The organism is Streptomyces sp. NPDC008150 (genome assembly GCF_042956945.1).
Lineage (GTDB): Bacteria > Actinomycetota > Actinomycetes > Streptomycetales > Streptomycetaceae > Streptomyces.
Map to the genome: position 1 here is coordinate 1 of NZ_JBIBHJ010000015.1, position 230686 is coordinate 230686.

At 73.2% G+C, this 230686-nt stretch carries 185 protein-coding genes and 4 pseudogenes (1 of these 189 cut by a window edge); 83 read left to right on the forward strand and 106 right to left on the reverse strand.

Going from position 1 to position 230686, the window contains the following annotated elements; all coding sequences use genetic code 11:
• The 4 genes and pseudogenes from ACFZA0_RS30205 to ACFZA0_RS30220 form a co-directional block, all read left to right on the forward strand.
• A pseudogene (locus ACFZA0_RS30205) lies at positions 1–858 on the forward strand (phosphoketolase); the annotation flags it as partial.
• A 138-nt stretch (positions 859–996) separates the two neighbouring features.
• Positions 997–1368, forward strand: a complete 372-nt coding sequence (locus ACFZA0_RS30210; RefSeq protein ID WP_391022813.1) for a DUF2795 domain-containing protein — start codon at positions 997–999, stop codon at positions 1366–1368.
• A 23-nt stretch (positions 1369–1391) separates the two neighbouring features.
• Positions 1392–1781: pseudogene (locus tag ACFZA0_RS30215) on the forward strand (CBS domain-containing protein); the annotation flags it as partial.
• A gap of 184 nt (positions 1782–1965) precedes the next feature.
• A complete protein-coding gene (locus ACFZA0_RS30220) occupies positions 1966–2508 on the forward strand; it encodes a DJ-1/PfpI family protein (RefSeq protein WP_391022815.1) in 543 nt (180 codons plus the stop codon).
• Between the two features lie 94 nt (positions 2509–2602).
• Here the strand turns inward: ACFZA0_RS30220 and ACFZA0_RS30225 are convergent, their stop codons facing one another.
• The 3 genes from ACFZA0_RS30225 to ACFZA0_RS30235 form a co-directional block, all read right to left on the reverse strand.
• The gene (locus tag ACFZA0_RS30225; protein WP_391022817.1) at positions 2603–2884 is read right to left on the reverse strand and encodes a DUF6158 family protein; all 282 of its coding nucleotides are present in this window, start codon (positions 2882–2884) and stop codon (positions 2603–2605) included.
• Between the two features lie 103 nt (positions 2885–2987).
• A complete protein-coding gene (locus ACFZA0_RS30230; RefSeq protein WP_391022819.1) occupies positions 2988–4607 on the reverse strand; it encodes an ATP-binding cassette domain-containing protein in 1620 nt (539 codons plus the stop codon).
• A gap of 116 nt (positions 4608–4723) precedes the next feature.
• On the reverse strand, positions 4724–5389 hold the full coding sequence (locus ACFZA0_RS30235) for a histidine phosphatase family protein (protein ID WP_391022821.1): 666 nt from the start codon (positions 5387–5389) through the stop codon (positions 4724–4726).
• Between the two features lie 147 nt (positions 5390–5536).
• Here ACFZA0_RS30235 and ACFZA0_RS30240 point away from each other — a divergent pair, with 147 nt between their 5' ends.
• Positions 5537–7051, forward strand: a complete 1515-nt coding sequence (locus tag ACFZA0_RS30240; protein WP_391022823.1) for a phosphatase PAP2 family protein — start codon at positions 5537–5539, stop codon at positions 7049–7051.
• A 235-nt stretch (positions 7052–7286) separates the two neighbouring features.
• On the forward strand, positions 7287–8126 hold the full coding sequence (locus tag ACFZA0_RS30245) for a methyltransferase domain-containing protein (protein WP_391022824.1): 840 nt from the start codon (positions 7287–7289) through the stop codon (positions 8124–8126).
• 79 nt (positions 8127–8205) lie between these two features.
• Here ACFZA0_RS30245 and ACFZA0_RS30250 read toward each other — a convergent pair whose 3' ends face one another.
• Complete coding sequence (locus tag ACFZA0_RS30250) at positions 8206–10050, reverse strand: transketolase (protein WP_391022826.1); 1845 nt, start codon at positions 10048–10050, stop codon at positions 8206–8208.
• 126 nt (positions 10051–10176) lie between these two features.
• Entirely contained in the window at positions 10177–10692 is a 516-nt protein-coding gene (locus ACFZA0_RS30255; protein ID WP_391022827.1) for a phage holin family protein, read from the reverse strand.
• A 157-nt stretch (positions 10693–10849) separates the two neighbouring features.
• On the opposite strand from ACFZA0_RS30255, the gene ACFZA0_RS30260 reads away from it, so the two are divergent.
• The gene (locus tag ACFZA0_RS30260; RefSeq protein WP_391022829.1) at positions 10850–11206 is read left to right on the forward strand and encodes a VOC family protein; all 357 of its coding nucleotides are present in this window, start codon (positions 10850–10852) and stop codon (positions 11204–11206) included.
• A gap of 25 nt (positions 11207–11231) precedes the next feature.
• Here ACFZA0_RS30260 and ACFZA0_RS30265 read toward each other — a convergent pair whose 3' ends face one another.
• The 9 genes from ACFZA0_RS30265 to ACFZA0_RS30305 all read right to left on the reverse strand — a co-directional run bounded on the left by ACFZA0_RS30265 (position 11232) and on the right by ACFZA0_RS30305 (position 21780).
• On the reverse strand, positions 11232–11825 hold the full coding sequence (locus tag ACFZA0_RS30265) for a GNAT family N-acetyltransferase (protein ID WP_391022830.1): 594 nt from the start codon (positions 11823–11825) through the stop codon (positions 11232–11234).
• A 48-nt stretch (positions 11826–11873) separates the two neighbouring features.
• Positions 11874–12137: a DUF1049 domain-containing protein gene (locus ACFZA0_RS30270; RefSeq protein ID WP_391022832.1), complete on the reverse strand. Its 264-nt coding sequence runs from the start codon at positions 12135–12137 to the stop codon at positions 11874–11876.
• Positions 12138–12280: 143 nt separating this feature from the next.
• A complete protein-coding gene (locus tag ACFZA0_RS30275) occupies positions 12281–13207 on the reverse strand; it encodes an LD-carboxypeptidase (RefSeq protein ID WP_391023195.1) in 927 nt (308 codons plus the stop codon).
• Between the two features lie 73 nt (positions 13208–13280).
• The gene (locus ACFZA0_RS30280; RefSeq protein ID WP_391022834.1) at positions 13281–15254 is read right to left on the reverse strand and encodes a prolyl oligopeptidase family serine peptidase; all 1974 of its coding nucleotides are present in this window, start codon (positions 15252–15254) and stop codon (positions 13281–13283) included.
• Between the two features lie 2 nt (positions 15255–15256).
• A complete protein-coding gene (locus ACFZA0_RS30285) occupies positions 15257–16561 on the reverse strand; it encodes a M20/M25/M40 family metallo-hydrolase (RefSeq protein ID WP_391022835.1) in 1305 nt (434 codons plus the stop codon).
• Positions 16554–17387: a M55 family metallopeptidase gene (locus ACFZA0_RS30290; protein WP_391022837.1), complete on the reverse strand. Its 834-nt coding sequence runs from the start codon at positions 17385–17387 to the stop codon at positions 16554–16556. The genes ACFZA0_RS30285 and ACFZA0_RS30290 overlap by 8 nt, the downstream gene beginning before the upstream one ends.
• Before the next feature lie 267 nt (positions 17388–17654).
• The gene (locus tag ACFZA0_RS30295; RefSeq protein ID WP_391022838.1) at positions 17655–18374 is read right to left on the reverse strand and encodes a methyltransferase domain-containing protein; all 720 of its coding nucleotides are present in this window, start codon (positions 18372–18374) and stop codon (positions 17655–17657) included.
• Positions 18375–18634: 260 nt separating this feature from the next.
• Entirely contained in the window at positions 18635–21088 is a 2454-nt protein-coding gene (locus ACFZA0_RS30300; protein ID WP_391022840.1) for a DHA2 family efflux MFS transporter permease subunit, read from the reverse strand.
• Between the two features lie 248 nt (positions 21089–21336).
• Complete coding sequence (locus tag ACFZA0_RS30305) at positions 21337–21780, reverse strand: SRPBCC family protein (RefSeq protein ID WP_391022842.1); 444 nt, start codon at positions 21778–21780, stop codon at positions 21337–21339.
• A gap of 192 nt (positions 21781–21972) precedes the next feature.
• Here ACFZA0_RS30305 and ACFZA0_RS30310 point away from each other — a divergent pair, with 192 nt between their 5' ends.
• From ACFZA0_RS30310 to ACFZA0_RS30320, 3 genes are all read left to right on the forward strand, one after another.
• Entirely contained in the window at positions 21973–23100 is a 1128-nt protein-coding gene (locus tag ACFZA0_RS30310) for an Rv2578c family radical SAM protein (RefSeq protein ID WP_391022843.1), read from the forward strand.
• Positions 23101–23268: 168 nt separating this feature from the next.
• Entirely contained in the window at positions 23269–24858 is a 1590-nt protein-coding gene (locus tag ACFZA0_RS30315) for an alpha/beta fold hydrolase (protein ID WP_391022845.1), read from the forward strand.
• Between the two features lie 105 nt (positions 24859–24963).
• Entirely contained in the window at positions 24964–25362 is a 399-nt protein-coding gene (locus tag ACFZA0_RS30320) for a Rid family hydrolase (protein WP_391022847.1), read from the forward strand.
• A 63-nt stretch (positions 25363–25425) separates the two neighbouring features.
• On the opposite strand, the gene ACFZA0_RS30325 is transcribed toward ACFZA0_RS30320, so the two are convergent.
• On the reverse strand, positions 25426–26010 hold the full coding sequence (locus ACFZA0_RS30325; protein ID WP_391022849.1) for an adenylosuccinate lyase: 585 nt from the start codon (positions 26008–26010) through the stop codon (positions 25426–25428).
• A 495-nt stretch (positions 26011–26505) separates the two neighbouring features.
• Between ACFZA0_RS30325 and ACFZA0_RS30330 the strand changes: the two genes are divergently transcribed.
• The 9 genes from ACFZA0_RS30330 (at position 26506) to pssA (ending at position 37709) form a co-directional block, all read left to right on the forward strand.
• Positions 26506–28335, forward strand: a complete 1830-nt coding sequence (locus ACFZA0_RS30330; protein ID WP_391022852.1) for a 3-hydroxybutyryl-CoA dehydrogenase — start codon at positions 26506–26508, stop codon at positions 28333–28335.
• Between the two features lie 253 nt (positions 28336–28588).
• Positions 28589–29401 carry a TetR family transcriptional regulator gene (locus ACFZA0_RS30335; protein ID WP_391022853.1) on the forward strand — a complete coding sequence of 271 codons (813 nt, stop codon included), beginning with the start codon at positions 28589–28591 and terminating at the stop codon, positions 29399–29401.
• 510 nt (positions 29402–29911) lie between these two features.
• Positions 29912–31255: a crotonyl-CoA carboxylase/reductase gene (ccrA, locus tag ACFZA0_RS30340; protein WP_391022856.1), complete on the forward strand. Its 1344-nt coding sequence runs from the start codon at positions 29912–29914 to the stop codon at positions 31253–31255.
• 10 nt (positions 31256–31265) lie between these two features.
• Positions 31266–33314 carry a methylmalonyl-CoA mutase family protein gene (locus tag ACFZA0_RS30345; protein WP_391022858.1) on the forward strand — a complete coding sequence of 683 codons (2049 nt, stop codon included), beginning with the start codon at positions 31266–31268 and terminating at the stop codon, positions 33312–33314.
• Complete coding sequence (locus ACFZA0_RS30350) at positions 33311–34303, forward strand: aldolase/citrate lyase family protein (RefSeq protein WP_391022860.1); 993 nt, start codon at positions 33311–33313, stop codon at positions 34301–34303. Before ACFZA0_RS30345 ends, ACFZA0_RS30350 begins: the two co-directional genes overlap by 4 nt.
• Before the next feature lie 2 nt (positions 34304–34305).
• Entirely contained in the window at positions 34306–34833 is a 528-nt protein-coding gene (locus ACFZA0_RS30355) for a MaoC/PaaZ C-terminal domain-containing protein (protein ID WP_391023197.1), read from the forward strand.
• Positions 34834–34835: 2 nt separating this feature from the next.
• On the forward strand, positions 34836–36041 hold the full coding sequence (locus ACFZA0_RS30360) for an acyl-CoA dehydrogenase family protein (protein WP_391022862.1): 1206 nt from the start codon (positions 34836–34838) through the stop codon (positions 36039–36041).
• 170 nt (positions 36042–36211) lie between these two features.
• Positions 36212–36868 carry a phosphatidylserine decarboxylase gene (locus ACFZA0_RS30365; RefSeq protein WP_391022863.1) on the forward strand — a complete coding sequence of 219 codons (657 nt, stop codon included), beginning with the start codon at positions 36212–36214 and terminating at the stop codon, positions 36866–36868.
• 22 nt (positions 36869–36890) lie between these two features.
• Entirely contained in the window at positions 36891–37709 is an 819-nt protein-coding gene (gene pssA / locus ACFZA0_RS30370) for a CDP-diacylglycerol--serine O-phosphatidyltransferase (protein ID WP_391023199.1), read from the forward strand.
• Positions 37710–37788: 79 nt separating this feature from the next.
• Here the strand turns inward: pssA and ACFZA0_RS30375 are convergent, their stop codons facing one another.
• The gene (locus ACFZA0_RS30375; RefSeq protein WP_391022865.1) at positions 37789–38961 is read right to left on the reverse strand and encodes a glycerate kinase; all 1173 of its coding nucleotides are present in this window, start codon (positions 38959–38961) and stop codon (positions 37789–37791) included.
• A 336-nt stretch (positions 38962–39297) separates the two neighbouring features.
• Here ACFZA0_RS30375 and ACFZA0_RS30380 point away from each other — a divergent pair, with 336 nt between their 5' ends.
• Positions 39298–39726: a hypothetical protein gene (locus tag ACFZA0_RS30380; RefSeq protein ID WP_391022866.1), complete on the forward strand. Its 429-nt coding sequence runs from the start codon at positions 39298–39300 to the stop codon at positions 39724–39726.
• A 51-nt stretch (positions 39727–39777) separates the two neighbouring features.
• On the forward strand, positions 39778–40269 hold the full coding sequence (locus ACFZA0_RS30385) for an NUDIX domain-containing protein (RefSeq protein WP_391022868.1): 492 nt from the start codon (positions 39778–39780) through the stop codon (positions 40267–40269).
• A 104-nt stretch (positions 40270–40373) separates the two neighbouring features.
• On the opposite strand, the gene ACFZA0_RS30390 is transcribed toward ACFZA0_RS30385, so the two are convergent.
• The 8 genes from ACFZA0_RS30390 to ACFZA0_RS30425 all read right to left on the reverse strand — a co-directional run bounded on the left by ACFZA0_RS30390 (position 40374) and on the right by ACFZA0_RS30425 (position 54496).
• Positions 40374–40856, reverse strand: coding sequence for a methylated-DNA--[protein]-cysteine S-methyltransferase (locus tag ACFZA0_RS30390; protein WP_391022869.1), 483 nt, complete (start codon positions 40854–40856; stop codon positions 40374–40376).
• Positions 40853–42376, reverse strand: coding sequence for an AlkA N-terminal domain-containing protein (locus ACFZA0_RS30395; protein ID WP_391022871.1), 1524 nt, complete (start codon positions 42374–42376; stop codon positions 40853–40855). The genes ACFZA0_RS30390 and ACFZA0_RS30395 overlap by 4 nt, the downstream gene beginning before the upstream one ends.
• Before the next feature lie 196 nt (positions 42377–42572).
• Complete coding sequence (locus ACFZA0_RS30400) at positions 42573–46673, reverse strand: molybdopterin-dependent oxidoreductase (protein ID WP_391023201.1); 4101 nt, start codon at positions 46671–46673, stop codon at positions 42573–42575.
• A 374-nt stretch (positions 46674–47047) separates the two neighbouring features.
• Positions 47048–47557, reverse strand: a complete 510-nt coding sequence (locus tag ACFZA0_RS30405; protein WP_391022872.1) for an O-acetyl-ADP-ribose deacetylase — start codon at positions 47555–47557, stop codon at positions 47048–47050.
• A 163-nt stretch (positions 47558–47720) separates the two neighbouring features.
• The gene (locus tag ACFZA0_RS30410) at positions 47721–49130 is read right to left on the reverse strand and encodes an FAD-dependent oxidoreductase (protein WP_391022874.1); all 1410 of its coding nucleotides are present in this window, start codon (positions 49128–49130) and stop codon (positions 47721–47723) included.
• 196 nt (positions 49131–49326) lie between these two features.
• A complete protein-coding gene (locus tag ACFZA0_RS30415; protein WP_391022876.1) occupies positions 49327–50178 on the reverse strand; it encodes an inositol monophosphatase family protein in 852 nt (283 codons plus the stop codon).
• 231 nt (positions 50179–50409) lie between these two features.
• The gene (locus ACFZA0_RS30420) at positions 50410–51417 is read right to left on the reverse strand and encodes a substrate-binding domain-containing protein (RefSeq protein ID WP_391022877.1); all 1008 of its coding nucleotides are present in this window, start codon (positions 51415–51417) and stop codon (positions 50410–50412) included.
• 151 nt (positions 51418–51568) lie between these two features.
• The gene (locus tag ACFZA0_RS30425; RefSeq protein ID WP_391022880.1) at positions 51569–54496 is read right to left on the reverse strand and encodes a CBM35 domain-containing protein; all 2928 of its coding nucleotides are present in this window, start codon (positions 54494–54496) and stop codon (positions 51569–51571) included.
• Between the two features lie 578 nt (positions 54497–55074).
• Between ACFZA0_RS30425 and ACFZA0_RS30430 the strand changes: the two genes are divergently transcribed.
• The 5 genes from ACFZA0_RS30430 (at position 55075) to ACFZA0_RS30450 (ending at position 61390) form a co-directional block, all read left to right on the forward strand.
• Positions 55075–56442, forward strand: a complete 1368-nt coding sequence (locus tag ACFZA0_RS30430) for an extracellular solute-binding protein (RefSeq protein WP_391022882.1) — start codon at positions 55075–55077, stop codon at positions 56440–56442.
• Positions 56443–56559: 117 nt separating this feature from the next.
• Positions 56560–57516 carry an ABC transporter permease subunit gene (locus tag ACFZA0_RS30435; protein WP_391022884.1) on the forward strand — a complete coding sequence of 319 codons (957 nt, stop codon included), beginning with the start codon at positions 56560–56562 and terminating at the stop codon, positions 57514–57516.
• A 12-nt stretch (positions 57517–57528) separates the two neighbouring features.
• Complete coding sequence (locus ACFZA0_RS30440) at positions 57529–58443, forward strand: ABC transporter permease subunit (protein ID WP_391022886.1); 915 nt, start codon at positions 57529–57531, stop codon at positions 58441–58443.
• A gap of 25 nt (positions 58444–58468) precedes the next feature.
• Positions 58469–60223: an alpha-amylase family glycosyl hydrolase gene (locus tag ACFZA0_RS30445; RefSeq protein ID WP_391022888.1), complete on the forward strand. Its 1755-nt coding sequence runs from the start codon at positions 58469–58471 to the stop codon at positions 60221–60223.
• Between the two features lie 108 nt (positions 60224–60331).
• Entirely contained in the window at positions 60332–61390 is a 1059-nt protein-coding gene (locus ACFZA0_RS30450) for a substrate-binding domain-containing protein (protein WP_391022889.1), read from the forward strand.
• Positions 61391–61491: 101 nt separating this feature from the next.
• Here ACFZA0_RS30450 and ACFZA0_RS30455 read toward each other — a convergent pair whose 3' ends face one another.
• The gene (locus ACFZA0_RS30455) at positions 61492–61860 is read right to left on the reverse strand and encodes a hypothetical protein (RefSeq protein WP_391022891.1); all 369 of its coding nucleotides are present in this window, start codon (positions 61858–61860) and stop codon (positions 61492–61494) included.
• Positions 61861–62562: 702 nt separating this feature from the next.
• On the opposite strand from ACFZA0_RS30455, the gene ACFZA0_RS30460 reads away from it, so the two are divergent.
• Both ACFZA0_RS30460 and ACFZA0_RS30465 read left to right on the forward strand, forming a co-directional pair.
• Positions 62563–62853: a hypothetical protein gene (locus tag ACFZA0_RS30460; RefSeq protein ID WP_391022892.1), complete on the forward strand. Its 291-nt coding sequence runs from the start codon at positions 62563–62565 to the stop codon at positions 62851–62853.
• A gap of 123 nt (positions 62854–62976) precedes the next feature.
• Positions 62977–64041 (forward strand): lipoate--protein ligase family protein, encoded by a 1065-nt coding sequence (locus tag ACFZA0_RS30465; protein WP_391022893.1) that lies wholly within the window; start codon positions 62977–62979, stop codon positions 64039–64041.
• A gap of 191 nt (positions 64042–64232) precedes the next feature.
• Here the strand turns inward: ACFZA0_RS30465 and ACFZA0_RS30470 are convergent, their stop codons facing one another.
• The 3 genes from ACFZA0_RS30470 to ACFZA0_RS30480 all read right to left on the reverse strand — a co-directional run bounded on the left by ACFZA0_RS30470 (position 64233) and on the right by ACFZA0_RS30480 (position 68526).
• Complete coding sequence (locus tag ACFZA0_RS30470; protein WP_391022895.1) at positions 64233–65192, reverse strand: substrate-binding domain-containing protein; 960 nt, start codon at positions 65190–65192, stop codon at positions 64233–64235.
• A 635-nt stretch (positions 65193–65827) separates the two neighbouring features.
• The gene (locus ACFZA0_RS30475; protein ID WP_391022897.1) at positions 65828–67531 is read right to left on the reverse strand and encodes an alpha-amylase family glycosyl hydrolase; all 1704 of its coding nucleotides are present in this window, start codon (positions 67529–67531) and stop codon (positions 65828–65830) included.
• Complete coding sequence (locus ACFZA0_RS30480) at positions 67522–68526, reverse strand: TIGR03885 family FMN-dependent LLM class oxidoreductase (RefSeq protein WP_391022899.1); 1005 nt, start codon at positions 68524–68526, stop codon at positions 67522–67524. The genes ACFZA0_RS30475 and ACFZA0_RS30480 overlap by 10 nt, the downstream gene beginning before the upstream one ends.
• 555 nt (positions 68527–69081) lie before the next feature.
• Between ACFZA0_RS30480 and ACFZA0_RS30485 the strand changes: the two genes are divergently transcribed.
• Positions 69082–69774 (forward strand): hypothetical protein, encoded by a 693-nt coding sequence (locus ACFZA0_RS30485; RefSeq protein ID WP_391022901.1) that lies wholly within the window; start codon positions 69082–69084, stop codon positions 69772–69774.
• A gap of 129 nt (positions 69775–69903) precedes the next feature.
• Here ACFZA0_RS30485 and ACFZA0_RS30490 read toward each other — a convergent pair whose 3' ends face one another.
• The 8 genes from ACFZA0_RS30490 to ACFZA0_RS30525 form a co-directional block, all read right to left on the reverse strand.
• Positions 69904–71499, reverse strand: a complete 1596-nt coding sequence (locus tag ACFZA0_RS30490) for an NCS1 family nucleobase:cation symporter (protein ID WP_391022903.1) — start codon at positions 71497–71499, stop codon at positions 69904–69906.
• Between the two features lie 139 nt (positions 71500–71638).
• Positions 71639–72658 carry a TIGR03842 family LLM class F420-dependent oxidoreductase gene (locus tag ACFZA0_RS30495; RefSeq protein ID WP_391022905.1) on the reverse strand — a complete coding sequence of 340 codons (1020 nt, stop codon included), beginning with the start codon at positions 72656–72658 and terminating at the stop codon, positions 71639–71641.
• 77 nt (positions 72659–72735) lie between these two features.
• Positions 72736–74136 carry a dihydropyrimidinase gene (gene hydA / locus ACFZA0_RS30500; RefSeq protein ID WP_391022907.1) on the reverse strand — a complete coding sequence of 467 codons (1401 nt, stop codon included), beginning with the start codon at positions 74134–74136 and terminating at the stop codon, positions 72736–72738.
• A 97-nt stretch (positions 74137–74233) separates the two neighbouring features.
• Positions 74234–75076, reverse strand: a complete 843-nt coding sequence (locus ACFZA0_RS30505) for a nitrilase-related carbon-nitrogen hydrolase (protein ID WP_391022910.1) — start codon at positions 75074–75076, stop codon at positions 74234–74236.
• A gap of 156 nt (positions 75077–75232) precedes the next feature.
• Positions 75233–76786, reverse strand: coding sequence for a PucR family transcriptional regulator ligand-binding domain-containing protein (locus ACFZA0_RS30510; RefSeq protein ID WP_391022912.1), 1554 nt, complete (start codon positions 76784–76786; stop codon positions 75233–75235).
• Positions 76787–76812: 26 nt separating this feature from the next.
• Positions 76813–78099, reverse strand: a complete 1287-nt coding sequence (locus tag ACFZA0_RS30515) for an aminotransferase class III-fold pyridoxal phosphate-dependent enzyme (protein ID WP_391022914.1) — start codon at positions 78097–78099, stop codon at positions 76813–76815.
• Complete coding sequence (locus tag ACFZA0_RS30520; protein WP_391022916.1) at positions 78096–78938, reverse strand: nitrilase-related carbon-nitrogen hydrolase; 843 nt, start codon at positions 78936–78938, stop codon at positions 78096–78098. The genes ACFZA0_RS30515 and ACFZA0_RS30520 overlap by 4 nt, the downstream gene beginning before the upstream one ends.
• A gap of 342 nt (positions 78939–79280) precedes the next feature.
• Positions 79281–80960, reverse strand: coding sequence for a hypothetical protein (locus tag ACFZA0_RS30525; protein WP_391022918.1), 1680 nt, complete (start codon positions 80958–80960; stop codon positions 79281–79283).
• A gap of 456 nt (positions 80961–81416) precedes the next feature.
• On the opposite strand from ACFZA0_RS30525, the gene ACFZA0_RS30530 reads away from it, so the two are divergent.
• Complete coding sequence (locus tag ACFZA0_RS30530; protein ID WP_391022920.1) at positions 81417–84068, forward strand: AAA family ATPase; 2652 nt, start codon at positions 81417–81419, stop codon at positions 84066–84068.
• Between the two features lie 115 nt (positions 84069–84183).
• On the opposite strand, the gene ggt is transcribed toward ACFZA0_RS30530, so the two are convergent.
• Positions 84184–85989 carry a gamma-glutamyltransferase gene (gene ggt / locus ACFZA0_RS30535; RefSeq protein WP_391022922.1) on the reverse strand — a complete coding sequence of 602 codons (1806 nt, stop codon included), beginning with the start codon at positions 85987–85989 and terminating at the stop codon, positions 84184–84186.
• Between the two features lie 108 nt (positions 85990–86097).
• Between ggt and ACFZA0_RS30540 the strand changes: the two genes are divergently transcribed.
• Positions 86098–86859: a hypothetical protein gene (locus ACFZA0_RS30540; protein WP_391022924.1), complete on the forward strand. Its 762-nt coding sequence runs from the start codon at positions 86098–86100 to the stop codon at positions 86857–86859.
• A gap of 210 nt (positions 86860–87069) precedes the next feature.
• On the opposite strand, the pseudogene ACFZA0_RS30545 reads toward ACFZA0_RS30540, so the two are convergent.
• The 14 genes and pseudogenes from ACFZA0_RS30545 to ACFZA0_RS30610 all read right to left on the reverse strand — a co-directional run.
• Positions 87070–87255: pseudogene (locus tag ACFZA0_RS30545) on the reverse strand (amino acid ABC transporter permease); the annotation flags it as partial.
• 313 nt (positions 87256–87568) lie between these two features.
• The gene (locus ACFZA0_RS30550) at positions 87569–88015 is read right to left on the reverse strand and encodes a DUF6278 family protein (RefSeq protein ID WP_391022926.1); all 447 of its coding nucleotides are present in this window, start codon (positions 88013–88015) and stop codon (positions 87569–87571) included.
• A gap of 77 nt (positions 88016–88092) precedes the next feature.
• Entirely contained in the window at positions 88093–88872 is a 780-nt protein-coding gene (locus tag ACFZA0_RS30555) for an exodeoxyribonuclease III (RefSeq protein WP_391022928.1), read from the reverse strand.
• Positions 88873–88983: 111 nt separating this feature from the next.
• Entirely contained in the window at positions 88984–89619 is a 636-nt protein-coding gene (locus ACFZA0_RS30560; RefSeq protein ID WP_391022929.1) for an MBL fold metallo-hydrolase, read from the reverse strand.
• Between the two features lie 38 nt (positions 89620–89657).
• Complete coding sequence (gene pcaC, locus ACFZA0_RS30565) at positions 89658–91004, reverse strand: 4-carboxymuconolactone decarboxylase (RefSeq protein WP_391022931.1); 1347 nt, start codon at positions 91002–91004, stop codon at positions 89658–89660.
• A 297-nt stretch (positions 91005–91301) separates the two neighbouring features.
• Positions 91302–92636 carry a molybdopterin-dependent oxidoreductase gene (locus ACFZA0_RS30570; RefSeq protein ID WP_391022933.1) on the reverse strand — a complete coding sequence of 445 codons (1335 nt, stop codon included), beginning with the start codon at positions 92634–92636 and terminating at the stop codon, positions 91302–91304.
• A gap of 331 nt (positions 92637–92967) precedes the next feature.
• Entirely contained in the window at positions 92968–95208 is a 2241-nt protein-coding gene (locus tag ACFZA0_RS30575; protein WP_391022935.1) for an SWIM zinc finger family protein, read from the reverse strand.
• Positions 95205–98078 carry an SNF2-related protein gene (locus tag ACFZA0_RS30580; RefSeq protein ID WP_391022937.1) on the reverse strand — a complete coding sequence of 958 codons (2874 nt, stop codon included), beginning with the start codon at positions 98076–98078 and terminating at the stop codon, positions 95205–95207. The genes ACFZA0_RS30575 and ACFZA0_RS30580 overlap by 4 nt, the downstream gene beginning before the upstream one ends.
• Before the next feature lie 118 nt (positions 98079–98196).
• On the reverse strand, positions 98197–98778 hold the full coding sequence (locus ACFZA0_RS30585) for a sugar kinase (RefSeq protein WP_391023203.1): 582 nt from the start codon (positions 98776–98778) through the stop codon (positions 98197–98199).
• Between the two features lie 50 nt (positions 98779–98828).
• Positions 98829–100028: an ROK family glucokinase gene (locus tag ACFZA0_RS30590; protein WP_391022939.1), complete on the reverse strand. Its 1200-nt coding sequence runs from the start codon at positions 100026–100028 to the stop codon at positions 98829–98831.
• Positions 100029–100074: 46 nt separating this feature from the next.
• Positions 100075–100953 (reverse strand): ATP-binding cassette domain-containing protein, encoded by an 879-nt coding sequence (locus ACFZA0_RS30595; RefSeq protein WP_391023205.1) that lies wholly within the window; start codon positions 100951–100953, stop codon positions 100075–100077.
• Positions 100954–101099: 146 nt separating this feature from the next.
• The gene (locus tag ACFZA0_RS30600) at positions 101100–102140 is read right to left on the reverse strand and encodes an ABC transporter permease (RefSeq protein WP_391022941.1); all 1041 of its coding nucleotides are present in this window, start codon (positions 102138–102140) and stop codon (positions 101100–101102) included.
• Positions 102137–103141, reverse strand: coding sequence for a substrate-binding domain-containing protein (locus ACFZA0_RS30605; protein WP_391022943.1), 1005 nt, complete (start codon positions 103139–103141; stop codon positions 102137–102139). The genes ACFZA0_RS30600 and ACFZA0_RS30605 overlap by 4 nt, the downstream gene beginning before the upstream one ends.
• Before the next feature lie 206 nt (positions 103142–103347).
• On the reverse strand, positions 103348–104097 hold the full coding sequence (locus ACFZA0_RS30610; protein ID WP_391023207.1) for a UTRA domain-containing protein: 750 nt from the start codon (positions 104095–104097) through the stop codon (positions 103348–103350).
• A gap of 117 nt (positions 104098–104214) precedes the next feature.
• Between ACFZA0_RS30610 and ACFZA0_RS30615 the strand changes: the two genes are divergently transcribed.
• A complete protein-coding gene (locus ACFZA0_RS30615) occupies positions 104215–105225 on the forward strand; it encodes a Gfo/Idh/MocA family oxidoreductase (protein ID WP_391022945.1) in 1011 nt (336 codons plus the stop codon).
• 61 nt (positions 105226–105286) lie between these two features.
• Here ACFZA0_RS30615 and ACFZA0_RS30620 read toward each other — a convergent pair whose 3' ends face one another.
• Together ACFZA0_RS30620 and ACFZA0_RS30625 are read right to left on the reverse strand one after the other, a co-directional pair.
• On the reverse strand, positions 105287–106474 hold the full coding sequence (locus ACFZA0_RS30620; protein ID WP_391022947.1) for a cytochrome P450: 1188 nt from the start codon (positions 106472–106474) through the stop codon (positions 105287–105289).
• A 161-nt stretch (positions 106475–106635) separates the two neighbouring features.
• Entirely contained in the window at positions 106636–107973 is a 1338-nt protein-coding gene (locus ACFZA0_RS30625; protein ID WP_391022949.1) for an RICIN domain-containing protein, read from the reverse strand.
• A 675-nt stretch (positions 107974–108648) separates the two neighbouring features.
• Between ACFZA0_RS30625 and ACFZA0_RS30630 the strand changes: the two genes are divergently transcribed.
• The 4 genes from ACFZA0_RS30630 to ACFZA0_RS30645 all read left to right on the forward strand — a co-directional run bounded on the left by ACFZA0_RS30630 (position 108649) and on the right by ACFZA0_RS30645 (position 114374).
• Positions 108649–109902, forward strand: a complete 1254-nt coding sequence (locus ACFZA0_RS30630; protein ID WP_391022951.1) for a hypothetical protein — start codon at positions 108649–108651, stop codon at positions 109900–109902.
• A gap of 243 nt (positions 109903–110145) precedes the next feature.
• Positions 110146–110973 carry a hypothetical protein gene (locus ACFZA0_RS30635; RefSeq protein ID WP_391022952.1) on the forward strand — a complete coding sequence of 276 codons (828 nt, stop codon included), beginning with the start codon at positions 110146–110148 and terminating at the stop codon, positions 110971–110973.
• Positions 110970–112040: a hypothetical protein gene (locus ACFZA0_RS30640; protein WP_391022954.1), complete on the forward strand. Its 1071-nt coding sequence runs from the start codon at positions 110970–110972 to the stop codon at positions 112038–112040. Before ACFZA0_RS30635 ends, ACFZA0_RS30640 begins: the two co-directional genes overlap by 4 nt.
• Before the next feature lie 39 nt (positions 112041–112079).
• Positions 112080–114374, forward strand: coding sequence for a hypothetical protein (locus ACFZA0_RS30645; protein ID WP_391022956.1), 2295 nt, complete (start codon positions 112080–112082; stop codon positions 114372–114374).
• A 35-nt stretch (positions 114375–114409) separates the two neighbouring features.
• Here the strand turns inward: ACFZA0_RS30645 and ACFZA0_RS30650 are convergent, their stop codons facing one another.
• From ACFZA0_RS30650 to ACFZA0_RS30660, 3 genes are all read right to left on the reverse strand, one after another.
• Positions 114410–115402: a hypothetical protein gene (locus tag ACFZA0_RS30650; RefSeq protein WP_391022958.1), complete on the reverse strand. Its 993-nt coding sequence runs from the start codon at positions 115400–115402 to the stop codon at positions 114410–114412.
• Between the two features lie 67 nt (positions 115403–115469).
• Positions 115470–119105, reverse strand: coding sequence for an FxSxx-COOH system tetratricopeptide repeat protein (fxsT, locus tag ACFZA0_RS30655; RefSeq protein ID WP_391022960.1), 3636 nt, complete (start codon positions 119103–119105; stop codon positions 115470–115472).
• 193 nt (positions 119106–119298) lie between these two features.
• Complete coding sequence (locus ACFZA0_RS30660) at positions 119299–119490, reverse strand: hypothetical protein (protein ID WP_391022962.1); 192 nt, start codon at positions 119488–119490, stop codon at positions 119299–119301.
• Positions 119491–119779: 289 nt separating this feature from the next.
• Between ACFZA0_RS30660 and ACFZA0_RS30665 the strand changes: the two genes are divergently transcribed.
• Both ACFZA0_RS30665 and ACFZA0_RS30670 read left to right on the forward strand, forming a co-directional pair.
• On the forward strand, positions 119780–121012 hold the full coding sequence (locus tag ACFZA0_RS30665) for an FxsB family cyclophane-forming radical SAM/SPASM peptide maturase (protein WP_391022964.1): 1233 nt from the start codon (positions 119780–119782) through the stop codon (positions 121010–121012).
• The gene (locus ACFZA0_RS30670; RefSeq protein WP_391022966.1) at positions 121009–122367 is read left to right on the forward strand and encodes an aKG-HExxH-type peptide beta-hydroxylase; all 1359 of its coding nucleotides are present in this window, start codon (positions 121009–121011) and stop codon (positions 122365–122367) included. The genes ACFZA0_RS30665 and ACFZA0_RS30670 overlap by 4 nt, the downstream gene beginning before the upstream one ends.
• Positions 122368–122412: 45 nt before the next feature.
• Here ACFZA0_RS30670 and ACFZA0_RS30675 read toward each other — a convergent pair whose 3' ends face one another.
• The 3 genes from ACFZA0_RS30675 to allB all read right to left on the reverse strand — a co-directional run bounded on the left by ACFZA0_RS30675 (position 122413) and on the right by allB (position 125815).
• Complete coding sequence (locus ACFZA0_RS30675; RefSeq protein WP_391022968.1) at positions 122413–123210, reverse strand: AIM24 family protein; 798 nt, start codon at positions 123208–123210, stop codon at positions 122413–122415.
• A gap of 19 nt (positions 123211–123229) precedes the next feature.
• The gene (gene alc, locus ACFZA0_RS30680; RefSeq protein ID WP_391023209.1) at positions 123230–124360 is read right to left on the reverse strand and encodes an allantoicase; all 1131 of its coding nucleotides are present in this window, start codon (positions 124358–124360) and stop codon (positions 123230–123232) included.
• 114 nt (positions 124361–124474) lie between these two features.
• Positions 124475–125815, reverse strand: coding sequence for an allantoinase AllB (allB, locus tag ACFZA0_RS30685; protein ID WP_391022969.1), 1341 nt, complete (start codon positions 125813–125815; stop codon positions 124475–124477).
• A gap of 246 nt (positions 125816–126061) precedes the next feature.
• On the opposite strand from allB, the gene ACFZA0_RS30690 reads away from it, so the two are divergent.
• A complete protein-coding gene (locus tag ACFZA0_RS30690) occupies positions 126062–126865 on the forward strand; it encodes an IclR family transcriptional regulator C-terminal domain-containing protein (RefSeq protein WP_391022971.1) in 804 nt (267 codons plus the stop codon).
• Positions 126866–127059: 194 nt separating this feature from the next.
• Here the strand turns inward: ACFZA0_RS30690 and ACFZA0_RS30695 are convergent, their stop codons facing one another.
• Positions 127060–127347, reverse strand: coding sequence for a DUF5955 family protein (locus tag ACFZA0_RS30695; RefSeq protein ID WP_391023210.1), 288 nt, complete (start codon positions 127345–127347; stop codon positions 127060–127062).
• Between the two features lie 219 nt (positions 127348–127566).
• Here ACFZA0_RS30695 and ACFZA0_RS30700 point away from each other — a divergent pair, with 219 nt between their 5' ends.
• A complete protein-coding gene (locus ACFZA0_RS30700) occupies positions 127567–128187 on the forward strand; it encodes an NTP transferase domain-containing protein (RefSeq protein WP_391022973.1) in 621 nt (206 codons plus the stop codon).
• Positions 128188–128322: 135 nt separating this feature from the next.
• Entirely contained in the window at positions 128323–129948 is a 1626-nt protein-coding gene (gene aceB, locus ACFZA0_RS30705; protein WP_391022975.1) for a malate synthase A, read from the forward strand.
• A 56-nt stretch (positions 129949–130004) separates the two neighbouring features.
• On the opposite strand, the pseudogene ACFZA0_RS30710 reads toward aceB, so the two are convergent.
• The 5 genes and pseudogenes from ACFZA0_RS30710 to ACFZA0_RS30730 form a co-directional block, all read right to left on the reverse strand.
• Positions 130005–130282, reverse strand: a pseudogene (locus ACFZA0_RS30710) (SelT/SelW/SelH family protein); the annotation flags it as partial.
• Complete coding sequence (locus tag ACFZA0_RS30715) at positions 130279–131193, reverse strand: HipA family kinase (RefSeq protein WP_391022977.1); 915 nt, start codon at positions 131191–131193, stop codon at positions 130279–130281. The pseudogene ACFZA0_RS30710 and the gene ACFZA0_RS30715, both read right to left, overlap by 4 nt.
• A gap of 167 nt (positions 131194–131360) precedes the next feature.
• Positions 131361–131939 (reverse strand): DUF6114 domain-containing protein, encoded by a 579-nt coding sequence (locus ACFZA0_RS30720; protein ID WP_391022979.1) that lies wholly within the window; start codon positions 131937–131939, stop codon positions 131361–131363.
• 28 nt (positions 131940–131967) lie between these two features.
• Positions 131968–132612 carry a DUF6230 family protein gene (locus tag ACFZA0_RS30725; RefSeq protein ID WP_391022981.1) on the reverse strand — a complete coding sequence of 215 codons (645 nt, stop codon included), beginning with the start codon at positions 132610–132612 and terminating at the stop codon, positions 131968–131970.
• 248 nt (positions 132613–132860) lie between these two features.
• On the reverse strand, positions 132861–133658 hold the full coding sequence (locus ACFZA0_RS30730; protein WP_391022983.1) for a TetR family transcriptional regulator: 798 nt from the start codon (positions 133656–133658) through the stop codon (positions 132861–132863).
• A 654-nt stretch (positions 133659–134312) separates the two neighbouring features.
• Between ACFZA0_RS30730 and ACFZA0_RS30735 the strand changes: the two genes are divergently transcribed.
• Both ACFZA0_RS30735 and ACFZA0_RS30740 read left to right on the forward strand, forming a co-directional pair.
• A complete protein-coding gene (locus ACFZA0_RS30735; protein WP_391022985.1) occupies positions 134313–135242 on the forward strand; it encodes a hypothetical protein in 930 nt (309 codons plus the stop codon).
• A 122-nt stretch (positions 135243–135364) separates the two neighbouring features.
• Entirely contained in the window at positions 135365–136018 is a 654-nt protein-coding gene (locus ACFZA0_RS30740; protein WP_391022986.1) for a Tat pathway signal sequence domain protein, read from the forward strand.
• 142 nt (positions 136019–136160) lie between these two features.
• Here the strand turns inward: ACFZA0_RS30740 and ACFZA0_RS30745 are convergent, their stop codons facing one another.
• Positions 136161–137669, reverse strand: a complete 1509-nt coding sequence (locus ACFZA0_RS30745) for an IucA/IucC family protein (protein WP_391023212.1) — start codon at positions 137667–137669, stop codon at positions 136161–136163.
• Between the two features lie 155 nt (positions 137670–137824).
• On the opposite strand from ACFZA0_RS30745, the gene ACFZA0_RS30750 reads away from it, so the two are divergent.
• From ACFZA0_RS30750 to ACFZA0_RS30760, 3 genes are read left to right on the forward strand one after another with little or no spacing between them, the layout of a single operon-like run.
• Positions 137825–139336, forward strand: coding sequence for an IucA/IucC family protein (locus ACFZA0_RS30750; protein ID WP_391022988.1), 1512 nt, complete (start codon positions 137825–137827; stop codon positions 139334–139336).
• A gap of 57 nt (positions 139337–139393) precedes the next feature.
• Positions 139394–140665, forward strand: coding sequence for a VWA domain-containing protein (locus ACFZA0_RS30755; protein WP_391022990.1), 1272 nt, complete (start codon positions 139394–139396; stop codon positions 140663–140665).
• Positions 140665–141510 (forward strand): hypothetical protein, encoded by an 846-nt coding sequence (locus ACFZA0_RS30760; RefSeq protein WP_391022992.1) that lies wholly within the window; start codon positions 140665–140667, stop codon positions 141508–141510. The genes ACFZA0_RS30755 and ACFZA0_RS30760 overlap by 1 nt, the downstream gene beginning before the upstream one ends.
• 125 nt (positions 141511–141635) lie before the next feature.
• Here ACFZA0_RS30760 and ACFZA0_RS30765 read toward each other — a convergent pair whose 3' ends face one another.
• The gene (locus tag ACFZA0_RS30765) at positions 141636–142256 is read right to left on the reverse strand and encodes a winged helix-turn-helix transcriptional regulator (RefSeq protein ID WP_391022994.1); all 621 of its coding nucleotides are present in this window, start codon (positions 142254–142256) and stop codon (positions 141636–141638) included.
• Between the two features lie 86 nt (positions 142257–142342).
• Here ACFZA0_RS30765 and ACFZA0_RS30770 point away from each other — a divergent pair, with 86 nt between their 5' ends.
• From ACFZA0_RS30770 to ACFZA0_RS30795, 6 genes are all read left to right on the forward strand, one after another.
• Entirely contained in the window at positions 142343–143551 is a 1209-nt protein-coding gene (locus ACFZA0_RS30770; RefSeq protein WP_391022996.1) for an aminotransferase class I/II-fold pyridoxal phosphate-dependent enzyme, read from the forward strand.
• A 112-nt stretch (positions 143552–143663) separates the two neighbouring features.
• Complete coding sequence (locus tag ACFZA0_RS30775; protein ID WP_391022998.1) at positions 143664–144197, forward strand: HAD domain-containing protein; 534 nt, start codon at positions 143664–143666, stop codon at positions 144195–144197.
• A 3-nt stretch (positions 144198–144200) separates the two neighbouring features.
• Positions 144201–144800, forward strand: coding sequence for a histidine phosphatase family protein (locus tag ACFZA0_RS30780; RefSeq protein WP_391023000.1), 600 nt, complete (start codon positions 144201–144203; stop codon positions 144798–144800).
• A gap of 157 nt (positions 144801–144957) precedes the next feature.
• Complete coding sequence (locus tag ACFZA0_RS30785; RefSeq protein ID WP_391023002.1) at positions 144958–145608, forward strand: hypothetical protein; 651 nt, start codon at positions 144958–144960, stop codon at positions 145606–145608.
• A 139-nt stretch (positions 145609–145747) separates the two neighbouring features.
• Positions 145748–146215: a thioesterase family protein gene (locus ACFZA0_RS30790; protein WP_391023003.1), complete on the forward strand. Its 468-nt coding sequence runs from the start codon at positions 145748–145750 to the stop codon at positions 146213–146215.
• Between the two features lie 49 nt (positions 146216–146264).
• On the forward strand, positions 146265–146837 hold the full coding sequence (locus tag ACFZA0_RS30795; protein ID WP_391023005.1) for an SMI1/KNR4 family protein: 573 nt from the start codon (positions 146265–146267) through the stop codon (positions 146835–146837).
• A gap of 10 nt (positions 146838–146847) precedes the next feature.
• On the opposite strand, the gene ACFZA0_RS30800 is transcribed toward ACFZA0_RS30795, so the two are convergent.
• Positions 146848–147234 (reverse strand): winged helix-turn-helix transcriptional regulator, encoded by a 387-nt coding sequence (locus ACFZA0_RS30800; RefSeq protein WP_391023007.1) that lies wholly within the window; start codon positions 147232–147234, stop codon positions 146848–146850.
• A 90-nt stretch (positions 147235–147324) separates the two neighbouring features.
• On the opposite strand from ACFZA0_RS30800, the gene ACFZA0_RS30805 reads away from it, so the two are divergent.
• Positions 147325–148761, forward strand: a complete 1437-nt coding sequence (locus tag ACFZA0_RS30805; protein WP_391023009.1) for an MFS transporter — start codon at positions 147325–147327, stop codon at positions 148759–148761.
• Positions 148762–148863: 102 nt separating this feature from the next.
• Positions 148864–149325, forward strand: coding sequence for an NUDIX domain-containing protein (locus tag ACFZA0_RS30810; RefSeq protein WP_391023010.1), 462 nt, complete (start codon positions 148864–148866; stop codon positions 149323–149325).
• 18 nt (positions 149326–149343) lie between these two features.
• On the opposite strand, the gene ACFZA0_RS30815 is transcribed toward ACFZA0_RS30810, so the two are convergent.
• The 8 genes from ACFZA0_RS30815 to ACFZA0_RS30850 form a co-directional block, all read right to left on the reverse strand.
• Positions 149344–150687, reverse strand: a complete 1344-nt coding sequence (locus ACFZA0_RS30815; RefSeq protein ID WP_391023214.1) for a solute carrier family 23 protein — start codon at positions 150685–150687, stop codon at positions 149344–149346.
• 620 nt (positions 150688–151307) lie between these two features.
• Positions 151308–152687, reverse strand: coding sequence for an 8-oxoguanine deaminase (locus ACFZA0_RS30820; protein WP_391023012.1), 1380 nt, complete (start codon positions 152685–152687; stop codon positions 151308–151310).
• 148 nt (positions 152688–152835) lie between these two features.
• Positions 152836–153840 (reverse strand): factor-independent urate hydroxylase, encoded by a 1005-nt coding sequence (pucL, locus tag ACFZA0_RS30825; RefSeq protein ID WP_391023014.1) that lies wholly within the window; start codon positions 153838–153840, stop codon positions 152836–152838.
• 6 nt (positions 153841–153846) lie between these two features.
• The gene (gene uraH, locus ACFZA0_RS30830) at positions 153847–154248 is read right to left on the reverse strand and encodes a hydroxyisourate hydrolase (protein WP_391023016.1); all 402 of its coding nucleotides are present in this window, start codon (positions 154246–154248) and stop codon (positions 153847–153849) included.
• The gene (uraD, locus tag ACFZA0_RS30835) at positions 154245–154763 is read right to left on the reverse strand and encodes a 2-oxo-4-hydroxy-4-carboxy-5-ureidoimidazoline decarboxylase (RefSeq protein WP_391023018.1); all 519 of its coding nucleotides are present in this window, start codon (positions 154761–154763) and stop codon (positions 154245–154247) included. The genes uraH and uraD overlap by 4 nt, the downstream gene beginning before the upstream one ends.
• Before the next feature lie 213 nt (positions 154764–154976).
• Positions 154977–155342, reverse strand: coding sequence for a helix-turn-helix domain-containing protein (locus ACFZA0_RS30840; protein ID WP_391023020.1), 366 nt, complete (start codon positions 155340–155342; stop codon positions 154977–154979).
• Entirely contained in the window at positions 155339–155590 is a 252-nt protein-coding gene (locus tag ACFZA0_RS30845; protein WP_391023022.1) for a thiamine-binding protein, read from the reverse strand. The genes ACFZA0_RS30840 and ACFZA0_RS30845 overlap by 4 nt, the downstream gene beginning before the upstream one ends.
• Before the next feature lie 281 nt (positions 155591–155871).
• Complete coding sequence (locus ACFZA0_RS30850; protein ID WP_391023216.1) at positions 155872–157362, reverse strand: acyltransferase family protein; 1491 nt, start codon at positions 157360–157362, stop codon at positions 155872–155874.
• A gap of 266 nt (positions 157363–157628) precedes the next feature.
• On the opposite strand from ACFZA0_RS30850, the gene ACFZA0_RS30855 reads away from it, so the two are divergent.
• The 3 genes from ACFZA0_RS30855 (at position 157629) to ACFZA0_RS30865 (ending at position 160714) form a co-directional block, all read left to right on the forward strand.
• Positions 157629–158468, forward strand: a complete 840-nt coding sequence (locus ACFZA0_RS30855) for a TIM barrel protein (RefSeq protein ID WP_391023024.1) — start codon at positions 157629–157631, stop codon at positions 158466–158468.
• Between the two features lie 102 nt (positions 158469–158570).
• On the forward strand, positions 158571–159518 hold the full coding sequence (locus ACFZA0_RS30860) for a 2-hydroxy-3-oxopropionate reductase (RefSeq protein ID WP_391023026.1): 948 nt from the start codon (positions 158571–158573) through the stop codon (positions 159516–159518).
• 536 nt (positions 159519–160054) lie between these two features.
• Positions 160055–160714: a TIGR04222 domain-containing membrane protein gene (locus ACFZA0_RS30865; protein WP_391023027.1), complete on the forward strand. Its 660-nt coding sequence runs from the start codon at positions 160055–160057 to the stop codon at positions 160712–160714.
• A gap of 150 nt (positions 160715–160864) precedes the next feature.
• Here the strand turns inward: ACFZA0_RS30865 and gcl are convergent, their stop codons facing one another.
• Entirely contained in the window at positions 160865–162649 is a 1785-nt protein-coding gene (gene gcl, locus ACFZA0_RS30870) for a glyoxylate carboligase (RefSeq protein ID WP_391023029.1), read from the reverse strand.
• A 264-nt stretch (positions 162650–162913) separates the two neighbouring features.
• Between gcl and ACFZA0_RS30875 the strand changes: the two genes are divergently transcribed.
• Complete coding sequence (locus ACFZA0_RS30875) at positions 162914–163705, forward strand: hypothetical protein (protein WP_391023031.1); 792 nt, start codon at positions 162914–162916, stop codon at positions 163703–163705.
• 123 nt (positions 163706–163828) lie between these two features.
• On the opposite strand, the gene ACFZA0_RS30880 is transcribed toward ACFZA0_RS30875, so the two are convergent.
• Both ACFZA0_RS30880 and ACFZA0_RS30885 read right to left on the reverse strand, forming a co-directional pair.
• Positions 163829–165478, reverse strand: coding sequence for an AMP-binding protein (locus ACFZA0_RS30880; RefSeq protein WP_391023032.1), 1650 nt, complete (start codon positions 165476–165478; stop codon positions 163829–163831).
• The gene (locus ACFZA0_RS30885) at positions 165475–167145 is read right to left on the reverse strand and encodes an AMP-binding protein (RefSeq protein ID WP_391023034.1); all 1671 of its coding nucleotides are present in this window, start codon (positions 167143–167145) and stop codon (positions 165475–165477) included. Before ACFZA0_RS30885 ends, ACFZA0_RS30880 begins: the two co-directional genes overlap by 4 nt.
• A gap of 123 nt (positions 167146–167268) precedes the next feature.
• Between ACFZA0_RS30885 and ACFZA0_RS30890 the strand changes: the two genes are divergently transcribed.
• The 4 genes from ACFZA0_RS30890 to ACFZA0_RS30905 all read left to right on the forward strand — a co-directional run bounded on the left by ACFZA0_RS30890 (position 167269) and on the right by ACFZA0_RS30905 (position 173635).
• Entirely contained in the window at positions 167269–168126 is an 858-nt protein-coding gene (locus tag ACFZA0_RS30890) for a LuxR C-terminal-related transcriptional regulator (RefSeq protein WP_391023036.1), read from the forward strand.
• A gap of 332 nt (positions 168127–168458) precedes the next feature.
• Positions 168459–171263: an AAA family ATPase gene (locus ACFZA0_RS30895; protein WP_391023038.1), complete on the forward strand. Its 2805-nt coding sequence runs from the start codon at positions 168459–168461 to the stop codon at positions 171261–171263.
• Positions 171264–171506: 243 nt separating this feature from the next.
• Positions 171507–172295 (forward strand): trypsin-like serine protease, encoded by a 789-nt coding sequence (locus ACFZA0_RS30900; protein WP_391023040.1) that lies wholly within the window; start codon positions 171507–171509, stop codon positions 172293–172295.
• A gap of 176 nt (positions 172296–172471) precedes the next feature.
• Positions 172472–173635, forward strand: a complete 1164-nt coding sequence (locus tag ACFZA0_RS30905; protein ID WP_391023042.1) for a CorA family divalent cation transporter — start codon at positions 172472–172474, stop codon at positions 173633–173635.
• A gap of 405 nt (positions 173636–174040) precedes the next feature.
• On the opposite strand, the gene ACFZA0_RS30910 is transcribed toward ACFZA0_RS30905, so the two are convergent.
• From ACFZA0_RS30910 to ACFZA0_RS30925, 4 genes are all read right to left on the reverse strand, one after another.
• Positions 174041–174544 carry an RHS repeat-associated core domain-containing protein gene (locus ACFZA0_RS30910; protein ID WP_391023044.1) on the reverse strand — a complete coding sequence of 168 codons (504 nt, stop codon included), beginning with the start codon at positions 174542–174544 and terminating at the stop codon, positions 174041–174043.
• Positions 174545–175326: 782 nt separating this feature from the next.
• Positions 175327–175923, reverse strand: coding sequence for a hypothetical protein (locus ACFZA0_RS30915; protein ID WP_391023046.1), 597 nt, complete (start codon positions 175921–175923; stop codon positions 175327–175329).
• A 66-nt stretch (positions 175924–175989) separates the two neighbouring features.
• Positions 175990–176151: a hypothetical protein gene (locus tag ACFZA0_RS30920; RefSeq protein ID WP_391023048.1), complete on the reverse strand. Its 162-nt coding sequence runs from the start codon at positions 176149–176151 to the stop codon at positions 175990–175992.
• A gap of 125 nt (positions 176152–176276) precedes the next feature.
• The gene (locus ACFZA0_RS30925; protein ID WP_391023049.1) at positions 176277–177731 is read right to left on the reverse strand and encodes a cytosine permease; all 1455 of its coding nucleotides are present in this window, start codon (positions 177729–177731) and stop codon (positions 176277–176279) included.
• Between the two features lie 556 nt (positions 177732–178287).
• Between ACFZA0_RS30925 and ACFZA0_RS30930 the strand changes: the two genes are divergently transcribed.
• Positions 178288–179094, forward strand: a complete 807-nt coding sequence (locus ACFZA0_RS30930) for a pectate lyase (RefSeq protein WP_391023051.1) — start codon at positions 178288–178290, stop codon at positions 179092–179094.
• Positions 179095–179143: 49 nt separating this feature from the next.
• Here the strand turns inward: ACFZA0_RS30930 and ACFZA0_RS30935 are convergent, their stop codons facing one another.
• Positions 179144–180619, reverse strand: a complete 1476-nt coding sequence (locus ACFZA0_RS30935) for a glucose-6-phosphate dehydrogenase (RefSeq protein ID WP_391023053.1) — start codon at positions 180617–180619, stop codon at positions 179144–179146.
• Positions 180620–180837: 218 nt separating this feature from the next.
• On the opposite strand from ACFZA0_RS30935, the gene ACFZA0_RS30940 reads away from it, so the two are divergent.
• Complete coding sequence (locus ACFZA0_RS30940) at positions 180838–181794, forward strand: helix-turn-helix domain-containing protein (protein ID WP_391023054.1); 957 nt, start codon at positions 180838–180840, stop codon at positions 181792–181794.
• Positions 181795–182008: 214 nt separating this feature from the next.
• Complete coding sequence (gap, locus tag ACFZA0_RS30945) at positions 182009–183007, forward strand: type I glyceraldehyde-3-phosphate dehydrogenase (RefSeq protein WP_391023056.1); 999 nt, start codon at positions 182009–182011, stop codon at positions 183005–183007.
• A 155-nt stretch (positions 183008–183162) separates the two neighbouring features.
• Here gap and ACFZA0_RS30950 read toward each other — a convergent pair whose 3' ends face one another.
• From ACFZA0_RS30950 to kdpF, 6 genes are all read right to left on the reverse strand, one after another.
• Positions 183163–183519: a hypothetical protein gene (locus ACFZA0_RS30950; RefSeq protein ID WP_391023058.1), complete on the reverse strand. Its 357-nt coding sequence runs from the start codon at positions 183517–183519 to the stop codon at positions 183163–183165.
• Positions 183520–184094: 575 nt separating this feature from the next.
• On the reverse strand, positions 184095–185033 hold the full coding sequence (locus ACFZA0_RS30955) for a phosphotransferase (protein ID WP_391023059.1): 939 nt from the start codon (positions 185031–185033) through the stop codon (positions 184095–184097).
• Between the two features lie 323 nt (positions 185034–185356).
• The gene (locus ACFZA0_RS30960; protein ID WP_391023061.1) at positions 185357–186022 is read right to left on the reverse strand and encodes a potassium-transporting ATPase subunit C; all 666 of its coding nucleotides are present in this window, start codon (positions 186020–186022) and stop codon (positions 185357–185359) included.
• Positions 186023–186070: 48 nt separating this feature from the next.
• On the reverse strand, positions 186071–188200 hold the full coding sequence (gene kdpB / locus ACFZA0_RS30965; RefSeq protein WP_391023063.1) for a potassium-transporting ATPase subunit KdpB: 2130 nt from the start codon (positions 188198–188200) through the stop codon (positions 186071–186073).
• Positions 188197–189861: a potassium-transporting ATPase subunit KdpA gene (gene kdpA / locus ACFZA0_RS30970; RefSeq protein ID WP_391023065.1), complete on the reverse strand. Its 1665-nt coding sequence runs from the start codon at positions 189859–189861 to the stop codon at positions 188197–188199. The genes kdpB and kdpA overlap by 4 nt, the downstream gene beginning before the upstream one ends.
• An 8-nt stretch (positions 189862–189869) precedes the next feature.
• Entirely contained in the window at positions 189870–189959 is a 90-nt protein-coding gene (gene kdpF, locus ACFZA0_RS30975; RefSeq protein ID WP_356045956.1) for a K(+)-transporting ATPase subunit F, read from the reverse strand.
• 309 nt (positions 189960–190268) lie between these two features.
• On the opposite strand from kdpF, the gene ACFZA0_RS30980 reads away from it, so the two are divergent.
• Positions 190269–190709, forward strand: a complete 441-nt coding sequence (locus ACFZA0_RS30980) for an SRPBCC family protein (RefSeq protein WP_391023068.1) — start codon at positions 190269–190271, stop codon at positions 190707–190709.
• Between the two features lie 117 nt (positions 190710–190826).
• Here the strand turns inward: ACFZA0_RS30980 and ACFZA0_RS30985 are convergent, their stop codons facing one another.
• From ACFZA0_RS30985 to ACFZA0_RS31010, 6 genes are all read right to left on the reverse strand, one after another.
• Positions 190827–193214: a discoidin domain-containing protein gene (locus ACFZA0_RS30985; RefSeq protein ID WP_391023070.1), complete on the reverse strand. Its 2388-nt coding sequence runs from the start codon at positions 193212–193214 to the stop codon at positions 190827–190829.
• Between the two features lie 291 nt (positions 193215–193505).
• The gene (locus ACFZA0_RS30990; RefSeq protein ID WP_391023072.1) at positions 193506–194657 is read right to left on the reverse strand and encodes an XdhC family protein; all 1152 of its coding nucleotides are present in this window, start codon (positions 194655–194657) and stop codon (positions 193506–193508) included.
• A gap of 111 nt (positions 194658–194768) precedes the next feature.
• Positions 194769–196226 (reverse strand): solute carrier family 23 protein, encoded by a 1458-nt coding sequence (locus ACFZA0_RS30995; protein ID WP_391023074.1) that lies wholly within the window; start codon positions 196224–196226, stop codon positions 194769–194771.
• A 235-nt stretch (positions 196227–196461) separates the two neighbouring features.
• Positions 196462–198846 carry a xanthine dehydrogenase subunit D gene (gene pucD, locus ACFZA0_RS31000; protein ID WP_391023076.1) on the reverse strand — a complete coding sequence of 795 codons (2385 nt, stop codon included), beginning with the start codon at positions 198844–198846 and terminating at the stop codon, positions 196462–196464.
• A gap of 1 nt (position 198847) precedes the next feature.
• Entirely contained in the window at positions 198848–199435 is a 588-nt protein-coding gene (locus ACFZA0_RS31005) for a 2Fe-2S iron-sulfur cluster-binding protein (protein WP_391023078.1), read from the reverse strand.
• Entirely contained in the window at positions 199435–200325 is an 891-nt protein-coding gene (locus ACFZA0_RS31010) for an FAD binding domain-containing protein (protein ID WP_391023080.1), read from the reverse strand. The genes ACFZA0_RS31005 and ACFZA0_RS31010 overlap by 1 nt, the downstream gene beginning before the upstream one ends.
• 337 nt (positions 200326–200662) lie before the next feature.
• Between ACFZA0_RS31010 and ACFZA0_RS31015 the strand changes: the two genes are divergently transcribed.
• Positions 200663–202354 (forward strand): PucR family transcriptional regulator ligand-binding domain-containing protein, encoded by a 1692-nt coding sequence (locus tag ACFZA0_RS31015; RefSeq protein ID WP_391023081.1) that lies wholly within the window; start codon positions 200663–200665, stop codon positions 202352–202354.
• 225 nt (positions 202355–202579) lie between these two features.
• Positions 202580–203344, forward strand: a complete 765-nt coding sequence (locus ACFZA0_RS31020) for a hypothetical protein (protein ID WP_391023083.1) — start codon at positions 202580–202582, stop codon at positions 203342–203344.
• A 28-nt stretch (positions 203345–203372) separates the two neighbouring features.
• Here the strand turns inward: ACFZA0_RS31020 and ACFZA0_RS31025 are convergent, their stop codons facing one another.
• Entirely contained in the window at positions 203373–204356 is a 984-nt protein-coding gene (locus ACFZA0_RS31025; RefSeq protein WP_391023085.1) for an FCD domain-containing protein, read from the reverse strand.
• Between the two features lie 206 nt (positions 204357–204562).
• Between ACFZA0_RS31025 and ACFZA0_RS31030 the strand changes: the two genes are divergently transcribed.
• Positions 204563–205399: a (2Fe-2S)-binding protein gene (locus tag ACFZA0_RS31030; RefSeq protein ID WP_391023087.1), complete on the forward strand. Its 837-nt coding sequence runs from the start codon at positions 204563–204565 to the stop codon at positions 205397–205399.
• Between the two features lie 370 nt (positions 205400–205769).
• Positions 205770–206810 carry a DUF2637 domain-containing protein gene (locus tag ACFZA0_RS31035; RefSeq protein WP_391023088.1) on the forward strand — a complete coding sequence of 347 codons (1041 nt, stop codon included), beginning with the start codon at positions 205770–205772 and terminating at the stop codon, positions 206808–206810.
• Between the two features lie 212 nt (positions 206811–207022).
• Here the strand turns inward: ACFZA0_RS31035 and ACFZA0_RS31040 are convergent, their stop codons facing one another.
• From ACFZA0_RS31040 to ACFZA0_RS31050, 3 genes are all read right to left on the reverse strand, one after another.
• Entirely contained in the window at positions 207023–207394 is a 372-nt protein-coding gene (locus ACFZA0_RS31040; RefSeq protein ID WP_391023218.1) for an ATP-binding protein, read from the reverse strand.
• A 354-nt stretch (positions 207395–207748) separates the two neighbouring features.
• Positions 207749–209491, reverse strand: a complete 1743-nt coding sequence (locus ACFZA0_RS31045) for a pyruvate dehydrogenase (RefSeq protein WP_391023090.1) — start codon at positions 209489–209491, stop codon at positions 207749–207751.
• Positions 209492–209556: 65 nt separating this feature from the next.
• Positions 209557–211455 carry a protein phosphatase 2C domain-containing protein gene (locus ACFZA0_RS31050; RefSeq protein WP_391023092.1) on the reverse strand — a complete coding sequence of 633 codons (1899 nt, stop codon included), beginning with the start codon at positions 211453–211455 and terminating at the stop codon, positions 209557–209559.
• A gap of 489 nt (positions 211456–211944) precedes the next feature.
• On the opposite strand from ACFZA0_RS31050, the gene ACFZA0_RS31055 reads away from it, so the two are divergent.
• The 3 genes from ACFZA0_RS31055 to ACFZA0_RS31065 all read left to right on the forward strand — a co-directional run bounded on the left by ACFZA0_RS31055 (position 211945) and on the right by ACFZA0_RS31065 (position 214004).
• Positions 211945–212934: a helix-turn-helix transcriptional regulator gene (locus ACFZA0_RS31055; RefSeq protein ID WP_391023094.1), complete on the forward strand. Its 990-nt coding sequence runs from the start codon at positions 211945–211947 to the stop codon at positions 212932–212934.
• 97 nt (positions 212935–213031) lie between these two features.
• On the forward strand, positions 213032–213511 hold the full coding sequence (locus tag ACFZA0_RS31060) for a DUF456 family protein (RefSeq protein ID WP_391023096.1): 480 nt from the start codon (positions 213032–213034) through the stop codon (positions 213509–213511).
• Between the two features lie 121 nt (positions 213512–213632).
• Positions 213633–214004, forward strand: coding sequence for a PPOX class F420-dependent oxidoreductase (locus ACFZA0_RS31065; RefSeq protein WP_391023098.1), 372 nt, complete (start codon positions 213633–213635; stop codon positions 214002–214004).
• Positions 214005–214046: 42 nt separating this feature from the next.
• Here ACFZA0_RS31065 and ACFZA0_RS31070 read toward each other — a convergent pair whose 3' ends face one another.
• The 3 genes from ACFZA0_RS31070 to ACFZA0_RS31080 form a co-directional block, all read right to left on the reverse strand.
• On the reverse strand, positions 214047–214685 hold the full coding sequence (locus ACFZA0_RS31070) for a LysE family transporter (RefSeq protein WP_391023099.1): 639 nt from the start codon (positions 214683–214685) through the stop codon (positions 214047–214049).
• Between the two features lie 127 nt (positions 214686–214812).
• Positions 214813–215955, reverse strand: coding sequence for a ribosome small subunit-dependent GTPase A (gene rsgA / locus ACFZA0_RS31075; protein WP_391023101.1), 1143 nt, complete (start codon positions 215953–215955; stop codon positions 214813–214815).
• Positions 215956–216277: 322 nt separating this feature from the next.
• A complete protein-coding gene (locus ACFZA0_RS31080) occupies positions 216278–217246 on the reverse strand; it encodes an RNA polymerase sigma-70 factor (protein ID WP_391023103.1) in 969 nt (322 codons plus the stop codon).
• Positions 217247–217440: 194 nt separating this feature from the next.
• On the opposite strand from ACFZA0_RS31080, the gene ACFZA0_RS31085 reads away from it, so the two are divergent.
• Complete coding sequence (locus tag ACFZA0_RS31085) at positions 217441–217932, forward strand: carboxymuconolactone decarboxylase family protein (protein ID WP_391023105.1); 492 nt, start codon at positions 217441–217443, stop codon at positions 217930–217932.
• Between the two features lie 44 nt (positions 217933–217976).
• On the opposite strand, the gene ACFZA0_RS31090 is transcribed toward ACFZA0_RS31085, so the two are convergent.
• Entirely contained in the window at positions 217977–218195 is a 219-nt protein-coding gene (locus tag ACFZA0_RS31090) for a helix-turn-helix domain-containing protein (protein ID WP_391023107.1), read from the reverse strand.
• A gap of 46 nt (positions 218196–218241) precedes the next feature.
• Positions 218242–219006, reverse strand: coding sequence for a TetR/AcrR family transcriptional regulator C-terminal domain-containing protein (locus ACFZA0_RS31095; RefSeq protein WP_391023109.1), 765 nt, complete (start codon positions 219004–219006; stop codon positions 218242–218244).
• 95 nt (positions 219007–219101) lie between these two features.
• Between ACFZA0_RS31095 and ACFZA0_RS31100 the strand changes: the two genes are divergently transcribed.
• The 8 genes from ACFZA0_RS31100 (at position 219102) to ACFZA0_RS31135 (ending at position 229234) form a co-directional block, all read left to right on the forward strand.
• Positions 219102–220571, forward strand: a complete 1470-nt coding sequence (locus ACFZA0_RS31100; protein WP_391023111.1) for a DHA2 family efflux MFS transporter permease subunit — start codon at positions 219102–219104, stop codon at positions 220569–220571.
• Between the two features lie 459 nt (positions 220572–221030).
• Positions 221031–222050 carry a substrate-binding domain-containing protein gene (locus ACFZA0_RS31105; protein ID WP_391023113.1) on the forward strand — a complete coding sequence of 340 codons (1020 nt, stop codon included), beginning with the start codon at positions 221031–221033 and terminating at the stop codon, positions 222048–222050.
• 128 nt (positions 222051–222178) lie between these two features.
• Positions 222179–223477: an extracellular solute-binding protein gene (locus ACFZA0_RS31110; protein ID WP_391023115.1), complete on the forward strand. Its 1299-nt coding sequence runs from the start codon at positions 222179–222181 to the stop codon at positions 223475–223477.
• Positions 223474–224436 carry an ABC transporter permease subunit gene (locus ACFZA0_RS31115; RefSeq protein ID WP_391023117.1) on the forward strand — a complete coding sequence of 321 codons (963 nt, stop codon included), beginning with the start codon at positions 223474–223476 and terminating at the stop codon, positions 224434–224436. Before ACFZA0_RS31110 ends, ACFZA0_RS31115 begins: the two co-directional genes overlap by 4 nt.
• Before the next feature lies 1 nt (position 224437).
• Entirely contained in the window at positions 224438–225328 is an 891-nt protein-coding gene (locus ACFZA0_RS31120) for an ABC transporter permease subunit (RefSeq protein ID WP_391023119.1), read from the forward strand.
• An 8-nt stretch (positions 225329–225336) separates the two neighbouring features.
• Positions 225337–226413, forward strand: coding sequence for a glycosidase (locus ACFZA0_RS31125; protein WP_391023121.1), 1077 nt, complete (start codon positions 225337–225339; stop codon positions 226411–226413).
• Positions 226410–227666 (forward strand): Gfo/Idh/MocA family oxidoreductase, encoded by a 1257-nt coding sequence (locus ACFZA0_RS31130; protein ID WP_391023123.1) that lies wholly within the window; start codon positions 226410–226412, stop codon positions 227664–227666. Before ACFZA0_RS31125 ends, ACFZA0_RS31130 begins: the two co-directional genes overlap by 4 nt.
• Positions 227663–229234: an alpha-amylase family glycosyl hydrolase gene (locus ACFZA0_RS31135; protein WP_391023125.1), complete on the forward strand. Its 1572-nt coding sequence runs from the start codon at positions 227663–227665 to the stop codon at positions 229232–229234. Before ACFZA0_RS31130 ends, ACFZA0_RS31135 begins: the two co-directional genes overlap by 4 nt.
• A 288-nt stretch (positions 229235–229522) precedes the next feature.
• On the opposite strand, the gene ACFZA0_RS31140 is transcribed toward ACFZA0_RS31135, so the two are convergent.
• Positions 229523–229849 carry a MerR family transcriptional regulator gene (locus ACFZA0_RS31140; protein WP_391023127.1) on the reverse strand — a complete coding sequence of 109 codons (327 nt, stop codon included), beginning with the start codon at positions 229847–229849 and terminating at the stop codon, positions 229523–229525.
• A gap of 453 nt (positions 229850–230302) precedes the next feature.
• Here ACFZA0_RS31140 and ACFZA0_RS31145 point away from each other — a divergent pair, with 453 nt between their 5' ends.
• Positions 230303–230686 carry the 5' portion of a HemK2/MTQ2 family protein methyltransferase gene (locus ACFZA0_RS31145; RefSeq protein ID WP_391023129.1) on the forward strand. The gene runs 360 nt beyond the window's last position, so 384 of the gene's 744 nt are visible here — the first part of the coding sequence; it begins with the start codon at positions 230303–230305; its stop codon lies off the right edge, out of view.

Consider the following 230686-nt stretch of genomic DNA (forward strand, 5'->3'; position numbering starts at 1 on the left):
GTCGCCTCCCTCAACTACCTCCTCACCTCCCACGTCTGGCGCCAGGACCACAACGGCTTCTCCCACCAGGACCCCGGCTTCGTCGACCACGTCCTCAACAAGAGCCCCGAGGTCGTCCGCGTCTACCTCCCCCCGGACACCAACACCCTGCTCTCCGTCGCCGACCACGCCCTGCGCAGCCGCGACTACGTCAACGTGATCGTCGCGGGCAAACAGCCCTGCTTCGACTGGCTCACCATGGAAGAGGCCCGCGCCCACTGCGCCCGCGGCGCCGGCGTGTGGCAGTGGGCCGGCACCGAGAACCGCACCGGGAACAGCAGCGGGAGCGGTACCGGGAACGGCGGCCCCGACGTCGTCCTGGCTTGCGCGGGCGACGTGCCCACCCAGGAGGTCCTCGCCGCCGCGCAGCTGCTGCGCGAGCACCTGCCGCACCTGTCGGTGCGGGTGGTGAACGTGGTCGACATGACCCGGCTGCTGCCGCAGGGCGAACACCCGCACGGAATGAGCGAGTTCGAGTACGACGGGCTGTTCACCCCCGACCGGCCCGTGATCTTCGCCTACCACGGCTACCCCTGGCTCATCCACCGCCTCGCCTACCGCCGCAACGGGCACCACAACCTCCACGTCCGCGGCTACAAGGAGTCCGGCACCACCACCACGCCCTTCGACATGGTCGTCCGCAACGACCTCGACCGCTACCGCCTCGTCATGGACGTCATCGACCGCGTCCCCGGCCTCGCCGTCCGCGCCGCCGGCGTCCGCCAGCACATGGCCGACACCCGCACCCGCCACCACGCCTGGATCCGCGAACACGGCACCGACCTCCCCGAAGTCGCCGACTGGACCTGGAACGGCTGACCAGATACGTACACGCGTACGGCCTGCTCGTTCCGCCGCATCCGTCGTACGGATTCCGTGTCGGTCCGGGGTCGTCCGGGTACGCGGGGGCCACCCCCGAAAGACGAGGGTCACCCCCACGAAAGATCTGGAGAGGACATGCAGCGAGGCAGTGACCGGCTGAGCGTGCACCGGGACGACGAGATGAAGCACGAACTGCGGGGCCTGCTCGGGTCCGGGCACCCCACGCGGTCCGCCGGGTGGCACGACCCCGAGCCGACGGCGGACGACGACCCGGAGGTGGCCGGCGGCCCGGTGGCCCCGGGGGACCCGTCCGCGTCGTTCGCCTCCGTGCGCCTCGAACTGGCCCGTGTCCTGACCAGGGGCGCCTTCCCCGCCGGTCCGCGCGAGCTGATCGGCGCCATGCGCCGCGAGCACGCGCCCGACCCCCTGGTGGAGCCGCTGGAGCGGCTGCCCCGGTCGGCGCGCTACGCGAACGTGCAGGAACTGGCCGAGGCGCTGACCGCGTGAGCGCGGACGCGGTACGTCACGTCATGACCGCGGGCGTGGTCGCGGTGCGGCCCGACTCGTCGCTCGTCGAGGCCGCCCAGCTCATGCGCACCCACGACATCGGCGACGTGGTGGTGGCCGACGGCCAGGAGGTCGTCGGCGTCCTCACCGACCGCGACATCGTGGTGCGCACGGTCGCCGAGGGCGTCGACCCGATGACGGTGAGCGTGCGGTCCGTGTGCACGTCACCGGCCCTGCTGGTGGGCCCCGACGACTCGGTGGCCGACGCGGTGGCGCTCATGCGCAAGCACGCCGTGCGCAGGCTGCCCGTCGTGGACGGCGACCTGCCGGTCGGCATGGTGAGCCTCGGCGACCTCGCGGAGGCCCGGGACCCGCACTCGGCGCTGGCCGACATCAGCCGCGCGGAGCCGGACGGGGAGCCGCTCTCCCGTCCCGAGGGGTATCCGGAGCCGCGGCAGGAGCCGTTCCCGGGCGAGACCCCGCCCGGACCGCCGGCACCCGCGCCGACCACGCCGACCACGCCGACCGGCTGACGGGCACGCGCGTACCGCGGTCACCGCGTACGCGAGGAACACGAGAGGAAGGAGGGCACGTCCCATGCGCATCGCATTCCTGACCGCCCCCGAGGGCGTCGAACAGGTCGAGCTGACCGAACCCTGGCAGGCGGTGCTGGACGCCGGGCACGAGCCGGTGCTCGTGTCCACGCAGGAGGGCGAGATCCAGGCGTTCAACCACCTCGACAAGGGCGACACGTTCCCCGTCGACGAGGTCGTGTCGAGCACGTCCGCCGGAACCTTCGCCGGGCTGGTACTGCCCGGCGGTGTCGCCAACCCGGACGCGCTGCGCACCGACGCGGCGGCGGTGGCCTTCGCCGCGGACTTCTTCGCGCGGGGTCTGCCGGTCGCCGCGATCTGCCACGCGCCCTGGACGCTGGTGGAGGCCGACGTGCTGCGCGGCCGGACCCTGACGTCCTGGCCGAGCCTGCGCACCGACATCACCAACGCCGGCGGCAGCTGGGTCGACGAGCAGGTCCACGTCTGCGACCACGGCCCGAACCGGCTGATCACCAGCCGCAGGCCGGACGACCTGAAGGCGTTCTGCGAGACCTTCGTCGCCGAGTTCGCCGCGGGTCCCGCCTGAGATCACCCGCCTCACGCGCAACGCGCGTACGGGGCGCCGGGCAGGTCGCAGACGCTGCCCGGCGCCCCGTACGCGTACCCGCGTCCCGGTCCGCTCAGGTGCCCGTCATGAACTTCGAGTCGACGGTCTCGACGGGCCTCTTCGCGCCGCGCTCACCGGAACGTTCGCGGGCGCCCTCGCGGGTGCGCCCCGCGGCGACCGGGCGGCGGGGGTTGCGCCGCAGGTACTCGCCCTCCAGGGCGGCCATGCGGCTGTTGTGGACCCGCAGTGCGTCGTTCGACCCGTACAGCAGGGTGTCGTGACGGGTGCGGTGGATGGTCTCCAGCTCCTTCATCAGCTGCTGGTCGTCCAGTCGCCCCGGGTCGACTCCGGTCATGGTGTGCCCCGCTCTCGGTGTGCGATGACCTTCCTCCACTGTACGAAGATTCACCGGAACGGACATTCCGGGCACCTCCGGAGTCGGGGGCCCCGCGCCGCGCTCAGCGCGCCCGTTCCACCCTCCGCTCGTCCCACACCGGCTCCTGCGTCTCGCGGACGCGGCCGTCGCTGCCGAAGACCAGATACCGGTCGAAGGCCTTGGCGAACCAGCGGTCGTGGGTGACGGCGAGGACCGTGCCCTCGAACGCCTCCAGCCCCTCCTGGAGCGCCTCCGCGGACTCCAGGTCGAGGTTGTCGGTCGGCTCGTCGAGCAACAGGGCCGTCACGCCCTGGAGTTCGAGGAGCAGGATCTGGAAGCGGGCCTGCTGCCCGCCGGACAGCCGGTCGAAGGGACGCTCGGCCTGTCCGGTCAGCTCGTAGCGGCGCAGCCGGGACATCGCCGCGCCCCGGTCCTGGGCGTGCTCCTTCCAGAGGATGTCCAGGAGGGTGCGGCCCACGAGTTCGGGATGGGCGTGCGTCTGCGCGAAGTGGCCGGGCACGACGCGGGCGCCGAGCTTCCACTGGCCGGTGTGCGCGACGTCCTCCCCGGCGAGGAGCCGCAGGAAGTGCGACTTGCCGGAGCCGTTGGAGCCGAGGACGGCGACCCGCTCCCCCTGGTAGATCTCCAGGTCGAAGGGGTTCATCAGGCCGGTGAGGCCCAACTGCTCCACGGTGACGGCGCGTACGCCGGTGCGGCCGCCCTTGATCCGCATCTTGATGTCCTGCTCGCGCGGCGGCTCGGGCGGCGGGCCCGTCTCCTCGAACTTCCGCAGCCTGGTCTGCGCCGCGGCGTAGCGGGACGCCAACTCGTGGCTGATGGAGGCCGCCTGACGGAGGCTCAGCACCAGTTTCTTCAGCTGGGCGTGCTTCTCGTCCCAGCGGCGCCTCAACTCCTCGAAGCGGGCGAAGCGTTCGCGCCGGGCCTCGTGGTAGGTGGCGAAGCCGCCGCCGTGCACCCAGGCGTCCGCACCGGCCGGACCGGGCTCCACGGAGACGAGCTTCTCGGCGGCGCGGGCGAGCAGTTCGCGGTCGTGGGAGACGAACAGCACCGTCTTGCGGGTCTCCCGCAGCCGCTCCTCCAGCCAGCGCTTGCCGGGTACGTCGAGGTAGTTGTCGGGCTCGTCGAGCAGCAGGACCTCGTCGGTGCCGCGCAGCAGCGCCTCCAGCACGAGCCGCTTCTGCTCGCCGCCGGAGAGGGTGCTCACCTGCCGCCACTGGGCCTTCTCGTACGGGATGCCGAGGGCCGCGACGGTGCACATGTCCCACAGGGTCTCGGACTCGTAGCCGCGGACCTCGGCCCAGTCGGAGAGTGCCTGCGCGTAGCGGAGCTGCGCGGCCTCGTCGTCGACGGTCATCAGCAGGTGCTCGGCCTCGTCGACGGCGCGGGCCGCCTCCTGGATGCGCGGCGGCGCCACCGACACGAGCAGGTCCCGCACGGTCGTCTCGTCGCGCACCGAACCGACGAACTGGCGCATGACGCCGAGGCCGCCGCTGACGGTGACGGTGCCGCCGTGCGGCGCCAGCTCGCCCGAGATCAGCCGCAGCAGGGTCGTCTTGCCCGCCCCGTTGGGTCCGACGAGGGCCACGACGGCCCCCTCTCCCACCCGGAAGGACACGTCGCCCAGCAACGGCCTCCCGTCGGGGAGGACGTATTCGAGGTGCGCGGCTTCCAGATGTCCCATGAGAGCGCATTGTGCGGGGCGGGCGTGCGGACGGGCAATTCGTTATCGGTCCGGCCGGTGCCGCGCACCGCCTCCGCGCGGCCGGTCCCGGACCGTCGCGGCGGCCGGCCGGCGGCTCACTCCGCCGTGTCGAACGGCTGCCCGGCGGGCCCGCCGTCCGCCGCCGGGGCGCCGGACTCGACGGCCGCGCCCGCCCAGGTCAGCGCCTTCCAGCCGTCGTCCGGCGAGCCGTCGAGGATCACCACACCGGTGTTGTCGAGCGGGTGCGCGGCGGCGAAGGCGACGTCGACGTTGTCCGCGCGGGCGGCCGTCCACATCCGTATGGCGGCGCCGTGGCTGACCAGCGCGACGGTCGCCGCACCGCTGCGGGCCGCCTCCGCCACGACGGCGTCGTAGCGGGCCAGCGCCTCGACGCCGTTCTCGCCGCCGGGCATCCGTACGGCGGTGTCGCCGGCGGCCCAGGCGAAGACCACGCGCATGTACGTCTCCCCGGCCTCGCTCTCGCCGGGCAGCTTCTCCAGGTCGCCGGCGATCACCTCGCGGATGCCGTCGCGGACCACGACGTCGAGCGCGCGGGCCGCCGCCAGCGGGGCCGCGGTGAGCTGCGTGCGCACCAGGGTGGAGGCGTAGAGCGCCTCGATGTCCTCGTCCGCGAGGGCCCGCGGGAGGGCGGCGGCCTGCCGGTGTCCGAGGTCGGTCAGACCGGGTCCGGGGAGCGCCGTGTCCAGCAGGTGGTCCACGTTGGAGGGGGTCTGGCCGTGACGGACGAGGAGCAGACGCATGCGCTGCCTTTCTGGAGGGGGAACGGGCGGCCGTCGCGTGTTCCCGCCCGTCCCCGTGCCGCGGCGGGTGCGCTGTCCCGCCAACGTCGTCGGGACCCGGCGGCGCGCCGGGAACAAGAAACGGCCACTTCAGGGTACGCGTCACCCATGAGCCCCGACGTCGACCTCACCGCCCTGAAGCCCGGCCGCCACCTGCTGCGGGACCGGTTCCTGGCCCTGGACCACCGACTCTTCGAGACGGCCGCCACCCGGCACTGGCCCGGCGGCGAGGAGATCCTGCCCCGGCTGAGCAGGAGCGCGAACCACGGTGTGCTGTGGTTCGCGACGGCCGCCGCCCTGGCCGCGAGCCGCACCCCGCGGGCCCGCCGGGCCGCCGCCCGCGGTCTCGCCTCCCTCACCCTGGCCTCGGTCACCATCAACACCCTCGGCAAGCGCAGCGTGCGCCGTGCCCGGCCGGTGCTGGACGCGGTGCCCTCGACCCGCCGTCTGAAGCGGCAGCCGATCACCACGTCGTTCCCGTCCGGGCACGCGGCGTCGGCGGCGGCCTTCGCGGCGGGGGTGGCGCTGGAGTCCCCCGCGTGGGGTGCGGCGGTCGCGCCGGTGGCCGCCTCCGTGGCGCTGTCGCGCGTGTACACGGGCGTGCACTTCCCGAGCGACGTCCTCGCGGGCGCCGCCCTCGGGGTGGGCGCCGCCTACGCGGTGCGGGGCATGGTGCCGACGCGCGCGCAGCTCACGCCGCCGGCCCGGCCGCAGGTGGAGCTGCCCGCGCTGGAGGAGGGCGAGGGCCTGGTCATGGTCGCCAACACCGCGTCCGGCACCTCCGAGCGGGTGCGGGCGCTGCGGGACGCCCTGCCGCGGGCCGAGGTGGTGGAGGCCCCGCCCGAGGAGGTCGCGGCCGAGCTGGAGAAGGCGGCGGCACGCGCGCGCGTCCTGGGTGTCTGCGGCGGCGACGGCACGGTGAACACGGCCGCGGGCGTCGCCCTGAAGCACCGCCTGCCGCTCGCCGTGCTGCCCGGCGGCACCCTCAACCACTTCGCGTACGACCTCGGGGTCGAGGACGCCCGTGACCTGGTGCGCGCCCTGGAGCAGGGCGAGGGCGTCCGCGCGGACGTGGGCCGGTTCACCTCGGACGGGGTGGGCGGCGTCTTCCTCAACACGTTCAGCCTGGGTGTCTACCCGGAGCTGGTGCGCGAGCGGGAGCGCTGGTCCCCCCGCATCGGCGGCTGGCCGGCCGGGGTGGTCGCGGCGCTGCGCGTGCTGCGGGCCGACCGGCACCCGCTGGAGGCGGTCGTGGGCGACGAGACGCGGCCCCTGTGGCTGCTCTTCGCCGGGAACGGCATGTACCACCGCATGGGCCTGACACCGGGTCGCCGGCTCGACCTGGCGGACGGAAAGCTCGACGTCCGCGTCGTGCACGGCGGACGGCGCCCCGCGCTGCGCCTGCTGTCCGCGGCCGTGGCGGGCCCGCTGACCCGCTCCCCCGCGCACGCCGCGGTGCAGGTGAGCCGGCTGCGCCTGACGGGCGTCGGTCCCGGCACCCTCCTCGCGTACGACGGCGAGGTCATCGAGGTGCAGGGCGAGGTGACGCTGGAGAAGCTGCCGCGCGCGCTGAGCGTGTACCGCCCGCTGCCGCGGCCCCTGATCGGCGGGACCGGCGCCTGAGCGGCCCGCGCCCGTGACCGGGCCACGACCGGGGGCGCGGCCGTCCGGCCGCGCCTCCGGTCTTTTCTGACGTTCCGTCAGTCCACATCGCGATACGTGGGTCTCACCATTCGGCATGCGCGCGTACGGTGACGTCATCGCCCCGGGACCGCCCGGGACGGTGCCGTCCGGTCGCGCCACGGCGTGCGACGCGGGCGGGTACGCCAAGACGCAAAGACGCAGAGGGGCAACAGCCATGCCGAATCCGCAGGGGACGAAGCCGCACGAGACCGCCGTCTACACCCACGGCCACCACGAGTCGGTGCTCCGCTCGCACACCTGGCGGACCGCCGCCAACTCCGCGGCCTACCTGCTCGGTTCGCTGAAGCCGCACATGCGGATCCTGGACATCGGCTGCGGGCCGGGCACCATCACCACCGACCTGGCCGAGCTGGTGCCCGACGGCCACGTCACCGGCGTCGACAACGCCGCGGAGGTACTGGAGCGGGCGCGGGCGACGGCGGGCGAACGGGGCCTGCGCAACGTCGACTTCGCGGTGGCGGACGTCAACGCGCTGGAGTATCCGGACGCCACCTTCTGCGTGGTCCACGCCCACCAGGTGCTCCAGCACCTGGGCGACCCGGTCGGGGCGCTGCGCGAGATGCTGCGGGTGACGAAGCCCGGCGGGTTCGTCGCCGTGCGCGAGTCCGACTACGCGGCCATGACCTGGTACCCGGAGGTACCCGGCATGGACGACTGGCTGGACCTGTACGAGCGGGTCGCGCGGGCCAACGGGGGCGAGCCGGACGCCGGGCGGCGGCTGAAGTCGTGGGCGCTGGCGGCGGGTCTCACCGATGTCACGGCCACGTCCAGCAACTGGACGTACTCGACGCCCGCGGAACGGGAGTGGTGGAGCGGCCTGTGGGCGGACCGCACGGTGGCCTCGTCCTACGCGGGGCGCGCCGTCGAGGGCGGCCACGCCACCCACGAGCAGCTCGGCGCGATCTCGGACACCTGGCGGGAGTGGGGACGCCGGGAGGACGGCTGGTTCGCGGTGCTGCACGGCGAGATCCTGTGCCGCAAGCCCGTGGCGTAACGCCGCCCCCGTACGGCGCGTGAGGGGGCCCGGAGACCGTGCTCGGTCTCCGGGCCCCCTCCGTGCGCGAGCGGCGGCGTTACGCCACGACCGCCTTCTCCACCAGCAGCCGTGCCGCCGCGGCGATCGACTCCGCGTCGATACCGACCGCGTGCAGCTGCTGGTCCGGGGCGGCCGAGCCGGGCATCGCGCGCACCGCGAGCCGTACCAGGCGCGGTACCGGACCGCCGTCGGCGAAGGCCTCCGCGACGGCGTCGCCGAGACCGCCCTCCGGGTGGTGGTCCTCCACGGTGACCAGGCAGCCGGTCTGCTCGGCGGCGCGCCGCAGGGTCTCCTGGTCGACGGGCTTGACCGAGTACAGGTCGATCACGCGGACGGCGATGCCCTCGCCCGCCAGGGCGTCCGCCGCGGCCAGCGATTCGTGGACGGTGGCCCCGGCGGCGACCAGGGTGAGCCGGTCGTCGTCCGAGGACCGCAGCACCTTGCTGCCGCCCACCGGGAACTCCTCGCCGGGCCCGTAGAGCTGCGGGGTGGCGCCGCGCGAGGTGCGCAGGTAGCGGACGCCCTCCAGGCCGGCCATGGTGGCGACGAGCCGCGCGGTCTGGTGGGGGTCGCACGGGTACAGCACGGTCGAGCCGTACACGGACCGGAACATCGCCAGGTCCTCCAGCCCCATCTGGGACGGGCCGTCCTGGCCGATGGCGGTGCCCGCGTGCGAGCCGATCAGGTTGATGCCGCTGCCGCTGATGGCCGCCATGCGCACGAAGTCGTGGGCGCGGGTCAGGAAGGCGGCGAAGGAGGTCGCGAACGGCACCCTGCCGCGGGCCGCGAGGCCGACCGCCGCGGCGACCATCTGCTGCTCGGCGATGTAGCACTCGAAGTAGCGGTCCGGGTACTCCTCGGCGAACTCCTCGGTGCGGGTGGAGTCGCCGACCTCGCCGTCCAGGGCGACGACGTCGCCGCGCGCGGCGCCCAGTGCCGCGAGGGCCTTGCCGAAGGCGTCGCGGGTGGGCACCTCCTCGCCCTCGGGGAAGTCCGGGAGGTCCACGTGGGTGCGGACGGGCTCGGGCAGCTCGGCCGCCGGGGGCTCGTTCACGTGCACGGTGCGGTTGCCGGGCCCGCCCAGCTCGGCGATGGCCTCCTCGGCGTCCGGCAGCGGCTTGCCGTGCATGCCCTCGTGGTCCTCGACGGACTTGACGCCCTTGCCCTTGAGGGTGCGGGCGAGGATCACGGTCGGCCGGCCGGTGGCGGAGGCGGCCTCGCCGAGGGCGCGGTCGACGGCGTCCACGTCGTGGCCGTCGATCTCGACGGTGCGCCAGCCGAACGCCTCGAAGCGCCGGGCGTAGGCGTCCAGGTCGTGGCCGTGCCGGGTCGGGCCGCGCTGGCCGAGGCGGTTCACGTCGACGATCGCGACGAGGTTGTCGAGGTTCTCGAAGGCGGCGTGCTCGGCGGCCTCCCAGACGGACCCCTCGGCCAGCTCGCTGTCGCCGCACAGCACCCACACGCGGTAGCCGGTGCGGTCGAGGCGCTTGCCCGCCATGGCGATGCCGACGCCGACCGGCAGCCCCTGGCCCAGCGAGCCGGTGGCGGTCTCGACCCACGGCAGCCGCCTCGGCGTGGGGTGGCCCTCCAGCCTGCTGCCGAGGGAGCGGAACGTCATCAGCTCGGCGTCGTCGACCACGCCGGCCGCCTTGTAGGCGGAGTACAGCAGGGGCGAGGCGTGGCCCTTGGAGAGGATGAAGCGGTCGTTGCCGGGGTGGTCCGGGCGGTCGAAGTCGTAGCGCAGGTGGTTCGCCAGCAGGACGGCCATCAGGTCGGCGGCGGACATCGAGGACGTCGGGTGCCCGGAGCCGGCCGCGTCGGCGGCCCTGATGCTGTCGACGCGCAACTGCCTTCCGAGATCGGCGAGTTCTGCGGTGTTCATTGAGTTCCCTTCCCGGGGGTGTGCGGTGCTTCGAAGGGCGCGTGGAAGCTTTCCGCGTCCCCCTGCGGCGGGGTGCCCAAACGTCCCGGTACGGACGTTCGGGCACCCGGTCGCGGCCCGCACGCGTCACAGGTGCTGCGACGCCTCGGGGTCGATGTCGTCCTGGCGCGGGGCGGCCCGGCCGCCGATGCCGGACTGCGGGATGGGCGCGGGTGTGCCCGTGACGCCCGCGTTGGCGGAGGGCACCGTGGGCGGCACCGTCGGGTAGGGGGTGCCGAGGCCGCTCGGCGGCGCGGCCGGCGCGGAGCCGCCGATCACGTCGTCCGGGCCACCGTGCACGGAACCCGTGCCGGGCCGGTGGGCGGCGCCCCGGAGGAAGTGGGCGACGACGCCCAGGATCACCGCGGTGACCAGGGCGGCCGCCCAGTCGGGCATCCCGGCCGCGAGGACCAGGCCGACGGCGAGGGCGAGTGCCGCGCCCGCGTAGAGGGCGACGGCGCCGGACGCGGCGTAGTACGCGGTCGCGCGGCGTCGGGTGCGGCTCTGCTCGCGGAGTTCGTCGCGGACGGCCTCGCGTGCCGCCAGCGCCAGTCGGTCGGCGAGCTGTCTGTCGAGGTGTTCCCCTTGATCCAAACGGTCCATGGACTGCGGGTACCCGCACAGGCGTGCGCAAACGCGCCCGGCGCGCACACGAGGTGACGTGTCGTCACCTTCCGTCACGAGGGGGCGTCTTCGCTCCTGCGGGCCGATCGGCCGAAACGATCTCCACCCGCCGCACGCCCCAACTAGGCTTTCGCGCATGGAGATTCTGGGAACCACGCTGCGCGTCTGCGTCGACGACCTGGAGACCGCGGTCCCTTTCTACGAGCGTCTGGCGGGCACCAGGGCGCAGCGTTTCGAGCGCGGCGGGGTCTCCGTCGCCGCAGTCGGCTGCTTCCTGCTGATGAGCGGCCCCGCGGCCGAACTCGACCTGCTGCGCAAGGTCACGGCGACCATCGCCGTCAAGGACGTCACGGAGGCCCACCAGGTGCTGTCCGCCCTGGGCGCCCGCATCATCGCGGGCCCGATCCCGACACCGGCGGGCCGCAACCTGATCGCCATGCATCCCGACGGGACGGTGTACGAGTACGCCGACCGCTCCGGCGACCCGGCCTGACGTCCGGCCGCGCGCGGGGCGGCCGTCAGCGGGCGGTTGCGCGCGGCCGTGCGCGGGAGGGGCGCATCTCGGACGTGAGGGCCCACCGCTCGTGGTCGCGCCACGCGCCGTCGATGAACAGCATGTCCGGGGAGTAGCCCTCCAGGCGGAAGCCGCAGGCACGGGCGAGGGCGATGGAGGCGGTGTTGCCCGGCTGGACGTTGATTTCCAGCCGGTGCAGGCCCAGGGGTCCGAACGCCCGCGCCACGACGAGGCCGAGCGCCTCGCGCATGAGCCCGCGCCCCGCCGCGTGCGCGAAGGCCCCGTAGCCGAGGGCCCCGCTGCGGAAGGCGCCCGCGACGATGTTGTTGATGTTGACGAACCCGGCGATCGCGCCCGCGTCCCCGCCGGGTCCGGCGTCCTTCTCGCAGACCAGGAACCCGGCCTTGGTGGGGTCCTCGTTCAGCCGGGCCGCGTACGCCGCGTAGGCGACCGCGTCGGCCGGCGGCGCGAGCCACGGGTGGTGCAGGTCCTTGCTCTCCGCGACCCGCGCGGTGAACTCCGCGGCGTCCTCGGCGGTGAAGGGGCGCAGGCCCACGCGGGGCCCTTCGGCGACGTATCGGGAGACGGTGTGCGGCACGCGGTCACCCTACGCCGACGGCCGCCGCGAGTGCCACGCCGTTCCGGGTCAGCGGCTCCGGGGCGGCCGGCGCCGGACCAGGTACGCCCCGGCCAGCCCGCCGATGACCGCGGTGATGAGCAGCGCCCCCCACAGCGGCATCGTCACGACGGGGACCAGCAGCCGGATCCGCACGGAGTGCGTGTTCTCGAAGATGAAGACGAGACCCAGCGCGACGAGGACAAGGACGGCGATCCGGGAGGGGGTCAGGAACTTGGACGGGCTGCCGTCCGCGCCGACGTCCGGGGCGGTCTGTACGGTCTTCGGTCTCATGGGACCAGCATGGGGCGCCGCCCCGGTGCCCGCACGGCGAGCGCCCCGGTGCGGGCACCGGGGCTGCTGCGTACGGGTGAACGGCGCCGGAGCGGACGAACCGGCGTCCGGCACGCGCCCACGCACCGCGACGGCCCGCCGGGTCAGCGCAGCGCCGGTTCGTCCAGGGTCAACGTGCCCGCCTCCGCGTCGAGTTCGGCCATGACGCCGAGCGGGACCGTCAGCGCCCCCGCGCAGTGGCCGAAGCCGAACTCCTCGACCACCGGCACCCCGAGGCCGCCGAGCCGGTCGAGGAGCAACGGCCGCAGCCGCTCGTAGGGCGAGCAGTTCTCCCACGAGCCGAGCAGCACCCCGCGCACGCCGTCGAGCCAGCGGGCGCGCAGCAGTTGCGTGAGCAGCCGGTCGACCTCGTACGTCTCCTCCCCGACGTCCTCCAGGCAGAGCAGTCCGCCGCGCGCGCCGGGGCGGGCGTGCGGCGTGCCGAGTTCGGAGGCGAGCAGGCTCAGGCAGCCGCCGAGCAGGACTCCGCGCGCCCGGCCGGGGACCATCGCCGCACTGCCGGGGCCGGTGATGACACGGACCGTCTCGGGCGCGAACAGCGTTGCGCGCAGGTGCAGTTGGGCCTGTTCGTTCTTCAGGAAGTCCATGGCCGCGGCCATCGGTCCGTGCAGGGTGGCGAGACCGAGGCGCTGGGCGAACGCCTCGTGCAGCACGGTGACGTCGCTGAAGCCGACGAGCACCTTCGGGCCGGCCGCCCGCAGGGCGTCCCAGTCCAGGAGGTCCACGACGCGCTGCGACCCGTAGCCGCCGCGCGAGACGAGGACCGCGTCGACGGCCGGGTCGCACCAGGCGTTCTGGAGGTCGGCGGCACGGTCCTGGTCGGTGCCCGCCAGGTAGCCGAACTCGCCGTGCCGGTCCAGCACATGGGGCGCGGCCACGGCGTCGAGGTCCCAGCCGCGCAGGATGTCGAGCCCCGCCTGCACCCGCTCCTCCGGCACCGGGCCGCTGGTGGACACCACGGCCACCCGCGCACCGGGGGCCAGCCGACGCGGCCTGACAAGTTCCTGCACCGGTTCCTGCACCGGGATCGCGCTCCTTCGTCGACGGGGGCCGCGGTCGGCGCGACCCCCTGGGGCCGGCGGGTCAGACGGTCAGGCCCAGGCGTGGCACACCGGGCACGTCGAGCCCGAACACCTGGGCGTACAGCGAGAGTTCGGCCTCCAGCGAGCGGACCAGGGTGTCGGTCCTGCGGAAACCGTGGCCCTCCCCCTCGAAGGCGAGGTACGCGTGCGGCACCCCGCGTCCCGCGATGCGCTCCAGCAGCCGTTCGCACTGCGCGGGCGGGCAGATCACGTCGGCGAGGCCCTGGAGCAGCAGGAACGGCACGGTGATGCCGTCGGCGTGCTCGACGGGCGAGCGCTCGGCGTACCGGGCCGGGACCTCGGCGAGCGGCCCGACCAGACTCTCCAGGTACCGCGACTCGAAGTCGTGGGTGCCGCCGGTGGCCCAGCCCCCGAGGTCGAGGACGGGGTAGCGGACGGTGCCGCAGGCGTAGACGTCGGTGCCGGCCAGGGACGCCGCGGTGGTCCAGCCGCCCGCGCTGCCGCCGCGCACGGCCAGCCGGGTGCGGTCGGCGGTGCCCTCGTCGGCGAGGGCGAGGGCGACGGCCGCGCAGTCCTCGACGTCGACGACGCCCCACTCCTCGCGCAGCCGGTTGCGGTACTCGCGGCCGTACCCGGTGGAGCCGCCGTAGTTGACCTCCGCGACGCCGATGCCGCGCGAGGTGAAGTAGGCGATCTCCAGGTCGAGCACGAGCGGCGACCTGCTCGTGGGACCGCCGTGCGCCCACACCACGTACGGGGGCCGCTCGTCGTGCGGTCCGGCGCAACTCGGGCTGTGCGGCGGGTAGATGTGGGCGTGGACGTCGCGCCCGGCGGGTCCGGTGAAGGTACGGATCTGCGGTTCGGGGTAGTGGGCGGGGTCCACCGGGTCGTGGTGGGCGGCGCCGGTGACCCGTGCGTGCCCGGTGCGCGCGTCCAGTTCGACGACCTCGTACGCGCTGCGCGGACTGGCGCCGATCGCGAGGACGCGTTCGCCGTGCGTCGCGAGCGTGGCGTCGAACTCGGTCCAGGGGCCGGCGCAGTCGACGACCTCGCCCGACTCCGGGTCGAGTATCCCGAGCAGGCCGGCGCCCCTGCCGTGCACGACGGCGACGAGGCCGTTGTCCAGCGGCGCGAACCAGCGCTGGCCGAGCTTCCACAGCGCGCCGCCGAACTCCTCCTCGCGCGGGCACAGCGGTACGCCGTCGCGGTAGAGGTTCCACCAGCCGGTGCGGTCGCTCGCGTACAACAGGGCGCCGTCGGCCGCCCATTCGGCCTGGGCGACGGACTCGTCGGGGCCGCCCGCGACCCTGCGCGCGCCGTGCAGGGTGCCGTCCGGGCCGACCTCGGCGGTGATCAGTTCGGTGCCGTCCCACGGCATCCGGGGGTGGTCCCAGGCCAGCCAGGCGGCACGGCCGCCGTCCGGCGACAGCCGCGGCCCGGTGACGAACCGGTGCTGTTCGGGAGCGAGTTCACGCACCGCCGCGCGGTTCTCGGCGGCTGAGCCGTCGAGCGGGACCGCGGCCGCCACGCGTCGCACGTCGGAGGGCCCCTCGCCGGTGAACTCCTCCAGGACGCACCACACCTCGCCGCGTTCCGGGACGAGTTGGGGCTCCACCCAGCGCAGTCCGCCGCCGACCGGCGAGACCGGGGTGAGGGGCAGGGGTTCGCGGTCGTCCGGCCCGTACCGGTACAGGCGCTGGTCGGCGAAGTTCACGAACAGGACCAGCGGACCGTCCTCGGTCCGCGCGGCGGTCCAGGGGCGGCCGCCGTACTCGTGGACGCGGCTGCGGACGTTCCACGGGGCCGGCAGCACCGACTCCTCGACACCGTCCGTGCGTTTGCGCACGAGGGTGCGGCGTCCGCCCTCGGCCGGGCGCGGCTCGGTCCACCACGGCTCGTCGCCGACGTAGCCGACGTACTCCGGCTTCCCGTCGTGGGCGGCGGCGAGGGCCGCGTCGATCGGCGACGGCCACGATCCGAACGGCAGGGTCTCCACGGTCTCGTTCTCCCCCATGTCTAGGCCGTGCGCAGAAAGCGGTCGAGGACGCGGACGCCGAAGTGCAGGCCGTCCACCGGGACCCGTTCGTCGACACCGTGGAACATGGCCTGGTAGTCGAGCCCCTCGGGCAGTCGCAGCGGCGCGAAACCGTAGCCGGTGATGCCCAGCCGGGAGAACTGCTTGGCGTCGGTGCCGCCCGACATGCAGAACGGTACGACGTGCCCCTCGGGCGCGAACTCCTCCACGGCGGCCGCCATCCCGGCGAAGAGCGGAGCGTCCACCGGTGCCTGGAGGGCGACTTCGCGGTGCGCGAACTCCCAGTCCACGTCCGGGCCGGTGAGTTCGTCGAGCGTGGCGCGGAACTCGGCCTCGGTGCCCGGCAGGAACCGGCCGTCCACGTGCGCGACGGCGGCCCCCGGGATCACGTTGACCTTGTAACCGGCCGACAGCATCGTCGGGTTGGCGCTGTTGCGGACGGTCGCCTCGACGAGCTTGGCGGCGGGCCCGATCTTGGTCAGCAGGCCGTCCACGTCGTCGAGGTCGGCGGGGACGTCGTACAGTCCGGCGAGCGCGACGAGGCAGGCCCGTACGGTCGGCGTCAGGCGCGCCGGCCACTCGTGGTCGCCGATGCGGGTGACGGCGGCGGCGAGGCGGGTGACGGCGTTCTCGTGGTTCACCTTGGAGCCGTGACCGGCCCGGCCGCGGGCGGTGAGCCGCATCCAGCCGGTGCCGCGCTCCCCCGCCGCGATCGGGTAGATGCTGCGGCCCGAGCCGTCGTGGAAGGTGTAGGCGCCGGACTCGCCGACCGCCTCGGTGCAGCCCTCGAACAGGCCGGCGTGCTCGGCCACGAGGAACCCGGCGCCGTCGGCGGCGCTGTCCTCCTCGTCCGCGGTGAACGCGAGGACGATGTCGCGCCGGGGCCGCACGCCCTCCCGGGCCCAGGACCGGACGACGGCCAGGATCATCGCGTCCATGTTCTTCATGTCGACCGCGCCGCGGCCCCACACGACGCCGTCGCGGACCTCCCCGGAGAACGGGTCCACGGTCCAGTCCTCCGCCTGCGCCGGCACGACGTCCAGGTGCCCGTGCACCAGCAGGGCGGCGGCGGACGGGTCGGTGCCGGGGATGCGGGCCACCACGTTGGTGCGGCCCCCGGTGCGCTCCAGGAGGGTGGGTTCCAGCCCGGCGCCCGCGAGTTGGGCCGCCGCGTACTCGGCGGCGGGGCGTTCCCGGCAGTCACCGCCGCCGCGGTTGCTGGTGTCGAACCGGATGAGGTCGGAGGTGAACCGGACGACCTCGTCCAGTGCCTGCTCGTCAGCCATACTGCTCCTCCACTGCGGCCGAGACGATCGTGGTGACCGCCTTGAAGGTACGGATCCCCTCGTACATCGTCGGATTCGTGTATTCGACCCGGCGCTCCCCGACCCGCTCCACACCGGGGACGACGGTGGCGGCCATCGCCAGGTGCTCCGCGTCGAACTCCAGCGCCACGGTGAACGGCCCGGCGTCGACCGGCTCGTGCCGCACGGCGAGGGCGGCGGCCTCCTTGGCGGCCGCGTGGATGGCGGACGCCGTGCGCGCCGGGGTGCGGCACACCGCCGCGTAGCGCGACACGTGGTCCTTGACGGCGACCTTCAGGGCGCCGGGCGCGTACCCGAGGGCGTCCTCGCAGGCGACGTCGTCGCCGGTGACCAGCACGACGGGCACGCCGTACTCGGCGACCACGCGCGCGTTCAGCAGCCCCTCGCTGGCGCGTACGCCGTTGAGCCACACCCCGGTGATGGAGTTGGCGAGATAGGTGTGCGCGAGGACGCCCTCCGCCCCGGCGCCCGCGTGGTAGCCGACGAAGGCGATGCCGTCCACGTCGCCGTGCTGCACACCCTCCACCATGGACAGCGACTTGTGGCGTCCGGTGAGCATCTCCACGCGCTCGTCGAGGCGTTCGAGGAGCAGGTTGCGCATGCTCCAGTGGGCCTCGTTGACGAGCACCTCGTCCGCGCCGCCGTCGAAGAAGCCGAGCGCGGCGGCGTTGACGTCGGAGGTGAACATCGCCCGGCAGCGCTCCCACTGGGGTGTGCCGGGCAGTACGTCGGCGGGCCAGGTGACCCCGGTGGCGCCCTCCATGTCGGCGCTGATGAGGATCTTCACGAGGCGGGGCCCCGTCGCGGGGCGCGGAGGGGACGACGGCGGCCGGCCGGGGCCGGCGACGGCGGCCGGGCGCCGTGTTCGGCGGTCACGGAGATCTTCATACCGCGCCACGCTACGCGCTGTGCAACCCCTGGGCCAGGACCGCAGGGCCGGTACCCGGCGTCCCGCGGGGCGCGGGCGGCGCGCTTCCCGCGCACCGGATCACGCCCCGGCGCCCGGGGACGCCGGCACGCCCGCGGGACGCGTCCGCGGCCCGCGACCGCCCGGTCAGCCGGCGCGGCCCGCGACCACCCACTTGGAGGGCAGCACGACACGTGTGCCGCTGTCGGTCAACTCGGTTGTCGTCATGGGGAGTTCACCGGCCGCGAGGATCCGCAGGCCGGCCGAGAGCAGATGGCGGCGGACCGCCTCGTCGGGCACTCCGTCGGGGGTGATGCCGTGGCGCAGGACGCGGTCGAGCTTCGGGGCCGTGCCGTCCTGGGCGAGCCGGCGCAGGAGGGGGCCCGCCGCACCCGTCGGTTCGACGAGGAAGGCGCGGCCGCGGTCGCCGGCCAGCACGGCGAGGGTGTCGACGAGCTGTTGCCGGTCGTCGGGGTCGCAGTGATGGAGCACCCCGCGCACGTAGACGTTGCAGTCGCCGAGTTCCGCGCGCAGCGCCTGCGCCGCCGTCTTGTCCGAGGCGTCCAGGACCCGGTAGTCCGCCCGGCCGCCGGGGTCGGCGCGGCGGGCGCGGGCGACGGCCGCCGCGGCGAGGTCGACGCCGACGACCCGCGGGAAGCGCTCGGCGAGGAACCCGGTCTGCGTGCCGCTGCCGCAGCCGAGGTCCACCATCGGCAGCGACGCGTCCGGCAGCAGGGGCTCGAAGTGGGCCACGTGGACGCCGGCGGTCAGCGCGGGCTCCGCGTCCCAGAACACCGCGCCGGGTTCCCGGGGCGCCTCGCGCCAGAACTCCTCCCACGCCTGCCGGTACCGCGCCGTCACGCTCATGCCCCACTCCTCAGGTCACGACGGACCCCGTCGCGCGCGACGGGTCAGAAGGGTCTCCTACCGCGCTCCGATGGCCGCCACAAGCGCCCGGCGCATACCTTCACGGCTCGTTCGACGAGCGCACACGGTCCGGCGCCCCGCGCACCCCGCCCTCACCTCGGCCCCCTCGGGTGCGGGCCCCGCGCGCCGGACCCGACGACGGACGCCCGCGCCCGGGGCTGCCGGGCACGGGCGTCCTGTCGCCGTCGGGTGGTCCGCGGTCAGTCCTCGTGCCCGAGCTGGAGGTCCCGCTCGGTGCGCCCGCCGCCCGCGACCTGGAGCACGGTGGCGACCGGCGGATAGCCCGCGGCGATGACGGTGTACTCGCCGGACGACAGGTCGACGAACCGGAAGGTCCCGTCCGGCCCGGTGGTCAGCGTGTCGACGACGTTGCCCGCCGCGTCGAGGAGGGTGACGCGCGCGTCCTCGACGACCCGGCCGCCGGGCGCCCGCACGGTGCCGCGCAGCACGGCGCCGCCCGCGAGTTCGACGTCCTGGCGGGTCTCGCGCGAGGACTGCACGCTCACCGGGAGGGCGGCGGGGCGGAAGGCGGGGGCGCTGGCCGCGAGGGTGTACTCGCCGGCGACGAGCTCGGTGATGACGTAGCCGCCCTCGCGCCCGCTGCGGGTGCTGGAGACGACCTCGCCGTGCACGTTGGTGAGCGTGACGGTGGCGTCCCGTACGGGAGTTCCGTCGGCGGTGACGACGGCGCCGGCGAGGCGTCCCGCCCCGCCGAGGACCACGTCGAGCTCGACGGGTCGCTCGCCGACGGTGACCGACACGGCCTGGGGCTGGTGGCCGCCCGCCGCCGCGATCAGGACGTAGGCGCCGGTGCCCGGGGTGGCCAGCGCGTAGCGGCCGTCCTCGCCGCTGGCGCCGCGCCCGACCTGGGCGCCCGCGACGTCGATGAGGGTGAGCGCGGCGTGCGGGACGACGGTCCCGTCGGGGTGCTGCACGGTGCCGCACACGGGGATACCGCCGTGCGCGGCACGCGCCTGCGGCACGGCGGCGGTGACGGCCTGCGGCACGGAGTCGGCGGGCCGCGCGGTCTCCGGGCCGACGGCGGGGGCGTTGTGGGACACCAGTGGTTTCTCCTTGAGGAAGAAGGCGAGGACCAGGCCGAGGACGAGCACCGGCACGAGGTACAGGAAGATCCGCGGCATGGCGTCCACGTACGCCCGCATGTAGGCGTCGCGCAGGGGCGCGGGCAGGGCGTGCACGAGCTGCGGCGTGAGGGACTCCGGGTCGGGCAGCCGCGCGGCGCCGCCCGCCGAACCGCCCGCGTCCCGCGGCAGGTTGGCGGCCAGGGAGTCGGTGAGCCGTCCCGCGAAGAGGGTGCCGAAGACGGCGGCGCCGACGCTGCCGCCGATCTGCCGGAAGTAGTTGTTGGCGCTGGTGGCGGTGCCGAGGTCGGCCGGGCGCACCGAGTTCTGCACGGCGAGGACGAGGACGGGCATCACCAGGCCGATACCGGCGCCGAGGACGGCCATCCAGATGCTGTAGTGCAGCCGCGGCGTGTCCATGTCGAGGCGCGACAGCAGCCACATGCCGAGCGAGGACAGGGCGCCGCCGATCACCGGGTAGATCCGGTAGCGCCCGGTGTGGCTGATGAGCTGGCCGGAGACGACGGACGCGACGACGATGCCGCCCATCATGGGCAGCATCAGCAGGCCGGACTCGGTCGCGGACGCGCCGTCCACCATCTGGAGGAAGGTCGGCAGATAGCTCGCGGCGCCGAACAGCGCCATTCCCACGACGAGTCCGACGAGCGCGGTGACGTTGAAGACGGAGTCGCGGAACAGCCGCAGCGGGATGAGGGGTTCGGCCGCGCGGTGCTCGGCCAGCGCGAACAGGCCCGCGGCGACGACCGCGCCCGCGCCGAGGCCGAGGATGACCCGGGAGTCCCAGTCGTACTCGGTGCCGCCCCAACTGGTCAGCAGCACCAGGCACGTCGACGTCGCGGCGAGCAGCAGCACGCCGGGCACGTCGATGCGCGCCCGCACGGCGGGCCTGGGCAGCTTGAGGACGAGGGTGACGACGAGCAGGGTCACCAGGCCGAAGGGGACGTTGACGTAGAAGCACCAGCGCCAGGACAGATGGTCGGTGAAGTAACCGCCGAGCAGCGGGCCCGCGACGGAGGCGAGGCCGAACGCGGCGCCGATCAGGCCCATGAAGCGCCCGCGCTGCCGGGGCGGCACGATGTCCGCGATGATCGCCTGCACACCGATCATCAGGCCGCCGGCGCCGACGCCCTGGACCGCGCGGAACGCGATGAGCTGGTCCATCGACTGCGCGCGCCCGGCGAGGGCGGAGCCGATGACGAACATGACGATGGCGAACTGGAAGACGCCCTTGCGTCCGAGGAGGTCGCCGAGCTTGCCGTAGACGGGCAGACCCACGGTGGACGTGAGCAGGTAGGCGGTGATCGCCCAGGACATCTTGTCGAGGCCGTGCAGCTCGCCGACGATCTTCGGGAGCGCGGTGGCGACGATCATCTGGTCCAGCGCGGCGAGGAGCAGGGCGAGCATCAGCCCGCAGAAGACGAGCCGCACCCGGCGCGGGGGCTCCTCGGGGCCCGTCCCGGCGCGGGGGGCCGCGTCCGATGCCGGGACGAGGACCGGCGGGGGCCGCTCCGTCACCTCGACGGCGTCCTGCACCAGAGTCGTCCCGCCCACGTACCGCTCCCTCGTCGCACCTGTCGCGCTTTTAGCCGCCTGAGGCGACAACTGGGCGCGGGCGCACGGGGTTACGGGATCACGCGTGGCTCTCCGAAGATCCACTCGAACCGGTGACGATCACGGTTCCGACGAGCGGCCCGCGCGGGGCCCGCGGCAGTTCGGGCACGCACGCGAGAGCCCCAACGGACCGCGCGGGGCGGCTCGTTGGGGCTCTCAACGGTACGGCGGCCGGTCCGGCCCGGCGTCTACTTCTCGACCTCGGCGGCGAGTTTGGCGAGCAGTTCGTCGTAGATCCGGCCAAGTCCCTTGGGCGCGAAGGTCTTCTCGAAGAAACCGCCGACGCCGCCGGCACCCTTCCAGGTGGTGGTCACGACGACGCGGGACGTGCCCTCACCGGCGGGCGTGACCCGCCAGGTGGTGACCATCGTGGAGTTGCGGTCCTTCTCGACCAGTTCACCGTCGGTGGGCTCGGTGACGTCGAGCAGGCAGTCGCGCACGCGCTTGCTGGTGGCCTGGAGCTTCCAGTGCACGAGGGTGCCCGCGCCGTCGCCGCCCTCGCGGACCTCGTACTCGCCGAAGTGGGCGGGAAGCAGCTTCTCGCGGGTGCCGCGGTAGTCGGCGAGGGCGTCGAACACCTTCTCCGCGTCCGCCGCGACGACACGCTCCGTGGTGGCCTCGACCTGCGCCATGACTTCCTCCAGGACCTGGGTGCTCGGGGTGGGGGCAAGCCAACCACCCCGGCCCCCGCCCGCCCAAATCGGGGGTGCCGGAAGCGGCCCCGCGGGGCCCCGCGGGGCCTCCGCCGCGGTCCGGGCGGTGGCCTCCGCACGATCAAGGGAACATATGTTCTATTGTGCTGGCAGAGCTACCGAGGAGGTGCCATGCGCTGGGAGAACCTCGCCGTGGAGACCGCAGGCCGTCCGGCCGACGCCGCACTGTTCGGCGCGGACGCGGTGACCACCCGTACCTTCGACACCCCGGAATTCCGCGGCATCACGTTCCACGAGGTGCGGGCGCGGTCGATCGTGAACCGCGTCCCGGGCGCCTCGCGCATGCCGTTCGAATGGACGGTCAACCCGTACCGCGGCTGTTCGCACGCGTGCGTGTACTGCTTCGCCCGCAAGACGCACAGCTACCTCGACCTCGACACGGGCCTCGGCTTCGACTCGCAGATCGTGGTCAAGGTCAACGCGCCCGACCTGCTGCGCCGCCACCTCGCGTCGCCGCGCTGGCGGGGCGAGCACATCGCCATGGGGACGAACGTCGACTGCTACCAGCGCGCGGAGGGGCGCTACCGGCTGATGCCCGGCATCATCGAGGCGCTGCGCGACCGCGCGAACCCCTTCTCGATCCTCACCAAGGGCACCCTGATCCTGCGCGACCTCGACCTGCTGCGCCAGGCGTCCGAGGTCACGGAGGTCGGCGTCAGCGTGTCCGTGGGCTTCACCGACACGGCCCTGTGGCGCACCGTCGAGCCCGGCACCCCGGCGCCCGAACGCCGCCTCGACGTGGTGCGCGCCCTCGGGGAGGCCGGCATCGGCTGCGGCGTGCTGATGGCGCCGGTGATCCCGTTCCTCGGCGACCGCCCGGACCAACTGCGCGACGCCGTACGGGCGATGGCCGCCGCCGGGGCCACGTCGGTGACCCCGCTGGTGCTGCACCTGCGGCCCGGGGCGCGGGAGTGGTTCATGGCGTGGCTGGGCGAGCACCACCCGCACCTGGTGCGGCGGTACGAGCGGCTGTACGCGGAGGGCGCCTACGCGCCGAAGTGGTACCAGCGCCGGATCACCCGTCAGGTGCACGAGCTGGCCGCGGAGTACGGCATCGGCCCCTCGCGCCCCGGCCTGCCGCGCCGCCCGGCCGCGCCGCCCTCCGGGGCTGCCGCCGGGGACCACGGCCACGGCCGCGCACCGGACGACGGCCGGGCGTACGCGGGCCGCCCGCACGGGGAACACGCCGGGCACGGCGAACCGGCGGGTGCCGGACCGGTGCAACTGTCGTTGCTCTGAGGGCGATCGCCGGGCACCGCGAGGACACTCCGGGTCATTGGAGGGCAGTACCCGACCCAATTGGGTTAATTGTCACCAGAATGCGTTCTTCCGGGCGGTCTTTCCGGGACGATGCCGCGAGGGACCGTGGCACTCACGATCCGGTCCCCTCCGTCCTGGGAGGACTCGTTGAGAAAACGCGCAGCCGTGCTGTGCGGTGCCGCCGCCGTCGTCGTGGCCGGGAGCCTCATGGCCCCTCCCGCCGACGCGAGCGCGCCGCGCGCCGTCCAGGCCGGGCCCGCCGCCCCGGCCGCGAAGCCCGCCTGGAAGAAGTGCGGTACGACCGACTACCCGACGAAACAGTGCGCCTCGGTGGAGGTGCCCCTCGACCACGCGCACCCGTCCGGGCGGAAGATCAGCGTCGCGCTGTCCCGCATCCCGCACACGGCGAAGACGTACCAGGGCCCGCTGCTGGTGAACCCCGGCGGACCGGGCGGCAGCGGACGCTCGCTCGCCGGGTTCGTGGCGAACGCGCTGCCCGCGAAGGTGGCGGCGCAGTACGACGTGATCGGCTTCGACCCGCGCGGCGTCGGCGCGAGCAGGCCGGCCCTCGACTGCGTGCCGGGCTACTTCAAGCCGGTGCGGCCGGACACGCTGCCCCTGTCCCCCGCGACCGAGCAGGCCGGGCTCCGGCGGGTCGAGTCGTTCGCCGCGGCGTGCGGGAAGAAGTACGCGAGCCTGCTGCCGTACATCGACACCGTGAGCACCGTGCGGGACATGGACGCGATCCGGCGGGCGCTCGGCGCCAAGAAGATCAACTACTTCGGCTACTCGTACGGCACCTACCTCGGCGCGGTCTACGCGAGGCTCTACCCGACGCACGTGCGGCGGCTGGTGCTGGACTCGATCGTCGACCCGACCGGTGTCTGGTACGAGGACAACCTCTCGCAGGACGACGCGTTCAACGACCGGCACCGGGCGTTCATGGCCTGGATCGCCAAGTACGACAAGACGTACAAGCTCGGCACCGACCCCGCCAAGGTCGAGGACAAGTGGTACGCGATGCGGGCCGCGCTCGCGAAGAAGCCCGCGGAGAAGAAGGTCGGGGCCTCCGAACTGGAGGACACCTTCATCCCGGCCGGCTACTACAACGGCTACTGGCCCTTCCTCGCGAAGGCCTTCTCGGCGTACGCGAACGGCGGGAAGACGGGTCCGCTCGTCGAGGCCTACGGCAACTTCGCCGCCGTGGACGCCGCCGGGGACAACGGCTACAGCGTGTACGCGGCCGTGCAGTGCCGGGACGGGGCGTGGCCGCGCGACTGGGCGCAGTGGCGCAAGGACAACTGGGACACCTACGACCGCGCCCCCTTCATGACCTGGAACAACGCCTGGTACAACGCGCCCTGCGCGTCCTGGCCGACGCGGCCGCTGCGCCCGGTGAACGTCGCCAACGGCGAGCTTCCGCCGGTACTGCTCTTCCAGGCCACCGCCGACGCGGCGACGCCCTTCCAGGGCGGCGCGTCCATGCACCGGCTGCTGCGCGGTTCCAGCCTGGTCGTCGAGGACGGCGGCGAGAACCACGGCGTCACGCTGAGCGGCAACAAGTGCCTGGACGCGTACCTGGCGGCCTACCTCACCAACGGCAAGGTGCCGCGCGGCACCGGCGAGGCGGACGCGGTCTGCGCGAAGCAGCCCGAGCCCAAGCCGCAGAGCACCAAGGAACTGGCCCCGAGCGCCCGCGGCTCGGTGCTGCACGGCCTGCTCGGCTTCCACGGCTGACCGCCCGGGACACCGGCGGCACCCGGCACTCCCGCCGCCCCCGGCCGAACCTCCCCGTGAGGTCCCGCCGGGGGCGGCGTCGTGCCGGTGGTCCACCATGGCCGTATGAGTGAACCGACCAGGATCGTCGCCCCCGCCGGGGTCGCCCCCGCAAGCGCCTACGCCCACGTCGTCAGCGCGTCGGGGCGACTCGTCGCCGTGTCCGGCCAGTTGGCGCTCGACGAGCACGGCGCCCTGGTCGGCGAGGGCGACCCGGCCGCGCAGGCCCGGCAGGTCTTCGAGAACCTGCGGCGCTGCCTCGCCGCCGCCGGGGCGGGCTTCGAGGACGTGGTCAAACTCACCTGTTTCGTGACGGACATGGCGTTCATGCCGGCCGTCCGCGCGGCCCGTGCCGCCCACCTCCCCGACGACCGGCTGCCGGCCTCCTCGGCCGTGCAGGTCGCCGCACTGGTGGGGCCGGAGTTCCTGATGGAGATCGAGGCGTTCGCCGTCGTGGGCGGGTGACGGCCGGTTCCGCGGCGGGTGTTCACCGGGGCGGCTGACCAACTCGACTGCCCCGGAAGACGGTTACCCCCGCGAGCGCTGCTGCGGAATGCGTCCCAGGGCGTTCACCGCGGCCTCCGCGAGCGCCGGGTGGGCCAGCGCCTCGGTGAGGACCGGTGCCGCACGCGGATCGCCGAGGGTGCCGAGTCCGTCGACGCAGGCGAGGGCGACCCGGCGGTAGGGGTCGCGGGGGGCGAGCCGCCGGCGGAGCGTGGTGATCAGCGCGGGCACGGCCTCGGGGGCGCGCAGCGCGACGAGCAGCCGGACCGGATGCAGGGCGTAGGCGGCGCGCAGTTCATTGGTGGCGAGGGCCGCCGCGGCGCGGGCGGTGCGGGGGTCGCCGAGCCGTGCCAGGGCGTGCGCGGCGGAGGCGCAGCGCTGCGGGTCGCGGTGGTTCAGCAGCAGCACCAGCGCCTCGAAGGCCCGGCGGTCTCCCGCCAGCCCCAGCCGGAAGGCCGCCAACTCCCTTGCCCACAGCGGCTGTCCGGGCGCGGTGAGGACGTCAGCGAGACGCTCGTCCCCGTCGGCGGCCACAAGTCGCTCGTAGGCCGCCGTACCACCCGACTCCGCGCGCAGACGCTCGACGAGCGCCCTCCACTCCTCGTCCATGCGCCCGACACTAGGCACATACGGCGGAAAACGGGCCGGTATCCCCAAGTACGCCGGTGCGCAACGCTGTTCGGACCGCCGGGTCGGCGGCCGGACCGGGGCGGACTTCCCTCTGGCGCGCTCGTTACCGACGGGTTAAGCTCAGACGAGCGAGTTACCCACTCGCGGTTCCACCCCATCTCATGGCGGCCTGGTGACGCAGCCGCCGTGAGGCCAGTCGGTCCGGTGCCCAGGGCACCGCTTCTCACGGCACGGCTCCGGGACAGAGCCGGTCGGATCCGCCGTTCCCCGGGGCGTGTGCGCGCCCCCGGCCACGGCACCGGGCGTGTGCGCCGGGTCGGACGACCCTGCGGCCCGGAAGACACCGCGCCAGACACCCGCGCCAGAGCAACCCCTCGTGTGCACCCGAGCACCACTGACACCTCTCGGCGTCCGGCACGCCCCGTGCGTGCCGGACGCCCTCCCAGTCGTCACCCTCATCCCTGGAGTCCCGCGATGGCCGCTCCCCAGCCTCACACCCCTCCGTCCCAGACGCCCCCCGCCCCGCCCTCGCCGATCGGCGCCGTCGCCGTGGTGGGTCTCGGCACCATGGGCACCGGCATCACCGAGGTTCTCGCCAGGGCCGGTCACACGGTCGTCGGGATCGACATCGACCAGGCGCAGGCCGCGCGGTCCGTGGCCGCCCTGGTGGCGTCCACCTCGCGGGCCGTCGACCGCGGCCGGCTGACCGAGCGGGAACGCTCGGACCTGCTGGCCCGCGTGCGCACCTCCGCCGACCTGGACGCCGCGGCCGACGCCGACCTCGTCATCGAGGTGGTCCCGGAGTCGTACGAGATCAAGCAGGAGGTCTTCCGCGAACTGGACCGGATCGTGCGCCCCTCGGCGATCCTCGCGACCGGCACCAACGCGCTGTCCGTGACGCGCCTGGCGGCCGAGTCGGCCCGTCCCGAACGCGTCCTCGGCCTGCACTTCTTCAACCCGGCGCCGGCCATGAGACTGGTCGAGATCGTCTCCTGCGTGCTGACCTCGCCGCAGGCCGTCGCGGCGGTCACCGACCTGGCGCTCGAACTCGGCAAGGAGCCGGTGGCGGTCGGCGACCGGCCCGGTTTCGTCGCCGACGGACTGCTGTTCGGGTACCTGAACCAGGCGGCCGCGATGTACGAGGCGAAGTACGCCTCCCGCGAGGACATCGACGCGGCCATGCGGCTCGGCTGCGGGCTGCCGATGGGTCCGCTCGCCCTGCTGGACCTGATCGGCGTCGACACCGCGCGCACCGTCCTGGACGCCATGTACACGGAGTCCCACGACCGGCTGCACGCCCCGGCGCCGATCCTCAAGCAGCTCAGCGAGGCGGGCCTGACCGGCCGCAAGGCGGGGCGCGGCTTCTACACGTACGAGTCGCCGGGCAGCTCCGAGGTGGTGCGCGACGCCCTCACCCCGACGGCCGGCTCGCGGACGGTCCCCGGCCGCGAGGTGCGCTCGGTGGGCGTCGCGGGGTCCGGCACGATGGCGTCCGGGATCGCGGAGGTGTTCGCGAAGGCCGGGTACGACGTCGTGGTGGCCGCCCGCAGCGCGGAGAAGGCGCTGGCGGCCAAGGCCAGGATCGGGGCGTCGCTGGGCCGTTCCGTCGACCGGGGGCGGCTGACCGCCGAGGCGGCGGCGCAGGTGCTCGACCGGATCACCCCGGCGGACTCCTACGACGCGTTCGCGGAGGTCGACCTCGCCGTCGAGGCGGTGGCCGAGGACCTGGAGGTCAAGCAGCAGCTCTTCGCGACGCTGGACAAGGTGTGCAGGCCGGGCGCGGTCCTCGCGACGACGACGTCCTCGCTGCCGGTCATCGCGTGCGCGCGGGCGACGTCCCGCCCGCAGGACGTGATCGGCATGCACTTCTTCAACCCGGCCCCGGCGATGAAGCTGGTCGAGGTGGTGCGCACGGTGCTCACCGCCGAGGACGTCCACGCCACCGTCCGCGAGGTGTGCGCGAAGGTCCGCAAGCACCCCGTGGACTGCGGCGACCGGGCCGGCTTCATCGTGAACGCGCTGCTGTTCCCGTACCTCAACAACGCGGTGAAGATGGTCGAGGAGCACTACGCCTCGCTCGACGACATCGACGCCGCGATGAAGCTGGGCGGCGGCTACCCGATGGGCCCGTTCGAACTGCTGGACGTGGTCGGTCTGGACGTCTCGCTGGCCATCGAGAAGGTGCTGCACCGGGAGTTCCGCGATCCGGGGCTGGCCCCGGCGCCGCTGCTGGAGCACCTGGTCGCCGCGGGCTGCCTCGGTCGCAAGACCGGCCGCGGCTTCCGCGAACATGTCCGCCGCTGACCGGCCCGACGAGCAGTCCCGCCCCCGTACGGACCGGGCCCGCGCCCGGACCGACTGGGGCGGGCTGCTCGGCCCCGTCCTGTTCCCGCCGCCGGAGGCGGACCCCTGCCCGTCCTCCGGCCCGGACGGGTGCCCGCGGCCGGACCCGGACCCCGCGGCACCGCCCGGCACCGGCCCGCTCCCCCCGCCCGACCAGGGCAGGAGAACCCGGGGACGTGCGCACCACCGCGCACGTATGCAGTACGTTCGGGTCATGCCCCAGCCCGCCAGGTCCTCCCGTGCCGCCGCCGCGCCCGACGCCCCCGAAAGTGCCGCGGGCAGCCGCGCGGCCGCCCAGCGCCTCAAGATGCGCCGGGAGTTGGCCGCGGCCGCGATGGAACTCTTCGCGACCAAGGGGTACGAGGCGACCACGGTCGACGAGATCGCCGCGGCGGCCGGGGTGGCCCGGCGTACGTTCTTCCGGCACTTCCGTTCCAAGGAAGAGGCGATCTTCCCGGACCACGACGACACCCTGGTGCGGGCGGAGGCGGTGCTGAAGGCGGCGCCGGCGCACGAACACCCGCTGGACACGGTGTGCCGGGGCATCAAGGAAGTCATGAAGATGTACGCGGCGCATCCGGAGATCTCGGTCGCCCGCTACCGGCTGACGCGTGAGGTGCCGACGCTGCGGGAGGCGGAGATCGCCTCCGTGGCCCGGTACGAACGGCTCTTCACGCGCTATCTGCTGGGCCACTTCGACGAGCACGCGCACGACGACGACGCCAACGACGACCCGCTGCTCGCCGAGGTCGCCGCGTCGGCGGTCGTCACCGCGCACAACCACGTACTGCGGCGCTGGCTGCGGGCGGACGGCCAGGGCGACGTGGAGGCGCAGCTCGACCACGCCTTCGCCATCGTGCGGCGGACGTTCGGCACCGGGATCGGGGTCGGCCGGGAGCCGGAGACCCGTGCGGTGCCGGCCGCGGTGAGCGCGCAGGGCGAGGTCCTGGTGACCGTGGCACGGACGGACGCGCCGCTCGACGAGGTCATGCGGACCATCGAGCAGGCCCTGAAGGAGCGCTCGTAGGCCCACGGGGCCGGGCGGACGGACGACGAAGCGGGCGGGTACGGCACTGAGTGCCGTACCCGCCCGCTTCGTCGTGCCCGGCACGCGGGCGCCCCGGCCCGGACGCCCCGCATGCCCGCCACACCGGGAATCCAGCCTCCGCGGCTGCGGATCTACTCGGCAGTAGCCTTTGATCGATCATCGCTCATTTGTTACGTAAAGATTTCATCTGAGAACAATTTCTGGCACCCAGTGCCTTGCGGGGTGACACGCCGTGCCATACGTTGAAGGAGTCCGGGCGGCCGGAGCATCCCCGCACCAGGGGTTCTCCGGCTGTCCCCGCAAGCCTCCCCCGGGTCCGCCCGGAGGTACCCCGGCCCGCGCGCCCGGACGCCTGCGTCACAGGCACCCTCCGCGCCACAAAGCGCCCGCCAGCACCACCCGCCGGACCGACGGCACCCACACCCACCCTCACCCGCACCGACGCACCCCTCAGCGTCCCCGAGGACGCTCGACGCCGGAGGCAACACCGTGACCGTGAAGGACATCCTGGCCGCGATCCAGTCGCCGGAATCGACGCCGGCCGACTTCGCCGCCCTGCCGCTGCCCGAGTCGTACCGCGCGATCACCGTGCACAAGGACGAGACGGAGATGTTCTCCGGCCTCGCCACCCGCGACAAGGACCCGCGCAAGTCGATCCACCTCGACGAGGTTCCCGTGCCCGAACTGGGGCCGGGCGAGGCCCTGGTGGCCGTCATGGCCTCGTCCGTGAACTACAACTCGGTGTGGACGTCGATCTTCGAGCCGATGTCCACGTTCGGTTTCCTGGAGCGCTACGGGCGGCTCTCCGAGCTGACCGCACGCCACGACCTGCCGTACCACGTCATCGGCTCCGACCTCGCGGGCGTCGTCCTGCGGACCGGACCGGGCGTCAACGCCTGGAAGCCCGGCGACGAGGTCGTCGCGCACTGCCTGTCCGTCGAGCTGGAGAGCTCCGACGGGCACAACGACACGATGCTCGACCCCGAGCAGCGCATCTGGGGCTTCGAGACCAACTTCGGCGGGCTCGCGGAGATCGCGCTCGTCAAGTCCAACCAGCTGATGCCGAAGCCGGACCACCTGAGCTGGGAGGAGGCGGCGGCCCCGGGCCTCGTCAACTCCACGGCGTACCGCCAGCTGGTCTCCCGCAACGGTGCCGGCATGAAGCAGGGCGACAACGTCCTGATCTGGGGCGCGAGCGGCGGACTCGGCTCCTACGCCACGCAGTTCGCGCTGGCCGGCGGCGCCCATCCCATCTGCGTCGTCTCCAGCGAGCAGAAGGCGGACATCTGCCGGTCCATGGGCGCCGAGGCGGTCATCGACCGCACCGCCGAGGGCTACCGGTTCTGGAAGGACGAGAACACCCAGGACCCGAAGGAGTGGAAGCGCTTCGGCAAGCGCATCCGCGAGTTCACCGGCGGCGAGGACATCGACATCGTCTTCGAGCACCCGGGCCGCGAGACCTTCGGCGCGAGCGTCTACGTCACCCGCAAGGGCGGCACCATCACCACCTGCGCCTCGACCTCGGGCTACATGCACGAGTACGACAACCGCTACCTGTGGATGTCGCTGAAGCGGATCATCGGCTCGCACTTCGCCAACTACCGCGAGGCATGGGAGGCCAACCGGCTGGTCGCCAAGGGGAAGATCCACCCCACGCTCTCCAAGGTCTACTCCCTGGAGGACACCGGGCAGGCCGCGTACGACGTGCACCGCAACCTCCACCAGGGCAAGGTCGGCGTGCTCTGCCTCGCGCCCGAGGAGGGTCTCGGGGTCCGCGACCCGGAGAAGCGGGCCAAGCACGTCGACGCCATCAACCGCTTCCGGAACGTCTGAGGCGATCGCCATGACGGAACGTCAACTCCCGGACGGGCAACGGCAGAAGGACCGGCCGTGGCTCATGCGGACGTACGCCGGCCACTCCACGGCCGAGGCGTCCAACGAGCTGTACCGGCGCAACCTCGCCAAGGGCCAGACGGGCCTCTCCGTCGCCTTCGACCTGCCGACGCAGACCGGTTACGACCCCGACCACGTGCTCGCGCGCGGCGAGGTGGGCCGGGTCGGCGTGCCGGTCTCCCACCTCGGTGACATGCGCCGGCTGTTCCAGGACATCCCCCTGGAGCAGATGAACACCTCGATGACCATCAACGCCACGGCCATGTGGCTGCTGGCGCTCTACCAGGTGGTCGCCGAGGAACAGGGCGCGGACATCACGAAGTTGCAGGGCACCACGCAGAACGACATCGTCAAGGAGTACCTGTCGCGGGGCACCCACGTGTTCCCGCCGGGACCCTCGCTCCGGCTGACGACGGACATGATCGCGTACACGGTGTCGCACATGCCGAAGTGGAACCCGATCAACATCTGCAGCTACCACCTCCAGGAGGCCGGCGCCACGCCGGTCCAGGAGATCGCGTACGCGATGTCGACCGCCGTCGCGGTGCTCGACGCCGTACGGGACTCCGGGCAGGTGCCCGCGGAGCGGATGGGCGACGTGGTGGCCCGCATCTCGTTCTTCGTCAACGCGGGCGTCCGCTTCGTCGAGGAGATGTGCAAGATGCGCGCGTTCGGCCGCATCTGGGACCGCGTCACCCGTGAGCGCTACGGCATCGAGGACCCGCGTCAGCGGCGCTTCCGCTACGGCGTGCAGGTCAACTCCCTCGGCCTGACCGAGGCGCAGCCGGAGAACAACGTCCAGCGCATCGTGCTGGAGATGCTCGCCGTCACGCTGTCCAAGGACGCCCGCGCCCGCGCCGTCCAACTCCCGGCCTGGAACGAGGCGTTGGGGCTGCCACGACCCTGGGACCAGCAGTGGTCGCTGCGCATCCAGCAGGTACTGGCGCACGAGAGCGACCTGTTGGAGTACGAGGACATCTTCGAGGGCTCGCACGTGATCGAGGCGAAGGTCGCGGCCCTGGTCGAGGAGTCCTTCGCCGAGATGGGGCGCATCGAGGAGATGGGCGGCGCGATGGCCGCCGTCGAGTCGGGCTACCTCAAGTCCCGGCTGGTCTCCTCGCACGCCGAACGGCGCGCCCGGATCGAGTCCGGCCAGGAGAAGATCGTGGGCGTCAACGTCTACGAGACGACCGAGCCGAACCCGCTCACCGCTGACCTCGACACCGCGATCCAGACCGTCGACCCGGCGGTGGAGGAGCGGGTGGTCGAGGCGCTCGGCGCCTGGCGCGACAGCCGCTACCAGCCGCCGTTCAACCACGACCGGCCCTGCAAGGCGCTGGAGCGGCTCAAGGAGGCCGCGCGCGGCACCGGCAACCTGATGGAGGCCACCCTCGCCTGCGCGCGGGCGGGAGCGACCACCGGCGAGTGGGCGGGCGCGCTGCGCGAGGTGTTCGGCGAGTTCCGCGCGCCGACCGGGGTGTCGTCCGCGCCGGTCGCGGTGGCCGCCGAGGAGGGCGGCCAACTGGCCGCGGTGCGGCGCCGGGTGGAGGTCACGGCCGCCGACCTCGGGGTCGGGAGGCTGCGCTTCCTGGTCGGCAAGCCCGGCCTGGACGGGCACTCCAACGGGGCGGAGCAGATCGCCGTGCGGGCCCGCGACGCCGGGTTCGAGGTGGTCTACCAGGGCATCCGGCTCACCCCGGAGCAGATCGTGGACGCGGCCCTGGCCGAGGACGTGCACGCGGTGGGCCTGTCCGTCCTCTCCGGCTCGCACGCCCGGCTGGTGCCGGACGTGCTGGACCGGCTGCGGGAGGCCGGCGCCGCCGACATCCCGGTGATCGTCGGCGGGATCATCCCGAACGGCGACGCCGAACTGCTCAAGGCCGCCGGGGTGGCCGCCGTGTTCACCCCGCGGGACTTCGACATCACCGTGATCATCGGCCGTATCGTCGACGAGATCCGTACAGCGAACAAGCTCGACCCCCTGGAGGTCCCCGCATGACCGCCCGTACCGCCCCCGCCGCGGACTCCCCCGCCGCCGACCGGCTGCGCCCGAGGCGGTCCTGCCTCGCGGTGCCCGGCAGCAACCCGCGCTTCCTGGAGAAGGCCCAGGGGCTGCCCGCCGACCAGGTGTTCCTGGACCTGGAGGACGCCTGCGCGCCGCTCGCCAAGCCGGAGGCGCGGCACACCATCGTCAAGTTCCTCAACGAGGGCGACTGGACGGGCAAGACGCGGGTGGTGCGCGTCAACGACTGGACCACCGAGTGGACCTACCGCGACGTGGTGACGGTCGTCGAGGGCGCGGGCCCGAACCTCGACTGCATCATGCTGCCGAAGGTGCAGGACGCCCAGCAGGTGGTCGCGCTCGACCTGCTGCTGACGCAGATCGAGAAGACGATGGGCTTCGAGGTCGGCCGCATCGGCATCGAGGCGCAGATCGAGAACGCGCGCGGCCTGAACAACGTCAACGCGATCGCGGAGGCCTCGCCCCGCACGGAGACGATCATCTTCGGCCCGGCCGACTTCATGGCGTCGATCAACATGAAGACCCTGGTGGTCGGCGAACAGCCGCCCGGCTACGGCGCGGACGCCTACCACTACATCCTCATGAAGATCCTCATGGCGGCCCGCGCCAACGACCTCCAGGCGATCGACGGCCCCTACCTCCAGATCCGCAACGTCGACGGCTTCCGCGAGGTCGCCGGACGCGCCGCGGCCCTCGGCTTCGACGGCAAGTGGGTGCTGCACCCCGGCCAGGTCGACGCGGCCAACGAGGTGTTCTCCCCGTCCCAGGAGGACTACGACCACGCCGAGTTGATCCTCGACGCGTACGAGTACTGCACGTCGGAGGCCGGCGGCAAGAAGGGCTCGGCGATGCTCGGCGACGAGATGATCGACGAGGCCAGCCGCAAGATGGCGCTGGTGGTCTCCGGCAAGGGGCGCGCGGCGGGCATGCGGCGCACCAGCACGTTCGAGATTCCGGAGGCGTGAGCATGCAGTTCGGGCGCACCTACGAGGAGTTCGAGGTCGGCGCGGTGTACAAGCACTGGCCCGGCAAGACGGTCACCGAGTACGACGACCACCTGTTCTGCCTGCTCACCATGAACCACCACCCGCTGCACCTCGACTCCAACTACGCCGAGAAGACAACGGACTTCGGCAAGAACGTGGTGGTCGGCAACTACGTGTACTCGCTGCTGCTCGGCATGTCGGTGCCCGACGTGTCCGGCAAGGCGATCGCCAACCTGGAGATCGAGTCGCTGCGGCACGTGGCGCCGACCTTCCACGGCGACACCATCTACGGCGAGACGACCGTGCTCGACAAGCGGCCCTCCAAGTCGAAGGACGACCGCGGCATCGTGCACGTGGAGACCCGGGGCATCAAGCAGGACGGCACGCTGGTCTGCGTGTTCCGCCGCAAGGTGATGGTCCCGACCGAGACGTACATCAAGGAACGCGGCGGGGAGCAGCCCGGCCGTCCCGAGCCGCTGGACAGTTCCCAGCGTGAGCAGGAGAAGTAGCCATGGCGCGCCTCGCCCGGACCGCGGGTCTCACCGACGTCCAGCAGGAAATCCTGTCCACCGTCCGCGACTTCGTGGACAAGGAGATCATCCCGGTCGCCACCGAGCTGGAGCACCGCGACGAGTATCCGCAGCAGATCGTCGACGGGCTGCGGGAGTTGGGCCTGTTCGGCCTGATGATCCCCGAGGAGTACGGCGGTCTCGGCGAGTCCCTGCTGACGTACGCGCTGTGCGTCGAGGAGATCGCCCGCGGGTGGATGTCGGTGTCCGGCATCATCAACACCCACTTCATCGTGGCCTACATGCTCAAGCAGCACGGCACGCAGGAGCAGCGGGAGCACTTCCTGCCGCGGATGGCGGCGGGCGACGTCCGGGGCGCCTTCTCGATGTCGGAGCCGGCGCTCGGTTCCGACGTCTCGGCGATCTCGTCGAAGGCGGTGCGCGACGGCGACGAGTTCGTGCTCGACGGGCAGAAGATGTGGCTCACGAACGGCGGGACCTCCTCGCTCGTCGCGGTCCTGGTGCGCACCGACGAGGGGCACCCGGAGGGCACCGCGCCGCACAGGTCGATGACGACGTTCCTGGTCGAGAAGGAGCCGGGTTTCGGTGAGGTGCGCCCCGGGCTGACCATCCCCGGCAAGATCGACAAGATGGGCTACAAGGGCGTCGACACCACCGAGTTGATCATGGACGGGCTGCGCGTACCGGCCGATCGCGTGCTCGGCGGGACCACCGGGCGAGGTTTTTACCAAATGATGGACGGCGTCGAGGTGGGCCGGGTCAATGTGGCGGCCCGTGGCTGCGGCGTCGCTCAGCGTGCCTTCGAACTCGGCATCGGCTACGCACAGCAGCGGCACACCTTCGGCAAGCAGATCGCCCAGCACCAGGCGATCCAGTTCAAGCTCGCCGAGATGGCGACGAAGGTCGAGGCGGCCCATGCGATGATGGTCAACGCCGCACGCAAAAAGGACTCCGGGGAACGAAACGACCTGGAAGCGGGGATGGCGAAGTACCTCGCCTCCGAATACTGCAAGGAGGTCGTGGAGGACGCGTTCCGCATCCACGGCGGCTACGGCTTCTCCAAGGAGTACGAGATCGAGCGCCTCTACCGGGAGGCCCCGATGCTCCTCATCGGTGAAGGTACCGCCGAGATCCAGAAAATGATCATCGGGCGCCGCCTGCTGGAGGAGTACCGCCTGCAGGGCTAGTTGTCCGTATTGGTGGCGATTTGTTCGAGAACAAGATCACACCCGATGGACGGTTACCGGCCGCCGACTCAGCTTCCTGGCTTACCCAGTTGTGGCCCATAGCCGCTACGATCGCGGGAAAGCCGCCGTCCCCCGTTGCAGCGCGGCATAAACCGCTACGAAGGTCATCCATGCCCCACAGCCAAACCTCTGCACCACGAGACAGCCTCGCCGGCGTACGCCTCGCGCGCGGAGCATCGCCGTGGCTCCTTCCGACCGTCGCCACCGCGGCGCTCAGCCTGGTCCGCGCCCGCCGCTCGGGTGCCGCCAAGGCCGTCGCCGTCCCCGCCACCGCACTCGCGGCGGGGATGCTCTGGTTCTTCCGTGACCCGGAGCGCGAGATCACCCGGGGCCGGGTGATCTCGCCCGCCGACGGTGTGGTGCAGAGCATCATGCCGTGGAAGGACGGCCGCACCCGCGTCGCGATCTTCATGAGCCCGCTGAACGTCCACGTCAACCGCGCTCCGCTCGCCGGCACCGTGACGTCCGTCGAGCACGTTCCCGGCGGATTCGTGCCGGCGTTCAACAAGGAGAGCGAGAACAACGAACGCGTCGTCTGGCACTTCGACACCGAGCTCGGTGACATCGAGATGATCCAGATCGCCGGCGCGGTCGCCCGCCGCATCGTCCCCTACCTCCCGCAGGGCACCAAGGTCGAGCAGGGCGAGCGGATCGGACTGATCCGCTTCGGTTCGCGCGTCGACCTCTACCTCCCCGCGGGTGTCGAGGTCGCGGTGGAGGTCGGCCAGAAGACAACGGCTGGGGTGACTCGCATTGACCGTGATTGACCCAGAGACGCAGGCGGGCTGGGTGCCCGAGGCCGACGTGCTGGAGGACGACGAAGAGGAGATGCCCCTCTCCCTTCGCCTCTCAATAGCGGACACCCTCACCCTGGGCAACGCCACGTGCGGCTTCATGGCGGTGTACTTCACCACCACCGGCATCCTGATCCCGCACCTCACCGGCAGCCAGGAGTCGGGCATGGCCCGGCACAGCGCGGCGACCGCGGTCATCCTCATGCTGTGCGCGGCGGTCTTCGACCTCTGCGACGGCCTGGTGGCCCGCAAGCTGCGTTCCTCGCCCATGGGCGCGGAACTGGACAACCTGTCCGACCTGATCAGCTTCGGTCTGGCACCCGCGTACTTCGTCCTCGTGTACGGGATGGTCGCCGACGACGCGCACCAGAGAATGGCGGCGCTCGGCGCGATCGTGGTGCTGCTGGCCGTGGTGCTGCGGCTGGCCCGTTTCTCGTGCGTGACGCTCAAGGACGGCATGTTCCAGGGCATGCCCTCGCCGTTCGGCGCGCTCACCGTGGTCTCGATCGTGCTGCTGGAGCTGCCCTTCGTGGCGACCCTGCTCGCGATCCTGGGCACCGCCTGGCTGATGGTGAGCCGGGTCGAGTACCCGAAGCCGCGGGGCCGCCTCGCGGGCGCGATGCTCTCGTGGATCGTGCTCTCGATGGGCCTGCTGGCGGCGTGGGCGTTCGACGCTCCCAGCGGCCAGCTGCTGCTCCAGACCGGGTGCGCCCTCCAGCTCGTCATGGGCGCGGTCATCCCGCTGTTCGCCACGGCCCGCCGGGTGAACAACTTCCGCGACAACCGGCGTGAGGCACGGGCCCAGCTTCCGTAGCCGATCCGCCGCGCATGCCGAAGGGCCCCGAACCGCCGTCGCGGTTCGGGGCCCTTCGGCATGCGCGGCGGGCGGCCTCTCAGACCAGGAAGTCCCGCGCGACCCGCTCGGCGACCCGTTCCAGGATCGGCCCCGCCTCCGCGAGGCACCGCGCGAGGTCGGGCTCCGCGTCGGTGAGCGGGTAGGCACGGGCGATGCCCGCCCCCTTCAGCTCCGTCTCGGACAGCGCGAGGCGCCCGCACACCGCGACGACCTCCCGGCCCGCCGCACGCGCCGCCGCCGCGACCCCGGCCGGGGCCTTGCCGTGCAGGGTCTGCGCGTCGAGCGAGCCCTCGCCCGTGATCACCAGGTCGGCGCGGTCCAGGGCGGCGGCGAAGCCCAGCACGTCGAGCATGACGTCGATACCCGGCCGGAACTGCGCGCCCAGCAGCAGCGCCCCGTATCCGATGCCGCCGGCCGCGCCCGCCCCGGGCGCCTGCGCGTACTCCGCGTGACCCGCGGCACTGGCCGCGGCCGACTCCGCCACCACCGTCGCGTAGTGCGCGAGGGCGGCGTCCAGGGCCGCCACGTCGTCCGGGGTCGCGCCCTTCTGCGGGCCGTACACCGCGGGCGCCCCGGTGGGCCCGGTCAGCGGGTTGTCGACGTCGCTGGCGAGGACCAGCTCGACGTCGAGCAGGCGCGGGTCGAGGCCCGACAGGTCGGCCGCGGCGAGCGCGGCGAGTCCGCCGCCGCCCGGCGCCACCGGCTCGCCCGCGGCGTCGAGGAAGCGGGCCCCGAGCGCGGTCAGCATGCCGGCACCCCCGTCCGTGGTGGCGCTGCCGCCCACGCCGAACACGACGGTCCGCGCGCCCGCGTCCAGTGCCGCGCGCAGCAGCTCCCCGGAGCCGTACGTGGACGCGGTCAGCGGGGCGAGGACACCGGCGGGCAGCCGTTGCAGCCCGCTGGCCTCGGCCATCTCCACCACGGCCGTGTCGCCGCGCACCGCGAACGCGGCGGTGACCTCGTCGCCCAGCGGTCCGGCCACCCGGACCTCACGGCGCTCGAACCCGGCGGCGACCGCCGCGTCGACGGTGCCGTCACCCCCGTCCGCCACGGGCAGCGTCTCCACGTCCGCACCCGGGACGACCCGGCGCAGCCCCTCCGTCACGCACCGCGCGACCTGGGCCGCCGTCAGCGACCCCTTGAACTTGTCGGCGGCCACGAGCACCCGCCGGGCACCGCCCCCCACGCCGTCCACCGCTGTGTCAGCCACGTTCGCATTCCCCTCGCTCTCACGCCCCGCGTGCTCACGGCACCCGGGGCAGTCGCGCCGCTGCGACCTTAACCGGGGAGCCGGGGGGACGTCATGCCCCGGCGGGCGCCATGATGTGCGCGCGTCCACGGTCGCGCGGACGCCGGGGTGCCGCCGCGGTCGCGGCACGGAGCCGGGACGGGGCGAGGGGGACGACGTGGCGTGGCACGGGGGAGGCGGGGGCGGCCCCGCGGGGGGGCGCGGCCGACGGGTCCGGGGCACCCGCGACGGCGGCGGCCGTCCGGCGGGCGCCGGTACCTGCTGTGCGGGGCGCTCGGCGCCGCCGCACTGGTGCTCGTGCCCGTCGTGGTGGTCGGCGGGGCGGTGCTGCTCCTGATGCCGGGCATGGCGTTCGGCGAGCCGCCGGTGCCGGACGGCAGACCGCTCGTCCTGCCCTCCGGGGCGTTCACCGGGACCTGGCGGGACGAGGACGGCGGGCGGCTGGTGCTGCGGGCCGACGGGACGTTCGCCTCCGACGGCACGTGCGGCGACTTCTCCGGTCCCGGCCTGACCGACGCCCTCTCCCCCGCGCCCGGCGCGGGCACGTGGTCCGCGTCCGGCACGAACGCGGACGTCCCGGTGACGCGGGTGCAGGTCGGGTTCGCGCCGGGCGGCGTGTGGACCGTGTACGAGGCGCGGGGCACGGCGGAACGTCCCGTGCTGTGGCAGCACCTCGGCGATCCCGACGACGGCGCGCTGTGCGTGCTGTCCAGGGCGGGAACCTGACGCAGCCGCCGGAGACCCCCGCCGGCGCGGGCCGCTCGGTACGCTTCGCCGATGACCACGACCGACTTCGCCACGTATCTCGCGGGCCTGCCCCGCGTCCTCGCCGGGGCAGCCGCGCTGTTCCGCGACACCACCGGACGCGTCCTGCTCGTCGAGCCCAACTACCGTGAGGGATGGGGGCTTCCGGGCGGCACGATCGAATCGGACGACGGCGAGGGCCCGCGCGAAGGTGCCCGGCGCGAGACCGCCGAGGAGATCGGCCTCGACCGCGATCTCGGCCGGCTGCTCGCCGTGGACTGGGTGCGGGGCGACGGCCGCCCGCCGCTCGTGGCCTATCTGTACGACGGCGGGGTGCTGCCGGAGGCCGACGTCAAGGTGATCCGGCTCCAGGAGGAGGAGCTGCTGTCCTGGCGCTTCGTCGCCCGCGAGGACCTCGCCGGCTTCCTGCCGGACGTCCTGTGCCACCGCGTGCTGGCCGCGCTCGACGTCCTGGAGGCGGGGGCCGGCACGGCGGAGCTGGAGAACGGGCGCCGGGTGGGCTGAGCCGCCCGGCAGCGCCCGTGCCGACGGGTCCGGCGCGCCCGGACCCCGTCGGCCCCCGCACGGGCGGCGGACGGGAGGTGACGGCCGTGCCTGGAACGCACTGCCTAGAACAGGGCCGCCCCCCGCTCGAAGTCCAGCAGCCGCTGCTTGCGTTCCAGGCCGCCGCCGTAGCCCGTCATGCTGCCGCTCGACCCGATGACGCGGTGGCAGGGCACGATGATGCTGATCGGGTTGCGGCCGTTGGCGAGGCCCACGGCCCGCGAGGCTCCGCGATTGCCGAGAGCCAGGGCGAGTTCGCCGTACGAGCGGGTCTCCCCGTAGGGGATCAGGCGCAGTTGCTCCCAGACGCTGCGCTGGAAGGGCGTGCCCGGCATGCGCAGTTCGAGGTCGAACTCCTTCAACTCCCCCGCGAAGTAGGCACTCAGCTGGTCCATCGCCTCCCCGAACGGCCGGTCGTCGCGCGGTCCGAACGTCTCCAGCGCCGGGCGGTGGCGATGGTCGGTCATGTAAAGGCCGCACAGGACGCCGTCGTCGGCGACCAGGGTGAGCAGGCCGTACGGGCTCTCGATCTCGGTGTGCTTCTTCACGAGGAAACTCCTTGTGCGGGGAGGAAGTTGATCGGGTGACTGTCGGTCGCCCACAGGTACTGGACGGCGTAGGCCCGCCAGGGCCGCCACGCCGCCGCGCGGGCGGTCAGTGCGGCGGGGGTGGACGGGAGGCCCAACTCCTTTGCCGCGCGCCGGATTCCGAGGTCGGTGGGCAGGAACGCGTCGGGGTCGCCGAGGGCCCGCATGGCGATGACGTCGGCGGTCCACGGTCCGATGCCGGGCAGGGCGAGGATCCGGGCGCGGGTCTGCTCCCAGTCGCTCTCCACGCCCAGGGTCAGCTCGCCGTCCGCCAGCCGCCGTACCAGTGTGGTGAAGGTGGCCCGGCGGGTGCGCGGCATCGCGAGGGACTCGGGGTCCGCCTCCGCGAGCGCGGCCGGTGCCGGGAACAGGTGGGTGAGCCCGCCGTCCGGGTCCTCGACCGGCTCGCCGTGCGCGGCGACCAGGCGGGCGGCGTGCGTGCGCGCGGCGGCCGTCGAGACCTGCTGCCCGAGCACGGCCCGGACGGCGAACTCCGCCTCGTCGACGGTGCGCGGCACCCGGCGTCCGGGCGCCTTGTCGACCAGCGGCGCGAGGACGGGGTCGGCGCGCAGTTCCTCGTCGACGGCGACGGGGTCGGCGTCCAGGTCGAGGAGGCGGCGGCACCGGCTGATGGCGACGGTCAGGTCGCGCGGGTCGCCGAGGGTGAGACGGCAGGCGATGTGGTCGGGCCGCGGGCTCAGGGCGACGATGCCGTGCCCGTACGGGAGCCGCAGCGTGCGCCGGTAGGCCCCGTCGCGCCACTCCTCCACCCCGGGCACGGCGGTCGCGGCGAGGTGGCCGAAGAGGTTGTCGGGGTTGAGCGGCGCCCTGAACGGCAGCCGCAGGGTCAGCGCGCCGGGGGCGCCGCCGCCGGCCGCGGCGGCCGTCGTGCCGCCCGTCGCCCGCTTGGGGGCGCGGGCGCGCAGTTCGCCCGGGGCCAGCGCGAACACCTCGCGCACGGTGTCGTTGAACGCGCGGATGGAGGCGAATCCGGCCGCGAAGGCGATCTCCGCCATCGGCAGCGTGGTCGTCTCGATCAGCAGCCGGGCCGTCTGCGCGCGCTGGGCACGGGCGAGCGCGAGCGGGCCCGCGCCGAGTTCCGCGAGGAGCTGGCGCTCGACCTGCCGGGTGCTGTAGCCGAGCCGGGCGGCGAGGCCGGGCACGCCCTCGCGGTCCACGACGCCGTCGGCCATCAGCCGCATGGCGCGGGCGACGAGGTCGGCGCGCTGGTTCCACTCCGGGGAGCCGGGGCTGGTGTCGGGCCGGCACCGCTTGCAGGCCCGGAACCCGGCCTGCTGGCAGGCCGCCGCGCTGGGGTGGAAGACCATGTTCTCCGGCTTGGGCGGTACCACCGGGCAGCTCGGACGGCAGTAGATCCCGGTCGTCAGGACGGCTGTGTAGAACCAGCCGTCGAAGCGCGCGTCCTTGGACCGGACGGCGCGTACGCAGCGCTCCCTGTCGGTGTGCATCCCGTTCCGCATGACTCAAGCATCGGCCACCCGGGACGCTGTCGCTGGCGAGAATCCGACATCAAGGTTCCCTGGGCTGGGACCCGCCGGGCGGCTCGGGACACCGTACGACAAGGGAACGGGCGTACGGGCGGGAGGGTGCCGCGCGCGTGCCGCCCCGCGCCCTCCCCGTCCCCGCCTCCCCGTCCCCGCCTCGCCGCTCGTGCGCTCAGTACACGTCGCGCACGTACCGCTTGTCGGCCGCCAACTGCTTGACGTACGCCGCCGCGGCCGTCTCGTCGAGGCCGCCGTGGGTGACGGCCACGTCCCGCAGGGCACGGTCGACGTCGCGGGCCATGCGGGAGGCGTCGCCGCAGACGTAGAAGTGCGCGCCGTCCTGGAGCCAGGCCCACAGCCGGTGTCCGTGTTCGCGCAGCCGGTCCTGGACGTAGACCTTCGCGCGCTGGTCGCGGGAGAACGCGGTGTCGAGGCGGGCGAGCGTGCCGTCGGCGACGAACCGCGTCAGCTCCCGCTCGTGGTAGAAGTCCGTGGCGCGGTGCTGTTCGCCGAAGAACAGCCAGTTCGGGCCCCGGTCGCCGCGGGCGCGCCGCTCGTCGAGGAACCCGAGGAACGGCGCGACGCCGGTGCCGGGCCCGACCATGACCATGGGTGTGGCGGAGTCCGCGGGCGGCCGGAAGTGCGGTGCGCTCTGCACGTGCACGGGGACCGGGGTGCCCGGCGCGGAGTCGGCGAGGAAGGGCGAGCAGACACCCTGCCGGGGCCGCCCGTCCCGGTTCTCGTACCGCACGACGGAAACGGTCAGCGAGACCTGGTGGGGGTCGGTGAGGGGGCTGGACGAGATCGAGTACAGGCGCGGCCGGAGGCGTCCGAGGACCGCGGCCCACTCGGCGGCGTCGGCGCGGACCCCGTACTCGCCGACCACGTCCACGGCCTGCCGGCCCCAGGACCACTTCGCCAGCTCGCCCTTGTTGTCGGGGCGCAGCAGGTTGTGCAGCTCGCGCGGGTCGTGCGCGCGTTCGGCGACGAAGCGCAGCAGGCCGGGGGTGATCCGCGTGATGTCGAGGTGGCGCAGCAGCGCCTCGCCCAGCTCGACCCGCCCGGCGTCGCCGACGTCCACGGCGGTGCCCGCGTCCAGGCCGGTGACGTCGAGCCATTCGGCGACCAGGCCGGAGGCGTTGCGCGGGCGCACTCCGAGGGCGTCGCCCGCCTCGTAGAGGAGGGTGGTCGCGCAGTCGCGGGTGTCGAGGGTGAGGCGGCGGACCTCCTTGCCCGCGCCGGGCAGGCTGAGCAGCCGGTTGCCGACGAGGCGGGCGACGGCGGGGGCGGGCCGCCGGGGGCGCGGGGCGGAGGGCGCGGTGGGGGCCGGCGCGGCGGCCGGGGGTGCCGCGGGCTCCACGGCGGGCGGGGGTGCCGGGGTGCTCGTGAGGGAGGCGAGGACCTGGTCGAGCCAGGCCACCGCGGTGGAGTCCAGGTCGTCCGGCTCGCAGTCGGAGCGCGGGGCGAGCCGTACACCGCCGAGTTCGTCGAGGCGCGCGTCGAGGCGGCGGCCGTGGCCGCAGAAGTCGGCGTACGCCGAGTCGCCGAGGGCGAGCACCGCGTACCGCCGCCCGTCCATGCGCAGCGGCGGGTCGGGCGCCGCGAGGGTCTCCCAGAAGCCGGCGCCGTTGTCGGGGGCGTCGCCGTCGCCGAAGGTGCTGGTGATGAGCAGCAGGTCGGCGCCCGCGGGAAGGACGGCGGGGTCGGCCTCGTCCATGCCGACCAGGGACGGGGTGTGACCGGCCGTGGTGAGCCGCTCGGCGGTGCGGGCGGCGAGGTCCTCGGCGTTGCCGGTCTGCGAGGCCCACAGGACGACGATCTCGCGGGCGGGGGTGGGGGCGGCCGGGTCGGCGTGTTCCGTGGGCTCCGTGGGTTCCGTGGGTTCGGGCTGTTCGGGCGTCCCGGTGCGGGAGTACATGCCGGCCAGGACGCCGTTGACCCACAGCGCGTGCGCGGGGCTGAAGGGCGCGCCCGCCGGCAGCACCGGGACGCCGGTCGTCCCGGCGGGGATGCCCGCCAGGAACCCCGTGAGGTAACGCCGTTCGTCCTCGGTGAGCACCGGGGGCGGGGCGCTGTCGAGCCCGAACGGGCCGGCATCGGCCTCCCGCGTGGGCGCGGGGGCGGCGGACCCGGGAGGCGCGGTGGGCGGAGGCACGGGGGTCGCGGCGGCGGGCGCGCGCACCGTGACGGGGGTCGGCACCCTGGTGAGCGAGACCGCGCACGCCTTGAACCCGGGCTGGAAGGACAGCGGGTCGACGGCGTCGTCGGTGACGGCGTTCACGCTCAGGTACTCGCCGAACAGGTCGTTCCAGTGGAACGGTGCGAAGCAACTCCCTTGCCGTACGCGGTCGGTGACCCGCGCGGGCAGCACGGCACGGCCGCGCCGCGAGGCGACCTCGACGGAGTCCCCCTCCGCCAGGCCGAGTTGGGCGGCGTCCTCGGGGTGGACCTCCAGGAAGGGGCCGGGGTCGAGCCTGTTGAGCTTCGGCACCTTCGCGGTCTTGGTCAGGGTGTGCCACTGGTGCGGCAGCCGACCGGTGTTGAGGACGAACGGGTAGTCGTCGTCCGGCATTTCGGTGGCCGGAAGGTGCGGGCGGGCGTGGAAGACGGCGCGACCGCTCGGCGTCGGGAAGGCGAGCGTGCCGTCCTCGGCGACGTAGCGCACCGGGTTGCGGTCGGGGCCGTCGGCGGTCGGCGCGGGCCACTGCACGGGGGTGGACCGCAGCCGCTCGTACGTCACGCCCCGCAGGTCCCAGCCGGTCCTGGGGTTCCAGGCCCGCTTGAGTTCCGCGAAGACCTCCTCGGCGCTGTCGAACGCGAACGCCTCGCCGTAGCCCATCTCGCGGGCCACGGCGGCGATGATCCGCCAGTCGGCGGCGGCCTCCCCCGGCGGATCGGCGGCGGGGCGGGCGAGGGTGAGGTTGCGCTCGCTGTTGACGAGGACACCCTCGGTCTCGGTCCACAGGGCCGCGGGCAGCACGACGTCCGCGTACGCGTTGGTCTCCGTCTCGGCGAACGCGTCCTGGGTGACGACGAATTCGGCCGCCTCCAGGCCCTCGACGACGGTGCGCCGGTTGGCGACGGACGCGACCGGGTTGGTGCAGATGATCCAGCACGCGCGGATGTCGCCCGCGGCCATCTCGCGGAACATCTCGACGGTGCCCCGGCCGCCGCCGTCCGCGCGGACGGTGCCGGGCGGCAGGTCCCACAGCTCCTCGACGAAGGCGCGGTCGGCGTCGACGAGGGTCGAGCGCTGGCCGGGCAGTCCGGGCCCCATGTAGCCCATCTCGCGTCCGCCCATGGCGTTGGGCTGGCCGGTGAGGGAGAACGGGCCGCTGCCGGGCCGGCAGATCGCGCCGGTCGCGAGGTGCAGGTTGACCAGGGCGTTGGTGTTCCAGGTGCCGTGCGTGGACTGGTTGAGGCCCATCGTCCAGCAGCTCGTCCACTCCCCCGCCTCCCCGATCAGCCGGGCCGCCGCGCGCAGGTCCGCCTCGGGGACGCCGGTGAGGTCCGCGACGACGCCGGGCGGGTAGTCCGCGAGGAAGGCGGGCATCGCGTCCCAGCCCTCGGTGTGTGCGGCGATGAACTCCGGGTCGGTGTGCCCCTGTTCGTGCAGCAGGTGCAACAGGCCGTTCAGCAGGGCGAGATCGGTGCCGGGCCTGAGCTGGAGGAAGAGGTCGGCCTTCGCGGCGGTGGCGGTGCGGCGCGGGTCGACGACGATGACCTTCGCCCCCGCCGTCCTCACCCGGTCCATCATGCGCAGGAACAGGATCGGGTGGCAGTCGGCCATGTTGGAGCCGATGACGAGGAAGACGTCCGCCCGGTCGAAGTCCTGGTAGGACCCGGGCGGACCGTCCGCGCCGAGCGACAGCTTGTAGCCGGTGCCCGCACTGGCCATGCACAGCCGGGAGTTGGACTCGATCCGGTCGGTGCGCACGAACCCCTTGGCCAGCTTGTTCGCCAAGTACTGCGCTTCGAGGCTGAGTTGGCCGGACACGTAGAACGCGAGAGCGTCGGGGCCGTGTTCGTCGACGATCGCGCGCAGCCGCCGCGCGGTCTCCCGGACCGCCTCGTCGAGGCCCGTGCTCACGGCCTGCTCGCCGCGGGCGGGCCGGACGAGCGCCGCGGAGAGCCGTCCGGGGGCGGCGAGCATGTCCGCGGTGGTCGCTCCCTTGGTGCACAGCCGGCCGAAGTTCGCCGGATGCCGTGCGTCCCCGGTCGCCCTGAGCACGGTACGGCGGCCGTCCGGCCCGAACCCGACGTCGAGGACCATGCCGCAGCCGACACCGCAGTACGAGCAGACCGTGCGCACCTGGGTTGGGCCGGCGGCGGGCGGGGGCACGTGCGCGACGGCCGCCGGGGCCGGCGGGGCCGCCTGCGTTTCCCCTGCTGTCCGCGGCGCCGTCCCGGGCGCTGCCGTCGGATCGGCGGTCGGCGAGTCCGGCGCGGCCACGGGCGTCCCTTCCCCTCCTGGTCGGATCGGCCGGTCACGCCCCGGGGACCCGGAAGTGGCCGGTCACGACCCTGGTGACCGTACGAACCGCCCATTACGCGGCTGTCTCCCGGGCCGTCCGGGCGGGGTTACACCTGCCGCACAGCAGGTGATCGCGGGATGTGAGAAGGCGGCGCGGCGGCCGGGTCCGCGGGTCAGCCGGCCTGGGCCGCGAACGTGTCGTAGGCGTGCTGGTCGAAGAGGACGAACCTGATCTCCTCGACCGCGGTCTCCGTCTCCCGCACGGTGCCGATCGCGATACGGGCCGCGTCGTCGACCGGCCAGCCGTAGACACCGGTGGAGACCGCGGGGAACGCGACCGTGCGGGCCCCGAGTTCGTCGGCCACGCGCAGCGACTCCCGGTGGCAGGACGCGAGCAGTGCCGAGCGGTCCTCGCCCCGGCTGAAGACGGGCCCGACGGTGTGGATCACCCAGCGGGCGTCCAGGTCGCCCGCGGTCGTGGCGACGGCGGCCCCGGTGGGCAGCCCCTTGCCGTAGTGGCCGGCCCGCAGGTCGCGGCAGGCGTCGAGGATCGCGGGCCCGCCCCGCCGGTGGATCGCGCCGTCGACGCCCCCGCCGCCCAGCAGCGAGGAGTTGGCCGCGTTGACGATCGCGTCGGCGGTCTGCCGGGTGATGTCTCCCTGGACGAGCGTGATGCGGGGCATGGCTTCGTTCCTCCTCCGGACGCGTCGCACGCGGTCGCACGATACGGCGACCAACCCTACGGACCCCCCGGGTACCCGCACGAACGGCTTTCCGGGCCCGGCCGGGACGGTTTCCCGGCCGTCACCGCGTGCCCCTCCCCCGTGCTCTCCGTGGCGCCCCTCCTCAGACCTCGCGCAGCCTGCGCCAGACCGCCTTCGCGGCGTTGTGGCCCGACATGCCGTGCACTCCCGGGCCGGGCGGCGTGGCCGAGGAGCAGAGGAAGACGGCCGGGTGCGGGGTGTTGTACGGGGAGAGCGAGAGCCGGGGCCGCAGCATCAGTTGCAGACCCGCGGCGGCTCCGGAGCCGATGTCGCCGCCGACGTAGTTGGCGTTGCGGGCGGCGAGTTCGGGGGGCCCGGCGGTGGCGCGCGCGAGCACCCGGTCGCGGAACCCGGGGGCGAACCGCTCCAGTTGGCGCTCGATGGCGTCGGTGAGGTCACCCGTCCAGCCGTTCGGGACGTGCCCGTACGCCCAGAAGACCTGCTTGCCCGCGGGTGCCCTGCCGGGGTCGGCGACGCCGGGCTGCACGGTGATGAGGAACGGCGCCTCGGGTGCCCTGCCCTCGCGGGAGACCGCCCGCAGCGCGCTGCCGATCTCACCGGCGCTCGCGGCGACCTGCACGGTACCGGCGACGCGCGCCTCCTCGGCCGTCCAGGGCACCGGGCCGTCCAGCGCGTAGTCGACCTTGAAGACGCCGGGGCCGTACTTGTAGCCCTCGTAGAAGCGGCCCAGTCCCGCGATGCGGGCCAGCGCCGTGGGCGAGGTGTCGAAGACGTAGGCGCGGGCGGGCGGCAGGTCGTCCAGGCGCCTGACCTCGTAGTCGGTGTGGAGGGTGCCGCCGAGGTCCACCAGGTAGGCGGCGAGCGCGTCGGAGATCGACTGCGAGCCGCCGCGGGCGACGGGCCAGCCGCGGGCGTGCGCGGCGAGGGCGAAGACGAGACCGATGGCCCCGGTCGCGATGCCGGACAGGGGCGCCATCACGTGGGCGACGAGACCGGCGAAGAGGGTCTTGGCCCGTTCGTCGCGGAAGCGGCGCATCAGCAGCGTCGAGGGCGGCAGGCCGGCCAGCCCGAAGCGGGCGAGGGTGACGGGATCGCGCGGGAGGGAGCTGAGCGGCAGGGACATGAAGTCCCGTACGAGAGCGTCCCACTTGGGGAGGAACGGCCGCACCAGCCTGCGGTACGCGCCCGCGTCGCGCGGGCCGAAGGACGCCGCCGTCTCGGCGACGGAACGCGACAGCACGGCGGCGCTGCCGTCCAGGAACGGGTGGGCCATGGGGAGTTGGGGATGCAGCCACTCAAGGCCGTAGCGTTCGAGCGGGAGGGCGCGGAACGCCGGTGAGTTGATGCCGAGGGGGTGCGCGGCGGAGCACGGGTCGTGCCGGAAGCCGGGCAGGGTGAGTTCCTCCGTGCGGGCGCCGCCGCCGACGGTGTCCCTGGCCTCGAAGACGGCCACGGAGAAGCCGCGCCGGGCCAGTTCCACGGCAGCCGTCAGTCCGTTCGGCCCCGCACCCACCACGACCGCATCGAGCATCGACGGCACCTTCGGACTCCTTCGTCAGCCGACGGCCACTGGGGTTCAGGATATGCCCGGGGCGCGACGGCCTCGCGGGGCGGCCGCCCCGGCAGCGCGCCGCCGGGCGTCCCGGCTGCCGTCGCGGCCCCGGCACGGCCGTCGCGGCCCCGGCACGGCCGGGGCGCCCGCCGGGCCGGGGCGCCCCGGGGGCGCGTCAGGCGTCGTCCGCGTCCGCGAGGACCGCCCGCACGCGGCGGGCCGTCGCCTCGTCGCGGGCCGCGGTGAACGGGAAGACGTTGCCCCCGGTGATCCGGAACGGCTCGCCGGAGCGGGTGAGGTGGGTGCCGCCCGCCTCCTCCACCAGCAGGAGGCCGGCCGCGTGGTCCCAGGCCGCCTCCCAGGTGAACGCGACGGCGTCGAGCTCGCCCCGGGCGACGGCCAGGTACTCCAGGCCGGCCGACCCGCAGGGCCGCGGCCGGACGCCGTCGGTCCACAGCGGGCGCAGGGCGCGCTTCTCGTCGTCGGTCGTGTAGTCGGGGTGGGAGACGGCCACCTCCAGGTCCCGGCCGGGCTGCGGGGACCCGGCGCGCAGTTCCCGTCCGTCGAGGCGGGCGCCCCGGCCGCGTATCGCGGTGGCGAAGTGGCCGAGGGCCGGTGCGTACGTCCAGGAGGCGAGGACGACCCCGCGGTGGGCGAGCGCCACGAGGGTGCAGAATCCGGTGTCGCCGTGCACGAACTGCCGTGTCCCGTCGACCGGGTCGACGATCCAGACGGGCAGGTCGCCCCGGAGGGCGTCGTACGTCGCCGGGTCGGCGTGCACCGCCTCCTCGCCGACCACGACGGAGCCGGGCAGCAGGGCGGCGAGCCGCTCGGTCAGCAGGCGCTCGGCCAGCCGGTCGGCGTCGGTCACCAGGTCGTGCGGGCCCTTCTTCTGGTCGATCTCGTGCTCGGCGAGGCGGCGGAAGCGGGGCATGATCTCGGCTGCGGCCGCCTCGCGGACCGCTTCTTCGACGGCTGCCGAGTGGTGTGCGGGAAACTCGTCGATGGTTTCGATTTCTCCGATCATGGCTCCATGAGAGCACGCGCGTCTGACAGCACCCGCCCGGGTGGTGCACGGCGGGTGGAATCGCGCCGAACACCCGGTGCGGGGCGGACCGGGGCTGTGCGACCTGCGTGCCTCGCGTGATCGGAGAGGTCACACGCGCCTGCGCCGCCCCACGCGCCACAGGGTTTTGTCACTGTTCGCCCCCATGGGACCAACTCCGTGACGTTCCTCACCCGTTGGGGCCGTCGGCGGTCACGCCCGCCGGGCCGTCGCGATCTCCGCGGCGGGCGGCGGGGCGGTGGAGTTGCGGACCACCAGTTCGGGCTCGTGGAGCAGTTCCTGCGGGGTGGGGTTCTCGCCCGAGATCTGGTTGGCGAGGAGGGTGACCGCCGCGCGGGACATGGCCTCGATGGGCTGGCGCAGGGTGGTCAGCGGCGGGTCGGTGTAGTTCATGAACGCCGAGTCGTCGTAGCCCACCACCGACAGGTCGCCGGGCACGGCGAGTCCCTTGCGGCGCGCGGCGCGTATCGCGCCCAGGGCCAGGACGTCGCTGCCGCAGATCAGGGCGGTGACACCGGCGGAGAGCAGTTCCGCCGCGACGGCCTGGCCGCCCTCGAAGGAGAACAGGGCGTGGCCGACGGGGTGGTTGCCCCGGCTCGCGGCGGTGAGTTCGGTGAAGGCGGCGACCTTGCGGCGCGAGGGCATGTGGTGCACGGGCCCGACCATGAGCCCGATGTCGGTGTGCCCCATGGCCGACAGGTGTGCGTGGGCCTGCCGCACGGCGGCTGTGTCGTCGGTGGAGACCCGGGGGAACCCCGCGTAGTCGACGGCGGCGTTGAGCAGCACCACGGGGACCCCGCGCTTCAGCAGCGCCGCGTGCTCGACCTCGGTGAGCCCGCCGCAGAAGATGACGCCGGAGACGTGCTGGTCGAGGAGCATCGCGACGTACTCGGCCTCGGTCAGACCGCCCGCGGTACGGGTGCACAGCACCGGCGTGTAGCCGAGCTGGACCAGGGCACCGCCCGCGACCTCGGCCAGCGCCGGGAAGATCGGGTTCTGCAACTCCGGTAGCACGAGACCCACCAGCCGCGCCTGCACACCCCGCAACTGCGTCGGACGCTCGTACCCCAGCACGTCCAGCGCGGTGAGCACCGCCTGGCGGGTGCTGTCGGACACGCCCGGCTTGCCGTTCAGGACGCGACTGACCGTCGCCTCACTGACACCCACCCGGTAAGCCACTTCTGCGAGTCTGCGAGCCATGCGCGGAGTGTATCCGCACGTTTCCGGCCGAATTCCGCTCGGGATTGCCCGTTCGCCGGAGCTTGCACGGGCGCGCCGAGCGGGACGACGGACGGGCCGCCCGCACACGTCAGGTGTGTGTGGGCGGCCCTGGGCCGACGTGCCGCCGGGCTCAGAACCCGCTGTTGCCGCTGCCGCGGGTGACGGTGAAGCCGGGTGCGTTGTTGAGCAGGCCGCCGGACTTGGCGGTCACGGTGGTGTTGGAGACCGTCATGCCTCCGGTGACGTTGTTGAGGTCGAAGCCGTACGTGCCGGCGTTGGTGATCGTGTCGTGGTCGAGGGTCAGGTTGCTGATCTGCTTGGCGTAGCTGAGCAGCACGCCCTGGTAGGTGCTGTCCTTGATGGTGTTGCCGGTGACCGTGACGGGCTGGGTGATGTCGGCGGTGTCGGCGTAGATCCACAACGCGCCGATGTTCGTGGCCCAGTTGATGTGGTACGAGCCGCAGCGGGTGAGGAGGTTGTCCCGCACGGTGGTCGGACCGGAGAAGCCCTGGCCGAAGTAGGTGCTGACGGTGATGCCGGAACCGAAGGCGACGGTGTCGCTGACGGAGTTGTTCTCCAGGGTGTTGCCGGAGCCGCCGTACACGCCGATTCCGTTTGCCTGGATGGGGAGTTGGACGGTGTTGTGCGAGACCGTGCTGGTCGAGACGTTGCCGCCCTCGGTGTCGAGGGCGATGTTGTCGTCGCCGGTGTTGCGCACGTTGGACTGTTCCACACGGGTGTTGGAGGAGCCGCCGTGGACGTGGATGCCGTCGGCGAAGATGTCACGGGCGCGGACCCCGGAGACGAGCAGGCCGGTGCCCGGGTTGGCCCACAGGCCGACCTTGGTGTGCTCCATCCACACGTTGGAGATGAGCGACCCGGAGGTGAACGTGCCCTCGATCGCGGCCGCGCCGGAGTCGTTGTTGCGGAAGGTCTGGTCGCCGGAGATCGTCAGGTCGGCGATCTGGTTGCGGCCCCCGTTGGCGAAGAGGCCGCCCGCGCCGTTCTCCGCCGTCGACCTGATCGTGGTGTACCACTGGCCGGCGCCGCGCAGGGAGACGTTGGTGAGGTTCACGCGGCCGGAGACCGTGTACGTGCCCGAGGGCAGCCACAGGCCCTTGCCCGCCGAAGAGGCCGTGCTCAGCGCCGTGTTGAGTGCGCCGGTCACGTCGGTGGTGCCGGGGGTGACGCCGTAGTCGGCGGCCGAGACGTATCCGGCGGGCATCGTGTAGGCGGCGTCGACGAGTTCGGTGTCGATGACGTCGACGGTGTAGGAGGCGGCGGTGTCGGCGGCGTCCTTCTGGAGCTTGAGGACGGTACCGGCGGGCCAGGTGGCGGTGTTGAGGAAGCGCACCTCGTCGTAGTAGTGGTGTCCGGCGCTGTCGCCGCTGTAGCCGGGGGTGTTGGTGTCGTAGTAGCCGGGACCGTAGATCCAGGAGAACTTGTTGGTCGTCTGGAGGTCGGTGACCTTGGTGCCGCCCGCGTACAGCGACAGGGGCGCGGTGGTGACCGAGCCGGAGGCGGTGTCGGGGATCGAGTAGCGCACGACCACCGAGTTGGCGGCCTTGCCGAGGGTGATCTGCACGTACTGGCCGGTGGCCGTCAGCTTGACGGCGCTGCGGCCGGTGGACTCGGCGGACATGCTCGGGTAGGCGCTGCTCGTGGCGAGGACGGTGCCCGTGGTGGTGGCGTCCGCGGCGCGGTACTCGGTGTACGGCAGGGTGGCGCCCTGCGTGGTCGGGGCGGTGCCGCCGTCGACGGACACGCTGTCCACCGCCACGTTGCCGGTGTCGCCCGAATCGGTCTGCACACCCACGAGGTTGAGTCCGGAACGCAGCTTCACCGAGACGGACACGTGTGACCAGCCGGTCGCGGCGGGCAGGCTGAGCTGCGACGACCTGATGCCGTTCAGGTACAGGGAGAGCGTCTGCGCGGAGCCGGTGGTGTTGCGGTAGGTGACGGCGACGGGATACGTGCCCGCCGACGGCACCGAGGTGTCAACGACCGCCTGCGCACCCTGAGTTGTGAATCCGGTGAGGTATCCGGTGCCGGAGAAGCCGGTGAGGGAGGTCGCGACGGAGGGGCCGCCCGTGAAGAACGCGGTCTCGGCCTCGTACGCCCGGCCCGCCGCGCCGCCGGTGCCGGGGTCGGTGGGCGGCGTGGTGGTCCCGGCGCCCACGGTGATGTCGTCGAGGTTGACGTTGCCGGTGTCGGTGCTGTCGAAGCGGTAGGCGACGGTGTTGCTGCCCGACTTGAGGGTGAGGTTCTCGCTGCGGACCGCCCAGGTGTTCCAGTCGGCGGTCGCCGCGAGCGAAGTGGTCAGCGCCTTGGTGCCGTTGACGTACACCGACAGGGTCTGCGCGGAGCCGGTGCCGTTGGAGTACCGCAGGCCCACGGCCGCACTGCCGGCGCTCGTGGCGCTGACGGTGAAGGTGGTGGCGGCGGTGCCCTTGTGGGTGTCGGTGTAACCGCCCACGTATCCCGTGCCGTTGTAGCCGGTGTGCTCGGTCTCGGTGGCGGCGCCGCCGGAGAGCGCCGCGGTCTCCGCCTCGTACTGTCCGGCCGGTGACGTGGGCGCGGCGGTCACGGTGATCGCGTCGAGGTTGACGTTGCCGGTGTCGGTGCTGTCGTACTTGTAGGCGACCGCGTTGTTGCCCGCGGTCAGGCTCAGCGTGGTGCTGACGGTGGCCCACGTGTTCCAGTCGGCGGTCACCGGCAGTTGGACGGTGGCCGTCTTCGTGCCGCGCACGTACACCGACAGGCTCTGGGCGACTCCGGAGCCGTTGGCGTAGCGCAGCGCCGACACGTAGGCGCCGGCACCGGCGGCGCTCACCGTGAAGGTGGTGGCCGCGCTGCCCTTGTCGGCGTCGGTGTAGCCGCCGACGAAGCCGGTGCCGGTGTATCCGGTGTGGTCGCTCTGCGCGACGGCGCCGCCGGACAGGGCCGCCGACTCCGCCTGGTAGGTGGTGGACGTCGCGGCGAACGCCTGCGGGGGCCGGCCGACCAGCGCGCACAGCAGCGCCACCAGGGCGGCCACCGCGAGGAGGGCGGGTCTCACTTTCAACACACTTGTGCCTGAAGGGAATTGGGGCATGGGGTACTCCCACGGGAAGGAGAGCGGGGATGGGTGACGCGCACCGTAGCCCGGCGTTAACCCGCAGGCAATGCATCGCGCCGCGCCCCGGAATTACGCGGACGGCGACCCGGCAGGGTTTCTCCGCCCCCGCATCCCCGATTACCAGCACGAATACACCGGCCGCCGCGCGGCCACGCAAGCGGAACTTGTGGCGGATTCCAGGTTTCCTGTCGGATTCTTGCACCGCGCGTTGCGTGCGACTCCTGCGTCTGCCCTGACCTGCGGGCAACGACGCATCCGAACGTCCGGTGACCCGGCTTCCGAACTCGCCGACATGTCCGCGAAGTTCATCCGGAGGGGACCGACAAACCGGCGAAAGCAGGCATGTCGGCTTCTTGCGCTGTCTTTCGTCCGTTGTTTTCGGGGGAGTTGACGGAGGTCGTCGACGCTTTGCGCATGTGGGTTTACGTATTGCTCCGCGATGGGTGCGCACGTAACTTGTCCGTCACCTCAGGGAGAGCGGGTTCCCGCAATCCCCACCTCACGATCAGGGACGATCCATGACCGGTTTCCCGGCGGGCAGCAGAGCCCGCATCGCAGTCGCCGTGGCGGCCGCCGCGACCCTCGCCCTCACCGCGAGCGGCTGCGGCAGCTCGGACAGCTCCGCCTCCTCGGACGGCAAGGTCACCATCACGGTGAACGACATGCCGGCCAAGACCGACCCGGTCAACCGCAAGATCTTCCTGTCGGACGTGGCCGCCTTCGAGAAGGCCAACCCGAAGATCCACGTGGTGCCGCACGAGGGCCAGATGGACCCGCAGACCTTCTCCACCAAGCTCGCGGGCGGGCAGCTGGAGAACGCCTTCTACGTGTACCTGACCGACCCGGCCGGCCTGATGGCCAAGCACCAGGCCGCCGACATCACCGACTACCTGAAGGACTATCCGCAGGCCGAGCAGGTCAAGCCGGAGCTGCGCAAGGTCTTCCAGGACAAGGCGGGCCGCACCTACGGCGTGACCGAGGGCAACTACACCATGGGACTGGTCTACAACCGGGCCCTGTTCAAGAAGGCCGGCCTCGACCCCGACAGCCCGCCCACCACCTGGGACGAGGTGCGGACCGACGCCAAGAAGATCGCCGCGCTCGGCAACGGCATCGCCGGGTACGGCGACTACAGCAAGTCCAACACCGGCGGCTGGCACTTCACCGCCGAGATGTACTCGCGCGGCGGCGACGTCGCCAAGCAGCAGTCGGACGGCACCTGGAAGGCCGACTTCGACAACGCCACCGGACGCGCGGTGCTCCAGCAGCTGCACGACATGCGGTGGACCGACGACTCCATGGGCAAGCGCCAACTCCTGGAGTGGGCCGACCTGTTGCAGATGATGGGGGCCGGAAAGCTCGGCATGTACCTCGCCACCTCCGACAACATCCCCACCATCGCCGCGCAGTACAAGGGCGACCCGAAGGACTACGGCCTGGGCCCGATGCCGGACGGCAAGGGCACGCTCGGCGGCGGCGGCGGCTTCATGTTCAACCCGAAGAACAGCGCGGCCCAGACCAAGGCGGCGCTCGCCTGGGTGATGTTCAAGTACGAGAACCCCGACCGCATCACGTCCGGCCAGCAGCGTGCGGCGGAGAACAAGCAGCCCGTCGGCCTGCCCGAGCCGAACATCTGGACCGGTGAGGCGCAGCGGACGCGCGCGGCGGCCGACAAGAAGTACGCGAACGAACCCGTCGCCAACTACGCCCCGTTCACCGAGGCCATGGGCTCGATCCCGCTGAAGCTGGAGCCCCCGCAGGCGCAGCAGATCTACGCGGTCCTGGACACCGCGATGGCGAAGGTCCTCACGCAGAAGGACGCCGACATCGACAAGCTGCTGTCCGACGCGTCCAAGCAGGTCGACTCCCTGCTCGCGGCGCAGTGACCGACGGGCCGGCGTGCCGGCCCGAGGGGTCCGGTCCGGTGTCCGGCGGCCACGCCGGACACCGAACCGGGCTTCACCGCAACCCACTTGAGTACTGAGCAACAAGGAGAGAGTTCTATGGCGACGTCCCTGGCGCCGCACCGCAGCGAGGTCGGCGTCGCAGCCGCGCCCGAGCCACGGCCGGCCGGGCGGGCGCGGCTGCGACGGCGGATCGCCGACAACGCCCTGGCGTACGCCTTCCTGGCAGCCGGCATTCTCTGCTTCGCGTACTTCTCGTGGTATCCGCTGATCCGCGGCATCACCCTCAGCTTCCAGCAGGACAACCTCATCACCGATCCGGAGTGGGTGGGACTGACCAACTACCACCACCTGTTCGCGGACCCGCTGTTCTGGACGGCGTGGCGCAACACCGCCGAGTTCACCGGCCTCGCCCTGCTCTTCGGGTACGCGGTGCCGCTCGTCATCGCCGTCCTGCTCAACGAACTCCGGCACTTCAAGGGGTTCTTCAGGATCGCGGTCTACCTCCCCGTGATGCTGCCGCCGATCGTCTGCGTCATGCTCTGGCAGTACTTCTACGATCCCGGCCAGGGCCTGTTCAACACCCTGCTGCGCGGCGCGCACCTGCCGACGTCGCAGTGGGTGCAGTCGCCGCACATGGCGATGATCTCCCTCGTCCTCGTGTCGACCTGGGCCAACATGGGCGGCGCGACGCTGATGTACCTGGCGGCGCTCCAGGCCGTACCGGGCGACCTGTACGAGGCAGCCGAGCTGGACGGCGCGGGCATCTGGGCGCGGCTGCGGCACGTGACGCTGCCGCAGATGCGGTTCGTGATGCTGGTCCTGCTGCTGCTCCAGATCATCTCCACCATGCAGGTGTTCATCGAGCCGTTCCAGCTCACCGGCTTCACCAACCCGTCCACGATCACGGTGATGACGCTGATCTACCGCTACGCGTTCGCCGTCAACAACGACTTCGGCCTCGCCGCCGCCATGAGTGTGCTGCTGTTCGTCGTGCTCGGCGTCTTCGCCGCGTTCTACCTGCGGCTGACCCGCGACACGTCGGACCAGGGCTGAGGAGGACCAGAGATGACCACGACCGCCCCCGGCCCCGCGTCCACCGCGCCCCGGAGCCTCGTCTCCGCGCAGGAGCTGGCCCGCCCCCGCAACCGCCGCATCTACTACGCCCTGCTGACCCTCACGGTGGTGCTGTTCGTCGCGGTGTTCGTCTTCCCGCTGTACTGGATGGCGTCCTCGGCGCTGGAGACCCCCAAGGAGTTCGCCGCCGCGACGCCCACGCTGCTGCCGAAGTCCGTGCACTTCGCCGCGTACCGCGACGCGTGGACGCAGATGGACATCGCGCACTTCTTCCTCAACACCGTCTACTACGCCGCCGGCGGCTGGTTCATCCAGATGGCCGTGGACGTGTGCGCGGCGTACTCGCTGTCCAAACTCCGGCCCGCCTTCGGCAAGTTCGTCTTCGCCGCGATGCTGGCGAGCCTGATGCTGCCGGCCGCCGCCCTGCTGGTGCCCGCGTACCTCACGGTGAACGACCTGCCGATCCTGCACCTGAACCTGCTCAACACCCCCTGGGGACTGTGGCTCCCGGGCGCGGCCAATGCCTTCAACATCTACGTGCTGCGCCGCTTCTTCGACCAGATTCCCGGCGACATCCTCGACGCCGCCGCCATCGACGGCGCCTCCCGCATGCAGGTGCTGCTGCGCGTCGTGCTGCCCCTGTCCCGCCCGGTCCTCGCGGTGGTCTCCATCTTCTCCGTCGTGGGCATGTGGAAGGACTTCCTGTGGCCGCTGCTGGTCCTCCAGGACCCCGACAAGCAGACCCTGTCGGTCGCCCTGCACCGGCTGTCGACGTCCACCACCCAGGTACCGCCCACCGAGATGATCGCCGGTCTGACCATCGCGGCCGTCCCGATGATCGTGCTGTTCCTCATCTTCCAGCGGCACATCCTCGGCGGCCTGTCCGCGGGAGCCCTCAAGGGCTGATCCCGCACACACGCCGCCGACCCCCATGACGATCCGGCCCGTTCGGGCCGGGTCCGCCCCGCCGTGCGCCGAGGACGGCGCCGTCACCTCCCCGATCAAGGAGCCAGCCCACGTGGCCACAGCGAACGACACCGCGTCCCAGCACCACGAGTGGTGGCGTGACGCCGTCATCTACCAGGTCTATCCCCGCTCCTTCGCCGACGGCGACGGCGACGGCGTCGGCGACCTCGCGGGCGTCCGGCAGCACCTGCCCTACCTGGCCGAACTCGGCGTCGACGCGCTGTGGTTCAGCCCCTGGTACGCCTCGCCACAGGCCGACGCGGGTTACGACGTCGCCGACTACCGGCGCATCGACCCGATGTTCGGCGACCTGTCCGAGGCCGGCGCGCTGATCGCCGAGGCCCACGAACTCGGGCTGCGCATCGTCGTCGACATCGTGCCCAACCACGTCTCCGACCAGCACGCCTGGTTCCGCGAGGCACGCGAGGCCGGTCCCGGCGCGGAGGCCCGCGACCTGTTCTGGTTCCGCCCCGGACGCGGCACCGACGGCGAACTCCCGCCCAACGAATGGCAGTCGGTCTTCGGCGGTCCGGCCTGGACCCGCACCGCCAACCCGGACGGCACCCCGGGAGAGTGGTACCTGCACCTGTTCGCCCCCGAGCAGCCCGACCTGAACTGGAACAACCCCAAGGTCCGCGAGGAGCACGAGAGCGTCCTGCGCTTCTGGTTCGACCTGGGTGCCGACGGCGTGCGGATCGACTCGGCGACCATGCCGGCCAAGGACCCCGAACTGCCCGACTTCGACCCGGCGTCGCCGCCCGTGCCGCACCCCTACATCGACCGCGACGACGTGCACTCCATCTACCGCGCCTGGCGCGAGGTGGCCGCCGCGTACTCGCCGCCGCGCGCCCTGATCGGCGAGGTGTGGCTCGCCGACCCGGTGCGCTTCGCGCACTACCTGCGGCCCGACGAGATGCACACCGCCTTCAACTTCGACTACCTGAACAGCCCTTGGGACCCGGCGGCACTGCGCTCGGTCATCGACGCCACCTTCGACGCGCATGCCTCCGTGGGCGCGGCGCCGACCTGGGTGCTGTCCAACCACGACGTCACCCGGCACGTCACCCGCTACGGCCGCGCCGACTCCTCCTACGGGCACGCGCTGCGCCAGCACGGCACCAGCACCGACCTGGCCCTCGGCACCCGCCGCGCCCGCGCCGCGCTGCTGCTGGCCCTGGCACTGCCCGGCGGGCACTACATCTACCAGGGCGAGGAACTGGGCCTGTGGGAGGTGGAGGACATTCCGGCCGAGCGGCGCCAGGACCCCATCTTCCACCGCACCGGCGGCACCGACATCGGCCGCGACGGCTGCCGCGTCCCGCTCCCCTGGTCCGGCCAGGAACCGCCCTTCGGGTTCAGCCCGGCCGGCGCGAGCGCCCCGCCGTGGCTGCCGCAGCCCGCCGACTGGGCGGACCACACGGCCGAGGCGCAGGACGGCCGCGCCGACTCCATGCTCGGCTTCTACCGCACCGCCCTCGCCGGACGCCGGGCCGAACAGGGCCTGCACAACGAGGAGTTCACCTGGCTGCCCAGCGACGACCCGGGTGTCCTCGCCTTCGAGCGAGGTGCCGGTTTCGTTTGCGTCGCCAACCTGTCCGCGGCGCCGGCCGCGCTGCCGGCGGACACGGAGGTGGTGCTGGCGAGCGGCCCCGAGGTGGACGTGACGGCGCGGGTGCTGCCGCCGGACACGTCGGTGTGGCTGCGCCGCGTGCGCGGCTGACGGCGGCGGCTGCCGGGGAGCGGGCCGGAAGGTCCGCTCCCCGGCAGCCGACTCGCTTCGCTCATCAGCACGTTGACTCAACCGCTCAGGAAGAACGGAAGAACTCGCATGACTCGTAGGCTCTCCGAGGTGGCCCGGCGCGTGGGGGTCAGCGACGCGACGGTCAGCCGTGTCCTGAACGGCAAGCCGGGTGTCTCCGACGCGACAAGACAGGCGGTGCTCACCGCGGTCGACGTGCTGGGGTACGAGCGTCCGACGCAGTTGCGGGGTGTGCGGGCGCGGCTGGTGGGTCTCGTGCTGCCGGAGTTGCAGAACCCGATCTTTCCCGCGCTGGCCGAGGTCGCGGGCGGTGCCCTGGTCCAGCTCGGCTACACGCCGGTGCTGTGCACCCGTACCGCGGGCGGTCTGACCGAGGCCGAGTACGTCGCGATGCTCCTCGACCAGCACGTCTCCGGCGTCATCTTCTGCGGCGGGCTGAGCGCGGAGGAGTACTCGTCGCTGCTGCGGCGCGGGGTGCCCGTGGTGCTGCTCAACGCGGCCGTCGCGTACACCGGCAGCGCGACCGACCCGACGGCCGGGTTCCCGCAGGTCTCCACCGACGACGCGGCGGCGGTCCAGCAGGCGTACGCGCACCTCACGGCGCTGGGGCACACCCGGATCGGCCTGCTCGTCGGACCGGCGGACCACAGCCCGTCGCGCCGGAAGGCCGCGGCGTTCACCGAACTGACGGCGCGGTCGCAGCACGGGGACGGCGTCCGCCGCATCGGCCACGCCCTGTTCTCCTTCGAGGGCGGCCAGGCCACGGCGACGGACCTCTACGACCAGGGGGTCACGGCCCTCATCTGCGGCAGCGACGTCCTCGCGCTCGGCGCGGTGCGGGCGGCCCGGCGCCGGGGTCTCGCCGTGCCGCAGGACATCTCGGTGGTGGGCTACGACGACTCGGCGTTCATGAACTACACCGACCCGCCGCTGACCACCCTGCGCCAGCCCATCGAGGCCATGTCCCGCGCGGCGGTCACCCTGCTGGTCAACCAGATCACGGGAGTCACGTCGTCCGCGAAGGAACTCCTGCACGAACCGGAACTGGTCGTCAGGAACTCCACGGCACCCCTGAACAGGCAGGGCCTGCGGGGCACGCAGCACACGCCGCTGCGGGCACTGCCGTAGCGGCCGACGCCGCGGCGGACACCGCCGTTGCCGGCACCGGCGTTACCGGCCCGCGTTGCCGTCATCGCCGTCGCGGCGGCGGGAGCCGGCCGGTGCTCCGGTCAGGCGGCGCGGGCCCAGCGCTGCGCGGCGCGCACCGGGGCGGGCACCGGCCCCGGCGCGGGGGCGGGACCGGAGGAGTGCACGGCGCGTACCCGGTAGGTGGTCCGCGTCCGGTCGACCAGGGGCTCACCGAGCGCGAGCCGGCCGTCGTCGAGCAGGGTGTCGCACACCTCGGTGGGCAGCGCGGCGTAACAACCCCCGCGGCCGGCCGTGGAGTCCAGCGGGCGCCAGTAGCTGTACCGGCGGCGGCCGTCGGCGTGCACGGCGACGAAGACGGGGGTGCGCGCGTCGGATATGACGCGCAGCACCTCGGTCTCGGCCTCGCTGAGCGAACCGCGGGGGCGGGGGCGGGAGCTGGACGCGCGCATGATCAGTCCTTCACAGCCGTTGCTCGACGGTCCCCGCCACGGCGGGCGGCCCCGTCACTTCCGCGACCCCGCGTCCAACTCCCGCGCGTCCGGGCGCGGACATGCTTCACCTGCGGCTGGTCGACGGCGAGTGGCATCGGCAACGGCCTTTCCGGAAGCGGGGACACGAGGTCACGTACCCCGTCCGGCCCAAGTTGATCTCTCACTTGCCGCATTCTTCAGTACTCCACTGACATCGCGCACCATGGTTCTCCGGTACGCCCACCTGCGGGAGCCCCCACGGACGGCACGGGCGGGGCGCGGGGCCGGACGCGCGGAGAGCCGTCGGCGGTGTGAAGTCCCTTCGCGGTGAAGGTTTTCGGGGTGCGCGGAAACGGAACCGCCTGCCAAGATCGTCCCGGCGACCCGCGATCCACGACGTGCGGGGCCACCGGAACGAGGACAAAAACCATGAAAAGGCCGCACATGAAGCGGAGATCGAGACCTGAAGCCGGGACCGGCATCGGGACCGGGCGTACGACGGGGGCGGAAACCGGGCGCGGAGCGGTGGTGACGGCGGCGGTGTCGTTGTCGATCGCGGCGGTCGTCCTGACCCTGTCCGGATGCGGCGGCACGGACCCGGCGAAATCGTCACCGCGGTCAACTCCTCCCGCCGCCAAAGGAAACGGGACACCGGCACCCTCCGCCTCTGCCTCCGCCTCGGTGAAGCCGACCGGCCCCGCCGACGCCGGACTGGCGGGCTCCTGGGGATCGAGCTCGTACGTCGTCCTGCACTTCACGGGCAGCAGGGTCGAACTGTCGGGCGGCGGCACCCACTGCCTCGGGAGGGCCGCGAAGGAGGACGGCGTCGACACCATCCGCCTGACGTGCGACAAGAAGAACGCCACCCGCACGGTGGGCAGGGTCTACGGCCTGACCGACAAGGCCATGACCGTGGACTGGGAGGGAACGGGCGCGGACAGCTTCTTCCGCAGCGACGACACGGCCTCCTGAACCTCGGGATGTCCGGGATGAGCAGGAATGATTCGTCCACGGAGCGCGTTGGTGGTGTACGCGCGCACGGCGTCCCGCGGAGGTCGTGACGACGGCACGCGGAACAGGAACGGAGACGGATCGGTGCACGGTGAGTACAAGATCCCCGGCGGCAAGCTGGTGGTCGTGGACCTGGACAGCGAGAACGGACTGCTGCGCGACGTGCGCGTGGCCGGCGACTTCTTCCTGGAACCGGACGAGGCGATCACCGCTATCGACAACGCTCTCGAAGGGGCCCCCGCCGAGACCGACGCCGCCGGCCTGGTCGCACGCATCGAAGCCGCGCTGCCCGAGGGAACCGTGATGTACGGGCTGACCGCGGAGGGCGTCGCGGTGGCTGTGCGACGCGCGCTGGCGCGGGCCACCGACTGGACCGACTACGAGTGGCAACTCATCCACGAGAGGCCGCAGTCCCCTGCCCTGCACATGGCGCTCGACGAGGTCCTGACCGCGGAAGTCGCCGCCGGCCGTCGGCCCCCGACCCTCCGGGTGTGGGAGTGGGCCGAGCCGTCCGTGATCATCGGCAGCTTCCAGTCCCTCCGCAACGAAGTCGACCCCGAGGGCGCCGCCCGCCACGGCATCACCGTGGTACGGCGCATTTCCGGCGGAGGGGCCATGTTCGTGGAAGTGGGAAATTCCATCACCTACTCCCTCTCCGTCCCCGCTCCCCTGGTCTCGGGAATGTCCTTCGCGGAGTCCTACGCCTACCTGGACGACTGGGTCCTCGGCGCCTTCGGCGACATGGGCATCAAGGCGTGGTACCAGCCCCTGAACGACATCGCGACCGACGCCGGCAAGATCGGCGGCGCCGCCCAGAAGCGCATGGTGCCGACCGACGGCGGCCCCGGCGCGGTCCTGCACCACGTCACGATGAGCTACGACATCGACGCCGACAAGATGCTCGAAGTCCTGCGCATCGGCAAGGAGAAGATGTCGGACAAGGGGACGAAGAGCGCGAAGAAGCGCGTCGACCCGTTGCGCCGCCAGACCGGACTCCCTCGCGAAACGGTCATCGACAAGATGCTCGACTCCTTCCGCGTCCGTTACGGCCTCACGGAGGGCCGGGTCACGGACGAGGAGATGGCCCGCGCCGAACACCTCGCCGAGACCAAGTACAGCGACCCGGAGTGGACGGCCCGCGTCCCCTGACCACGGTGACCCGGCCGGGTCGGACGGATCGGCCCGCCTGGTTCCGGTTCGGCCAGGCCGAGTCGATGTGTCAGCCGTTTCCGTGCGCCGCGCCGGCGGTGCGTGCCGCGGCGCGCGTCACCGCTGCCGTGTGACGCGCGTCGGCATGTCGACTCGGCCCGGCCGCAGGCCCCGTTGCCGCAACGGCCGCGCTACGACGGGCAGTAGAGCGGGGCGGTGTCCGCGTCCGCCTTGGTGACCAGGCGTGTCGGTACGTAGTCGATCTTGCTGACGTCGTCCTTCCGCAGCAGCCCGAGGGCGTTGGTCACGGCCAGGGCGCCGAGGTCCATGGCCGAGTCGGAGACCGTTGCCGCGAACTCACCGCTCTTGAGGGCCTTGAGGCCGTCGTCCGTTCCGTTGACGGTCACGATGCCGACGTCCTGAGCGCCCGCCGCGTCGAGCGCCGCGCGCACCCCGAACCCCATCTGCTCGCTGGCGACGAACACGTAGTCCAGGTTCGGGTGCGCCTGGATCATCGCCGAGGCCGCGGACTTCGCCTTGTCCTCGGCATAGAATCCCTCGGCCTGCGCCGCGACGTGAACGTTGCTGTCGAGTGCCTCGGTGAAGCCCTCGGTCATCTGGTCGGAGGACGCCGAGCCGTCCCCGGAGATCACACCCACTTCCGTGGCCCTCCCGCCGACCTCGCTGTTGACCCAGCCGGCGTCGAGGGCGCCTATGGGAGGCAGCCGGGAGACCGCGGCACCGAGGATGTGGCCGTTGCCCTCCGGAGGGGTCAGCGACGTCAGGAAGATCGGGACGCCGGCCTTCCACGCCGCGTCGACGTCCGCGTCGAGGGCGCTGGTGTTCACCGTCTGGAGGATGATCACGTCGACCTTCTTGGCGATCATGCTCTTGACGTTGGCGAGTTCCCTGGCCGCACTCCCGCCGGAGTTCGCCACCGTCGCCGTCGCGAGGTTGTCCTGCGCCGTGTCCTCGACCGAGGCCTGTAGACAGGTGTGGAACTCACTGGTGCCGCCGTTGACGAACCCGATACGGACCGGCCCCGTGTGCGTGGTGGAGGCGTCGCTCTCGGCCGAACAGCCGGCGAGGGACAGGCAGACGCAGACCAGGGGTGCTGCCAGCGCTCTTCGCGTGCGCGTGGATGCGGACATGCCGATGGTGCCTTTCGTGGTGCGGTGCGCGACTTCGGTGGTGCTGCGAGTCGGGACGCGCGCGGGTCAGGTCCTGGGCGCGGGCCCGGCCGTTGAGCACCGTGCGCCGGTCCCGTGCGGACGCCGGGCAACGGAGGGGACGGACAAGCACGCTCGTCGGCCGCGAAGCCGAAACGGGTGGGCCGGCGTCGCACACCGAACACCGTCGGAGCACAGGGACGCAGCCGAGCGCGGTGATCAACCGACTTCAGCGTCAGGGGTGTTGACCCGTGCCGCACGACGCGCAGGACCATGTCTAACACAGGAACGCCAGGTACCAGCAGCTTCCGCGGACCGGCGATAGAACGATTTAGTAAAGCGTTGCTTGCACGCGACGCGCAGGAAGGACGTCTCCCCGCCGGGGAGTTGCCCGGCACCCCGGGCAACTCGGCGACGGCGGGCCGCATTTCACGCCAAGCGCCCCAGATTCGCACCGGCGCACGGCCATGACGTGGAGGTGCCCCGGGGCGAGAGGAGGCCATGCCGCGCGACCCCGCTTCCGCCCCGGGGCACCCTCACGTCCGCGGTCCCCGTTTCCCGCGGGGCGGAGGAGAGGCACGTCGAGCCTGAGACACCCCTCCGCCCCGGCGCCCGGTTCAGCTCGTGGACGTCGCCCGGTCCGGGTCGTCCGCCGGAGTGCCCACCCGGAGCCACTGATAGCCGAAGGGCGGCAGATCCAGGAGGAGTTCGGCATCGTCGGAGAGGGTGAGTCCGGCGTGCGACGCGTCGAGGAGATCCGTCAGGCGGCCGCCGGCGCCCACCTCGGGGAGCCGCAGCCGGGCGGTGGAGACCCGGTCGGCGAAGTTGTGCAGGGCGAGAACCCGGCCGTTGGCCGTGCGGCACAGGTGTGCCAGTACGGCGGGGTCGCCCGTGCTCAGCAACTCGTACTCGCCCCAGGCCAGTTCGGGAGCCTCCCGGTAGCGCTCGACGAAGGTCCGGATGCGGCTCAGCAGTGAACCCGGATCGCGGCTCTGCGTGTACACGTTGACCTTGTCCGGCCCGAACTCCCCTTCGGTCAAGGGGTTCGGGAAGGTGTCGAGGGCGGCGGTGGAAAAGCCCGCGCCCTTCTCCGGGGTCCACTGCATCGGGGTGCGGACGGCCTGGCGGCCCTCCGCCGCAAGGTTCTCCCCCATGCCGATCTCCTCCCCGTAGAAGAGGACGGGCGTGCCCGGCAGGGTGAAGAGCAGGCTGTATGCGAGCTCGACGCGGCGACGGTCGCCGTCGACCATGGGCGGCAGCCTGCGGCGCAGCCCCCGGTCGTAGAGCTGCATGTCCTTGTCCGGACCGAACGCCTCGAAGACCTCGGCGCGTTCGCCCTCGCTCAGCTTGTCGAGGGTGAGCTCGTCGTGGTTGCGCACGAACGTCGCCCAGTGCGCGTCCTTCGGCGCGGCGGGGCGCTCGCGCAGCGCGTCGGCCAGCGGACCCGCGTCCTCGCGCGCCATCGACAGGTACATCCGCTGCATGCCGACGAAGTCGAAGCACATGGTGAGTTCGTCGCCCCGGTCCGAAGCGGGGTCGCCGAAGAACCGGGTGAGGCCGTCGTAGGGGAGGTTGACCTCGCCGAGCAGTACCGCCTCGCCGTTGCGGCGGCCGAGGAAGGCGCGCAGGTCGGCGAGGTAGTCGTGCGGGTCGGGCAGCGCGTCCGCGTCGTCCTGTCCGTCCGTCTCCAGCAGGAAGGGGACGGCGTCCACGCGGAAGCCGGACAGGCCCAGTTCCGTCCAGAAGCCGACGACGCGCGCTATCTCGTCCCGCACCTCGGGGTTGGCGACGTTCAGGTCCGGCTGCTGCTTGTAGAAGCGGTGCAGGTAGTACTGGCCGCTGCCCTCGTCGTACTCCCACAGGCTGTTCTCGGCGTCGGGGAAGACCACCCCCTTGGGGCCGTCCTTCGGGGGCTCGTCCTGCCAGACGTACCAGTCGCGGTGGGCCGAACTCCTGCTGGAACGGGCGTCCTTGAACCAGGGATGGTCCTCGGAGGTGTGGTTGACGACGAGGTCGGCGATGACGCGGATGCCGCGGTCCCTGGCGGTGCGGACGAACTCGGTGAAGTCACCGAGGGTGCCGAGGCGCGGGTCGACGCCGTAGAAGTCGGTGATGTCGTAGCCGTCGTCGCGTTCCCGCGTCGGGTAGAAGGGCATCAGCCAGACGCAGGTCACACCGAGGCGCACCAGGTGGTCGATGCGCTGGGTGAGGCCCGCGAAGTCCCCGATGCCGTCGCCGTTGCCGTCCTGGTAGGTCTCGACGTCGAGGCAGTAGACGACCGCGTTCTTCCACCACAGGTCGGACGTGCGGGTCAGACGCATCGGTACTCCTCGGCCGTCGCGGACAGCGGTGTGGTGACGTCGAGCCGCGGCAGCACCTTTGCTCCGAACGTCTCGATGAACGAGCTCTGTTCGCGGCCCACGTGGTGCAACATGACGGTGTCGAAGCCGAGTTCGACGTACTCCTGGAGCCAGGCCGCGTGCCGGCCCAGGTCGGACGAGACGTTCACCGTGCCGGCGACCTGCTCGGGTGTGACGTGCTCGCTGACGATGTCGAACAGTTCGGCGGAGTCCAGGTCCCAACTGGCCGGGGGCGAGTGCACGTTGGTGCGCCACTGGTCGTGGGCGACGGCCAGCGCCTCCTCCTCGTCGGGCGCCCAGCTCAGGTGCGCCTGGAGGTGCAGGGGGCCTCGGCCGCCAGCGTCCCGATAGGCGTCGACGATCGCGCGCAGGCGCTCGCGCGGGGCGTTGACCGTGATGAGGCCGTCCGCCCACTCCGCGCACCACGCCGCGGTCGCGGTACTGCACGCGGCGCCGACGAGCGGCGGCACGGCCGGCGGCAGGGTCCACAGCCGCGCGCGGTCCACGGTCACCAGGCCGTCGTGGCTGACCTCCTCCCCGTTCAGCAGGGCGCGGATGATGTCGACGCACTCGCGCAGCCGCGCGTTGCGCAGGTCCTTGCGGGGCCAACCCGCCCCGGTGATGTGCTCGTTGGACGCCTCGCCGCTGCCGAGCGCGGTCCAGAACCTGCCCGGGTACATGGCGGCGAGACTCGCGATCGCCTGCGCGACGATGGCGGGGTGGTAGCGCTGGCCGGGGGCGTTCACCACACCGAACGGCATCCGGTCGGTGGCCTGGAGCGCGGCGCCGAGCCACGACCAGGCGAATCCGGACTCCCCCTGACGCACGCTCCACGGCGAGAAGTGGTCGGAACACATGGCGGCCGTGAAGCCGGCGCGCTCCGCTTCCACCACGGCGTCGAGCAGGTCCGCGGGCGGGATCTGTTCGTGCGAGGCGTGCAATCCGTAGACGGTCATGCGGCGGCGGGTACCCCTCCCCCGCGCCCCGGAACCGGCGGAACCGCCCCGGGGCCAACCCCGCGGGCGTGCCCCTTCCCGTCCGCCCCACCGGACACGGGCGCCGCCCGCGGTCGGGGACGACGGTCGCAACTCCGTTGATCCAAGGCCCCGTTCGGAGAGAGCCCCACCGGGCCGACCGGGCCCGGCCCCCGGCCCTGACGCCGCCGGCCCGGAAGACGGACTCACCGTCGCCGCCCTGGGCCGCACCGCCCCGGCTTCCGCACGCACCCCCTTTGGTCACTGTCCGGAGGGGGTCGCCTCCACGTCCGTGGCACCGGAACCGGGCGACCGGAACAGGCCGTCCGCCTCCGCCCGGGAACCGGCACGGCGTGCCCTGCGCCGATGCCTGTCCGGGGGCGGTCCGGAGGCGCCCCGGGTGGGACCGGGTGGGACACAGGTCTCCCACAGTCGCCGTCGTAGGGCATTCCCTCTGCACAGGGACTCGTGTGACACTGGCGTCCCGTCCGCAGTGCGGCCCCCACTTCCGCACCGTCCCCCACGGAAAGAACGCCCGTGCGTCCTCTTCCCCTGCCGGTCGCCCTCGGCGCGCGTCTGGCCCCGGTCGTCGTCCTCGCCTGTGCGGGTTGGGCCGTTTCCACGGGACCGCTCGCCGCGGCCCCCGCCGATCACCAGGCGGCGCAGCAGAGCGACCCGCAGTCGGCGGAGTCGTCCTCCCCCGGTGCCCCGTCGCCGTCGGCCTCCGCCTCCGCGACCTCGGCCACCTACGGGTCCGCCCCCGCCGCGTGCACGAGCATCGCCACCGCGACGATCAAGTCCCTCGTGCCCGGGGCGAAGACGGCCGGCAAGGAGATCCCGTCGACGGACACCGCCAAGCGCCGGACCTGCTCCTGGAACGCGCTCAAGGGCTACGACTACCGGTGGCTGGACGTGTCCTTCGAGCTGAGCGACACCGTGAAGCAGGCCCAGCAGGCGTACACGGAGCACACCACCGCCAAGGGCAACGGTGCCGCGGTGTCCGGGGTGGGCGACCAGGCGTACTCGGCGACCGCCCTCACGACCGACGACAAGCAGCAGACCCGTGAGACGGTGCTCACCGCGCGGGTGGGCAACGCCCTCGTCGTCGTCACCTACAACGGCAGCGACTTCGAGTCGAAGAAGGCGCCCGCGGAGAAGGTCACCCAGTCCGGCGCGCTGAAGGCGGCCGCCCAGGCGGTGACCGCTCTCAAGAGCGGCACCAAGGCCTGATCCGGCCGCCGGCCGGCGCGCGTCACGGTCGCGCGGTCCCCCGGAACCCGGGCCCGCCCGTACGCGGTCCGGGGCCGTCGTGGCCGGGTGCCTGACGCGTACGGGACCTCACGCGTCAGGCATCCGCGCTCACCCCGTGGCGGCCGTACCCGCCGGGCGCTCCGTGCCCGTGGGATCCGCGTCCGCCCGCTCCGTACCCTCCGTGCCCGTGCGGCTCGCGGCCGTCAGGGCCAGGTAGAGGACGAGCGAGGTGCCCAGCCCCACGGCCCAGCCGTAGTCGGCGAGCGGCTTGAGGAAGGGGACGAGCCCGTCGACCGGGAACGGCCCCGCCTTCTTCCCGTCCTGGCCGAGTGTCGAGTACGAGCCGCCCACGGCGAGCAGCCCGCCCACCGCGAACGCCACGACCGCGCGCCAGTTCCAGCCGGCGGTGTACCAGTACCGTCCCTCGGCCCGGTACAGGTCCGGCAGGTCCAGCACGGTACGGCGCACGATCCAGTAGTCCGCGATCAGGATTCCGGCGACCGTGCCGAGCAGGCCGCCGACCACGCCCAGCCAGGTGAAGATGTACAGCTCCGGCGTGGAGGTCAGCTTCCACGGCATGACGACGACCCCGACGACGCCCGCGACGATCGCGCCCGTCCGGAAGTTGATGAGCTTGGGCGCCAGGTTCGCCAGGTCGTACGCGGGTGAGACGACGTTGGCGGCGATGTTCACCGAGATCGTCGCCACGAACACGGTGATCAGCGCGAACAGCAGGCCGAAGACGTTGTCGGTCTTGCCCGCGAGTTCGACCGGGTCCCAGATCGCCGCCCCGTAGACCTGCTGGGACCCGGACGTCACCAGGACCGACATCAGCGCGAAGATCGTCATGGTGGTGGGCAGGCCGAGGGTCTGTCCCCACACCTGGGCGCGCTGGCCCCTGCCGAAGCGGGTGAAGTCGGGGATGTTCAGCGAGAGGGTCGACCAGAAGCCGATCATGCCCATCAGGCCCGGGAAGAAGACCTTCCAGAAGTCGGGGCCCCAGCCGACCTTGGACGGCTCGTCCAGCAGCGGACCGAACCCGCCCGCCTTGTTCGCGATCCACACCAGCAGCACCACCGCGCCGACGAGCACGAACGGCGCGGCCCAGTTCTCGAAGCGCCGCAGGGTCTCCATCCCCCGGTAGATGATGGCCAGTTCGAGGACCCAGAAGACTCCGAAGCACAGCCACAGGGTCCACGGGTAGCCGCCGACCTCACCCGCGTCCGCCCAGCCGCCGAAGATCTTCCCCAGCAGGACGAAGATGCCCTGCCCGCCGATCCACGTCTGGATGCCGAACCAGCAGCACGCCACCGCCGCACGCACCATCGCGGGCAGGTTCGCCCCCCGGATGCCGAAGGAGGCCCGTGCCAGTACCGGGAAGGGGATGCCGTACTTCGGCCCCGCGTGCCCGGTCAGCAGCATCGGCAGCAGCACGATGACGTTCGCCAGGGCGATGGTCAGCACGGCCTGCTTCCAGTCCATGCCCAGCGCCACCAGCCCCGAGGCCAGTGTCCAGGACGGGATGCAGTGCGCCATGCCGATCCACAGCGCGACGAAGTTGTAAGTGGTCCAACGGCGTTCGGCGAGCGGGACCGGCCGCAGGTCGTCGTTGGCGTAGCGGCTGCCGGCCGGATACGCGTCGGCGGGCAGTTCGACGGCACCCGCGGCTGCGGGTGCGGCTGGTATGGGCGTGGTGTCGGTCATGGGCAGGCCAATCGGTGAGACGGGTCGGGAAAGGCCGTGCGTGCGGGGGGCTGTCGCGGCGGACGCGGGTCTGCCGCGAAGTCCCCTCCCCGGGACGGCGGGAAGGGGACGATCAGGGGGCTGAACTGCCGTACGGGGATCAGACGTTGACGGCGGGGATGACCTTGGAGCCGTAGGTGTCGATCACGCTCTCCTGCGCGTCGTGCATGTCGTAGAGGGCGAACTGGTCGACTCCCAGCTCACGCAGCGCCCTGAGCTTCTCGACGTGCCGTTCGACCGGGCCGACCAGGCAGAACCTGTCGACGATCTCGTCCGGCACGAACTGGGTGTCGGGGTTGTCGGCCCGTCCGTGGTGGGAGTAGTCGTAGCCCTCGCGGGCCTTGATGTAGTCGGTGAGTTCCTGCGGGACCATGCCGCCGTCGGTGCCGTACTTGGAGACCAGGTCGGCGACGTGGTTGCCGACCATGCCGCCGAACCACCGGCACTGCTCGCGCGCGTGGGCCAGTGCCTCGGGCGAGTCGTCGTCGGTGACGTACGCGGGGGCGGCCACGCAGATCTTCACCTCGGCCGGGTCGCGGCCGGCCGCGCGGGCCGCGTCCTTGACCGCCTTGACCATGTACTCGGTCAGGTAGAGGTCGGCGAGCTGCAGGATGAAGCCGTCGGCCTCCTCGCCGGTCATCTTCAGCGCCTTCGGCCCGTACGCGGCCATCCACACCGGGAGTCGGGCGTCGGGCCCGGCCCACGGGAAGCGGATCACGGTGCCGCCGAGGTCCGCCTCCTGTCCGCTGCCCAGCGCCCGGATGACCTTCATGGCCTCACTGATCCGGGCCAGCGTGTTGGGCTTGCGGCCCGCGACGCGCATCGCCGAGTCACCGCGGCCGATGCCGCACACCGTGCGGTTGCCGAACATGTCGTTCAGCGTGGCGAAGGTGGAGGCGGTCACCTCCCAGGTCCGGGTGCCCGGGTTGGTGACCATGGGGCCGACGGTCAGCTTCGAGGTGTTCGCCAGGATCTGGCTGTAGATGACGAAGGGCTCCTGCCACAGCACGGCGGAGTCGAACGTCCAGCCGTAGCGGAAGCCGTTGCGCTCGGCGCGCTTCATGAGGCTGATGACCCGCGAGGCGGGCGGGTCGGTCTGGAGGACAAGTCCGAAGTCCATGGGCGCCGCTCCTTGGTGCTGTCGTCCGGGTCGGTCGTCGGGGGCCGGCCGCCGGCGGCTGTCCGCCGGCCGCGGGATCAGTCGAGGTACTGGCAGGTGGCACGCGGGGTGTAGACGCCGTGGCCCGCGCGTCCGGTGAACTCCCGCTCGGTGATGACGGGTTCGCCGCGGGAGAGGACCGTCTCGACCCGGCCGGTGATGCGCCTGCCCTCGTACGCCGAGTAGTCGACGTTCATGTGGTGGGTCTCGGCGGAGATGACCTGCTCGGCGTTCGGGTCGTAGATCACCACGTCCGCGTCGGCGCCCGGGGCGATGGTGCCCTTCTTCGGGTACAGGCCGAACATGCGGGCCGGGGTGGCGCAGGCGATCTCGATCCAGCGCCTGCGCGAGATGTGGCCGTCGACAACTGCCTGGTGCATCAGGTCCATTCGGTTCTCGACGCCAGGCATCCCGTTGGGGATCTTCGAGAAGTCCCCGCGCCCCATTTCCTTCTGGCCGCTGAAGCAGAACGGGCAGTGGTCCGTCGACACCACCTGGAGGTCGTTCCGCCTTAGGCCGCTCCACAGCGCCGCCTGGTGCTCGCGCGGCCGAAGCGGCGTGGAGCACACGTACTTGGCGCCCTCGAAGCCGGGCTCGGCGAGGTTGTCCGTGGACAGGAACAGGTACTGCGGACAGGTCTCGCCGAACACGGGCAGCCCGGTGTCGCGGGCGCGGGTGATCTCGGCGACGGCCTCCTCGGCGGAGACGTGCACCACGTACAGCGGGGCGCCGGCGACCTGTGCGAGGCGGATGGCGCGGTGGGTGGCCTCGGCCTCCAGGAGCGCCTTGCGGACCTCGCCGTGGTAGCGGGGGTCGGTCTCGCCGCGGGCCAGGGCCTGTTCGACGAGGACGTCGATGGCGATGCCGTTCTCGGCGTGCATCATGATCAGCCCGCCGTTGTCGGCGGCCCGCTGCATGGCGCGCAGGATCTGTCCGTCGTCGCTGTAGAAGACGCCGGGGTAGGCCATGAACTGCTTGAACGAGGTGACACCCTCCTGCACCAGGAGGTCCATCTCCTTGAGCGTGTCCTCGTTCACGTCGGAGACGATCATGTGGAAGCCGTAGTCGACGGCGCAGTTGCCCTCGGCCTTGGCGTGCCAGGCGTCGAGGCCCTCGCGCAGGGCGCCGCCGACGCTCTGGATGGCGAAGTCGACGATGGTGGTGGTGCCGCCCCAGGCCGCGGCGCGGGTGCCGGTCTCGAAGGTGTCGGAGGCGTAGGTGCCGCCGAACGGCATCTCCATGTGGGTGTGGCCGTCGACGCCGCCGGGGATCACGTACTTCCCGGTCGCGTCGAGGACGGTCTCCGCCGTCCATGCCTCGGCGGCCGGGGTGCCGGTCGCGGCGAGGGCGGCGACGCGGCCGTCCTCGATCAGGACGTCGGCGTGGATCTCGTCGGACGCGGTGACGACGAGTCCGCCGCGGATGACGGTACGGCTCATGCTCCCTCTCCTTCCGGTCGTACGTGCACGGGGTGGCTCCGTTCGCGACGCGGGCCGGGCGGCGGGTGGCCGGGGCCGGGCCGCCCGGCCCGCGGGGTCAGGGCGCGGTCAGCGGGCCGTAGGCGCCGGGGACGCGGTCCCGGTAGAACTGCCAGCGGTCGCGGACCTCGCGCAGGGTGTCCATGTCCAGGTCGCGCACGACGAGTTCGGTCTCCTTGTCGCCGGCGACCTCGCCCACGAACTTCGCCTCCGGGTCGACGAAGTACGTCGTGCCGTAGAAGTCGTTGTCGCCCAGTTCCTCGACGCCCACCCGGTTGATCGCGCCGACGAAGTACTCGTTGGCGACGGCGGCGGCCGGCTGCTCCAACTGCCAGAGGTAGCCGGAGAGTCCGCGCGAGGTGGCCGACGGGTTGAAGACGATCTCGGCGCCCGCGAGGCCCAACGCCCGCCAGCCCTCGGGGAAGTGGCGGTCGTAGCAGATGTAGACGCCGATCCGCCCGACGGCGGTGTCGAAGACGGGCCAGCCGGAGTTGCCGGGCCGGAAGTAGAACTTCTCCCAGAAGCCCTGCACCTGGGGGATGTGGGTCTTGCGGTACTTGCCGAGGTAGGAGCCGTCGGCGTCGATGACGGCGGCCGTGTTGTAGAGGACGCCCGGCTGCTCCTCCTCGTACATGGGCAGGATCAGGACGATGCCCAGCTCGGCCGCGAGTGCCTGGAACCGTTGGACGGTCGGGCCCTCGGGGACCGCCTCGGCGTACTCGTAGAAGGCCTTGTCCTGCACCTGGCAGAAGTACGGGCCGTAGAACAGCTCCTGGAAGCACAGCACTTGAGCGCCCTGGGCGGCGGCGTCGCGGACCGCCTGTTCGTGCACCCGGATCATCGACTCCTTGTCGCCGGTCCAGGCGGTCTGGAAGAGGGCGGCGCGGATCACTCTGCTCATCGGGAACCTCCGGTCGCTCGGTGTACGGCGAGCCTAGGAAGCGGACGGCGCGGCTTTGAGATGCACCGTGTCACGTCCGGGGACGGCTCGCGTGGCACCGTGTCATCTGCCGACCGGCCCATGTTTCACCGCCGTTCTCCCTGGTGGCCGCGTGTTTCAGTGGTGTTGCGCGTCGTGGGCGAGCAGTGCGATGTGCACGGATGCCGCCTGCTCGAAGTCGTCGAGGTCGACGCCGAGCCGGGCCTGTATCGCCTCCAGGCGGCGGTACAGCGCGGGCCGTGACACGTGGTGGAGCTGGGCGGTGCGCGACTTGTTGCGGCCGGTGGCGAGGTAGGTGCGCAGGACGGACAGCAGATCGCCGTCGGCGGCGCACAGCAGACCGTCCAGCTCGCGCTCGGCGAAGGACTGCACGTGCGGGTCGTCCCGCAACAGCCTTACCAGGCCGCGCAGATGGACGTCGCGCAGCCGGACCACGGGCGGCAGGTCGAGGGCGTGCGCCGAGTCGGCCACGGCGTCGGCCACGTGACGGGCCTCGCTCAGCCCGGCCGGTACGTCGTCCCAGTCGGTTCGGGCCGCCGCGGCGGCGACCACGCACGCACCGGCCTGCGGGTCGGCGCGCAGCCGTGCCGCGAAGTGCGCGGCGAGCCCTTCGGCGTCCTGGTCGGGAGCGAGGCTGAGCAGGACGGCGGTGGCACCGTCGGCGAGTTCCGCGACCAGCCCGGCCAGTCCGAGCCGTCTCAACAGGCTTTCCAGTGACGCGGGTTCGGCGCCCCGCACGACGAGCGGCACGAACGTACGGCGGTTGACGGGGAGGCCGGCCGCGCGGGCCCGCGGCAGCAGTTGCCGGGCGGGGACGACGCCGCCGACCAGGTCGGTCAGCAGGCTCCGCGCCGACAGTTCCTCCCAACTGCGCGAGAGCGGGCCGAGCATGCGGTGCAGGACGACGGCCTCCGCCGCCCGGTCGGCGAGCAGCCGCCCCGCCGCGGCGTCGCCGCGGTAGCCGCACAGGGTGAGTCGGCCCCACCGCTCGCCGCGGCCGGCGAGCTCCGCGCGGACCCAGCCGTCGCCCTCGCGTCCCCCGGCCTGCCGGGCGATGCGTTCCCAGTCCCGCAGCACGTCGTCGACCGCGGCACGTTCACCGGCCGTCGCGAGGACGCGGTGGGCGAGGTTGGTGACGACGACCGGGCAGCCGCTGTGCTGCGCGACCTCGTCGAGCAGGCGTTGCAGCGGGGCGCCCGAGGTGATGAGCGCGGTCAGCGTGGTGCGCACGGCCTCGGACAGGCTGACCGCGGCGAACTTCCGCCGCACCAGCCGGGACTGCACCTCCTCCGTCAACTCCGCGAAGGGGAAGGGACGGTGGAGCACGACCATGGGGAGCCCGCAGCGTTCGGCGGCGCGCCGCATCACGCCGGGCGGGGCCGGGAAGGCGCGCCCGAGGCCCAGTACGACGGCCGCCGCCTCCGCGCGGTGCAGGGAGCGGATGTACTCGGCCTGGGCTCCCTCGTCGCCGACGAGCAGGACGCCGGTGGTGAGCACCATCTCTCCCCCGGTGAGCATCACCCCGACGTCGGCGGCCTCGGCGACGTGCACCCAGCGCACGGGCCGGTCCAACTGCCCGGCTCCGGCCACCACTTCGGGCTCCCCGGCGAGCACCCGCTCCAGGGTGAGGATCTGACGGACCGACAGGGCCGGTTCCAGAGCGGTGGTCATGGCGGTGCTCCCTGCTCGGGCTGTTGCTACCGGACGCTCCGCAGCGCCTGTTCGAGGAGCGCGGCGCCCTCCTCGGCCTCCGCGACGGTCAGCGACAGCGGCGGTGCGACGCGCAGCGCGCTGGTGTCGTGGCCGCCGCCCTTGCCGATGAGCAGACCTGCCTCGCGCGCGGCCTCCAGGACGGCGGTCGCGGCGTCCGGGTCGGCCGTGTCGGTGCCGGGGCGGACCAGCTCGATCCCGATCATCAGGCCCCTGCCGCGCACCTCGCGCACGTGCGGCAGGGGGGCGGCGACCGCCCGCAGCCGCTCGATGAGCAGTCCGCCGACCCGGCGGGCGTTGCCCTGGAGGTCGTGCTCGAGGAGGTAGGTGAGGTTGGCGAGGCCGGCGGCCATGGTGAGCTGGGTGCCGCCGAACGTCGAGATCGAGTTGGAGTCGAGGCAGTTCATGATCTCGGCGCGTGCGACGACGCCGCCGATGGACATGCCGTTGCCGATGCCCTTGGCGAAGGTCAGGATGTCGGGCGGCCCGGACGCGGCGTGGGCCTGCCAGCCCCAGAAGTTGTCGCCCGTGCGGCCCCAGCCGGTCTGCACCTCGTCCGCGATCCACAGGATGCCGCGCTCGTGCAGCACCTCGCGGAACGCCGCGTACAGGCCGTCCGGCGGGGAGGTGAACCCGCCCACGCCCTGCACCGGTTCGGCGATCAGCGCGGCCGGGGGGCGGGTGTGGCCGAGCAGGTCCTTGAGGTCGTCCACGCACGCCTCGATGAAGGCCGCGTCGTCGAGGTGCGCGAACGGGCCGCGGCTGCGGACGCCCCCGTGGACGTAGAGGGTCTGGAGGGGCGAGAGCGACGTCGGGGACCAGCCGCGGTTGCCGGTGATGCCGACGGAGCTGAAGGAGCGGCCGTGGTAGCTGTTGCGCATCGCCAGCACGGTGTTGCTGCGCCGGTAGGCCGTCGCGAGCAGCAGGGCGGTGTCGTTGGCCTCCGTGCCGGACGTCGTGAAGAACACCCGCGCGTCCGGGATGCCGCTCAACCGGGCGACCCGCTCGGCGAGTTCGACCATCGGACGGTTGAGGTAGAGGGTCGAGGAGTGCACGATCCGGCCGGCCTGCTCGGCGACCGCCTTGGTGACCTCGGGCAGCGCGTGCGCGGTCATCGTGGTGAGGATGCCGCCGAAGAAGTCGAGGTAGCGGTTGCCGTCCGTGTCCCAGACGTGGCGGCCCTCGCCGTGGCTGATCTCGATCGGGTTCTCGTAGTAGAGGGCGAGCCAGTCGGGCAGTACCCGACGGTGGCGTCCCAGCAGGTCCTTGGTCATGGCCGCACCAGCCCTTCGTACGCGTCGGGGCGGCGGTCGCGGTAGAACGCCCACTGCTGCCGCACCTCGTCGATGAGCCCGAAGTCCAGGTCGCGGACGACGAGTTCCTCCTTGGTGTCGTCGGCCGCCTCGCCGACGAGCTGACCGCGCGGGTCCACGAAGTAGCTGGTGCCGTAGAAGTCGTTGTCGCCGTACTCCTCGCGGCCCACGCGGTTGATCGCCGCCACGAAGTACTCGTTGGCGACGGCCGCGGCCGGCTGCTCCAGCTGCCACAGGTGCGCGGAGAGACCCCGCGAGGTCGCCGACGGGTTGTACACCAACTGTGCGCCGTTGAGGCCGAGTTGACGCCACCCCTCGGGGAAGTGCCGGTCGTAGCAGATGTACACGCCGACCTTGCCGACCGCGGTGTCGAAGACGGGCCAGCCCAGGTTGCCGGGTTTGAAGTAGTACTTCTCCCAGAAGCCGCCGACCTGCGGGATGTGGTGCTTGCGGTACTTGCCGAGGAACGAGCCGTCGGCGTCGATGACCGCGGCGGTGTTGTAGTAGAACCCGGACTGCTCCACCTCGAAGACCGGGACCACGATCACCATGCCGGTCTCGCGGGCGAGTTCGCGCATCCGGCGCACGGTAGGGCCGTCGGGCACGGGCTCCGCCCAGGCGTAGTGCTCCGGTTCCTGGACCTGGCAGAAGTAGGGGGCGTTGAAGACTTCCTGGAAGCCGATGACCTGGGCACCCCGCCGGGCCGCCTCGCGGGCGTGCTCCTCGTGCTTGGCGACCATGGACTCGGTGTCCCCGGTCCAGGTGGCCTGGACCAGGGCGGCGCGTACGACGTTGGCCATGAGCTGCTCCTTCGACAGGCCGTCAGAGCCTCTACGCCCGTAGACACCGGGCCGTAGAGGGACGAACGTAAGGCTCCGGGGCGAGCTTGCCAAGACCATCGTCGTTAACCCGCGAAGACGGTCGTGTTTCGCACTCCTGTGGGTGAGCGGGTGCGCTCCGCCACGGGCGCGGCGGGTGGTGTGGGTGGTGCGACCGGTACGGGTGGTGCGGTCGGGCGGCGGCCCCGGTCCGGGGTGCCGGGGGCTGCCGTTCGGATCGGCCCGCGGGTGCCCGACGGTCCTTGTCCGCCGCGGACGTGCGTGCCGGACCCCGCGTCCGCGAGCCGGGCCGAACGACGGCCCCTAGGCCGTCAGGCCTGCCACCCGCAGGGCGTGCACCAGGTCCCAGTGGCGCTCGTCGGAGACCCCGCGGGCGGCCTCCAGCAGCAGCGGGACCAGCCGCTCCGGGTCGGGCTCCGCGCTGCGGGCGGCCTCCTCCGGCGTGCGGACCCGCACGTACGCGTCCAGCAGCGCCGCCACCTCGCGGTGGCGGTCCTGGTCCGCGAGGCCGAGGACCGCCAGGCCGATCTCCGCCGCGGGGCGCGCCACGCCCTGGCGCAGGATCTGCTGCCCGTCGCCCGTGCGCCCCGCCGCGGTCAGCGCGTCCGCCGCCGCGACCAGTTCCTCGGCCGGGAGACCGGCCGCCTCCCAGAGCAGGGTCACCCAGTCCGCGCCCAGGTCGGCCCGCTGCAACTCGGCCGCCAGCAGGGGGAACCGGGCCGCCGGCCAGTGGGCCGCCTCCACCAGGACGGCGTGGGCCTCGCCGCTGCGCCCCTCGCGGCGCAGCCGGACCAGGGACTCGATCGTGGCCGCCACCGCGAGCCGCGACTCACCGTCCGGCTGCCCGCCGCCCGGCTCCTCCGGCTGCTGCCGGGTCGTCTCCGCCGCGCCCGCGAAGCGCGCTCCGCGCGGGGAGCGGCCGCCGGTCACCGCCGGGACCGACGGCGCCGCCTCGGGGGGCACCGCCTCGGGCACGGTCCCCGGCTCCGCGATCCCCGCGAAGCGGGCGCTGCCGCGACGGCGTTTCGAGCGCTGCCTGCCGGTCGCCGCCGGCACCGCGGGCGGGGCGGGGGCGGGGTGCGGTTCCGGTGGCGCGGCGGGGGCGTCCGCGCGGTCGTCCGGGGCGTCGAAGGCGTGCGCGACCGGCGTCGCGTCGTACGGGGCCTCGCCCCGGAGGCCGGGCCCCTGCCGGAGCGGGGCCCGGTCCGGTCCCGGGCTGCCGGGTGCCTGGCCGTACCGCGGGCGGGCCGGGTCCTCCCACGCCTCGTGCCGGGCCTCCGGGCCCGTGGCGCCGGGGGCGCCCGCCACGTCGCGCTGCCGGGGGACCCCGGGCGCGCCCGCGCCCCGGGCCGCCGCGCGCGCCTCGTCCGCACGGCGGTCGGTGACCTCCGCCGCCGAGAGCCGCGCGGGGCCGGCCTGCCCTGTGCGGTCGCCGCGGGTCCTGCCGTCCGGAGCGGGGCCCGCGGGAATCCGCCTGTCGTACGCCGCCATCCTGGCGCGCAGCTCCGCGCACCGCGCGGTCGCCCGTTCGTGGTCGTCGCGCGCCCACGCCAGTTCCAGCCGCAGCGCCTCGACCGCCTCGCGGGTCGTGGTCCCGCCCGTCCTGCGGCCCAGGTCGGCCAGCCGCTCGGCGGCGTACCGCTGCTCGCCGAGCATGATGTCGAGCCGGTCGCCCAGGGCGTCGCGGCCGCCGGGCCGGGAGTCGTGCGCCGCCAGCGCGGCCAGGTGCAGGACGCGGGCGCGTTCCCGTTCCGGCGCGGGAGCCTCGGCGCCCGAGCCGTAGGCAGCGCCCAGGTCCTGGAGAAGTGCCTCCACGACGTCCCAGGGCGGGACCTCGTGGCCCTCCAGGCAGGCCCGCATGCCCTCCGGGTCGCGCTGCCAGAACACCCCGCACCAGCCGGCGCCCTGGTCGAGGCGGCCGAGCAGGCCCTGCAAGTAGTTCGCGAACTCCCTCATCCGTCCCGGGAGTTGATCCACAGCCATCGCCCAACTCCCGCCAGACTGGAGCACTCCGATCCGTAGACAACACCAGCGGTGTTACGGGGCGGCTACGGGGAGTTTTCGGTGATCGTACAGCCGGACGCCCGCGAGTCCGCGCGTTTTGCGCAACAACAGGGCTTCGCGGGGCGGGAGTTGACCGAAGGGGCCGGGGCGGGGGCTCGCCGGACGGCCCGGGGAGCGGTGGCCGGGGGGCCGGTGTCCCGACGGGCGGGGACGCGGCGGCGGCCGTGCGGAGGCCGCGCGGGACCCCGATGTCGTGCGCGCGAGGGCGTCGCGGGGGCGGGCCGGCTCCCCGAGGTGCTGTGCACCGCCGATCGTGCGACGGTGGAACAGATGCGTGCCCGGCGGTGAGCGGAATCCCACCGGGGCGCGCGCGAGCACCGGCACGACGATCTACCAGCGCGTCCCCCTCGCGCCGGGACGCCGGAACGGATGCCCATGACCAGCGGGTTCAACGGTCCGCAGGGCTACGGCCCGGACCCTCTCTCGGAGTTTCTCGCACGCTTCTTCGGCGGCACCGCAGGAGGAGGCGGCACGAACGGAACCGGCGGCGGGAACGGCGGGTCCGGTGGCGGCCGGGGCGGTGGCAAGCAGCATGTCGACATCGGCCGGCTGCTGAGCCGGCCGGCCCGGGATCTCATGCGGGACGCCGCCCAGTACGCCGCGACCCACGGCAGCCGCGACCTGGAGACCCAGCACCTGTTGCGCGCCGCCGTCGCGGGCGAGCCGACCCGCGACCTGCTCAGCCGGGCCGGGACCGACCCCGACGCCCTCGCCGCGGAGATCGACGAGCGGTCCGGCCCCGTGCGGCCGCCCCAGGAGGAGGCCCCGCCCGGCGCGCCGCCCGACGCCGTCTCGCTCACCCCGGCGGTCAAGCGGGCCCTGCTCGACGCGCACCAGCTCGCGCGGGCGAGCGGTACCGGTTACATCGGCCCGGAGCACGTCCTCGGCGCGCTCGCGGCCAATCCCGACTCGGCCGCCGGGCACATCCTCGACGCGGCCCGGTTCGCGCCCTCGGCCCTCCCCTACGAGGCTCCGGAGCCGCCCGCGCAGGGCATCGAGCACCCCCGCAGCAGCACGACGCCGACACTGGACAAGTACAGCCGCGACCTGACCGACCTCGCGGGGCACGGGCGGATCGACCCGGTGATCGGCCGGGACGACGAGATCGAGCAGACCGTCGAGGTGCTCTCCCGGCGCGGCAAGAACAACCCCGTGCTGATCGGCGACGCCGGGGTCGGCAAGACCGCCGTCGTCGAGGGGCTCGCGCAGCGCATCTCCGACGGGGACGTGCCGGACATCCTGAGCGGGCGCAGGGTGGTCGCGCTCGACCTGACGAGCGTCGTCGCCGGTACCCGCTACCGGGGCGACTTCGAGGAGCGGATGAACTCCATCGTGGGCGAGATCCGCGCGCACTCCGACGAACTGGTCGTCTTCATCGACGAGTTGCACACCGTCGTCGGAGCCGGCGGGGGCGGGGAGGGCGGCGGCTCGATGGACGCCGGCAACATCCTCAAGCCCGCGCTCGCCCGCGGCGAACTCCACGTCGTGGGTGCCACGACGCTGGAGGAGTACCGCCGCATCGAGAAGGACGCGGCCCTGGCCCGCCGGTTCCAGCCGATCCTGGTGCCCGAGCCGTCCGTGGCCGACGCCGTGGAGATCCTGCGCGGGCTCCGCGACCGCTACGAGGCGCACCACCAGGTCCGCTACACGGACGAGGCGCTGGTGGCCGCCGTCGAGCTGTCCGACCGGCACCTGAGCGACCGGCGCCTGCCCGACAAGGCCATCGACCTGATCGACCAGGCGGGCGCCCGGGTCCGGCTGCGGGCCCGCACCAAGGGCACCGACGTGCGGGCCATGGAGCGCGAGGCCGAGCAGCTGGTGCGGGACAAGGACCAGGCCGTCGCCGACGAGCAGTACGAGCGGGCCACCGAACTGCGGGACCGCGTCGTGGAGTTGAAGCAGCGCATCGACGCCGCCACGGGCGGTGCCGGCGCGGACGACGGGCAGCACCTGGAGGTGACCGCCGAGGCGATCGCCGAGGTCGTCTCGCGGCTGACCGGCATTCCCGTGGCCAGCCTGACCCAGGAGGAGAAGGAGCGGCTGCTCGGGCTGGAGGAGCACCTGCACCGGCGGGTGGTCGGGCAGGACGAGGCGGTGCGTGTCGTCTCCGACGCCGTGCTGCGCTCCCGGGCCGGGCTCTCCAGCGGTGACCGGCCCATCGGCAGCTTCCTGTTCCTCGGCCCCACGGGCGTCGGCAAGACGGAGCTGGCGCGGGCGCTCGCGGACGCGCTGTTCGGCAGCGAGGACCGGATGGTCAGGCTCGACATGAGCGAGTACCAGGAGCGGCACACGGTCAGCCGCCTGGTCGGCGCGCCGCCCGGATACGTCGGCCACGAGGAGGCGGGTCAGCTCACCGAGGTGGTCCGCCGCCACCCGTACTCGCTGCTGCTGCTCGACGAGGTGGAGAAGGCCCATCCCGATGTCTTCAACATCCTGCTCCAGGTGCTCGACGACGGCCGGCTGACCGACTCCCAGGGCAGGACCGTCGACTTCACCAACACGGTCGTCGTCATGACGAGCAACCTCGGCTCCGACGCCATCACCCGGCGCGGCGCCGGTATCGGCTTCGGGGCGGGCGGCGCCGACGCCGACGAGGAGGCCCGCCGCGAGCAGGTCCTGCGGCCGCTCCGGGAGCACTTCCGGCCGGAGTTCCTCAACCGGATCGACGAGATCGTGGTGTTCCGGCAGTTGAGCCAGGAGCAACTGCGGCGGATCACCGACCTGGAACTGGAGGGCACCCGGCGCCGGGCGCAGGGCCAGGACGTGTCGGTGGTGTTCACCGACGCGGCCGTGGACTGGCTGGCCCGGCGCGGCTACCAACCGGAGTACGGCGCGCGGCCGTTGCGCCGCACCATTCAGCGCGAGGTCGACAACCGGCTGTCCCGGATGCTGCTCGACGGCGGTGTGCTGCCCGGCGGACGCGTGACCGTGGACGTCGCCGCCGACGGGGCCGGGCTCGACTTCCGGACGGACGGCTCCACGGTCGCGGCGGCCGAGACGGAGGGGTGGCCCCCGGAGCCGGCCTGACGCCGCGCCCGGCGGGCCCGCGCCGGGCCGGTTCCGTCACCCCCGCGTCGCGTGACCCCCGCGTCGCGTGACCCCCGCGTCGCGTGACCCCCGCGTCGCGTCGCCCCCGCGTGCGTCACCCGTGGGAGGCCGGGCGCACCACCATCGCCGATCCTCCGCCGCGGCGTACGGTCTCCGCGGCAGCCAGCCACCTGCCGTCCGGCAGCCGTTGCACGCCCGTCGCCGCGCCGATCTCCGGGTTCAGGGTGAACGAGTGGCCCAGGGACTCCAGTTGGGCACGCAACGGGCTGTTGTAGAGGCCCGGTTCGAGTTCGGTCGTGGCCGCGTTGCGCTGGCTGGCGCGGGGTGCGGCGATGGCGTCGACGAGGGGCAGCCGGCGGTCCAGGAACCCGGTGAGGGTCTGGAGCACGGTGGTGATGATGGTCGCGCCGCCGGGCGAACCGAGCGCCACGACGGGCTTGTTGTGACGGTCCAGCACGATCGTCGGGGAGATCGACGAGCGCGGGCGCTTGCCGGCGGCGGGCAGGTTCGGGTCGTGCACCGCCGGGTTGGCGGGCGCGAAGGAGAAGTCGGTGAGTTCGTTGTTGAGCAGGAAGCCGCGGCCGGGCACGGTCATCGCGCTGCCGCCGGTCTGCTCGATCGTCAGCGTGTAGGAGACGACGTTGCCCCACTTGTCGGCGACCGTGAGGTGCGTGGTGTTCTCGCCCTCGTAGGTCGTCGGGGCGGCCGTGCCGCCCGCACCGCAGGCCGCCGGGCTGCCGGGGTCGCCGGGTGCGAGCGGGCTGGTGAGCACCGCGTCGTCCTTGATCAGGCACGCCCGCGAGTCGGCGTAGGACTGCGACAGCAGCCCCTGCGTGGGCACCTTCTCGAAGGCCGGGTCGCCCACCCAGCGGCCGCGGTCCGCGAAGGCGATGCGGCTCGCCTCGATGAAGTGGTGCAGGTACTGGGTCTGGCTCGCCTTCGAAAGGTCCGTGTTCTCCAGGATGTTGAGGGCCTCGCCCACCGTGGTGCCGCCCGAGGACGACGGCGCGATGGAGTAGACGCCGAGACCGCGGTACGAAGTCCGGGTCGGTGCCTGGAGTTTGGCCCGGTAGGCGGCGAGGTCCTTCGCGGACAGGTCGCCGGAGCGGGCGTTCCAGCCGGAGGCCGGGTCGACCGGCGGGTTGTTCACGGTGGCGAGGATGTCCTTGCCGAGGTCGCCGTGGTAGATCGCACCGATCCCCTTGCGGCCCAACTCCTCGTAGGTGCGCGCGAGTTCGGGGTTCTTGAAGGTCGAGCCGACGGCGGGCAGGGCACCGCCGGGCAGGAACAGGTCCGCGGTGTCGGGGAAGTAGCGGAAGCGCGTCTCGTTGGCCGCCGTCTGGCTGCGGAAGGTGTCGTCGACGGTGAATCCGTCGCGGGCGATCCGCTCGGCCGGGCGCAGTACGGAACCGAGCTTCCTGGTCCCCCACCGGTCCAGCGCGGTCTGCCAGGTGGCGGGGGTGCCCGGGGTGCCCACGCTCAGGCCGCTGCTGACGGCGTCCGCGAAGGCCAGCGGCTTGCCGTTCTCCAGGAACAGGCCGGAGTCGGCGCTCAGCGGGGCGGTCTCCCGGCCGTCGATGGTGCGTACCGTACGGGACTTGGCGTCGTAGTAGACGAAGTAGCCGCCCCCGCCGACGCCGGAGGAGTAGGGCTCGGTGACCCCGAGGGCCGCCGCCGTGGCGACGGCGGCGTCCACTGCGTTGCCGCCGTTTCTCAGCACCTCGATGCCGGCGGCGGTGGCGTCCGCGTCGACGCTGGAGACCGCTCCGCCGTAGCCGACGGCCACGGGTGTCTTGGCCGGGGTGGCGGGGTGCGCGTCCGGTGGCGCCGCGGCTCCCACCGAGACCACGGCGGCCGAGACCGCCAGAACCGCCAGTTTCCGTCCGACAGGGTGACGCATCGGAACCTCCAGTGAAAGGCCGTCCGGGCAGCCTAGTTCAATTGCCATGACCCCGTCAGGAGCGCGGGGAATCCCGGCGGGGGGCTCGCAGCGCTAGCATGCGCGCCCATGAATGACGACCTGCGCAACATCCTTCTCGGCGTGATAGCCGCCGGCGTCAGCGCGGCGCTCGGCTGGCTCGCCCGCACCTATCTCTGGAAGCGCAAACTCAGACGCAAACAGGCGTTCTTCGGGCTTCCGGACAACTCCGAGTCGCTGCTCGTGGTCAACCGCGAGGCGGGCGGACCGGAGTTGACGGTGATGCGCCACGACGTCTTCGCGCTGCTCGAACTCTCGGCCCTCATCAAGGACTGCAACGCGCACGCCCAGGTCGTCGCGCACGACGCGGCCCAGCAGGGATTCGGGGAGCGCACCGAGTTCTGCGTGGGCGGTCCTGCCTCCAACCGCCGGATGGCGGCCCATCTGCACTCTCTGCTGCCGGGCGTCCGCGTCAACGTCGACGCCGAACCCGGCCCGGACCGCGGGGCGTTCCAGATCGGCACCGAGCGGTACCGGCTGGAGCCCGGCAAGGGCGAGTACGTGATCCTGGCGAGGCTGACCGCCGGGCAGCCGCACGGCGCCCGGCCGGTCTTCCTCTTCTGCGGCCAGCGCGCCATCACCAACCAGGCGGCGACCCGCTATCTCGCGCGCCAGCACGAGCGGTTGGCGCGCAAGCACGGTTCCCGGACGTTCGTCCTGCTGCTGAAGGTCGTCAACTCCCAGGCGTACGGCCCCGATGTCGTCGAACTCGTCGCGGACGTGAGCCGGGAGGCGCAGACCCCGCTGCCCGCGGTGGCGGCGCAGCGCACCTCGCACCGGGCGAACGACTGAGCGGGTGGCGGGCGAGGGAGAGCGGTGCCCCCGCCGCGCGTCCGCACGACGCGGGGGCCCGCTCGGCCCGCCCTCCACGAGCACAACCCGTCCGGCACGCGGCTGACCTCCTGCCCGCCGCGGCAGCCCCGTCGTCGGGGTCCGCCGCGCTGTCCGAGCAGTGATCTCCGGCCGCTGCCGGGCGGGATCGGCCCTTCGAACTGCTGCCCCCTACGGTCGGGTCGGCGTGGGGTGGCCCCCAGCCGGCAGCAGCGTTCCTGGTCCGGCCGGGATCGCGCCCACGGCCTTCGTCCCGGGATCACACCGGGCGCACCGCGTGAGCGGCGCGCGCATCCCGACGTGGATCGGCGGGATCACCGTCACCACGGGGATGAACGGCAGATCGTAGTCGAGGTTGGGCGTGCGGGGCGGTCCCCTGCGCGACGAACCGTCCTCACTTCCCCCCGGACGTGTCCCGCGCGCAGGCTGCGGGCGCGCGGCGGCCCGTGGTGTTTCCGGACGCGCGAAGGCCCGTGGTGCTTCTTGAGGTCACTCGGCTCGATCGACGGATCGACGGCCATGCCCAGCCCCGCTCACTCTCGGCTGTGTGGTGTTGCCGCAAACTATCCAGCCGGCACCGGAGTTAAGGTGCGACACGCACTTTTCGGGCATTAGCCGTATTTACACCGGACTTGGGACGCGGGCCGTGGTCCGGCGGGGCGCGGGAGGGTCACTCCTCGGCCACCTCCGCGTAGAGCTGGGAGAGTTCCGGGGCTCCGCTGTCGGCCCACTCGTGGCCGGCCTCCACGACGTCGAACTCCCGTCCGGAGGTGAGCAGTACGACGGGCTGGCCGTCCGGCCGGATGTCCCAGGACGCGCCCGGGACCGTGCGCACGATGACGGTGCCCAGGTAGAGGCCGGCGTCGTTGCCGAGCCAGGGCAGAACCTCCGCGTCGTCGCGCCAGCGCGGCACGAGCTGGTCCACGGCCGCAAGCGATGCCGGGGTGTCGTCGAGCCGGACACCGCCCTGCGCCGCCAGGGACCGCAGCAGCTCGCACTCGGACAGCAGCTCGGCGACGCCCTCGGGATCCCGGGTGCCGGCGTCCGCCGCCAGCACCGCGACTCCGTGGCCCGGCCCGTGCTTCTTCCGCCAGTTGCCCAGGAACGGAATGTTCATGGGCACAGGGTGACATCCCCGTCCGTGCGGCACCACAGTGCCGCGTCGACGGGCGCGGGAACGGGCGGCGGGGCCTCCTACACGTCCAGGTCGACCACGACCGGCGCGTGGTCCGAGGCACCCTTGCCCTTGCGCTCCTCGCGGTCCACGTACGCGTCGGACACGGCCTTGGCGAACGGCTCGTTGCCGTAGACGAGGTCGATCCGCATACCGCGGTTCTTGGGGAACGCGAGCTGGCGGTAGTCCCAGTACGTGTACGGGTGGTCGTACTTCAGCGGGCGCGGGACGACGTCGGACAGGCCCGTGCCGCGCAGGGCGGCCAGGGCCTCGCGCTCCGGCGCCGTGACGTGCGTGAGGCCCTCGAAGGCGGCGACGTCGTACACGTCCTCGTCGGCCGGCGCGACGTTGTAGTCGCCGAGCACCGCGAAGGGGCGCCCGCCCGCCGCGTCGTCGGCGACGGCCGCGCGCAGGGCGTCGAACCACTGGAGCTTGTACGCGTAGTGGGGGTGGCCGACCTCGCGGCCGTTGGGCACGTACACCGACCAGACGCGGACCCCGCCGCAGGTCGCGGAGACGGCACGGGGCTCCTCGGCACCGTCGTAGCCCGGGTCGCCGGGCAGGCCCTTGACCACTTCGTCGAGGCCGACGCGGGAGAGGACCGCCACGCCGTTCCACCGGCCGGTGGCGTTGACCGCCGCCTCGTAGCCCAGCTCGCGGAGCGGCTCGAACGGGAACTGCTCCTCGGCGATCTTGGCTTCCTGGAGGCACAGCACGTCGGTGCCGCTGCTCTCCAGCCAGGCGAGCAGCCTCGGCAGACGGGCGGTGATCGAGTTCACGTTCCAGGTCGCGATACGCATGCCCCCCAAGCTACCGGGCGGGTACGACAGCGCGGCTCGACTCCGGCCCGTCCACCGCGACCGCGCACGCGCCCCGGGGTCCGGGACCCCCCGGCCCGGACCCCGGCCCGCTCAGACGTCCGCCGCCTCGCCCGGCGTCAGCCGCAGGTGGTCGGTGCCGCCGAGGGCGCCGATCTGGTTGTCGTAGATCGGGCGTGCGAGATCGGTGAGCAGCGCGTCGTGCACGTCGTAGGCGCGCTGCGGCTTGACCTCGCGGACGTACTCGATGACCTCGGCGATCTTGTTCCAGGGAGCCATGACCGGGAGCATCAGCGTCTGCACGGGGTGGTCCGGGACGGTGAGCGCGTCGCCGGGGTGGAAGACCCGTCCGCCGTCGACGAGGAAGCCGACGTTGGCGATGCGCGGGATGTCCGGGTGGATCACCGCGTGGAGTTCGCCGTGCACCTGGACGTCGAACCCGGCGGCGGTGAACGTGTCGCCGTGCCCGACGATGTGCACGCGGCCCGGGAACGCCGCCGAGAGCTTGTCCGCCACCGCCCCCGACGTCCAGATCTCCGCCGCCGGGTTCGCCGCCAGGCCGGCCCGCAGCCGCCCCTCGTCGAAGTGGTCGGGGTGCTCGTGCGTGACGAGGATCGCGTCCGCGCCGACCGCGGCGTCCTCCTCGCTGAACCCGCCCGGGTCGACGACGAGGGTCCGTCCGTCCTTTTCGAGCCGGATGCAGGCGTGCGACATCTTGGTGAGCTTCATGCTCCCCATCCTGCCCCCGCCCGCCCTCCGGCCGCCGGTCACTCCGTGGGGGTGGTCTCCTCGCGGATGACCTGCTGCGCCACCCGGAACGCGCTGTTCGCCGCCGGTACGCCGCAGTAGACGGCCGCCTGCATCAGTACTTCCTTGATCTCGACCGGGGTCAGCCCGTTGCGCAGGGCCGCGCGCACGTGGAACTTGAGCTCGTCCAGGTGCCCGCCCGCGACGAGCGCGGCGAGCGTCACACAGCTCCGCGAGCGCCGGTCCAGGCCGGACCGGTCCCAGATCTCGCCCCACACGTACCGGGTGATGAACTCCTGGAAGTCCGCGGAGAATTCGTCGGCGCCGCCCAGCGCGCGGTCCACGTGGGCGTCCCCCAGCACCTCGCGCCGGACCTTGATCCCCGCGTCGTACGGGTCGGGCCGGCCCCCCGCCCCGAACGGCTCGACGACCGCGGGCGCGATCTCCGCGATAGGAGCGCCGTACTGCGACGACTGCGAGGACTGGGGCGACGGCGAGGACCGGAACGCCTGCGACGCCGTGACCGCCGGACGGCCGCCCGCGTACGGCGGCAGGGGCACCTGGCCGGTGGAGTGGTCGAACGGGGGCTGCCACGCGGTGGAGAAGTGACGGACCAGCAGGTCCGTGACGGCGGCCGGCTGCTCCACGGGCACCAGGTGCGACGCGCCGGGCACCACGGCGAGGCGCGCGTCCGGTATCCCCGCGACGAGCGTGCGGGCCTCGGCGGGACCGGTGACCTGGTCGTCCGAGCCCACGAGGACCAGCGTGGGCACGCCGACCCGGCCCAGCTCGGCGCGCACGTCGAACGCGGCGAGGGCCTCGCAGGAGGCGATGTAGCAGCCGGGGTCGGTGGTGCGGACCATCTGCACGGCCCACTCGGTGATGGCGGGCTGCGCGGCGGCGAAACCGCCGGTGAACCAGCGCTCGGGCGAGGTGCGCGCGATGGGTTCGAGACCGTTCGTACGGACGATCACACCGCGCTGGCGGAACTCGTCGGCGCTGCCGAACCGGGGCGAGGACGCGATGAGCGCGAGGGAGGCCAGCCGCTCCGGGCTGCGCAGGGCGAGCTCGACACCGATCGCACCGCCGAGCGCGCAGCCCGCGTAGCCGAAGTACTGCACGCCGAGCGAGTCGAGGGTGGCCAGCAGCCGCTCGGCGAGCTCGGTCACCGAGCCGGCCGGGTAGGCGGGGGCGCCGCCGTGCCCGGGGAGGTCGAAGCGGAAGACGCGCCACTGCTTGGTGAGTTCGGGGACCTGTCTGTCGAACATGTGCCAGGTGGTCCCGAGGGAGGGACCCAGGATCAGCACAGGGGCGTCGTCTGGTCCGTCGAAGCGGTACTGGAGGGGCGGCGTCTGCGTCTGGCTCACTCGCCTTACGCTCTCACATCTCGCTGAATCGGCGGGAACGGGGTGCGGGGAGGACGATTGGGCGGTACAGCCGTGGTCCCGGCCGGTCCCGCGGCCGTACCGACCGCCGTACCGGACCGCCGGGCCGCCGTCACGGCGGGAGGAAGGGCCCCGTCTTCACGGCCTCTCCCCCCGTCCGCGACGACACCCGCACGGCAACAACCGCCGACCGGTGCCAACTGCCGGACCGGTCGCCCCAGTTGCACAGAGGGCCTCGTACCGACGGCCGGCTCGCAGCGACGGTCTGCGGCCGCGTCCTCACACCGCCCGCACCGGATGGCGCACGACCGCGTCGAACAAGTAGCCCTGGGTGTTCGGGACGGTGACGTCCGGCTGGGTACGCCCCGCCGCGTCCGTCGCCCGCGCCAGCAGCTCGTACGGACCCGGGGCCGGCGGACGCCAGTCGGTGGACCAGCGCACCCACCCCGACCGCCGCGGGGCGTCGTGCAGGCGTGCCTTGTGCCAGGTCGAGCCGCCGTCCGTGCTGAGGTCGACGCGGACGACCCCGCCGGCGCCCGACCAGGAGCGGCCGGTGAGGCGGTGCCGGACCGTGGAGTCGAGCGGCGCGTCCCAGGCGAGTTCGAAGGCGCTCTTGAGGGTCTGCCCGGTGAGCGGGGCGCTCCCCCCGGGCGGGTAGGCGTCGCCGAACAGCCGGTAGAAGTCCGTGTTCCAGGGCGAGTAGAGCGGCTGCGCCGACACCTCGATGTCGCCGACCCACTTCACGGACGCGATACCGACCCAGGACGGCACCAGCACCCGCACCGGAGCACCGTGGTCGGGCCCCAGCGGCTCGCCGTTCATCTCGTACGCGAGCAGGACGTCGTCCAGTGCCTTCGCCACCGGCAGCGGCCGGCGCACGCGCCCCAGGCTGGTGCCGTCCGCGATCACGTAGTCGGCGTCCAGGCCGCGCGGCATCACGTCCACTGCGTGCCGGGTGAGCCCGGCGGCACGCAGCACGTCGGACAGACGTGCGCCGCGCCAGGTCGCGAGGCCCACCGCGCCCAGCGTCCAGGCCGTGCCGGTGACCGTGTCGCCCTGCTGGGTGGTGTAGAAGCTGCGGCCGTTGCCCGCGCACTCCACGAACGCCGTGCGCGTGACCGCCCGGAAGCGCTTGATGTCCGCGAGGCCGAGGACCGTCTCCCGCCCGTGCGCGAGGCCGTCCCCGTGCAGGGTGAGGGTCCAGGTGTCCGCGTCGAGGACCGGGGTGGCGGTGTGGTTGCGGACGAAGAAGTGGTCCGCCGGGGTGTGGTAGCCGGTGTCCGCCAGGGACTCGAAACGGGTCTCCGCGTTGGTGCCCCGGACGGTGAACCACTCGTCGGGCAGCGGCTTCACAATGCCCGGCGAGGTCGCCGCCGCGGCGGGCCCCGCGAGGGCGGTGAGCCCCGCGGGCACCGCCCCGGCCAGTCCCGCCGCCGCGAGCAGCCGCAGCAGGTCGCGCCGGGCCACCCCGTCGGCGCGCGCCTCGCCGGCCAGCCACTGGCGCAGCCGGCGGCGGTCGTACTCGGCCTCGGCGGGCGGGAGTCGGGAGGCGTGCCGACCGGGAGCGGTTTCGACGGCGGTGTGCTTCGCCGGGGGCTTCACGGGGGATTTCATCGCGCGCAGGGTCCTTCCTGGCGTACGGGGACGGGGAGTTGGGGCGGAGAGGTGGGTGGCAGGTGCGGGGCGGCGCGCGTGAACCACCGGGGTGCGTCGTCAACCGGGCTCGCGTGCGCAGGGGTTGGGCTACCGGGTGGCGGCAGCCGTGCGGGGACGCGGGGTCACACCGACACGGGGCGACGACAACAGCGCGACGCGGGCACGCGGAACCGCGGGGCGGCCGGGCGGCGTCGGCTGGAGGTCATGTGCGCCATCGTAGGAGGAGAGGGTCAACTCCACTTGCGAACACGGGAATTGAGCCCCGCGCGGGATACCGGCCCGTCGTCGCTCAGACGCCGTCCGGGCCGGCCACTCCGGTCAGGGCGCCCACCGGGTCCAGGTCCGGGGTGCCGCGCGGCCACCAGTCGTCGTGGGCCGGTTCCGACTCGTACGCGTACCAGACGCCGTCCCGGCCGAACCTCAGCTGGACGTGGCCGTGCGGGTGGGTGAGGCGGTTGTGGAAGGGGCGGAACGCGGGCAGGCCCGCCGCGAGCAGGAGCGCGCGGGCGCGGTCGAAGCGGCCGGCCGGCGGGTCCCAGGTCTCCTCCAGGACGGCCAGTCCCTCGTGGCCGCCCTGCCGCCAGGCCGCGACGGCGCGGGCCAGGTCGCCCGGGGAGCGGCCGGCCGCCGCCGAGAGCGACGAGTACAGCGTGCGGGTGGCGACGGTGAGGCCGGAACCGGGGCGGGCCGCCGCGAGCCGCACGGCGTCCTCCCACAGGCTCAGCCCGCCGACCGGGTCGTGCCCCGTGGTGAGCAGCGCGTGCGCGCGGGCCGCCGCGTCCGTGGCCAGCTGGTCGAGGGCGAACGTGTCGGGGCCGCCCGGCACGCCGGGGTAGACCGGCGGCTGCTCGGGATGCGGCGGCGCCTGCTGCGGACGCGGGAGCGGCGGGAGGGTGCGCGGCGCGAGCGCCTCGGTGGCCCGGACGCCGGGCAGCGGCGCGGGCCCCTTCTCCTGGGCGGCGCGTGCCGCGCGGGCGGCGCTGCGCCGCGACAGGTCGTCGAGCACCTCGCGCTCACCCCTGCCGCGCAGCAGGAACAGCACGAACGGGTCGGCGTCGAGCAGCCGCGCGGCCTGGTAGCAGAGGGCCGCCGCGTGCTTGCAGGGGTGACCGGAGTCGGGGCAGCTGCAGTGCGGGTCGAGGTCTCCGGGCAACGGCAGGAGCGGCACCCCGCAGTCGGCGAGGGTCGGCGGCACCTCTCCGTCGAGCAGTGCGGCGATGTGGCCCGGCCGGTCGGCGGCGGCGTCCAGGAACCGCTCCCACTCGTCGTCGTCCAGCGTGCGCAGCCGCACCTGCACGCGGTAGGGGCGCACCCGGCTGCCCTTCACGTACGCGAGCACCAGCCCGGGGGTCACGGTGATCGCGTCGACGTGACCTCCCTGCGCGTAGGCGCGTCCCCGTGTCAGGCGGGCGGTGTCCAGCGCGCCCTCCTCCAGCGCGGTCACCCAGGCGTTGCCCCACCAACTGACCGCGAACGAGGCGTCGTTCGCGGTCGCGCGGGCCGCGACGGCGGGGAAGGTGCGGCGCAGGTCGCCGTCGCGGTGCGGGGTGGCCATGGTGCGGGGGCTCTGGGGGGCGGCAGCGGGCGGGGCGGCTTCGGGGACGGCCGCTGGGCGCGGCGCGTCCGGGGTGCGTCGCGCCGCGTGTTCGGGAGCGGGTTCGGGGCCGTCGTCGGGGCGGGCGGCGGGCTCCGGGGCACGGGCAGCGGCCGGGGCCGGGGACGGGGCCGGGGTCTTCCGCCAACTCCCCTTCGTGTCCTGCACGTTGGGGGTGCGGTCGGCGTCCGGTTCGTCGGTGCCGGAACCCGTTTCGGTGTCGGTTTCGGGGTCGGCGTCGGTGTCCGTGCCGGTCGGGAGCTTGAAGGCGCCCGCCAGCAGTTCCCGTACGGCGCGGGCCGACGCGGCCCCGGGCGGCGGGTCCTGCGGAGCGCCGCGGCGTGCCGTGCGGGCGCGCGGCGCGGACGCGGGGCGGGTTCCGCGGCTCGACGGGGTCTTCCCCGTACGGGGCGCCCTCGGTTCCGACCGGTCGCCGGTGGCCGCGTGTTCGTCGTCGGCCCGGCCCGCGGGTGCCGCCGGTGCCGGCCCGCCCTCCTCCGCCACGGCACGGGCACGTGCCGCGCGCAGGGCTTCCCGGGCCACGTCGCCGGGGCGGGCGCCCGGCGACGGCGGCGGAGCGTCCTCCGGTGCGGGTTCGTCGGCGCTCGTGGTGCGGGCCGCCGCCGGGGGTGCGGGCGGGCGGCTCGTCGTCGCCGCGGCGGCGAGGGCAGCGCGCGCCACGTTCGCACCGGGCGTGGGATCGGCCGCGCCCGGCGCGGTCTCCTCGGCGGGCGCTGCGCCGCTCTCGGCCGCGTCCTCCCGTGCGGAGCCTTCCCCGGGCACGGTGGCGTCGGCGGCGGCGTCGCTCTCCTGCGGCTCCCGCGCCTCCCGCTCCCTTTCGCGTGCCTCGCGCAGCGCGCGGCGCGCCACGTCTGCCGGACGGGCACCCGGCCCGGCGCGCTCGGCGTCTCCGGCCCCTCCGGCCGCCGGGCTCACGCCTGCCTCCGCAGCGACACCAGGTCGGACAGCTCCCGGTCGGTCAGTTCCGTGAGCGCCGACTCTCCCGAGCCGAGGACCGCGTCGGCCAGGGCGCGCTTCGCCTCCAGCATGTCGGCGATGCGGTCCTCGACCGTGCCCTCGGTGATGAGGCGGTGGACCTGGACCGGCTGGGTCTGGCCGATGCGGTAGGCGCGGTCGGTGGCCTGTTCCTCGACGGCCGGGTTCCACCAGCGGTCGACGTGGACGACGTGGCCGGCCCGGGTGAGGTTGAGGCCGGTGCCCGCGGCCTTGAGGGAGAGGACGAGGACGGGGATCCGGCCGTCCTGGAAGTCGTCGACCATGCGTTCGCGCTCCGGGACCGGGGTGCCGCCGTGCAGCAGGTCGACGGGTACCGCGCGGGCGGCGAGGTGGGCGGCGACGAGCCGGGCCATGCCCACGTACTGCGTGAAGACCAGCGCGGAGCCGTCCTCCGCGAGGACGGTGTCGAGGAGTTCGTCGAGCAGGACGAGCTTGCCCGAGCGTTCCGCGAACCGGTCGCCGCCCGCCGGTGCCTCCTTGAGGTAGAGGGCGGGGTGGTCGCAGATCTGCTTCAGCGACGTGAGGAGCTTGAGCACCATGCCGCGCCGGGCGATGCCCTGGGCCGTCTCGATGGCGAGCATCGCCTCGCGCACCACCGCCTCGTACAGGGCGCCCTGTTCGCGGGTGAGCGGGACCGGGTGGTCCGTCTCCGTCTTGGGCGGCAGCTCCGGGACGATGCCGGGGTCGGACTTCTTGCGGCGCAGCAGGAAGGGCCGTACGAGGCCGGCGAGGCGTTCGACGGCCTGTGCGTCCTCGCCGTTCTCCACCGCGCGGGCGTGCCGGGCGCGGAAGGACTTCAGGGGGCCGAGCAGACCGGGCGTGGTCCAGTCGAGGATGGCCCACAGTTCGGAGAGGTTGTTCTCGACCGGCGTGCCGGTCAGGGCGACGCGGGCGGGCGACGGCACGGCGCGCAGCGCCTTGGCGGTCGCCGAGTAGGGGTTCTTGACGTGCTGGGCCTCGTCGGCGACGACCATGCCCCAGGGCTGTTCGGCGAGGGTGGCGACCGCGGTGCGCAGGGTGCCGTACGTGGTCAGGACGAAGCCGCCGTCCAGGCCGTCCAGGGTGCGGTCGGGGCCGTGGAAGCGGCGTACGGGCACGCCCGGGGCGAACCGGGTGATCTCCCGCTGCCAGTTGCCGAGCAGGGAGGCCGGGCAGACCACCAGCGTCGGCTCGCTGCGGGCCCGCTTCAGGTGCAGTGCGATCAGGGTGACCGTCTTGCCGAGGCCCATGTCGTCGGCGAGGCAGCCGCCGAGGCCGAGGGAGGTCATGAGGTCGAGCCAGGCCAGGCCCCGCAGTTGGTAGTCGCGCAGGGTGGCGTGCAGACCCGGCGGCGGCGCGGCCGGGAGGGGGCCCGCGGTGAGGCGGTCGCGGAGGGCGGCGAGGGCGCCGACGGGGACGGCCTCGACGCTCTCGCCGTCGACCTCCGCCGTGCCGGTGAGGGCGACGGACAGGGCGTCGACCGGGTCGAGCAGGCCGAGTTCACGGCGGCGGGCCTTGCGGACGAGGGCCGGGTCGACGAGCACCCACTGGTCGCGCAGGCGGACGACGGGGCGGTGCGCCTCGGCGAGGGTGTCCATCTCGGCCTCGGTGAGCGGGTCGCCGCCGAGTGCCAACTGCCAGCGGAACTGGAGCAGTTCCTCGCTCTCGAAGAAGCCGCTGCCGTCGGTGGCCGAGCCCGGGGCGGTCCGCACCACGGCGGCGGCCGACAGGTCACGCGCGAGGTCGCGCGGCCAGTGCACGGCGACCCCGGCGGCGGCCAGCCTGGTCGCCGCGACACCGAGCAGGTCGCCCAACTCCTGTTCGGACAGGGCGAGTACGTCGGGCACGTCCTGCTCGGAGAGGCGGTCGAGCGGCGCCCAGACGCGGGCGGCCCGGCGCACCGCGAGGGCGGCGTCCACGCGGGCGCGGGGGCCGAACGCGGCGTCCGCGCCGCCGCTCCACAGGGCCGCCGCGTCGGCGACCAGGGTGGGGTCGGCGAGGCTGTGCACCTGCACGACGGCCGCTCCGGCGGTGCGGACCTCGCCGCTGTCGTCGAACAGTTCGTACGCGGACAGGTCCAGGCGGAGCGAGACGCGTACGCCCGCGTCCATGCCGGCGGCGACCTCGGCGGCCCAGTCGTGCGCCCCGGCGGGCAGCCGCTGCGGGGGGCGGGCGGCGAAGGGGCCGCCGAGCGCGTGGGGCGCCGCGGGGGTGCGGGGCAGGGTGTCGGCGACGGCGTCGAGGAAGGAGCGGGTCAGCGCCTCGGGATCGGGCAGCCGCAGCGGGCCGGGTCCGGTGAGCGGGACGGCGTGTCCCTCGGGCGGCAGGGCGGCGGCGACGGCCCGCAGGTGGGCGATGTCGTCGGGGTCGAGCGGGCCGGCCCGCCAGGCGTCCAGGCCGGCCGGGGTGAGGCCGGGCAGCAGCCGGCCGCGCGCGGCGAGTCGCAGGGCGTGCAGGGCGGCGGCGCCCCAGCAGGCGGTGGCCGGGTGGGCGGCGCGGTCGTGCCGGGCGCGGACGAGCAGCGGGAGGGCGTCGTCGAGCGGCAGGGTCAGCGCGGGGACGGTGCGGCGGCGGGCGCCGGTGCCGTGCCGTCGTACCACGGTGAGGTCGACGGCGTCCCCGGGCGGCTCGTCGCCCCAGACGTCGCCGTCCGGGTCCCAGAGGGCGACACGGCTCTCGCGCGGGAGCGGCGCGGGAAGGAACACGGCGGCCAGCCGCACGGACGGGCCGCCGGCCCGCTCGGGCGCCGGGCCATGCGCGGCGGCGGGCCCGTGCGGGGCCGTCGTGCCGTGTTCGGTCACCGTGGTCATACGTCGTGTCACCTCCCCGCCCGTCGGTCGTGCCGGTCGTTCTCGACTTTACGGGCGGGGTCCGACAATCGGCTCCGGCAGCCGGCCGGCCGCGGTGCGCGGGGGCCGGCGGGGCGCGCTACGGGACGGTGCGCGAGACGACGTAGACCATCGGGAAGCGCGGGTTCTCCAGGTTGACCACGACGTCCTGGGTGGGCGCCGGGTCCTTCTGGCTGTTGACCAGGCCCCACCAGGGGTGGCGGTCGTGGAAGACCCAGCCGACGACGGCCTGGTCGCGGGAGTTGATCGTGATGTCGTTCTTCTTCAGCGTGGCCCGCGTCGCGCCCATCGACTGCAGGTAGGTGTCCAGGCCCGCGTTGGTGAGCTGGAACTGCGCGTAGAGGCGGCTGGTCTTCCAGTTGTTGGTCTCGTAGTAGGCGACCTTCGCCGCGGGGTGCGGGATGGGGACCTGGTACAGGCGGCGCTGGACCTTGGAGGGCCAGCCGGCGACGAGGCCGGTCGCCGAGTACTTGTCCTCCTTGTCCTTGCCGCTGTTGCGGCTCTGGTCCGCGGAGATCACGAGGTAGCCCGCCGGGACGCCGATGAGCAGCACGATGATCAGCAGGGTCGTGGCGCGGCGGCGGAACCGGTGCCGGGGGTCCTCCGGGGGGCGGCCGGGCTCGCCCGGGGAGACGGTCTGGTGCGGCAGATCCGTCGCCACGGCGGCTCCTGGGTGCTCCGTCGTCACAGCGACTCCTGGGTGTTTCGTGGTCACAGCGAGTCCTGCGACTCCTGTGCGTCCTGGGTGCGGCGGTCCTGCGCGTACCGCTCGTACCGTTCGTGGCGTTCCACGCGGCGGCGCTTGGCGCGGCGGAAGCGGCGGGCGACCAGGCGGGCCAGGTCCGCGGCGCCGACCATGCCGGCCTCCGGGCCGAGCTGGGCGCGGGCGAGCCGGGCCTCGGGGCGGTAGCCGCGGCCGGTGAGCTGGCGGCGGAAGGCGTCCCGGGCCGGGCCGATGAGCAGGTCGTCGGCGGCCGAGACACCGCCGCCGATGACGAAGCAGGACGGGTCGAGCGCGGCGGCGAGGTTGGCGATGCCGACGCCGAGCCACTGGCCGATGTCCTGGAGGAGCTCGACGCACATGGCGTCGCCCTCGCGGGCCAGCTCGGTGATCATCGGGCCGGTGATGTCGGCGATGTTGCCCTTGACGTGCTCGATGATCCCGTAGGCCACCGGGGAGTCCGCGGCGGCCAGCTCGCGGGCCTCGCGGACCAGCGCGTTGCCGGAGCTGTACTGCTCCCAGCAGCCGCGGTTGCCGCACGGGCAGCGGTGGCCGCCGGGGACGACCTGCATGTGTCCGAACTCGCCCGCGACGCCGAACTTGCCGCGCTTGACCTGCCCGTCCTCCAGGATCGCGCCGCCGATGCCGGTGCCGAGCGTGATCATGACGAGGTGGTCCTCGTCGCGTCCGGCGCCGAAGCGCCACTCCGCCCAGGCCGCGGTGTTGGCGTCGTTGTCCACGAGCACCGGCACGGACAGCCGGCCGGAGAGGCGGTCGCGCAGCGGTTCGTTGCGCCACGACAGGTGGGGGGCGAAGAGCACCCGATTGCGGTCCGCGTCGACCCAGCCGGCCGCGCCGATGCCGACGGCGTGCACGTCGTGCCGGTCGGAGAGGTCCAGGACCAGTTCGACGATGGTGTCCTCGACGACCCGGGGGCTCTTGGACTTGTCCGGCGTCTCGGTGCGGACCTTCTCCAGGATGTTGCCGTCGGCGTCGACGACTCCCGCCATCACCTTCGTGCCGCCGATGTCGATCCCGACCGTGGGAACGCGGGGCGCCGTCAGGTGCGAACGGCGCTCACGCGTGCCCACGGTCCGCAGCACGGGGGCGCGGCGCGAACCGATCGGGGCGCTGCCGGCCCGTGCGGTGCTCAGTGCCCGCGGCAGGGCGAGGTCGCGGTAGGTGCTCATCGCGCCGATTGTGCCTCACCCGCGGGCGGCGCCGCATGGCAGCGCCTCACTCGCCCGCCGTCCCGCCGCCGCGGACCGCCGCGCCCGGGGCCCCGGGGGCGGGAGCGCGCTCCAGTTCGTGGCGGAGGTCGTCCAGTTCGTTGCCGCCCGCCATTTGGCGGGTCAGCTCGTCGAGGGTGACCGAGTCACGGGTGTGCGAGCCGACCATCGTGCCGCGCTTGAGCAGCACGAAACGGTCGCCGACGAGGTACGCGTGGTGCGGGTTGTGCGTGATGAGGACAACACCGAGTCCGGCGTCGCGGGCGGCGGCGACGTACTTGAGGACGACGCCGGACTGCTTCACGCCGAGGGCGGCGGTCGGCTCGTCCAGGACGAGGACCTTGGCGCCGAAGTGGACCGCGCGGGCGATGGCGACGCACTGGCGTTCGCCGCCCGAGAGGGTGCCGATGGGCTGGTCGACGTCGCGGAGGTCGATGCCCATGCGCAGCAGTTCGGCGTGGGTGGTGCGGCGCATGTACTCGACGTCGAGGCGCTTGAACGGGCCGGTGCCCCTGCGGGGCTCGGAGCCGAGGAAGAAGTTGCGCCAGACCGGCATCAGCGGGACGACGGCGAGGTCCTGGTAGACGGTGGCGATGCCCAGGTCCAGGGCCTCGCGCGGGGAGCCGAGCCGGGTCTCCTCGCCGTCGATGCGGAGGGAGCCGGCGTCGTGCTGGTGCAGCCCCGCGACGATCTTGATCAGGGTGGACTTGCCGGCGCCGTTGTCGCCGAGGACGCAGGTGATCTCGCCCGCGTGGACCTGGAGGGAGACGCCTTCGAGGGCGCGGACGTTGCCGTAGTGCTTGCTGACGTCGTCGAGTTCGACGAGCGGCGGACGCGCGCCGCCGGTCGCGCCGGCGCCCTGCGCCGCGGGGGCCTCTTCCGTCACGTCGGACACGCCGCGCGTACCGGTCCCGTCGCTCGCGGGCGTTCCGGTCCCCTCGCTCGCGGGCGCACCGGTCCCGTCGCTCACAGCCGTCCCGTCGCGGCCCGCGCCGGTCTCTTCGCGGCTCGCGCCCGTCTCGTCGTGCTCGTTCACTTCGCGGCCTCCGCGCGCTTGCGGACCCACGCGTTCAGCAGGGTCGCGAGGAGCAGCATCGCTCCGAGGAAGAACTTGAACCAGTCGGGGTTCCACTCGGCGTAGACGATGCCCTTGCTGGTCATGCCGAAGATCAGCGCGCCCACGGCGGAGCCGACCGCGCTGCCGTAGCCGCCGGTGATCAGGCAGCCGCCGATGACGGCCGCGATGATGTAGATCAGCTCGTTGCCGACGCCCTCGCCGGACTGGACGACGTCGAAGCTGAACAGCAGGTGCTGGCCCGAGATCCAGGCGCCGAGCGCGACGCCCATGTAGAGGCCGATCTTGGTCCTGTCCACCGGAACGCCGACCGCGCGGGCCGCGTCGCGGTTGCCGCCGACCGCGAAGATCCAGTTGCCGACGCGGGTGCGCAGCAGCAGCCAGGACGCGATGGCGACGAGGCCGAACCACCACAGGATGGTGATCTTGAAGTCGACCCCGCCGACGGTGAGCGTCGAGGCGAAGACGTCGTGCGCCGTCGGGAAGCCCTCCATGTCGGCGATCGACTTGGTGGAGACGGTGCCGTCGATCAGCTTGGTGAAGCCGAGGTTCATGCCGGTGAGCATCAGGAAGGTGCCCAGCGTGATGATGAAGCTGGGCAGCTTGGTGCGGGTCAGCATGAACCCGTTGAACGCGCCGACGGCGAGCGTGACGAGCAGGGACACCAGGACGCCGACCCACACGTTGGCGGTCATCTGGTAGCTGAACATCGACGAGATCAGCGCGGACGACGTCACCATGACGCCCGCGGACAGGTCGAACTCGCCGCCGATCATCAGCAGCGCGACCGGCACCGCCATGATCCCGATGGTCGACGACGCGTACAGGACGGTGCTCAGGCTCGCGGCGCGCAGGAAGCTGTCCGCGACGAGGGCGAAGAACAGGAAGACGGCGACGGCGCCGACGACCGAGCCCAGTTCGGGGCGGCCGAGGAGGCGGCGCAGGAGCGAGGTCCGCAGCAGCCGTTCGTCGCCCGGGGTGACGGTGGCCCCGGTCATCGGGTCCCCCGCTCCGCGTACTTCTTCAGCGCGGCGGCCTGGTCCTTGGTGACGATCTGCGGGCCGGTGAGGACCGGCTTGCCGCCGCCGAGGACGTCGGCGTTGTACTTGTACAGCCACAGCAGGTCGACGGCCTCGTAGCCCTGGAGGTACGGCTGCTGGTCGACCGCGAAGCCGAGGGTGCCGTCCTGGAGTTCGGCGGCCACCTTGGCGTTCAGGTCGAAGGTGTCGATCTCGGCCTTGCTGCCGGCGTCCTTCTTGGCCTTCACCGCGGTGTCCGCGTACGGGGCGCCGAGGGTGACGACGGAGTCGATGTCCGGGTCGGCCTGGAGCTTGGCCTCGATGGCGGACTGCACGTCCGGCATGCTCGTGCCGTTGACGTAGAGGTTCTGCACGGTGCCGTCGAAGGTCTTCTTCAGCCCGGCGCAGCGCTGCTCGTGGCCGACGTTGCCCTGCTCGTGCAGGACGCAGACCGCCTTCTTGCGGCCCCGCTTGTTCAGCTCGTCGCCGACGGCCTCGCCGGCCACGCTCTCGTCCTGGCCGACGTGGGTCAGCGCGCCGAACGCCTTGGACTCCTCGGTGCCGGAGTTCACCGTGATCACCGGGATGCCGGCCTTCTCGGCGCGGGCGACGGCCGCCTTCATCGCGTCGGGCTTGGCGAGGGTGACGATGATGCCGTCGACCTTCTTGTCCACGGCCGCGTCGACGAGCTGCGCCTGCTGCTGCGCCTCGTCGTCGTGCGAGTACAGGAAGTTGATGTTGTCCTTGACGGCCGCCTGCTTGGCACCGCTCTGCACGATGTCCCAGAAGGTGTCGCCGTCACCGGAGTGCGTGATCATCGCGAAGGTCCAGCGCGGCGTGTTCACCGCGGACTTCCCCTGCGCCGCCGCGGCCTCCCGGGCGTCCTCGGCGCGCTTGCCGCCGGTGCTGCTGCATCCCGCGAGGGACGCGCAGAGCGTCCCCGCAAGCGCGATGCCTACCCAGGTCCGAAACCGTGCCACGAGGCCGTTGCCCTTCTCGCCGTGTGCTCTTCGCGTCGATCAGCGTCGATCCGCGCTCTTCGTCGTGCGTACGGTGTTCGTCCGTACGGAGGGGCCGGTACGCTCACCGGCCCCAAACATTCGATTATCAACGACGACGGGAGTGTTTCCGACCACCGGGGCGCACGCAAGGCCCCGGACCGGCCGGAAACCGGGGCGCCGCCGCCTCAGGGGCGGACGAGGAGCTGGAACTCGAAGGTGTAGCGCGCGGGCCGGTAGGTGTGGCTGGCGAACTCCACGGTCCGGCCGGTGTCGTCGAACGTGGTGCGTTCCATCGTGAGCAGCGGCGAACCCTCCGGCTCGTCCAGCCGCCCCGCCTCCTCGGGGGCGGCCGCGCGGGCGCCGATGGACTGCCGGGCGCTGTGCAGGGTGATGCCCGCGGCGCGCATGAGGCGGTAGAGCCCCGTGGTCTCCAGCCGTTCGGTGTCCAGGTCGAGCAGGCCGGGCGGCAGGTAGTTGCACAGGTGCGCCACCGGCTCCTCGGCCGTCAGGCGCAGCCGCTCCAGCCGGTGCACGTCCGCCGCCTCCGCCATCCCGAGCGCGGCGGCGACCTCGGCGGTCGCCGGGACGACGGCGTTGGCCAGGACCTTCGTCGAGGGGTCGCGGCCCGCGGCGGAGAGGTCGTCGTAGAGGCTGCTGAGTTCCGGGGGCCGCTTGACCCTGCTGTGCACGACCTGGGTCCCGACACCCCGGCGGCGCACCAGGAGGCCCTTGTCGACGAGTGCCTGGATGGCCTGGCGCACCGTGGGGCGGGAGAGGCCGAGCCGGCCCGCCAGCTCGATCTCGTTGCCCAGCAGGCTGCCCGGGGTGAGGGTGCCGTGCTCGATCGCCGCTTCCAGTTGCTGGGAGAGCTGGAAGTACAACGGCACCGGGCTGGTCCGGTCCACGCCGAGCCCGAGTGCGAGGGTCGGGTCCACCACTGGTTTGGGCACGGCCCGAGCGTAGCTCCGCGCCCGGTTGACGGGAAGTCGTGAAGTCCGATTGTCCTGACATTTGCATTGACACGGCGGACACCTGACCTCCACTTTGTTCCCATGCGCATCGGAGTCATCGGTACGGGCCGCATCGGCACATGTCATGCGAGAGCACTCAGCAGCCACCGCGAGGTCGGGTCGCTCATCCTCACGGACGCGGACGGCGGACGGGCACAGGAACTCGCACACCGGCTCGGGGAGACGGCGGCACCCGGGGTCGACGAGATCTTCACGTGGGGCGTGGACGCCGTGGTGATCGCCACGACGACGCCGGCGCACGCCGAACTCGTCGGGCGGGCGGCCCGGTCGGGGCTGCCGGTGTTCTGCGAGAAGCCCGTCGCGCTCGACCTGCCGGGGACGTTACAGGCGCTGAACGAGGTGCGGGCGGCGGGGACCGTGCTCCAGATGGGCTTCCAGCGGCGCTTCGACGCGGGCTACACCGGGGCGCGCGAGGCGGTCGCCTCGGGGCGGCTCGGCCGGCTGCACACCGTGCGCGCCATGACGTCCGACCAGGCGCCGCCCCCGGCCGCGTACCTGCCGCTGTCCGGCGGTCTCTTCCGGGACACGCTGATCCACGACTTCGACATCCTGCGCTGGGTGACCGGCCGCGAGATCGTCGACGTGTACGCGGCCGGTTCCGACGCCGGGCCGGCGATGTTCCGCGAGGCGGGCGACGTCGACACCGGCGCGGCCCTCCTCACGCTCGACGACGGTACCCTCGCCACGGTGACGGCGACGCGGCTGCACGGCGCGGGCTACGACGTCCGCATGGAACTCGCGGGCGAGCACGACCAGATCGTGGTCGGCCTGGACGACCGCACCCCGATCGCGTCCACCGAGCCGACCGGACCGCCCGCGGCCAACAAGCCCTGGACGGGGTTCCTGGAGCGGTTCGGTCCCGCGTACGAGGCCGAGATGGCGGCGTTCGTCGGCGTGGTGCGCGGCGAACTGCCCAATCCCTGCGACGGGTTCGAGGCACTTCAGGCGCTGCGCGTGGCCGAGGCGTGCGACCTCTCGCGCCGCGACCGCAGGCCGGTGGCGCTGGCGGAGATCGGCGGCGGCGACTTCTGACCGCCCCCCGGCCCGGGGCGGCCGGCCCCGCTCCCGCACCGGTGGCGGCCGGACCGGGTGCCTACCAGCGCACCGGCAGACCGCGCACGCCGCGCACCAGGACGCCGGGCAGCCACTCCCCCGCCGGGCCGTCGAGGGCGAGGCCGGGCGCGCGCTCCAGCAGGGTGCGCAGCGCCGTGCGGGCCTCGACACGGGCCAGCGGGGCGCCCAGGCAGTGGTGGATGCCGTGGCCGAAGGCGAGGTGGCCGCGCGGGTCGCGGTCGATGTCGAAGCGGTCGGGGTCGGGATGCCGGTCGGGATCACGGCCGGCCGCGGCGAGGCTGATCAGTACCCCTTCGCCGCACTCCACGCGGGTTCCGCCGATCTCCAGCGGCTCGGCGGCGAACCGGTACGTGGCGGTCTCCACCGGCCCCTCGTGCCGCAGCGTCTCCTCGACCACGCGGTCGACGAGGGCCGGTTCGGCGCGCACGGCGGCGAGTTGGTCCGGGTGGCGGAGCAGGGCGTGCACGGCGGAGGTGATGAGGTTGACGGTCGTCTCGTGGCCCGCGACGAGCAGCAGGAACGCCATGCCGCGCAACTCCGGTACGGAGAGCCGGTCCCCGTCCTCCGCGGTGACGCGGAGCAGGTCGCTCAGCAGGTCGCCCTGCGGTCCGGCGCACCGCTTGTCCTCGATCAACTCGCCCAGGTAGGAGCCGAGTCCGACGAAGGCCTGCCGTTCGTTCTCCTCGCTGGTGGGGGCGACCGCCTCCGTCGACAGGGCGCGGAATCGCGGTCTGTCCGCCGCGGGCACGCCCAGCAGCTCGCAGATGACGGTCAGCGGGAGCGGGTGCGCGAAGGAGGTCACGAGGTCGGCACGGCCCCGCGGCAGCATCGCGTCGAGCAGATCGTCGGTGATCTCCTGGACGCGGGGCGTCAGTTCCTCGACCCGGCGGGCCGTGAACGCCCGTCCGACGAGGCCGCGCAGCCGGGTGTGCCGCGGCGGGTCCGACAGCAGCATGTGCGGCCCGATCATCTCGCTGTCCAGCACCGGGATGCCGAGCTTCTCCATGTCCTTGACCAGGCGCGGGTCGGCGAGCGCCGCGCGCGCCTCGCGGTGCCCGACGACGAGCCACACGTCCCCGTACGCCCCGTCCGGCGGCGGCAGCCGCACCCGGTGCACCGGGCCCGCGGCGCGCAGCCGCGCGTACACCGGATACGGGTCGGTGCGGAAGTCGTCGCCGTACTCCCCGATGTCGATCGCGTCCGACATGTGCTCCCCCTGTCACGTCGTCCGGCGGCCCGCGCCGCTCCCGGCGCGGGCCGCGCTCGTACCCGGACAACGTGCGGGACGCACCGGTGGTGCCCCGGGGTTCGGCATGGCCGGAAACGCGCGCCCGTTGGCGGTATTTCCGCCCAACGGGCGTCACGGCACTACGACTTGGCGAAGTACCAGTGGTCGTCGTCGTCCGAGCTGTCGTTGCAGGTGCCGATCTGGAGCGCCGCGTCGTGGCCGCCGTTGCCGTTGCCCGCGACGTTCAGGCACAGGTCGCGGCTGGCGTAGTTGCGGATCCAGTACGTGCCGTCGGAGCGCGGGTCCAGCCACCAGTACTGGTTGTCGCTCTTGGTGGCCTGGCAGGGGAACTCGGTGATCCGCGTACCCCCCGCCGCCGCCGTGTAGTTGGGCAGGTCGAAGCAGAGGCCGTCCTTGACGTTGGAGATCAGGAAGAGGGACGAGCCCTCCGGGCCCTTGCCCGCCTCCGGGTGGACCACGAGGTTCCAGAGCTGGTTGTCGGCCGAGGTCCCGTCGCAGTAGTACTGGTTGACCGGGCCGTTGACCTTGCCCTTCTGGTAGTAGGGGATGTCGGCGCACATGCCGGTCGTGACGTTCTTCAGCAGGACCTTGCTCTGGCTGGACGCGGTGTTGGCGCGGGCGCGGGCGCTCGGCTTCTTCGCCGCCTTCTTCGTCGCCGACGGCGAGGCGGACGGCTTCACCGCGGTCGTGAAGCTCGCCTGCGGCTCGACGACGGGGGCCGCGGCGGTCACGTGCTTCTTCGCGGCCTTGGACGCGGAGGGCTTCGCCGACGGCGAGGGCGACGCGCTGCCGTAGCCGGCGACGGGCGAACTGTCCGCGGCGGAACCGAGATCGGTGCCGCCCGCCGCCTGGGTGTGCTTCGGGTGCTCGGGCTTGTCGCCGGCGAACGCCGGTATCAGGAAGGGCGCGGCGATCAGCAGCGTGCCCACGATCCCAGCGGCGGCGAGCACGGGGCCGCGCGGCCGTCCGGGGGCGCTCGCGGCGGCGGCCTCCGCGTCGCCGTCGCCGCCGTCCCCGGGGTCCGCGGCGACGGCGACGGCCGCCGCCCCGGCCTCGGGTGCGGCGGGCTCGGCGGTCGCGGCGTCACCGGCGGGCGGCGGCCCGGACCCGTCGGGGCGCTCGGTGGAGGGCTCCGACCCGGCGGCCTCGGACTCCTCCGCCGCGCCGGGGGCGGACGCGGCGGCCGGGGTGGCGGGCGGGGTCGTGGGCGCGCCGGTCCGGGCGCTCGCGGGCCCGCCGCTCGTGTCCGTTCCGGTGGCGGCCTCGGCACTCGCGCCGGCGCCGGTCTCCCGGCGCGGGCCGGTGGCGGCCCCGGGGGCGAGTGCGGCGAACGTCGAGGCGACCGTGGGCGTCGGGGCGCCGGTGGGCTCCGGCTCCGGCGCGGCGGCCGTCGGGCCGGGCTCCGCGGCGGCGGAGCCGGGGGCGGGGGCGGCGGAGGGGTCTTTCCGTGCGGGCATGGGGGGTGCACTCCGGTCGTGAGGGGTCAGCTGCGCCGGCGGTCATGTCGTCCACGTCGGTCGTCCGGGGCCGGGCCGGCACACGCACCGGGCGGGGCCGGCACAGGCGGATGGTCGCCGAGCGGGGGCGGTGTGACGAGAGCATTGTAGAGAGGCTCCACCACACGGAGGTGACCATTAGGTCTCCGTCAGAAATCCAACAGCGGCCATTTTCGGACGAGTTATGGCAATTCCCGGCAACCCGACGGCACACCGGTCTTCTTGGGACCACTCCGGCCACGCCCGCACCTCGGTGGTGCGCGCGGCCCCCGGCGCACGCACCGCGCACGGTCGTCAACCCGCCTTCCCACGACGGGTCCTGACGCGCGGTCCGGGTGGTGTGCGCCCGTCCGCCCGCCCGAAGGCGTTCGGCGGCGGGCCGTACCGGGCATCGTCACCCCAGGACCCGGGTCGCCCCGGGCGCGCGGGGCCGGAACGGCCCGCCGCGCCCTACCCACCCGTGCGGGTGGGCCCCTACGATGCATCTGCCCTGCGCCCGTGAGCCGTACCGCCCGGACGACGAAGTCCGTACCGCGGACGGCTCGCCGCGGTGCGCGCGGCGGTCCCGGGTCCGAACCGCGACGCGCGCACGGCGGGCCGGCCACGCCCGGGGTGCGGCACGGGGAGGGGGAACCAGTGACGACATCCGTACACGGGTACGGCCCGGCCCTCGCACGGCTTCCGGCCGTGCCGCTCGCGGCCCTCGGCGCACTGGTCCTCGGCGCGGCGGCCGGTGTCCTGGTGGACCCGTCGTCGGCGGTGAACTCGCCCTGGTACCCGACCGGTTGCGGACTCCTCCTCGCGATCGGGCTGTACGGCAGTACGTACGGCATCGACACGGCGGCCCTGCGCGGCGACGTGCGCGGGGTGGCCGCGGTGGTCACCGTGGGCGTGGTCCTGAAGGCCGCCCTGATCTCCGCGGTGATGGTGGCGGCGTTCGGCAGGCCGGAGTACCTGGTCCTGGGTGTCGCGGTGGCGCAGATCGACCCCCTGTCGGTCGCGGCCCTCGGCCGGGCGGATCGCGTCTCGGAGCGCGCGCGGTCGCTGCTCGCGGCGTGGGCGGCGTTCGACGACCCGATGACGGTGCTGCTGACGCTGTACCTGGCGGGGTGGGCGTACCACGCGGCCGGGCACCGGGACGTCCCCTCCGTCGCGAGCGGCGGGACCGCCGGCTACCTGGTCGGGCTCGGCTGGAACGCCGCGCTGCTGGCCGTGGTCGCGCTGCTGTGGTGGGCGGGCCGCCGGCTGCTCCGCGCCCGGCACGTGCCGCCGGGCACCGGGCCGCTCGCGACGTCGCTCGGCGGTCTGCTGATCGTGGCGACGCTGCTGGTGGCGGCCGTCCGGATGCTGATGCCGGCGGTCGCCGGGGCCGGTCTCGTGGTGCGCGCCGCCGCGCTCGCGCGCCCCGTGGCGCGTGCGGTCACCTGCGCCTTCCTGGCCGCCTCGCTGCTGCTCGGCCTCTTCCTGGCGCGCGGGGTGGCCCTGCTGCCGGGGCTGCTGCTCGGGGCGACGGCGTTCGCGGCCCAGGCTGTGGTGGCGCTGCTGGTGCTGCCGCTGTTCGTGCGGGGGCTCGACCGCCGGGACCGGACCGCCCTCGGGCTCGGCCAGCAGAACGGCATCACCGCCGTCCTGCTCGCCCTCACCCTGGAGCGGGACTTCCCCGGCACGGTCCGGATCGTCGGGCCGGCGGTGCTCACGGTCAACGTGCTGCACCTCGCCTCCCGGTACGTGTCCGGCCGGGTCGCGCGCCCGGCTCGTCCGCGCGTTCCCGGCGGTCCGTCGCAACCGGCCGCCCGGCCGCCGCGTCCACCGCATCGGACACCCCGGCCACCGGCCGCCACCGCCACCGGCGCCGGGGCAGGGGCCGGTGAAAGGCCGGTCGCCGACTGAGGGGCCGGAAGGACGGCGGCGGCGAGGACGCGGACGGGCGGCGGCGGGCGGGACGGGGAGACGCGGATGGGCGAACGGAACGGACCCGGCGGACCGGGCGGACACGGCGGACCGGGCACCCGCGCGCCCGCCCGTCCCGCTCCCCCGCGCCTCGCGGTCCCCGCGCCGGATCCCTGCCGCGTCGCGCACAACTCACCAGCAGCGCGAGCCCTGTTGGGACCGACGCTGAGGGTGGCCGCCACCGTGGCACTGTCGTTGGCCGCCCTGGTGCTCCTTCCGCCGTACGGCGGGCGGGCGTCGGCGGACGACGGGGAGCAGGACGTACGCCTCGTGTACTGCCTCGGCGACGGGCACCGGGCCGGTCTCGCGGAGGCGGCCGTTCGGCTGGGTCTCGTGGTGCGGGGCGCCGCCGCGGACACCGTCGTCCCGCCGGGAGGAGGCGGGAGCCCGGTGTCGCTGGAGAGCTGGGAGAGGCGCCGTCCGGACGACTTCGCGCGGGCCTGCGACGCGCTGATGACCGCCGAGGGCGACAGCCCCGGGAAGTCCTCGGGCGGCGGCTGGGGCGGCACTGTCCTGGCGTTCGTCCAGAGCGTCTGCCTGCTGGCGGTCGGTGCGGCCATCAGCCTGACAAGTCAGAGCACTTCGGAACGGCGCCACCGTGAAAGGCAGTTGACGACCGACCTGCGGGAGTTCCGGAGGATCGCATGCCTGTATCTGACGGCCTACGAGGCCGACCCGACCACCGCACACGACGAGGTGCGGCGGGCCCGCGAGACGCTCGGCGGCACGCTGGCCCTGGTGCCCGGCCGCGGCGCGCGTCGCCGCTCGGCCCAACTCCTGGCGGAAACACTGCCGTTGGCAGACAGACTGCCGCGTTCGCGGGACGGCGCGGACCTGGGCCCGCAAGAACGCCGGGCGGAGTCGGCGCGGGTGCGGGCCGTCCTCGACCGGCAGACGCGGGAGATCGGCGCGCTCACCCGCCCGGCACCGGCACGCCTGCTCGACGGGCTGCCGCGGCGTGGACGCGGACGGAGCGGGGACGGCACGGCCCCCGGAGGACACCAGGAATGACCACCCCGGAGTGGAGAAACCCGTACGGCGTGGCGGCGCCCCCGTTCCCGCCCGGTGCGCGCGGCATGCGGACGCGCCACCCGGACCACCCGCTGGTGCCGTGGGCGGAGCCGCTGCACGCCGGGCAGTGGGTGGACGTCGACCACGCCCGGGACCGGCTGGAGGCCTTCCGGGGCCTGTGGGCGGAGCCGGCGGAGCTGGTCGACCCGAACGTGGGGCACGGGCGCCTCGTCGTGGTGAGCGGGCCCTCGGGGATGGGCAAGACGACGTTCATCCACCGCTGCGTGTACGAGGCGCAGTCGTCGCTGGACGCGCTGCGGCGCACCGCGGGGGTGGACGCCGGTGACGTGCCGCGCGGGATCGTCGCGCTGACGGCCGGCTACGGCAACGACGGCAACCGCATCTGCGTCGACAAGGACGGCGGTTTCGCGTCCACCGAGACCATCAACACCCGTGTGCACAACAGCATCGCGGACACGCTCGCCCGGTACGAGGGGTTCGCCGGCGCGGAACGGATCGTGGACGCCGAGCAGGACCTCTACGAGGCGTACCGCAGGATCAGTTCACTGCTGGCGCGCAACAACGGGCTGCTGTTCGCGGTGGTTCCGCACATCCGCTGGAACGACAACGGCCTGCGGGCGGGGTTCCTGCGCACCTGCCTGAGTTACGCGGAGCCCAGGATCGTATTCTTCGTCGAGCTCAGTCACGAGGACGCCGCCAGCGCGGGGCCCGTGGTCGGCTCGGTGCCCGGCGGCGAGGCGATCACCCACCTCGCCCTGGAGGGGCTGCGGGACGAGGACGTGTGGCTGTTCAGCCGGCGTGTGCATCCCGAACCGGGCGACGCCGTCGAGTCGGACAGGAGCGATCTGATGGACGCGCACCACCTGTGGGCACCGCGCGACGTCCGCGAGCTGAGACGGGTGTTCCACGACGCGGCCCAGGAGCAGTCCGCGCGCGGCACGCCGCTGCGGATCGACTCGGCGGCGCTGCGGCCCCATTGGGAGAAGCTCCGCCCCGATCTCGGCGCCCTCCAGCGCGAGACGCCCGTACCCTCCCCGCGCGGCTGACGCCGCGACGCACCGGCCGGACACCCAAGGAGTGCCATCGTGGCCGCAAGCAGTGGAGACACCTGGCGCAGCAACCCCTTCCCGCTGGCCCCCGTCGCCCGGCTGGGCCCGCCGGCGGACCTCGGCGCGGCCCCGGTCCAGCCCGCGGACTCCGGGAACGTCACGATCGCCACTCCGGTCCTCGCGGAGCTGACGGGCCTCGTCGAGGACTACCTGCGGCCACCGCCGCAGGGCGGCCGGCGCGGCCGTGCCGTCGCCCTGGTCGGCGAGTTCGGCCTCGGCAAGAGCCACGTGCTGCGCGAGGTGTGCAACTCACTCGCCGAACAGCAGCCCGCCGCACCGGCGTTGTGGATCGTCGACGAGCCGGTGCGGGACTTCGGCCGGATGTACCGCGACCGCCTGCACGGTCCCGCGGACACCGCGGAGGGCCGCACGGCCTTCGAGGAACTGGTCAAGGACTACTACGCGTACGTCACGGCGGTGCGGGTGTCGCGGGAGGGCGCCGAGCCGCGCTCGGGGCAGCTCGACGAGATCGCGGCCGGGCTGCGGGACCGCTCCCTGGACCCCGACAAGGTCGTCTCGGCGCTGCGCTACGACGTCGAGGTGATCCACGCCGACCTGCGCGGCACGCTCGGTTCGGTCACCGAGCACCGGCGGTTCGCGACCGCGCTGTCCCTGATGCGGGACCGGCGGTTCAGCGCGATGGTCTGGGACTGGCTGACCGGCGAGGAGCCGGCCGCGCCGCTGCGGGAGCGCGGCATCCGCGAACCGGTCTCCGGCATCGACCCGGTGTTCGACGCGCTGGCCGTGCAGGGGTTCCTGCACGGCCGGGTGGGCAGCCCGTACGTGCTGCTGCTCGACTCCCTGGAGAAGGTCCTCGAATGGCCGGAGGACAGCCGCCGTACGTTCGTCGACGCCTTCGAGCGGCTGGTCAACGTGTACGTCAGCCGGGGCGGGCTGCTGGTGTTCTGCACCTCGCCCGCCGGTCTGGACGAGTTCCGGCCGAGTCTGCACGAGCGGGTGGTGCAGCTGTGGCCGACCGGGCTGGACGAGCGGCTCGGCGCCGATCTGGTGGCCGAGTACGTCCACGCGGGGCCGCGGCCCGACCCGCTCGCCGGTCCGGGGGCCGCCGAGCGGTGGCCGGCGCCGTTCGGCGCGGAGACCGTGCGGGTGGTGCAGGAGCTGACCGGCGGGGTGCCCAGGGAGATCCTCAAGACCTGCCGCCAGGCGTGGCAGGACAGCGAGGACGCGGCCGGCGTGGTGCGGGAGGTGACCTCCGCGGCGGTGCTGACGGCCGTACGGACCCTGCACGAGAAGGTGTCGCGCGAGCAGGTCCTGACGGCGGTGCACGAGGCGCTGGACCTCGGCCAGTGGCGTCTCGCGTCGAGCGACCCGGTGCACTCCGCCGTCTTCGGCGGCGGGTCGGGTCCGCCGGACGGGCAGCCCGAGGTCGTCCACTGGATCGAGGTGGCGCAGAACGCGTACCTCGCGGTGATGCTGTCGCGTTCGGTGCTCGTGGCGGACGACGAGGAACGGATCGCGGAACGCGTCCGGGCCCTGCACGTGGCGCTGAACCCGGCCCGCGCCGAGGTGCTGCTCGTGGTCAACGGCGCGGTGCCGCGCTCCATGCGCGACCGGCTGGCGCGGGCGATCGGCTCGCAGCCGCTGGTGTACCGGCCGCGTTCGTTCGCCGGCGCCGTGAACCGGGCGCTGGAACGGCTCGCCGCGCGGCTCACCGAGCTGCGTCACGAGGCGGGACTCGCGGACCTCGCCGTGGAGTTGCGGGCGGCGCTGAGCGAACAGGCCGCGCACATGGTCGAGTTGAGGCACGACGTGACCGAGGCGGTGCGGTCGGTCCCGGTCGGCGGCGGCGAGGGCCTCACCGACGGGACGCAGCCGTTGCCGGGCCCCGTGGAGGCACGGTTCGAGGAGGTGCTGACGCTCCTGGACGACGTGCGGGACCGCCTGTCGGGCGTTCCCCCGAGGGCCGGTGAACCGCGCACGGGGCGCCGCCCGGTGACCCGCGCGGACCTCGGCACGCTCGGCTGCGCGACGCTGGTGGGCACGCTGACACGGGAGTTCAGGCGGGGCGTGGCCGACTGGTGCGCCACCGCGCTGCCCGTTCTGAGGACGGCGGCACGCGCCCCGGCCGCGGCGGAGGGGTGGTCGGTGCTGCGCGGGGTGTGCCGGACGTACGAGACGGCGGTGGAGGTGCTGCCGCTGGAGGAACTGGACGCCGCGGGCCCGCCGCGCCGCACGACGGCGGCGCGCGCCGTGGAGGCGCTCGCCGACGACGTGTGGGGGGCGCTGGTGGGGGTGGCCACGGACCGCTGAACCGGCTCCCGTCGCACGGGAGTCGGGCCGGCCGGTCAGCGCGGCGCGGGCTCGCTGAACTCCGGCAGTGCGGCCACCAGTTGCTCCAGCCGCTGCTCGGAGGCGGCGACCTGGGTCTGGTCGAGAGTGACCCCGACGACGTACTCGCGCGGCGAGCGCCAGCGGACGTGCAGGGCGCCCTCCTGGACGTCGAGCACGAGGCGGTCGGCGGGCGTGCCGGTCACCAGCCGCAGCGCGTCGTTCAGCCGGACCAGGTGGCCGCGCAGGGACTGGGCGAAGTCGCGGTAGCCGGTACGCCGGGCGCGCACGCTCACGTCGAGGAAGCGCGGGGCGAGCCGGCGGTCCTCGAAGACGTCGCCCGCGCAGACGAGCGTCCAGTCGCGGTAGTAGGCGAGGTACTGGAGGGCGTGGGCACCGACGTTGGCGCCCCACAGGGCGCGCAGCCGCATCTCGGTCTCGCTCTCCCGGCCGGCCGCCGTGCCGAAGTCGATGCGCAGGGTCTCGTCGTCGGCGGGCTCTCCCGCGGCGCTGCCGGACAGACCGCCGAGCATCTCGTCGGGCAGGTGGTAGACCTGCGTGCGGATGGCGGTGACCGTCCGGTTCATCGCGCGGTCCATGGGGTCGACCCCGCCGGGCACCTCGGTGAGGGCGGCGACGAACTCGCCGGGCTTGACCCGCCCGCCCCACAGACCGCCCCGCCCGCTGCCGAACACCAGCCGCACCAGGTCCCCGGTGCCCAGGGGGCGCAGCAGGGCGTTGAGGTCCTGGGCGCACAGCAGGAGCCGACTGCCGGGCAGGGCCTCGTTGAGCATCTCGTCGCCGTTGACGGTGACGAGGCTGCTCAGCGGGGCGGCCTCGGCGCGGCGCACCACGAAGTCGAGGATGCCGTTGCTGAAGTGCGCGACCGACCGCAGGCCGGGCGCCTCGGCGAACGCGCCGACGCACCGGTCCGTGGTGGGGCCGTGCCGTTCCTCGGTCCAGTGGGTCTCCTTGAAGACGTCCGGCTCCGGACCAGGTGCTGTGGGCACGTGCGTACGCCTTCCGTCGGAGGACCCGTCCGCGCGGGGCGCGCGGGACGCGGATGCGGGGTGCTGACTACAGTCCCGGGAGTTCCAGGTCGATGTCCATGTCCATGTCCACGGAGGTCTGTTCGGCCGCCGGGTCGCCGGTGAGCCGGGCGAGGTGGGCGCGGACGAGGCGGCCGTCGGGGCGGTGTCCCATCCCGAGGTCCTCCAGGCGGGTCAGCGCGGCGCGGGCGAGCGCGGCGGCCTCCTCGCGCCGGCCCGTCGCGGCCAGGGTCGCGGCGAGGGAGTTCTCGGCCGCGGACATCCAGGGGTGGCCGGAGCCGAGCCGGTCGGCGAGGAGGTTCAGCGCGGCGCGTCCCGTCGCCTCGGCCTCGTCGGTCTGCCGCAGGGTCCGCAGGTGCACCGCGTGCTGGACCCGGGCGAGGGCGGCGAAGGGGTGGCCGGCGCCGAGCGTCTCCTCCAGCACCTCCGCGCACTGGCGCGACTCCAGTTCGGCGTCCACGTCCTTGCCGAGCAGGTGCAGGTCCGCGGCGAGGCCGAACCGGCAGCGCAGGGAGCCCAGATGGGTCGCGCCGAACCGCGCGGTGTACTCGGCGAGGACGCGGCGGTCGCGTTCGAGCGCCTTCTCCAGGCCGTACTGGGCCTCGGGGGTGCCGGCCGCCCCGGAGGCGAGGCGGCGTTCGCTGACGGCGAGTCCCATCTCGACGCTGAGCCGGTCCTGGGTGGGGGTGTCGCCGTGCCGGCGCAGCCACTGGCGCAGCAGGTCCTGGGACTCGGCGTCGCGGCCCAGCGTCCGGTAGACCCAGGCGAGCAGGTCGGCGCGGAGCCAGGCGACGGGGTCGTCCTCGCCGCCGACGGTCTGCCGGTAGCGGAAGCGTTCCAGGAGCCGGCCGAGGGCGGTGGTGTAGCGGCCGGTCAGCGCCTCGGTGAGCGCCAGGTTGTGCTCGACCTGCACGGTGGCCGGGTGGTGCGGGCCCAGCAGCAGCGTCAGCCCTTCGAGGACGGGGCGGGCCTGGACGAGCGCGTCGGTGAAGCGGCCCAGGGAGCGCAGTACGGCGCCGTAGGAGTCGGCGGAGAGCAGGGTCCGCGGGTGCGCGGTGCCGAGCAGGCGGCGGTGGCCGCGCAGCGCCTGTTCGGCGAGGCCGCGCGCCTGGTCGTAGGAGCCGCCGGTGCGGTGCGCGCGTGCGGTCACGCCGAGCAGCCGCAGGTACTCCGGGGTCGGGTCGTCCCCGGTGGGCGCCCAGGACCGCGCGGCGTGCGCGGAGATGTCGAGGAGACGGGCGCGGTCGGCGCTCTCGCCGCGCCCGGCAAGGGTGTTGAGGTGCCGCAGCAGGGAGCGCCGCACCCGTGGGCGGGTGTCCTCCCACAGCCGCAGCGAGTACACCTCGCGGGCCCAGTGGGCGGGCAGCCCCCGGTCCTCGTCGGGGGCGTACTCGGCGAGGACGCTCCGCAGGACGCGTTCGATGCGGGCCCGGCGCTCCGGGTCGAGTCCGGCGCGGAGCAGGTCGCGCAGCACGTGGTGCTGGCCGAGGGGCTGTTCGGGCCGGTCGAAGTCGACCTCGACCAGGCCGACCCGGGCCAGCGACCACAGGGCGACGCCGATCATGTGCTCGTCGGGCAGCCGCACGTCGTCCGGCGGCCGGTGCGCATCGGGGCCCTCGCCGCCGGGCGCGGTGTCGTCGCCGGACAGTTCGGACAGGACGCGGCGCGAGAGCAGCAGTCCCAGTCCCATGCCGCGCCCGGTGAGCAGCGAGGTGGCGTCGAGCACCCAGTCGACGGCGTCGCTGTCGGGGCTCTCGGCACGCCAGGCGGCCGCGCCCGGGGTGCGCAGCGCGGTCTGCCGGGCGACCCGGACCATGACGGCGACGTGCGGTGCGACGCTGTCGCGGTCGAGCAGTGCCTCCTGCGCGGTGCGGTACTCGGCGAGGATGTCGCCCACGGCCGCGCGGGCGGCGGCCTCCTGGCTCATGTGGTCCTCGCGCAGGTGGGCCGCCGCGCGTTCGGCGAGGCAGAACGAGGCGAGGCGCAGGGCGAGCGCGACGTGGCCGAGGACCTGGCCGACCTGCCGGGACTGCTCGTCGTCGATGTCGGGGAGCCGTTCGCGCAGCAGCGCCCGGCACTCCGCGGGCGACAGCCGCGGCAGGTCGAGCACCGCCGTGGCGGTGCCCTCGGGCACGGTGCGGCTGGTGAGCAGGACGTGGCCGCGGTCGTGCGGCACGGGCAGCAGGTCTCGCAGCGCGTCGTGGTCGACGGCGCCGTCGTACACGACGAGCCAGCTTCCGGTGGCCGGGTCGGCCAGGTGTTCGAACAGTGCGGTGAGCGGTCCCTCGGCGGGGACGGTGACGCCGAGCCGTTCGGCGAGCCGGGCCAGTCCGCGGCGGGCGCGGGTCGGTTCCCAGGCGCGCACCCACCAGACGAGGTCGTAGCCGGGGCCGAAGCGATGGCACAGTTCGCGGGCCGTCTCGCTCTTGCCCCAGCCGCCGTCCGCGTGCAGCACCACCGGAAGCCGGTCGCGGCCCGCGGCGCGCAGCCGGCCCTGGAGTTGTTCGAGCAGGTCGTCGCGGCCGAGGAACTCGCCGCTGCGGGGCGCCACGTTGGTGACGTCGGGCAGGCGCGGGAAGCGGACGCGGGCGGCGGCGCCGTCGGACGGGGGCACCGGGCCGAGGCCGAGGCCGCCGTGCAGCAGGCGCAGCGCCTCCTGTTCGTCGGCGCCCCGCAGGTCGATGCGCTCGTGGTGGGCCGACCGGTTGTCGGAGAACGGCTCGTCGACCAGGACGACCCGGACGTCCGGGTGGGACAGGGCGGCGAGCTGTTCGAGCCGGGCGGCGTCCATGGCGCCGGGCGACAGGAACAGCAGGGCGGTGCCGGGGGCCGGCCGGTCGCCGGTGTAGGTGTCCTCGCGGCGCAGTTCGGTGCCGATGCCGCAGCGCCGGAAGCGTTCCTCCAGCCAGGCGGCCCAGGCGGCGTGGCGCGGCTGGTGGACGAGGGTGACGGTGGTCAGCGGCCGGGTGCGGCGGTCGCGCAGCCAGTCGGCGAGCCGCTCGTAGTAGGGGCGCAGCCCGGTGACGGAACCGGCGGGCTCGCTCTCGACGGCCAGCCGCCGGGTGTCCAGGTACAGCGGGTGGTACGGGATTTCGAGGAACGGGATGTTGCGCGCGCCGGTCTCGCCCGCGATGGTGCGGAACCTGTCGCGGACCCGTTCGCGGGCCCCGCGCAGCCTGTCGTGCACCTCGACGTTGCTCTTGAGGCCGAGGGCGAGCAGCCGGGTGGGCCGGCCCGCGCGTTCGTCGCGGAGCTGCTCGGCGAGGGCGGCGGCACCGTCGATGGACCAGGCGGTCATGGCGAAGCAGGCGACGAGGGTGTCCGCGAGGGCGGCGAGGCGGGCGGTGGAGGCGCCGGGCGCGTCCGGCAGCGGCGCCTCGACCAGGACGTGGTCGTAGCGTGCCGCGCGGCTGTCGGCGGGCAGTTCGAGCAGCGTCTCGGGGGCGGGGCGGCGGACCGCGGCGACCCTGCCGGGCTCGGGCTCGGGGACCGGCTCGTGACCGCCCTCGGCGCCGGTGCGGCCGTCGACCAGGAGCACGCTGCGGTTGCCCGCGGCGAGGACGTCGGCGACGTTGCGCAGCGTGGTGCTCAGCCCGAGGTTCTCGGTGGTGGCGCAGAAGACGGCGAACGGTCCCGGGGGGTCGAGTGGTCCGGTGTCGGGCATTGCCCCTCCGCTTCGGACGGCACGAAAGTCGTTTCGGCACGGGCGCTTTGCTCCCGTGCGTGACACCACGTCAGATACGACCAGTGTAGGTCGGGTCGGCTCGTTCGGGCGGTGCCGGACGACGACGCGTGCGCCCCGGCGCGGCGCGGGATCCGGGCCCTGTGAGGGGCACGCGGCACGAGGGGCGCCTTCGTCAGAGGCTCTCGCTGTGGCCGGTGACGTAGGGGCCGTTGGTGGCGCCCTCGCGCAGCCGGTGCAGGGTCTCGGCGAGGACCGAGGGCGGCAGTGCCGCCACGTCGTCCGGGGAGAGATCCGCGAGATCCAGTACGACGGACTCCACCGGCTCGCCGCCCGGCTCGTCGTCCGCTCCCTCGCTCGTCGTCATCGTGTGCTCCCCGTGAGGTGTCGGCTGTCGGGAGCGTCTCGCGCGGTGCCCGCCACGAGGACGCGTCCGGGTACGGCATCGTCCCCAGCCTACGTTCCCCGCCGCGGCCCGGCATCAACACCGTGCGGCCACCGGCGACTTTCGGGCGTGTCAACCCGTGGGCGCCGCTGTGATGTTGACGCCTCGTCAGACGGGTCGAATACTGTGGCGAAACGGCGGGGGACGGCGGGGAGCGGCGGAGACGGCCGGACACGCCGCGGCCGCGCCGGCCCGCGGACCGGGGGGACGAATGACTCGACTGCGTCACGCGGAGCCGTCCTGGCCGGCCGCCGCCGACGTCGAGGCGCGGGAACGGGCCGGCTGGGTCCCCGCCCCGCTGCACTCCTTCGTCCTGAAGCTGCACAGCCGCTGCGACCTGGCCTGCCGCTACTGCTACATGTACCGCTCCAACGACCAGGGTTGGCGGACCCAGCCGCGCACCATGGCCGACGCGACGGTCGACCGCACCGCCGAACGCGTCGCCGAACACCTCGCCGGACACGGCCTGCGCCGCGCGTCGGTCGTCCTGCACGGCGGCGAGCCGCTGCTCGCGGGCGAGGCGGCGGTGGCGCGCACGGCGCGGGCGCTGCGCGCGGCGGCCGGTGACGGCGTCCGGCTCGACCTCGCGCTCCAGACCAACGGAGTGCGCCTGAACGGGCGTTGGCTCGACCTGTGCGCCGAGCACGGCATCCGGGTCGGGGTCAGCCTGGACGGCGACCGCGTCGCCCAGGACCGCCACCGGCGCGGCGCCGACGGCCGCGGCAGCCATGCCCGGGTCTCGGCCGGCCTGCGGCTGCTGACGGACGGACCCCACCGGGCCCTTTTCTCCGGCCTGTTGTGCACGGTGGACCTGCGCAACGACCCGGTGCGCTGTTACGAGGCACTGCTCGCGCACCGGCCGCCGTCCGTCGACTTCCTTCTGCCGCAGGGGAATTGGGGCACTCCGCCACCGGGTCTGCGGCCCGGCGGCCCCGGCACCCCGTACGCCGACTGGCTGTGGGCGGTGTTCGAGCGCTGGTACGGGGCCCCGGTCCGCGAGACGCGGGTGCGGCTGCTGGACGACCTGCTGTCGCTGCTGCTCGGCGGCGCCCCGGAGACGGAGGCCCTCGGGCTCGCCCCGGTGCGCTACGCGGTCGTGGAGACGGACGGTTCCCTCGCGCAGGACGACACGCTGCGCACGGCGTACGAGGGTGCCGCGGCCACCGGACTGCACGTGTCCCGGGACTCCTTCGACGCGCTGCTGCGGCATCCCGGGATCGCGGCGCGGCAGTGGGGCGCGGCGGGGCTGGCGGCGGGCTGTCGTGCCTGCCGGCTGCACCCGGTGTGCGGCGGCGGCCACTACGCGAACCGCTATCGGCCGGGCACCGGGTTCGCCAACGCCAGCGTGTACTGCGCCGACCTGGCCTCCCTGGTGCGGCGGGTCCGGGAACGGGTGGCGGCGGACCTGGAGCGGCTGCGCGTGCCGGCCGCCGGGGCAGCATGACGCCGCTGCCGCACCGGGTGCCCACGGAGGTCTTCGACGCGGTGGCCGCGGGCGGCGGCGGGGCGCGGGCGCTCGGGCTGCTCGCGCGCGCCGAGTACAGCCGTCGGCTGGCCTGCGCGTACGCGGTGACGGCGGGCGTGCGCGAGCTGGGCGGCGCCGCGGCGGAGGCGGCCGAGGAGGCGTGGGAGACGCTCGGCGCGGTGCGCGGCGCGGACCCGGACGCCGCCCGCGCGGTGCTGACGCACCCGTCGACGGGCATCGCGCTGATGGATCTGCTGGCCCGCACGGACCGCGCCCGCGCGGCGGGGGCGGGCGGCACCGGCCTCCCGGTGCACCGGTTCACGGCACTGGCCGCGGCCGCGTCGGTACGGGCCGGGCTGCCGGTGCGGCTGCGGTGGCCGCTGACCGACGACGGGCTGTTCCTGCCGTCGCTGGGACGCCCCCGGCTGTGGCCCGCGCGGCCCGGCGGCACCGCGCACGTCGAGGTCACGGCGGACGGCACCGCCCGCGCCGGGGTGCGCGGACCGGGGACCGTGCCCGCCCGCACCGTCGTGCCGCGCGACCCCCACCGCACCACGGCCCGCTGGCAGGGTGCCCACCGGCTGGCGGTGCTGGACACCGGGGCCGCGCTGCTCCTGGACGACGTGGACCCGCTGCGCTTCCCCGGGGTGCGCGAGCCCCTCGGCCTGAGCACCGACGACGTCCGCCGGTGGTCCCGCACGGCGCGGGAGGCGGCTCGGCTGCTGCGTGCGGACCATCCGCGCACCTACGCCGAACTGGCAGCCGGGACAAGGACGTTGGTGCCGCTGGGGGGCGGCGGCACCACGAGCGGCAGCAGCGCGGAGGCGTTCGGCTGCGTGGCGCTGTCCCGGCCGTCCGGCGCGGCGGGGCTGGCGCTGACGCTCACCCACGAGATGCAGCACAGCAAGTTCGCCGCCGTACTGCACCTGTTCGACCTCTTCGACGCGGACGCCGGGGAGCTGTTCTACGCACCGTGGCGGCCCGATCCCCGGCCGGTGGTCGGCCTCTTCCACGGCGCCTACGCGCACACCGGGGTGGCGTCCTTCTGGAACCGGCACCGCACCACCGCGCCGGACCCCGCCGACCGGGCGGTGGCGCAGACGCAGTTCGCGCGCTGGCGGTCGGCGGGGCGGGAGGCGACACTGACCCTGCTCGCGTCGGGGCGGCTCACCCCGCTCGGGGAGCGGTTCGCCGGACGGATGCTGGACACCCTGGACGGCCTGTGCCGGCTCCCGGTGCCTCCCGAGGCGGCACGCCGCGCACGGGAACTGGCCGCGGCGCACCGCGCGGAGTGGACCCGGCGCAACGGCACGCCCCGCCCGCTGTCCGTCTGACCGGCCGCCCGGCGCGGGACCCCGGGCCGCTGCGCCCCGGCCCCGTCAGCCCGCGTGGGTGGAGAACAGTCCGCCCGTGGGGCCCTGCTTGTCGCCGCCCTGGGCCTTCTTCAGCGCGTTGGCGAGGCTCTCGATGGTGAGGGACTGGAGGATGACCCGGCCCCGGCCCTCCAGGGTGGCGAGGGAGAGGCCCTCACCGCCGAAGACCGCGTTCATCAGGCCCTGCCGGTTCAGTCCGCCGATGCGCTGCACCCCGTACTGGATGCCCTCCTCGAACGCGACCACGCAGCCGGTGTCGACCTCTATCCGGCCGCCGAAGTCGGACGGGTCGAGGTCGATGAAGTTGCCCGCGCCGGCGATGATCACCGTGCCGCGCCCGGTGAACTTCTCCAGGACGAAGCCCTCGCCGCCGCTCATGCCGGTGCGTCCGCCCTGGAAGGCGATGCCGAAGTCGACCGTGGACTCGGCGGCGACGAAGGCGTCCTTCTCCGCGAACCACGCGCGCGAACCGTCCAGTTCGAGCGCGCGCATCTCGCCCGGGAGCATCCCGGCGAAGCCGACGGTGCCCTCGCCGCCCTGCGCGGTGAAGTACTGGAAGGCGAGCGACTCACCGGCGAGGGCGCGCTGCCCGACCTGCATGGCCGTGCGCAGCAGCCCGCCCATGCCGCCGGAGCCCTGGTCCTGCCGGTTGCCGTTCGACGGCCCCGACAAGCGGGTCTCCATGGTCACGTTCGTCGTCTTGAAGAGGAACTTCCCGGCCTCGCAGTACACGGTCTGGCCGGGTTGCAGGTTGACGACCGCCATCTGCATGGCGTTGCCGACGATTTCTTGCTGAAGAGTCACGCCGAGGACAACGTACGGGTCAGCCGCTGAGTTCCTGATGGCGGGCGGCGAGCCGGGCGGTGCCCTCCTCGGTGAGCGAGCCGAACAGGCGCAGCCGCGAGATGCCGCCGTCGGGGAAGATGTCCACCCGCGCGTGCGTGGCGACGTGCGCGGTGTCGAGGACGAAGCGGTGGTTGGTGTCGGGCTGGAGCCGGGTGCGCGGCAGGATCTCCGTCCAGCCACCGTCCTCGCCGTCCTCTCCGTCCCGGACCGACACGGACGCCCAGCCCGCCGCGTTGCCCTTGAGGTACGCGGTGTCGATCTCCAGCGCGCGTACCGCGGACTGCGCCGCGAGGCGGTAGCGGATCCAGTCGTGCCCCTGGTCGCGGCGGCGGCGGGTCTCCCAGCCGTCGTCCATCTTGCGGGAGCGGCCCGGCTGGATGGTGTTGCCGGCGGGCGAGTAGAAGAGGTTGGAGGCGTCCTCGGCCCGGCCGCCGTTCTCCAGCGCCACCACGTCGAAGGTGCCGAGGGCCGCCAGCCAGCGCGGGTCCGCGACGACATCGCCGTGCACGCGCAGCCGGGCGATGCCGCCGTCGGGGTACTGGGAGAGGCGCAGGTGCGTGAAGCACTGCTCGGCGGTGACCTCGAACCCGTTGGCGGCGTGCCCGCCGACCGCGGTGCGCGGCACGAGCACGGTCCACTTCACGTCCGCCGACAGCAGTTCCTCCACGGAGGGCGAGCCGGGCACGGACGCCGCCTCGACCGAGACCGCCTGCGGGTAGTTGCCGCGGAAGTGGGCCGTGTCGACGACGACGCCGCGTACGACGCCGGGCGCGCCGAGCCGCACCAGCGCCCAGTCGTGGTCGTCGGCGGCGGGCCAGGGGTGTCCGGCGGAGACCCCGCGACGGCGGCGGGTCTCCCAGCCGTCCATGACCTTGCCCTTGTGCCCGAAGTGCTCGGGGTCGAACTCGGCCCGCCCGGGTACCAGCAGGTTCTCGCGCTGCGCGAAGAACTCGTCGTTGGCCGCCACGACCCCGGCGCCCAGCGCGCGCGAGGCCAGATCGGTGTGGTGGGTGAACGGGAGGTCGACGCGGCGGTAGTCCGCGTACGGGTCACCGCCGCCGTAGGGGTGCGCGTCGCCGGTGAAGCTGGTGGTCGCCGTCACGGTGATCAGGACGTCCTTTCGGTGGCCGGCCGCCGCGGGTACGGGGCGGGTACGGATGCGGATGCGGTGCGGGCGGATGCGGAGGAGCGGCCTGCCGGGGGCGGCGCGGCCGGGGCCGAGTCAGTCGGCACGGGTCAGGAGCCGGCCCTTCGGTTCGGTGAACTCGCCCTGGTGGTAGATGCGTTGGCCGCGCAGCCAGGTCGAGCGGACGACTCCGTCGAGAGTGCGTCCGGCGTAGGCGGTGATCCGGTTGCGGTGCTGGAGGGCGGCCGGGTCCACGGTGAACGACTCGTCGGGGGCCAGCACCGCGAAGTCGGCGTCGTGGCCCGGGGCGATGGCGCCCTTGCGTCCGTCGAGGCCGACCAGGCGGGCGGTTCCGGACGACATCCACGCGGCCACGTCCGCCAGGCCGTGGCCGCGCCTACGCGCCTCGGTCCAGACGGCGGACAGGCTCAGCTGGAGGCCGGAGATGCCGCCCCAGGCGGTGGCGAAGTCGTCCGTCTTGAGGTCGGCGGTGGACGGGGAGTGGTCGGTGACCACGCAGTCGATCGTGCCGTCGGCGAGCGCCTGCCACAGCAGGTCCTGGTTGGCGGCCTCGCGGATGGGCGGGCAGCACTTGAACTCGCTCGCTCCGTCCGGGACTTCCTCGGCGGTGAGGGTGAGGTAGTGCGGGCAGGTCTCGACGGTGACGCGCACCCCGTCCGCCCGCGCCGCGGCGATCAGCGGCAGCGCGTCACTGGAGGACAGGTGCAGGATGTGCACGCGGGCCTCCAACCGCCGTGCCGCGTCAAGCAGTTGGGCGATGGCGGTGTCCTCGGCGCCGCGCGGCCGGCTGGCGAGGAAGTCCGCGTACCTGGCGCCGCCCCGCTGCGGGGCCGCGTCGAGCCGGTGCGGGTCCTCGGCGTGCACGATGAGCAGACCGCCGAAGCCGGCGATCTCGGCCAGCGACCGCTCCAGCCGCTCCCGGTCCAGGTGCGGGAACTCCTCGACGCCGGACGGCGACAGGAAGGCCTTGAACCCGAACACCCCGGCCTCGTGCAGGGGCCGCAGGTCCTTCACGTTGTCCGGCAGCGCGCCGCCCCAGAAGCCGACGTCGATGTGCGCCTTGGCCGCGGCGACCCGCCGCTTGGTGCGCAGGTGGTCGGTCGTGGTCGTCGGCGGAAGGGAGTTGAGGGGCATGTCGACGAGCGTGGTGATGCCGCCGGCCGCCGCGGCGCGGGTGGCGGTCCAGAAGCCCTCCCACTCGGTGCGGCCCGGGTCGTTGACGTGCACGTGGGTGTCGACGAGGCCGGGCAGCAGGACGTCGTCCCCGAGGTCCTCCAGGCGGGCGCCGGACGGTGGCGGCGCGTCGTGCGGGAGGACGGCCGTGATGGTGCCGCCGGTGACGGCGACCGCCGCGGCGCGCGTCCCCCCGGGAGTGACGACGCGCGTGGAGCGCAGTACCAGTTCAGCCTCGGACACCCGAACCCCTCTCGGCCCGTTACTTCCCCGAAACGGTCTTTACTTCCACGTAACGGAATTCAACTTTCTGTTGAAGGAGTCTTCACTCCCGCCCCGGCGGCGTCAAGGGTGCACCGCCGGACCCTGGAGGTTTCCACAGAACGGAAAGATGATTCCGACAGACAGAACGTAGCTACGCACAAGCGGGCAGTCAACCGGCAGCCGGGTAGGCTTCTGCCCCTGCCGCCAGCCCGAAAGGAACGCGCCGTGCCGACGTCCAGCGCCAGCACCACCGACTCCGCCAAACCTTCCGGCGGCGGTGGCGTCCAGTCCCTCGAGCGCGCCTTCGACCTGCTCGAACGGATGGCGGACGCGGGCGGCGAGGTCGGCCTGAGCGAACTGTCGGCGAGCAGCGGGCTGCCGCTGCCCACCATCCACCGCCTGATGCGCACCCTCGTGGCGTGCGGCTACGTGCGGCAGCAGGCCAACCGCCGCTACGCGCTGGGACCGCGGCTGATCCGGCTCGGCGAGTCGGCGTCACGACTGCTCGGCACCTGGGCGCGGCCGCACCTGGCGCGCCTGGTCGAGGTGACCGGCGAGACGGCCAACATGGCGCTGCTCGACGGCGACGAGGTCGTGTACGTGGCGCAGGTGCCGTCCAAGCACTCCATGCGGATGTTCACCGAGGTCGGCCGCCGGGTGCTGCCGCACTCCACCGGCGTGGGCAAGGCGCTCCTCGCGAACGTCCCGGACGACGAGGTGCGCGCCCTGCTGGCCCGTACCGGGATGCCGGCCGCCACCGAGAAGACGATCACGACGCCGGACGCGTTCCTCGCGGCGCTGGCGGACGTGCGGCGCCTCGGGTACGCGGTCGACGACAACGAGCAGGAGATCGGCGTGCGCTGCCTCGCCGTCCCGGTACCCGACTCCCCCGCCCCGGCGGCCGTCTCGATCTCGGGACCGGCCGGGCGGGTCACCGAGCAGGCGACGGAGGCGATCGTGCCGGCCCTCCACCAGGTCGCGGCGGAACTGTCGCGGACGCTCGCCACCTCGGCGGGCCACGGCGCCTGACGGCCGCCCGCGGCCGAACCCCCGCCGTTCGGCGGGCAGTCGGGAATCCGGTGCCGCGTCCCCGCCGAAGCGCCGCCGGACCACCGGCGCGTCACCGGCGCACCACCGGCGTTCGCGGGGCGCGCGAACGGGCCCCCGACGGACGGGTTTTCGGCCGCCGGGACCGGACGGCCCCGGCGGCCTCCCCGCGGACGTCAGGCGCGGGGCGGTTCCCCGAAGAGTTCCACGGCCTCGCGCACCCCGGCCAGCGACCGGGACAACGCGCTGACGGAGCCGATCGCACCCGCTATCAGGAGTAACGAGCGGCGCATGCGCGGCGCTTCGGGAACGCCGCCCAGGGCCATCGCGGCGAGTGCCGCGAGTTCGTCCTCCGCTATCCCCCGGTCGGGGAACTCCGCCGGATGCGCGGCGAGTTCGCGGCGCAGCCGGGAGACCGCGGTCCGCAGTCCCACCACCCTCGGGTCTTCCTCGCTGCCGGTCACTGGTCTCTGCCCCAAGCTCCGCAACACAGCTCTCCCCCTCGCACGCCGTTGTGCGCAAGTATTTTGTGGCTGTCCGCGAACGAACGCCCCGCGGCGATGGTCGGGCGCTCACCGGACGCGCGCCAGTAAACGCCTGCGGCTCGATGAGCGCCACCGCCTTGGCCGAAATTCAACACGCCCGTTCCCGGCGTTCGCCGTGCGGTCGGGTATGCAGGACCCATGACGCACAGTGAAGGCCAGGTCATCGGGCTGCTCCTCGCCGCGGGCGGCGGACGCCGGCTGGGGGGCCGCCCCAAGGCCCTGCTCGACCACGGGGGCCGTCCCCTCGTGGCGCACGCGGCGGAGGCGCTGCGGGACGGCGGCTGCGACCGCGTGCACATCGTGATCGGCGCGCGGGCCGCCGCGGTCCGCCGGGCACCGGTGCCGGCCGGCTGCGTCTGGGTGGAGAACCCGGCGTGGGAGGAGGGCATGGGCTCGTCGCTGCGCGCGGGGCTGGGCTCCCTGGAGGGGACGGGGGCGTCGGCCGCGCTCGTCTCCCTCGTCGACCAACCGGGCGTCGGCGCACGGGCGGTGGCCCGGGTGCTGGCCGCCGGCGCGACCCGCGCGGCACTGGTCTCGGCCGCCTACGACGGGGTGCGCGGGCACCCGGTGCTGCTGGGCGCCGACCACTGGGCCGGGGTCCTCGCGACGGCCACCGGGGACCGCGGGGCACGCGACCATCTCCGTACGCACGAGGCGGAGATCCTGCTCGTCGAGTGCGGGGACGTGGCCGAGCCGTACGACATCGACGTCCCGGCCGATCTCGCCCGGCTCGACGGCGCACACCCCCACGGGACGTGACGGGGGTGGCACGCTGGGCCACGGTCCCTCGACACTGAGAGTCTCGACATCAACAAATTATTGAACTTCCACAATGAGGAAACTACTATCCACTGTTCAGAAGCGCCCGTAGCTCGCTGAAGGAAGTGACCGCTCATGTCCGCACCAGCGCCGTCCACGCTGGCCATCGTCGACGCCGAGCCGCTGCCCCGGCAGGAGGAGGTGCTCACCGACGAGGCGCTCGCCTTCGTCGCCGAGCTGCACCGCCGGTTCACACCGCGCCGTGACGAACTCCTCGTCCGCCGCGCGGAGCGCCGCGCCGAGATCGCCCGCACCGCAACGCTCGACTTCCTTCCGGAGACGGCGGCCGTGCGTGCCGACGACTCCTGGCGGGTGGCCCCCGCGCCGGCCGCGCTCGACGACCGCCGCGTGGAGATCACCGGCCCCACCGACCGCAAGATGACGATCAACGCCCTCAACTCCGGCGCCCGGATCTGGCTCGCGGACTTCGAGGACGCCTCGGCGCCCACCTGGGAGAACGTCGTCCTCGGCCAGCGCAACCTGATCGACGCGTACCACCGGAACATCGACTTCACCGATCCCGCCTCCGGCAAGTCGTACGCGCTGCGGCCCGACGCGGAGCTCGCGACGGTCGTGATGCGCCCGCGCGGCTGGCACCTGAACGAGCGGCACCTCGTGGACGCGGAGGGGCGCCAGGTGCCGGGCGCCCTGGTCGACTTCGGCCTCTACTTCTTCCACAACACCCGGCGCCTGCTGGAACTCGGCAAGGGCCCGTACTTCTACCTGCCGAAGACGGAGTCGCACCTGGAGGCGCGGCTGTGGAACGAGGTGTTCGTCTTCGCCCAGGACCACCTGGGCATCCCGCAGGGCACCGTCCGCGCCACCGTCCTCATCGAGACGATCACCGCCGCGTACGAGATGGACGAGATCCTCTACGAACTGCGGGACCACGCCTCGGGGTTGAACGCCGGCCGCTGGGACTACCTGTTCTCCATCGTCAAGAACTTCCGTGACGCGGGCCCCCGTTACGTCCTCCCGGACCGCAACGCGGTGACGATGACGGCCCCGTTCATGCGCGCGTACACCGAACTCCTCGTGCGCACCTGCCACAGGCGCGGCGCGCACGCCATCGGCGGCATGGCCGCGTTCATCCCCTCGCGCCGCGACCCCGAGGTCAACAAGGTCGCGTTCGAGAAGGTCCGCGCCGACAAGGACCGCGAGGCCGGCGACGGTTTCGACGGGTCCTGGGTCGCGCACCCCGACCTGGTGCCGATCGCCCTGGAGTCCTTCGACAAGGTGCTCGGCGAGCGCCCCAACCAGAAGGACCGGCTGCGCGAGGACGTGCGGGTCGAGGCGGCCGAACTGACCGCCGTGGACTCCCTGGACGCCCGGCCGACCTACCCGGGCCTGGTCAACGCCGTTCAGGTCGGCATCCGTTACATCGAGGCGTGGCTGCGCGGCATGGGCGCCGTCGCCATCTTCAACCTGATGGAGGACGCGGCGACCGCCGAGATCTCCCGCTCCCAGATCTGGCAGTGGATCAACGCGGGCGTGCGGTTCGAGAACGGGGAGAAGGCGACGCCCGAGCTGGCACGGCGGATCGCCGCCGAGGAACTGGCCAACGTCCGCGCAGAGATCGGCGAGGAGGCCTTCGCGGCGGGCAACTGGCAGCGCGCGCACGACCTGTTGCTGACCGTCTCCCTCGACGAGGACTACGCCGACTTCCTCACCCTCCCCGCGTACGAGCAACTGCGCGGCTGAGAAACGGAGTCGGCCCGGCGACCCGGGCGGGGGCGACGCTGCTTCCCGGCGTCGCCCCGGTCCGGGTGGCCCGGGGACCTGCCCGGCGCCACCCGGTCGCGGACCAGCCGCTTGACCGCCAGCGCCTCCGGGAAGCCGTGCTCGCGGCGGTCCCGCACCACGTCGCCGTTCACCCGCACGACGAAGACGCCGCCGGTGCCGGGCCGCAGCGACAGCTCGGCCGGTTCCGTCCCGAACGTCGTCAGGAGTTCCTGGCCGGCCGGGCGGCACGGGGCAGCCACCGGCACCGGGTGCGGTGCTCGATCTCGACCCGCCGGGCCACCGTCCCGGTCATCCGAGGTGCACCGACCAATCCTGTTCGGCGGCCGGCTTGCCGTGCAGGTCGGGGACCCGCTTGAGCCAGTCCGGCCGGTCCCGTCGCGTCCGTGCCGTCCGCCGGGCCTGTTCGGCGGCCACCTCGTCCCGGGACGGGAAGTCGGTGGGCAGCCACGCGGGCGACGCGCCGACGCGCGCGAGGAGGTAGTCCACGTACGCGGCGCGGACGTCGTCGGGCGAGGCGAAGCCGGGTTCGCCGGCCAGCCAGGCGTCCGGGACCTCGGCGAGGATCTCCCGCAGGAGTCCCCCGGTGACCCGGGGCGCCAGTTCGGCGTCGGCCGCGCGGGTGTCCGGCGCGTGGCCGCCGAGGGCATGGTGGCGGAAGTCGTAGGCCTTGGCGGGCTCCGAGGTGTCCCACCGGTGGTGGAAGACGAGGGCCGCGCCGTGGTCGATGAGCCACAGGTGCGGGGGCGCGACGCCGAGGTTGGGCCAGATCATCAGGTTGGAGCTGTGCACCGTGCGGTCGACGTTCGCGGTGAGGGCGTCCAGCCAGACGATCCGGCCGGCCTCCAGCGGGTCCACCGGGAAGGTCACGGCGTCCTCGGGCGTGAAGTCGCGCGCGCCCGGCAGATAGTCCATGCCGAGGTTGACGCCCGCGCTGGCGTTCAGCAGGTCGCGCACCTCCTGGTGCGGCTCGTGCTCGGCGATCGCCGGGTCGAAGCGCGCCAGCACCAGTTCGGGCATCCGCAGTCCGAGCGCCCGCGCCAGCCGGCCCACCACGATCTCGGCCACCAGCGCCTTGCGGCCCTGGGCGGAGCCGGTGAACTTCACGACGTACGTCCCGAGGTCGTCGGCCTCGACGAGTCCCGGCAGCGATCCGCCGTCGCGCAGCGGCGCGAGGTAGCGGGTCGCGGTGACGGTGGTGAGCATTTTCCCAGCGTATCCGACACGCCGGACCGGCAGTCGGCCCGCCGGACCGGCAGTCGGCCCGCCGGACCGGGCCACGGGGGGCCGTGGCGGGGCGGGACGGCGGCAGGGCGGGAGCGGGGCCGCGGCACGGAACCCCGCGCCGGCCGCCCGCCCCCGCCCTCTCCCGCTCAGCCGGTCCCGGCCGGTGTCCGGTCCGCCTCGGTGTCGGCGCCGTTCTCCGTCCTGCGGCGGCGCCAGCGGCGGGGCTCCTGGTCCGGCAGCCAGCCGAAGGCGAGGGAACTGCCGATCAGCCCGAACAGCATGCCGATGAAGAAGCCGCCGAGATTGGAGGTGACCCAGGTGGCGAGCGAGCAGAGCACCGAGATCACGGAGTAGAAGATCCGGTGCATCGGGTTGAAGAGGATCAGCAGCCCGCACACCGCCATCACGGCCGGCAGCAGATACCCGGCGAGCGAGTCCGCGCCCGCGTGCAGCACGACCGAGATGCTCGCCCGCTCGCTGAGCAGGATCTCGCCGCCGCCGAGCAGGACGAGCAGTCCGCCCCAGAAGGGTCGCCGGCGCCGCCAGCCCTTGAACCCGCGCGGTGGCCGCTCGGCGGGCCCGGCCTGGACCGGCTCGTCGGCCCGTCCGTCCGGTCGCGCCACCGTCGCGTCGGGCTCCGCCGGCGGGCCGGCCGGACCGTCGCCGGCCGGACCCTCCTCGTACGCCGGACGCGGGACGTCGTCCTGGGGGGACGTGGACGTCATCGAGTCACCTCCTCACGCACGGGTCCGGTCAGCAGGCGTTGTCGCTGAAGGACATGTGCAGGTCGGGCAGCTTGAACTTCACCGCGGTGGTGGCGTAGTTGGTCTGCCGGACGTCCTTGATGTTGACCGTGTCGGCCTGCTGGCCGAAGACGCCCAGCGGGCCGGGCGACGGGGGCTTCTCGAACGTGCTGGCGTCGCCGCCGATCTCGATGTTGTCGAAGGACGCGAGCTTGCCCGCGATCTCCGTCGAGTCGGTGGTGAGCCCCTCGGCCGAGACCGGGGTGCCCTTGCCGCCCGCGGTGATGTGCAGGTAGGTGCCGCCGATCTGCACGCTCTGGCAGAGGTTGGTGAGTTCGGCCTTGCGGATCGCGGTGACGATCGTGAGCACCTGACCGCCGGTGTCACCGGCGTTGGGGCTGCCGTCGGGCATGTTGTCGAGCGCGCCGTACTGGCCGAAGCCGGTACCGGTGAGCGAGTCGGCGGTGATGTCGAACGGCATGCCGGAGATCGCGAACTGGACGGCGAGGGCTCCCTGCGCGGTGAGGACCACGAGGACCGCGGCGATCGCGGCGGCCGGCAGGCCCATGATCGACGCGCGGCGCAGGCGGACCCTGCCGCCGCGGGTGCTTCCGGATCCCGCCGGAGTGGCAGGCTGGGGTTGGGACGTGGCCATGATCGGCTCCTCAAGCGGGTGTCGCGCCACCTGTCGCGGCGAGCACGAGCGAACTGAGCGGGTGCTGGTGCCTGGTGCTGGTGCGGTTCGGGCGGGTCCTGGCGCGGACAACTCCCCGCGCCTGCCCGGGGCTTCCCCCGGCAGGAGTGGCAGGCGTGGCCTTGTGGGAGCCGTCCGGGAAGTTACCGCCAGTTACATGGCGGGTCAACACTCCTGTGCAGAAAGCGTGTTGACGGTGTGACCGACGATCACGGGCACTCAGGTTCCGCACCGGCACGCCCGAACGGCGACAGCACCACGTGAACCAGGGTGGGCAGCAGGTCCGGGAGCCCTTCCACTTCGCCCCGCGCGATTTTCCGGTAGAGCGCCGCGTGCACGGCACCCACAAGCACATCCACCAACTCGGCACGCCCCGGCGCGAGTTCACCGGGACGGCGGTCCGCGGTGTCCGGCGCGTCCGCGAAGAAGCGACGGAACCGGCCGAGCAGCCGCTCACGTTCGGCCCGCCCGGCGGCGCCGACCCCCTCCACCTCGACGACCATCGCGGCGAACGACGGGTTTTCGGCCAGGAGTTCCAGCACCGCCCCGAGCCCCGCCGTGACTGCGGCCGGCCAGTCCCCCGCCCCACCCGCCTCCTCGTAGGCGTACTCCATCGCCTGCACCACGAGTGCGATCCCGAGCCGGTACGCGGCGAGCACCGCGTCCTCCTTGCCGGAGAACTGCTCGTAGAACACGGGCCTGGTCACCCCGGCCGTACGGCACATGTCGCTGATCCGCGCACCGGCGAAGCCCTGTTCGGCGACGGTGCGGGCGACCCCGTCGAGCAGCCGCTCGCGCTGGGTCGCGGCGACCAGCTCCGGCGCCACCCGGCGCGGACCCCGGCGGATCGAGCGCTCGGGCTCGCGCCCGGTGCGCGCCCCCGGCAGCAGCACGGGCGGTCCGCCGCCCCGCGCGCCGGCGGGCCGGGCCGGGCCCTCGGCGGCCGGGGCGGGGTCCGGGCCGGAGCGGACAGCGGGTACGTCGGCGGGTACGGCTCCCTCGGTCATGGGCGCATTTTCGCTACTACCGGTTGACGTGAACAACACAGCGGGTTTACAACCCTCTTGGGTTTCCCATTCGAGCCGCGCAGCACCGCGCGGCGTGCCCCGCCCTTTCGGGCCCGGCCGCCGCAGCGCGAACGGTACGGGTCCGTGGCGCCGGACACGTATCACGCACGACGCCCACCGCACCCCCCGCCAAGGCGTGCCCCGCCGCAAGAGCCGCGCAGGACAAGACGGGCCGCCCTCCGTTCCGGCAGCCGCCGCAGCCACGGCGGTGCGCCGCCAGGACACCCGCACGGGTACCGCCGTGCCGGCGTCCAGCACCGCGACACCAGCGCGTCCCGGCACCGCGCCGTCGTGCGTCCCCGCACTCCGTTCGCGCACAGCCCGCGTTTCCGCACGCCCCGTGCCCCTTCGTACGCCCCGCGCCTCCGTACCACCGCACGCGCCCCGCAACTCCGCACGCGCACCGGGCACTTCGGCGCGCACCCGCGTCTCCCGCACCTCCGCGCCCCGTACGCAGCACCGCCCTCGCACGCGCTCCGCCGCCCCTTCGGGCACCGTCCGCCACCACCCGCACCACCGCCACCCGCACCCGCGGAGCCCCGTGCGTCCACCTTCACGGCACCCGCAACGCCGTCACCCCTGAGGAGTCCCGCCATGCGCTCCACCCTGTCCGCCACGCCCTCGTCCCGTCCGGCGCGGTCCACCAGACGCAGTGTCCGCCTGCGCTCGGCCGCACTGATCGCCTCCGTCCTCGGGCTCGGGGCCCTCGCCGCGGCACCCGCGAGCGCGGCGGGCGGACCGCTGTCCGCGCCGTACAACGGCATGGAGACCTGCCCGGTGAACTCGGCGGCGCTGTCCGACCCCACCGCCCTCCAGGTCGGCTGTGTCACGTCCACCACCAAGGGCGGCAGCATCCGCATCGGCTCCACCAACGTCACGCTCGGCACGCCGATCGACCTCAAGTTCGGGATCGTGTGGGGCAGCGACGCGCCGGGGGTCGACCTGCCCGACGGCGGCAGCGCCAACGTCTACAGCACGGTCGCGCCGTCCTCCGGGTCGCTGCTGACCGCGCCCACCACCGACGTCACCATCCCCGGGCTGCCGAACCTGCTGCCCGGCGTCACCAGCGTCAAGGCCCAGGTCGAACTGGCGGGCCCCGTCACGGACTTCGCGCCGCTGGCGGCCGGCACCACCGTGCCCGTCTTCAAGCTGCCGATCAAGCTGCACCTCATCCACCCGCTGCTCGGCCCCAACTGCTACCTGGGCAGCAACAGCAACCCGATCGTGCTGCGCCCCGCGGCGCTGGAGGCCGGCGAGATCGACGTGCAGGCCGACCCCAACGGGCACGACACCCTGATCGCCGGCTTCACCGGCGCGAGCCTGACCGACACCAGCTTCTCCGTGCCCGGGGCCAAGGGCTGCGGCCTGGGCCTCGGCCTGCTCGACGCGGGCATCAACTCCCTCTTCCACCTGCCGTCGGCCGCCGGCCAGAACTCGGTGACCTTCGCGCCGACCGACACCCGTCTCGCGTTCGACAACACCGTCGCCGGGCTGCGCGCCTCGCTCGCGGACGCCCGGGGCTGAGGCCGCCGCCGCGGGACCCGCGCGCACCGGCACCCGCCCTTCGCGCCCGGGTCCCGCGGCCGGCCGACGCCGCAGCAACACCCGCACGCAACTCCCTCCGTACGAACCGAAAGGCAACCCTCATGCGCAAAACCTCCGTCGCCCTCGCCGCCTCCGGTTTCGCGGCCGCCGCGCTCCTCGTGGCGTCGCCCGCCCAGGCAGGTGTGCAGGCCGGCAACGTCCTCACCTACGGCAGCCTGGCCGGCAGCGCCGTCACCACCGGTGACACGCTGACCGCGTCGCTGCTGTCGGGCAGCACGGCCACCATCCGCACGACCGCGGGCGGCACGACCGGCATCACCTGTGCCACCTCCGCGTTCACCGCCACGGCCGGCTCGAACCCGACCGCGCCGGGCACCGCCACCGAGTCGGTCACCGCGCACACGTTCAGCAGCTGCACGACCAACATCCTCGGCGCGACCGGCGTGAACAGCTTCACCGTGGACACGCTGCCGCTCGCGGCGACCGTGACCTCGGCGGGCGTCCTGACCGTCACCGGTCCGATCCAGACCACGGTCAAGCTCAACACCGCGCTGGGCGCGACCACTTGCGTCTACACCGGCACGGGTCTCACGGGTGCGACCTCCAACACCGGTAACAAGATCACGTTCACGAACCAGCTCTTCACCAAGAAGACCGGTCCGGCGAGCTGCCCGACGAACGGCTACTTCTCGGCCACCTACGGGCCGGTGAAGGACACCAGCAAGACGGGCTCGCCCTCGGTGTTCGTCAACTGAGAACGCGGGGCGGCCCGCTCGCGCGGCGGGCCGCCCCGTTTGCGCCCCTTCTCGGCGCGTACGGGCGCCGGACGGCCAGGGGACGGCCGTCCGGCGCCCGTTCACCGTGTGCGGGGACGGGGCCGGGAGGACGACGCCAACGTCATTGCGGGGCAAGCGGGTTGGGCACCGGCAGGTAGCGGGCGTCCGCACCGTCCGCGCCGGTCCAGCGCAGCAGCAGGTTCGTCTTGCCGGGCAGGACGGGCGAGGCGAGCAGTCCGGCCGCCTCCGGAACGCCGTGCCGGGCCAGTTCGCGGCGGGCCGCGGGCCACGGGTCCAGGGCGGGACAGCGTGCCACCAGGGCCGCGGCGATCTCCACGAGATGGTTGACGACCAGGCAGTACACCAGGCGCTGCCAGCCGTCGGCCCGGGGGACGTCGGCCAGCAGTTTCACGCCCTCCGCGTCCCGGAACAGGGCCTGCACGGGCAACCCGTCCGCGCCGAGGGCGATCAGCGCGTTCTGCAGGTGGGCCTCCAGGACGACTCCGTGTTCGGCGAAGGCTGCCAGCGCGGGCGGCACGACGGCCCGCAGGTACGCCTCCCACCAGGCGTCCGGGTCGGTGACCGTGTCGAGCGGGTTGCCGTCGTAGTCCTCGGTGAGGGCCGCCGCGAGGTACGGGGTCGCCCCGGGCACCAGATGGCCGTCGAGGCCGTCGCGGACGAGGACGGCGAGTTCCTCGTGGGCGAACGACGCGGTGCGGTACCCGCGGTCGCCGAGCCAGGCCGCGCCGCCCCCGGACCGGGCGAGCGCCGTGCGCGCGGCGGCGTCGGTGCGCGCGAGCCGGTCCAGGTCGTGCCGCCACAGCCGCCGCACGTCGTTGGTGATCCGCACGTCGAGGCTGAACTTGAGGAAGAGGCCGGCACCGGGCGCGCAGACCGTGCGGATCGCCGCGGTCGGCCAGACGTCGGGCCCCGGCGTCGCCAGCCGCACCAGCCTCCCGTCCGCGAAGGCGGGCCGGAGGGCGGCGCCGACCAGGTCGAGCTGCCAGGGATGGGCCGGCAGCAGCCGGTAGCCGGGCGGTGCCGTGCCCAGGGCGTCGAGCGCCGAGGTGTCGCCCTCCTCGGTCACGACGTCCTCGCGCACGCCGAGCAGCGTCAGCGGGAACCCGGCATACGCCTCGGGCGCGTACGGCAGCCAGCCGGCGACCGGGCCGCCGCCGCGCGCCTTGGGCGCGGGATGGTACGGGTGGCCCGTGACGAGGGACTGCTCCGAGCGCCGGTACGGGTCGGCGGGCGGGACGGCCGCCGCACGGGCGGCCAGCAGCGCGGCGACCGCGGCACGGCTGTCGATCATCTCGCCGGGCAGTTCGTGGTTGGACACGCCCGTGCGTCCGCGCAGTTCCTCGACGGTCAGTTTCACCAGCTCGGTGTGGCCGACGGGCCGCCAGGTGCCGTGGGCGCGCACCTCGGGGCGGGACGGGCGGCGCCCGGCGCGCACCCGCAGCAGCCGGCCGGTCTCCGGCAGCCGGTGGACACGCCACCCGGTGCCGTCCTCCTCGGCCGCCGGCCCGGCCACCTCCCGCAGGAGGCAGTTGAGCAGCGGCACGGACGCGTACGCGTCCGCGTGGTCCCCTGGGCCGGCCTCGGCCGGCGGGGGGTCCACGGAATCCATTCGTTCCATAGGTCCATCCATGCGATGCGATCGTGATCAGTATGTCTGCCGGTGCGCACCTCGCGTGACGCCCCGGGATTCCGTCCGCCTACCGTCCACAGCAGCACCCGCCCGACCGGCCCGCGCGACGCCGGCCGCACCCGAGGAGTCCGCACGTGCACCGTCCCCCCACCGCCGCGACCGACAGGGCCGCGGAGCTGGCCGCGCTCCGGCCGGGCCTCGCCGACGCCGTCACGGCCGAACTGCCGGGCGCCCGCGCGGCGGTGCTGACCCGCCTGTGGCGGGCGCTCGCCTACGAACCGCTGCCGTGGATCACCCGCCGTGCCGCGGCCGGGGACGCCCTGACGCTGTATCTGGCGGACGGCCGCCGCCTCGGCGGTCCGGCGGCGGACCCGTACGCGACGGACGCGTACGTGGAGGAGGTGCGGCTCGGCGGGACCGTGTACGACGATCCGGCACGGCTGATGACGGATCTGGCGGTACCGCACGGGACGGCTTTCGCGATCGAACTGGCGCACAGCGTCTCGTCGTTGGCCCTGTCCCGGGCCGGGCGGACGGGCGACGCCGAGTCCTCCGCTCGGGAATGGCCCACGACGGACTGGGAGTGGGAGCAGCGGGTGGTCGACGGCCATCCCTTCCACCCCAACTGCCGTTCCCGGCCCGGCTTCTCGGCGGCCGAGGAGCTGGCCTACGGGCCCGAGCACCGCCCGGTCGTGCGCCTCCGCGCGGTCGCGGTCGAGGCGGGCGAGTGCCGGGTGTCGGGCGAGTGGCCCGACGATCTGCGCGACGGTACGGCGCTGTTGCTGCCGGTGCATCCGTGGCAGGCACGGCACGTGCTGCGCCGGACGACCGCCGATCTCACGGACGCGCATCCGCTGATGTCGCTGCGCACGCTCGCGCTGCCGGGCGGACCGCACGTGAAGACGGCGCTCAGCGCGCGGCTCACGTCGTCCGTGCGGGACATCTCCGTTGCCTCGGTGACCGGTTCGGCGGCGCTGTCCGCGTTCGCGGAGACCGTCGCGGAGCGCACGGACGGCCTGCTGCACGTCACGCGCACGCTGGGCGCGGCCACCGCGGACTCCCCCGACCTGGCGGCCGTCCTGCGGGAGTCGCCGCAGGCGTACGTCACGCCGGGCAGCGGCGAACGGGTGCTGCCCGTGGCCGCGTTGGCGACCACCGGGCTGCCCGCCTCCCCGGTGTGGCTGGCGTCGTTCGCCCGGCTCGCGCTGACCGTGGGGCTGCGGCTGCTCGAACTGGGCGTGGCCCTGGAGGCGCACGGCCAGAACCTGCTGGTCGTGCTGTCGGCGCGGGGCGAGCCGCTGCGGCTGGTGTACCGGGACCTCGCGGACCTGCGGATCAGCCCCGCCCGGCTGGCCCGGCACGGCGCGCGGGCGCCGGAGGTGGCGCCGCGCATGCTCACCGACGACGTGACGACGCTGCGGCGCAAGCTGTTCGGCGCGCTGGTGGCAGGCGCCCTGGCGGGCACGGCGGGTTCGCGGGCGGCGCTGGGGGCGGCGATGGCGGCGGCGGCGAGTGACCTGCCCCACACCGGCGATCTGGTGCCGCTGCTCCACGAGGACGTGCCCGCCAAGGCGTTGACGCTGATGCGGCTGTCACCGGGCACTCCCGGGGACCAGTGGACGCGGCTGCCGAACCCGCTGTCGTGACGGTCCGTCGGAGGTCTCGTTTTGAAGCGCGGCACTCCTGATCAATAGGATCCGCCGATGATCACAAGACAACGGCTGGCGGCGGGGTTCTGTGCCCTGCTCGCCGCCCTGACGGCCGGGATCGCCTTTCCCGCCGGCGCGGTGGCCGACGAGACGGACGGACAGGCGGCCTCCAAGGTCGAACTGGTCCTGGACGTCAGCGGTTCCATGCGCACGGCGGACATCGACGGCGGCACGCGGATGGCTGCGGCGAAGCAGGCGTTCAACGAGGTGCTCGACGCCACGCCCGAGGAGGTGGAGCTCGGCATCAGGACGCTGGGCGCCAACTACAAGGGGAACGACCGGGTGACGGGGTGCAAGGACACCGAACAGCTGTATCCGGTGGGGCCGTTGGACCGCACCGAGGCGAAGACCGCGGTGGCCACCCTGTCCCCGACCGGCTGGACGCCGATCGGTCCCGCCCTGAAGAAGGCGGCGGCCGACCTCGGCAGCAGCGGGGAGGGCAGCCGCCGCATCGTCCTGATCAGTGACGGCGAGGACACCTGCCAGCCGCTCGACCCGTGCGAGGTGGCCCGCGACATAGCCGCCCAGGGCATCGGGCTGACCATCGACACGCTCGGCCTGGTGCCCGACGCGAAGACCCGCGACCAGCTCAGCTGCATCGCGGACGCGACGGGCGGCACGTACACCTCCGTGCAGCACAAGGAGGAACTGAGCGACCGCGTCAACCAGTTGGTGGACCGCGCGGCCGACCCGGTGGTCACCCCGGTGGCCACCGAGGGCGCCACGCAGTGCACGGACGCGCCGGAGCTGAAGTCCGGCCTCTACACGGACCGCGAGGAGTTCGGCAAGGCCCGCTGGTACCGGGTGGACGTCGCGCCCGGCAAGGAGCTGCGGGCCTCGGTGAGCGTCTCCGACGACCGCGAGGTCAACCCCGACTACGGGGTGCTGCTCCGGGCGGTGACGCTGCACGGCCGGGAGATCGTGCGCGGCGAGTCGACCGGCAGCGGCCGTACCGACGTCGTCTCGACGGGTCTGCGCTATCCGAAGGCGGAGAGCGACGACGATGACGACACGACGCCCGAGACGGTGTGTCTCCAGGTCACCAACTCGTTCTCGGCGGCGTCCGGCGTGAAGACCACCCCGGGGCTGCCGCTGGAGCTGACCGTGGACGTCGTGGACGGCCCGGACCAGGCGCACGACGTGGCCTCGTTCGGTCTCGGGCGCGGCTGGTGGCTGCTCGGCACGCTCGTCGTGATCGGGTTCGTCGCGGGTCTGCTGTGGGGCTGGGTGTCGCGCTGGCGCCTCGCGATCTGGAGGACCAACTGATGCGTATTCCTTCCGCGTTGAGCGCCCTGGGCGCCTCGCTGCTCGCGCTGGGTCTGGCCGCGGGTCCCGCGGTCGCCGACGCGTCGCCGTCGGCGAGCCCCTCGGACGGTTCGGACTCCTCCGCCCCGACCCAGGCCGGCACGTCGTTCCGCACGGCGACCGAGCTCGACCAGGGGCAGACGGCCACGGCCAGCGGCTCCACGGGCGACTACCTGTACTGGTCCTTCCCGGCGGACGCCAAGCAGCGCCCGACGGTGCGGGCCACGGTGAAGCTGCCGGACACGCACGCCGGCCAGACCTGGCAGCTCGACGTGTACGACGGCCTGCGGCGCCGTCAGGCGTGCCAGTACGGGGCGCAGACCCGCGCCGCCGCGCAGGGCGCCTCGACCGTCGAACTGGCCTGCACGCTGCGGACGGTGCGCGGCTGGGCGGAGCCCTGGTCCAACGACCCGCTGCCGGGCACGTACTACGTCCGGCTGACGGTGGTCGATCTCGCCGCGTCCGACCTGGGGCAGCCGGTGAGCACCGAGGTGCGCGTCGACTCCAAGGACATGGGCGGCTCGGCGGCGGTGGACGGTTCGCTGGCGAAGCCGCTGGTGCCCGGCATCGCGGTGACCGACGCGCAGGACGACTCGGCGTCGGCCGGCTCCGGGGACTCCGACGACTCGACGGCGTCCGCCGTACTGTCGGCGGTGAAGCCGAAGGACGGCTGGTCGTCCGGCTGGTGGTCCGACCGCTGGGTGTGGACCGGGATCGGCGCGGTGCTGGCCGCGCTCGCCGGTATCGGCGGCTACGCGCTGACGCGCGGCTCGGGCCGCCCGTCCCGGGTGCCGCGCGAGTACTGACGCACTCGCGCGAGACCTGACGTGTCGTCAAGAGGCCTGTCGGCGCCGGACGTTCCGGCCCCGGCGGGCCTCCCGTGCGTCACCCCGCCGGACACGGCCCGCCCGGACCCGCCCCGCCGCTCCGGTCAGCGCAGCGCCTTCGCCGGGGTGCCCTCGCCCGTCACGGTGACGCGTCCGGCGCGCACCGCCTCGCGCACCGTGACGTCCCCGCGGCTGACCGCCTCGCAGGTCCCGGCGTCCAGCACGAGCCGGGCGTCCGGCTCCCCGGGGGCCGGTCCGTCGCCGTAGGCGGGGCCCTCCTGGGCGCCGAGGAACAGGTGGAAGTCCTGCTCGTCCACGCGGACCTCGACGATTCCCGTGCCCTCCAGCTCTCGCAGCAGCGGCAGCGCGAACCAGTGCGCGCGCACCGCGTCGGTGGGGCGGCGCTCCCCCAGCTCGGGCCGCCCCCACTCGCCGAGGGCCTGGAGCACCGGCAGCAACTCCCGCCCGCGCCGGGTGAGTTCGTACACGTAGGCCACCCCGGGAGGCGCGAGCCTGCGGCGCGTGGCGAGGTCGGCGGCCTCCATCTCCTTGAGCCGCGAGGCGAGGACGTCCGTGCTCACGCCGGGCAGGTCGGCGTGCAGGTCCGTGTACCGGCGCGGCCCCGCGAGGAGTTCACGGACGATCAGCAGGGTCCAGCGGTCTCCCACGGCGTCGAGCGCGCGGGCGGCGGAACAGTACTGGTCGTAGCTTCGGCGAGGTGACATGCGACGCAGTCTAGACATGTTGTTGGACTTTCCAAGCCGACACTTGGTAAAACCAAGTCAGACAACGAACCGGAGGGGCACAGCGCATGGAGTTCCGGCAGTCCAGCAAACTCAGCGAGGTCTGTTACGAGATCCGCGGCCCGGTCATCGAGCAGGCCAACGCCCTGGAGGAGGCAGGCCACAGCGTGCTGCGCCTCAACACCGGCAACCCGGCGGCGTTCGGGTTCGAGGCGCCGGAGGAGATCGTCCAGGACATGATCCGGATGCTCCCCCAGGCACACGGCTACACCGACTCGCGCGGTGTCCTCTCCGCCCGCCGCGCCGTCGCGCAGCGCTACCAGGCGCTGGGCCTCGCGGTCGACGTCGACGACGTCTTCCTCGGCAACGGCGTCTCCGAACTGGTGTCGATGGCCGTGCAGGCGCTGGTCGAGGACGGCGACGAAGTCCTGGTCCCCGCACCGGACTTCCCGCTGTGGACGGCGGTCACCACCCTCGCCGGCGGCAAGGCCGTGCACTACCTGTGCGACGAACAGGCCGAGTGGTACCCGGACCTGGACGACATGGCCGCGAAGATCACCGACCGCACCCGGGCCGTCGTCATCATCAACCCCAACAACCCGACGGGCGCCGTCTATCCGAAGGAGATCATCGAGGGCATCCTCGATCTGGCGCGCAGGCACGGCCTGATGGTCTTCGCCGACGAGATCTACGACCAGATCCTCTACGACGACGCCGTGCACCACTCGGCCGCGGCCCTCGCCCCCGATCTGGTGGTCCTCACCTTCTGCGGCCTGTCGAAGACCTACCGGGTGGCGGGCTTCCGCTCCGGCTGGGTGGTCGTCACCGGTCCCAAGCAGCACGCCCGCAGCTACCTGGAGGGCCTGACCATGCTGGCCTCCATGCGGCTGTGCGCCAACGCGCCCGCCCAGTTCGCCATCCAGGCCGCACTCGGCGGACGCCAGTCGATCCGCGAACTGACCACACCGGGCGGCAGGTTGTACGAACAGCGCAACCGGGCCTGGGAGAAGCTCAACGAGATCCCCGGCGTCTCGTGCGTCAAGCCGAAGGGCGCGCTGTACGCGTTCCCGCGGCTCGACCCCAAGGTTCACAAGATCCACGACGACGAACGCTTCGTCCTGGACCTGCTGTTGCGGGAGAAGATCCAGGTCGTCCAGGGCACCGGCTTCAACTGGCCCTCCCCGGACCACTTCCGCATCCTCACCCTGCCGCAGGCCGACGACCTGGAGGCGGCGATCGGCCGCATCGGCCGCTTCCTCGGCGGCTACCGGCAGTAGCCGACGGACCCCCTCCCGGGGGCGTACTCCGGCGCGCGCACCGGGGGACCGCGTGACCCCGGCGGGCGCGGCGCCCCGGTGGGCCACGCCCCGCACCGGGTAACACGACCCCATGAGTGTCCGGCCGCTGCTCCTCCTCGACGTCGACGGTCCCCTCAACCCGTACCGGGCCCGCTTCCTGCGCCACCGCGGTTACGTCACGCACCGGCTGCGCCCGGCCGACTGGTCGGCCCGGCAGGTGCCCGGCTCCCGGCGGCTGCGCCGGGGGCTGCGGGTACGGCTGCACCCGGCGCACGGCGCACGGCTGCTCGCGCTGCCGTACGACCTGGTGTGGGCGACCGCCTGGATGCACGAGGCGAACGACATGATCGCCCCGGGCCTCGGGCTGCCCGAGGACCTGCCGGTGATCGAGTGGACGCGGCTGTTCGCCCGCGATCCCGACGGGCTCTTCTGGAAGACCCGCCAGGTCGTCGAGTGGGCCGACGGGCGGCCGTTCGTCTGGGTCGACGACCTGATCACGGGGCTCGACGTGCGGCACGTCGCCGACAGCCACCCGGGCCCGGCCCTGCTGCTTCCGGTCGATCCGCGGCGCGGCCTGCGGGAGTACGACTTCGCGCGGCTGGAGCGGTGGGCTCGTAGCCTGTGAGACATGGGTGATCTCTTTCTCGTTCGGCACGGCGAGACCGAATGGTCCCGTTCCGGGCGGCACACCGGCAGGACGGACGTCCCGCTCACCGAGCACGGCCGGGACGAGGCACGCCGCCTGGTCCCGCTGATCCGCTCGCACCGCATCGGCGCGGCCTTCGTCAGCCCGTCGCAGCGGGCCCGGGAGACGGCCGAGCTGATCGGGGTCGACGACGCCCGCGTCGACGTCGACCTGCGCGAGTGGGACTACGGCGCGTACGAGGGCATCACCACCGTCGAGATCCACCGCGAGCGCCCCGGCTGGTACCTGTTCGACGACGGGGTCCCGCCCGGACCGCCGGAGCACCCGGGCGAGACCCCCGAGCAGGTCGGGGAGCGCGCCGACCGCGTGCTCGCCAAGGTGGACGCGGCGTTCAACAACACCGAGGGCGTGGTCCTGCTCGTCGCGCACGGCCACTTCCTGCGGGTCCTCACCGCCCGCCGGCTGGGGCTGCCGCCGTCGGCCGGCTCACTGTTCCTGCTGGCCACCGGCACCGTGTGCCGACTGGGCACGGAGCACAACCGCCCGGTGGTCGCGGCGTGGAACGTGCGCCCGCCCGCCTAAAGCGGGCCACCGCCCGCCCGCGAGGGCCGCACGGCCCGCCGCCGGACCCGCGCTGTCGGACCCCCGCCGTAGGCTGCCCGCAGGGCGACGGCCGCGGTCACCGGGCGGGGCACTGCCGGCACGGCCGTCCACGGGAAGCAGGGGAAGGGAGCCGGCCGTGGCGCCTCAGCCGACCGCGGCGCAGCGCCGGGTCATCGACGCCGCCGACCCGGACACCGGGCGGCTGCGCGGGACCGCGACACAGCTCGAAGGGCTGGTCCGCCGGGGTCTCGCGTTCCGTCACCCGCGACCGCCGCACGACCACTTCCTGACCCCGGCCGGCCACCGGATACGCGAGGACGTCCCCGGGACGGCCGTGCCCGCCCCCGCCCGGCCGGCCGATCCGGCGCCCGCGACGGACGTGTTCGCCGCCCGCGTCGGCGGCGAGGCGCACCCCCCGGCCGCGGCCACCGGTCCGGCCCGCGCCCGTGAGGTCCGCAGCGCCTGGCAGGGCCTGCTCGAACTGCGCCGCATGACCCGTCCGGACGCGTCGACCGACCTGCCGTGCGCCTGGGAGCGCGGCCATCTGGTGCGGGCCGCCGCCCTCGCCCTGGAGGCGGCGGACCATCGCCCCGCCGGGCCCCACGGCGACGACGGCTACCGGGTGCGTGACACGCCGCAGCCCGAGGCCGTCGCGGTGCACGGGGCGGCCGGGGCGAGCCTGTCGCCCCTGGCGGACACGCTCGAAGCCGCGGGCTGGCAGACCGGCGAGCACACCGAACCGCGGACCAGGACCAGATACCTGCTGGCGTCACCCCGACGGGTGTGACCAGTATGTGACGCCGGTCCGACCACGGCCGAGCGGCCGATCACGACGGACCGGTCACGACCGACCGACCACGACCGACCGACCACGACCGACCGACCACGGCACCGCCTCCCGCGGTGTCCCGCGCAGAAGGACAGCAGTGAGCGAACCGTCTTCGAACGACCCTTCCCGCACCGGGGCGCCGTCCGGCGAGCCCTTCTTCGTCCCGGTGACCGTGCGCGGCTACGAGACCGACGTACAGGGCCACCTCAACCAGGCCGTCTACCTCAACTACGCCGAGCACGCCCGCTGGGAACTGCTCCGCGCCGCCGGCATCGGCCAGGCCGGCCTCCAGGCCGAGGGCGTGGGCCCGGTGGTCCTGGAGACCACGATCCGCTACCGGCGCGAACTGCTCGCCGGTGACGAGGTCGAGGTGACCTGCGCCTTCGGCTGGGGCGACGGCAAGACGTTCCGTGTACTCCAGACCATCCGCCGGGCGGACGGCACGGTGGCCGCCGAAGTCGAGGGCGTCGGGGGCCTGTTGGACCTGACCACGCGCCGCCTCGTGGCGAACCCCGCCGCCCGCTTCAAGGAACTAGCCGCCGATCCGGGGTTGTTCGGCCTCTGACGGGGCCCGCCCCGCGGCCGTTGTCGGTGGTCGGCGCTACCTTCCTCGCATGAACACGAACGACGACGCCCAAACGGCCTCCGCAGCACCCGAGTTGACGACTCCGGCGCAGTGGCTGGGCTATCTGCGCGAGTACAGCGAGGTCTTCCTGCGCACGGCCAACGAGTACCAGCTCGCGGCGATCACCGCGGACCAGGAGGACACCGGCTGGATGGGGCGCGAGCCGGCCACGGAGGAGGCCGTGCGGGCGGCGGAGCAGCGCCTCGGCGTGCGCCTCCCGCCGTCCTACCGTGCCTTCCTGCTGGCCAGCGACGGCTTCGACGGCCTGGGCGGCTGGGTCGACGCGGCCTCCGGCTGCGCCGACGTCGCCTGGCTGCGCGACACCGACACCGGCGCGAGCCTCGTCGACCTGTACGCCGACACCGACTACGCGGAGCTGTTCGGCCGGGCGCTGGCCGTCGCCGAGGGCGAGGACCTCTGGCTGCTCGATCCCGAGGGCGCGGGCCCGGACGAGGAGTGGACCGCCCACCTCTTCGCCCCGAAGTACGGGGAGTTGGAGGACTGCGCCGACTTCGCGGACCTGTTCCGCGAGAGCCGCGAGCTGATGGAGGAGCTGGGCTAGCGGGCCCGGCTCACGCCTCGCGCAGGGTGTCGTAGGCCGCCCGGGACTCCGCGATGTGCACCCTGTTCTGCTCGGCCCAGTCCGTGAGCCGTTGCAGCGTCTCGTGGAGTTCGAGCGCGACGGGGGTCAGCGCGTACTCCACCTTCGGCGGCACCGTCGGGTACACCGTGCGGGTCATCAGTCCGTCGCGTTCCAGGTTGCGCAGGGTCAGGGTGAGCATGCGGCGGCTGATGCCCTCGACGCTGCGCTCCAGTTCGGTGAAGCGGATCGGGCCGTGCGCCGCGGCGACCAGGATCTGCACGCTCCATTTGCCGGCCACCCTGTCAAGAACCTCGCGCACCGGGCAGGCGTGCGCGTTCACCACCTGCACGGTCACACCGGTGTTCCCCTGGGACATCCAGGTGCCTCCTTACGCCGCTCCCCATGGTCACTCACGATGAGCCCCGTTACAAGTAGTGCACCTTTGGGAACGGCGGAGGCGCCCACCATGTCGACCAGTACCGCGGCCAACGCGAAGACCATCTCAACACCCCTTGCGAAATACCCCCGTTGGGCATCCCTGCTCGTGCTGTGCGCCGGGACGCTGATGACGATCCTGGACGGCAACGTCGTCACCGTGGCGATGCCCGCGATCCAGGGCGACCTCGGTTTCTCCGGCCCGGGGCTGGCGTGGGTGGTGAACGCGTACCTGATCCCGTTCGGCGGGCTGCTGCTGCTCGTCGGCAGGCTCGGCGATCTGGTGGGCCGCAAGCGGATGTTCACCACCGGGCTCGCCGTGTTCACGGTCGCCTCCGTGCTGTGCGGGGTGGCCGACAGCCGGGCCCTGCTCGTCGCGGCCCGCGCGGTTCAGGGTGCCGGCGGGGCGATGACCGCGGCCGTCGTGCTCGGCATGCTGATCGCCCTGTTCCCGGAGCCGCGCGAACAGGCCCGCGCCATCGCCGTGTTCAGCGCGGTGGGGGCGGCGGGCGGCGCCCTCGGGACGTTCCTCGGCGGCGCTCTGACGCAGGCTCTGAACTGGCACTGGATCTTTTTGGTGAACCTGCCGCTCGGCGTGGTGGCCTGGATCGCGGCGGTGCGTGTCCTCGCCCCCGAGCCGGGCGAGGGCCTCGGCCGGGGCGCCGACTTCCCGGGGGCGGCCCTCGTGACGGGCGCCCTGATGCTCACCGTGTACGCCATCGTCGGCGCCGGGAGCAGCACGGTGACGACGACGGTGGTCCTGGCCCTGGCCGCCCTCGTCCTCCTGGGCGGCTTCGTCCTCCGGCAGGCACGGGCCGCCCGTCCGCTGCTGCGGCTGCGCCTGTTCCGCTCCCGGTCGCTCAGCGGTGCGAACGGCGTGCAGATCCTGATGATTGCGGCGATGTACGGCTTCCAGTTCGTCGGCGCCCTCTACCTGCAACGGGTGCTCGGCTACAGCGAGTTGTGGACCGGCGTGGCCTTCCTGCCGGCGCCGGTCCTGATCGGGGTGCTGATGCTCGGGCTGTCGGCGCGCGCCGTGGGCCGGTTCGGCGCCCACCGGGTGCTGATGACGGGCCTCGCGCTGGTCGTCGCGGGCATGCTCCTGATGGGGCGCGCGCCGGCCGACGGCGCCTACGCGGTCGACGTACTGCCCGCGTTCCTGCTGATCGCCGCGGGGTTCGCGGCGGCGATGCCGGCCCTGACCGGGCTCGCCATGACGGGCGTCGGGCCGGAGGACGCGGGGCTGGCCTCCGGACTGTTCAACACCACGCAGATCGTGGGCGGTTCGCTCGGCCTCGCGGTGCTCACCACCCTGGCCGCGTCCCGCACCGACGCCCTGGCCGAACGGGGCGAGCGGCTCGCCGCGGCGACCGCGGCAGGCTACCGGCTGGCGTTCGACGGAGGCGCCGTGTGCGCGGCGGCGGCCCTGGTGGCGACGGCACTGGTACTGCGGCGGAGCACGCCGTAGTCGTTCGGGAACGGGAGTCGGACCTGCCGCGAGCGACGACGGGCCCACGGCCCTGCGGGAGTTCGCCTCCCGAAGGGCCGTGGGCCGTTAGGGTTCGCCGTCATGAGGGTCCGTCACAACGCCCGCGCGGTGCTGCTCGACGCCGACGACCACCTGGTGTTCCTGCGCCGCGGCTGGCCCGGACTCACCCCCTCCTACTGCACCACCGTCGGCGGGGGCGTCGAGGCAACGGACGCGGACGTGGAAGCGGCTCTGCGCCGCGAGGTGCTGGAGGAGATCGGCGGCACCCTCGGGCCGGTGACGGAAGTCCTCACCCTCACCGACGCGACCGGGCCGACGGCGGTGGTCGAGCACTACTACCTCGGCCGACTGCTGGACATGGACCCGCGGCGGCGCTCCGGGCCCGAGTTGACCGATCCGGATCTCGGGGACTTCGAGCCCGTACGGGTCGCCCTCGACCCGGCCGCCGTGGACGGACTCGGCCTCCAGCCGCCGGAACTCGCCGGGTACGTGCGCGACCACCTCGCCGAGTGGGCCAACCGCCGGTCGGATGACGGTTGTTGACCGCTGCCACCGGCCGGATCAGCGCGCGGGCGCCGTGCGCGCCTGCGTCATCTCCTCCCCCGGCTCCATCGGCGCGGTGACCTCGTCGGCGCCCGCGCGGGAGGTGCCGAGGTGGTTGAAGACCAGGTTCAGCACGACCGCCGCGACGCACCCCGTGGAGATGCCCGAGTCGAGGACGATCCGGACGGTGTCCGGGAAGGCGTGGTAGAAGTCCGGCGCGGTGATCGGCACGACCCCGGCGGCCAGCGCGACCGCCACGATCAGGATGTTGTTGTCCTTCTCCAGCCCGGCCCTGACCAGGGTCTGAATGCCGCTGGCGGCCACCGAGCCGAACAGGACCACACCCGCCCCGCCGAGCACGGGGCGGGGTACGACGGCTATCAGCGAGGCGGCCATCGGGCACAGCCCCATGAGGACGAGGAAGCCGCCGCCGGTCGCCACCACGTACCGGCTGCGGACGCGGGTCATCGCCACGAGGCCGATGTTCTGCGCGAAGGCACTGCACATGAAGCCGTTGAAGAAGGGGCTCAGCGCCGTGCCCAGGGTGTCCGCGCGCAGTCCCGCGGCGATGGTCCTCTCGTCGGCGGGACGTTCGACGATCTCGCCCAACGCCAGCATGTCGGCGGTCGATTCGGTCATCGAGACCACCATCACCACGCACAGGGAGACGATCGCCGCGAGGTGGAACTGCGGTGCGCCGAAGTGGAACGGGGTGGGGAAACCGACGACGGCCGCGTCGGCGACGGGCCCGAAGTCGGTCGCGCCGAAGGGGATCGAGACGAGGGTGCCGACGACCAGGCCGAGCAGCACCGCGATCTGTTTGACGAACCCGGTGGCGAAACGGCGCAGCAGCAGAACGATGACGAGTGTGCCCGCGGCCAGCCCCAGGTTGGTGAGGGAACCGTAGGACGGCGCCGCCGGGTCGGGGCCCTGGGCCCAGCCGAACGCGACGGGCAGCAGGGAGATGCCTATCAGGGTGATCACGGTGCCGGTGACGACGGGCGGGAAGAAGCGGACCGCGCGCCCGAAGAAGGGTGCGGCGAGGAAGCCGAGCAGTCCGGCGACGATGACGGCGCCGAAGACGACGGGCAGCGCGTCGGACCTGTCCTTGGTGGCGGCGACGACGGCGGTCATGGGGGCGACGCCGGCGAAGGTGACCCCGTTGACGAACGGCAGCCGGGCGCCGATCTTCCAGATGCCGAGGGTCTGGAGGAACGTGGCGAGTCCGGCGGTGAACAGACAGGCACCGGTGAGGAAGGTCAGGTCGGCGGCGGAGAGCCCGACGGCGGCCCCGACGATCAGGGGCGGCGCCACCACCCCCGCGTACATGGCGGCCACGTGCTGGAGGCCGCCGGCGGCCATGCGCAGGGCGGGGAGCTTCTCGTCGACCGGGTGGGGGCCGGGGGCGGCGTCCGCTTTTTCGGGACGGCACCCGGGTGTGAACTCGGTGGTGGGCGGGGGCTGTTGTTGCGGGACTGCCTCTTCGCGGGACGTGGGCTGAGCGGCCACGGCGGCTCCTCCGGTCGGTTGCACGTCGGCTCTGACGTGGGTTTCAGGGAGGTGGTGCGGGCGGTCGTGCGGGACCTGGGCCGCAGGGGCGGGGGCCCCGCGGCGGGTGGGGAAACGGTGTGACGGGACGTGTTGGGACCGGTCCGGGGCACGCACACGGTGCGTGCCCCGGCGCCGGCCGCCGCGGACCCCGCTCGGGTCCGCGGCGCCGGCCGGGAGCCGTCCCTCCCGGCCGGAGCTCAACGGGTCTGCCGCCCGGACGCGTCGACGACGCGGCCGGGGTGCGCGAGGGCCCTCTCGGCCGCGTGCGCGCACGGTCCGGCACGGCACGGCGTCCACCGTGCCGGTACGCGGACCGGTTCACCGCCCCGGCGTGCGGAGCGGGAGTCGGGGTGGGGAGGCGGGACGCCGATCGGGGCGGCGGACGGGACCCGGGGTTGTCGGCCCGCGTCCCGCGTCCCGCGGGAGGTTGTTCAGTCCCCCGCCGCGATCCGCGCCAGGCGCCGTGCCTGCGTCCTGGTCGAGCGGGCGACGGCGTCCTCGTCGACGTTCAGCAGTCTGCCGTTCTCGACGACCGGTTCGCCGCCCACGAGGGAGAGCGTGACCGGGGCCGCGGCACCGAGGACCAGGGCGGCCACCGGGTCGGCGATGGAGGCGTGGGCCAGGGTGTCCATCTTCCACAGCACCAGGTCGGCGAGCTTGCCGGGCTCCAGCGAGCCCGTGTCGGCCGCGCGGCCCAGGACCGTCGCACCGCCGTGGGTACCGAGGCGCAGCGCCCGGCGGGCGTTCAGGGCCTTCTCCCGGTGCGGGCCCAGGCGGTTCACGAGGAGGGCGTTGCGCAGCTCGGTATGGAGTTCGCCCGACTCGTTGGAGGCGGTGCCGTCGACGCCGAGGCCGACGGGGACGCCGGCCGCGAGCATGTCGGGGACGCGGGCGATCCCGGCGGCGAGGCGGGCGTTGGAGGACGGGCAGTGCGCGACGCCCGTGCGGGTCCTGGCGAAGGCGTCGATGTCGGAGTCGTTCATGTGGACGCAGTGCGCCATCCACACGTCCTCGCCGAGCCACCCGGTGGACTCGAAGTAGTCAGTGGGGCCCATGCCGAAGAGTTCGTGGCAGAACTTCTCCTCCTCGACGGTCTCCGAACCGTGGGTGTGCAGCCGCACCCCCTTGCGGCGGGCCAACTCCGCTCCCTGCCGCATGAGTTCGGTGCTCACCGAGAACGGCGAGCAGGGTGCGACCGCGATCTGGGTCATCGCGTCGGAGGACGGGTCGTGGTGCTCGTCGATGGTGGCCTCGGTGGCGGCGAGCGCGGCGTCGAGGCTCTCCACGGCGAAGTCGGGCGGCAGGCCGCCGTCCGACTCGCCCCGGTCCATGGAGCCGCGGGCGAGGGTGAGGCGGACGCCGGTCTCACGGGCGGCGCGGACGATCGCGCCGGACAGGTCGCCCGAACCCCTCGGGAAGACGTAGTGGTGGTCCGCGGCGAGGGTGACACCGCCGCGGGCCATCATCGCCAGCGAGCCCTGGGCCGCGGCGTGGACCATCTCCTCGTCGATGCGCGCCCAGGTCGGGTAGAGGGCGACGAGCCAGTCGAAGAGGTTGTGGTCGGTCGCCAGGCCGCGGGTGATCCACTGGTAGAAGTGGTGGTGCGTGTTGACCAGGCCGGGGGTGACGAGGTGGCCGGAGCCGTCGACGCGCCGCGTGACGTTCTCCAGTCCCTCGGGGGCCCGGCCAGGACCGACGGACTCGATGCGGTTGCCCGCGACGACGACGTGGCCGTCCGCGTACTCGGTGTCGTGCGCGTCCACGGTCGCGACGGCACAGTTCTCGATCACGGTGCGCCGGGGTGCTGCCATGGGGATCGTCCTTTTCGCTCTGCGGAGAGGGCACGGCAGGACCCAGGGGATTTGAGTGCCGCGGCCCGGGAGTGCGTCCCGGGCCGCGGGTGCCGAGAAGGGGCGTGAAAAGGGTTCGGCCGCAAAGGAGTTGGCCGGGGTCGTCGGATCAGAGGTTGGTCAGGTCCGCCGGGATGAGCGCCTCGCACCCGTCCCGCAGGACGGTGGCCTCGATCAGGCCGTAGGGGCGGTCGGCGGCGATGTAGACCTCGTTGTCGTTCTTCAGGCCGAACGGTTCGAGGTCGACGAGGAAGTGGTGCTTGTTCGGGAGCGAGAAGCGCACCTCGTCGATCTCCGCCCGGTTCTCGACGATGCGGGCGCCCATCTGGTACAGCGTCTGCTGCAACGAGAGGGAGTACGTCTCGGCGAACGCCTGGAGCATGTGCCGCCGCGTGTGCGCGTAGGACTCCTCCCAGTCGGGCGAATCCTGTGCGTCGTCGGTCCAGTTGAACCGCCAGCGCGCGGAGACCTGGGTGGCGAGTATGCGGTCGTACGCCTCGGGGAGCGTCGTGTACTTGTCCTTGACGTAGCCCCAGAACTCGGAGTCCGTCGTGTTCATCACGACGAGGTCCTTGAGGCCGGAGACGACCTCCCAGGACGTGCCGTCGTAGGTGATCTGAGTGAGCCGCGTCTCCTGGCCCTTCCGGACGAAGGAGTGGCCGGTGCCGTCGACGCCGTTGCCGGCGGCCGGCCCCGAGCCGGCTTCCGGGGCGGCGATCCGCTCCCAGCCGTACTCCTCGATGCGGATGCGTGCCCGGTGGATGGGGTCCTGGCTCGTCACGAAGTGGCGGGCGAGGTGGATGCCGAACTGCTCGGCGGAATCTATGCCTTGCTCCTTGGCGAAGGCGAAGACCGTGTTCTTGGTGGTGTCGGTCGGCAGGACATTGGCGTTCGAGCCGGAGTAGTGGACGTCGTCCATGTCGCCGGAGAGCGCCACCGAGACGTTGAGGTCCTTGACGTGGTGGGTCGAGCCGTCCCGCGTGATCCTGACGACCCGGTTCTCGGCCTTGCCGTACTGGTTCTGGCCCAGCAGCACGGGGCGCCCGGCGGGAGACCCCGCTGCCGGGGCGGCTGCCTGCGCGGCGCCCCGCGGGGCTGTCTGATCAGTGGTCATGGTCTGCTAGCTCCCTCGGTAAACGGAGTAGCCGAACGGGTTGAGCAGCAGCGGTACGTGGTAGTGCTCGCCGGGCTGGACGGCGAAGGTGATCACCACCTCGGGAAAGAACACACCGCTGTCCCGATGCGCGGGGGCGTCCTGCTGCGTCTCGGCTTGCTTCTTCTCGAAGTACGCCTCGACCGCGAAGTCGAGCCGTACGTGGGTGGTTCCCTCCGGCGGTGCCGGCAGGTCCTTGCACCGCCCGTCCGCGTCGGTCTCCGAACCGCCGAGGTCCTGCCAGGCGGCGTCGCCCCCGGTGCGGGCGGCGAGCCGGACGGCGACCGCGGCCGCGGGGCGTCCCACGCTCGTGTCCAGGATGTGCGTGGACACCGAACTGCCCTGCCGGACGGTGGTGCTGGCGTTCATGGTGCGGGTTCCTCCTCGACGAGCCGGGCCAGTCGGATGCGGTTGATCATGCCCAGCTCGCCGCGGACGATCTCCCATTCCCGTTCCGGCGCGTTGCCGAGCCGCTCCTTGAGCGCGTCGCGCATCTGCTCCCCGGTCCGTCCCGTGGCGCAGATCAGGAAGACGTGACCGAACAACTCCTGGTATTCCAGGTTCAGTTCGAGCATCTCCGTCTTCAGCTCGGCGGACGCGCCGGCCATGCCCCGCTGTTCGCGGGCGGAGGCCGGGTCGCCGGGCTTCGGGCGGCCGATCGGGGGGTGCCCGGCGACCGCCTCGCGCAGGTCCGCGACGGCGAGTTCCGCCGTCGCGGCGTCACTCGCCGCGTACAGGTCCTCGGCGGTGGCGTAGGGACGCCCGGCGAGCAGCCGCCGCGCCCACTCCGCCGAGGCGCACGCCTCGTGGAGCGCGGCGAGGACCGTCCGCTTCTCGCCGGTGTTGAGCCGGACGAGTCCCGGGGGCGTGGAAGTCGACGTCACGGGAACCTCCGTGGCCTTGTGCTGAACGGGCTGCGGACAGCTAACGCCCCCGCCCGACAAGGCGTCAACACTTTGTTGAAAATTCCGGGTAACAAACGCTCGTGCCGAACTCGTGCCGCAGACGACGCGCCGGACCGTCGGGCGACGCCGCCGTCCGGCCCTCCCGGACGGCGGCACCCGCGGGCCCCGCGGCGTGCGCGGGACCCGCGCGGGTCAGGTCTTCTCGCGGTTGAGGTAGTTGTACACGGTGAAGCGGCTGACACCGAGCGCCCCCGCCACGGTCTCGACGCCGTGCCGCACCGAGAAGGCGCCGCGCGCCTCCAGCGTCCGTACGACCTCCTGCTTCGCGCGGCGGTCCAGGTCGGCGAGCGGCTTGCCGCGCTTGCGTTCCATCGCCGCGAGGATGTGGTCCAGCGAGTCGGCGAGCTGCGGCAGCCGTACGGCGACGACGTCCTCGCCCTCCCAGGACAGCACCACGTCGTCGGCGCCGGCCTCGTCCGGCGGGACGAGTTCCCCGCCCATCGCGTCCACGAGCGGCTTGACCGCAGCGACGAACGCGTCGTCCGCGGCGCCGGTCATCTGCCGCTCTCTTCCACGACGTTGACCTGGAGGGAGACGCGGGTGGCGCCGGCCTCCAGCGTCCTGCGCAGCAGGGCGTCGACCGCGGTGAGCACCGCGTCGGTGCCTCCCTCGACCGTGTTGCCGAACGGACCCACGTCCACCGCGTCGAGGTCCGCGGCCTCGACGACCTCGCGGGCGACCAGCGCGTGCGCGGGTGCCTCGTCGAGGTCGAAGGGTTCGGTGGTGAACTCCACTCTCAGTCGCACTGTGCCCCCATGGCATCAACACCGCTGCCCCGCGGCCCGTTCCGACGGCACACGGACGCGGGTCCCGGACGGCGACGGACGTCCGGCGTCGTCGCGGTGCCGGAGGGTGCCCGGCGGCCGCGAGACGACCTTAACGGACCCGGGGCGGGTGATCGGCGGCGATGCGCGCCGGGCTGCCGCCGAGGCCGGACGGACGGGCAGCCGGGCGGACGAGACGGGCGAACGGGCTGGCGGGTGGGCGTGACGGGCCGGCGGGCTGGCGGGCCGGCGGGCGTTGGCGGTCAGTTCACCGGTCCGCCGCTCTCGGCACGACCCGCCGCCTCGCCCGCCCCACCGCCCGGCACGGGCTCCCCCGCGTCGGTGGGGGTACGGTCCGCCGCGTCGTTGCCCGGTGCGCCGCCCGGCGTCGGGCCGACCGCGACCGGGGGCGTTCCGCCGACGACGGTGACCGGGTCGCCGGAGCCCGTCACGACGAGGTCGCCGCCCCCCGCGGCCACGGGTGTGCCCGCCGCCAGCACGGCCACCGGCCGCGCGACGCCGCCGTCCCGCTCGGATCCGGCGGCGCGGCCCCTGCTCCTGCTCCGCCGCAGGAACGGCGCCTCGACCAGCACGTACGACAGGAGGGCGAGGGCGACGGTGAGCACGACGGTCGCCGACAGCCGGTCCTTCTGCTGGACACCGAGCGAGGCGAGGAGGCGCACGACGGGATAGTGCCACAGGTACATCCCGTAGCTGAGGTTGCGCCCCGTCCAGGCCAGCGGCGCGAGTCCCAGGACCCGTGACAGCCGGGAGCGGGGCCGCAGTTCGAGCCCCGTGATGAGAGTGGCCGACACGAGGGCGACGCCGAGGAATCCCGCGACGTACCAGAGGGTCGTCCAGGCCCCCAGTTCCCCGGTGACCGGCACCTGCCAGGCGACCAGCGCCAGCAGACCGAGCGCCGGCCACGTCAGCCGGCCGGACCAGGTCCGCAGCCGGGCGAGACGGGGGTCGTCGGCCCGCAGCCGGGCGAGGACGACGGCGACGAGGGCGCCCACGAGCAACTGGTCGGCCCGGGTGTCGGAGCCGTTGTAGATGCGGTGCGCCGCGTCGGGCGCCCACAGCACCCAGCGCCACAGCGTGGGCAGCAGGCAGAGGCCCGCCGCGCACCACAGGACCGTCCGGGCCCGCAGCCGCCGCAGCAACAGCAGCAGGACGAGCGGCCAGAGCAGGTAGAACTGCTCCTCCACGCCCAGCGACCAGGTGTGCGCGAGGGACGTGGTCAGGTCCGAGTACGTGCCGGAGTCACCGGCCCGCACGATGTTCAGCACGAACACGGCCGACAGCCCGGCCGCCTCCCACGCGCGGTGGAAGCCCCACAGGGACGTGGTGAGCGACACGACCGCGGACACCGCGCAGACGACGAGGAGCGCGGGCACCAGCCGCAGCCAGCGTCGCCGGTAGAAGCCGAACAGGTCGAGGCCGCCCGTGCGGGTGTACTCCGCGAGCAGCAGCCGGGTGATGACGAAGCCGCTGAGGGTGAAGAAGATGTCCACCGCGACGGCGCCGCCGGGCATCACGTCCGCGTCGACGTGGTAGACGAGCACGAGCGCGACGGCCAGGGTCCGCAGGCCGTCCAGTGCGTCGACCCGGCCCCGGTGGGCGAGGGCGGACGGGAATCCGCGTCCTCCGCCCGGCCCGGGTCCCGCCGTTCGCCCGCCTGTTCCCGTCCGTGCTGCCGGCGTCTTCGCCGTCCGCGCCTGTGCCGCGCTCGGTGCCCTGCTCGTGGAGGAGATCTCTCTTCACCTGCCGATTGACGTACGGACAAATCGATGCATAGAGCAACAAGCACGGTACAAGCCGATTCTGAGCACGGCCTGAGACCCGGCCGGGGTCCACCCGTTCCGTCCCGCTGCCCCGGACGTCACGATCCACGCCCCGACCTCGGGCCGTTTTGCGTGTCACCCCCTTGACAACCTCGCCGCCCGCTCGGCACTCTTCCGGTGAGCAGAACTTCACTTCCACAATACGGAATTCAAGTACGGGAGGGGGCGCGGCCCTCATGGGATTCGCGGACCAGCGCTTCAACGTCAACCTGTCGATCCTCTTCACCGAGCTCCCGCTCCTGGAGCGCCCGGCGGCCGCCGCCTCGGCGGGCTTCACCGCGGTCGAACTGTGGTGGCCGTGGGTCGACGACCCGGCCCCGGCTGCCGCGGAGCTGAACGCGCTGCGGCACGCGATCGAGGCGGCCGGGGTACGGCTCACCGGCCTGAACCTCTACGCCGGCCGGCTGCCCGGTCCCGACCGGGGCGCGCTGTCCGTGCCCGGTGAGGAGTCGGAGCGGTTCCGTGCCAACGTCGAGGTGGCCGCCGGTTTCGCCGAGTCGCTCGGCTGCCGTGCGCTCAACGCCCTGTACGGCAACCGGGTGGACGGCGCGGACCCTGCCGAGCAGGACGCGCTGGCCCTGGAGAACCTGACGCTCGCAGCCCGCGCCGCCGACCGGATCGGCGCGGTCCTGCTGGTCGAGGCGCTCAACGCACCCGAGTCGCCGCGCTACCCGCTGGTGTCCGCCCCGGCCGCCGTCGAGGTCGTCGACCGCGTCAACGAGGCGACCGGACTGGGCAACACCCGCTTCCTGATGGACCTTTACCACCTGGCCATGAACGGCGAGGACCTCCCCGCGGTGATCGACCGGTACGCCGACCGCACGGGCCACGTGCAGATCGCCGACAGCCCCGGCCGGGGCGCGCCCGGCACCGGCACGCTGCCCCTGGAGGACCTCCTCGACCGGCTTCGCAAGGCGGGTTACGACGGCTGGGTCGGCCTGGAGTACAAGCCGGGCGACCGTCCCAGCGCCGAGTCGTTCGCCTGGCTGCCGCCCGGGGCCCGCGCGGCCGGCTGAGAGCAGCGGCCCGTTCCGGCTCCCCCGCACGACTCCGCGTCCCGACGCGCCTCGACGCGTCCACGCGCCCGCAGACCTGTCAGATCAGAGAGGTAACCCGCCATGAGCACCACGAGCACGCCCTCTTCCGCCGACACGTCCGACGCCCGCCCCTCCGGGTCCGCCGCCCTGCCGCGCGTCGCCTGGATCGGTCTCGGCATCATGGGCTCCCCCATGTCGGAGAACCTGGTGAAGGCGGGCTACGACGTCACCGGACACACCCTGGAACAGGGCAAGTTGGACCGGCTCGCCGCGGCGGGCGGCACCCCGGCCGGCTCGATCGCCGAGGCGGTGCGCGACGCCGACGTGGTGATCACGATGGTGCCGGCGTCGCCCCAGGTGGAGGCGGTGGCCTACGGGCCCGACGGCATCCTGGAGAACGCCCGCCCCGGCACCCTGCTGATCGACATGTCCTCCATCACCCCGCAGACCTCCGTCGACCTGGCACGCAACGCCCGGGACAGGGGCATACGCGTGCTCGACGCCCCGGTGTCGGGCGGGGAGGCCGGGGCCGTCGAGGCGGTGCTGTCCATCATGGTCGGCGGCGAGCAGGCCGACTTCGACGCCGCCCGGCCCCTGTTCGACGCCCTCGGGAAGACGGTGGTGCTGTGCGGGCCGCACGGCTCGGGCCAGACGGTGAAGGCGGCCAACCAGCTCGTCGTCGCCGTCAACATCGAGGCGTGCGCGGAGGCGGTCGTCTTCCTGGAGAAGTCCGGCGTCGACCTCAGGGCCGCCCTCGACGTCCTCGGCGGCGGTCTCGCCGGTTCCACCGTCCTGGCCCGGAAGAAGGACAACTTCCTTGCCCGGGAGTTCACTCCGGGCTTCCGCATCGACCTGCACCACAAGGACATGGGCATCGTCACGGACGCCGCCCGCGCCGTCGGTGCCGTGCTCCCCGTCGGCGCGGTCGTCGCCCAGCTCATCGCGGGGCTGCGCGCCCAGGGCGACGGCGGGCTCGACCACTCGGCCCTCCTGCGGTCCGTGGAGCGGCTGTCCGGCACCGAGGTCTGACCGGCCTCCCCCAAGCCCCGGACCGCGGCGGCGCCGACATCTGTCCTGTCGCGCCCAAGGCGCCGCCGCGGTCCGGCACCACCCTCGCGCGCCCGCGCGAGACCCGAACCAACCGACCGCACGCGCCTGCTGACGACACGTCAGTCGCGCGCGTGCAGTCCGTGACCCCCGGGCGCACCGGCTGAGGGAGCGCCCCGGTGGTCACGGACAGGGCGAGGACCGCGGCGGCCCACGAGCCAGTGCGGTGGTGAAGGACCCGGAGCCCCTTCTCGACCTGAGGGAAGGCCCCCGGAGTCCGTCGTGGCCGCCGCGGTCCCGGCCCGGCGCCTCTCGGGCGCCCGCGCCGCAATGCCCGTCGAGGACTTCCGCAGCCGCCGTACGTCAACGGACGTACGGCGGCTGCGTGTTGCTCAAATCAACCTCTGAACCGGCCGCGCGACGCTTCGGACCCCCGGCACGCCGGGCACAACACCCGCATGCGGGGCCCGCCGGCACGGGGGCGGCGGGCCCCGCCCTTGTTCCGACAGGGGGACGCCGTGGGCGAGACGGGCGAGACGGACGGGGACGGGCGGGCGGACGCGGAGGGCCGGGCACGGGCGGCCGGCGGCGCGGACCCGGACCGCGCGACCGCGCCCGGGATCGCCCCGCACGAGGTCGCCCACCTGCGCGGCGGACCGCGGGCCGCGGTCGTCGTGGCACTGGTCGCCCTGCATCTGCGGGGCGCCGTGAAGGCGGGCCGCGGAGGGACCCTGCGGACCTCGGCCGCGTCGGCGAGCCACGGCGAACACTCGGTGCCGCTGGAGAAGGCCGTCCACGCGGCGCTCTACCGGCCCGCCGGAATGGCGGAGTTGATGGACCGGCCGGGTGTCCGGCGCGCCGTCGCGGAACTGCGTGCCGAGCTGGCCGGGGCGGGGCTGCTGCGGTCCCTGCCGCCCCGCCGCACCCGGGCCGCGCGACGCGCCCTGCGGTCCCTGCGCCGCGCCCACCCGGTGCCCACCGGCGAGGAGCGGTACCAACTGCCCGTGGACGACGTCCTCATGGCGGTGGCCCTGCACGGCAGACGGGCACTGACCGCGCTCGTGCCGCGCTTCACGGACGAGGGAGGTCTCACCGGCCGGGGCGGCCGGTCCGAACGCGACGTGCGGGGCGGCTCGTCGGGCAGCGGCGGCTTCACCGGGTGCGGCGCCTCCTACTGAGGGGCCCCACGCGAAAACGGGCGGTGGGACGGCGGGAGACGTCGCCTCTCCGGCGACAGCTCCACACCGCCCACCGCCCGTCCGGGGCAGCAGCTCAGGTCGCGTCGGGATCGCGGCTCACGCGGGTCCGGACGCGCGCCCCTTCGCCCCTCACCCCTTCAACGTACGTATCGCCGTGGGCGCGTGGGCCGGCTCGGTGGCGAGTTCCTCGAACTCCACGACCGCGCCGATGTCGTTGGTGGTCGACATGGCGATGTTGGTGACCCGTTCCAGGATCGCCTCCACGACGACCGGCACCCTGTGTTCGGCGGCGAGCTTCTTCGCCTGCTCGAAGGCGGCGCCCAGTTCGCCCGGGTCGGTCACCCGGATCGCCCTGCACCCCAGCCCCTCGGCGACCTTGACGTGGTCGACGCCGTAGACGCCCAGTTCGGGCGAGTTGATGTTCTCGAACTCCAGGTTCACCTGGAAGTCGATGTCGAACGCCCGCTGGGCCTGGCGGATGAGGCCGAGGTAGGAGTTGTTCACCAGGACGTGCACGTACGGGATGCGGTGCTGCGCGCCGACCGCGAGTTCCTCGATCATGAACTGGAAGTCGTAGTCCCCGGAGAGGGCGACGACGGTCCCGTCGGGGTCGGCCGTGGCGACACCGAGCGCCGCCGGGATCGTCCAGCCGAGGGGGCCCGCCTGGCCGCAGTTGATCCAGTGCCGGGGCCGGAAGACGTGCAGCATCTGGGCGCCGGCGATCTGCGAGAGGCCGATGGTGGAGACGTACCGGGCCTCCGGGCCGAACGCCTTGTTCATCTCCTCGTAGACGCGCTGGGGCTTGATCGGCACGTCGTCGAAGTGCGTACGGCGCTGGAGCGCGGCCCGCTTCTCCTGCGCGGCGGCGGCCCATCGCGCCCGGTCGGGCAGCCGTCCCGCCTCCTTCAACTCCCTTGCCACCTCGACGAAGAGGGCCAGCGCCGCCTTCGCGTCGGAGGCGATGCCGTAGTCGGGGGCGAAGATGCGGCCGATCTGGGTGGGCTCCACGTCCACGTGCACGAAGGTGCGGCCCGCCGTGTAGACGTCGAGGCGCCCGGTGTGCCGGTTGGCCCAGCGGTTGCCGATGCCGAGGACGAAGTCGGACTCCAGGAAGGTGGCGTTGCCGTAGCGGTGCGAGGTCTGGAGGCCGACCATGCCGGCGTTCAGTTCGTGGTCGTCGGGCAGGGCACCCCAGCCCATGAGGGTGGGCACCACCGGCGTGCCGGTCAACTCGGCGAACTCCACGAGGAGTTCGCAGGCATCGGCGCCGATGACCCCGCCGCCGGCGACGATCAGCGGGCGCTCGGACGCGTTGAGCATCCCGAGCGCCTTCTCGACCTGGGCGCGGGTGGCGACCGGGCGGTGGACCGGCAGCGGTGCGTAGGTGTCGGGGTCGAACTCGATCTCGGTCTGCTGCACGTCCACGGGCAGGTCGATCAGGACGGGTCCCGGCCGCCCCGAGCGCATCAGGTGGAACGCCTGCTGGAAGACGCCGGGCACCTGCCCCGCCTCCAGGACGGTGACCGCCATCTTCGTCACCGGTCCGGCGATCGCGGCGATGTCGACGGCCTGGAAGTCCTCCTTGTGGATCACGGCGGTCGGGGCCTGGCCCGTGATGCAGAGGATCGGCACGGAGTCGCCCGTCGCGGAGTAGAGACCCGTGATCATGTCGGTGCCGGCGGGGCCCGAAGTACCCACGCAGACACCGATGTTGCCGGGTGCGGCGCGGGTGTAGCCCTCCGCCATGTGCGCCGCGCCCTCGACGTGGCGCGCGAGGGTGTGGGCGATGGCGCCGGAGGCCCTGAGCGCGGCGTAGAACGGGTTGATCGCGGCGCCCGGCACACCGAACACGTCGGCGACGCCCTCGCGCCTGAGGATCTCGACTGCCGCGCGGGCAGCGGTCATACGAGCCATGGAGTACTCCTGCTTCGGCTGTCGGCCCCGCACTCCCGTCGCGCCCCGCGGCGAGTGCGGTCACCATGTCGTTCGCGTCTGCGACTTCCGTATTACGGAACCTTTCTTCTGCTATCTGGAAGCAATGTAGGGGCAGCCGCATGGAGCGTCAAGGGAGGGACGCCCTGCGGCGCCGGGGACGAAGACCGTCAACGGCCGGACAGACGTGGCCGGTCGGAGGACGATGGGGACCGTCGGCCCGAAGACGACGCCTTGGAGTGGGCCATGCCCGAGAGCGTGCCGGTGCGCTGCCCGGACTGCCGGCGCACGCACCGCTACACCGCCCCCTCCTACCCGTGCGCGTGCGGCTCCCCCGTGGCGCCCGCGCTGCACCGCGACCTCCCGGCGACTCCCGTCACCCGGCCCGCCTGGGAGGAGCAGTGGATCGTCGTGCGCTGCGGCGCCTGCGGGCGCGGGCACCAGTGGCCGCGCCCCGAACTGGGCTGCCCCTGCGGCACGGTGCTCCGGGTGGCCCTGGTCCCGGCACCGGAGAAGGGCGGCACCGGGGCGGCGGACGACCGCCCGGCCGAGCCCCGCCCCGCCGGAGGCGGTGCCGCCGGCGACCGCCCGCCCGAGGACGCCGGGGCCCGGCCCGCCGAGTACCTCGCCGCACGGCTGCCCGCCGTCGCGCCCGTACGACCCGCCTTCCGGTCCGTCCCGGTGCGCACGGCACGCGACATGATCACCGCGACCGCGCTCTACCTGCGCTGGCTCGGCCTCCGCGACGTCCGCCGCGCCGAGGAGCGGCCCGCCCCGGGCGTCGCCCTCACCGCCGGTGACCTGCTGGCGCAGGTGGACCCGTCGATCGGCCCGGCCCCGCTGCGGGACGTGGAGTGCGTCTGGCTCACGGCGCTGGCCCGCTCGGCGCGGTGCGCGTACTTCTCCCTGGCCGGGTACACCGACGACGCCCGCTCACGCGCCGACAGCCTCGGCGTCCCGCTCTACGTGCTCGACCCGGCGGGCGCTCCGCAGCCCGTGAACGGGGCGGCGGAGGAACTGCACACGACGCAGGCGTGACGGGAGGGGACGGGGCCCGGCGCTCCGCTCCGCGCGCGACACGAGCCCACGCGACGCGCGACACCACGAACTCCCCTGCTTATCAAGGGACTCGGGCGTCCGGACGGCCGAACTCCCCTCCCCTCAGTCCCCGTACGTCTCCCTCAGCTCGATCTTGCGCACCTTGCCCGACACGGTCATCGGGAACGCGTCGAGGAGCGCGAGCCGCGTCGGGATCTTGTAGTGGGCCAACTGCCCGTCGCAGAAGGCCCGGACCTCCTCCAGCGTCGGCGGGTCGGCCGGGTCGCGCGCGATCACGCAGGCCAGCACCTCCTCGCCGTACCGCTCGTGCGGGACGCCGACCACCTGAACGTCGGCGACTTTGGAGTGCCCGTAGAGGAACTCCTCGATCTCGCGCGGGTAGATGTTCTCGCCACCCCGGATGATCATGTCCTTGATGCGGCCGACGATCTCCACGTAGCCGTCCTCGCGCATCATCGCCAGGTCGCCGGTGTGCATCCAGCGGCCCGCGTCCACGGACTCGGCGGTCTTCCCGGGCTCGTCCCAGTAGCCGAGCATGACGCTGTAGCCGCGGGTGCGCAGTTCGCCCGACTCGCCGCGCGGCAGGGTCGTGCCGTCGACGGGGTCGACGACCTTCACCTCGATGTGCGGCAGGACGCGGCCGACGGTCCCGGTGCGGTGCTCCAGGTCGTCGTCCCGGCGGGTCTGGAGGGACACCGGGGACGTCTCGGTCATGCCGTAGCAGATGGAGACCTCGGCCATGTGCATCTCGCCGACCACCCGCTTCATCACCTCGACCGGGCACGGCGATCCGGCCATGATCCCGGTGCGCAGGGAATCGAGGTCGTAGGCCGCGAAGTCGGGCAGGTCGAGCTCCGCGATGAACATCGTCGGGACGCCGTACAGCGAGGTGCAGCGCTCCTGCTGGACCGCCGCGAGCGTCGCCGCCGGGTCGAAGGAGGGCGCCGGGATCACGATGCAGGCACCGTGCGACGTGGCGCCCAGATTGCCCATCACCATGCCGAAGCAGTGATAGAACGGCACCGGCAGACAGACCCGGTCGTGCTCGGTGTAGCCGACCGTACGGCCCACCCAGAAGCCGTTGTTGAGGATGTTGTGGTGCGAGAGCGTGGCGCCCTTGGGGAAGCCGGTCGTGCCCGACGTGTACTGGATGTTGATCGGGTCGTCGCAGCTCAACTGACGTGCCAGGGACGCCGGTCGGTCCGCCGGCACCGACGCGCCCGCCGCCGTGAGGGCGTCCCACGAGGGGTCGCCGATGTAGACGGTCTCGCGCAGTCGCGGGCACTTGGCGCGGACCTGGTCCACCAGGGCCCGGTAGTCGCTCCCCCTGTGCGCGGGGGTGGCGACCAGCAGGGAGATGCCGGCCTGCCGCAGGACGAACTCCAACTCGTGCGCCCGGTATGCCGGGTTGATGTTCACCATGACGACACCGATGCGGGCGGTCGCGTACTGCACCAGTACCCACTCGGGGCAGTTGACCGCCCAGATGCCCACCCGGTCGCCCTTGCCGAGCCCCTTGGCGAGCAGGCCGCGCGCCACCTCGTCGACGGCGGTGCCGAACTCGGCGTACGTCCACCGCCGTCCGGACGGCACGTCCACGAGTGCCTCGCGCTCGGGGAAGGCGGCGATCACCCGGTCGAGGTTGGCGCCGATGGTGTCGCCGAGCAGCGGCGTGGTGCTGGTCCCGTGGGCGTACGAGAGGGCAACGGGTGTGCCCGGCCCGTCCGTTGTTCCGTTGCCGTTCTCCGTCACCGGAAGTCCTCCTCGCGGTACTCCCGGGCGGAGCCCCGGGCGGTCGCCTCGCGCAGTTCGATGCGGCGGATCTTGCCGGAGACCGTCTTGGGAAGTTCGCCGAACTCCAGCCGGCGCAGCCGCTTGTAGGGCGCGAGGACCTCGCGGGAGTGCTCGAACAGCACCTTCGCGGTGTCGGGTCCGGGCTCCCAGCCCTCGGCCAGGACGATGTACGCCTTCGGCACGGCCAGGCGCAGTTGGTCCGGCGCGGGCACCACCGCGGCCTCGGCGACGGCCTCGTGCTCCAGCAGCGCGCTCTCCAGCTCGAACGGACTGATCTTGTAGTCGGACGCCTTGAAGACGTCGTCGCTCCGGCCCACGTACGTGATGTAGCCGTCCGCGTCGCGCGAGCCGATGTCGCCGGTCCGGTAGTAGCCCCCGGCCATCACCTGCGCCGTGCGGTCGGCGTCGCCGTGGTAGCCGGTCATCAGGCCGACCGGGCGGGTGGACAGGTCGAGCGCGATCTCGCCCTCGTCGGCGCCGGGGGCGCCGGAGACCGGGTCGAGGAGTTCGACGCGGTAGCCCGGGGTGGGGCGGCCCATCGAGCCCGTCTTCAGGCGCTGGCCCGGGGAGTTGGCGACCTGCACGGCGGTCTCGGTCTGCCCGAAGCCGTCCCGCACGGTGAGGCCCCAGCCCCGCCGGACCTGCTCGATGACCTCGGGGTTCAGCGGTTCGCCCGCCGCCAGCGCCTCGCGGGGCGGGGTGCGCAGCGCGGTCAGGTCGGCCTGGATGAGCATCCGCCACACGGTCGGCGGCGCGCAGAACGTGCTCACCCCCGCGCGGTCCATCTCGGCCATCAGGCGGGCCGGGTCGAAGCGCGTGTAGTTGTGGATGAAGACGGTCGCCTCGGCGTTCCAGGGGGCGAACAGGTTCGACCAGGCGTGCTTGGCCCATCCGGGTGACGAGATGTTCAGGTGGACGTCGCCGGGGCGCAGGCCGATCCAGTACATCGTCGCGAGGTGCCCGACCGGATACGAGATGTGGGTGTGCTCGACCAGCTTGGGCCGGGCGGTCGTGCCGGACGTGAAGTAGAGCATCAGCGGGTCGTCGGCGAGGGTCGGCCCGTCGGGCGTGAAGCCCGCCGGAGCGGCGTACGCGTCCTCGTAGCGCTGCCAGCCGGGGACGTGGCCGCCGACGGCGGTACGCGTGTAGGTGCCGGGCACCCCGGTGAACTTCGCGGCGTCACCGGCCCGTGCGATCACGTGCCGCACCCGGCCGCGCTCGACGCGGTCCCGCAGGTCGGCGGTGCCGAGCAGCGGAGTGGCGGGGATGACCACGGCCCGCAGCTTCATGGCCGCCAGCGCCGTCTCCCACAGCTCGACCTGGTTGCCGAGCATCACGAGGACGCGGTCCTCGGGGCCGACGCCGCGCTCGCGCAGCCAGTTCGCGGCCCGGTCGGAGCGTTCGGACATCTGGGCGAACGACACCCGGGTCTCGGTGCCGTCCTCCTCGACGATGTGCAGGGCGGTGCGGTCGTTGTCCCGCGCGATCTCGTCGAACCAGTCCAGCGCCCAGTTGAAGTGCGTGGGGCGGGGCCACTCGAAGCCCGCGTAGGCGGTGGCGTAGTCCTCGCGGTGCTCCAGCAGGAAGTCCCGTGCCCTGCGGAAGAGATCCGTCGCCGTCGTCATCTGTCCTCCTCGGTGCCGGACCATTGCCGCGGCTCCCGCCCATCGTGTAATCCGTGACGCGGGTCTCACTACCCCCGAACGGGGGTGAGCTCCTGGGAAATGCCGCGAGGAAGGGGCGAACGGGTGGCAGCAGACGGAGCCGGAACGGTCGAGATCCGGGGTGCGCTGGCGGCGCTGCGCCGCGCCACGGGGCTGCCGGTCGCCTTCGGCGGGCTGGTGGAGTCGGGACGCGGGCAGGTGCGGATCAGCGAGCTGAGCGGCACCTCGACCCGCGCGCTGAGCGCGCTCGCGGTGTCCTCGGGCACCGGGCTCGGCGGCCGGGCGATAGTGCTCGCGCGGCCCTGCGCGGTGACCGACTACTCGGCCTCGCGCCGCATCAGCCACGAGTACGACGCGGCCGTGACCGCCGAGGGGCTGCGTTCCGTCCTGGCGGTGCCGGTCGTGGTGCACCGCAGGGTGCACGGCGTGCTCTACGCCGCGCTGCGCACCGCGCAGCCGCTCGGCGACCGTACGCTCGGCGCGGCGGTGGAGGCGGCACGGGAGGTGTCGCGCTCCCTGGCCGCGCGGGACGAGGCCCGCGGCCTGCTCGCCGCGACCCGCACGCAACCGCCGCGCGACAGCGCGCCGTCGGCGGAGGACGGCGGCGCCCGGGAACGGGTCAGGGAGGCGCACGCGGCGCTGCGTGCGCTCGCCCCGCGCATCGAGGACCCGGAGCTGCGGCACGAACTCCTGGAGGTCTGCCGCAGGTTGACGGCGCCGGGCACGGAGTCCCCGCTCGCGGGGCCGAGTTGCCTGGCGCCCCGCGAGGTGGACGTCCTGGCGTGCGTGGCGGCCGGCGCGACCAACGCGGCGACGGCGGAACGGCTGGGCCTCGGCGCGGAGACGGTGAAGGGCTACCTGCGGTCGGCGATGCGCCGGCTGGGCGCCCACACCCGCGGCGAGGCGGTGGCGGCCGCCCGCAGGGCGGGGCTGCTGCCGTGAGGCAAAGGGCACGGAAAGAGCTCGAAAAGCGGCACCCGCACGCCTGCCCTCTCGCGAACGGGACGGCCACGTAAGACACTTGGCGCAGAACGCTCCGCCCGGCAGTACTCCCCGTCCCCCCGCACCCCCGCCCCCGGACGCCCCAGGACCGCTCACGCCCCCGCGACGGTCCCCCGAACCCGCCGCCCGCCACACCGTCGCCCCCGGTCACGTGCCCCTCCACGCCGGGCGCCCCTGTTATTTCCCTCACCACCCATCACCACCCGGTCCGTCCCGAATTCAAGGCCCCGTTCCCTAGAATTTGGCCCGGACACGACATAGGAGGGGGTGCGGTGACCGTGCGACAGGACTTCACGGAGCCTGCCAGACGCCGCCCCGACCCGGTTATCGGCCGGGAGGCACCGCTCGCCGGCGCCCGGGACCAACTCACCCGTGGCGGGAGCGTGTTGCTGCACGGACCCGCCGGAATCGGCAAGTCGACAGTGCTGCGCGCGCTGGCCGCCGAGTTCACGACGCCGACGGCGACCGTGCTGCGCTGTTCGGCCACCGAGTCGGAGTCCCACCTCCCCTTCCTCGCCCTCGCCGACCTCCTCGGCCTGGTCCTCGACGACGTCGCGGCCAAGCTGCCCGACGCCCAGCGCACCGCGCTGGAGTCCGCGCTCACCGGCGGACGCGGCGAGAACAGCCTGGGACGCGACGGCCTCGCCCTGCGGCTGGCGGTGCTGTCGGTACTGCGGGCACTCGCGGCCGACGGGCCCGTCCTCGTCGTGGCCGACGACCTCCAGTGGCTGGATCCGGCGAGCGCGGAACTCCTCGGCTTCGCCGCCCGCCGCCTGGGCGACACCCCCGTACGACTGCTGTGCGCGGTACGCACCGAGGGCACCGAGGGCCAGGAGTACGACCGTTACCTGAACGCGTCGCCGCCCGACACGCTCGCCGTGCGGCTCGGCCCGCTCACCCGCGACCAGGTCGCCGACCTGCTGCTCCAGCGCGGGTACACGGGGCTGCCCCGCTCCACGGTCCGGGACATCCACACCACCAGCGCCGGCAACCCGCTGTTCGCGCTCGAACTGGGCCGGGCGCTCGCCGAGAGCGCCACTCCCCCGCGGCCCGGCGAACCGCTGCCCGTGCCGACCTCGCTGCGCGCCCTGGTGCTGAACCGCCTCGACCTGCTGCCCGCCGAGGCCCGGCGCACGCTCCTGGTGGCCAGTGCCGGGGCACGGCCGACCCTGGCGCTGCTGCACGCGGCCGGACGCGACGACGCCGAGGCCGAGACGGGCCGGGCGGCGGCGCTCGGCCTGCTGGCCACCGAACCGGAGGGACCGGCCGTACGGTTCGCGCACCCGCTCATCTCGGCGGCCCTGTACGCGGAGGCACCCGCGCCCGAACGGCGGGCGGCGCACGCCGCGTTGTCCACGGCGGCCGGCGATCCGATCGAACGCGCCCGGCACCTGGCGCTCTCGGCCACCGGGACCGACCCCGACGTCGCCGCGCGCCTCTCGGAGGCCGCGGCGCTCGCACGGGACCGCGGGGCCCCGTCGGTGGCCGCGTCCCTCGGTCTGCTCGCCGCCCGCCACACCCCGCCCGACAGCACTCCCGGACCCGACAACAGGCGGCTGCGGGCGGCCGAGGACGCCATCACCGCGGGCGAGTTGGACCTCGCGCGGGACGTGGCGCGCGACGTGCTGACCCGGGCGACGGTGCCCGCCGACCGGGTCCGCGCCTGGACCGTGGTGATCGACACCGCCGGGCAGGCCATCACCGAGGTCGACGCGGCCTTCCCGCAGGCGCTGGCCGACGCGGGCGACGATCCGGGCCTGTTGGCACAGGTCCACTACCAACTCGCCTGGCGCGCGCTCATCGTGGCGGGCGACGTGGCCAAGGCCCGTGCGGAGGGCGCCCATTCGGCGGAACTGGCGGCCCGGGCGGGCGACCGGCGCACCGAGCTGATGGCCCTCTCGTTCCAGGCGCAGGCCGAGACCCTCACCGGGCACCCGAACGCGCCCGAGACCATCCGCCGGGCGTTGCAGGAGCCGCAGGACCCGTGGGTGGCGTGCCACCACAACGGCGCCCGCTCGGCCCGCTTCCGCTGGCTGATCATGAGCGACCGGCTCCCCGAGGCGCGGACGACGATCACCGCGCTGCTGGGCGAGGTGCGGCGGCGCGGTTCGGTGGAGAGCGAGGTGCACTTCCTGCGGGGCCTGGCGGAAACGGAGTTGAGGTCCGGCCACTGCGGACGCGCGCTCGACCTCGCGGGCGAGGGCCTGCGGCTGGCCCGCGACTCGGGCATCGGCGAGGTCGCCTCCGCGATGCTGACCTCCCTCGCGGAGGCCTCGGGCGGCGACGTGGAACGGGCGCTGATGCTGGCCCGGGAGGCGGCGGAGAACGCGGACCGCGACGGCGACCAGATGTACCTGTCGCGCGCCCTGGGCGCCCTCGGCTACGCGCGTCTGGTCGCCGGGGACGCCCAGGGCGCGGTGCGGTCCCTGCGCCGCACACGGGAGTTGGAGGCGGGGCTCGGCATCACCGACCCGGCGCGCGGGCGCTGGCACGGAGACCTCGCCGAGGCACTGGTGCTGGCCGGCGAACCGGCCGAGGCGCAGTCCCTGATCGACGTGACCCGGGTGCACGCGCTGCGGCTCTCCCGCGAGAGCGTCCTCGCGGCGCTGGACAGGGCCGAGGCACTGGCGCGGGCGGCACGCGGCGACGTGGACTCCGCGGCCGTGCGGCTGACGGCGGTCCGGGACCGGTTCGCGCGGCTCGGCTACGGGCTGGAGGAGGCCCGCACGGCCTTCGCCCTGGCCTCGCTGCGCCCCGAGCGGCCCGGCGCGTACGACGCCGCGGCCCGGCTGTTCCGCCGCTGCCGCGCGTTGCCCTGGCTGGCCAGGGTCGAGGCGGCCGAGGCGGCCCGTCCGGTACGGCCGGCGCTGACCCCGGCGGTCCTGGAGGGACTCGCGGCGATGGAACGCCAGGTCGCGGGGCTCGTCATGGAGGGCGCGACCAACCGGGAGATCGCGGCGCGGCTGTTCATCAGCGTCAAGACGGTGGAGGCGACCCTCACCCGCGTCTACCGCAAGCTCGGCATCCGTTCACGGGTGGACATCGTCCGGCTGGCGGCGGGGCGGCGCGCACCGTGAGCCCCACTTGGGTTTACTGAGGGGCGACCGAGGGTTTTCCCTGCCCAACTCCCCTAGGGGGTTCCCTCCTTGGGATGGGGCCGTGCCGCGTTCTAGCGTAGGGGCGTGCCGCTCACCCGGGCACACGGGGTCGGTCTCTTCGCCGCTCACGGGCTTCGTCCGAGGATCCGAGGAGGAGTGCCGGCTCCGCGTGCGCACCCCCACCCGAGTGAGGCCCCCACCGGCATGTAATCAAGGAGACTGATGTTCGGGCTCAACCGTGCCAGCAGGTCCGCGGTGACGATGGCGGCCGCCACCGTCACCGCGGCCACGCTGCTGGCATCGCCCGCGGTGGCCGCCGTTCCCCGACCCGTCGTGGGCGGCGCCACCACCTCGACGTCCGCGTATCCGTTCATGATGCAGATCACCGACGCCCGGGGCGGCCAGTTCTGCGGCGGCAGCCTCGTCGCGGCGAGAAAGGTCGTGACGGCGGCGCACTGCATGACCGGCGAGACGCCGCGGAGCATCCGCGTCGTCGGCGGCCGGACCTACCTCAACGGCACGAACGGCACCGTCGCCCGGGTCAGCCGGATCTGGGTCGACCCCGGCTACCGGACCGCCTCGCGCGGCGACGACGTCGCGGTACTGACCCTCGCGCGGCCGATGCCGTACAGGCCGGTGCCGTTCGTCTCCGCCGCCGACACCGACGTGTACACGGCGGGCACCACGGCCCGCGTCCTGGGCTGGGGCGCCACGAACGCCAACGGCCCCTCCGCCAACCAGCTGCACACCGCGACGGTCCCGGTCGTGTCCGACGCGAGTTGCAGGAATTCGTACGGCTCCGACTACGTCGCGAGCGACATGGTGTGCGCCGGGTACTCCTCCGGCGGCGTCGACACCTGCCAGGGCGACAGCGGCGGCCCCCTGCTCGTCAGGGGCGTCCTGGCAGGGATCACCTCGTGGGGCGAGGGCTGCGCGGAGGCGGACCACCCGGGCGTCTACACCCGGCTGGCCACCTTCTCCGACCTGGTTGCCGCCCAGGTCGGGTCGTAGCCCGGCCCCCGAACCCCCAAGGCCGGGGGGCGTTGCGAGCCACCACGAGAGGCCCGCAGCGCCCCCTCTCCACACCCGCGCGGCCCGCACGCGCGGCGGGAGCGCCCCGTATACCCTGGCCGGTGATCACCGCACCGAGGTGGTCGCCGTCACTGGGTCCACCGGGAGGCCGCGCGATGCCGGAGCGACGTCAACGCCCCGCCGCCAGGCAGTCACGCACGTCCGGCTGGCGCCGCGCCCTGAACCCTCCGCAGCCGCCGGCCGCGCCCCCGTCCGGGCAGCCCCCGGAGAGCACCTCGGAGCAGACGCTCGTGGAGACCGGCAGCGTCGTGCAGTCTGCGGTGTACCGCGACGGCGTGCGCGTCTCCTCCCCCGGCTCCCTCGCGGAGACGTACACCGAACTGCACCAGCAGCCCGGCGGCATGGCGTGGATCGGCCTCGCCCGCCCCACCGGTGACGAACTCCTTTCCCTGGCGGCCGAGTTCGACCTGCATCCCCTCGCCGTCGAGGACGCCATGGAGGCGCACCAGCGGCCGAAACTGGAACGCTACGGCGACACCCTGTTCGTCGTGCTGCGCGCCGCCCGGTACCTGGACGCCTCCGAGGAGGTCGACTTCGGCGAGCTGCACGTCTTCGTCGGTCCGGACTTCCTGATCACCGTGCGGCACGGCGCGGCCCCGGACCTGACGGCGGTACGGCGGCGCATGGAGGCGGCACCGGAACTCCTGGCCCTCGGCCCCGAGGCCGTCCTGTACGCGGTCCTCGACTCCGTCGTCGACGGCTACGCGCCGGTCGTCGCGGGCGTGCAGAACGACATCGACGAGATCGAGACGGAGGTGTTCGGCGGCGACCCCGCGGTGTCCCGCCGCATCTACGAACTCTCCCGCGAAATGGTCGAGTTCCAGCGCGCGACCCGCCCCCTGGTCGGCATGCTGCACGGCCTGATCGCGGGCTTCGCGAAGTACGGCACGGACGACGAACTCCAGCGCTACCTCCGCGACGTCGCCGACCACGTCACCCACACCAGCGAACGCGTCGACGGCTTCCGCCAGGCCCTCGCGGACATCCTGACGGTGAACGCCACCCTGGTCACCCAGGAGCAGAACGCGGAGATGCGCGCACTGGCGGAGGCGGGCTTCGAACAGAACGAGGAGATCAAGAAGATCTCGTCCTGGGCGGCCATCCTCTTCGCCCCGACGCTGGTCGGGACGATCTACGGGATGAACTTCACGCACATGCCGGAGTTGCACTGGGTGCTCGGATACCCCTTCGCCATCGCCCTGATGGCGGTCGTGTGCACCAGCCTGTACTTCATCTTCAAACGCCGGGACTGGCTCTGAGCAACCGGTCGACGAGGGCCTGCGCCAGGGCCTCTCGTAAGCCGAGGCAGTCATCGGAAGGCCCGCCCAAGGCCATCGAGGTCGCCGTCGACGCACGTCTCGTGACTTCCAGAGTGCTCCGGGAGCACGAGTACGGCGACGGCCACGGACGATGAACGCGTGGTGGCGACTTTTCGGCGCCCCGCGCCCTTGAGGGCGGAACAGGAAAAACCTGTTCCGCCCTCAAGGATCACACAAGCAGGCTGAATATCAGGCTCCCCCCCATCAAAACCATTGCAGTGACAGTAGCGGCGCACCATTTTTTCCACTCGTCACTTCCCCGTGCGGCGCGAACCGCAAGCAGAAGAAAGACGAAAAAGGCTGCTGCTGATCCAGCCAGTAGCGCGTAGGCCAGTTTTTGCATGCTCAACAGTTCTCCGAGAAGAGGCAGGCGGCACCCTCAACGAACAGGGCTATCCCGATGGCTGCCCCTACTCCAGCTGCGACTCCCACGATCACTGGCGACGTGGCAATGAGGCCGACCACACCCGCAACCATGCCGATTGCACCGAGAGCGAAGTTGACGTATTCCAGTGCACTGTTGGAAGTTCCGGTGGGATCCATGCGATTGATGGGGTCGCCTGCGGCGTAGAGGTAGGCGTTGGTTTCCTTGCCTGACGGGTCGACCTGGGTGAAGCGGTTGGTGGTGCGGTCGTAGGAGCGGGCGCCCATTTTGTAGAGGCCGCTGGTGTCGAGGTAGGCGCCGGTGTAGCCGAAGGGCTGGGCCACCGTGGTGGTGGCGCCGGGGCGGACGGTGCCGGTGGGGCCGTAGTCCGCGGTGTTCTCGACGGTGCCGGTGGGGCTGGTGACGGTCGAGGGGGCGCCCTGGATGCTGGTGGTGTAGTAGTGGGCGGCCCCGTCGGTGGTCATACCGATCAGGCTTCCCGCCGGGTCGCGGACAATTCCCTTGCTGACACCGTCCGTTGTCGTGGCCGAGATCCCCAGCGGGGTTGTAGGCGTAGGTGGTCAGACCGCTGTCGGAGCAGAAGTCGGCGGAGCCGGAGTAGCCGGTGAGGTTGCCTGCCTTGTCGTAGCAGACAGCCAGGAAGCGGCCTGCTCATCGAGCTGTGCAACACCCGTTACACCGCCACCCCGCTGCAGGCCGACTACGCCCTCGCCATGACTGCCTACGACCGCACCGCGGTCGAACTCACCGACCTCACCGACAGTTCTCTCGGACCCGACAGCTCATGTTGCCTCTATCGCGAACCTTCTCTGCGCTTTTTGATGCGCAAGCCCAGAGGGACAATGGAGCACCCGACTACCGCCAGAGCCGCCAGGAACCAACCAACGGGCTTGCCTCGCGCGATCTCGAATATGCCGAGACCCAAGATCAAAACGCCCAGAATGAGAGTGAGTGCAGCATTTCTGTGGATTGCCGAATCGGATCCATAAACTCGTCGACCGTATTTACTCACAGCGATTCCCGAGCCTTTCTTAAGTTATTTGGTGTCAAGCAGTCACTGTCGAACTCCGCGCGCGTTGCTCGTAATCATCTTCCGCTGAGGCACCTACCCAGCAAAGCGTGAAGGCGGAACGCGAGGTCGGAAAGGCATGTGCGGTCGCCGGGTACTCGTGGGCGGCAGTTACCCGTTCGGCATGACGCCGGGTGGCGTCGTCGTTTCTGTGGCCCCGTGCTCCTCAGGTCGCCCTCAGACGACCAGGGCCGCCACTGCGACCGCCGCGAACCAGACACCGGCCAACAGGAGCGGGCTGAGCAGCAGGAGGAGTGCCGCGCCGAAGACCAGCCATCCCGTCGTGCCACGACCGACTTGGGCATTTTCGGGGTCCGCGGGGTTGTACGTGATTTCGGCCCGCTCCGCGCCACCGTCCGGGCTCGTGAGTTCGCGTGGTTCGCCCTGGTTGTCGATGTATGCGTACGTGTACCGCTTGTCGCCGTTGTGCCAGTGGGACTGCTGCAGCCGTCCCTCCACCGTGATTCCCCGGGTACGCATTGCCCAGGCCTCCCGGACCATCTTCCACCCGATGTGAACACCGAACACCCCGCCGCCGATCGCCTCAGGAGCCGCTGCCCACAGCAGCACCGGGACCACCCCGGCGCGTGTGACCACCAGCAGGACGAACACCAGCGCGTAGGCGCCCCCCAGGCCCCACCACAGCTGTCGGACCCGGTTCGGCCTCGCCCGCTCCAGTGGTGCCTCGGTCACCAGGCCGGCCCCGTCCAGCCGCGGCTCGTCGGCATCCCGTACGGGCAGTGCACGCCGGACGGCCTGCGCGAACTCGTCCACGGCGTGGGCGCTGCGACACCTGAGGTGGTAGGCCACGGGCTCGTCGCCCGTCAGTACGACGGCCAGTCATCGGCCCCGGGGGCCGTAGACGTCGATCCGTTCGATCGCCGCCACGGGTATCCGGCGCTCCACGCCGTCCTCCGCCAGCAGCAGCACCCCGTCCCGCAGGCGGAGGAACGCACGGCGTCTGCCGTGCAGTATCAGCGAGGACGTCTCTGTTGAGGTCACGCGGGCACATTAAGCGAGCCCAGGAGTTGTCCCGAGAACGGGAGTCGGCACCAGCCCGGGAGCTCGCGGACCGGACCCGTCGCGGGTATGCAACTCGGTCTGCCCGCACGGGAGATGCGCCCGACCTACCGGAGCGACGTGCCGGCGCCCGCGGTCCGATCCGGCGCCTCGGGACGCGCCGGGGCACTCGCAGCCCTCTCGCCGTCCCGCCCGGCACCCGTCCGGCCACCGCGCCGCGTGCCGATCAGCCAGTAGAGCGCGGCCGGCACCACGAGGCCGACGATCCAGCTGATGTCCGCGCCGCCGAGCGGGGCAACGAGCGGGCCGGTGTAGAAGCTGGTGGAGAGGAAGGGGAACTGGGCGGCCAACGCGATCACGTACACCCCGAGCGCGTCCAGACGCCAGCCGCCGTAACGTCCGTCGGGGTCGGACAGGGCGGGGACGTCGTACCGCTCGCGGGACAAGAGGTAGTAGTCGACCAGGTTGATCGCCGACCAGGGAGTGAAGAAGGCCAGCAGGAAGAGGAGGAAGTCGCTGAACGCGTCGAGGAACGAATTGCGGCCCGCCAGCGCGACGCCGGTGCCGGCGACCATGACGACCGCGATGAATGCCGCGCGTCCGCGCTGCGACAGCACGGTCCTGCCGCGGAATCCGCTGATGCCCGTCACCATCGACATGAATCCGCCGTAGGTGTTGAGCACGTTGATGGTCAACTTGCCCAGCGCGATGACGAAGTAGAGCAGCGAGGCGATCAGTCCGGTGCCCCCGAGGCCCACCACGTAGGCGACCTCGTCACCGGCGAACCGCGCCCCGGCGGTGGCGGCGACCAGGACCCCGAACGTCATGGACCACTGGGCGCCCAGTGCGGTGCCGGACAGGGTCCACCAGAACGTCGACCGTACCGAGGTCGTGCGGGGCAGGTAACGGGAGTAGTCCGCGACGTAGGGACCGAAGGCGAGTTGCCAGGACGCCGAGAGGGACATCGCCAGCAGGAACATCGGCAGCGCGAAGTGTCGCTGCTGGAGGACCACTTGGAGATCGATCCGGTGCAGCAGCCTGGCTCCCAGGTAGACGAACGCGACGGCGCACACCACGCTGGCGACGCGGCCGAGTACGTGGACGATCCGGTAGCCGACGATCGCCGCGAGACCGGTGACCAGCGCGAACAGCACGATGCCCGCGACCGTGCCGAGGTGGGTGAGGTGGCCGACGGCCTGCCCGGCGAGGACCGAGCCGCTGGCGAAGAAGCCGATGTACATCACCAGGACCAGGGCGAGCGGTATCACCGCCCCGCGGACGCCGAACTGGGCCCGCGAGGAGATCATTTGCGGCAGCCCCAGCCGGGGCCCCTGGGCGGAGTGCAGGGCCATCACGGCGCCGCCGAGAAGGTTGCCGACGAGCAGACCGAGCAGCGACCAGACGACGTCTCCGCCGAGGACCACGGCGAGGGCGCCGGTGACCACGGTGGTGATCTGGAGGTTGGCTCCCAGCCAGAGGGTGAACTGGGAGAACGCCGTGCCGTGACGCTCACCGTCCGGCACGACGTCGATGGAGCGCCGTTCGATCAGGGGGCCGGCCATGGATCTCTCCGTTCTCCGGGGGTCCGGCCGCGAACGGCCCTTGCCTCAGGCCGCGTTCACACCCGGACCGCGTTCGCACCGCCGACCGGCGGACGCCGGTCGTGGGTGCACGACCGCCGTGGCGACACTCCCCCGCCTCTCGCGAGGCCACCACGACCACTCTGCATGAGATCATTCACCCTCCCTGGTCATTGAATAATTTGCAATAGGCCGAGGTGGAGAACCCTTCCGGAAGCCGAACTTCCGGAGAGCGCGGGGTGAGCCGACACCATCAGGAAGCAGCGGACGTTCACCACTCGCCCGCCAACCGCCCCCGACCCGTTGACTAGAAAGCGCTTTCCCCCTACGTTCCGTTCAGCAGGCTGATCCGGATGCGAGGGTTCCCCCGGCGCCCTTCGCCCCGGCAGGGTGAACGGCCGTCAGCGGTATGGGAGTTGTTCACGGTCATCACTTCCGTTCACGTATCCGCCCATCCGGGCAGCCCACCCGCACGACCCGCACCCGCACCCGCACGACCCCACACCCGCACAGTTCTCCCCACGGAAGGAATCGGGACATGGCACTGGTATCTGCGGCAGCACAACGGCCGCGCTCGCGCGCCCTGTTGGGCGCCACGACCGCGTTGGGGCTCTCGGTTGGCATGCTCATGGCATTAGGGGGCCAGGCGGACGCCGCGACGTGGCCCACGGCCAGTGGGAGTCAGGCCGTCTCCTCCACCATCTCGGTGTCCGGCACCAAGGACTACGCGATGAAGCGCCTCTACGGCTCCGGCGACCTCGGCAGCGACAGCCAGGACGAGGACCAGGGCCCGATCCTGGAACTCGCCGCCGGCACCGTCCTGAAGAACGTCATCATCGGCGCCCCCGCCGCCGACGGCATTCACTGTCTGGGCAGTTGCACGTTGCAGAACGTGTGGTGGGAGGACGTCGGCGAGGACGCGGCCACCTTCCTCGGCTCCTCGTCGTCCAACGTCTACACCGTCTCCGGCGGCGGCGCGAAGGCGGCGAGCGACAAGGTGTTCCAGTTCAACGGCGCCGGCACGCTCAACGTGTCCAACTTCGCCGTGCAGACCTTCGGCACGTTCGTGCGCTCCTGCGGCAACTGCAAGACGCAGTACAAGCGGACGATCAACCTGAACACGATCGAGGCCACCTACAAGGGCAGCAGGCTCGTCGGCATCAACACCAACTACGGCGACAGCGCGACCCTGAAGGGCATCACGATCGTCGGGGACAGCAGCAAGAAGATCATCCCGTGCCAGAAGTACATCGGGAACAACACGGGAGCCGAGCCGACGACCAACGGCACCGGCCCCGACAGCACTTACTGCAAGTACGCGACGTCCGACATCACGTACAAGTAGCCGCAGGCGCGGGGCGACACCCACGCGTGTGGGTGCCGCCCCGCACCGGTCACTCCTCCGGGATGCGCCAACCCCGGGCACCCGGCAGCTCGTTCGCCTCCTCCGGACCGAACGAGCCCTTCGGGTAGGGCAGCGACGTGGGCGGGTCGTCCAGAACCGGGGTGGCGATCTCCCAGAGCCGTTCGACCTCCTCCGCCGTGGTGAACAGGGTGTGGTCGCCGCGGAACGCGTTCAGGAAGACGTGGCCGTAGGCGTCCATCGGTTCCGCGTCCGGCTCACCGGCGGCCTCGTCGCGCCCGTCCGCGCGCAGCTCGACGTGGACCGTGCCGGCGCCCGGACCCGGGCGGGCGACGTCCAGGCCGAGGCGCACGTCGCGCGGGTCGTCGAGGCCGGCCACGAATTCGCCGCCGGAACGGGCCTCGGAGCCGTCCGCCCCCGCACCGTCCTCCTCCTCGGTCCCGTCGACGGCCGGGCGGAAGCCGACCGTGACCGCCGCGTCGGACGAGCCCAGCGCCTTGCCCGTGCGCAGCAGGAACGGCACGCCGTCCCACCGCGGGTTGTCGATCCACACGCGCAGCGCGGCGAACGTCTCCCGCGTCGAGTCGTCGGCGACGCCGTCCTCCTCGCGGTAGCCGTCGTACTGGCCGAAGACCGTCTCCTTCGGGTCGAGCACACGCATGTCCCGGAACAGCCGCAGCCGTGCCGCGCGCGCCGCCTCGGGGCTGTCGTCGGACGGCGGTTCCATCGCGACCTGCCCCGTGATCTGGAAGAGGTGCGTGGGGACCATGTCCCGGAACGTTCCGGTGGCCTCCAGGAACGCGGCCCGGCCCTGGCTGTCGATCTCCTCGGGGACGTCGATCTGCACCCACGCCACGTGCTTGGCGTTCCACAGGGCCGTGGGCCAGCCGTTCGCCCTGCGCAGGGTGAGCAGATTCCGTACGGCCTCCTTGCACAGGAAGTGGTCGATACGGAAGATCCGCTGCTCGGGGACGATGTCGAGCAGCACGCCGTTCAGCGCGCGGGCGCTCTGCACGTCCTCGCCGAAGGGCTTCTCGATCATGAGGCAGGCGCCGTCGGAGATGCCGGTGCGCTCGACCATGCGGAGCATGTCCGGCATGCTCTCCGGCGGTACCGAGAGGTAGACCAGCGTGCGGCAGCCCTCGCCGAGGGCGGCTCCGCGCTCCGCGACCGCCGCGGCGAGGTCGTCGCCGTTCTCGGCGGACGCGGGGACGAAGCCGACCCGGCGGACGAACTCCCGCACGTCCTCGTCGGCGGCCTTGTCGCCCAACGAGGAGTGGACGGCGTCGGCCACGATGCCGCGGAAGTCGTCGTCGGAGCCGGGCGAGTGCCGGCCCGAGCCGATGACCGCGAAGTCCGGCCCGAGCAGGCCGCGGCGGCGCAGGTCGAACAGCGCGGGGAAGAGTTTTCGGCGCGCCAGGTCCCCCGTCGCGCCGAAGAGGACCACCAGCAGGGGCGGCTGCTCGGCAGTGGTACCGGGGCCGGTACCGGGCCTGGCATCGGACATGTCACGTCTCCTTCGCGTTCCGGACGGGGGACCCCTATTGATTGCTCGTACATCGAATTCGCAAACCCGTACGGGCCGGGCGAGAACGAGACCGGAGGACGCGGCCCCGGCGGGCGGGGCCGGTGCCCCGCGACGCGGCCGGGGCGCCGCCGTCCCGTCCCCGACCGGTGGCGGCGCCCCTCGCCCGCTTCCCGCGACTCCCCGCGTACCCTTTCCGCGTGCCAGCCTCACGTCTGCACCGCGTCGCCGTTCTGGTGCTCGCGGGTGCGAAGCCGCTCGACGTCGGTATCCCCACGCAGGTCTTCACGACGCGCGCGAGCATGCCGTACGAGGTACGGGTGTGCGGCGCGCGGCTCGGGCTGGTGGCGGGCGGCGACGGGCTGTCGTACCACGTCGCGCACGGGCTCGACGCGCTCGCGTGGGCCGACATCGTCTTCATCCCCGGCTACCGCTTCCCCGACCGCGAGGACCCGCCGCGCGAGGTCGTGGCGGCACTGGTCGCCGCCCACGAACGGGGTGCCCGTCTCGCGGCGATCTCCACGGGGGCGTTCGCGCTCGCCGCGACGGGGCTGCTGGACGGCCGCCGCGCCACGACGCACTGGCACTACACGCGGGCCCTCGCGGCGAAGCATCCGCGGGTGAAGGTCGACGAGAACGTCCTGTTCGTCGACGAGGGCAGCGTCCTGACGTCGGCCGGCGCCGCCTCCGGCATCGACCTGTGCCTGCACGTCCTGCGCGGCGACCTCGGCGTGGCCGCCTCGAACCACGCGGCCCGGCGGCTGGTCGCGGCCCCGTACCGCAGCGGCGGCCAGGCGCAGTACGTGCCGCGCAGTGTGCCCGAACCGCTGGGCGAGCGGTTCGCGGCGACCCGCGAGTGGGCGCTGCACCGGCTCGGCGAACCGCTCACACTGGAAGTACTGGCCCGGCACGCGGCGGTCTCGCCGCGCACGTTCTCGCGGCGCTTCGTCGACGACACCGGCTACACGCCGATGCAGTGGGTGATGCGGGCCCGCATCGACATGGCCCGGGAACTGCTCGAACGCTCCGAGCGGGGCGTCGAGCAGATCGCCGCGGACGTCGGTCTCGGCACCGGCGCGAATCTGCGGCTGCACTTCCAGCACATCCTGGGCACGACGCCGAGCGACTACCGGCGCACATTCGCGCAGGGCGAGTAGGCGCGGCCGGGACGGTGCGCACCGGCCCGGCGTCCGCGTTCCGTTCGTGCCCGCGTTCCGTTCGTGCCCGCGTTCCTGGTTTGTCAGCCGCTTTTCGGGCGGGTGTCGGTCGTGTGTCACGTATGGCGAGATCCTTGCGAACCGTGGCGCTCACGCCGTTCTCATCGGCCCGCGCCAAGCGCGACGCTGGTGGTGAACCGAAGGGACATCACTCATGACTCGCATCGCCGTCAACGGATTCGGCCGCATCGGACGCAACGTCCTGCGCGCACTGCTGGAGCGCGACAGCTCCCTGGAGGTCGTCGCCGTCAACGACCTCACCGAGCCCGCCGCCCTCGCGAAGCTGCTCGCCTTCGACTCGACCGCCGGGCGTCTGGGCCGCCCCGTGAGCGTCGACGGCGACACGCTCGTGGTGGACGGTCACCGCATCAAGGTTCTCGCCGAGCGCGAGCCGGCCCAACTCCCCTGGGCCGAGCTGGGCGTCGACATCGTGCTGGAGGCGACGGGCCGCTTCACCTCGGCGAAGGCCGCGCGTGCCCACCTCGACGCGGGCGCGAAGAAGGTACTCGTCAGCGCGCCCTCGGACGGCGCCGACGTGACGCTCGCGTACGGGGTCAACACGGACGCGTACGACCCCGAGTTGCACACGATCGTCTCCAACGCCTCCTGCACCACGAACGCGTTGGCACCGCTGGCCGCCGTGCTCGACGAACTCGCGGGCATCGAGCACGGGTTCATGACCACCGTGCACGCCTACACCCAGGAGCAGAACCTCCAGGACGGCCCGCACCGCGACCCCCGGCGGGCCCGTGCCGCCGGTGTCAACATCGTCCCGACCACGACGGGTGCGGCGAAGGCCATCGGCCACGTGCTGCCGAACCTCGACGGCAAGCTGTCGGGCGACTCGATCCGCGTGCCGGTGCCGGTGGGTTCGATCGTCGAGCTGAACACGACGGTCGCGCGCGACGTCACCCGCGAGGACGTGCTGGCCGCGTACCGCACGGCGGCGGAGGGCCCCCTCAAGGGCGTCCTGGAGTACTCCGAGGACGCGCTCGTGTCGTCCGACATCACCGGCAACCCGGCGTCGTCGATCTTCGACTCGGCGCTGACCCGCGTCGAGGGCCGCCACATCAAGGTCGTCGCCTGGTACGACAACGAGTGGGGCTTCTCGAACCGTGTGATCGACACGCTCGAACTCCTCGCCGCAAGCTGAGAGTTCGGGCCCGGGAACAGCCCGGCGGGACGGCCCTCCCCGGCCACGTCCCGCCGGGTTCCGCCGTTTCCGGCCGAGCCGCGCCGCCGGTCGCACGTCCGGCTGGCACCGCGCGCGTTCCCGCGAGCGCCGGACCGGCGTACGGCGCGGCCGTCTCACATCCGCAGCAGCCGCTGCGTGACCTCCCGGTACTGGCGCAGTGCGAGCCGGTACTCGTCGGACTGGGCGTCGGCGTCGGCGTCGTCGCCGCCCTCGTTCCAGCCGGCGCGAAGCGCTTCGCGGCGCTCCGCGAGGGCGGTGACCAGCAGGGCCGTGGCCTCGTCGAAGACGGTCTCCGCCTCCTGGAGGGCCTCGCGCGGGCTGTCCGCGAAGATGTTGAGGGCGTGTCCGAGACGCTTGTCGAGGTCGGCGCGGCCGGCGGACGGGACCAGCGGTTCCGGGACCTGGGCTCGGTGGCCCGTACTTCCGCGGGGCTGGTCCGGGGGCTGCTGGGCGCGGGTCTGGTCGTACATCGTCTGGTTCGCCTTCCTTGAGCGTCCTGCCGACTGGCGGCTGGTGAACGGGAGTGCGCGAGCGACGGAAACGGCCGCTGCCGCCCGCATGTGGACGCTGTCCGGCACGGGGTCCGGACGCGGGCCCGGAACGGACCGCGTCGGTCGACCGGGGAATCCGGGACGGTCGGAGCCGGCCGGGAATGCGGGGGCGATCAGCGGTTGCGCCGGGCCCCGGCGTGGGACCAGTCAACGCCTGGCCCCGGGGCCTGTCAACAACGGTTCCCCGAGGCCGGGCCGCCCGCGCGTCCGCAGCCGTCCGGCAGGGTGCCCCTGCCCGGGGCCCGCTCCCGGGCTCTGCCGGAGCGTTCCGGCGGTGCCTCGTCGCGGTCTCCCGCCCCGGTTCGCCGTGCGGGTGCGGGGAGTTGGGCACAGCGCGGGGGCTCGTGCGCATCTCCCCGCCGCTGCCGCCCTCCGCGGGCATCGGCAACACCCCGATGCTGTCCATGGCCGGCCGTCCCACCTCGCCCTGGCCTCCTCCCCGCGCCGGGTCGTGGTCATGGTCGTGCACGCCGACCGCTCCCCCGCCGCCCGCGTTACCGGAACGCCGTCCCGTCCGCCAGCACCTCCCGCACCACGTGCTCCGCGTTCGCCGTCATCGTCGCGTCGCGGCCCCGGTAGTGGGCCAGTTCGGCGAGGGCGATCGACAGGGCCCAGCCCCTGCCCCGCGCCCAGGTCGCGTCGTCGTCGCCGAGGGCCAGCCGGAAGATGCGGCGGACCTCGGCGGGCAGGACGTACCACGCGACGATCAGGTCGACCGCCGGGTCGCCGACCCCCGTGCACGCGAAGTCGATGACGGCGGCGAGGCGGTCGTGGGCGTGGTCGACCAGGAGGTTGCCGGGCTGGAGGTCGGCGTGGATCCACACGGGCGGGCCGGACGGCGCGGGGGCCGACAGGGCCGACTCCCAGGCCGCCGTCACGGCACCGGTGTCCACGACCGTGTCGAGTTCCGCGATCGACGCGCGGGTCTGCGCGTCGCGTGCCGTCAGGGGTTCGCCGCGGTAGGAGCGGGGCGCGCCCGTCGGGTCGACCCCGCGCAGGGCCGCCACGAAGCGGGCCACGTCACGTGCCAGCAGCCCGGGTTCGGCGATTCGTCCGACGGTCGGGGTGTGGCCGTCCAGCCAGCGGTGGACCGCCCAGGGGTGCGGGAAGTCGGGCCCCGGGGGCGCCGTTTCGAGCGGTACCGGGACCGACACCGGTAGCTGGGGGGCGAGTTGGGGCAGCCAGTCCCGTTCCTTCTCGATGTCGGCCGCCGAACCCCCGGTCAGTGGAAGGCGTACGACCATGTCCGTGCCCAGCCGGAACATCGCGTTCGCGGTGCCGGCCGTGCCGACCGGCCGGACGGGGAGCACCGCCCACTGCGGGAACGCGGTGGCGATCAGCTTCTGGACGAGGACGGCGTCGGGGCGCGGGGGCGGCTCACCGCCGGGGGTGTCGGTCCGTGCGGCGGTGGCGTCGTGGGTGGCGTCGTGCATGCACACCTCTCTGGAGCGGTACGGCTCCCCCACCGGGCCGGGGTGCCCGGCACCGGGCCGGCGGTGCCTGGCGTCGGGGCCGGTCCGTGACCAGGGGGATGTCGCGGGACGGGAGTTGGCGATGGTGACCGGCCGGTCTTCCATACGAACTCTCCCGGGCGGCGCGCGTCAACCTGTTTGCCGTCCGGTCACCCTTGCGCGGTCCGTTCCCGCCGGGTACGCGCACGCCCCCTGCCCCGGGAGCGGCTTCCGGGGCAGGGGGCGGACGCGGGCGCCGCGGGTCCCGCGCACCGCCGGGCGCGGGAGCCGCGGCTCCGTGAACGTCAGCCTTGCGCCGCCTCCTTCAGCGCCAGGTTCAGCTCCAGGACGTTCACCCGGGGCTCGCCCATGAAGCCGAGGGTGCGGCCCTCGGTGTGCGCGTCGACCAGCTTGGTCACCCGGGCGACGGACAGCCCGTTCTCCTGGGCGACGCGGTGGATCTGGAGCCGCGCGTACTCCGGGGAGATGTCGGGGTCGAGGCCGGAGCCGGAGGACGTGACCGCGTCGGCCGGGACGTCGGACGGCCGGACCGTGTAACCGGTCACCGAGTTGTCCTTGACGACGGCGGCCTTGGCCTCCTTGACCCACTTGATCAGGTCGGCGTTGTCGCCGGAGCGGTTGGTGGCACCGGACAGGATCAGCGAGTACTGGGTGTTCACCGTGTTGGTGCCGAGGCCGTTCTGCGGGCGGCCCTGGAACCACTTGAGGTCGGCCTGCGGCGTCTCCTGCCCCTTCTTCAGCGGCAGGTTGTAGGCCTGGCCGATCAGCGAGGAGCCGACGACCTTGCCCTCCGCCTTGACCTCGGAGCCGTTCGCCTGGTGGGAGAACAGGCCCTGGCCGACTCCCGTGATGGCCAGCGGGTAGACGACGCCCGTCACCAGCGTCAGCACGAGGAGGGCGCGGAGGCCGGCCCAGAGCAGCCGGGCCGTGTTCGTAACGGAGTTGTTCATCGGGATCAGCACGCTTTCGAAAGGTGGGAGAGCCGTGGCCGGTCGGGGCTACAGGCCGAAGACGAGCGAGAGGACCAGGTCGATGATCTTGATTCCGACGAACGGCGCGATCAGGCCGCCGAGTCCGTAGATCCCGAGGTTGCGGCGCAGCAGCCGGTCCGCGCTGAGCGGGCGGTAGCGCACGCCGCGCAGGGCGAGCGGGACGAGGGCGATGATGATGACCGCGTTGAAGATGACGGCGGACAGGATCGCGGAGTCCGGCGAGGACAGGCGCATGATGTTGAGCTTGTCGAGGCCGGGATAGACCGCCGCGAACAGGGCCGGGATGATCGCGAAGTACTTGGCGACGTCGTTGGCGATGGAGAACGTCGTCAACGCACCCCGGGTGATGAGGAGTTGCTTGCCGATCTCGACGATCTCGATGAGCTTGGTGGGGTCGGAGTCGAGGTCGACCATGTTGCCGGCCTCCTTGGCGGCCGACGTGCCCGTGTTCATCGCGACACCGACGTCCGCCTGGGCGAGCGCGGGGGCGTCGTTGGTGCCGTCGCCCGTCATCGCGACGAGCTTGCCGCCCGCCTGCTCCCGCTTGATCAGCGCCATCTTGTCCTCGGGAGTGGCCTCCGCGAGGAAGTCGTCGACGCCGGCCTCGTCCGCGATGGCCTTCGCCGTGAGCGGGTTGTCGCCGGTGATCATGACGGTCCTGATGCCCATGCGGCGCAGCTCGTCGAACCGCTCGCGCATGCCGTCCTTGACGACGTCCTTGAGGTGGATGACGCCCAGCACCCGTGCGCCGCGCGTGTCCTCGACGGCGACGAGCAGGGGTGTGCCGCCGGCCGCGGAGATCTCCTCCGTGACGCGCTCGGCGTCGGCGGGCACCGTGCCGCCGTGCTCGCGCACCCAGGCGACGACGGAGCCGGCGGCGCCCTTGCGGACGCGGCGGCCGTCGGTGTCGACGCCCGACATGCGGGTCTGCGCGGTGAACTCGATCCACTCGGCGTCCGCCAGTTCGCCCTGGTGGCGCTCGCGCAGGCCGTAGCGCTCCTTGGCGAGGACGACGACGGAACGGCCCTCGGGGGTCTCGTCGGCGAGCGAGGAGAGCTGGGCGGCGTCGGCGAGTTCGGCCTCGTCGGCGTCCCCGACGGGCACGAACTCGGCGGCCCTGCGGTTGCCGAGGGTGATGGTGCCGGTCTTGTCGAGGAGCAGCGTGGAGACGTCACCGGCGGCCTCGACGGCACGGCCGGACATGGCCAGCACGTTGCGCTGCACCAGGCGGTCCATGCCGGCGATGCCGATCGCGGAGAGCAGCGCGCCGATCGTGGTCGGGATCAGGCAGACCAGCAGGGCCACGAGCACGATCATCGTGAGGTGGGTGCCCGCGTAGTCGGCGAACGGCGGGAGGGTGGCGCAGGCCAGCAGGAAGGCGATGGTCAGCGAGGCGAGCAGGATGTTCAGCGCGATCTCGTTGGGCGTCTTCTGCCGGGCCGCGCCCTCGACCAGGTTGATCATGCGGTCGATGAAGGTCTCGCCGGGCTTGGTCGTGATGTGCACGACGATCCGGTCGGAGAGGACCTTGGTGCCGCCGGTGACGGAGGAGCGGTCACCGCCGGACTCGCGGATGACGGGCGCGGACTCGCCGGTGATGGCGGACTCGTCGACGGAGGCGACGCCCTCGACGACGTCACCGTCGCCGGGGATGATGTCTCCCGCCTCGCACACCACCCGGTCCCCGACGCGCAGTTCGGTGCCGGGCACCTCCTCCTCGCCGCCGCCGGGGGTGAGCCGGCGGGCGACGGTGTCGGTCTTGGCCTTGCGCAGGGTGTCGGCCTGCGCCTTGCCGCGGCCCTCCGCGACCGCCTCCGCGAGGTTCGCGAAGACGACGGTGAGCCAGAGCCAGGCGCTGATGACCCAGCCGAACCAGTCGCCGGGGTCCTTGAACGCGAAGACCGTGGTCAGCACCGAGCCGATCCACACCACGAACATCACGGGCGACTTGACCATGACCCGCGGGTCGAGCTTGCGGCACGCGTCGGGCAGCGACCTGAGCATCTGCCGCGGATCGAACGCGCCCGCGCCCGCCCGGTGTTCGTCGTGGGTGCCGGCCGCCGGGTCGTCGTGCGGCGCCGGGGCCCGGGTGACTGTGGACATGGCGTCCTCTTGGTTGCGTGTGCGAGTGGTCATGACGCCAGTCCCTCCGCGAGCGGGCCGAGGGCGAGCGCCGGGAAGTAGGTCAGACCGGTGACGATGAGGACCGCGCCCACCAACAGGCCCGCGAACAAAGGCTTTTCGGTGCGCAGGGTGCCCTGGGTGGCCGGTACGGGCCGCTGTTCGGCGAGTGAGCCGGCCAGTGCGAGGACGAACACCATGGGGATGAACCGGCCCAGCAGCATGGCGAGTCCGATGGTGGTGTTGAACCACTGGGTGTCCGCGTTGAGCCCGGCGAAGGCCGAACCGTTGTTGTTCGCGCCGGAGGTGTAGGCGTAGAGGATCTCGGAGAAGCCGTGCGCCCCGGAGTTGGTCATCGAGTTGCCGGGGGTGGGCAGGGCCATCGCGGCGGCGGTGAAGACCAGTACCAGTGCGGGCGTGACGAGGATGTAGCAGGCGGCGAGCTTGATCTCGCGGGTGCCGATCTTCTTGCCCAGGTACTCGGGGGTGCGGCCGACCATCAGGCCGGCGATGAACACCGCGATGATCGCCATGATCAGCATGCCGTAGAGGCCGGAGCCGGTACCACCGGGCGCGACCTCGCCCAGCATCATGCCGAGCATGGTGATGCCGCCGCCCAGTCCGGTGAACGAGGAGTGGAAGGAGTCGACCGCGCCGGTCGAGGTGAGGGTGGTCGACACGGCGAAGAGCGACGAGGCGCCCACGCCGAACCTGTTCTCCTTGCCCTCCATCGCCCCGCCGGCCAGGTCGAAGGCCGTGCCGTGGTGGGAGAACTCGGACCACATCATCAGGGCGGCGAAACCGGCCCAGATGGTGGCCATGGTGGCCAGGATCGCCCAGCCCTGCCGGACCGAGCCGACCAGGACGCCGAAGGTGCGGGTCAGGGCGACCGGGATCACCAGGAGCAGGAAGATCTCGAAGAGATTCGTGAACGGGGTGGGGTTCTCGAACGGGTGGGCGCTGTTGGCGTTGAAGTAGCCGCCGCCGTTGGTGCCCAGCTCCTTGATCGCCTCCTGCGAGGCGACAGCGCCGCCGTTCCACTGCTGCGAGCCGCCCGTGAACTGGCCGACCTCGTGGATGCCGGAGAAGTTCTGGATGGCGCCGCACGCGACGAGGACGACGGCCGCGACGACCGCCAGCGGCACGAGCACCCGGACCGTGCCGCGCACCAGGTCGGACCAGAAGTTGCCCAGTTCACCCGTGCGGGAGCGGGCGAACCCGCGGACCAGGGCGACCGCGACCGCCATGCCGACGGCGGCGGAGACGAAGTTCTGCACCGCGAGGCCGCCGGTCTGCACGACGTGGCCCATGGCCTGTTCGCCGTAGTACGACTGCCAGTTGGTGTTGGCGACGAAGGACGCGGCGGTGTTGAACGCCTGGTCCGGGTCGATCGACCTGAAGCCGAGGGAGCCCGGCAGCACGCCCTGGACCCGCTGGAGCAGGTACAGGAACAGGATGCTCATCAGGGAGAACGCGAGGACACCCCGCAGATAGGCCGGCCAGCGCATCTGCGTGTTCGGGTTGGCACCTATGCCCTTGTAGATCCACTTCTCGATCCGCAGGTGCTTCTCGGAGGAGTAGACCCTGGCCATGTAGTTGCCGAGGGGGATGTAGGCGAGCGCGAGCGCCGCCATCAGGGCGAGCATCTGCAGCACGCCCGCGAGTACGGGACCCATGACGAGACTCAGAACCTCTCCGGAAGGATCAGGGCGAGGACGAGATAGCCCAGCAGGGCGACGGCCACGACGAGGCCGACGATGTTCTCGGCGGTCACAGCTTCGTCACCCCCTTGGCGACGAGGGCCACCAGCGCGAAGACCGCGATCATGGTGACGACGAAGGCCACATCGGCCATCGTGAGCTCCTGGGATGAGGTTCGGGCGGGACAGGGACGTTTTGAGGAAACCCCTGTTCCGACCGGATGTGAGCGCCGTTGACGGGTCCCTTACGGCGGCCCGGAACGCCTTGACGCGTCCCTTACGTGAGCGCGCGGTGCGGGCGCGGCCGGCGTCGGCGTTTCACAGGGTGGGCGACCCGCCCGGGAATGACCGCACGGAACGGGCCCGGCTCCCTACGATCGGGGCGTGGCCGGTTTCCTTCTCGAACGTACGGTGCCGCTCCCCCTCGACGAGGCGTGGCGCAGGCTCACCGACTGGCCGCGCCATGCCGGCGTGGTCCCGCTCACCCGCATCACCGTGCGTCCGCCGGGTCCCACCCGGGTGGGCACCGTGGTGGTGGCCCGTTCCGGCGTCGGTCCGCTCGCGTTCGACGACCCGATGGAGGTGACGGTCTGGCGCCCGCCCGCGGACGCCGGGCCGGGCACGTGCCGCCTGGTCAAGCGGGGTTCCGTGTTCACCGGCTGGGCCGAGATCGACGTGCGGCCGGGGCCGGGCGGCCGGGCGCGGGTGACCTGGCAGGAGGACATCAGGCTGCGGTACCAGCCGACGCTGGCGGACCGGCCGGTGAACCTGGTCGCGCGATCGGTCTTCGGGCGGGCGGTGAACGCGCTGCTGCGGCAGCCCTGACAGAGCCGGGGCCGTCCGCGGCCGGGCGCCGCCGCCCCGGCCGCGGACGGCGAAGGGGCGGTGCCCGGGTCGTCGGTCCCGGGCACCGCCCCTCGTACGGGGTCCCTCGCGGGTGCCCTATCCGGTGTAGGCCTCCAGTTCCGAGAGCTGGCCCGCCGGCCACCCGGTGTTGCCGGTGACGACGACGCGCAGGTAGCGGGTCGCGGTACCGGTCAGGGTGACGGTGGCGGTGTTGCCGCTCGACGGGTTGAACGTGTAGCCCGCCGACGCCTTGAGCGTGGTGTAGGTGCTGTTGTCGGTGCTGCCCTGGACGCTCAGTGTCTGGGTGCGGGTGGCCCAGGCGGCCGCCGGCGGCAGCTTGAGGACGACGCGCTTGACGGCCTTCGGGGTGCCGAGGTCGACGGTGACGGACTGCGGGAAGCTGTTGTTGGCGCTCTCCCAGTACGTGTTGGCGTTGCCGTCGACCGCGTTGGACGCCGGGTAGACGTCGGTGTGGCTGGTCTCGGCGACCGGGCGGTTCTTGGCGAGGTTCACGGTCGGGTCGTCGGTGGGCGGCGTGGTCGGCGGGTCGGTGGGCGGGGTGGTCGGCGGGTCGGTCGGCGGGGTCGTGGTGCCGCCGCCGGGGACGCCGCCGTTGGTCCACACCGGGGTGGGCCAGTTGCCGGTGCAGGCCGCCGGGTCGGCGTACCAGCCGCTGTTGCCGGCGCCCAGGGTGATCACGAAGCCGGAGCCGATGCAGTTGTAGATCGGGTTGGACTGCGCGACGTGGGTGGCGGTGACGTTGGTGAAGCTCGCGTCGCCGGTGGCCTGGATCTGGAGCGCGTAGGTGCCGGTGCCGTCGATGCGGACGTTGTTGAAGTGCAGCCCCTTCGTCGCGCCCTCGATGTTCATGATCGCGGCGTAGGAGCTGTCGAGTATCTCGCTGTCGGAGATGTTCACGGTGGCGTTGAGCGCCTCGTTGAGACCGCTGAACCAGATCGCGCCGACTCCGAACTGCCAGTTGTAGTCGTTGTTCCCGGCGCGGATCAGGGTGTTGCGTGCCGCCGTGATGGTGCCCGAGACCGCCGTGCCGGAACCGGAGTTGACGCCCGGGTAGCGGTTGGCGACGTGCAGGCCGCCGCCGTTGGTGACGGTGTCCGCCATCACGTTGTCGGAGAGGGTGATGTCCTTGCCGCCGTACGTGACGATGTTGTTGGCGAGGACCGGCGCGACCACCGTGTTGAAGGTGAACTTGTCGTTCACGTTGGGCACGTTCTCGGCCCACATCGCCAGGCCGTCGTCACCGGTGTTGCGCACGAAGGTGTTGGTGACGGTCGAGTTGGTGACTCCCATGTGGAAGTTCACCCCGTCGGCGGTCTGGTCGAGGATGCGGCTGTTCTTGATGGTGAAGTTGTCCATCGGGCCGTCCATCCAGGCGCCGCACTTGGTGTGCTGCATCCACACGTCGTCCACGGTGGAGTTGGAGAGCGCGCCGCCGATGGCGTTGACCTGGTCGTTGTCCTCGCGTTCGCGGATGTCGCCGATGATGGCGAAGTCCTTGAGGGTGACGTTCTTGCTGCCGCCCTGCGCCGCGTACTTGCCGTAGACGCCGACCGCCTTCGTGCGGTCGGAGGGGTCGCGGCCGGTGAGCACGCTGTACCAGGGGCCCGCGCCGGCCAGGGTCACCTGGTCCACGACGATGTGGTCGCGGACGTTGTAGGTGCCCTGCGGGATGTAGACGGTCTTCCCCTGCGCCTTGCCGGCGTCGACGGCCGCCTGGATCTTGGCGGTGGAGTCGGTCGCCCCGGTGGGGTCGGCGCCGAAGTCGGTCACCACGTCGAGGGCGCCGGACGGCTTGGCGATGGGGGCCGCCACCTGCTCGAAGTCGGCCAGGTCGATGGTGAACGACGGGGAGGCGGCGGTGGAGGAGACCTGGAGGCGCACCTTGGTGCCCGCCGGCAGCGTCGAGCCGAACATGGTGCGGGTCTCGTCGTAGAAGTGGTGCGGGTTGGTGTCGCCGGGGTTGTTGTTGAACGGGTAACCCCCGTAGTACCAGCCGTACTTGGAGGTCACCGGGACGCTCTTGAGCTGGCTGCCGTTGACCTTGAGGTCGAGGGCGGCGTCACGTCCGGTACCGGCCGCGTTGTCGGGCAGCGAGTAGCGGAACGACATGGCGTTGGCCGGCGCGGTGAGGGTGAACTCGACGTATTCGCCGGCCGCGTCGAGGGTCACCGCCTGGCGGCCGGACGCCTCGGACGGCAGGTGTCCGTAGAGCCGGTCGGGGCCGATCACGGTGCCGTTGGTGGCGGCGTACTCGGCCTCCTGCTCCTTGAACGGGACGCTGGCGCCGCGGCCGGAGATGCCCACCGGGGAGGGGGCGGGCACCCCGGCCGCGGACGCGCTGGGGGCGGAGACCGCGACGGCCACGACGGTGCCCGCGGCGGCGAGCAGCAGGGACACGGACGCGGACAGGCCGCGCCGCAGCGATCTTGAACGGGGAGAGGGGGGTGCGGATTTGGGGGTCACAGAGTGCGTCCTTCGGACTCTTGGGGGGAGAGAGCGGACGCAAGGAGGCTAGAAGTCGTGGTAAGGGAAGTCCATAAGGGTGCGCAAGATTCGTACGAGAGCCTGCAAATACATGACGACGCCGGAAGCTGGGCGGGGATCGCCCTGCGGGGCGGCTTGAACGCCGGGTCCGCTGGTCCGGGGTGGTTCGTCAACTCAGGCCCGGCGCGCGGGAGTTGTCCGCGCGGCGCCCGTCGGCGACCAGGACTTTTTTCGGGCCGGCCCGGCTCGGGCCCCGGCGCGGGTCTCCGCTCAGGCCACCGAGCCGATGCGCCGGGCCGCGACAGCGGCCGCGTCGCGGTGGATCGGGGTGTGCGCGCCCGTGAGCGGGACGCCGCTGCCGCCGCGCCGTTCGGCGACGATCTCGGCGGCGATCGACAGGGCCGTCTCCTCCGGCGTGCGGGCGCCGAGGTCGAGGCCGATCGGCGAGTGCAGCCGGGCCAGTTCGCGATCGGTGACGCCGATCTCGCGCAGTCGTTCGGCACGGTCCAGGTGGGTGCGCCGCGAGCCCATCGCGCCGACGTAGGCCACCGGGAGGCGCAGCGCGATGCGCAGCAGCGGGACGTCGAACTTCGCGTCGTGGGTCAGTACGCACAGGACGGTGCGGGAGTCGACGTGGGTGCGCTCCAGGTAGCGGTGCGGCCAGTCGACGACGATCTCGTCGGCCTCGGGGAAGCGGGTGCGGGTGGCGAAGACGGGGCGCGCGTCGCACACGGTGACGTGGTGGCCGAGGAACTTGCCGACCCGGACCAGGGCCGAGGCGAAGTCGATCGCACCGAAGACGATCATGCGGGGCGGGGGCACCGACGACTCGATCAGGACCGTGAGCGGTGCTCCGCAACGAGAGCCCTGCTCACCGATCTCCAGGGTGCCGGTGCGCCCGGCGTCGAGGAACGCGGCGGCCTCCCCGGCGACCGTGCGGTCCAGTTCCGGGTGGGCGCCGAAGCCGCCCGTGCGGGTGCCGTCCGGGCGGACCAGCAGGGCCCGGCCGACCAGCTCGGCGGGGCCGGTGACCACCCGGGCCAGCGCGGCCGCGTCACCGCGCGCGGCGGCGGCCAGCGCGGCGGCGACGACCGGGCGGACGGAGTCGCCGGCGCGGACCGGCACGACGAGGACGTCGATGACACCGCCGCAGGTCAGCCCCACGGCGAAGGCGTCCTCGTCGCTGTACCCGAAGCGCTCCAGGACCGTCTCGCCGTCCTGGAGCGCCTGCACGCACAGGTCGTACACCGCGCCCTCGACGCACCCGCCGGAGACCGAGCCGATCGCCGTGCCGTCGGCGTCCACCGCGAGGGCGGCGCCCGGCTGGCGGGGCGCGCTGCCGCCGACGGCCACCACGGTGGCGACGGCGACGTCGCGTCCCTGCTCGACCCACCGGTGCAGTTCTTCGGCCATGTCCAGCATCTCTCGGTCTCCTCGGCGCGTCCGTGCTGCGTGCTGCGTGCTGTGTGCTGCGGGTGCGTACGGGTACGGGGGTGGATCTGCTCGTCCTGCTACGAGAACCCGGCCGGGGGCTCAGCGCACGCCGAGCCAGCCCTCGATCGGGTGGAGCGCGAAGTAGACGAGGAAGACCGCGGTCAGGCCCCACATGAAGGCCCCGACCTCCCGTCCCCTGCCCTGGGCGGCCTTGATGGCGGTGTACGAGACGACGCCCGCGGCGACACCGGTCGTGATGGTGTACGTGAAGGGCATCAGCACGACGGTCAGGAAGACCGGGATCGCGGTGGCGCGGTCGGCCCAGTCGACGTGCCGGGCGTTCATCAGCATCATGGCGCCGATCACCACCAGGGCCGCGGAGGCCACCTCCTGCGGCACGATCGCGGTCAGCGGGGTGAAGAACAGGCAGGCCGCGAAGAACAGGCCGGTGACGACGGAGGCCAGTCCGGTGCGGGCCCCCTCGCCGACGCCGGTGGCGGACTCGACGAACACGGTCTGGCCCGAGCCGCCGGCCAGGCCGCCGATCGCCCCGCCGGCGCCGTCGACGAGCAGCGCCCTGGACAGGCCCGGCATGCGGCCCTTGTCGTCGGCGAGGCCGGCCTCGGTGCCGACGCCGATGATCGTGGCCATCGCGTCGAAGAAGCCGGCCAGCACCAGGGTGAAGACGATCATGCCGACCGTCATCACGCCGACCTGGCCCCAGCCGCCGAACTCGACGTGCCCGAGCAGCGAGAAGTCGGGCATGGACACCGCGCTGCCGTGCAGGGCGGGCGCCCCGCCCGCCCAGGCGTCCGCGTCGACCACGCCGGTCGCGTTGAGGACCGCGGCGACCGCCGTGCCGCCGAGGATGCCGATCAGGATGGCGCCAGGCACGTTCCGCGCCTGGAGCATGAAGATCAGCAGCAGGGTCGCGGCGAACAACAGGACCGGCCAGCCGGTGAGTTGGCCCGCCGGGCCGAGGCTGAGCGGGGTTGCCTTGCCCTGCTGCACGAAGCCGGACTTGTAGAGGCCGATCAGCGCGATGAACAGGCCGATGCCCATGGTGATGCCGTGCTTGAGCGCCAGCGGTATCGCGTTCATGATCATCTCGCGCAGCCCGGTGACGACGAGCAGCATGATGACCACGCCGTAGACGACGCACATGCCCATCGCCTGGGGCCAGGTCATGTTGGGCGCGACCTGCGAGGACAGTACGCCGGAGACGGACAGTCCGGCGGCCAGCGCGAGCGGCACCCTGCCGACGAAGCCCATCAGCAGGGTGGTGAGGGCCGCGGCGAACGCGGTCGCGGTGATCAGTGCCTGCCGGCCGAGCGTGTCGCCCGCCGCGTCCTTCCCGGACAGGATCAGGGGGTTGAGCAGCAGGATGTACGCCATCGCCATGAACGTGGTGACGCCGCCGCGCACTTCGCGTGCGACGGTGGATCCTCTGCCGGAGATGTGGAAGTACCGGTCGAGCCAGGAGCGTCCGGCCGGGACGCGGGTACCCGCGCCCGCGTCCTCGGCGACGCTCTCCGGCTCCAGTGACTGCTGGGTCATGTGGGCCTGCTCCCAAGGTTCAAAGGGACACCCGCGCGCCAGCACGGCGTGCTGTCACGGGATTTGGGATGTGGTCGGCCGCACGACCCGGGGGACGGCCCGAGACGAACGATCGGGATGTGTGCCTGTGCTGTGAAGTCCCGTGAGCGGTACGGGACATGTGGCTCCGCACGGAACGGGCGGGGTGCGCGGGGAACCGCGCGGCCGCCGCCCGTCCGGACGGAGGGCTCCGGGGTTACGCCGTGCCGGTGAGGTGTTCGGGACGCACCGGCGTGCGGTTGAGCTCCAGTCCCGTCGCGTTCCGGATCGCCGCGAGGACGGCCGGGGTGGACGACAGGGTGGGTGCCTCGCCGACGCCGCGCAGCCCGTACGGGGCGTTGTGGTCGGCGAGTTCGAGGACGTCGACCGGGATGGTCGGGGTGTCGAGGATGGTGGGGATCAGGTAGTCGGTGAAGGACGGGTTCCTGACCTTCGCGGTCCTGGGGTCGACGATGATCTCCTCCATGACGGCGACCCCGAGCCCCTGGGTGGTGCCGCCCTGGATCTGCCCGACGACGGACAGCGGGTTGAGCGCCTTCCCGACGTCCTGGGCGCAGGCCAGCTCCACCACCTTGACCAGGCCGAGTTCGGTGTCGACCTCGACGACGGCGCGGTGCGCGGCGAACGAGTACTGCACGTGTCCGTCGCCCTGCCCGGTCTCCAGGTCGAAGGCCTGGGTGGGCCGGTGGCGCCACTCCGCCTCGATCTCGACGGCCTCGTCGCCGAGCACGTCGGCGAGCGGGGCGAGGACCTCACCGCCGTCGGTGACCACCTTGCCGCCCTCCAGCAGGAGTTCGGCGGTGGCCCAGGCCGGGTGGTAGGTGCCGAAGAGGCGACGGCCCCGCTCAAGTACCTTGTCCCGCACCAGTTCGCAGGAGTTACGGACCGCGCCGCCGGTCATGTACGTCTGACGGGACGCGGAGGTGGAGCCGGCCGAGCCGACGCGGGTGTCGGCCGGGTGGATGGTGACCTGGGTGACGCCCAGCTCGGTCCGGGCGATCTGCGCGTGCACGGTGACGCCGCCCTGGCCGACCTCCGCCATCGCGGTGTGCACGGTGACGACGGGCTCCCCCGCGACGACCTCCAGGCGCACCTTGGCGGTGGAGTAGTCGTCGAACCCCTCGGAGAAACCGACGTTCTTGATGCCGACCGCGTAGCCGACACCCCGTACGACGCCTTCGCCGTGCGTGGTGTTGGAGAGTCCGCCGGGCAGTTGGCGCACGTCGACGCCGTCGGTGCTCTCCCACTGCCGCTCCGGCGGCATGGGCATCGCCTTGACGCGGCGCAGGAGTTCGGCGACGGGGGCGGGCGAGTCGACGACCTGCCCGGTCGGCAGCAGGCTGCCCTGCTCCATCGCGTTCAGCTGCCTCAACTCGACCGGGTCCATGCCGAGTTCGCGGGCCAGCTTGTCCATCTGCGCCTCGTAGGCGAAGCACGCCTGGACCGCGCCGAAGCCGCGCATGGCGCCGCAGGGCGGGTTGTTGGTGTAGAGGGCGACGGCCTCGACGTCGACGTCGTCGACCACGTACGGGCCGATGCCGAGCGAGGCGGCGTTGCCGACGACCGCCGGCGAGGCGGAGGCGTAGGCGCCGCCGTCCAGGACGATGCGGCACCTGACGTGGGTGAGGCGGCCGTCGCGGGTCGCCCCGTGCTCGTAGTGCAGCCTGGCCGGGTGGCGGTGGACATGGCCGAAGAAGGACTCGAACCGGTTGTAGACGATCTTCACGGGTTTGCCGGTGCGCATGGCCAGCAGGCAGGCGTGGATCTGCATCGACAGGTCCTCGCGCCCGCCGAACGCGCCGCCCACGCCGGACAGCGTCATCCGCACCTTGTCCTCGGGCAGGCCGAGGACGGGCGCGATCTGCCGCAGGTCCGAGTGCAGCCACTGCGTGGCCACGTACAGGTCGACGCCGCCGTCCTCGGACGGGACCGCGAGGCCCGACTCCGGGCCGAGGAACGCCTGGTCCTGCATGCCGAAGACGTAGTCGCCGGTGACGATCACGTCCGCGCGGGCCGCCGCCGCGTCCGCGTCGCCGCGCACGACGGGCTGGCGGTGCACGATGTTCGGGTGCGCGACGTGCCGGGCGTGGTGGTCGTCGCGGTCCGGGTGCAGCAGCGGGGCGTCGTCGGCGAGGGCGGACAACTCGTCGGTGACCACGGGCAGTTCGCGGTAGTCGACCTTGATCTTCGCGGCGGCGCGGCGCGCTGTCTCCGGGTGGTCGGCGGCCACGATGGCGACGGGCTCGCCGTGGTGGCGCACCCGGCCGTCGGCGAGGACCGGGGTGTCCTGGTACTCCAGGCCGTAGCGGCGGACCTCGGTCGGCAGGTCGTCGTAGGTCATCACGGCGTACACGCCCGGGGTCGCGAGGGCCTCGGCGGTGTCGATGGACAGGATCTCGGCGTGCGCGACGGTGGAGCGCAGGATCTGGCCCCAGAGCATGTCCTCGTGCCACATGTCGGACGAGTACGCGAACTCGCCGGTGACCTTGAGGGTGCCGTCGGGGCGCAGCGTGGACTCGCCGATGCCGCCACGGGTGCGGGAGCCCTGGGTGAGGGCCCCGGGCAGGCCGGTGGTTCCCATGTCAGACCCCCTCGGACTGGCGGGCGGCGGCCAGCCGGACCGCGTCCATGATCTTCTCGTAGCCCGTGCAGCGGCACAGGTTGCCGGAGAGTGCCTCCCGGATGTCCGCGTCGCTCGGGCTCGGCGTGCGCTCCAGCATCTCGTCCGCGGCGACCAGCAGCCCCGGCGTGCAGAAGCCGCACTGCACGGCTCCGGCGTCGATGAACGCCTGCTGCACCGGGGAGAGGCGGTCGCCCGCGGCGGCCCGCGCGTCCTGCGGACGGGCTTCCCAGCGCCGGGCCTCGTCGAGGGAGGTGCCGTCCGTCCGCGCGCCGTCCGCCGCGCCGTCCCGGGCCCGCCGGGCCGCGTGGTCGGCGAGGCCCTCGACGGTCACGACGTCGCGGCCCTCGGCCTGCCCGGCGGCGACCAGGCAGGAGCAGACGGGCACGCCGTCGAGGCGGACCGTGCAGGAACCGCACTCGCCCTGCTCGCAGGCGTTCTTGGAGCCGGGCAGGCCCATGCGCTCGCGCAGGACGTAGAGCAGGCTCTCGCCCTCCCAGACGTCGTCGGCCTCCTGACGGCGTCCGTTGACGGTGAAGTTGACGCGCATCAGGCTGCTCCCTCGGTGACGCGGGCGGTGCCGCGGTAGGACTCCCAGGCCCAGGTCAGCGTGCGGCGGGCCATGATGCCGACGGCGTGCCGGCGGTAGCCGGCCGTGCCGCGGACGTCGTCGATCGGGTTGCAGGCGGCGGCACACAGATCGGCGAACTGCCGTGCCAGGGAAGGGGTGATGACCGCCCCGCTCTCCCAGAAGCCGCCCTCGTCGAGCGCGGCGTTGAGGAACTCCTCGGCGGTGCCCGCCCGCACGGGGGTCGGCGCGGCGGACCCGATGCCGGTGCGCACGGTGCGGGTGGCCGGGTGCAGGGCGAGGCCGAAGGCGCACACCGCGATCACCATGGCGTTGCGGGTGCCGACCTTCGCGTACTGCTGCGGTCCGTCGGCCTTCTTCACGTGCACCGCGCGGATCAGCTCGTCCGGGGCGAGGGCGTTGCGCTTGACGCCGGTGTAGAACGCGTCGATCGGGATGCGCCGGGTGCCGCGCACCGACTCGGCCTCGACCTCCGCGCCCGCCGCGAGCAGCGCGGGGTGCGCGTCGCCGGCCGGGGACGCGGTGCCGAGGTTGCCGCCGACGCCGCCGCGGTTGCGGATCTGCGGCGAGGCGACGGTGTGCGAGGCCAGGGCGAGGCCCGGCAGCTCGGCGCGCAGGTGCTCCATGATCCGCGTGTAGGGCACGGAGGCGCCGAGCCGTACGGTCTCCTCTCCGGTCTCCCATTCGTAGAGATCACCGATACGGGTCAGGTCGAGGAGGTACTCGGGCCGGCGGTGGTCGAAGTTGATCTCGACCATCACGTCGGTGCCACCCGCGATCGGTACGGCGGTCGGATGCTCCGCCTTGGCGGCGAGAGCCTCCTCCCAGCTGGCGGGGCGAAGGAAGTCCATGACCGGCTCTCTTCTTCGTCTCGTGGGGCGTGGGGACGGGCCGGATCCGGTGCGGCGGGGCCGGCTCGTTCATGTGCTGTTCACGCTCGATGGGCCCAGTACACAGCGCACTGCTCCAACGGGGTCAGTCACCGAAACCATGAAGGAGTTGGCTGGCCAGTGAGGTCATCTTGTAGATTCATATGAACGGACGCCTCGGGCAATCTCCTCGCTTTCCTCCGGAAATCCGCGGGAAACACGAGGTGCGGGCCGGGACGCCGGAAGACCGACCGGGCGCCGGGCCCCCACCCAGGTATCACCGTAAGTTGCGAGAACAAGGAACGGCGGCGACACGAACATGCGGCTGCGCGCACTGCTGGACACCGACGCGCTGGGCCTCAGGCTGCTCGGCGGCGAGAGCGAGCTCGACCGCACGGTGCGCGGGGTGATGACCACCGACCTGCGCGACCCCAGCCGCTACCTGTCCGGCGGCGAACTGGTGCTGACCGGCCTGGCGTGGCGCCGCGACGCCGCGGACTCCGAGCCGTTCGTACGGCTGCTCGCGCAGGCCGGTGTGGCGGCGCTCGCGGCGGGCGAGGCCGAGCTCTCGGGCGTGCCCGCCGACCTGATCGACGCGTGCGTGCGGCACCGGCTGCCGCTGTTCGCGGTGGACGAGTCGGTCGCGTTCGCGACGGTCACCGAGCACGTCGTACGGCAGGTGTCGGGCGAACGCGCCGGTGATCTGGCGGCCGTCGTGGACCGGCACCGCCGGATGATGACGCCGGGTCCCGCGGGCGGCGGCCCGGAGGTCGTCCTGGACCTGCTCGGCTCGGACCTGGACCTGCGCGCCTGGGTGCTGTCGTCCGCCGGCCGCGTCATCGCGGGCTCCAAGGCCGCCGGGGGCGCGCCCCCGGCGGAGGTGTGCGCGCGGCTCGCGGGCGAGCACCTGGCCGCCGTGCGCGGCGGGCGGCGCGGGCCGCACCGCGTCCTGGCCGGGGGCACGGCCTACTCGGTGTTCCCGGTGCGCGGCGGCGGCCGGTCCCCGCGCGGACCGCGCGACGTCCGCGACACCGTCCTCTCGGACTGGCTGCTCGCCGTCGAGGCCGACGCGGGCGACTGGCCCGCCGAGCGCCTCGACCTGCTCCAGGGCGTCACCCAGCTCATCGCCGTGGAGCGCGACCGCCGCGACGCCGGGCGCACCGTCCGCCGCCGCCTCGCGCAGGAGGTCCTCGAACTGGTCCAGACGGGCGCCCCGCCCGCCGAGATCGCCGCCCGGCTGCGGGTCGCCGCGCCCGTGCTGCTGCCGGGGCTGGGGGCCGCGCCGCACTGGCAGGTCGTCGTGGCCCGCGTCGAGTGGACGGACGGCGGTGGCACCGGCCAGGACGCCGACGCGGGCGGCGCCGCCGCGCAGGCGCTCCTGGAGGAGATCCTCGTCGACCCGCGCGCCACCGGACCCGAGCCCTCGGACCGGATAGCCGTCGCCCACGTCGGCGGCGAGGCGGTCGCGCTGGTACCGCTGCCGTCGGTGTCCGCCGAGCACGACGGCACGGAGTCCGGCGTCGTCGCCGACGCCCTGCTCGCCGCCGTGCGCGAGCCCCTCGCGGCCGGCCTCGGCGGCGACGGGCGGATCACCGTCGGCGTCAGCGCCGCCGTGCACTCCGCCGAGGGGCTGCGCGGCGCGCTGGAGGAGGCACGGCACGCCCGCCGCGTCGCCGCCGCCCGGCCCGGCGCGGTCTGCGCCGCGGGACACCAGGAACTCGCCTCCCACGTCCTGCTGCTGCCCTTCGTGCCCGACGACGTGCGCCGCGCCTTCACCGCCCGGCTGCTCGACCCGCTGCGCGACTACGACCGCCGGCACCGCGCCGAACTGATCCCGACCCTGGAGGCGTTCCTGGAGTCCGACGGCTCCTGGACCCGCTGCGCGGGCAGGCTGCACCTGCACGTCAACACCCTGCGCTACCGGGTGGGCCGCATCGAGCAGCTGACCGGCCGGGACCTGTCCCGCCTGGAGGACAAGCTCGACTTCTTCCTCGCGCTGCGCATGAGCTGACGCCCGCGCGGGCCTGCCCGCGCGAGGGCGCGCCGCGACCGGCGGGCGTGCCGCGGACGGCCGGCGCGCACCGTGCGGCACGGCCCGCGGCCGGTCGGATCCCCACCACTTTGTGAAAACATTCACCCATCCCCTTGGCCCGGCCCGGTGATCGGTGCTGGAATGCCGCCACCACTCAACTGGCTCGACGGCGTGCTCGGGGAGGGCAACGTGGCGCATACCGCCATGTCTGGTAACGGAACGACCGACGACGATCCACTCCAGACCGCGGTATGGCGGCTGAGATCCCGCGCGTGCTGGGTCGACGCGGCGGCCCTGCTCCGGCGGGACACCGCCGACGCGGCCCTCCAGCGGGCCTCGCTGCTCGTGGAGCGCTGTCTCTACACCGAGGCGGGCTGGGCGGAGGCCGAGGACGCGCTGCGCACGGCCGAGGCCCTGGCCCACGGCGACGAGGAACGGGGCGCCGCCGCCTGCGAACGCGGCCAGCTCGCCTACGCGGCGACCCTGCACCGGGTGCGGGACCGGGCGGACGAGGCGCGGGCCGCCCTCGGCCGCGCGGCGGCCCTGCTCGCGCCGGGCGGTCCGGGCCGGCCCCTGCTGGACTTCCGGCGCGGACTGCTCGCCGAGAACCTGACCCGCTCCCCGCAGGCCGCGCGGGCCGCCTATCGCCGGGCCCACGCGGGCGCCACCACCCGCCCCGATCCCCTGCTGCTGTCGTGCACCTGGCGCCACCTCGCCGGACTCGCCCTCCAGGAGGGCGAGTTGGCGGAGGCCCGGCACGGCTTCGCGGAATCCCTGCGGATCCGCGAGGAGTTGGGCTACCTCGTCGGCACGGCGCCGGCGCTGGCGTCGCTGGCGGACGCGGCACCCGAACCCGAGGCGTCCCGGCTGCGCGAGGAGGCACGCCGGCTGTTCAACCTGCTCGGTGGCGTACCGACCTGGCTGGCGGGGCGGTTGGCGCCGCCGGAGACGGGGGCCGCGAGCGCCTGAGGGCGCGGAGCCGGCGGAGGGGGCCGCCTCAGCGGGCGGCGGCGTAGTGCTCGCGCAGCAACGACCGTACGGCGTCGGTGTCGTGGGCGACGAGGGCGTCGAGCAGGGCGGTGTGCTCCGCCGCGTCGGCGATCAGGTCGGTGCGGGCGCCCCCCGCGGCCTCGCCGGCCGGCGGCCACTGGGCGCGCCGGTGCAGGTCCTCGGCGACGCGCACCAACTGCTCGTTGCCCGCGAGGGCGAGCACCGCGCGGTGGAAGGCGCGGTCCGACTCCGCGTACGCCGCACGGCAGCCGGTGGACGCGGCCCGTACCGTCGCCTCGGCGAGCGGCCGCAGCCTCGCCCACCCCTCCGACGGCACGCCCCGCACCAGACGCAGCACCACTGGTACCTCCAACAGGGCCCGTACCTCGGCCAGTTCGGCGAGTTCTCGCGGGCCGCGCACCGTGACGCGGAAGCCCCGGTTGGGCACGACCTCGACGGCGCCCTCCAGGGCGAGCTGCTGCATCGCCTCCCGCACCGGCGTCGCGGAGACACCGAACCGGTCGCCGAGGGCGGGGCCCGAGTACACCTCGCCCGGGACCAGGTCACCGGCGAGCAGCGCCGCGCGCAGGGCGTCGAGCACCTGCCCGCGCACCGAGGAGCGCCGCACGACGGCCCGCGCCGGGAGCGCGGACGGCGGCCGGGCCGCCGCCGTGGGGCCGTCGGCCGCGCGACGGTGTCCGGCGGGCCCGGCGCCCGCGTGCCCGTCGCCCGCGTGCCCGTCGCCCGCGTGCCCGTCGGCGTCCGCGTACTCGGCGCCGTCCGCGTGCCCGTCGTGCACGTGCTCACCGCGGGTGTGCCCGCCGTCCGGGCCCGGACCGCCGGGGTGCTCGTCGCGCGCGGCGGGGGCCGGGACGCCGTACGGCCGGTCGGCGCCCCGGGCGCGGCCCTGCGCGGGGACCCGGGGGTCCTCGCCGCCGGCCGGACGTCCGGGAGTGCCCGTACCGGAGGAGCCCTGCGCGCCCTGCGTCACGGGTCCTCCTGGATCTCGCCGGTCTCGCCGGTCTGGTCGGTCCTGCCCGGCGGCCGGGGCGCGGCGCGCGCCGGGGCTCCGGGTCGTTTGCGTCCGGTTGTCACCGGTTCGTCAAGCACTTTAGGCGAACGGGGCCCCGGTTCACATTCCGTCCGCATTCGGTAAGGTGAGCCTTACCTTCGACGATGTGAATCGGTGGTCCCGGCATGCCTGTCCTCTCCTCGGCCACGGCCGACGCGTACGCCCGCCTCACCGAGGTGTATCCGTACCTGGCGGTGACCGAGCTGGGCCACGGCGAACGGCCCGCCGATCACGCGGACACCCGGTGGCTCGCGGTCGGCGCGCTCGCCGAGGGCGGGGCCGCGCTGGACTCCTTCCTCGCGTGGGACGAACGGCAGACGGTCGAGGAGTACGGGCGGCGCGCCCGCCCCGACGTCGTCGCCACCTTCGGACTGCACCGCTACGCCTTCCCCGCGACCCTGCTCGTCACGCTGCCCTGGTTCCTGCACCGCAGGGTGCCGCGCTATCCCGTGGGCAACGTCTGGTACGCCCGGGAGGCCGGCCGCTTCGCGGTGCTCCCCGGGGACTTCGCGTGCCTGCCCGGCGACCCCGCGGCACTGCTGCCCGGCGCCCGGGTCGTGCCCGACGAGGAGGCCCTGCGGACGGAGGTGCGCGCGGCGGTCGCGGAGCACCTGGAGCCGCTGCTCGCCGCGTTCGGCCCGCGCATGCGCAGGCGCGGGCGGGCGCTGTGGGGGATGGCGACCGACGAGATCGTGGACGGCCTCTGGTATCTCGGTGAACTCCTCGGCGAGGAGGAGCGGGCCGTGCGCGAACTGGAACTGCTCCTGCCCGGCGCCACCCTGCCGTACATCGGCACCGCCGGTTTCCGCGAACTCAGCGGCCCCGACGGGCAGTCGCTCCAGACCCGGGACCGGGCGAGCTGCTGCATGTACTACACGCTGCGGCCCGACGACACGTGCGGCACCTGTCCGCGCACCTGCGACGCCGACCGCGTCGCCAAGATCACCGCCGCCGCGGCCTGAACCCATGCCCCGCGTCCGCCCGCGGGGACGCCCGGCGCGCTACTCCCGGTCCACCGGGGCGGTTTGAGGCACCCTCAGGCGAGGACGCCCCCGCCCACGTCGTAAGATCGTCGACGCCGGTACGCCCGTGCGGTGACAGGCGGTTCACAATTTCCTCACCTGTCGCAGGAACTTTCCGCCGAACCACCTGTACGGGTACTCTTATTCGAACTCAACTCCCGCCCCTCATGCGGCAGTTCGAGCAACTCGTCGCCCCTGCGCATCCCCGTGCACTCCGTTGGCGGCCTCTTGCCCCGAAACCCTCTGAGGGACGCCGGGATTGGGTCACTATGGCGGGCGTTACGCCCTATCCCAATGCAAGGGACCCCAGATGAGACTGACCGACATATCGCTGAACTGGCTGCTTCCGGGCGCCGTGCTGCTCCTGGGCATGCTGGCGGCGGTTGCGGTGCTCGCGCGCGGCAAGCGCTCCTCGGGGAAGAGTGCGGGCGCGGACGATTCGTGGGAGCGCACCGAGGAGCGCCGCCGGCGCAAGGAGGCCGTCTACGGCACCGCCTCGTACGTCCTCCTCTTCTGCTGTGCGGCGGTCGCCGCCGCACTCTCCTTCCACGGCCTGGTCGGATTCGGCCAGCAGAACCTCGGCCTCACCGACGGCTGGGAGTACCTCGTCCCGTTCGGTCTCGACGGCGCGGCCATGTTCTGCTCCGTGCTCGCGGTGCGCGAGGCCAGCCACGGTGACGCGGCGCTCGGTTCCCGCATACTCGTGTGGACGTTCGCCGGTGCCGCCGCCTGGTTCAACTGGGTGCACGCGCCCCGGGGTGTCGACCACGCGGGCGCTCCCCAGTTCTTCTCCGGCATGTCCCTCTCGGCCGCCGTCCTCTTCGACCGCGCGCTGAAGCAGACCCGTCGGGCGGCACTGCGCGAGCAGGGTCTGGTGCCGCGTCCGCTGCCGCAGATCCGCATGGTGCGCTGGCTGCGGGCCCCCCGCGAGACGTACAAGGCGTGGTCGCTCATGCTCCTCGAAGGTGTCCGCAGTCTTGACGAGGCGGTCGACGAGGTGCGCGAGGACCAGCGCCAGAAGGAGGAGAACCGCCGGCTGCGGCGCGAGCAGGAGCGCGTCGAGCGCGCCCACCTGAAGGCACTCAGCCGCGGGCAGCGCAGCCTCGGCCGGGGCCGCGACCACCGGCCCGAGGTGCAGGCCGTCGAGCGGGGCTCCGCGCCGAGCTCCGCGGAGCCTGCGATATCGGCCCCCGAGCCGCTTCCCGCCCGTACGCCCCGCCCGTCCCTGACGCCCGCGCGGCGCACGGCGGAGCCCGTCGTCGACCTCACCGCGGAGGACGACACAATGGCCCTGCCGCGTCTCGACTCCCTTGAGCGCAAGCTCAAGGACCTTGAGCAGCAGTTCGGTTAGGACCGGACCGTCCCGGAGGGGGGGGGGGGGGGCGGCGGGGGGGGGGGGCCCCCCCCCCCCCCCCGGGCCCCCGCGGCGGGGGGGCGGGGCGGGGGGGGGGGGGGGGGGGGGCCGGGGGGGGCCGCCCCCGCCGCGTGCGCCGGCGGGCGTGCTGTTGGGCCCCGGGCCGCCCCCCGCCGGCCCCCCCCCCGCCCCCTCCGGTTTCCAGCCGGTCAGGCCGCGTCGGCGGCCAGTTCGTACCAGACCGACTTGCCGACCGCGTGCGCGCTCACGCCCCACGCGTCGGCGAGTGCCTGCACGAGGATCAGTCCCCTGCCGTGGGTGCCGTCGTCGGCCGGACCGCGCAGCGACGGACGGTGGGCGGCGAAGTCCCGTACCTCGACCCGGAGTTTGCGTGCGGTCAGGGTCACCGCGAGGACCGCGTCGTGCTCGGTGTGCACGAGGGCGTTGGTGACCAGCTCGCTCGTGAGCAGTTCCGCGGTCTCCAGCACCGGGGACGCGACCCGGTGGCGCAGGAAGTCCCGCAGCGCGCGGCGCGCCCCGGCGACGGCGCACAGGTCGGCGCGGGGCAGCCTGCGTTCCAGACGCGCCCCGGCGGGCCCCGGGTACGCGCCCGGCCCGGCGGACGGCGAACCGGACGCGCCGGGGCCCGAAGGGCCGCCCGCCGCCGGGCCGTTGCCCGTACCGCCGCCCGGCGCGGGTGCCGCGCCGCCGGCCTTGCGCGCCGCACCCTCCTCGGCCGGGGCGACTCCGATCCTCACGGGGCGTCCGCCCCGTCCCTGCCTCTCCATGTCCCCCGCCCGTGCGCCGATGCCGCTTCCCCTGCTGCTCGAACACGTTCACGGGGATCCATGCCCGTCCACGGAGCGAGACAGTCATCACGGAGCGTCAAAGAAGCAGCAACGGCCTTTTGGCAAGGGGCAGTTGGCAGTCGGCCGTCAAGGGCGCGGCACGTTGCGCAGATTGGAGCGGGCCATCTGCACCATCCGCCCCACGCCGCCGTCCAGGACCACCTTCGACGCGGACAGCGCGAAGCCCGTCACCATGTCGGCCTTGATCTTCGGCGGGATGGACAGGGCGTTGGGGTCCGTGACGACGTCGATCAGTGCCGGGCCCTTGTGCCGGAAGGCGTCCTTGAGGGCGCCTGCCAGCTCCTTCGGCTTCTCGACGCGCACACCGTAGGCGCCGCAGGCGCGGGCAACGGCGGCGAAGTCGGGGTTCGTGTTGGTGGTGCCGTACGCGGGCAGGCCGCCGACCATCATCTCCAACTCGACCATGCCGAGGGAGGAGTTGTTGAACAGGACGACCTTCACCGGCAGGTCGTACTGGACGAGGGTGAGGAAGTCGCCCATCAGCATGGAGAAGCCGCCGTCGCCCGACATCGAGACGACCTGGCGCTCACGGTCCGTGAACTGTGCACCGATCGCCATGGGCAGCGCGTTGGCCATCGAGCCGTGCGAGAACGAACCGATCACGCGGCGGCGCCCGTTGGGGGTGAGGTAGCGGGCGGCCCACACGTTGCACATACCGGTGTCGACCGTGAACACGGCGTCCTCGGAGGCGACTTCGTCCAGCACGGAGGCCACGTACTCCGGGTGGATCGGTACGTGCTTCTCGACCTTGCGCGTGTACGCCTTCACCACGCCCTCAAGGGCGTCCGAGTGCTTCTTGAGCATCCGGTCGAGGAAGCGCCGGTTCTCCTTCGGCCTCACCCGCGGCGTCAGAGCGCGCAGGGTCTCCCGCACGTCGCCCCACACCGCGAGGTCGAGCCGGGAGCGGCGCCCGAGGTGCTCGGGCCGCACGTCGACCTGGACGATCTTCACGTCGGTCGGCAGGAACGCGTTGTACGGGAAGTCCGTGCCGAGCAGGATCAGCAGGTCGCACTCGTGGGTCGCCTCGTAGGCGGCGCCGTAGCCGAGCAGTCCGCTCATGCCGACGTCGAACTTGTTGTCGTACTGGATCCACTCCTTGCCGCGCAGCGCGTGCCCCACCGGCGACTTGACCTTCTCCGCGAACTCCATCACCTCGGCGTGCGCGCCCGCCGTGCCGCTGCCGCAGAACAGGGTGACCTTTCCGGCGGCGTCGATCATCTCCACGAGCCGGTCGATCTCCGCGTCGCCGGGCCGCACCGAGGGCCGCGACGTCACGATGGCGGTCTCGGGGGCCGACTCGGGCGCGGACTCGGCGGCGACGTCGCCGGGCAGCGTGACGACGCTGACGCCCGACTGCCCGACCGCGTGCTGGATCGCGCTCTGGAGCACCCTGGGCATCTGCTGCGGGTTGGAGATCATCTCGCTGTAGTGGCTGCAGTCCTGGAACAGCCGGTCGGGGTGGGTCTCCTGGAAGTAGCCGAGGCCGATCTCGCTGGAGGGGATGTGCGAGGCGAGCGCGAGCACCGGGGCCATGGAGCGGTGGGCGTCGTACAGCCCGTTGATCAGGTGCAGGTTGCCGGGGCCGCACGATCCCGCGCACGCCGCGAGCGTCCCGGTGACCTGGGCCTCCGCACCCGCGGCGAAGGCGGCCGTCTCCTCGTGCCGTACGTGGATCCAGTCGATCGCGGAGTTGCGCCGGATCGCGTCGACGACGGGGTTGAGGCTGTCGCCGACGACGCCGTACAGGCGCTTGACGCCGGCACGGACGAGGATGTCGACGAACTGCTCGGCGACGTTCTGTTTGGCCATGGTGTCGGGTGCCCCTTCGGTCTCCTCGGATCCCTCTGGGTTCCATGGAGGCACAGCCCGCGCGCTCACGCCTCCCAAACGGCCGCCGCCGTGCGGTCGTCCGCGTACCCCTTCACGCGGGTCTGCGTGTGGGCGAGGAACGCCGCGAGGCCCGGCGGGACGGGGCCGGACCACTGTCCGGCGAGATGGTCGCCGAGCGCGGCCTCGCCCCGCAGCGGCCCGGCGAGGCCGTCCGTGCACATCAGGAGCGCGTCACCCGGCCGGGCGACGGAGGCGCGGAACCTGAAGGGCTCGCGCACGGGTTCGGGGGCGGGCTCGTAGGGACTCGGGGGTGTCGGAATGCCGAGGTCCATGGTGAGCCGGTCGCCCTCCGGGGTCTCGGCCGGTCCGGCCCCGAAGCCGACGACGGCGTCCCCCGCGGCCTCGGAGACCCGCGGTTCGATGTCCTGCCACACGCCGTCGCGCAGCCGGAACAGTCCGCCCTCGCCGACGCCGAAGAAGACACGGGTGCGGCAGGCGGGGTCGGCGGACAGCAGCAGGCAGCGCAGGGTGGCGGCGTACTCGTCCGGTTCGACCCCGCGTTCCGCGGCCCGTGAGCGCAGCCGGCCGAGGCTGCGGTCGGTGAGCCGGTGCAGACCCGACTTCAGGTCGCCGCGCCGGGCCGCGCGGATGTCCTCCGCGAGCCGGACCTGGCTGAGCCCGACCGCGCGCGCGATCCACCGGCACGCCTCGGCCGCCGCGTGGTGCGCGCCGGGGGTGGCACGCGCGCCGGTCGCCATCGCGACGAGGACGAGTGCCTGGTCGCCCGTGCCGAACCGGGCGGTGAGCAGCGCGTCGCGCCGCGGTTCGCCGCGGTACCGCGCGGAGTCGCCGCGCACGGAGGCGGCCCGCAGCGTGCAGGCGCCGTACTGGGCGCCGTCGAGCACCGTGTCGGGGACGAGGTCGTCGAGCCCGTCGGGGTCGGCGGGAGGCAGGGCGGTCGGTTCTGCCTCGTAGGTGGGCGGGCCGGAACCGATGTGGTCCACGGCGACGGGCGGCGCGGGGACGACCCGCGGCGCGGACTCGGCCGGCGGGGCGTCCGGGGCGGCCGGTACGGCGGCCTCCCGGCGCGCGTCGAGGTCCGGCTGGGTGGCCTCGCGCGGGACGTGGGCCGTGACGCCGCGGCCCACCGGGACCGCGTCGCCGGGCGGGGGCGGCGGGGTGCGCGGCGGCGGGGGCACGGCGGCGGGCGGGGCGGAGTGGATGTCGATGTGGTCGGTGTACGGGTCGGACGGGGCGGGGGGCGCTGCCGGGGCGGGGTGGATGTCCACGTGGTCGGTGTACGGGTCGGAGGGGAAGCTCGCGGGGCCCCAGGGCGCCCCCGAGGGGGGCCGGCCCGGCGCGGGCGGGCGCTCGGCGGCGGGCCCGGTGACGGGGGGCCGGTCGGGGACGGGCGGGGGCGCGGTGTCCTCGTCCCCCTCCCCCGCGTAGGCGACGTCGTCGTCCCGCGCGTACCAGGCGTCGGCCTGCCGCGCGTACACCGTGTCGTCGTCGGCGGCGTCGGCCGCCGCCTCGTCCTCCTCGGCGGACGCCTCCCCGTACCCCTGTCCCTCCGGGTCCCCGGTCGGCTCATACGCCGGGTCCTCGCCGGTGCGGCGGAGCGGGAGGGTGCCCGTGGGACGGTCGAACCAGGAGCCCGCGCCCGTCCCCGTCCCCCCGCCGGTCCGCGGACCGCGCGGCGGTACGGCGTCCTCCGGAGCGGCAACCGGAACCCGGGCGGGAGCCGGTGCCGGGGCCGGGGACGAACCCTGCGGCGCCGCCGTCCCGGTGGGCGTCTCCTGCCCCACGGTCCCGGACGCCGAGGCGAACCTGTCGTCCAGGGAATCACCGACGGCCGCGGGACCCGTGTCCTCGGCCGAGTCGTCGTACAGCTGTCCCCACCAGTCGTCGTCGCGTCCGGTGGGCGTTCCCCCCTGTTGGCTCATGACCCCAATTGTCCACCGCTCGGGCCCTGGTGAAACGGCGCAAGGCGAAATTCCGGGGACCGGCCGCACCGCGAGGGGGGCGTCGGAGGGCGCGCGGAAGAGCGTGCGCGAGGGCGCGCGGGAAGAGGCGCGGGAAGGGGCGCGAAAGGGCACATGGAACCCGCGTTCCCGGGATCGGGCGGCGGAAAAGAGAGATCGCCGGACGGTCCACCCCCCACGGGAGACCGTCCGGCGACTTCGGGGCGTACCGCCCCGGGCTCCGCTCCGTACCGCCGCACGTGGTGGTGGCGGGACGCGACCGGGCCGTGCGTCCGCGCGGACCGGGTGGGTCGGGGACGGCGGTACGGCGGCTGTTGGTGCCGAGACGGACACCTTGGCAGAGTGACCCGCGGTACGGCGATGATGTGCCGTGGCGGGTTCACGCCGTGGCCGGTTCCCGCCACGGCGGGCAGGTCACGAGGGACGTTCTCCGGGGAAGGACAGGCGCTGATGCTGGCAGCGATAGGTCTGGACGAGAAGCACGAGTCGGCGTACCGGGCGCTGGTGTCCGTGGGCGCCGCCGACCTTCCGGACCTCGCGCGGCGGCTGACGCTCGGCGAGTACGACACGGAGCTGGCCCTGCGCCGGCTGGAGCGGCACGGTCTCGCCGCGCAGTCTTCCGCCCGACCGGGCCGATGGGTCGCGGCGCCGCCCGGGGTGGCGCTGGGCGCGCTGCTCACCCAGCAGCGGCACGAGCTGGAGCAGGCGGAGCTGGCCGCCGCGCTGCTCGCCGAGGAGTACCGGGGCGCGGCGGGCGAGCCGGCGGTGCACGACCTGGTCGAGGTGGTGATCGGCACGGCGGCGGTCGCGCAGCGCTTCCTCCAGCTCCAGCTCGGCGCGACGGAGGAGGTGTGCGCGCTGGTCACCGGCGACCCGATCGCCGTGTCCGGCATGGAGAACGACGCGGAGGAGCAGGCGGTCGGGCGCGGCGTCGGGTTCCGGGTGGTCGTGGAACGCGCGGTGCTCGACATGCCCCACGGCATCACGGAGCTGACGGCCGCGCTCGGCCGCGACGAACAGGTGCGGGTGGTGGCGGAGGTGCCGACCAAACTCGTCGTGGCGGACCGCACGCTCGCGATGGTGCCGCTCACCGCGCACACCGCCGAGCCCGCCGCGCTCGTCGTGCACGCCAGCGGACTCCTGGAGCTGCTGTGCGGGCTGTTCGAGTCCGTGTGGCGCACGGCGCTGCCGCTGCGGCTGGGCACCGACGGGGTGGCGGAGGACGGCCCGGAGGGCCCCGACGGCACCGATCTGGAGGTGCTGTCGCTGCTGCTCGCCGGGATGACCGACGTGAGCGTCGCCAAGCAGCTCGATCTGGGCCTGCGGACCGTGCAGCGCCGGGTGAAGCGCCTCATGGAGCTGTGCGGGGTCACGACACGCCTCCAGCTCGGCTGGCACGCCTACGAGCGGGGCTGGGTCGCCCGCGACGGTTCCGCCTGAGCGCCGCGGGCGGCCCCGGGGCGCTCCCCGCTCCGGGTCCGGCCGGACCGGACGCGCTTGACCTGCGCTTTCGCGCCGCCTCCTGCACGCTGGGGACATGGGCGTGTGGGAACTCCTCCTGGTCGGTCTCATCCTCGTGACCGGCCTGTGCGGGGTACTGGTACCCGGCGTTCCGGGGTCGTGGCTCGTCTGGGCCGCGGTTCTGTGGTGGGCGCTGACCGATCCGCAGCCGGTGGCCTGGGGGATCCTGGTCGGCGCGACGGTGGTGCTGTTCCTGTCCCAGGTGGTGCGCTGGGCCCTGCCGCCGCGCCGCCTGCGCTCGTACGGCACACCCCGCATGGCCGTGTTCGCCGGGACCGGCGCCGTCGTCGGCTTCGTGCTCGTCCCGGTGGTCGGTGCGGTCCCCGGGTTCGTGGGCGGCGTCTACCTGGCCGAGCGGCTGCGGCTGGGCAGCCACGGCGAGGCGGTCGCCTCGGTGCGCACGGCGATGCGCTCGGGCGGCTCCGGCGTCCTCGCGGAACTCTTCCCGTGCCTGCTGATCGCGGGGGCGTGGCTGGGCGCGGTGCTCTGGGGCTGACGGGACGCGGCGGCGGTTCCCCGCCCACTCCGCGTAGGTCCACGGCCCTAAGACTCCTACCTGATGCGCGGGGCGCGGCCGGGTGGTTGGCTCCTGCCATGACCGACGAACGGGTGGTGTCATGACCGAATTCACCGATGCCGAGCGTGCCTATCTCCGTTCCCAGCGGCTGGGACGGCTCGCGACCGTCGACCCGCAGGGCCAACCCCAGGCGAACCCGGTGGGTTTCTTCCCGCGGGACGACGGGACGATCCTGGTGGGCGGCTATGCGATGGGGACCACGAAGAAGTGGCGGAACCTGCGGCAGAACCCGAAGGTCGCTCTCGTCGTCGACGACATCGTGAGCGTGACGCCGTGGCGGGTGCGGGGCCTCGACATCCGCGGCGAGGCCGAACTCCTGGTCGGCCCGCACGACTTGGGCGCGCACCTCAGCGAGGAGGTGATCCGGATCCACCCGCGCAGGATCCTGAGCTGGGGCCTGGAGGAGGAGTAGGGACGCACGGGAGCGCGCGGGCGGGCCGCCGGGCCGGAGTCGTCAGTCCTTGCGTCCTGTCGCGGCGACCGTGACGCCGAGACCGATCATCGCCAGTCCGCCGGCGCCGCCGACCGCCGCCAGGCGTCGCGGGGAACGGGCGAACCAGTCGCGAGCGGTGGACGCCGCCAGTCCCCACACGCTGTCGGAGGCGAGCGCGATCAGGTTGAAGACCAGCCCGAGCACCAGCATCTGGGCGGCCACGTGTCCGCTCTCGCGGTTCACGAACTGGGGCAGTACGGCGGCGAAGAACACGATCGTCTTGGGGTTGGTGACCCCGACGGTGAACCCCTCGCGCAGGGTCCGCAGCCGGGTCCTGGACTCGGCCTCGGCCGTGAACACCGCGCGTACGGAACGGCGTTGGCGGAAGGCGCGGACGCCCAGGTACACCAGGTAGGCCGCGCCCGCCCACTTCAGGAGGGTGAAGACGAGCACCGAGCGCTCGACCACCGCCCCCACCCCGAGTGCGACGGCGACCACGAGGACGTACCCGCCGGCGGTGTTGCCCAGGACGGTCGTCAGCGCGGCCTGCCGGCCCTGTGCCAGCGCCCTGCCGATCACGAACAGGACGCTGGGTCCCGGGATCACGATCAGCAGGAGGGACAGGGCCGCGAAGGCGAGGAGGCGGTCGGCGGAGAGCATGCCTCAGCCAAGCAGCCACCGGAGATCCGCTCAACCACTTTTAGGAGCAGGGCGGTTGGGCCCGACCCGGCCCGCGTGTGCGTCCCGCCGACGGGGGCGGAGCACACGCGGGCCGGGCCGCACGGTGTCAGCGCACGTTCCCCCGCTTGGCGTCCATCGCGGCACGGCCCTCGGCGCTCCTGCGCTTCCAGTCCCGGCGCATCTCCGAACGCATGCGGGCGTCCGTCTTGGCGACCATCCACCGGTTCTCCCGCATGAGTTTGCGGTAGCTGTCCAGCCGCCGGGACGCCAACTCCCCGTTGTCCAGGGCCGCGAGCACCGCGCAGCCGGGCTCCGACTCGTGGGCGCAGTCCTGGAAACGGCAGTCGGCCGCCAGGTCCTCGATCTCGGAGAACACCTGCCCGACGCCGCTCTCGGCGTCCCACAGGCCCACCCCCCGCAGTCCGGGGGTGTCGATCAGGACGCCGCCGCCCGGCAGGACCAGCAGGTTGCGCGTGGTGGTGGTGTGCCGGCCCTTGCCGTCCACGTCCCGGGTCGCCCGCACCTCCATGACGTCCTCCCCGAGCAGGGCGTTGGCGAGCGACGACTTGCCGGCCCCGGACTGCCCGAGCAGCACGGAGGTACCGCCGGAGACGACGGCGGCGAGGACGTCGACGCCGTCGCCGGTGTGTGCGCTGAGGGGCAGGACGGGCACCCCGGGGGCGGCGGCCTCCACGTCCTGGACGAGGTACGAGCGGGTCACGGCGTCCGGCACGAGGTCCGCCTTGGTGAGCACGACGACGGGACCGGCGCCGGACTCCCAGGCCAGGGCCAGCAGGCGTTCGATGCGGCCGAGGTCGAGTTCGGCGGCGAGAGACACGGCGACGACGGCGTGGTCGACGTTGGCCGCGAGGATCTGGCCCTCGGACCTCTTGGACGACGTCGACCGCACGAACGCGGTACGGCGCGGAAGCAGGGTGCGGACGTAGAGCGGGTCACTGCTCACGGGGTCGACGGCGCACCAGTCCCCCGTGCACACGACCTTCATGGGGTCGCGGGGGACGACGAACTCGGTGTCGGCGCGCACGGGGCCGGCCGGCGTGACGACGTCGCACAGGCCGCGGTCGACCCGCACGACACGGCCGGGGACCAGCCCCTGCCGGGCGTACGGCGCGAACTCGGCCTCCCAGTGGGCGTCCCAGCCGTACGGGGCCAGCGGATGCGCGGAAGTGGGCGCGACGGGCGCGGAGTCGGAGAGGTCGGAGGAGAAGGAGAACGACGAGAAAGACAAGGGAAACCCTTCGAGGGGCGGCCCCGGCAACGCGCGAACGGCGCGAGCGAAAAGGTCAGCCGGCGGCCACGGAGGTGGACTTGACGAACTGCTGGATGCGGGCAACGCCCGTCTCGACGACAGCCATCGGTCAACACCTCCCAAGCCTGATCACCGGCCACGACCACCCGGTCGCGCCGCTCGAACACGCACCACCCTAGGGGCGGCGCCGTGCGGGCCGCCACTTCTTTTCCGAGGGCCGCCTCCGTCGCCGGGACCGCCCGCGCCGAACCGCCGCGGGCGTGGCACGCGGCGGCTCAAGTCCCCTCTTTCGACGGCCGGTTCAGCGGCGGAGTTCCGTCTCCCGTTCCATGTGCGACAGCTTGGCCGGGTTGCGCACGGCGTAGAGGCCGGTGATGAGGCCGTCCTCGACGTGGGCGGCGAGGACGGTGTCGATCTCGCCGTCGAGCACGAGGACCAGCGCGGGGCGGCCGTTGACCTGGACGGAGCGCAGGGACGCCGCCGTGCTCCTGGCCGGCCCGGCCGTCAGCATGCGGGCCACCTTGTCGGCGCCCACGATCGGCCGCAGGACCGCCTGCTTGACCCCGCCGCCGTCGCCGAGGAGGACGACGTCCGGCGCGAGGACGTCGAGCAGTCCCTGCAAGTCGCCGTTCCCCGTGGCCCGTTGGAACGCGTCGAGCACCTGGCGGGTCTCGTCCGCGGACACGGACCCGCGCGGCCTGCGCGCGGCGACGTGCGCCCGCGCCCGGTGCGCGACCTGCCGGACCGCCGCCGGGCTCTTGCCCACCGCGTCGGCGATCTCCTCGTAACCGAGGTCGAACACCTCGCGCAGCACGAACACCGCCCGCTCGGTCGGCGCGAGCGTCTCCATCACCAGCAGCATCGCCATCGAGACGCTGTCGGCCAGTTCGACGTCCTCGGCGACGTCCGGTGCGGTGAGCAGCGGCTCGGGGAGCCAGGAGCCGACGTAGGACTCCTTGCGCCGCCCCAGCGCGCGGATCCGTCCGAGGGCCTGGCGGGTGGCGATCCGTACGAGGTACGCGCGACGGTCCCGCACCTCGCCGAGGTCGACGTCCGCCCAGCGCAGCCAGGTCTCCTGGAGGACGTCCTCCGCGTCGGCGGCGGACCCGAGCATCTCGTAGGCGACGGTGAAGAGCAGGTTGCGGTGGGCGACGAAGGTCTCGGTGGCGGAGTCCGCGGAGCCCCCGCCGGCCGCCTCCCCCGCCGCTTCCGGGGGCGACGGCACGCCCCGCGCCGGCCCCTGCTCCCCTTGCGGCCGTTCGTTCGCCATCGACTGCTCCCGCCTGCCCGTCGCCGCTTCCCCCACGCGCAAGAGACGCCGGTGGGCGCCGGTCTGTGACAGGGGCGGGCGGTGGCGTACGTCACATCGCCTCCCCGTCACAGGGAGCCGGTGGCCGGCATCTCCTGTTCGTCCGACACGGACGAGAAGGACGAGAACGACGAGAACCTCGAGAGGACCGGACCATGAGTGACACCCGGCTCAACCTGTTCGAGAACGACCTGGGCATGCGGTTCGCCAAGCGCTTCGCGAACGCCTCCCTGATCATCCAGAAGTCCCCGCTGCCGCCGTCCACGCAGGAGTTGGTGTCGCTGCGCGCCAGCCAGATCAACGGCTGCGGATGGTGCATCGACCTGCACACCAAGGAGGCGACGGCGGCGGGCGAGAGCGCGGTACGGCTCCACCTGGTCGCCGCCTGGCGGGAGTCCACCGTGTTCACGGAGGCGGAGCGCGCGGCACTGGCGTTCGCCGAGGAGGGCACCCGGCTCGCGGACGAGCGCGAGGGCGTCAGTGACGAGACGTGGGCGCGGGTGCGCGAGCACTACGACGACGACCAGCTCGCCGCGCTGGTGTGCCTGGTCTCGCTGATCAACGCGGCGAACCGGATGGCCGTGCTCGTGCACCAGAAGGGCGGCTCGTACGAGGTCGGCATGTTCGCCGCCGCGACGGCGAACTGACGGCCGAACTGAGGGCGCACGTCCGCGGGGACGGGTGTCGCGGGTCAGACGGCCAGCATCTTCTGGATCGCCTGCCGGGACACCCCCAACTCCCGCGCGATGTCGGCCCGGGAGACCCCCTGGTCGATCAGCGACTGCATCAACTCCCGCCTCTCGGCGGCGAATCGCTGGGCCAGACGAGCGTGGTGAATCGCCTGTTCGCGCACCTCCCTGATGCGGTCGAGGGCGGGCCGGTACGCGGAGAGGTCCTTGTCGGCGGTCATGCCGACAGAATGACAACGGGGGGTTGACGATGTCAACCCCCCGTTGTCACGCCGCGCCTCCCGCGACCTCCTCGCGCCCGCCCAGCCCCGCGATCATCAGCCCGATCGTGAAGTCGAACCGGTCGTGGACCGTTCCCGCGGTGAGCTCGGCGGCGTGCCGCCTGGTGTGGGGGTAGCCGTCGGGGAGGGCCGCGAAGCGGGTCAGCAGTTCGTCGCGGCTGAGCACCCAGTCGTCGTCGGCCGCCCGGCCCGGCCGGCTCCTCACCAGGGAGACTTCGAGGCTGAACGCGTTCACGTAGAGCGACAGCGCGTCCAACGCCCAGGCCGCGGCCTGCGGTTCGACTCCTCCGGCGAGCAGGATGGCGAGCATCCCCTCCCCCACCCGCAGGGTGTCCGGGTTGGAGGGGGCCGCCGCGATCGCCGCCCGCGAGATGCCCGGGTACCGCAGGTACTGGTCACGCAACCGGGCGCAGACGTCGACGAGTTGGCGCCGCCAGACGGCGGGGTCCGGCTCGGGCAGCTCGATCCCGGCACACAGCCGCCCGATGAGCAGCTCGTCCAGGTCCTCCTTGTTGACCACGTGGGCGTAGAGCGACGACGGCCCCGTCTCCAGTTCCGCGGCCACGCGCCGCATCGTGAGGGCGTCGTAGCCCTCCCGCTCGACGATGCGGAACGCGGTGTCGATGATCGCGTCGACCGTGATCGGCTTCTTGCGCCCGCCGGAGGGCCCGCGCCGGGCCGCGGGGGCGGCGGTCGAACCGGTGCCGAGCTGGTGCCGCGCCGCGCGCCGCTGCTCTGGGGTGGGGGACATGCCGGGCAGTCTAACCAATCGGCGAACGGTGTTCCCCGCCATGCAGAACAGTGTTCGTATTGCTAAGAACACTGTTCCGATGTAGAACAGTGTTCGTGTCCACTGAACAGCACCTCTCGTCCACCCCGCCGGAGGCCGCGCCGCCGGCCCCGCCCACGGCCCCGCCGCCGACGCGCACCGCGTGGCTGGTCCTCGTCGCCGTCTTCCTCGCCGACCTGATGGACCTGGTCGACGCGAGCGTCGCCAACCTCGCCGGTCCGTCCATACGCGCCGACCTCGGTGGCGGCCAGGTCACCGTGCAGTGGGTGCTGAGCGCCTACACCGCCGCGTTCGCCCTCGGTCTCGTCACCTCGGGGCGGCTGGGGGACGTGCTCGGACGCCGCCGGCTCTTCCTGATCGGCATGACCGGCTTCACCCTGACGTCACTGGCCTGCGGCCTCGCTCCCGGCGTGACCTTCCTGATCGTGGCCCGCACGCTCCAGGGCCTGTTCGGGTCCGTCATGATCCCGCAGGGCCTCGCCCTGGTGAAGGTCGTCTTCCCGCCGCAGCACCTGCGCAGGGCACTGACCCCCGTCGGCCCGATCATGGGGCTCGCCATGGTGGCGGGGCCGATCCTGGCCGGCTGGCTGCTCCACCTGGACCTGTTCGGCAGCCAGTGGCGCCCGATCTTCCTGATCAACGTCCCGCTCGGCGTGGTCGCCGGCCTACTGGCCCTGCGGGTCCTTCCGCGCGAGGGCGGCGAGGACCGCACGGCCCGCCTCGACCTCACCGGCGTGGGCCTGCTCACCGCCGCCTCCGCCCTGCTCATCGTCCCGCTCATCCAGGGGCGCGACCTCGGCTGGCCCGCCTGGACCTACGCCATGATGGGCGCCTCCGTCGTCCTGCTCGCCCTGTTCGTCGCCTCCGAGCGGCGCAGCAGGCATCCCGTCGTCGCGCCGTCCCTGTTCCGCAGGCGCAGCTTCGTCGTCGGCCTGGTGATCGTGGCCGGGTTCTACGCGTCGTTGAGCGCGTTCGTCCTCGTGATCAACCTGGTGCTCCAACAGGGCCTGGGCTGGAGCCCGTTGCGTACGGGCCTCGCCCTGATCCCGTGGGCGCTGGGCACCGCCGCGGCCGTGCTGCTCGCGGGCGCCAGGCTCGCCGAGAAGCTGGGCCGCGGCAGCCTGCACCTCGGGCTGGCCGTCGCCGTCGCCGGTCTGCTGGGCCTGTGGTGGACGGTCGCCCACTGGGGTGCCGGCATCGACCCGTGGCGGCTGGCGCCCGCGCTGCTCGTCGCCGGGTTCGGCAGCGGCCTGGTGTTCGTGCCGCTGGTCGACTTCATCATCGGCGACGCCACTCCCGAGGAGGTCGGCACCGGCGCGGGGCTGCTCAACGCGGTCCAGCAGTTCGCCGGCGCCATCGGTGTCGCCGCCCTCGGCACGGTGTTCCTCGCCCGGGTCGGACACCCGTCGACGCGGTCCTACCTCTCCGCGGCGGAACTGGTCCTCGCCATCACCGCCGGGCTCAACCTGCTGACGCTGTCGCTCGTCGGCCTGCTGCCCAAGCACGCCCGGTCGGCACACGGCTGACCCCGGCCGACGGCCGTGCGGCGTCCCCAGGCGGCGCTCCCGTGCGGCGCCCCCGGGCGGCGGGTCCCGGCACGCGCGGGGGCCGTGGGCACCGGCCCACGCACCCCGAACCCGTCAACCGCCGGGCGTTCACGGCACGTTGGTCCAGCCGGGCGGCACTCCGCCCCGGACCGGCGTGTCGCGGACGTCGTCCCGGCCGCCCCCGCGGGGACGCTCCCGCCCCTCTCGGCACCCGGCCCGCGCGGGGCCCCGGCGGCCGGGCGCGATCCAGATCACACCCCGCAAGCCATTGACCGCCCCGCCTCAAACCGGTTTAGTGAACGCCGGTCGAACGTTTAAACCGGTTTAGCGCCCGGTGCAGTCCCACCCATACCGGACTGTCACCCACACAAAGGGTGTTGGCCGGAAAACGCCGACCGCCCCTGCCCGGTTCCAGGAACACCGAGAGCGGAAGACGCCATGGCTCGCAGGCCCACCATCGACGACGTCGCACAGCGTGCGGGCGTCTCGCGCAGTTCCGTCTCGTTCGCCCTGAACGACCGGCCGGGCATCGCCGAGGAGACCAAGGAACGCATCCTCGCGGTCGCCGCCGAGCTGGGCTGGACCCCGAGCCGACCCGCGCGGGCGCTCTCCCTCGGCAAGGCGGGCGCCTTCGGCCTCGTACTCGCCCGGGAGCCCGACCAGATCGGCGCCGACCTGTTCTTCCCCGCGTTCATAGCGGGCGTCGAGGTGGCCCTCGGGGAGCGCGGCGACGGGCTCATGGTGCACCTGACCACCCCCGAGCGGGAGCGGTCCGTGTACGAGCGGCTCGCCGCCGACCGCCGGGTGGACGGCGTGCTCCTCACCGACCTGCGCCACGACGACCCCCGCCCCGCGCTCGTGCACCGGCTGAACCTGCCCGCCGTCGTGGTCGGGCAGAGCGAGTGGAGCGACGGGCTCAGCTCGGTCGGCCTCGACGACCGGCCCGCGTACGTCGCGGCGGTGCGCCGCCTCGCCGAGCTGGGACACCGCCGCATCGCCCACGTCGAGGGGCCCCAGGAGTTCCGCCACGCGCACCGCCGCCGGGCGGCCTGGGAGGAGACACTGCGCGAACTCGGCCTGCCCGAGGGCCCGGTACGGCCCGGCGGCTTCTCGGCGGAGGGCGGCGCGAGTGCCACCCGTGAACTGCTGGCGCTCGCCGAACCGCCCACCGCCATCGTCTACGGGAACGACCTGGCCGCCACGGCCGGGCTCTCCGTGGCCCAGGAGCTGGGCGTTCCGGTACCGGAGCGGCTCTCGGTCGTCGGCTACGACGACACCCCCCTGACCCGTTACACCCACCCGCCGCTCTCCTCCGCCCGCGCCGACGCGCGCGGCTGGGGCGAGGCGGCGGCCCGCGCCCTGGACCGGGTGCTGGCCGGCGAGGAGGTGGCGCACGTCGTGCTGCCGCCCGCCGAGTTCGTCCCCCGCGCCTCGATGGGCCCGGCGCCCACGCCCTGAGCACCGGCCGCCGGGCCGCCGCACCGCGAGGGACGGCAGGCGCGGCGGGCACCGCGAGGACGCGGGCGAGGAATGAAGGAATGTCCGTCCGGCGACGAGGCCGGGCGTGAACAGTTCGGAGAGTTTGCATGCTGAGGAGAACGGCGTACTCGCTGCTCGTGCTCGCACTGGCGGGCGCGGCGACCGCCTGCGGGAGGTCCGCACCGGACCCGGACACCGCCGCGAAGGCGCACGGTCCCATCACGGTCTGGCTGTCGAACAACGCGCAGGAGGTGGCGTGGGGCGACAGCATGGTCGCCGCCTGGAACAAGAGCCATCCGGACCAGCACGTCACGGCGCAGCAGATACCGGCGGGCAAGACGTCCGAGGAGGCGATCAGCGCCTCGATCATCGCGGGCACCAGTGCCTGCCTGGTCTTCAACACCTCGCCCGCGTCGGTGCCGACCTTCCAGAAGCAGAACGGCCTGGTGCCGCTCAGCGACTTCCCCGACGGCGACTCCTACATCGAGCAGCGCGGCGGCTCCCTCACCGACCAGTACAAGTCGCAGGACGGCAAGTTCTACCAACTGCCGTGGAAGAGCGACCCGGTGATGATCCTCTACAACAAGAAGCTCTTCAAGAAGGCCGGTCTCGACCCCGAGCATCCCCAACTGGCCACCTACAGCCAGTTCCTGAAGACCTCCCGCACCCTCGTGCACAGCGGCGCCGCCAAGGCCGCGATCTGGCCCGCGCCCAGCAGCGAGTTCTTCCAGTCGTGGAACGACTTCTACCCGGCGTTCGCCGCGCAGAGCGGCGGCAAGCAGCTCATCGAGGACGGCAAGCCCCAGTTCGACTCGGCGGCCGGCCGCGAGGCGGCCGCGTTCTGGCGCACCATGTACGCGGAGAAGCTGGCCCCACAGGAGGCGTATCCCGGTGACGCGGTGAACGACGGGAAGGCCGCGATGGCCACCGTCGGGCCCTGGGCCATCTCCGCGTACAAGGACAGCGTCGACGTGGGAGTTGCTCCGGTCCCGACCGCGGACGGCAGGGCGGCGGACGACACGTACTCGTTCAGCGACGAGAAGTCCGCCGCGATGTTCAGCTCCTGCAAGAACCGGGGCACCGCCTGGGACCTGCTGAAGTTCGCCACCTCGGCGCAGCAGGACGGGAAGTTCCTCGACGCCACGGGTCAGATGCCGATGCGTGAGGACCTGACCTCCCGCTACCCGGCCTTCTTCGCCAAGAACCCGATCTACAAGCCGTTCGCCAAGCAGGCCGAGCACGTCGTCGAGGTCCCCAACGTCCCCGGTTCCGTGGACATCTGGCAGGCCTTCCGCGACGAGTGGACCAAGTCCGTCATCTTCGGCGACGAGTCCACCGACACCGGACTGCGCAAGGCCTCGGACAAGATCACCAAGCTGCTCGACGAGTACGGGGACCCGTCATGACGAACCTCCGTTCCACCGCCACCGCGTCGGCGGCCTCCGGCACGACCGGCGCCGCGGGCCGTCCCGCCGAGGGCGCCGCGTCCCGTCACCACCGGGTCCGGTCCTGGACCGGCTCCCTCTTCGTGACGCCGTACGTGCTGTTCCTGCTCGTGGTGTTCGCGGTCCCGATGGTCTACACGCTGTGGATCTCCTTCCACCGCTTCTACTTCACCGCGCCCGGCACGCACGTCGACTCGCCGTGGGTGGGCCTGTCCAACTACCGGGACGTGTTCACCGACCCGGTCGTCGGCCGCGCGTTCCTCAACATCGGCGTCTTCCTCGTCATCAACGTGCCGCTCACGGTGGTGCTTTCGCTCGTCCTGGCGTCGGCACTCAATTCGAGGATGCGCTTCCGCGCCTTCTTCCGGGCCGCCTACTACCTGCCGTACATCACGGCGAGCGTCGCGCTGGTCGCGGTGTGGCAGTTCCTGTTCGGCTCGGACGGCTTCGTCAACAACCTGCTCGGCTCGCACGCGCCGGACCCCTCGTGGCTGGTCAACTCGCATCTCGCGATGCCGATGATCGCGTTCTTCGTGACGTGGAAGCAGCTCGGCTTCTTCGTGATGCTGTACCTCGCCGCGCTCCAGAACGTCGGCAAGGAGCTGTACGAGGCGGCGTCCGTCGACGGGGCCGGCCGCGTACGGCAGTTCTTCGCGGTGACGGTGCCCGGCGTGCGTCCGGCCACGACCCTCGTCGTGATCTACGCGATCATCACCGGCGCCAACCTGTTCAGCGAGCCCTACCTGCTCACCGGCGGCGGCGGTCCCGACAACGCCTCCACCTCGCCCGTGCTGCTCATGTACCAGAAGGGCATCGAGCAGGGGCACCCCGACTTCGCCGCCGCGCTGGGCGTGGTGCTGGTCGCCTTCGTCCTCGTCATCTCGCTGGCCGCCCGCAAGCTCAACGAGAGGGGCAACTGACATGAGCGCCGCCGCAACCCCGCCCGCCGAGGCCCGGCGCACCCCGCCCGCCGGCCGACGCGCCCGCCGCCCCTGGGGGACGGCCGCCAAGTACCTGGTCCTGTCGCTCGGCGCCCTCGCCTTCCTCTTCCCCTTCTACTACATGATCGTCGGCTCCCTGCGGAAGACGACGACGGGCGACCTGTCCTCCGCGTCGCCCACCGGGCTGACCGGCGGCAACTACACGGCCGTCAACGGCGCGATCTCGCTGGGCCGTTCGCTGCTCAACTCCGGGATCATGACGATCGGCGTGCTGCTGTGCACCCTGGTCTTCGGAGTGCTCGCCGGCTACGCGCTGGCCCGGCTCCAGTTCCGCGGCCGGGGAACCGTCTTCGCCTCGCTGCTGCTCGTGCAGATGGTCCCGTTCCAGCTCCTGACGCTGCCGCTGTACGTGCTCGTCGTGCGCGACTACGGGCTGGGCGACAACTACATCGGCATGATCCTGCCGTTCGCGGTGAACTCGACGGCCGTCTTCCTCTTCCGGCAGTTCTTCCTCCAGATGCCGCAGTCCCTCTTCGAGGCGGCCCGTCTCGACGGCGCAGGCGAGCTGCGCATCCTGTGGAAGGTCGCGCTGCCGATGGCCCGGCCCGCCCTGCTCACCGCGATGCTGCTGACCTTCATCGGCCCGTGGAACGAGTTCCTGTGGCCGTTCCTCGTCACGAAGAACGCCGACATGCAGCCGCTGGCCGTCTCCCTCGCCAGTTTCCTCTCCAACCTCCAGGGCACGGTCTCCAACCCGTCCGGCGCCCTGCTGGCCGGCGCGTGCGTGCTGGCCGCCCCCGCCGTGGCGCTGTTCGTCCTGTTCCAGCGCCACTTCACCTCGACCGACATCGACTCCGGAGTAAAGGGCTGATTCCCCCCATGAGCACCACCAGCGCCGCCTCGCGCATCCCCTACCGCCTCGTCCGCAAGGGGCTCGTCATGTCCCCGCTGCCCGGCGACGCCAACGAGGCCGAGGGAGTCCTGAACCCCGCGTCGGGCCGCACCCCCGACGGCCGTCTGCACCTGCTGCCGCGGCTGGTCGCCGAGGGCAACGTGTCCCGCGTCGGCCTCGCCGAGGTCACCTTCACCGACGGCGTCCCCAGCGGCGTCGAACGCCGCGGGGTCGTCCTCTCCCCCGACGAGGGCTGGGAGCGCGGCAAGAACAACGCCGGGGTCGAGGACCCCCGCGTCACCTGGATCCCGTCGCTCGGCAAGCACGTCATGTCGTACGTCGCGTACGGGCCGCTCGGCCCCAAGCCCGCTCTCGCCGTGTCGGAGAACCTGACGGACTGGACCCGCCTGGGTCCCGTCCAGTTCGCCTACCAGCCGGACCTCGACACCGACCTCAACCTGTTCCCGAACAAGGACGTCGTCCACTTCCCGGAGCCGGTGCCCGGCCCGGACGGCGAACCGGCGTACGCGATGCTGCACCGCCCGATGTGGGACCTCGGCTGGTTCCGCCCCGGCGAGGGCGTCCACCTGCCCGCCGGGATCACCGACGAGCGGCCCGGCATCTGGATCTCGTACGTGCCCGTCGCCGAGGTCGAGGCGGACATCCGCGCCCTGGCCCGCCCGCGCGACCACCGGCTCGTCGCCCTGTCCGAACACCCGTGGGAGGAGCTGAAGATCGGCGGCGGTCCCGCCCCGATCCGCGTGCCCGAGGGCTGGCTGCTCGTCCACCACGGCGTCTCCGGCCACATCGAGGACCCCTTCGCGCAGAACCAGAACGTCTCCTACGCGGCGGGCGCGATGATCCTGGACCCGGCCGACCCGTCGAAGGTCGTCGCCCGCTCGGAGGAGCCGCTGATGGCTCCCGAGACCGACGAGGAGCGCTCGGGCACCGTCCCGAACGTGGTCTTCCCGACCGCGATCGAAGAGGTCGACGGACAGCTCTACGTGTTCTACGGCATGGCGGACGCGCACATCGGCGTCGCCCTGCTGGAGCGCACCGCGTGACGTCCGCGGCGGCCCCGCTCGGCCTCGGGCTGGTCGGCTGCGGCGGCTTCGGGGCGTACGTCCTGGACGCCGTGGCCGGCCTCCCCGGGCTGCGCCCGACCGCCGTCGCCGACCCCGATCCCGTACGGGCGAGGGCACTTGGCGAGCGGTACGGGATCGCCGCGCTGTCCTCCCTGGAGGAACTGCTGGAGCGCGGGGACGTGGCGGCCGTCGCGATCGCCACCCCGCCGGCCGCGCACGCGGCGATGGCCACGGCCGCACTGCGGGCCGGCCGGCACGTCTTCTGCGAGAAGCCGCTCGCCACCACCGCGCGGGACGCCCGCGCGGTGGCTCGCGAGGCGGAACGCGCCGGGCGGGCGCTGGTCGTCGACCACGTCCTGCGCTACAACCCGTTGCTGCGGGCCCTCGAACACCTCACCGCCGAGGGGCTGTTGGACGCCCCGCGCCGGTTCCTGTTCGAGAACGACGCCTCCGACGAGGACCTCGGCCCCGGCCACTGGTTCTGGGACCGGTCGCACAGCGGCGGCATCTTCGTCGAGCACGGCGTGCACTTCTTCGACGCGGCGCGCGCCCTGCTGGGCTCCGACCCGCTCAGCGTGCGCGCGACCGCGGTGCGGCGGCCGGGCGGGCCCGTGGACATGGTCAGCGCCGACGTCCTTCATCCGGGCGGCGTCCTCGCCTCGCACCTGCACTCCTTCACCCACGCGCACCGCTGCGAAAGGCAGTTGACGCGACTGGACCACGGCTTCGCCGAGACCAGGATCGAGGGCTGGATCCCCGTACGCGCCACGGTCTCGGCGTGGACCGACGAGGCCGGAGCGGCGGCCTGGGAGCAACTGCCTTCCAGAACAGCGGAGTTGCTCGACGTGGACGGTTTCCGGCCGCACGGCGGCGAGCGGATCTCCGTCACCGTCGAGCGCGGCGCGGGCGCCCCGGCCCCCGCGCGCGGACGCGGCGTCGAGCGCACCGTGCCGCACCACGTCCGGGCCGTCCTCGACCTCGGCGGCGAGGCGCGCAAACCGTACGTCTACAGCGAGAGCGTGCGGGCCGCCGTCGCCGACCTGGTCCGCGTCGCGCGCCACGGCGGCACCCCGGTGGCCGACGCCCTCTCGGGCGTCACGGCGGTCGCCGTCGCGGAGGCGGCGACGCTGGCGGCGGACACCGGCACGGAACAGCCGGTCGGCGCCGTGCCCGCCGACGGCGCGGGCCCCGCCCCCGCCTCAGCACCTCAGTACTTCCAGGAGCCCTCATGAGCTGGTGGCAGGACACCGTCTGCTACGAGTTGTACCCCCGCGCCTTCGCCGACTCCGACGGTGACGGGACCGGCGACCTCGCCGGGGCCACGGCGCGCCTCGGCCACATCGCCGAACTCGGCGCGGACGCCGTGTGGATCACGCCGTTCTACCCCTCGCCGCTCGCCGACGGCGGCTACGACATCGCCGACCACACGGGCGTCGCCCCCGACCTCGGCACCCCGGAGGACTTCGACCGGCTCACCTCGCGGGCGCACGAGCTGGGCCTGAAGCTCATCGTCGACCTCGTGCCCAACCACACCTCCGACCGGCACCCCTGGTTCCGCGAGGCGCTCGCGGCAGGGCCCGGTTCGGCGGAACGCGCCCGGTACCTGTTCCGCGCGGGGCGTGGTCCGTCCGGCCAACTCCCGCCCAACGACTGGCAGTCGGCGTTCGGCGGCCCGGCGTGGACCCGCGTCGCCGACGGCGAGTGGTACTGCCATCTGCACGCCCCCGAACAGCCCGACCTCAACTGGCGCTCCCCCGACGTGCGTTCGGGCTTCGCCGATGTCCTGCGGTACTGGCTGGACCGGGGTGTGGACGGCTTCCGCGTCGATGTCGCGCACGCCCTGTTCAAGGCCGAGGGCCTGCCCGACGCCGGCCCCGGCCAGCACCGGGACCCGCTGCGCAACCACCTCATGCCGTACTACGACCAAGAGGAACTGCACCCGCTGTACCGCGAGTGGCGCACCCTCCTGGACACCCACCCCGCGCCGCCCGGCGCGGTGCCGCCCCGCGACCGGGTCATGGTCGCCGAGGCGGCCGTCTTCGACCCCGCCAGGCTGGCCCGCTACATCCGCCCCGACGAGATGCACCAGGCGTTCAACTTCGCCTTCCTGGAGGCCCGTTGGGACGCGAAGGAGCTGCGCGACGTCATCGACGCCTCGCTGCCCTCCCCCGGCGGCGGGGCGGTCACGTGGCTGCTCTCCAGCCACGACGCGGTACGGCCGGTGACCCGCCTCGGCTCCGCCGCCCGCGCGCGGGCCGCCGCGCTGCTGATGCTCGCGCTGCCGGGTGCCGCGTACCTCTACCAGGGCGAGGAGCTGGGCCTGCCGCAGGCCGCCGTCCCCGACGACCGGCTCCGCGACCCGCTGTGGGAGCGCTCCGGCCACACGGAACGGGGTCGCGACGGCTCCCGCGTGCCGCTGCCGTGGTCGGGCGACAGCGCCCCGTACGGCTTCACCACCGGCGCGCCGGACAGTACGTGGCTGCCGCAGCCCGACGGCTGGGCGCGGTACACCGTCGCCGCGCAGGAGCACGACCCGGCCTCCACGCTGAACCTCTACCGCGCGGCGCTGCGGCTGCGCCGCGAGCATCCCGCGCCGGATCCGACGGCCGCGCCCCACTGGTACTCGGCGCCCGGCGACCCGTACCTGGCGTTCCGCCGGGCGGGACTGACGTGTGTCGTCAACCTCGGGCCGGCGCCGCTGGCCTGGGCCGAACTCGGCGTCACGGGGCGGCCCGTGCTGGCCAGCGGGGCGCTGGAGGGGGAGGCTGTGCCGGGCGACACGGCAGTTTGGGTGGTCTAGGCGTGCGGCTTCGCCGGGGGGTGCCCCGTCGTCATAGGGCGACCCCCAGCCGTGGGCAGCGTTCGCGCAGTTCCCCGCGCCCCTAGGAGGGGTGCAGTGCCCCCTCGTCACACGGCGACCCCAGGCCGGGGCTGGCGTTCGCGCAGTTCCCCGCGCCCCTGGGAGGGTGGGGTGCCCCTTCGTCACACGGCGACCCCAGGCCGGGGCTGGCGTTCGCGCAGTTCCCCGCGCCCCTGGGGGGGTGGGGTGTCCCCTCGTCACACGGCGGCCCGGGAGGGGTGGGGGCTGCTATGTGTTCTTCGGGGGTGTTGCGTTGCGGTATTCGGCGTTGATGCGGCGGGCCTCTTCCAGTTGGTCCTCGAGGATGACGATCCGGCAGGCTGCCTCGATGGACGTGCCGTTGTCCACCAGTTCCCGGGCGCGGGCCGCGATGCGCAGCTGGTAGCGGGAGTAGCGGCGGTGACCGCCCGCGGAGCGCAGCGGGGTGATGAGACGGGCCTCGCCGATGGCCCGCAGGAAGCCCTGGGTCGTGCCGAGCATCTCGGCAGCCCGGCCCATCGTGTAGGCGGGGTAGTCGTCGTCGTCGAGCCGGCCGAACGAGTCGTCTGCTGTCATCGCACCTCTCTGCGGAACACGGGACACCATGGAGGGGCCCTGGTGCCGTACGGCACCAGGGCCCCGAAGGAACTGCCACACCGCTCACCGGTGTTCGTCTGCGTACCCGACGGCAGCTCCTCCGTTGTTCCCTCTGGACCAACTGCGGTACTGCGTCGGCGGCCCCTGATCACCGCGGGCCCCCCGGTCCGGTCGTCAGCCCCGTCACCGTCCACGAACACCCTGGCTCCGGAACTCCACGACCGCACCGTCCTGCGAGAGAAACCATAGGCAAGCGATCACCCCATGTCTACAACTCCCGGGGCAGCTTTTCTTGTGTTCGAAAGTGAGGAAATCTGCCTCGAACAGGGGACGAGTGGCGGGCGGCGGCGGGTGCGCGGACCCTGGAGGGGACAGGAACAGCGACCGGCCGGGGTGGCTTGTGCCCCGGCCCGCTTGCCTGGGAGGCAGCCGATGGCTCCGACGACCCCCACGGCCCCGACCGCCCCTGCCCCGAGCACGCCGTCCGCCCCGGCCGCCGACGCCGGGCTGCTGTCGGCCGGTCTCGGCGACGTGTGGACGCTCCCGGGGGTGTACGCGCCGCAGGCAGACACCTGCCTGCTCGCGCGGGCGGTGCGCGCCGAGGGGGTCGGGGCGGGGGCCGACGTCCTGGAGGTGTGCACCGGCAGCGGCGCGCTCGCCGTGCTGGCGTCCCGGCTGGGGGCGCGGGTGTCGGCCACGGACATCTCCTGGCGCGCGGTCATGACCGCGCGGCTCAACGCGGCCCGCGCGGGCCAGCCGGTGCAGGTGCGCCGCGGCGACCTCGCGATGCCGTGGTTCGGGCGGACCTTCGACCTG

What these genes read in the sequence shown, in the direction of transcription:
- ACFZA0_RS30505 (WP_391022910.1), bottom strand. Translation starts at nt 75,076, where the DNA reads ATGAGCAGAGTGATCCGCGCCGCCCTCTTCCAGACCGCCTGGACCGGC.
- ACFZA0_RS30820 (WP_391023012.1), bottom strand. Translation starts at nt 152,687, where the DNA reads ATGGCAGCACCCCGGCGCACCGTGATCGAGAACTGTGCCGTCGCGACC.
- ACFZA0_RS31070 (WP_391023099.1), bottom strand. Translation starts at nt 214,685, where the DNA reads ATGCTCTCCGCCGACCGCCTCCTCGCCTTCGCGGCCCTGTCCCTCCTG.
- ACFZA0_RS30280 (WP_391022834.1), bottom strand. Translation starts at nt 15,254, where the DNA reads ATGGGGGAGAACGAGACCGTGGAGACCCTGCCGTTCGGATCGTGGCCG.
- pucL (WP_391023014.1), bottom strand. Translation starts at nt 153,840, where the DNA reads ATGACCACTGATCAGACAGCCCCGCGGGGCGCCGCGCAGGCAGCCGCC.
- ACFZA0_RS30770 (WP_391022996.1), top strand. Translation starts at nt 142,343, where the DNA reads ATGGAGTTCCGGCAGTCCAGCAAACTCAGCGAGGTCTGTTACGAGATC.
- ACFZA0_RS31020 (WP_391023083.1), top strand. Translation starts at nt 202,580, where the DNA reads ATGTCTGGTAACGGAACGACCGACGACGATCCACTCCAGACCGCGGTA.
- ACFZA0_RS30260 (WP_391022829.1), top strand. Translation starts at nt 10,850, where the DNA reads ATGGAGATTCTGGGAACCACGCTGCGCGTCTGCGTCGACGACCTGGAG.
- ACFZA0_RS30495 (WP_391022905.1), bottom strand. Translation starts at nt 72,658, where the DNA reads ATGGACTTCGGACTTGTCCTCCAGACCGACCCGCCCGCCTCGCGGGTC.
- ACFZA0_RS30665 (WP_391022964.1), top strand. Translation starts at nt 119,780, where the DNA reads ATGACTCGACTGCGTCACGCGGAGCCGTCCTGGCCGGCCGCCGCCGAC.
- ACFZA0_RS30700 (WP_391022973.1), top strand. Translation starts at nt 127,567, where the DNA reads ATGACGCACAGTGAAGGCCAGGTCATCGGGCTGCTCCTCGCCGCGGGC.
- ACFZA0_RS30285 (WP_391022835.1), bottom strand. Translation starts at nt 16,561, where the DNA reads ATGGCTGACGAGCAGGCACTGGACGAGGTCGTCCGGTTCACCTCCGAC.
- ACFZA0_RS31110 (WP_391023115.1), top strand. Translation starts at nt 222,179, where the DNA reads ATGCTGAGGAGAACGGCGTACTCGCTGCTCGTGCTCGCACTGGCGGGC.
- ACFZA0_RS30445 (WP_391022888.1), top strand. Translation starts at nt 58,469, where the DNA reads ATGACGATCCGGCCCGTTCGGGCCGGGTCCGCCCCGCCGTGCGCCGAG.
- ACFZA0_RS31135 (WP_391023125.1), top strand. Translation starts at nt 227,663, where the DNA reads ATGAGCTGGTGGCAGGACACCGTCTGCTACGAGTTGTACCCCCGCGCC.
- ACFZA0_RS30800 (WP_391023007.1), bottom strand. Translation starts at nt 147,234, where the DNA reads ATGTCCCAGGGGAACACCGGTGTGACCGTGCAGGTGGTGAACGCGCAC.
- ACFZA0_RS30305 (WP_391022842.1), bottom strand. Translation starts at nt 21,780, where the DNA reads ATGGCGCAGGTCGAGGCCACCACGGAGCGTGTCGTCGCGGCGGACGCG.
- ACFZA0_RS30435 (WP_391022884.1), top strand. Translation starts at nt 56,560, where the DNA reads ATGGCGACGTCCCTGGCGCCGCACCGCAGCGAGGTCGGCGTCGCAGCC.
- ACFZA0_RS31120 (WP_391023119.1), top strand. Translation starts at nt 224,438, where the DNA reads ATGAGCGCCGCCGCAACCCCGCCCGCCGAGGCCCGGCGCACCCCGCCC.
- ACFZA0_RS30855 (WP_391023024.1), top strand. Translation starts at nt 157,629, where the DNA reads ATGGGATTCGCGGACCAGCGCTTCAACGTCAACCTGTCGATCCTCTTC.
- ACFZA0_RS31030 (WP_391023087.1), top strand. Translation starts at nt 204,563, where the DNA reads ATGCCTGTCCTCTCCTCGGCCACGGCCGACGCGTACGCCCGCCTCACC.
- ACFZA0_RS30805 (WP_391023009.1), top strand. Translation starts at nt 147,325, where the DNA reads ATGTCGACCAGTACCGCGGCCAACGCGAAGACCATCTCAACACCCCTT.
- ACFZA0_RS31035 (WP_391023088.1), top strand. Translation starts at nt 205,770, where the DNA reads ATGAGACTGACCGACATATCGCTGAACTGGCTGCTTCCGGGCGCCGTG.
- ACFZA0_RS30530 (WP_391022920.1), top strand. Translation starts at nt 81,417, where the DNA reads ATGACCAGCGGGTTCAACGGTCCGCAGGGCTACGGCCCGGACCCTCTC.
- ACFZA0_RS30350 (WP_391022860.1), top strand. Translation starts at nt 33,311, where the DNA reads ATGACCGCCCGTACCGCCCCCGCCGCGGACTCCCCCGCCGCCGACCGG.
- ACFZA0_RS30510 (WP_391022912.1), bottom strand. Translation starts at nt 76,786, where the DNA reads ATGACCACCGCTCTGGAACCGGCCCTGTCGGTCCGTCAGATCCTCACC.
- ACFZA0_RS30775 (WP_391022998.1), top strand. Translation starts at nt 143,664, where the DNA reads ATGAGTGTCCGGCCGCTGCTCCTCCTCGACGTCGACGGTCCCCTCAAC.
- ACFZA0_RS30440 (WP_391022886.1), top strand. Translation starts at nt 57,529, where the DNA reads ATGACCACGACCGCCCCCGGCCCCGCGTCCACCGCGCCCCGGAGCCTC.
- ACFZA0_RS31140 (WP_391023127.1), bottom strand. Translation starts at nt 229,849, where the DNA reads ATGACAGCAGACGACTCGTTCGGCCGGCTCGACGACGACGACTACCCC.
- gcl (WP_391023029.1), bottom strand. Translation starts at nt 162,649, where the DNA reads ATGGCTCGTATGACCGCTGCCCGCGCGGCAGTCGAGATCCTCAGGCGC.
- ACFZA0_RS30355 (WP_391023197.1), top strand. Translation starts at nt 34,306, where the DNA reads ATGCAGTTCGGGCGCACCTACGAGGAGTTCGAGGTCGGCGCGGTGTAC.
- ACFZA0_RS30590 (WP_391022939.1), bottom strand. Translation starts at nt 100,028, where the DNA reads ATGAGCACCTACCGCGACCTCGCCCTGCCGCGGGCACTGAGCACCGCA.
- ACFZA0_RS31015 (WP_391023081.1), top strand. Translation starts at nt 200,663, where the DNA reads ATGCGGCTGCGCGCACTGCTGGACACCGACGCGCTGGGCCTCAGGCTG.
- ACFZA0_RS30335 (WP_391022853.1), top strand. Translation starts at nt 28,589, where the DNA reads ATGCCCCAGCCCGCCAGGTCCTCCCGTGCCGCCGCCGCGCCCGACGCC.
- ACFZA0_RS31005 (WP_391023078.1), bottom strand. Translation starts at nt 199,435, where the DNA reads ATGCGCGTCAACTTCACCGTCAACGGACGCCGTCAGGAGGCCGACGAC.
- ACFZA0_RS30620 (WP_391022947.1), bottom strand. Translation starts at nt 106,474, where the DNA reads ATGTCGGACGCGATCGACATCGGGGAGTACGGCGACGACTTCCGCACC.
- ACFZA0_RS30405 (WP_391022872.1), bottom strand. Translation starts at nt 47,557, where the DNA reads ATGCCCCGCATCACGCTCGTCCAGGGAGACATCACCCGGCAGACCGCC.
- ACFZA0_RS30270 (WP_391022832.1), bottom strand. Translation starts at nt 12,137, where the DNA reads ATGAGACCGAAGACCGTACAGACCGCCCCGGACGTCGGCGCGGACGGC.
- ACFZA0_RS31045 (WP_391023090.1), bottom strand. Translation starts at nt 209,491, where the DNA reads ATGGCCAAACAGAACGTCGCCGAGCAGTTCGTCGACATCCTCGTCCGT.
- ACFZA0_RS30715 (WP_391022977.1), bottom strand. Translation starts at nt 131,193, where the DNA reads ATGCTCACCACCGTCACCGCGACCCGCTACCTCGCGCCGCTGCGCGAC.
- ACFZA0_RS30900 (WP_391023040.1), top strand. Translation starts at nt 171,507, where the DNA reads ATGTTCGGGCTCAACCGTGCCAGCAGGTCCGCGGTGACGATGGCGGCC.
- ACFZA0_RS30415 (WP_391022876.1), bottom strand. Translation starts at nt 50,178, where the DNA reads ATGATCGGAGAAATCGAAACCATCGACGAGTTTCCCGCACACCACTCG.
- ACFZA0_RS30875 (WP_391023031.1), top strand. Translation starts at nt 162,914, where the DNA reads ATGCCCGAGAGCGTGCCGGTGCGCTGCCCGGACTGCCGGCGCACGCAC.
- ACFZA0_RS30470 (WP_391022895.1), bottom strand. Translation starts at nt 65,192, where the DNA reads ATGTCCGCATCCACGCGCACGCGAAGAGCGCTGGCAGCACCCCTGGTC.
- ACFZA0_RS30555 (WP_391022928.1), bottom strand. Translation starts at nt 88,872, where the DNA reads ATGCGTATCGCGACCTGGAACGTGAACTCGATCACCGCCCGTCTGCCG.
- ACFZA0_RS30760 (WP_391022992.1), top strand. Translation starts at nt 140,665, where the DNA reads ATGCGTATTCCTTCCGCGTTGAGCGCCCTGGGCGCCTCGCTGCTCGCG.
- ACFZA0_RS30310 (WP_391022843.1), top strand. Translation starts at nt 21,973, where the DNA reads ATGCGCTGGGAGAACCTCGCCGTGGAGACCGCAGGCCGTCCGGCCGAC.
- ACFZA0_RS30840 (WP_391023020.1), bottom strand. Translation starts at nt 155,342, where the DNA reads ATGACCGGCGCCGCGGACGACGCGTTCGTCGCTGCGGTCAAGCCGCTC.
- ACFZA0_RS30235 (WP_391022821.1), bottom strand. Translation starts at nt 5,389, where the DNA reads ATGCGTCTGCTCCTCGTCCGTCACGGCCAGACCCCCTCCAACGTGGAC.
- ACFZA0_RS30525 (WP_391022918.1), bottom strand. Translation starts at nt 80,960, where the DNA reads ATGGCTGTGGATCAACTCCCGGGACGGATGAGGGAGTTCGCGAACTAC.
- uraH (WP_391023016.1), bottom strand. Translation starts at nt 154,248, where the DNA reads ATGAACGCCAGCACCACCGTCCGGCAGGGCAGTTCGGTGTCCACGCAC.
- ACFZA0_RS31125 (WP_391023121.1), top strand. Translation starts at nt 225,337, where the DNA reads ATGAGCACCACCAGCGCCGCCTCGCGCATCCCCTACCGCCTCGTCCGC.
- ACFZA0_RS31090 (WP_391023107.1), bottom strand. Translation starts at nt 218,195, where the DNA reads ATGACCGCCGACAAGGACCTCTCCGCGTACCGGCCCGCCCTCGACCGC.
- ACFZA0_RS30450 (WP_391022889.1), top strand. Translation starts at nt 60,332, where the DNA reads ATGACTCGTAGGCTCTCCGAGGTGGCCCGGCGCGTGGGGGTCAGCGAC.
- ACFZA0_RS30550 (WP_391022926.1), bottom strand. Translation starts at nt 88,015, where the DNA reads ATGAACATTCCGTTCCTGGGCAACTGGCGGAAGAAGCACGGGCCGGGC.
- ACFZA0_RS30935 (WP_391023053.1), bottom strand. Translation starts at nt 180,619, where the DNA reads ATGTCCGATGCCAGGCCCGGTACCGGCCCCGGTACCACTGCCGAGCAG.
- ggt (WP_391022922.1), bottom strand. Translation starts at nt 85,989, where the DNA reads ATGCGTCACCCTGTCGGACGGAAACTGGCGGTTCTGGCGGTCTCGGCC.
- ACFZA0_RS30515 (WP_391022914.1), bottom strand. Translation starts at nt 78,099, where the DNA reads ATGACCAAGGACCTGCTGGGACGCCACCGTCGGGTACTGCCCGACTGG.
- ACFZA0_RS30570 (WP_391022933.1), bottom strand. Translation starts at nt 92,636, where the DNA reads ATGAAATCCCCCGTGAAGCCCCCGGCGAAGCACACCGCCGTCGAAACC.
- ACFZA0_RS30240 (WP_391022823.1), top strand. Translation starts at nt 5,537, where the DNA reads ATGAGCCCCGACGTCGACCTCACCGCCCTGAAGCCCGGCCGCCACCTG.
- ACFZA0_RS30795 (WP_391023005.1), top strand. Translation starts at nt 146,265, where the DNA reads ATGAACACGAACGACGACGCCCAAACGGCCTCCGCAGCACCCGAGTTG.
- ACFZA0_RS30250 (WP_391022826.1), bottom strand. Translation starts at nt 10,050, where the DNA reads ATGAACACCGCAGAACTCGCCGATCTCGGAAGGCAGTTGCGCGTCGAC.
- ACFZA0_RS30925 (WP_391023049.1), bottom strand. Translation starts at nt 177,731, where the DNA reads ATGGCCGGCCCCCTGATCGAACGGCGCTCCATCGACGTCGTGCCGGAC.
- aceB (WP_391022975.1), top strand. Translation starts at nt 128,323, where the DNA reads ATGTCCGCACCAGCGCCGTCCACGCTGGCCATCGTCGACGCCGAGCCG.
- ACFZA0_RS30295 (WP_391022838.1), bottom strand. Translation starts at nt 18,374, where the DNA reads ATGAGCGTGACGGCGCGGTACCGGCAGGCGTGGGAGGAGTTCTGGCGC.
- ACFZA0_RS31115 (WP_391023117.1), top strand. Translation starts at nt 223,474, where the DNA reads ATGACGAACCTCCGTTCCACCGCCACCGCGTCGGCGGCCTCCGGCACG.
- ACFZA0_RS30670 (WP_391022966.1), top strand. Translation starts at nt 121,009, where the DNA reads ATGACGCCGCTGCCGCACCGGGTGCCCACGGAGGTCTTCGACGCGGTG.
- ACFZA0_RS30780 (WP_391023000.1), top strand. Translation starts at nt 144,201, where the DNA reads ATGGGTGATCTCTTTCTCGTTCGGCACGGCGAGACCGAATGGTCCCGT.
- ACFZA0_RS30560 (WP_391022929.1), bottom strand. Translation starts at nt 89,619, where the DNA reads ATGAAGCTCACCAAGATGTCGCACGCCTGCATCCGGCTCGAAAAGGAC.
- ACFZA0_RS30480 (WP_391022899.1), bottom strand. Translation starts at nt 68,526, where the DNA reads ATGACCGTCTACGGATTGCACGCCTCGCACGAACAGATCCCGCCCGCG.
- ACFZA0_RS30755 (WP_391022990.1), top strand. Translation starts at nt 139,394, where the DNA reads ATGATCACAAGACAACGGCTGGCGGCGGGGTTCTGTGCCCTGCTCGCC.
- ACFZA0_RS30325 (WP_391022849.1), bottom strand. Translation starts at nt 26,010, where the DNA reads ATGGACGAGGAGTGGAGGGCGCTCGTCGAGCGTCTGCGCGCGGAGTCG.
- ACFZA0_RS30885 (WP_391023034.1), bottom strand. Translation starts at nt 167,145, where the DNA reads ATGACGACGGCGACGGATCTCTTCCGCAGGGCACGGGACTTCCTGCTG.
- ACFZA0_RS30735 (WP_391022985.1), top strand. Translation starts at nt 134,313, where the DNA reads ATGCGCTCCACCCTGTCCGCCACGCCCTCGTCCCGTCCGGCGCGGTCC.
- ACFZA0_RS30765 (WP_391022994.1), bottom strand. Translation starts at nt 142,256, where the DNA reads ATGTCACCTCGCCGAAGCTACGACCAGTACTGTTCCGCCGCCCGCGCG.
- kdpB (WP_391023063.1), bottom strand. Translation starts at nt 188,200, where the DNA reads ATGACCACTCGCACACGCAACCAAGAGGACGCCATGTCCACAGTCACC.
- hydA (WP_391022907.1), bottom strand. Translation starts at nt 74,136, where the DNA reads ATGAGCCGTACCGTCATCCGCGGCGGACTCGTCGTCACCGCGTCCGAC.
- ACFZA0_RS31105 (WP_391023113.1), top strand. Translation starts at nt 221,031, where the DNA reads ATGGCTCGCAGGCCCACCATCGACGACGTCGCACAGCGTGCGGGCGTC.
- ACFZA0_RS30860 (WP_391023026.1), top strand. Translation starts at nt 158,571, where the DNA reads ATGAGCACCACGAGCACGCCCTCTTCCGCCGACACGTCCGACGCCCGC.
- kdpA (WP_391023065.1), bottom strand. Translation starts at nt 189,861, where the DNA reads ATGGGTCCCGTACTCGCGGGCGTGCTGCAGATGCTCGCCCTGATGGCG.
- ACFZA0_RS30490 (WP_391022903.1), bottom strand. Translation starts at nt 71,499, where the DNA reads ATGACCGACACCACGCCCATACCAGCCGCACCCGCAGCCGCGGGTGCC.
- ACFZA0_RS30345 (WP_391022858.1), top strand. Translation starts at nt 31,266, where the DNA reads ATGACGGAACGTCAACTCCCGGACGGGCAACGGCAGAAGGACCGGCCG.
- ACFZA0_RS31065 (WP_391023098.1), top strand. Translation starts at nt 213,633, where the DNA reads ATGACCGAATTCACCGATGCCGAGCGTGCCTATCTCCGTTCCCAGCGG.
- ACFZA0_RS31060 (WP_391023096.1), top strand. Translation starts at nt 213,032, where the DNA reads ATGGGCGTGTGGGAACTCCTCCTGGTCGGTCTCATCCTCGTGACCGGC.
- ACFZA0_RS30990 (WP_391023072.1), bottom strand. Translation starts at nt 194,657, where the DNA reads ATGCTGGACATGGCCGAAGAACTGCACCGGTGGGTCGAGCAGGGACGC.
- ACFZA0_RS30950 (WP_391023058.1), bottom strand. Translation starts at nt 183,519, where the DNA reads ATGTACGACCAGACCCGCGCCCAGCAGCCCCCGGACCAGCCCCGCGGA.
- fxsT (WP_391022960.1), bottom strand. Translation starts at nt 119,105, where the DNA reads ATGCCCGACACCGGACCACTCGACCCCCCGGGACCGTTCGCCGTCTTC.
- ACFZA0_RS30615 (WP_391022945.1), top strand. Translation starts at nt 104,215, where the DNA reads ATGCGCATCGGAGTCATCGGTACGGGCCGCATCGGCACATGTCATGCG.
- ACFZA0_RS31080 (WP_391023103.1), bottom strand. Translation starts at nt 217,246, where the DNA reads ATGGCGAACGAACGGCCGCAAGGGGAGCAGGGGCCGGCGCGGGGCGTG.
- ACFZA0_RS30815 (WP_391023214.1), bottom strand. Translation starts at nt 150,687, where the DNA reads ATGGCCGCCGGCGGCCTCCAGCACGTGGCCGCCATGTACGCGGGGGTG.
- ACFZA0_RS30475 (WP_391022897.1), bottom strand. Translation starts at nt 67,531, where the DNA reads ATGCGTCTGACCCGCACGTCCGACCTGTGGTGGAAGAACGCGGTCGTC.
- ACFZA0_RS31095 (WP_391023109.1), bottom strand. Translation starts at nt 219,006, where the DNA reads ATGTCCCCCACCCCAGAGCAGCGGCGCGCGGCGCGGCACCAGCTCGGC.
- ACFZA0_RS30255 (WP_391022827.1), bottom strand. Translation starts at nt 10,692, where the DNA reads ATGGACCGTTTGGATCAAGGGGAACACCTCGACAGACAGCTCGCCGAC.
- ACFZA0_RS30420 (WP_391022877.1), bottom strand. Translation starts at nt 51,417, where the DNA reads ATGGCTCGCAGACTCGCAGAAGTGGCTTACCGGGTGGGTGTCAGTGAG.
- ACFZA0_RS30365 (WP_391022863.1), top strand. Translation starts at nt 36,212, where the DNA reads ATGCCCCACAGCCAAACCTCTGCACCACGAGACAGCCTCGCCGGCGTA.
- ACFZA0_RS30210 (WP_391022813.1), top strand. Translation starts at nt 997, where the DNA reads ATGCAGCGAGGCAGTGACCGGCTGAGCGTGCACCGGGACGACGAGATG.
- ACFZA0_RS30740 (WP_391022986.1), top strand. Translation starts at nt 135,365, where the DNA reads ATGCGCAAAACCTCCGTCGCCCTCGCCGCCTCCGGTTTCGCGGCCGCC.
- ACFZA0_RS30905 (WP_391023042.1), top strand. Translation starts at nt 172,472, where the DNA reads ATGCCGGAGCGACGTCAACGCCCCGCCGCCAGGCAGTCACGCACGTCC.
- ACFZA0_RS30410 (WP_391022874.1), bottom strand. Translation starts at nt 49,130, where the DNA reads ATGCTCGATGCGGTCGTGGTGGGTGCGGGGCCGAACGGACTGACGGCT.
- ACFZA0_RS30640 (WP_391022954.1), top strand. Translation starts at nt 110,970, where the DNA reads ATGACCACCCCGGAGTGGAGAAACCCGTACGGCGTGGCGGCGCCCCCG.
- ACFZA0_RS30245 (WP_391022824.1), top strand. Translation starts at nt 7,287, where the DNA reads ATGCCGAATCCGCAGGGGACGAAGCCGCACGAGACCGCCGTCTACACC.
- ACFZA0_RS30995 (WP_391023074.1), bottom strand. Translation starts at nt 196,226, where the DNA reads ATGACCCAGCAGTCACTGGAGCCGGAGAGCGTCGCCGAGGACGCGGGC.
- gap (WP_391023056.1), top strand. Translation starts at nt 182,009, where the DNA reads ATGACTCGCATCGCCGTCAACGGATTCGGCCGCATCGGACGCAACGTC.
- ACFZA0_RS30660 (WP_391022962.1), bottom strand. Translation starts at nt 119,490, where the DNA reads ATGACGACGAGCGAGGGAGCGGACGACGAGCCGGGCGGCGAGCCGGTG.
- ACFZA0_RS30540 (WP_391022924.1), top strand. Translation starts at nt 86,098, where the DNA reads ATGAATGACGACCTGCGCAACATCCTTCTCGGCGTGATAGCCGCCGGC.
- ACFZA0_RS30385 (WP_391022868.1), top strand. Translation starts at nt 39,778, where the DNA reads ATGACCACGACCGACTTCGCCACGTATCTCGCGGGCCTGCCCCGCGTC.
- ACFZA0_RS30580 (WP_391022937.1), bottom strand. Translation starts at nt 98,078, where the DNA reads ATGACCACGGTGACCGAACACGGCACGACGGCCCCGCACGGGCCCGCC.
- ACFZA0_RS30430 (WP_391022882.1), top strand. Translation starts at nt 55,075, where the DNA reads ATGACCGGTTTCCCGGCGGGCAGCAGAGCCCGCATCGCAGTCGCCGTG.
- ACFZA0_RS31050 (WP_391023092.1), bottom strand. Translation starts at nt 211,455, where the DNA reads ATGAGCCAACAGGGGGGAACGCCCACCGGACGCGACGACGACTGGTGG.
- ACFZA0_RS30360 (WP_391022862.1), top strand. Translation starts at nt 34,836, where the DNA reads ATGGCGCGCCTCGCCCGGACCGCGGGTCTCACCGACGTCCAGCAGGAA.
- ACFZA0_RS30955 (WP_391023059.1), bottom strand. Translation starts at nt 185,033, where the DNA reads ATGCACGACGCCACCCACGACGCCACCGCCGCACGGACCGACACCCCC.
- ACFZA0_RS31055 (WP_391023094.1), top strand. Translation starts at nt 211,945, where the DNA reads ATGCTGGCAGCGATAGGTCTGGACGAGAAGCACGAGTCGGCGTACCGG.
- ACFZA0_RS31010 (WP_391023080.1), bottom strand. Translation starts at nt 200,325, where the DNA reads ATGGACTTCCTTCGCCCCGCCAGCTGGGAGGAGGCTCTCGCCGCCAAG.
- ACFZA0_RS30330 (WP_391022852.1), top strand. Translation starts at nt 26,506, where the DNA reads ATGGCCGCTCCCCAGCCTCACACCCCTCCGTCCCAGACGCCCCCCGCC.
- ACFZA0_RS30625 (WP_391022949.1), bottom strand. Translation starts at nt 107,973, where the DNA reads ATGCCCGCACGGAAAGACCCCTCCGCCGCCCCCGCCCCCGGCTCCGCC.
- ACFZA0_RS30230 (WP_391022819.1), bottom strand. Translation starts at nt 4,607, where the DNA reads ATGGGACATCTGGAAGCCGCGCACCTCGAATACGTCCTCCCCGACGGG.
- ACFZA0_RS30720 (WP_391022979.1), bottom strand. Translation starts at nt 131,939, where the DNA reads ATGACGTCCACGTCCCCCCAGGACGACGTCCCGCGTCCGGCGTACGAG.
- ACFZA0_RS30320 (WP_391022847.1), top strand. Translation starts at nt 24,964, where the DNA reads ATGAGTGAACCGACCAGGATCGTCGCCCCCGCCGGGGTCGCCCCCGCA.
- ACFZA0_RS30225 (WP_391022817.1), bottom strand. Translation starts at nt 2,884, where the DNA reads ATGACCGGAGTCGACCCGGGGCGACTGGACGACCAGCAGCTGATGAAG.
- ACFZA0_RS30960 (WP_391023061.1), bottom strand. Translation starts at nt 186,022, where the DNA reads ATGAACAACTCCGTTACGAACACGGCCCGGCTGCTCTGGGCCGGCCTC.
- ACFZA0_RS30220 (WP_391022815.1), top strand. Translation starts at nt 1,966, where the DNA reads ATGCGCATCGCATTCCTGACCGCCCCCGAGGGCGTCGAACAGGTCGAG.
- ACFZA0_RS30810 (WP_391023010.1), top strand. Translation starts at nt 148,864, where the DNA reads ATGAGGGTCCGTCACAACGCCCGCGCGGTGCTGCTCGACGCCGACGAC.
- ACFZA0_RS30930 (WP_391023051.1), top strand. Translation starts at nt 178,288, where the DNA reads ATGGCACTGGTATCTGCGGCAGCACAACGGCCGCGCTCGCGCGCCCTG.
- ACFZA0_RS30745 (WP_391023212.1), bottom strand. Translation starts at nt 137,669, where the DNA reads ATGGATTCCGTGGACCCCCCGCCGGCCGAGGCCGGCCCAGGGGACCAC.
- ACFZA0_RS30600 (WP_391022941.1), bottom strand. Translation starts at nt 102,140, where the DNA reads ATGACCGGGGCCACCGTCACCCCGGGCGACGAACGGCTGCTGCGGACC.
- ACFZA0_RS30730 (WP_391022983.1), bottom strand. Translation starts at nt 133,658, where the DNA reads ATGACCGAGGGAGCCGTACCCGCCGACGTACCCGCTGTCCGCTCCGGC.
- ACFZA0_RS30910 (WP_391023044.1), bottom strand. Translation starts at nt 174,544, where the DNA reads ATGACCACCGACGGGGCCGCCCACTACTACACCACCAGCATCCAGGGC.
- ACFZA0_RS31085 (WP_391023105.1), top strand. Translation starts at nt 217,441, where the DNA reads ATGAGTGACACCCGGCTCAACCTGTTCGAGAACGACCTGGGCATGCGG.
- ACFZA0_RS30725 (WP_391022981.1), bottom strand. Translation starts at nt 132,612, where the DNA reads ATGGCCACGTCCCAACCCCAGCCTGCCACTCCGGCGGGATCCGGAAGC.
- ACFZA0_RS30400 (WP_391023201.1), bottom strand. Translation starts at nt 46,673, where the DNA reads ATGGTCCTCGACGTCGGGTTCGGGCCGGACGGCCGCCGTACCGTGCTC.
- pucD (WP_391023076.1), bottom strand. Translation starts at nt 198,846, where the DNA reads ATGGGAACCACCGGCCTGCCCGGGGCCCTCACCCAGGGCTCCCGCACC.
- ACFZA0_RS30455 (WP_391022891.1), bottom strand. Translation starts at nt 61,860, where the DNA reads ATGCGCGCGTCCAGCTCCCGCCCCCGCCCCCGCGGTTCGCTCAGCGAG.
- ACFZA0_RS30395 (WP_391022871.1), bottom strand. Translation starts at nt 42,376, where the DNA reads ATGCGGAACGGGATGCACACCGACAGGGAGCGCTGCGTACGCGCCGTC.
- ACFZA0_RS30520 (WP_391022916.1), bottom strand. Translation starts at nt 78,938, where the DNA reads ATGGCCAACGTCGTACGCGCCGCCCTGGTCCAGGCCACCTGGACCGGG.